Origin of the sequence: Chryseobacterium sp. WG23 (assembly GCF_024586575.1) — a bacterium.
Classification (GTDB): Bacteria; Bacteroidota; Bacteroidia; order Flavobacteriales; family Weeksellaceae; genus Chryseobacterium.
This window is the reverse complement of sequence record NZ_JALCZE010000006.1, coordinates 173,014-350,369: the sequence shown is the minus strand read 5'-3', so window position 1 is coordinate 350,369 and position 177,356 is coordinate 173,014. Positions and strand designations below refer to the sequence as shown.

Here is a 177,356-nt window from a genome sequence, read left to right as displayed (position 1 = left end):
TTAATAATTAATATCCTATGAACGGTACTACATAGTAATAAAAAACGGACTAAAGCCCGTTTATATTGATCTATTTTTGAGTTTACAAATTAAAACTTTACATGACGTGTGTCATTCCGTAGGAATCTAAATCCCGCTTATTCTTTCAGGCTGGATTCCTACGGAAGGACAAAGACTCTGATTAAATCCTTACGATTTACCAGAAATTAAAAAGTCTTCGTCATATCACTTGGAATGATCAGATTAAAATCTGTCGGGACATACTCTTTTCCGGGAACTTTAAGCTCCGGATTTTCAGATTCAAATACTGAAATCACCGCCATTTTTAGATTCGGGTTCTTCTGCTTGATATACCAATAAATACCGCCAAACTCTTTGCTGTGATAGTTTCCGTTATAATGGATAAAGGTTTTTCCGGCCTGAAAGTTTTTCAGAATAGATTCCGCCATTGTAGCATCTTTTGTAGCCTGTGCTGAAATAAAATTCATCACTTTGGTTCCTTCGGCATGATCGCCCATCATCGCTTTCATCTCCTGATATCCCGGAGTATCCAGTGTTACTTTGATCGGTAGCTGAGCAATATACGTTTTCTCTTTTTCACTGAGTTTATTTAAAGACTCTAGTCCTTCTTTTGCGGTCTGGGAAGCATATCTTCTTGGAATATTCGTCGCCACAAAATTCAGTTTTTTGTTCTTAGCAAAATCAACCAAAGGTTTGTAGTCTGTGGCATAGTTATTCCATAAACGGACTGAATCTTTGAATGTTTTAGCATCTAATTTCCCATTTAAATATTGGTTGAGCTGAGATTGGTTGTCTCTTTCAAACATTTCGGCTCCCAAAATAAGCTGTCCGTTTTTCTTTTCAAACAGAGCTTCGGTAATTTTCAGCTGAAGCCAGTGATTGATAGAACTGTTATGGTTTTCACCAAAGAAGACCACATCATAATCCGCCAGTTCTTTGACTATTTTATCGGTCTTTACCTCCTTTCCTTTTTTATCATAAAACTGATATGCTTTAAAATCCTGTGCACTAAGTGTACAGAACCCTGAAAGCAAAATCGCCATAAGAATATTCTTCATTTTATATATTTAACCACAAATTACACAAATATTTTGGCACAAAGAATCGTAAAAAAGTAAATTTGAAAGCCTACTTATTTTGCATTCTCATCGTGCTGTCAAAACTCATAATGAAAAGACCGCTTTGAATCTTACAAAACAAAACGGCCCATTCAAATCATCTAATTATTACTTTTCTAATTCTGCAACAAGGTCTTTCCATTCTTGTAATTCTGGAATCCCCGGTTTTCTTTTTCCAAAGAACTGAACGATAAAATCTCCGTCTGCATTGAATACTTCAATTGCTGTTACCTCACCGTCTTCAGTTGGTTTTTTCACGATCCATGCTTCTGCAATCTTCGTTACATCAAGGTGCAGGTTGAAATCAGGGTCCATTACATTGAACCATTGCTGATGCCAAAGGGTTTTCTTCACATTTCCGGTGTGGATCTGGATAATTCCTCTGTTTCCTACAAATGCCATGATTGGTGTATTTTTTTCAGAAGCATCTTCAAGAACATTCACCACTTTAGAATTGTCAATTTTTTTGGCAAATCCTTCCGGAGCCAATCGTAAAGCTTGTGTTCTGCTTACTCCGAATTTTCTTGTCATCATAAAGAAATCGTGAGTATCTTTTAATTCTGTCCATGCTTTTTTAAATCCTTCCACATCAATTTCAGCATCAGCTTTTTCTACCTGTTTCGGTACTACTGCTTCAAATTCAAAAGCCTGATTCTGATCTTCAGCTTTAAATTTCTCAACAATATCATCAAAAGCTGAGTCATTACTATCTTTAGTCAAATAGATCTTGTGCAGTGCCAATCCGTCTTTACCAAAGAACTGAAGGCTTTTTTTATCTCCTTCCACTACTGCAAAAGCAAATTTCCAGTGGTTCAGGAAAATTCTAAGGTCAATATCTTCACCTACAAAAAGCTGTGCGTGCGGACTGCTGAAATCACCATTCAGATAAGTTCCTTTTCTTTCATGAACACATTCATCATTACGGGTAAGGGCCATTACTTTCCCCAGCTGGCCGGCTTCTGTCAGAATACCTGGAAATTCCGGTTTCAAAACAGTTACTCCCTCACCTACACCGGTTGCTAATAATTCTGCCTCACTTACTCCCAATTGAGCGGCTGCATTTCTTATTCTTACATGTGGATTTTCTGCTTTCAGAGCCTCCCATTTTTCCTTTAAGTCATTAACTATTGTGCTCATTTATTTATTTTTTTATGGTTAAAACTGTATAAATTCTCTGTATTGTTTCTTCTCCTGTTTTGCTTTTTATCTCTTCTTCTCTTTCGGAAGTTTTCATTCTTTTAAAATGACTTTGGGAAATCAATTCTTCCATCTCTGAATTATTGTAGAGCTTAAAATCATAAGCTGTAAATGGTAATTTTTCCATGAAATCTTTTTGCGCGAACGTAAGAACAAAGGTTCCGTCGTCTTTTAAAACTCTGTAGATCTCATTTAAAAATGCTAAAGGATTCTCCCAAAAGTAAACGGTATTGACCGTAAATATTTTATTAAAAGTCTGATCTTTAAAAGGGAGTATGCTGCCTTCATACAAAACAAAATCTGCCTGGTCTTCAAATGCTTCATTGAGCCTTCTGGCCTCGTAGTACATTGTTTCAGAAATATCAATTCCTGTGTATCTTATATTATGAGCTAAGCTTATAATACTCTTCACGTGTGCAGCATTTCCATGTCCGATCTCAAGAATATGTTCATCATCTTCTATCACAAGTGCTTTAATGCTTTCCAGGGTCATCCCTATATTGGAAGCATTCATCATTTCACCGATTTCAATGCCTTTTTCACCTTGGGGATTGGCAAGGTTATGGGCGAGGATTTTTAATTCTTCTTTTTCCATGGTTATCCAAAAATGATCATTGGGTTATTAGTAATGGGATGTTCGCAGATGGTACACGGGAAATTATAGGCATCGCTTATATTTTCAGTGGTAAAAACTTCCTGTGGTGTTCCATACGCAGAAACTCTTCCTGATTTCATCAGTAAAATCTTATCTGCAAATTGTGCAGCAAGGTTCAGGTCATGTAAAACAACAATCGCACTATTGGCTTTTTGTGTAAATTTTTTGATAATATCTAACGCTTTATACTGGTGTTTTACATCCAGATTATTCAAAGGTTCATCCAGAAACATCAGTGTATGAGCAATATCATTCTGTAGCTGAGCCATCACACGGGAAAGGTGTACCCGTTGTTTTTCTCCTCCGGAAAGCGTGTTATATTCCCTGTCTTTAAGGTGAAAAACATCTGTTTCGTACATCATATTATTCATCGCTTCAAGGTCTTCTTTTCCGGGTTGGGAATCAAAGTAGGGATATCTTCCCATCATTACAACATCTTTTACTTCCAGAGGAATATCATTGCTGTTGTGTTGGGAAAATTTGGCCTTATGCTTTGAAAGTTCTTTTACATTCCATTCACTGATGGATTTGTTTTTAAATAAGACTTTTTGTTTTCCGACTCTCACTTCATCTGCCAAAACACTTAGCAGGCTGGACTTTCCGGCTCCATTTGGACCTACAATTGCCAGAAATTCGCCATACTCCAGAGAGACATCTACTCCATCCAGGATATGAAAATCTTTATGCTTATAATTAATCTGATGGGCCTTGATCATTAGAGTGCTTTTTTAAATTTAACTAAAATAGCGATAAAAATAGGTCCTCCCATTAAAGCGGTAAGGATTCCTATCGGCAATTCTGAAGGTGCTACAATACTTCTGCTGAAGGTATCTGCTGTTAAAAGTAAGATACTTCCACATAGGGCTGATAATGGCAGAATAAATGCATAATTGGATTTGAATAAAAGTCTTAAAATATAAGGTACAATAAGACCTACAAAACCAATGGTTCCTGAGAATGCAACACAGGTTCCCACCATCAAAGCTACGATAATAATAATCTGCTTTTTCAGCTTTTCTACATTGATTCCCAAATGTTGCGCATCTTTTTCTCCCAACATCATGGCATTGAAAGCCTTTCCTTTTGGAAGCAGAATAATGTAAGCAATGATTAAAACGACCCCCAAAATAATATTCTTCGTCCACGTAGCTGCTGCCAGACTTCCTAAATTCCAGAATGTCAAATCCCTTAGCTGCTCATCTTTTGAAATATAGATCAGGAATCCGGTAATAGAGAATCCAATTGCCGTAATGGCAACTCCTGTCAACAGCATCATTACCACATTGGTTTTCCCTCCGCTTGTTGAAATCCTGTACACCAACATCATTGATAAAAAAGATCCTATAAAAGCCGAGATTCCTACCAGTGAGAATTGTACGGCTTCAGGAAGATATTCTTTGAAATGCCCTCCTAAAACAATCGCAATTGCTGCCAGTAGTGTAGCTCCCGATGTAAGCCCTATTAAATCTCCCGTCGCCAGAGGATTCTTGAACAGCCCCTGCAGACTTGTTCCTGAAACTGACAGCATACTTCCTATTAAAATAGCCATAATAATTCTGGCTGCCCGTACATCCCAAACCACATATTTATCGCTTAAAGATAAATTGGGATCTCCTTTTATAAACTGCCACAGTACTTTGAATGCAGAATTTCCGCCAAAGTCATAGACTCCCGTATTAAGTGACAGTACTGCTATTATAGCAAGCAGCACTGCACTAATAGTAAGATAAAAGTATAGTTTACTTTGTGTTCTCAATTAAAAGTTTATTTAATCCAACTGCTGCTGCTCCTAGTCTCGGCCCAAAACCTGAAACTAAACCTCCGTCCATTGCAATGATCTTTTTATTTTTCCCTGCAGTGGTTTGGGATACTCCCGGCATCTTAAGTGCTCCTTCGTTTCCTCCTGCTCCCTGTAAACCTGTTGTAAAGAAAAATAATACATCAGGATTGGCTTTTACCACAGCTTCCGGAGTTAACGGTTTGAAATCTTCAAATTCAGTAACTGCATTTTCTCCTCCTGCAAGGCTGATCAGGGAGGCCATTGGCGTATTTTTACCGGCAACCATCAGCATGTTTCCTCTTGCGTAGATGAATAATACTTTAGGTTTTTTAGCGATAGGCTGTACCTGTTTCAGATCTGCGTCAATCTTGTCATTCAGCTTTTGGTATTCTGTGTTTCCAATTGCTTTTGCCACTTCTTCAATCAGCTTTTTGGTACCGTCTACCGAGTACTCCTGCTTGAATACTTCTGCTTTGATTCCTGAAGAATTGATTTTCCCCAATAATTCCGGATTGATATCTTTATCAGAAGCCAGGATTAAAGTGGGGCCTACCGCCATGATAGGTTCAATAGTCATTGATCTTACATGGCCCAGGTTTTTAGCTGTAGCTTTTAAACTTTCAGGATATGTACTGGTAACATCAGTTCCCACGATTTCTTTTTCATGCCCTAAAGCACTTACGATTTCGGTGATTCCACCGCTTAATGTTACAATTTTATTATTACTTTTTGGAGCTTCAGATGCAGCTTCCGTTGCATTTTCTTTTTTAGCTCCTTCTTCTTTTTTGCAAGAATATACTGCTATAAGAACAGAAGCTGCAAGGATGAATTTTTTCATATGTACAGATTTATTTTTTCTCGGTCTATGCAACTGCCATCCTCATCTGCCTTTGTTTACCGGAGAATTTCGTTAATGACAATTTCATGATATATGATTATTTGATTTCTTATAATGCTTTATACTGGAACATCGGATGTCCTCTTTCTCCCTTGTCATCGGTAAGTTGTACAAATCTTAGCTTAAAATAAGCTCCTGATGCATCTTTAATGATATAAAACACATCTCCTTTTACTTTAGATCCGGAAGGTCCTACTTCTCTCCAGTTTCCTCCGATTACTCTCTGTTCGTTATACACCAATTTTGAATCATCCACATCAGCTTTTTTAAATTTATTATAAGCTTCTACAGCGGATCCGGATGTTAATTTCACCTCATAAGCTCCTACTTTAGCAACGTTATTAATGGTTACAAAATCTGAATTCACGTAGCTTCCTGCGCCCTGAACAATATTGGTAAATACAGAGAAACTGATGTCCCATTTATCTTTCTCAGGCTGAATTGCTACTTCCTTACCTGTTTTTGAATTGAAGAAAGTAAAATTATAGGCATTATTTTTCTTGATTATAACCTCTTTTATTGCACTGCCAACAGCGTTGATATCTCCGTATCGTACTTTGTAATCATTAGCCTGTCTTGTTACCTGTATTTTCATCCAGCCTCTTTCATCTCCTCCAGCTATGGTAGATCCTACAGCAATGCTTCCTTTGTAGATATCTTTTCCTAAATTCACAAGATAAACTGCATTTTTAGCAGGATCAGCATCTATTTCGGCTATCGCGGTTTGACTGGAAGGATAGTTCCCTTTCACATCGTCAATATAAATGGTATTTTCTGTATCAAAATTGGCAACCTGTACTACCTCTTTTAGACTACTCACATCAGATTCCTTTACAGATGCAATATCTGCAATATTGGGAATTTTGGCTGCAGCCATCATGATGGATGTATTTAAAACCACTTTAAATTCAGTCCCTGAATAAAATGCAAGATCCCAGTCTGTCCGGCTGTTCACCGTCTGTCTTGGTTGTCCATTCTGATCTACATCACTAAAATCTATCCATACCTGATTCGGCTGTGCAGAGCCTCTTACATCCGGCTTTACAGATACTCCCTCGGAAGGAACTACAGGTACCGGATCTTCGTTATCATTGATGCAGGACTGCGATACCAATGACACTCCCAGCATAAGATAAAATAGTATTTTTTTCATTTTTAGAATTTTAAAAATTGTAGCTTACTCTGGCCAGATAACTTCGGCCATAGAAAAGATTAATATTCGGATCTGCAGCTTCATGTGTATTTCCCGGCAGTGTTGTATCTTTTATTGCAGATACATCAAAAATATTTTTCACTCCCAGGCTTAATTCCAGCTGGTTCTTAAAGAAAGGCTGTGTTACAATGAAATTCATCATATGGAAATCATCTCTCTCTCCAATTCTGTATTCCGGATTCTTCAAGTCAGATGTTAATACAAACTCCTGAGTTTTCCCAGTATATTTATAGAATAAAGAAAGTGTAGTATTGATATTCGGAACCGTATAATTAACTACTGCATTAGCTTCCAGTGTATAAAAGAAATCGTTAGGTGAAACTGCGCCTCCGTCTTTTAACTGCTTAGCAATCCCATAGTATGCTACATTGGCAGCTAAAGCAAGCTGATTTTTCTGTGCTCTGAAATTGGCTTCAAATAAATAGGATTCATATGTATTCAGATTAAGGTACTGATATTTCAAAGGCTGTCTGCTTACTGTTACAGACTCTATTCTATCTTTCACATGAAGATAAGTAGCACTCGCTCCTACCCCTAAGTTCCAACCTGAATCTGTAGCTATTCTTTTTTCTCCGTTTAGGGAAACTGTCATTCCTTGTTCCGGTGTAAGGTTTTCATTCCCTCTGATATCATGATTACTGTCTACCATATAGGTATAAAGCTCATCAAAATTCGGGAATCGGTTGGCGCTTCCTACGACCAATCTGAAATTATCATTTTCAGTCGCTTTCACTCTTGCAGTCAATGAATAATTGTGCTGGGCATCAAACTTATCACTCAGTGCAAGACGATATCCCGGACGTAATGATAACCAATCTGTAGCATTCCATTCGATGGACATAAAATTGGCGTAGTTAAATATTTTTCTTTTTATATTATCCGTTCCCTGAAAGGTTCCTGCAATATTACCGGCATATCCGGAAGTATGATCCAACTCATATCCTAACTGGAAATCAATCTTTTTACTGTCTAAAAAGTTACTGAATACCCCTCTTGAATAGAAAACATCCGCTTTATTATAAGACTGGTAGGCCACTTTCTCGCCAATTACTTTTCTGTTAGGAATATCGTATTTGAAATCCCTGTATTTTCTGTCCTGGGTCTGGTAAGAAAAATCTCCGGTATAGTTTACTGCACCCAATTTGGTCTGTACATTAAGTTGGTGTAAATATCGGGTGGTCTGATAATCTCTGTCGTTAGAAAAGTACGTTCTGTCAGTTACACTGTAAAAATGTTCACCTACCGTTGGATTATAATAGTTTAGTTTTTCATTCACAAAACCAAATTTGTAAAAGATGGAAGTTTTATTTTTACTGTATCGTACCACTCCGTCTACATTCAGGACGTCTTTAGGTTGCCATAGGTAGCCTCTTTTCCCGTCTTGTTCAAAATATTTATAGCCTTCCTGAGTTCCTTTGAAGCCCTGGAAATCATTATGATTGATATTGGCTCCTACATACCAGCTGTCATTGATATTGTATCCTACATTCAATGTCTGGATATGTCTTCCTTCTCCTTTTTTCTTAAAATCATACTCTTTCCCTACGGTCTCTTCCTGTACAGAAGCATTCAGGGTAAGGGGTTTCTGGCTGTTTTTTTTGGTAATAATATTGATTACTCCGGCAACAGCATTACTGCCATAATCAACTCCCATTGAGCCCCTTACTACTTCTATTCTTTCAACATTATTAACATTAAGCTTGGTAAGGTCTATGTTATTTCCCAAGCCTATATCTCCTACAACAGGAATATTGTCTATCAGAACTTTAGTGTACTCTCCTCCAAGTCCCATCAGATTGGCTGTAGAGTTTCCTGATTGACGGTCAGAAATAATAAGTACATTCAAACTTTGGTTAAGAACATCTGCCACATTGGTAGCTGCCATATTCTTAATCTGTTCTGCATTAATAACTTCAACTTTATATATTGATTTATTAATAGACTGCTGTGTATATTGGCCTGTAACAACTACCTCTTCTATTTTTTTCTGTTTAAGAGAATCCTGCTGTTGGGCACTCACCAAAAAAATGGCTGACAGCGACAGTATTGAAAGTACTTTCTTCTTCATAAAGGCAAAAAATTTTCGACAAATATAATGCTTTATTTAGAATAGTTAAAAATAATTATATATTTTTGTGGAATAATTCTAAATAAAAATAATGTTATGAAGTTACAATTACTCTTAGGAACTTTAGTGTTTACAGCAGCTACAGCGAATGCACAGCTAGCCACTATCAACGAAAACTTCGATACCTTTGTTGCGGGTCCGGCAGGTCCTGCTGCGGCATGGCCACAAAAAAACTGGAACAGAGTTCAGAATGATACGACTGGTCCATGGGTATATGCAGCCGGCACAACTAATAAAACGGTTCAGTATTATAGCTTCAGCTCATCCAATACCGCAGGTTACCTTATCTCTCCTCAAATTGTGGCTCCTGATGGCACAAAAACGGTTTCATTTACAGCGGCAATTACTTCGGGATCTGCATCGGGCGCTACCGGAACCATAGAAGTTGGTATGGTAAACAGTACTTCTGATATGACATCATTTACTCCGATAGCCAGTGTAATCAACCTGAACCCAACGAATACACAATATTCTTTACCGGTACCTGCTTCTTCGAATCAGTATATAGCTTTTAAAATTATCGGAAGTGCCATGCACACGGCTATTCAAATGGATGATGTAGTCTATAATAATGCAACTCTTGCGGTGACGGAAAACATGAAATCTAATGAAGAAATCAGATTTGCAGTTAATACCAATAATACAGCATTGGAGTTTGTGGCAAAGAAAGATCCTAAAAACATACAGATCTATTCTGCCTCAGGTCAAAAAGCAGCTGAAGGAAAATTAGACAGACAAAGTTTTGATATCAGTACGCTTCACACTGGGGTATATTACACCATCATTGAAACAGCTGAGGGAAAAACCATCAAATCAAAATTCATAAAAAAATAAGGTTTATTAGACTATTACCTTTATAAAGCCGGTGGGAACTATTCCTTCCGGCTTTTTTTATACCATGACTTCACTTCAATGAGAAATTAAAGGAAAACAAGACATAAATCATGCTTTTATTTAGACTGATTAAAAATAATATATATACTTTTGTGGAATAGTTCTAAATAATGATTTAAAAATAAAGTATGAAAACAAAACTATTATTGGCTTCAGTATTGGCTCTTTCTGTTCAGCAGACTGTTTTAGCACAAACTGATGCATTGGGATACTCTCAGGTGAATATGACGATGGGAAATCAATACCAAAACAGGGTGTTTTTTAATCTGGCAGATGCTAATATGACTTCCCAGCCAGCCAACACGTGGGATATTGCATTTTATAGAAACTCAGCCTTCGCTTTCGGCTCAAGAATTAATGATGCTCTTGACATTGAAGTATATGCCGCATCAACAAATCTGGCTGACTGGGATAATATTAACCTGAATAATGAATCTTCCTGGGGAGATCCTCTTTATAACCCGGATCAGACCAATGATATCAGCCAGGGAGCTTTTGAACAGGGACCCGTGACACCACCAACTCCTAATCAGATATCAACAGGCTGGGGTCTGTACAATGGTATCACTCACCATATCGATGGAAAAGCAATTTTTGTTTTAAAATATCCTACAGGGGCTTATATCAAATTTGCCATTGTAGATGCTTTTAACGGCTATACTTTTAAATATTCAAAATGGGATGGAAGTGCCTGGGGACCTACCGAAACAAGAACGCTGGCTAATGGAACGGATGACGCTTTTTTCAATTATTTTTCATTTAACACCGGTGCTAAAGTTCCCAATATGGAACCCTCCAGAAGCGCCTGGGACTTAATGTTTACCAAATATTATACGTTCTATATGGGGGTACAGATGTATCCTCTTTCCGGACCTATTCAGAGCCCAAACATCAAAGTGGCTATGGTACAGCCGGAAGATCAGGCTACTTCAGCCTATACGATCCCTGCCAGTACAAGCTTTTCTTCCAATATTACAACAATTGGCCACTCATGGAAGGGTATCAGCACCGTGAAAAGTGATGTGGTATATTACATTAAAAAAGGAAGTGACTACTACAGAATGTATTTTGTAACCAATGGGGGTGCAACTACCGGAAATATGTATTTCAAATACAAAAAAATTACAGCGACCCTGGGAATAACGGAAGTAGGTAAAAAAGCTTCTTTCGGGATTTATCCGAACCCTACTTCAGCTGACAAGAAAGTTACGGTTCTCTTTGATGTCAAAGAAAGAGCAGGTAACAAAGGAAGCGTAGAGGTTTACGACCTTACCGGGAAACAGGTTTACTCATCAGAATTGACTAACCAGGCAGGTTTCTATAAACAGGATATTAACTTATCTCACCTTACTTCAGGAAATTACCTTGTAAAAATAACTTACGGTGGTAGTACTGAAACAAAAAAACTTATCGTGAAATAATTTATTTTAATACTTTCTATTTTTTCTAATAAAAGGGCGGTTTCAGAATATTGAAACCGCTTTTTATTTTATTAATAGATCTTAAATCCTTTGTATACTTCTGCTGAGCTTTCCATCATTCTGGAAGTGTCCCTGCGAAAGTCTAGCAGGTGATCCTGCCCTATATGCCTGTTATGATGATCAACACTTTCCCAAAGCTCTATCAGGAAGAAAGTTCCTTTGTTGTCTTTATCTTCAACAAGATCATACTGCAGACAGCCCTCTTCTTTTCTTGTTTCTTTTACAAGTTTCTGAAACAGCTCTACAGCATCCATCAGGTAATTTTCATTAAACTTAAAAAGTGCAATGATATGTAAATTCATTTTTAATTATTTAGTGATGTAAAAGTAAAATATTTTCAAAATCAAATACACTTTTGAACCTTTTATTTTTCAATATCAGGTCATAAATCTTAACTGAATACTGATTTATAAATAGTTATAGAACTCATGACAATCACCAGCAGACCTATAACTATGAACATTTTTTTCACAGGAAGCTTTGCGGTAAGCATTGCTGAAAAGGGAGCTGTAATAATTCCTCCGATTAAAAGTCCTAAAATAATGTTCCAGTGCTGGATTCCGAGGGTAAGGAAAAAAGTAATCGCTGCCGTTATCGTCAGTATAAATTTGGCAACCGTAGAGCTCCCTACGGCAAATCTTGGAGTGAAAGCATTTTTAATTAATGTTCCTGTTACCAGCGGGCCCCATCCTCCTCCTGCAAAGGAGTCTATAAAACCTCCGATCACTCCAAGTCTTGTCAGATTAGTCTTTTTTTTAAGTGCTTTATTCTGTTTTCCTTTAAAGGCGTTTGATAGGATCTGCAACCCAAGATAAAGAGTATAAAAGGCAATAAGCGTTTTAGTAATCTTAGCATAATATTCTCCAAGATAGGTTAAACTTACAGCTCCAATGACTGCTCCAATAACAGCTGGAATGGCTAGTTTTTTCACCAAAGTCTTACTTACATTCCTGAGTTTAATATGACTTATACTCCCTGCGGCTGTAGTAAAACTTTCTGCAGAATGTATACTGGCACTTACAATATGAGGCGGTATCCCCAGAAACATAAGAGTAGTTGTACAGATAACTCCGTACCCCATTCCCATTGAGCCGGCTACAACTTCAGCAAAAACTCCCACCAGAAGCATCCAATAAAAAATGTAATGGTCTTTAGCCAGAATGGTTAAAAGTTCATCAAGATACCCCCATTCATACATTAAAGAAACACCAATACATAATGCTGCAAGGGTTACAAAAAGTATATTAAGTCTGATCTGAATTTTTCTTGAAATCACCATAGTATAAAATCTTTATCACTTCAACAGCATCTACCCTATTTCTAAGGTTTTAAAAATATTAAAATCCAATGGTGCAAGCTGTTCCAGCAGGTCTGCATCTTCTTTTGAAATCATAGGCTATTCATTTGAAGTTATGCAAATATCTAATAAAAATATTATCCTACCAAATAAGTAGACTAACAATTCAAAAAAAAGGACCGGGTTAGTCGACCAGATCCATTAAAGTTTTTTTCTCAAGAATATTCAGTGAAGCATCCCGCACCTCAATCAGTACATCATGGAGGCCGCAATGATCTTCATTGCAGTCCTCGCATTTTTCATAGAAGTTCAGGCTTACACAGGGAAGCATAGCAATAGGGCCATTAACCAGACGTATAATCTTGGCCAATTTTACATTTTCCGGATTTTCTTTCAAAAAGTAGCCTCCTCCTTTGCCTTTTTTACTGTCCAGGATATCTGCTTTTTTTAATTCAAGCAGGATATTTTCTAAAAACTTTAAGGGTATCCTCTTGTGTTCCGCAATTTCGGAAATAAGAATAGGACCTTCATTTCTTTTTTCTACAAGAAATGAAAGCGCTTTAAACGCATATTGAGATTTTTTTGAAAGCATTACAGCAAAAATACAAAAATTGTTTAATATAGATAAATCCCAAATAGAAAGACTATCGCCAGGTCTGTTAATTTGTGGTATGACGCTATTTGTCTTTCTGCCTTAAATCATTAAATTTGTGTTTATGTTCAGTAAACAAGAAGCACAACAATTAAAGAAGGAATTTTGGACTGCTTTCGGGAAGTCTTTTCCCAGAAAATGGATCTTATATGATACTAAGGTAAAAGATCTCTCATTCAAATTTTCTGCAGACAATAAAAAAGCGGAAGTTTCTCTAGATATCGAAATGAAGGATGAAATCTTCAGAAATGCATATTTTGAAAAAATCTGGTCTTTGGAGGATATTCTTAAAGATTTTATAGGCGATTTTCAAAAAGAGGAATATTTTACACTGGAAAACGGTAAGGTAATAAGCCGTATATGGGTTGATTTACAAGGAGTTTCAATTTTTAATAAAAATAAATGGCAGGAAATTTTTGAATTTTTTGTTAATAAAATGGATGGATTTGAAAGATTTTACTTTGAATATGAGGATTTTATAAAGGATATTTGAAATACTTACGAAATAAATACTATTTTAAGCCTACCGTTAAAATAAAAAAAGAAACTTATCTTTGCTTCACACCCGCTTAAACTAATAATGAAACTAATTAACGTGCTAAAAAATGAGAAAAGTGTACAAAAACATTTTTGGAGAAGTTATTTCCAAAAGTAATGCTGTGAAGCAAGATGAATATCATCTCTATTATTACGAGAAAGATTCAGACGTCTTGAAAGAAATTGAGTTTATTAGTGAAGACAGTATCTATAACATCAATTATTTCATAAGTGAAGACGAGAATGAAAACCAGGTATTCGATTACCTGAAGGAAAAATCCGACTTTTTTGATGTTGAGAAAAAGGATGCTGTGGATGGTTTCATTATTTCTACCAACAAGCTCTATTCATTATCAGTAGATGATCAGCCTTTAATTTCAAGAACGGTTTTCAATAATGATGATCCTGAAAATTTCATCTGTTCTCAGGTTATCAATAATGAAACCCAGGAGCCGGAACTTGAAAAGACTGTAAAATGCTGGTATACCACTGATGAAAATGGGGAAAAGTATGCGGCTATTGAATGCAGCTACCAGGAAGACGGAAAACTGGAACTTGCAGTAGATAAAACTTCTGACCCTGAAAATGAACAGAACTGGGAACATTTTGATTATGATACTTTCCAGGATCTGCAGGCGAAATTTGATACGAATATCAGCTATTACAAAACAGCTGATTTACTTCCTCAGGAAGCATTTCAAAAATAGTAGTCTATCCATGATCAATCAAGACCATATGGAAAATAACTACTCAACTATTTTGGCGGAACGGAAACAGCCGAAATAAAACATGATTAATACTGTAAAAAACAAAAGAAGCTTTCGGGCTTCTTTTTTTATGATATTCTATTGACAGCCTGCTAAAAACAAAAAAGAGAAGCTCATCAACTTCTCTTTTTACTTTCTATCCAAATTTCTTCTTCCTCAACCAGAAAAATAATCCTCCGATAAGGCCAATAATAATCAGTGGAAGCAATAAATTCAGCCACTGCCAATTGGTTTTTTCATCAGTAATTCTATGTCTGTCCAGAAGTCTTTCTTCAATATTTCTGTTTCTCAGTTCCATCAGGTTGCTGTCATCCAGCAGGTAATCTAAAGCATTTCTCAGGAACTGTTCATTTCCGAACTGTTCATTAGTCAATAGATCTACCCCCAACGGAAGAGGTTTTCCTTTGATCACTTTATTTCTTCCAACGTCTCCGTCAGCAATAACGATCATTTTATTTTCAGGGCTGGCCGCTTTGAAGCCAGGATAGCCTTTTCTTTCAATTCTTGAAGCATAGGCAGAGTTAAACTTCCCTTCCAGTGCTACAGCAAAAATCTTTGGTGTGCTTGGCTTTTCCATTTGCCCAAGACTGTCTACGCTGGCAATCTCCTTCAGATCCACATAATTAGGAACCTGTTTCAGTAATGTTCTTTCACTGGATTCAAAAAGGACCTTTGTTTTAATATTTTTTCTGCCTCCCAACGTATCTATGGAAGTGGGGAATTCAAATTTTACAGGATTGATATTTTTAGTAATCGGATTGTTATTTTCAGCAATTCCCAGCGGATAATATGGCCAAGGCAGGCTTGTATACTGAGGGTTTCCACTCACCTCTCCTGTTACTAGTCTTAATAGGGCAAACTTCTTCACATCCTTTACCAGGGCCGGATTAATTCTTACCCCATAATTGAAAAAGAAATCTGTCATATTGATATCAACCGGGAAAGGCATTACTTTTTTAGATCTTGTCAACGTATCCATTTCAGCATTTACCGCATCAATCATCCAAAGTGTTTTCCCACCATTCATGATGTATTGGTCAAGGATAACTTTTTCATTATCTGTAAAAGCTTTGCGTGGTTTTGCAATCACCAGGGCGCTCATCTGCTTCAGCAGGGGAATATCTTCCAAGGTAAGCTCTGTCTGGTTTTTGGGAATGATAGGGCCTGCATCATAGTTTTCCATGGCTAACTGAACGAATCCCTGAAATTCATCAGGATTCAGCTCATCATGATTCACCAGGATACCGACTTTCTTTCTCCTGGCTGTGGCAATATTTTTAATATTGGAAACAAGGCTGTATTCCAATCCTTCAATAGATCTTGTAAGCTGCTGATCTGCATCAATACCTGCCTGCTGTACGACCAGAGGGATAGAAACCCCATTTTTATCGTATTTTATCACCGCATAAGGGAAAAGCGTGATCTGTGAAATTTTTCCGTCTTTAACATCGGGAAGAATGGAAGGCTGCATTCCCATTGCCATCAGGGTATCCTGAGACATTTTTGTTTTAATGGGATCGATAAACTTAAAGTCAATCTTTGGATTGATCTTTCTGAATTCTTCCAGCATAAATTTCGTTTCTCCCTGAAGCTGCTTGAAGCTTGCCGGAAAATCACCTTCCAGATACACCTCAACTGTTAACGGCTTCTTCACAGATTCCAGTACTTTAATGGTATTGTCGGAAAGGGTATATCTTTTTTCTTTTGTTAAGTCTAGCCTGATTCCTGAATAGGCAAGGATTACAACCAAAGGAACGATCACGATTAAGAAAATTCCCAATGGAGATTTAGCATTGAACTTCTTCATAATTTTACTTCTTCTTGTTAATAAAATGATTGGACAATACTAATGAAGCACCAATAACCAGTACAAAATAGGCAATATCTTTAGCATCAATAAGACCCCTGGTGAAACCTAAGAAATGCTGATAAAAGCCTATATTTTGAAGGATAAAATCTGCTCCTCCCAATAATTTATAACTCGCCAGCTGCTCGATTCCAAAATACATAATAAAACACATGAAAACCCCTAAGAGGTAGGCCATAATCTGGTTCTGTGAAAGCGAAGAAGCTAAAATACCGACACCTGAAAATGCGGCAATCAGAATAATCAATCCGATATAACTTCCGAAGGTCATGCCAAGGTCAATATTTCCTTCCGGAACTCCTAAGACATACACCGTATAAAGGTAGATCAGTGATGGAATAAGGCATAAAACCCCAACAATCCATACAGAAAGGAATTTCCCGGCTACCAGGTCGGAAACTTTTAAGGGTTGTGAAAAAAGCCAGTTCAGTGTTCCTGTTTGTTGCTCTTCCGCAAAAGTCTTCATGGAAAGTGCCGGAATGATAAACATCAGCAGCCAAGGAACCAATACAAAATAGCTCTGTAAGGATGCCATCCCAATCTCAAAAATATTAGAATCGTTGTCGAAAAAGAACAGAAAAAGAGTGGCTATCAGACTGAATGCAGCAATAATAATCCATGCGCTCCAGTTTCCAAAGTAACTCCAAAGTTCTTTCTTTAAAATTGCAATCATAGTTTTTTTGTAAAATGTAAAAAGTAGTAATGGATTAACGCATGCATCCTACTCCACAATTATTTGTTTTTTTTATTCTTATTAACGAGTTTAACAGTCATCATGATCAGAAATACAAGAACGAAAAATCCTGCAATTAATTGCCACCAATAGTCAATTACCATAGATTTTAAAATAACGGTAAATACAACCAGAAACAGAATAAATGTAGCAATCTCATTCGCCTGTCTCAGTTTAATATTAGGAATTTCCAAAGTATTTCCACTTAGCGCTTTTAGCTGAAGCACCTTCTTCCAGCACCAGAAATGGTAAGCTGCCAGACCGATAAGGAAGGTCAGTTTTAAATGAAACCATGGCATTTTCATCAATGCAGGAGTCAAAAAGATCATCACCAATCCGCATACTGCCATAATAACACCGGCAGGAACGGTAATAATATTCCACAGCCTTCTGGCCATGAAGGTATACTGCTCTCTGAGAATTTTCTTTTTTTCTTCCGGAAATTCATCAGTATCTTTATAGTAAACGAAAATTCTTACGAGATAAAAAATTCCCGCAAAATAGCTTACCATAAAAATAATATGCAGCGCTTTGATTATTGTATAAAGCATTCAGAAAAATTAAAAGCAAAGATAAGCTTATTATATAATTGTTAAAAATAATTTTCTTTTGATCAGGAAAATATAATCAAAATAGATTTATATAAAAAATAGTTCGGCTCGGGGTAGCAAAGCTGCCCGAGCCGAACATTATATTTTCTTTACTCTGATCCAATCCAATATTAAGAGATCACTTCCAGCTCTTTTCCTACTTTTTCGAAAGCAACAATTGCTTTATCAAGGTGCTCTCTCGTATGGGCTGCAGATAGCTGAACTCTGATTCTGGCTTTTCCTTTCGGTACTACCGGATAGAAGAATCCAATCACATAAATCCCCTCATCCATTAGCTTTTCAGCCATTTTTTGAGCAAGTGGAGCGTCATAAAGCATTACCGGAACAATAGCAGCATCGCCATCAGGAATATCAAAGCCTTTTGCTTTCATTTCCGTTCTGAAATAGTCTGCATTTTCCATTACTTTATCACGAAGTGAAGTATCATCAGAAATCATATCCAGTACTTTCAAAGCTGCTCCCACAATTCCTGGCGCTAGTGAGTTCGAGAATAAATAGGGACGAGAACGCTGTCTCAGCATATCAATGATTTCTTTTTTACCGGAAGTAAATCCTCCTAAGGCACCTCCAAGGGCTTTTCCTAATGTAGAGGTAATAATATCTACCCTACCCATTACTTCGTTAGCTTCATGAGTTCCACGGCCTGTTTTTCCGATAAATCCTGTAGCGTGAGAATCGTCAACCATTACCAAAGCATTATACTTATCTGCAAGGTCACAAACTCCTTTTAAGTCTGCCACAATACCGTCCATTGAGAAAACTCCGTCTGTTACGATGATTTTGAAACGGTGATTTTTCTCAGAAGCAGCAATCAGCTGAGCTTCAAGATCTGCCATATCATTGTTTTTGTAACGGTATCTTGCTGCTTTACAAAGACGGACCCCGTCGATAATAGAAGCATGGTTCAGTTCATCAGAAATAATAGCATCATCTTCGGTAAACAATGGTTCAAAAACACCACCATTAGCATCAAAAGCAGCAGCATAAAGGATGGTATCTTCAAGACCTAAGAAATCTGCAATTTTTTTCTCCAATTCTTTGTGAATATCCTGGGTACCACAGATAAAACGTACAGACGACATTCCATAGCCATGAGATTCAATCATATCCTGTGAAGCTTTCATCACTTGCGGATCGTTGGATAGTCCCAAATAATTATTTGCACAGAAGTTTAAAAGCTTTTTTCCATTAGCTTCTATTTCCGCACTCTGCTGAGAAGTGATGATTCTTTCTTTTTTGTAAAGTCCGTCATTCTCAATATTCTGAAGTTCATTCTGTAGATGTTGAAGGTATTTTTCAGAGATCATTTTTAGTAATTTTTTAGATGTGCTAATTTACTAAAAAGGCCGTAAAATAAAACCTTTTATAAATTTTATTCTAAAAATCTGAGGTAAAAAACAGTTTTAACAGTATTAGTCTACTAATTTACTAGGATAATATTTATATTTGTTTAAAATTTAGAGAATATGAGATTGATCCCGGTAGAAAAAACAAAGAAAATAAGTTCAAGAATCTTTATCAATAAGTATATGAAGCCGCGGATTCCCATTATTCTTGATGATTTCGCAGATCCCAAAAGCCCGGCCTTTAAAAAATGGAACTATGATTATTTTAAGGAAATAGCAGGTAACAATAAGGTGAATATCTATGGAAGTGAGCTTGATTCTATAGATCGGGTAGCAAGCAGCCCTATCGGACAGACTACTTTTTCAGAATACCTGAATCTTATAGAATCCGAGCCAACGGACCACCGTCTTTTTCTATTTAATTTAATGACCGTTAAACCCGAGCTTAAAGAAGATATTATGTATAATGATGTCACCGGAGGCAAGATATTAAAATGGCTGCCTTTTATGTTTTTTGGAGGCGAAGGCTCTGTGACCAGAAACCATATTGATATAGATATGTCTCATGTTTTCATTACACAATTCCAGGGAATCAAGAGAATTTGGCTTTTCCCCTGGGAACAGTCTGACTTTATGTATAAGCTGCCATATAATTTCCATAGCCTGGCCAATATTAAAGATCCGGATTACAGAAAATACCCTGCATTACTCTATTTAAATGGTTATGAAGCTGTTTTACATCCCGGAGAGACCCTGTATATCCCATCCGGATGGTGGCATTATATACAATATGATACCGAAGGCTATTCTGTTTCAATAAGAGCACTTCCTTCCAGTCTTCTTGAAAAATGGCGAGGCTTTAAAAACTTAGTTGTGACAAGGAATTTTGATAATATCATGCGTACTCTCTTTAACGAAAAATGGTTTACCTACAAAGTAAAAATCGCGAAGACAAGAGGAGCAAAAGCAGCCAGAAAACAGAGAAGCTTTCAAATCTGAAAGCTTCTCTGTTTTTAGTATCAGTAAATAGTATAATCTTTTCCTCATCTCTATTAATGCTTGATAAATTTAATATTTTTCTCCTGAACGGTAAAGATATAGGCTCCCGGAACCAATTCTGAAATCCCTATTGCTTTACCAGGCTGATAGGTCCCTTTTCTCAGTAATTTTCCATCTATTGCATGAATGGAGAAATCTGTTGTTTTTGTAATTCCTTTCAGATAAAGCTCATTTTTCGCAGGATTAGGATACAAACCAAAGTTTTCTTTGTCTACAGAAGCAACGCCCAGAGTGTTATCCTGCGTTACCGTAGAATTTCTTTCAAGGATCTGGTATTCATAATTAAACTTCACACTTGCTACCGGAAAAGTTACTGTTTCAGATAAATATTGATTATTAGAAGTATTGTTCAGGACAAAATAAGCTACCTGCCCTCCCGTTCCCGTTACTTTTATAGGTAATGGCATCTCAAAAAAGCTTACCGAAGAGTGGCTCTGGGTCTGGTCGATATTAAACACAAGCTCATTTCCCAGCTGTCTCCATTTAATGGCATACGTAGGATATCCTTCCCCAAAGATCCAATCGTTAAAAAATTCCGTAAAATCTTTTCCCGTAGACTGGAGCAGAGAGGCATTAAAGTCTGATGTTCTTACATAATTATAAGCTAAATTGGGTCTGGAATGATACTCTTTAATCGCCTGATAAAAAGCATCATCACCTAAAATCCATTTCAGCATTCTCAAAACATATCCCCCTTTTGCATAGCTAAGCCTTCCGTCAAATATTCTTCCTACACTGGAAAGACTCGCATCAGGAACATTTACGCTTCCCCCAACATTGCCTGTTATGAAATTAACCTGGCCTGATAAGTAATTCAGGAATTCAGGATTCGACATCAACAGTTTTTCGTAGGCTACATGTTCTCCAAAAGTAGCAAAACCTTCATTCAGCCAGATATCATTCCATGCACCGCAGGTGACTTTATCCCCAAACCACTGATGAGCAAGTTCATGAGCAATCAGCGTTTTACTCCATCCACTCATGGACGACATGGTCTGATGCTCCATTCCTCCTCCATTGAGATATTCCATATGCCCATATTTCTCATTACGGAAAGGATAGGTACCGAAATATGTTTCAAAAGTATTCATAATCTGCTTGGTCCATTCAATGCCGGCCATACTGTTAGGGTCTGCATTGGTAGACGGATATATGTAATTCACAAAAGGAAACGGCGGGTTTCCGATAGTATCATTCAGTTTTACATAATTGGTAATACCCAATGCTATCAGATAGGCAGGTGTAGGGTACATGGTTCTCCAGAATGTAAGTTTTCTTCCATTTAAAATAGGAGTTTCAGACATTAGCTTTCCATTGGCAGCGACACTAAATTGTAGGGGTGTATTGATTTTAAAATCAAAACGTTCAATCTTATCATTCAGGCTCTGCTTTGTAGGAAACCAGTCCTGTGCACCATAAGGCTCATTAAGAGTAGACATGGCGGGCATATTGGCTCCCTGAGTTCCAAACATAACCGTACTGTATACAGGATCCGGAGTTCCGGAATAGTGAATGGTAAGTGAATCCAGGGTATTAGCAGGAAGAGCGGAAGGAAAATTGATCTTTATTTCTTTTGTGGGAAGCTGCTGGAAACTAAGATTTGTTCCGTGATATTGTACCTGAGAAACAGTCAAAACATTCGATAGATCAAAATATATGCTTCCCATATTCTGATTCGGCTTAAAATGAGAGGTCACTGAACCTGCAATACTATTAATACCGGGATCCAGGACAACATCCATTCTTTGGTACTGAAGGTCATAATTCAGGGTATTGGGATTGATATTTCCTGCAGCCATCTTATTGGTGTAGGATTTCATTTCCTTCTCAATGAGCCCTTTCATCTCAGTATTTTGATGATGCTTTTGTCCATAAAACGGCTGAGACACTAAGAATCCCAACATCAGGAGGTAAAATTTTCTCATAGGTACAATATTGTAAGATTCAAATATAAAAAAAACCTTTTAATCATTGATTAAAAGGCTTTTATAATATTAAAATATTTTTCTATAGGTCCAGAGCCGGTTCAAGAATTTTTTCCATTCTTTTCTTCACCATATCTACTGATCCTGAATAATTATTCACCATTAAAGAGAAAACCAACGTTTTTCCTGAATTCGTTTTCAGGTAACCGGCTAAAGTTTTTACTTTATTTAAAGTTCCTGTTTTAGCGAATACCTGTCCGTTTCCTCCCCCGATAAACATCCTTTTCAATGTTCCGGACTGTCCGCCTACCGGCAGTGAAGTAAGGTAAGACTTATAGTATTTTTCGTCCATTAAAGACGTTAAAAACTTAACCTGAGAAATGGGAGTTACATTATTACTTCTTGAAAGTCCGCTGCCATCCATATAATTCAGACCGTTCATATCAAAACCGGCATCTCTTAAATGACCAGTTACTACCATTCTTCCTGAATCTGAAGTTTGATCTCCCATTTTCTGAAACCCTACAGTTCTCAACAGGGCCTCAGCTAATGAATTATCACTGTGCTGGTTGGTGTAATAAATAATATCCCCTAAAGTTGGCGATTTATACGCTGAAATCATCTTTCTGCTTTCCGGAACCGCATCTGTCATTTTAGGAGTAACTTTTCCGGTAACAGGAATTCCGCTTTTTGTTAAAGTTGTTCTGAAAGAATTGGCCAGATAAGCCGGTGCATCAGGAAGTTTTGTTGTTAAAACACCCTCTCCCTCATATTTTTCGGCATATACCATCTGGTTTGCATAAGGAGAAACGTAGAAAAACTTCTTCTCGGGAGAGAAATTGGCCTTTTTTACGATCAGCTTTTCGTTAGCAGGATTTATTCCACGGGTTGTACCTACAGGCAAATAATAATTATTGTTCTCTAGCCATACAACATTTTCCGGAAGCATTGAAATATTGCCTTTGAAAAGCGCTGTCTGAATAATAATATCACCATTTACCTTTTTAATCCCTTCACGTGAAAGACCCCCTACGAAATCTGAAATAATATCCCTGTAAGACCAGGCTCCTGCCTTATTGGTTCCTAAAGAAGGGTCACCACTTCCTATGATATAAAGATTGCCATTCAACACTCCATTTTCATCCACAGCTCCTGAGTACTCAAGCTGGGTCATCCAGCGGTAGTTCTCTCCAAGTAAGCTTAAGGCTGTTTCAGTAGTCAGCAGCTTCGTGGTAGAAGCCGGAACTAATGGAGTATTCTCGTTGTACGAAGAGATTACCTTCTTCGTTTTCGGATCATACACTACGAATCCCCAGGATGCATTTTTCAGCACAGGATCCGCCATCATTGTGTTTACATTAATATCTACTAATTCTTTAGCCGACAAAACTGTTTTCTCCACCACCGAGCTAACGGGTGAGGGCAGATTTAAACTGTTTTTCTGATTGTCATAGGCCTGTGAGTAAAGAACAGTAGAAACGGTAGATTGAGCCAGGAAAAAACCAGAAGCCAATACCGCTGCACTTGAAATACATTTTCTGAAATTTACCATCTATCTTTTTTTGTTCTATAGTTTCGACGCTATAAAAAATGATTAATTATATCATTCAATAAAACGGCCAAACACTTAATCAACGTCCAAAAGTAAATATTATTGTCAGAAAACGGGTCATCCTCCCGTTATAAAAGAGGCTAAAGTTTGTTAAAAATTGTTAAAAATCAACAAAAATGCTTTTTTTAATGCTTTGATATGCAGTAATTTCATCAAATTCTTTCAAACTTATCAAAACCATACTCTTGAACTTTTCATAGTTTTTCCCACGGGGAAGTTTCAGTAAAATCTGGAATTGGTATAAATTATTCAGCCTTGCAATTTGGGCTCTTTCCGGTCCTAACACACAATCTTCAGGCAGGTATTTTCTTAAGATAGATCCCAGAAACTGAGAAGCACGGTCTGCTTTATCATCTCTTCTGTGTTTCAGCTCTATCATAATTAGCTTTGTAAAAGGCGGATAATGGAATTTCTGCCGTTCTGTAAGGATATATTTATAGATTTTGGCAGGGTTGTTCATTTTGATCAGCTGAAATACGGAGTGCTCCGGATTATAGGTCTGGATCAGTATCTTTCCTTTTCCGGAAACCCTTCCTGCCCTTCCTGAAACCTGGGTAATCAGCTGGTAAGCTCTTTCTTCAGCTCTGAAGTCCTGAACATATAACAAGGAATCGGCTTTGGGAATGGCCACCAGTTCTATATGATCAAAATCAAGCCCTTTGGAGATCATCTGCGTTCCTACTACAATATCAGTTTCACCTTCTTCAATTTTTTCATAGAGCTTTTCATAGGCAAACTTTTTACGCATAGAATCCACATCCATTCTATCCACTTCATTCTCGGGGAATAATTTGGAAACCTCCTCATGAATCTGCTCTACACCGACTCCCCGTTCATTCATATTTTCAGAATTACATTTTGGGCACGTTTTAGGCTTTGAAGCTTTTTGGCCGCAATAATGACATTTCATTTCATTGGCCGCTTTATGATAGGTCATTACCACATCACAGTTGGAACAATAGTTTACATAACCACAGCTCTCACATTCCACAACATTGGCATAACCCCGGCGGTTGTGAAGGACAATAGCCTGATTTTTTTCATCTACGGTTCTTTTGATCTCGTCAATAAGCCTTGTGGAAAAATTTCCGGAAACCTTTTTGGAGTCCTGGGCTTCTTTAAAATTGATCAGCTCATATTCAGGAAGATTTACATTCCCAAACCTTTCAGTGAGGAAAATGTATTTCATTTTATCTTTTCTGGCGCGGTAATAGCTTTCCACGGAAGGGGTGGCAGAGCCTAATATCACTCCCGCTTCATAGAAACCTCCCAGCACTAACGCGGCATCCTTAGCATTGAAATAAGGGGTAACTTCTCTGGGTCTGTACGCAGAATCATGCTCTTCATCCACTACAATTAACCCTAAATTCTGGTAGGGTAAAAATAAAGCATTCCGGGTACCAATAAGAATCCGGATATCATTTTGCCTGATCCGTCTCCAAACCTCCACTCTTTCAAAATCAGTCAGCTTTTGGTGGTAAAACCCTAATTGCTTGCCGTATTTTTTTTCTAATCTTTGGGTAATCTGCTTGGTCAGGGAAATTTCAGGAAGCAGAAATAATACATTCTGATCTTTCTGGATACACTCCTCTATTTTCTCTAAATAAATATGGGTTTTTCCTGATGAAGTGACCCCATGCAGTAAGACGTTTTTCCCTTCTTCAAAAGCTTCATCTATTTCAGATTTCGCAAGCTTCTGCTGTTCAGAAAGCTCTTCCAATTCCTCTATTTCTCCTTCATAGCTTTCAATTCTATCTTTTTGCATATAATACTCCTCAACCAGCCCCTTGTCTGCCAGGGCTTTGAAATGAGAACTTCCAAAATAGCCATCTTCAAACAGTTCAGCTTTTTTAACAGGAAGGTCAGGGTGTTCGGTCTGTTTCTCCAAAATAAGAAGGAACAGATCTTTCTGCTTAGGAGCTTTATTAAGCTTTAAAAGGATTTCGGTAAGGTTTTGATTGTTTAAAACATCCCCGCTAATTCTTACATAAGCAACTTCCTTAGCTTTATATTTTTCAGCAATTTTCTCATCAATTTCAATATACTGCAGATCAATCAGTGAATTGATGGTTTTGATAATATCTTTTTTGGGAATAAATGCTTCAATATCTGTTAAATTGATAAGCTGGCGTACTTCCAATGCCTGGATAAGATACATCTCATTAACATCCAGATTTTCAAAGTTTACTACAGCGCCAGGCTTTAATTTTAAATACGTTTCACTTTCCAGCTTTAAAGAAGAAGGAAAAGCCAATCTATAGATTTCGCCTAAACTGCATAAGTAATAATCCGAAAGCCAATTCCAGAACGTGACCTGCTCTTCCGGAAGTATGGGTTTATCATCCAGAAGACTTATTACTTCTTTTGCTACAAAATTTTCCGGTGCGCTATCATGAAGTTCAAACACAATTCCCGTATAAATTTTCTTTCCTCCAAAAGGCACCAAAACCCGCATTCCTATTTGGATTTCCGGCATCAGGTCTTCCGGAACTTTGTATGTGAAAGATCCTTTTAAATTCAGAGGTAAAACAATTTGGACGTACTGCAAGGGAAATATTTAAAGTGTAAAATTAAATTTTTCTTCAGAGAACTGCAATCTTTTATTAATGATTCATTTCTTTTTGTTTTATCTTTATTTACTATTCTTTTTCATGGAAAACTATATTTTATTATTTTTAATCGGACTTATAGCAGGAGCCCTTAATGCAGCGGCAGGTGGTGGGTCTTTCATTACTTTTCCTGCTTTTATTTATACAGGAGTTCCTCCCATTCAGGCCAACGCATCAAGTACAGTAGCGTTGTTTCCCGGCAGCCTGGCCAGCGCATGGAAATTCAGAGAATATATTAAGCCGTTTCCTACTATCTCAATAAAGGCAATGGTTATCCTTACTTTATTGGGTGGGTGTGCAGGTGGGATACTGCTTTTATATACTCCATCAGCAGGTTTTAATTTAATTGTTCCATGGCTTCTTTTATTGGGTTCACTTGCTTTTGCCTTTGGAAAACAAATGGGTAATTGGCTTAGAAAAAAAATACATATTGGCTCCGGGCTGGTATTAGGAGCTCAATTTATTTTAGGAATATATGGTGGTTATTTTGGTGGAGCAGTAGGAATTATGATGATGGCAATATGGTCATTATTTGGACTATCCGATATTAAAGTGATTAATGCTAATAAAACACTTTTTACAGGAATAGCAAATGCGGCTGCTGTTATTTTATTTATTTCAGCAGGAAAAATATATTGGCCGGAAACCTGTACCATGATGACAGCAACAATTTTAGGAGGTTATTTTGGAGCACATTTCACAAAAAAAATTGATCCGTTGAAGTTAAGAACCGGAATTGTAATTTTTAATTTTATCATTACCACTGTTTTCTTTATCAGAACCTATATGTAGACACCACGTATCTAAAAAAACAGTTCTGCCATCTCATACCAGAATGCAGAAGTAAAAAAGCCTACAGCAATACTGACTCCGATAATAAGATTCGTGAGTTTTGTATTCAGCCTGAACTGTTCTGCAATAATGCTTGAAGTAACCAGTGTAGGCATTGCAGCCTCAAATATGGTAATTTTGGCTATATCTCCTTTTATTCCTAACAGTAAAGCCAATCCAAAGACCATTGCCGGTGCCAGAATCAATTTATAAAGCATAGACATTGACATCTGGGGAATCAATTTTTTCCAGCCGTTAAACTTTAGCTGCAATCCTACTGAGAACAAAGCTAAAGGACTTACTGTAGCTGCCAGCTTATCAAAGAAAGGTTCCGCTGCTGTAAAATCTATAAACTGTGATAATATTAACGCCGAAATACAGCCTATTAATGGTGGAAATGTCACTAACCGTTTTAAAATAAACAGAGCACTCAGCTTTCCTGACCTGCTTCCTCCTTTCACTGCAGCGATAATACCCAGTGTTGAAAGGGCAAAAAACATAGTCTGATCACAAATTATAGCAATGCTTAAGAGTCCTTCTCCATAAAAGGCGCTAATCAAAGGAAAGCCGATAAACGAAGTATTGCTATACCCGCTTGCCAGTTCTAAGGTACTCCTGGAGCGCCTTGAATATCCTTTGCTTTTACTGTAGAACATCATAAAAAAGAAACAGAAAACAGAAATAAGAAAAGTCGCCACAATTGGGAACAGCATTTCTGTCGTCCATTTTACTTTTGGAAGATATTTAAATGAAACTGCCGGCAGAGCAAGATAAAGAATCCAGGTATTGATTCCCTTATGGGCATCAGGGTGGATAGATTTTGTTGCTTTGAATACCATTCCTGCAATAATGCATACTGCAATCAGAACAAAATTTATCATAACAATAGCGAAATATGGCGCAAATTTACGGCTGATTTTTGAGCTGGAAGGGTAAAACTTATATTTTTTTGAGTATTATTTCTCATTTTTATAACCTTACGGGTTTAGGAAACCTATAAGGTTGATTATTTAGTAAGAATCCTGTTGCTGTGCTTCATTTATTGAATAAGTGATCAGGAAATTGTTTAAAATACACACCTCATCATCGGATGAAAAACAAAAAAAGGACTGGTTATCTGCCAATCCTTTTAACTTAAAACTGAGTAAGTATCTTTTAATCTCTCATCACTTCCCAAAGGCTCAATACTTCAATAGTATCCAAAGGTTTTGAAAGGATAATTCTCTTTGACGTTTTAGGTAACAGATCAAAATAGTTATCACTGAAATGAGTATCTCCGATTAAATAAACATCTTTTGCCAAGACATCAGTAGACAGTTCAATTTCGGTAGATGATATTTTCTTAACGGTAATGGTGGGCTTCAGAAGTTTTATATCTTTTGGTTTATTAAAAAAGAACAGCTTCTCCTGTTGTACTGAACCGTTTGCAAAATAAATCCTTAAAACAGACTTTGACAAATCGAATTTTGAAAAGTTTTCTTTTTTTATTTCCAACTGCTTTTTACTTGAATTAGCCAATAACTGATCTTTGGCATCCACAGACCAAAGAACTTTCCCCTCAAAGTTCATCAGCTCTGCTCCTGACCTGATTTCTAAATCATTAAGTAAATCACTGACAAAATAAATATCAAAAGCTTCCTTTGTTTCAGAAACAGATATTAATGTAGGTTCAAAACTTCTTTTTGCCTGGTAATGAAATGCTTTCCAGTTCCCCAGATAATCAATGGAAGACCATGAAACCACCGGCCAGCAATCGTTAAGCTGCCAGTATAGAGTTCCCATATTGTAAGGTCTTGCCCTGCGGTGGGCATCAATAGCAATCTGCATTCCTCTAGCCTGCAGCAATTGAGAAACATAATTATATTTTACAAAACCAGTCGGAATTTTATAATCGCGCTGCATATATTCATTAATAATCTCCCAACCCCGGCTATGTTTTTCATGGGCCTTAATTGCTGAATTCTGCAAATTCAAATCCGGAACTCCGCTAAACATAGATTTTGTAGTTTCTAACGTGGGCATTCCCTGAAATCCATATTCAGACATAAAACGTCCTACTTTTTCATTGTAAATTTCAAAAGGCTGTTCGCCCCACCAGACACCCCAGTAATGAGAATCTCCTTCTGTAAGGCTTTCCTTATGACCCCACCCGATTGACGGAGAACTTGGCCAATAGATATTTTTATCTGCTGTAAGGTTTTCTTTTAATGTACTTGGAATAAGGTCATGAAAAAGTTTTTTATAATCCTTCCAAACCTGTACTGAATCGTTTTTGGAATATTTAAACTGCTTCTGATATCCCCAGTTGACAATGGCTTCGTCAATTTCATTATTCCCGCACCATAAAGCTATAGACGGATGATTCTGAAGCCTGTTGACCTGATCTTTTACTTCTTCTTTTACATTGTTTAAAAATTCTGCATCTGCCGGATAAAAGCTTCCTGCAAACATAAAGTCCTGCCACACTAAAATTCCGTTTTCGTCACAAGCTTTGTAAAATTCATCATCTTCATAGATTCCACCTCCCCAGATACGAATCATGTTCATATGAGCTTCTTTGGAATCCCTGATCAGTTTTTGGTATTTTTCTTTGGTAATTCTTGGAGAGAAGCTGTCTGCAGGAATCCAGTTTGTCCCTTTTATATACAGTGGATTTCCATTAACTTTAAAATAGAAAGACTTCCCTTTTCCATCCTTTTCCTGTACCAGTTCTACTGTTCTCAGACCGATCTTATGGGTTTCATCAGACAAGAGTTTTGAATCCTTCTGCAATGTAATATCTATATTGTATAAATAAGGTTCTCCCCAGCCATTGGGCTGCCAAAGTCTGGGATTTTGAATAGGGTAAGGAATACTGATCTTATTCTGTCCTTTTTTTAAATGTACAGTATTTGCGTCATGATTAATATTCACCGTATATTCTCCCTCTTTATCGGCAAATATTAAGGTATGAATATTGAGATCCGCATTTTTATCTGACAAACTTTTCTGCTCAATCTTCACATGGACCAATCTGGCTGTATTCCAGAATGCAAGCTTCACATCTTTCCATATTCCGGCAGTGACAAGCCTGGGTCCCCAATCCCATCCAAACTGATATTGTGCTTTTCTGACAAAACTTCTTGGTGATTCCGGCATTGTAAAAGGAACTTTCTGAGCCAAAGTCTTTCCTGTTGCGACTGCTGATTTAAATTTAACCTGCAATATATTCTCACCACTTTTCAAGTTCTGTTTCACCGGAATTTCCCATTTCCTGAACATATTATCCGTTTTTTTCAACAGTTTCCCATTAAGATAAATTTCAGAAAACGTATCCAGTCCATTAAAAACCAAATCTATATTATGGTATTCCAGTTCTTTTGATGAAACTCTAAAGATGGTTTGGTAATCCCAGTCTTCATTCTCAATCCACTGTACTTTTTTTTCATTCTCATCTTTGAAAGGATCCTGAATAATTTTGTTATTCATCAGATCCAGATGAACCGTCCCGGGAACCTTTGCCGAAAGCCAGTTTTTATCTTTTGAGTTTTTAAATTGCCACTGCTCAGCAGACAAATCTCTTGCTGAAGATTGTGCAAAAAGAATATTCTGAATGAAAAAGAGAGCAAAAAAGATAGTTTTATTCATCAATAAGTTTATTTACATTAAGAAATGTGTAGTAATTTTGTCATCATTCCGAGGAACGAAGGAATCTCATGATATAGGTTGGGACTCCTCTCTACGTTCGGAATGGCAAAACGAACTTTATATTACCACAATTACTTAGCCTTCAAAGCAACAACCTCATCGGCATTAGCAAAAGCACCGCCATCAGTAATTGCAGAAGAATGAAAATAACCGGCATTGGTCAACGCCCGTATTTCTTCAATATTTGAGGAACGAAGTCCCCCACCTACAAGTATTTCTATTCTTCCATTGGAAAGTTCTACCAATTTTTTAAGGTTTTCCTTTCCTTCCGACACATTAGGTTTCTGACCTGAAGTGAGAATGGTTGTAAAACCACATTCTATTACTTTTTCTAAAGACTCTTCCAGGTCTTTCGCTCTATCAAAAGCACGGTGAAAAGTACATGGAAGTGGTGCTGCCAATTCTACCAAAGCGCTGTTCTGCTCACTATTCACCTCATCATTTTCGTCCAGAATACCAAAAACAAAACCATCAACTTTTAAAGATTTCAGGTGGATCAGGTCATTTTTCATTTGCTCAAATTCTGCTTCTGAGTAGGTAAAATCACCTCCTCTGGGGCGGATCATCACAAAAATCGGAATGTTTATTTTCTCCCGAAGTTTTTGGGTTATCTGAAAATCAGGAGTGGTTCCACCTTCACTTAAACCATCACATAATTCTATTCTGTCGGCTCCGTTTTCAAAAGCAATTATTGCTGATTCCGGATTGAAACATGCTATTTCTATTTTTGACATTTTTACTTTTATCTACTAGTTAAACTTAGTTTCTTCCTGCAGCACATCCGCAATCAGAAAAGAACCGTTTTCTTTGATTACATTAATCTTGATTGGATATTCAGCTTTGAGTTTTTTATCCGAAAGAATAATAGCAAACAAAAAGTCTTTTTCACTTTCTGCAAGTATTTTACAACTTGAAACTTTGACTTCATCCCAGTCTTGTCCGCTTATTAGAAATCCTGCACCAATTCCTGCCTTCTGAACATCAAATTTCTTTCTCCACTTATCTTGAAACTCTTTTTCGGTAAGACTGCCATCCACATCCATATCAACATTCATGGCGTCTGTTTTATAATCGTAATAATCTTCTGTCGTCATTTTCCGCATCTCCCTATCCTGGTTACTTAGATCAGTTTTAAAATAATCTTCAATGCTTTTTTCCAACCATTTTTGAGCTTCTACGTCTTCATTAACCTTAGATTTTGCATCCTGAACTACCTCTTCTTTTACCTGGGGCTCGGGTTGTATTACATTCTCCTTCTTTTCTTCCTTACATGCTATAATTAAAAACAAGGAAGCGATAATCGTTCTTTTCATATTTTTGTTTAATCTATATTTTGTTTTGGCTAAAGCCAATATAACTGTAACTTATTTGTTGGAATACGCAAAGACGCAAAAGTTTGTTCATTTGTATGTTTATAAGACGCAAGGATTTTATCTCCGATAAAATTGATGAGTGTTTAGTAGAGAAAAATATACTTCTTGCTGAACATATTTGATTTTCTCTTACAACTTAAAAACAGCTTACTATTTTAAAATTTTTGTGTCTTTGCATATTCCAAATTCATTTATTTCAAAGCAAATTCGGGGGTCTCAAGACGGTTTCCTTTCTGGTCATATACCGCAAAGTTAAATCCATCCTGAATACAGTAAGATCCGTATTCTCCTTTCTTATTGAGGGCAATAAATCCCACCTGAATATCTTTTAAATTTTTGTTTCTTTTCTGATTGATCTTTACAATTCTCTCTACAGCTTCTTTACAAGCTTCCTGTGGATTTCTACCCTGTCTCATCAGCTCAACCACAAGGTGTGTTCCCACCGTTCTGATCACTTCTTCGCCATGACCGGTTGCTGTTGCTGCCCCTACTTCATTATCTACAAATAACCCGGCTCCGATAATTGGAGAATCCCCTACTCTTCCATGCATTTTGAAGGCCATTCCGCTGGTAGTACAGGCTCCGGAAAGGTTTCCCTGTGCATCCAGGGCTATCATTCCGATCGTATCATGATTTTCAATATTGGCAATAGGTTTATACTGGCTGGTTTTAAGCCATTCTTTCCATTCTTTTTCTGATTCAGGAGTAAGAAGATTTTCTTTTTTAAAACCTTGTGAAAGGGCAAACTGCAGGGCTCCATCTCCTACCAGCATTACGTGAGGGGTCTTTTCCATTACCGCTCTGGCCACAGAAATAGGATTTTTAACATGTTCCAGGCAGGCTACTGAACCGATATTATAATTTTCGTCCATAATACAGGCATCAAGCGTTACTCTACCATCCCTGTCCGGGCGGCCACCATAGCCTACACTTCTTTCTTTAGGATCCAGCTCTACAAGACGAACTCCTTTTTCAACCGCATCTAAAGCTTTTCCTCCTTTCCCAAGAACAGTCCAGGCTTCTTCGTTGGCTTTTAGACCAAAATTCCAAGTAGAAAGGACAATAGGTTTGTTTACCGCTTTGGTATTTTCCGGTAATTCACTAGCCATTAAGTCTAAAGGATTTACCGCAAGTGCAGCTGTTGCGATCCCCAGTTTTTTGATAAAACTTCTTCGGTTATTGTTCATTGTATTCAAAATTATATAATACAACGCAAATATCTAAAAAAAACTTCAATGACACCCTCGAAATGGTGTAACAAGAGCTTCGTCTATTATTTTTATTATCTTTACCTTTGTAATGGACTTATTCAAACTCATTTGGAAAATACAGTGTAAAATAAAGTTGATTTGGTATCAATGTGGAAGTTTATCTCTGAAATATCCATATACCCATGTTCCTGCAATGGCACTTAAAAGGGTAACGGATACGGCTACAGCCCCTGTTCCTATCTGAGCAAAGAGTGGCCCGGGACACGCCCCCGTAATCGCCCATCCAAAACCGAAAATCACCCCTCCGTAGACCTGGCCTTTATTAAATTTTTTAGGGGACAGTGTAATAGTCTCTCCGTCAATTGTTTTTATATTCATTTTTTTGATCAGCCATACTGAAATGATTCCCACCAGAACAGCACTTCCAATAATTCCGTACATATGGAAAGACTGCAGGCGAAACATTTCCTGTATTCTGAACCAACTGATCACTTCGGCCTTCACAAAAATAATTCCGAATACTATTCCTGCTATAAGATATTTCAGGTTATAATACCATTTATATTCATTGTCATTCATATTGATATTTTTCACATCACCTCTATAATTATTTTTCCCTATTTTTTTTCTCATTTTAATTCTGTTTCTAAAATTAGACTTATAGAGAAAGGATTACCGGCAGAATCAGATTGGCCATTAAAAATCCACCTATCATAAAGCAGATGGTAGCGACTAAAGACGGCCACTGTAAATTGGAAAGCCCCATAATAGCATGTCCACTGGTACATCCTCCTGCATATCTGGTTCCGAATCCTACCAAAAATCCACCTACCACCATCATGACAAAGCCTCTCAGGGTAAATAAGCTTTGAAAATTCATCAGCTGTTCGGGAACAAGGTTGCTATAATCTGTAATTCCATATCCGGCCAATTCTGTTTTCAGATGGGAATTAACGGTTATTTCTGCAGGATTCATTAAAAAATTGGCGGCAATTAAACCTCCGAAGAAAATTCCCAGTACAAAAAACAGATTCCAGGCCTCTTTTCTCCAGTCGTATTTGAAAAAGCTCACATTGGCCGGTATACAGGCAGCACATATATGCCTCAGCGAAGAGCTTATCCCGAAGGATTTATTTCCCATGATCAGTAAAGCGGGAACGGTAAGCCCAATCAACGGACCAGCAATATACCAGGGCCACGGTTCTTTTATAATCTCCAACATCTTTATTTTTTTAATCTAATTTATTTAAACTTTAGTCTGACACACAAAATCACCTTTTACCAGGCTTTAAACCTTCTAAAAAAACTAAAACTGATCTAAAACTACTCTACTCAACTTTATCACAGCTTCTTTTTCAGTTTGTTTGATACAAATTTCATGCTTTCTAATTTTTTAAACAGTTACTTTTGTTACATAAAGATGAATAGAGATACAAATGGTAAAATAAGCCATTACTAGGAAGGAAGCCGAACAATACGTTAGAGTTAAGATTCATGGATATAACCACCCCGTCAAAAATTCTTTGAATTTGCGATACCTCTCTGGTGGAGAGGGATGTGAGTACTTTTTATTAACTTGGATTTTTGCTACAAATTGTCTTTTTTCAGAAGAAGGATTTTGTTTCTGCCCAACTTTACTGTTCCCTCTTCTTCTAGTTGTTTAAGAAGTCTTGATACCACTACCCTGGCTGTTCCCAGTTCGTTGGCAAGCTGTTCATGAGTTGTAATGATCTTTTCAGAACCGGTAATTTCAGATTTCTTACGGAGAAGATTCAGTAATCTTTGATCTACTTTTTTAAAAGCAATCGCATTGATGATATCCAGCAGCTCTTCAAAACGTTTATGATAAAGTCTGAAAATATAATCTAACCACTCCGGATGTTCTTTAATAAACAGAGAGGCCTGATCTACCGGCAGGAAAAGAATCTCTGCATCTTCCTCTACCTCAGCTTTAACAATACTTTTCTCATTGTGCATTCCCCCAAGGAAAGACATGATACAGCTTTCCCCGGATTTGATATAATACAGCATGATTTCCCGGCTATCTTCTTCCGTCCTGATCACTTTGATCATTCCTTTCATTACAATAGGAATAGCGCGAATGGAAGCATTTTCATCTAAAATAATATCTCCTTCACTGTAATTTTTCGTTGTTCCCAACCGGTACAGCTTTTCTACAAGATCCGGTGATGATAAGAATTCTGAAGAAAGCACACTTTCCTGCATTGTTAATTCAATTTTGGCTAATTTACACCAATTTCATCAACAAAAAGCCATGCTTTGGAATCTGCTCCGGGGTTTCCTGCCGGAATAATCCCTGCATTTTCTATGATCATCTTCAGGTATTTTGCATTTTGAGAACCTGCATTCAATTTTATTTTTCCTTTGGCATTTTGAATCTCTTCTTTTCCGATCTCTTTTATGAGCTTAAAATTCTTATTATCATCGGAAACAAAAATTTTAGCCGATTTAGCGAGATGAATCCAGCTTCCTTTATTTTCAAGGGTATTAAAATAAACTTCTGAAAAACCTGTTTTCTGTCCAAAATCTATGGTTGCTACCACATCTTTCCCATCAAAGCCCAGCCATGTTTTACCAAGCTGTTTTACATTGCCTATAATTCCATCTACCAAAGTGGAAGCGCCACCAAATGAATAATTTTCACTCGGCTGATTTTCAAGAGTTATTTTTTTTCCCGTAGTTTTTGAAATAGTAAACTGTTGTGAAGATATTGAACTTTTCAATTGACCATTTTCAAAATAAGCTGATTTGACAGTTATAGACTTAGGAATTGAAATGGGCTCCTGGTAATTTTTTGAATTGATCGTCGGATCTGTTCCATCTAAGGTATATCTTACTCCCTTTGGATCTTGTGAAGTGGATAATTCATAGGTAATGCCGTTATTACCGGGAACTATTTTTCCGGAAATATTGTAAATACTTTTCGCATAATTGACATTCATCTTATCAAGGACTTTAAACTGGCTGATCACTCTGTTTTCAAATTCTTTGTAGTTTTTAGGATCAGATGTTCCCCATCCTACTTCTGAAAGTGCCATTAATCTTGGGAATATCATATACTGTACCTGTTTAAAATCTGTAATATACTCCGTCCAAAGATTAGCCTGAACTCCCAATATATATTTTGCCTGTTCTGCATTCAGTTCTGCAGGAATAGGATTATAAGAATACACTTTTTCCAATGGAGTAAAGCCTCCGAAAGCATTGGGTTCTGATTGCGGATCTCCCTGATAATGGTCAAAATAACAGTATGCTCCCGGTGTCATCACTGCAAAATGTTTTGCTTTTGCTGCTTCAATTCCTCCGTTTACTCCTGTCCAACTCATTACCGCTGCATTAGGAGCTAATCCTCCTTCTAAAATCTCATCCCATCCGATGATCTTCCTGCCTTTGCTGTTGACATATTTTTCAATCCTCTGGATAAAATAGCTCTGTAGGCCATGTTCATCTTTTAAATTATTTTTCTTAATCAATTCCTGGCAGTGGACACATTCTTTCCATCTTGTTTTCGGACACTCATCACCGCCAATATGAATATACTGAGAAGGAAACAGCCGGATCACCTCATCTAAAACATTCTCCAAAAATGTGAATGTTTCATCTTTAGGACAGAAAACATCGTCCATAACGCCCCATTTTGTTGCTGATTCAAAAGGTCCCTTTGTACAGGCCAATTCAGGATAAGCTGACAATGCAGACAATGCATGTCCCGGCATTTCTATTTCCGGAACAACGGTTATATGTCTTTCCTGTGCATATTTTACCACCTCTTTTATTTGTTCCTGGGTATAGAAATAAGGTCCATAGGGTTTTCCGTCAAAGGTATTATCAGCGTAAGCACCAATCATGGATTCTTTACGTTTAGAGCCTATCTGGGTAAGCTTTGGATATTTTTTAATCTCAATTCTCCATCCCTGATCATCGGTTAAATGCCAATGAAAAGTATTCAATTTATACATGGCCAGATAATCAATGTATTGCTTTACTTCATCAACAGTAAAAAAATGTCGTGATACATCTAAATGCATTCCACGCCATGCAAATTTAGGCTGATCTTCAATTCTTAAGGCTGGAATTTTTTTATCTTCTCTATGCTCTTCAAAAAGCTGAATCAATGTCTGAAGCGCCAGAAAATATCCCTGTTTTGTATAGGAACTGATAAAAATTCCTTTTGGAGAAATAGTAAGTGTATATTTTTCTCTAACATCTTCAGTAGTAACAGGAATTTTTGGTTGTGGAACCAGCGCCTGGGTAAGGTGGGCCCCTTCTGTTTTACTGCTGTATTTAAATTTAACCAGTGAACCGAGACGTTTTTTGAAATAGTCTGTTTCCTCTTTTGGAAGCTTGTCATTCAATACCAATGTTTCAGGAATTATAAATTCCCCTTCTGTTATGTTTACAGTTTGGGGATAGGGAATTAAATTAGGCTTTTTCTGGGTATAAAAAACAGTTGAAAAAAGAGCTGAAAGCACAAGAATAAAATTTCTCATTGAAGATGTATTAATGTTTTAGCTAATATAACTTTTTTCTAAAAGCCTTTAGTTGTTTAGTTATTAAAATAGCGCTTAAGCTTTTGAAATTCTTTGCTTCCATTCTTTTACATTATTTTTTAAAACTTACCTAAACATTTAAAATAAAAAATTCGTTTTTTTTCTGGTTTACTTTTTGATAAGTGTAAGCAATTAAGGAATTAAACATTTAAATTTGTAAAAAAAATACGATGAAAAAAAACATTTTTATAGCAGCCGGGTTATTATTTTCAATTGCTACACAGGCTCAGCTTTTAGATATTTTAAAATCTACAGTGAAAGATAAAACAGGTGTTGATCTGAATGCTCCTGTAAAAACAAAAGGTTCTGCAGCCACAACCACACCTGCTACTTCTACGAAGATACCCGCTACTTCAACAGCCAATCTAGGAAATCTCACTTCCTCACAGATTTCATCAGGATTAAAAGAAGCTTTAAGCATGGGAGTGACCGATGGAGTAAAGAAACTGGCTTTAACTGATGGTTTTTTCAAGAATGAAGCTGTAAAAATTTTAATGCCTGAAAAATTAAGAAAAATAGATACTACATTGCGTTCTCTGGGAATGGGAAGTCTTGCTGATGAAGGAGTAAAATTATTAAACAGAGCTGCTGAAGATGCGGTAACGGAAGCTGCCCCTATTTTCGCCACTGCAATTACCTCCATGACAATTACAGATGCTAAAAATATTTTGTTGAGTACTGATAATGCTGCAACCAATTATCTTCAAGGTAAAACTCAGAGCCAGCTATTTACGGCTTTTCAGCCTAAGGTAAAAGCTTCTCTTGGAAAAGTGGGTGCAGACACAGTATGGAAAAGCCTTATTTCAAAATATAATACCTTCACAGGACAGGCTGTAACTACTGACCTTAATGAATATGTGACTACGGAAACCATCAACGGGGTTTTCAAAATGGTGGCTCAGAAGGAAAGTGGAATACGAAACACTCCGGCAATGAGAACTACAAGTATTTTGCAGAAAGTTTTCGGAGCACAGGATGGGAAATAAAAAATTAGCTTGATACAAACCTCAGCATTACAATATAAAAAGACTGTTTCATTATGAGACAGTCTTTTTGTTTGACTTTAATTTCTTCTATCTTGAAATTGAAGATTTGATGTAGTCAATTTAAAAAGTATAAAAACCTTGTCAGTGGCAAGGTGCTTTTATTTAGAATTGCATTTCAGGAATTTCTCCTTCAATGATCAAATCTGCTTCAGTTGATTTTATAATATGTTCTACTGAAACACCAGGAGCCCTTTCTATCAATTTAAATCCTGCCGGTGTTACATCCAAAACGGCTAATTCAGTAACCACTCTTTTTACACAGTTTACTCCTGTCAGTGGAAGTGTACATTTTTTCAGGATTTTGCTTTCTCCAGCTTTGTTGACGTGCATCATGGCTACGATAATATTTTCGGCGGAAGCTACTAAATCCATAGCTCCTCCCATTCCTTTTACCATTTTCCCGGGAATTTTCCAGTTGGCAATATCTCCGTTCTCTGAAACCTCCATCGCTCCAAGAATGGTAAGATCTACCTTCTGGCCACGGATCATTCCGAAGCTGAATGCAGAATCGAAGAATGAACCTCCTTCTAATATAGTGATTGTTTGTTTTCCGGCATTGATGATATCTGCATCTTCCTCACCTTCGAAAGGGAAAGGTCCCATCCCCAAAACTCCATTTTCACTTTGGAATTCTACGGAAATACCATCCGGAACATAGTTGGCAACCAATGTAGGAATTCCTATTCCCAGGTTTACATAATAGCGATCTTTCAGTTCTTTTGAAATTCTTTTGGCAATTTGTTCTTTTGTAAGCATAATAAAAACTTAGACTGCAATTTAATTATTTTCAACTGAATACAAAAGGTGTTTGTTGCGCTTAACAATTAACAGTGTTAGTTAAAATAATATCATTAATTTTGCAATATTATTTACTAGAATGAAAATACTTTTAAGATACCTTAAACCTTACCAATGGTTGATCATTATATCTTTGCTGTTGGCAACCATTAACCAGGTTTTCTCGTTATTTGCTCCGGCAATTACAGGTAATATCCTGGACCAGCTGGTCACTCACCCTAATTTTTTTGATAAGGAAAAGCTCTTATCCAGAAACCTGAATGAATATTTATATGGAACTTCAGTTTACCATGGTGCTTTTTATTTTTTAGGATTACTTATAGGAACAGCAATGGTAAGCAGAATTGCCAAGGCTTTTCAGGATTATGTGGTAAGTGTTATCACCCAGAAATTTGGGGCAAAAATCTTCACAGATGGTTTAAAACATTCAATGGCCCTGCCTTATCAGGAATTTGAGGATCAAAGGAGTGGTGAAACATTATCTATTTTAACGAAAGTAAGAGAAGATTCTGTAAAATTCATCACCAATTTCATCAATATTTTCTTTGGAATCTTAGTCAGTATTATTTTCGTTTCTGTGTATGCAATCCGGTTACACTGGTCGATTATGCCGGTATATATCTGCGGAATATTTCTGATCGCATTTATCACCAATTTATTGAGTAAGAGAATAAAAAGCATTCAGAAAAATATTGTTTCTGAAACTACGGCTTTAGCGGGAAGTACAACGGAAAGCTTAAGAAATATCGAAATTGTAAAGAGCTTAGGACTCACCAATCAGGAAGTGATCCGATTGAACAATAATACTTACAAAATTTTAGGGCTTGAGCTCAGAAAGGTTAAAAGTATCCGTTCTTTAAGCTTTATACAGGGAACGATGGTCAATTTTCTTCAACAGCTGATCACATTGACCTTATTATTTTTAATTTTTAAAAACGTTGTCACTCCCGGGCAATATCTGTCTCTGATGTTTTATGGTTTTTTCATTTTCGGGCCGATGCAGGAAATCGGGAATATCATTATTTCTTACCGTGAAGCTGAAGCTTCTCTCTTCAATTTTGACAATTTAATGAAGAAAGACGTGGAAGAAAAGCCTCTTCACCCTAAACAAATTGGCGCTATTGAAGAATTGGAGTTTAAGCATGTATCTTTCAAGCATCAATCTGCACAATATAAGGCCCTGAATAATATTTCTTTTGATGTTAAAAATGGAGAAACCATTGCTTTTGTGGGGCCAAGCGGTTCCGGGAAAAGTACATTGGTCAAATTACTGGTGGGACTTTACAGGCCTCAGGAAGGAAATATCTTTTATAATACGATCAATGGAAAAGAATTTGATTTTGACGAACTGAGAAATCAGATTGGTTTTGTAACGCAGGACACTCAGCTTTTTGCAGGAACCATTAAAGAAAATCTTCTTTTTGTCAATCCGAAAGCTACAGAATCTGAGCTGGCCGCAGCTTTGCAAAAATCCAGCTGTACCGCATTGCTGGAAAGGGCAGAAAAAGGTATAGAAACCGTAATTGGAGAAGGAGGACTGAAGCTGAGTGGTGGTGAAAAACAAAGGATTGCAATTGCCAGAGCACTTTTAAGAAAACCTCATCTATTGATATTTGATGAAGCCACTTCAGCATTGGACAGTATTACGGAGGAAGAAATAACTTCTACGATAAAAGATATTTCAAAACAAAAGGAACAAATTACTGTTCTCATTGCTCACCGTTTAAGTACGATCATGCATGCAGACAGAATTTATGTTCTTGAACGTGGGCAAATCGTGGAAACAGGATCTCATGAGAATTTAATTTCTGAAAAAGGGTTGTACTATGCCATGTGGCGGCAACAAATCGGAGAAAGGAAAACGCTTATTTCACAAGCATAAAAACAAAGCGCTGAAAATACATTACATTCAGCGCTTTGTTTTTTTTATGGTCAATAGAAATAGAATCAGAAATTATTCTTTAGTTCTCACTGTTCTCTGCTCTATTCTCTTTTCAAATTTTTCTCCCTGGAAAATTCTCTGGATCATGATTCCCGGAATGTGAATCTGATTAGGATCCAGCTCTCCCGGTTCCACCAATTCTTCTACTTCAGCAATGGTGATTTTAGCGGCTCCTGCCATAGGATGGTTAAAGTTTCTGGCAGATCCCTTAAAGATAAGGTTGCCGGCATGATCACCCTTCCATGCTTTTACAATAGAAAAGTCTGCATCATAAGCATGTTCCAGAATATGAGGTTTTCCGCTAAATTCCTTTACCTCCTTCCCTTCTGCTATTTCAGTACCATAGCCTGCCGGCGTATAAAAAGCTGGAATTCCGGCCTGAGCTGCTCTGCATTTTTCTGCTAAAGTGCCCTGCGGCGTAAGCTCCACATCCAATTCACCTGAAAGCATCTGTCTTTCAAATTCAGCATTTTCGCCTACATAAGAAGAGATCATTTTTTTAATCTGTCTTTTATGAAGCAATAATCCTAATCCGAAATCATCTACTCCTGCATTGTTTGAAATACAAGTCAGCTCCTTTACATCACTTTCTACCAAAGCATTGATTGAGTTTTCAGGGATACCACAAAGCCCAAATCCGCCAAGCATCAGTGTCATTCCATCTTTAATTCCGTCGATGGCTTCCTTTGCATTTTTTACTCTTTTATCTATCATGAAATATTAGATTTTTCTGTTGGCTAAATTTAATAAATTTTCCCATATATATGATGATTGGAAATGATACTGAAATCCTGTTTTTTTTCAATAGCATTTTTTAATATTTAAAACCATTATAATCAAATATTTATCAATAAAAACGAACAGACCTGTTCATTTTTTTCATATTTCTCATCAAATTGATTTATATTTGAAGCTGTAAATTCAGAAATATTATATCTTATACTTCGTATGTAATTTATGTAGACACAACTTCAATCTAAAATTATTTCCTGGCAGCTTACTGCCTTTACGATCCTTTTCAACCTTTTAAGGTTATCTATTTTCAATACGCAAGCCCACTAATCAAGACATCAACTATAAACTTAATAAAAAAGCATGAAAAAATTATTTACTTCAGCATTACTTGCCTTAGTACTCAGCATCAACGTATATGCACAGGAAAAAACTTATTTTGATGAAAACTGGGAAAAAACCACCCAGGCTAATATGGAATATTACCGTGAAGCATATCCGAAAGGCAAACTTACACTCATCAAAGATTTTTATAAAAACGGAACGCTGCAAATGGAGGGTCTTGCCTCTGATACCACTCCAGGCAGTGAAATTTTTGAAGGAAAAGTGACCTGGTATACTCCTGAAGGAAAAGTCATGAACTTCGTCACCTATTCTAACGGCAGGCAGGCAGGCCCTTCTCAATCCTATGATGCCAGCGGTAAACTGATAGAAGATGTAGTATATAAAGCTGACGGTACGTTCAGTGGAAAATCCTTTAGCTATAAAGACCCGGAAAGTGAGTACTACTACAACTCTCTCACTCTATATGAAAACTCTACACCAACCCAAACGATTATTTATGACGAAGATATCAAAGGCATCAGATCTGAATCCATTATCAATAAGAATGGGGGCTATGAAAATAAATATTATGGTGAAAAAGGTAAATATATTGGCAGCGCAACCTCTGAGTCCGGCAGCGAAAGTACTCAGGTAGAATATTACTATAATCCAATGAGGGTTTCCAAAATTGAAAAATATAAAGGTGACGGCAGCATAAAAGAAGGCGTTATCTATGGAAAAAATGGAAAAATTCTGCAGGAGCAAAAGAGAAATAAAAAAGACGGTTATAAAACCACATATGATGAATCCGGAAAAAAAATAGCCCATTTAATCTATCAATATGATAAAGAAAATGATACCTATAAACCAATGGATGGTGAAGACTATCAGTTTAGCTATGATTACAGCTCTATTTCAACTGTTGATGTTTATAAAAACGGACTCACCACACTTAATAAGATATTTGACGAAAACGGGAAGCTTTCTACAGAAACATCCCTAAATGACGGTTCTACCCAGGAAATTAAATATTATTCGCCGGATGGAAAATTAAAATCCACGTTAACGTATAAAGATGATTTGCCTTTTAACGGAACTTCCTACGATGGGCTTACCGAAAAGCTGTATAAAGATGCTGTTTTAGTTAGCAGTAAGGTATATTATGAGGAGAAAAAGCTGAAATCTGAAAAGAAATTAAACTCTAAACAGGATGCTTACGATGCAACCGTTTATGATGATAAAGGAGCTATTTTGTACACTTATAGCCAACCATTAAGTGAAGATGGAGACGATGATTACAGCTTTACAGCACAAGTTGTACAGTATGTAAAAGGGAAACCTGCCAATAAAGCTTCTGTAAAAGCCGGCATTCTTCAGAGCGGAAAAATCAAATTCAAATTAGCAAGCGGAGCAAGGGAGCTTGAGCGCAGCGGAAAATGGATCTTATTAAAAATTTACAGCCCGGAAGGAAAACTTCTTCAGGATACTAAGATTCTGGCAGATACCGGGGATAATTATTTTGCTACGGATAATCAAACTTTTATTCTCGAAGAGTATTTACACCCAGATGTTGAATAAAACACCAATTAGTTTATTATATCAAAAAGCAGCTTCATTTTGTTGAGGCTGCTTTTTTTATATAAGGGTGAATGTATACTCTCTTATTCCTCCTCAATGCTAAAAAAACAGGCTGTCGTTTCTGACAGCCTGTTTATCTTTTATGTTGATTTTCCTTTTTACTGAATAATCAGTTTTAAAGTAAATAATTTTCTACCATGTACTTTTACAAAATATACTCCTTTCGGAAGGTTTTCATTCACTAAAGAGAAACGTTGGTTATTGATATTTTTTGATACATACAGCAATTCGCCGGATGCAGATACCAGTTCAATTTTCTCAATCGGATAATCACTTTTAATGAAAGTAGGCTCTCCCGGTTTAGTAGGGTTTGGATATAACACTACATTTTTTTCGGTACTTCTTGTCTCCTCTGTTCCTAAAGTGGGTGAAGTTACCTGAAACTGTACCCTGTTTGAAACCTCGGTATAAGAATCATTGGTAAACATCACCATATAATAATTTCCTGGTGTGGCAGGTACTGCCGTTCCCTGAATCGTTTTTGTTCCCTGTGTAATCCCATCAAAATAAGTATAAGAAACAAAATTATCATCCGGAGTCTGAATATTCTGCGGATAAATTCCTAACCAGTCTTTAATAATCCCCGGAGAATCTGTCCATGATGCGGTGATGCTTTCTCCAAGGGTATAAACCGGCTTGTTGGTCCATAATTCAGTAACAATATCTCCTACTTTAAAGAATACTTTTTCTCCAATTCCGGTATAGTCATCTTCCAATAAATACTGAGCGTAATAATACCCTTTTGGAAGACCCGTAAAGTTGAGGGTTCCTGACGCCGTTGTCACATAGCTCCATTTTAAAGAATTAGTGGTTCCCGGAGTCTGTCCCATTTTGTAGATACCAATCCAGTCTTTCACCAGGTTGGGTCCGTTGCTGAAGTTAATAACTACTGTACCTCCTACAGGATACGCATCAGCTGTGGTTTGCAGCTGAACTTTCGGACCTACATAGAAGCTTTTTCTTCCCGTAATTTCAGTATAGCCACCGTTGGCAAAAAAGCCTGCAAAATATTGTCCTTTAGCAGCTAAGCCATTATTAAAAGTAACTGTTCCTGCAGTCTGTCCGTTGGTATAAATAAATCCTTGAGAAGTTGTAGTGGCTGGAGTTTGTCCTTTTTTATAAAGCCCCACCCAATCCTGCTGATTTCCAGGGCCTCCTGTGAAAGTGGCAACTATCGGTTCGTTTTGGGTATATTCAGTTTTATCTAAAGCAAATGTAGGATTGGAAACCACACTTCCTACGATTTCAAACTGTTTTACATCACTCCAGTCGCTCCATTCAAGGTTTCTGTCTCTGTAACGTGTTTTCACATAATAAGTACCATTCGGGATAGAATTAGTCGCCAGCATTACTTTTGTAATATCTACTCCATCATTAAGGTTTTTGGCTTTATCCGGATTTCCGTTTCCGTCTTTTCCGAACCAGTTTTCAAAATCACGGTAGACTTCTTTTTCAATAACAGAAAAATCTGCTGCTTTACTGATCAGAAACTGGGTAGTATTTAAAAGTTCCCCGGTTGAAGATGAAAATGCACTTCCATTCAATGTTAAAGGTAAGGTAATTGGGCCGGTAAAAGTATTGGTAACAGATGGTTTCGCTGGTTTCGGCTGGTTCTTATACCTGTGGAAAGAATCTACCAGTTCATTATTTTTCTTCGTGTATATTCCTCCGATAGAGTAACATTCTACATCTACTTTCCCGCTTTGTACATCTACTTCTACGATCTGGTATGTCCAGTCTGTTAACGTTTTCTGAACATCATCAAAATCCTGCTCATTAGACATTCCCCAATACTGATCCCAGGCAGTTCCTCCGGAAATGATTTGGTAGTTTGGTGTATTTTTCAGCTGTCCTCTGTGGTACAGGTGATGGTGAGCTCCTACGTGCATTAAGTATTTATCGGAAGTCACTAAAAGAGGTACTGCATTATTTCTTACCCAAGTAGAAATATCTCCTACATATTGCTCTGCCTGATAAGGCCTGTGGCTTAAAGAGATGATCCAGTCTACCGTAGGATCATTGTTGGCTTCATTTAAAATCTGTTGCAGCCAGGTCTGCTGTGCTGCTCCGGTATGTTCAGAGCTCAAACTTACAAACAATACATTACCGGCCTGCTGAGCATAATAATTTTCATTTCCGGAAGTGATATTCTTGTATTTAATCTCATCAATATAAAAATGAGCATAATAAGAATTCATTCCTAAAGTTCCATAGGTTTCATGATTTCCTACGGTTGTCTGAATAGGCAGGTAAGGTGATAATTTGATATTCTTTTTAAAATGAACATTTTCATAATGATCCAATGTTCCTACATCTACCTGATCTCCCACCATAAATGTAAGGGCAATATTATCCGAAGGATCAGCCATTGCACCATACTTTTGCTTTAATTTTTTAAAAGCATTCAAAGTAAGACTATCATATCTTGGTTCTGCCTTGATCTGATTATCTCCCATGATCAGAAAACGGATTTTCCCATCAGCCGTTACAGGCTGTCCCGGCAAGGGAAGCGTTCTGAAATTATAAACCGCAGATTCACTGGTTCCCGTTTTTATCTTATAATAGTATTTTGTATTGGGCTGTAAGTTGGCCACTTTTGCCGTGTGATAATAATAATTGTTATTATATCCTGTATCCGAGAAGATATTGGTTGTCCCGGTTACGGTTACATTCAGGTTTGTTGGAGAGTTTCCATAAATTACGGTTGTTTCGTTATTAGAAGCTGTCTTCCAATTGACGATCATAGAATTCGGGGTAGGGTTTTGTAAATAGGGAAACAAAGCCTGCCCGAATGCCATCTGGACCGCGAAACAAAAAAAGAAGAAATAATGTTTCATAGTGGTAATTTTAAATAGCATATAGAGTTTTAAATTGTAAATCAGTATTTTAAAAATATTTATTCAGATTTTTATTTCGGGCAAAAGTAGACTTCCCATATAAACTCTGGCTGATGGAATCGTAACGAAAATGTTAACTTTTCAACAAAAACTCAGTGAAAAAATTATAGTTTTTAGTATATAATTTGTTTGGATTATTTAAAAACTATTTTGTACATTTGCAACCTGTTATTCAACCTCTGACGAAAAACGTGTAAGTTGCTTAGCTTTAACATTTTATTTATTAATAATGGATTTATTAAAGTACGTACAAGACAAGTACATTACAAAAAAAGAATTCCCTGAATTCAAAGCAGGTGATACCATCACTGTGTATTACGAAATTAAAGAAGGACAAAAGACAAGAACTCAGTTCTTCAAGGGAACAGTTATCCAATTAAGAGGTGCTGGATCTACAAAAACTTTTACTATCAGAAAAATGAGTGGTGATGTAGGTGTAGAGAGAGTATTCCCTATTAACTTACCTGCGCTTCAAAAAATTGAAGTTGATAGAAGAGGTAGAGTTAGAAGAGCTAGAATTTACTACTTCAGAGACCTTAGAGGTAAAAAAGCAAGAATTAAAGACGCTGCTTACAAGAAGAAATAATTCAGACAACAATACATACAAAAAGAGGCTGTTTACACATGTAGACAGTCTCTTTTTTTATCAATGTGTCTAGTCGAATCTACTAGACAAGGAAACGATCATATATTCAACAGCAATACTTGCTGTAAGTTTCACTCATTTTTCATCAGATACTGCAAAGGCGTAGATCCTGTATGTTTTTTGAAAAACTCTATGAATGCACTATCTGATGAGAAATCTAACACATAAGCTACCTCTCCTATAGAATTTCCCTCCACTAAAAGTTCAATCGATCTCTGAAGACGCCATTGCTGTCTCCATTCCTGATAAGACAGCCCGGTTTCTTTTTTAAAAATACGGCTTATTGTCTTCTCAACAGCGCCAATTTCTTTACCAAGGTTGGTCAACATAGGTGGTATAGAAAGACGCAACGTCCAGTTTTCCACTATTTTTTTTAACCTTCTGTCCTGAGGCATGATAAGCGCCAGTTTTTCTTCAGGAGCAGTAATCATTTCATCCCAGAATACACTTAGAATATTTTCCTTATTACGATCAGGAGCAGTCCATTCCCAAAAGCAGATCCTTTCAATAATTTCCTTCAATAAAGCATTGACATGTAAAACTTTAAGGCCAGTTCTCATATGACTTTCAGCATAGCTTTCATCAAAATAGATCGATCTGTACGCTACCATATTCCGAAAATTCACCCTGTGAACTTCATGAGCCGGAATCCATAGCATTCTGAACGGCGGAAGGACAAACTGTCTGTCAGAAGTGGTAACCGTCATACAGCCTGAAGGAGCATACAGCAACTGGGCTTTAGTCTGATGAAAATGAAACCCGGAATCATGCAAAACCATATCAGAAGCAATTCCTATTACTTTTCCGGTGATGATATCTGCATCAAATTCCTGATCTTGTTTCAGTATAGCCATGTCCTATTTTCGATATTTTTTGTTTTTATATCATTATAAATATACATTCAATTTTTCAAAACTTTGCAAAAAAAAAAAAATGAAAAAGAGAAATCCGCTTTGGCTGATGATATTACTGGTAATGCTTCCACAATTTGCAGAAACCATATACAGTCCCGCTTTACCGCTGGTACAGGAACATTTTGGAGTAAAAGAAGGGTCGGCAGCACTCACTATCAGCCTGTATTTCATAGCATTTGCGCTGGGAGTGGCATTTTGGGGTGTTCAGTGCGACAGGATCGGAAGGAAAAAATCATTGGAGTATGGGCTTATTACTTATGGAATAGGAAGTCTGGCCGCTGTCTTCGCCCCCAATTTCACCGTATTGCTTATTGCCAGGATTATTTCAGCGTTCGGAATTTCTGTAGGGTCTATTGTTACCCAAACTATGCTGCGTGACAGCTATGATAAAGAGAACATCAGTAAAGTGTTTTCCTGGATTGGAATAGGTTTATCCATCAGCCCGGTTATCGGTATGATTACAGGCTCTGTATTGGCTTCTACTACAGGACATCAGGGCATTTTCATCACCTTATACCTGCTGGCTGTTTTATTTTATATCCTTTCCAGAAGAAAGGTATTTGAGACCCGTCATCCGGGAAAAGAAATAAACAGGAGAACCCTGGCAGATCTATTAAAACGAATGTTACAAGACCGTGAAATTATCCAATGCTGTTTACTAATCATGAGTTTTAATGTACTTTTATTCTCCTATTATGCACTGGCTCCTTTTATTTTTAAAGAAAATCATTATTCTTCCTATGCTTTTGGATACAGCAGTATTATACTTGCTGCAGGAACCTTTATAGGGGCAAAGTTTAACAGGTTTTTGTTATTTAAGAATATCTCACCCAAAACTTTAGTGAAGATAAGCACATTCGGATCATGCATTGCTTCAGCTTTTGTATGGATGCTGGCAGGTAAAGGAATATACTTTTTACTCCCTTATTTTTTTATTGTCATGACATTCAGCATTGCCATTCCCAATATCCTGAGTACTGCATTGGTACAGTACAAAAATGAAACAGGAAGTGCCGGAGCCCTGCTGGGCCTTATCTACTATAGTATGATAGGAGCAGGACTGATAAGCGTTGGATATATTCAGAACTTAGGACTTTCTTCCCTCATTTTTTCAGGAATCGGAGTCATTGCCCTATTTATATTTAGTGAGAAAAAGAATTAATTTAATGTGGAGCATCATATAAAATATGATTACTAACAATATATACAAATAACAAATACCGGTTATTAACCTTTTTACAGCTTAAAAGCTTAGAGCCTGTTTAAATTTTATTCAGGAATTCTTATATATTTTGTTATCAGATGTATTTTGTTGACAAGACTCAATAGGTCAGTTTGAAATTATTTTTTGATTAAAAAGATGAACGCAAAGCTTATGAATAATTCCGCTTTATTTTAAGTGGGCAAAGTGATGCGGCTTCGTCGCTGATGAAGATGTATGCATACGCTTCGACGAATCAACTTCGTTGATTCTATCCTTTGCTCCCTGAAAATACGGATAATGAAGATAAAGCTTTGTCTTAGGAAAACACATCATCAGTACATTATCTTTTTAATCAAAAAAATCCTTAAAGAATGTGATTTGGATAAAGATTTGAATGTTATACAAAAAATCAAATTTAGAAATTTAAACAGGCTCTTAGTATTTCAAACAGTAAAATATTTGAAATACTAAGCCTTTTCATTTCTATCCTATTGTATAAAGTCATATAAAGCTTCAAAAAATTTAGGATAGACCTCAATATGTGGTAAGTGACCTACATTGTCGAGTTCCACGAGTTTTGAGCCTGAGATCTCCTGCTGGGTTTTCTTTCCCAATTCCTGATATTGCCCCATTTTAGGCTGAAGCTCTTTAGGTGCTCTATCTTTTCCTATTGCTGTTCTATCCCTCGTCCCTATGATCAGTAAGGTTGGGGTTTTTATATTTTTAAATTCATAGCAAACCGGCTGGTTATAAATCATATCGGTAGTCAAGGCAGCATCCCAGGCTACCTGTGGATAGTCCTTATGAAGCGTCCATCCGGCAATCAGATCCAGCCAGGGCTGATATTCGTCTTTCCATTTATTGTCATAATAAAACTTCAGCTGATAATTTTTATAGGTTTCGGCTGTATTTTTAAGTTCTGCCTGGTATGCCTGATCTATAGTCTGATATCCTGTAAATGTTTTATAATCTTCAAGACCTATGGGATTTTCAAGGATCAGTTTCTGAACCTTCTCAGGATAAAGAAGGGTAAACCTTGTAGCCACCATTCCCCCCATTGAATGCCCCAAAACAATAACTTTATCAAGCTTTAATTCATCCAGAATGGCCTTGGTATTTTCTGCCAGCTGTGAAAAAGAGAACTGGTAACTTTGAGGTTTAGACGATTTACCAAATCCTATCTGATCGGGAATAATTACCCTGAAACCTTTAGCAGACAAATCTTTAGCGGTCTGCTCCCAATAGGCCCCATTAAAATTTTTACCATGAAGAAGCATAATTGCTTTTCCGTTGGAATTTTGGGATTTTACATCCATATAAGCCATCTTTAGATCATTATGCTGAGATTTTAAATTCAAAAAATGAACATCGTAGGGGTATTTATATTCTGAAAGTACAGCATCCAAAGGTTTTACCTGGGAAAATACTACTCCCGGGCTAACGGTTAATACCAACATCGTAATTATATTTCTGAAATATTTCATGAAGTTTATTTTAGCTATTAAAATTAAAAAAACCGCTTCAAAAGAAGCGGTTTTCAACTGTTATTTTTATTTAAATATGATTTTAAGATAATTCGGCAACGGAAATTTCCTTTTCTTTTTTGGAAGGCAGGTTCATTAAAACAATGGCAAAAAGAATCAAAACGATACCTACCCATTGTATTAAAAACACCTTTTCACCTAATAAAACAAAAGCCATCGTTACTGAAACCGGAAGTTCCAGAGACGAAACAATACTTCCCAGTCCTAACCCTGCATTCGGGAAACCAATATTGAATAAGACTGGTGGAATAATGGTACCAAACAGCGCTAAAACAAATCCATATGTCCAGAATATTGAATAATTAAAGGAGTGAATATGTTCCGTATTTTCTGTAAAGTTTAAATACAGTGATTGTAAGCTATCAAAATACATGGGACCTATCTGCGCAAAGAATAAAAATGTGAAAACCACAACAGAACCTCCCGCCAGCATAATAATACTCTTTCTGAATACCGGAAGATGGGTAGCCAGTGTATTGGACGTAAACATCGTCAGCGTGTATGAAGCAGCTGCCATCAATCCCCAGAATACTCCATGCCAGTCCAGTTCTATTTCCATATTGATAAGATTGGTAGCCAGTACTGTTCCCAACAATACAATCACTACGGAAACTACTTTTCTTGCATTAGGCAGTTTTTTTGCCAGAATACTCTCTACTACCACACTGAACCAAACCGACTGCATCAGCAGCACAATAGCAATGGAAACATTGATATACTGTACAGCGATATAGTAAAACAAACTGGTTCCTCCCAGGGAAGTTCCTGCAAGTATTAACATTCTTACTTCCTTAGAATTCGGTAATGATAATTTTTGTCTGGAGGTAATCGTCTGAATAAAATTCAGGATCAGCAAACCAAGCAGTCCCAATACAAACTGAGAAGTAGTAACTTCTGAGGTTGTAAAACCGTCATGATACGCCATTTTCACAAAAGTGGCTAACATACCATATATACTAGCTCCAATTCCTACAAATAAAACACCTTTTAGTATATTTTTCTTCTTCATAATTTTTTTTACAGCCTGCAAAGTTACGACATATAAATTAAACTATCCCTGAAGCTTAGTCATAACAGATAAAATAAGATCCCCACAAGCAAGCTTGTGAGGATCTCTGAAATTATTGATGATAAAAATTAATTATTTTTTTACGATTACTTTAGAAGTAGCTTCAAAACCAAGTCCTTTCACTTTTATCAAATATACTCCATTTACTAAACGAGTGGTAGAAATAGCCTTTTTAGCATCCGGTGAAATTTTATCTTCAGAAGAAACCAGTTTACCACTTGTATCATACAATTCTACACTTACTTTTCCAAGAGCGTTGCTTGGGAAGTTAATATAAAACTCATCTTTGGCAGGGTTCGGATAAATAGAAATCTTACTGTCTTTCACAGATTTCACTTCATTTGTAGCCAGCGTACATTCTGCAGGTACTGAGAAATCTTCCAACTGGTCATTGATATTATTTTTAAGTCCTGCTGAAGCATTCACTCCCAGTCCTCTTCTTGCAAAAACATTCCAGATCATACATTTATCCTGACCTTGGGTTGTTGCTGTCTCTGCAGCTAATATAGCATTTCTTCCATCTATAAATGAAGGGTTACAGCCCTGAAGCTTCAATGCATCGGTAACTAACTGTAATACTCTGCTGCTTCCGTTAGTACTGTTTGCCAATACATCAGATGAATAGCCATATTTTTCAACATATTTCCAGTGAAGATCCCACAGCATGGTTGCCCAAACAAATCCAATAGAATGGACATCAAGTGAAACTCCTCCACTTGAGTTATTGTACACCATACCATTAGTGCTTCCGTACGTATAATTATTGATGGTAAGATCCGGAGAATACTTGGCAGGCCTGATACCTCCACCGCTTATTGGCTGACCTCCTACATAGGTTCCCATTCCTCTTGGCACCGATGCATTATCGCCCGCTTTATTGGTAAGCATTAAAGCAAAGAAATCTGACCACCCTTCACCCATCTGCTCCTTACTAACGTTTGCATTTAAACAATTAGATCCTGCTCCTGTTAATCTATTAGATATACCGTGTCCATATTCATGAGTTACGATACCGTTATCAAAGCTTCCATCCGGTGTTACGCTCGTAGCCGGATCATTCTTAAGGGTAACATTTACCGTTACGTTAGCAGCAAGCTGACCTTTGATATAATCTCCTTCAGATTTAGCAACAAGAACCGTAGGAATTGTTACCGTAGGATCTGTTCCCGACATATTACCTATTGATTCGCCATTTACAGCATTGTTATAAATAATAACGGCTGTAGCTCCGGCATCCTGAAGGTTTTTTGTTTTGATAACGAAAGAACACGTCCCTCTTTCTACCAATCCTATTTTTCCTGTAAGTGATCCTGCAGGTAAGGCAGTACATCCTTCCGGAACCGAAGATAGCTGTACATTTCCTGTAACTCCGGTAGCATCCAATGGATTCCCAAATTCTGATACACCAGCTAAAGGTTTACGTATAACAGCACCGGCAGGAGTATTGTAGTAGAACAGCTGATTTACTTTACTCCATAAATACATCTGCATTCTAGGATTATAACCATCTTCCGGAGAAGAAAAATTGGCATTATTTAAACCGCCGCCATCCTGGGCTTCCGCATATACATAATCATCATCTACCCCTCCTTTTCCAAAGTTGTTCTGCTGAAAGTTTTTAGCAGATTCTGTGAATCCAAACTGATAGAAAACATCATGAATTCTATTATTAAGATAAAATAAATTAGTGATCGCCGCATTTCTGTTAGCAACAGGGGTTCCATTGATGCTAAAAGGGAAATCAAAGCTTCTTGCTGCACCGCCATCTACCGGTGTTCCGGGTAAATAATCAGGAGCTGTTAACGCTGTTCCTGCAACATCTTCATAAGCAAAAACGTTATTTCCTCTCGTTACTGTATAGTGATTAACACCATCAGAATGCCATCCTTCCGGAGAAGCAACGGAAATCCAAGGATTGGAAATAACTGATCTCGAACCAAAAGTAGGTGCCTCAATAGGCAAAGGGAAAACATTATAGGAAGCATTGTCCGGAAGTAATAAGAAAGAGCTGTTTTGAGCTGTTTTATTCTCAGGACCTATCAATAAATTTCCAAGATGCTCACTATGATCATGTCCAACCTCTGAAGCATATGCATCAGGACGGAAATTACATGATAATGTTAAATTATTTTTCTCCAGAATATTCCCATTAAAAGCATCCACCAAAATATTCCAGTAATTTGGAGATTTAGGTTCCATCAGGCTGTATTCGTATACAAGACGTAAATTTCCGTTTCCATCATTAGCATATGCCAGCCTCTGATTGGCTGATCCGGTTCCTTTCTTATTATTTTTCTCAAGATATTCCAGGATAGTAAAATGGGCAATATCAGCATTATTTAGCTCCTCTGCAATCTTTTGAAGGGCAGTACTTTTATTAATAACGGCAACACTTGATGTTGCTGAAGTATAATCCTTAATAAAGTTGTCTGTAAAGTACACCACTTTATGGTCCTTAATAAGTGCCGTTCCTACCGAACTGTGCACTGGTAAGCCATTGTAGGTTTGTACAAATTTTACAACATTTCCATTCAGTGACTTTGAGTCATCTACATTATCTACAATAAAATTCGTAAGGTCAGATTTCTTATATTCTCTTATTTTGTTTTGAGAAATATAATCCTTAATCAACCTTTCATTATCTTGTCCAAACATAAAAGCCGGAAATGCTGAAAACACAGCAAACAAAAGAGGTAAAGTTTTATTTTTCATGTCAATTATTAAAGCCGCTAATCTACAAATAATTCACAAAACAAAAGCTTATTTATTATTTTTTCAATTAAAATAAATTGATACAGATATTTTTTTTGTTAAAAACAGCAATTAGATAATTCTCAATAAAGAGAATCTATAGTCTTTTACAAGAGTATGAAACGGCATACAGTTATCATATTCATTATTTTTGCTTCCATATTTATCCTGAACTCTAACAAAAAAACTGCCCTCACAGACAGTTTCGTTATCGTTATTTATTTTTTTATAATTCTACCTACGTTTGTTTCACCTTTATCTGACGTAACTTTTACAACATAAACACCCTGCTGCCTGTTTTTCAAATCTGCATCAAATGTTTTTCCTTCTATCGTTTTTGTAAGCACTACATTACCATTCAAATCCAATATTTCAAGCTTTCCTGATCCCATTTCTCTATCCAAAGCTCCTTTAAATCTGCCATCAGTAGGATTAGGTGTAATAGTAAGAGTACCCATCGCTGTTTCAGAAGCATTTCTCGAACATACAGCATCCAAATCGTAAGGATAGAATGGATAATGATTCCAGCTCATCGTTTCAACAGTCCCTGTAGGAGTACTAGACTGTACTGTCATCACAAATTTATATTTGGCCATTGATCCCTGAGGAATATTAATATCTGAAGGATAAAAATGAAAATTAACATAATTACCTCCATTATAAGTTGGGGTTGTAGAGATCCCATAATCCAGACCGGTACTAATATCCCGGAGAACCAGCTTACTATTCAACAGAACACCTCCTGCAGGTAAAGTGTATTCACCGGTAATATTAAAATCTCCCGGCATACCACAGCTATTAAATTCATAGAAAAATTTTAAAGTTCCTCCCCATGACGGAGGGATACAAATAGCATTAACTATTTCATCAAATTTGGGCATCTCGGTAACAGAGCTAAAAACAAAAGACTGATTTCTAGGATAATAAAGCCGTGGCAGTATTCCGTAATCAGGATCATCTACATTACTTTCAATGCTACCTGTATAAGATCCTCCGGCACTCGCAATAGAAGCTCCTGTTGCAGAAGACTGGCTGTTCGGACTCATATGTATTATTACGAATTTAGCGCCTCTAACTGCTTTAAAATTGGTTACATTTTTAAAAGCTCCCGGTGTATTAAGTGCTGTATCATAATAATTTGCTAAATATGAACCTGTGGATAAATCACCGCTATTTCGGGAACCATCGGTAAGTACTATAACTACAAGCTTGGAACTTCCATTTTTATGCAAAGAAGTCTGAGGACTTACAATTTCCGGGCTATAGACTCCATCCAGTGCTTTTCCCATCAATCCTAGCGCTTCATGAAAATGCTGCCCATAATTAAGTCTTCTTACGAGATAGGGTTCCGGAAATATAGAAGTTACAAAATCACTCTCAATATATATTCTGGGAGTAAGGCCTAAGCTGGGGCCACTATTTAAACCTGCTCCATAATGAACTACGGCATATCTGTTTTTTGAATGGCAAGCCATAAGACGCTCAATCAATTTGGCAGCAGTAAGCCGCATCTCTTTGAAGCGTGCATTAGTAACTGAGGAACCATTGTCCAGGCAAATAATATAGTCTGTCTGTGCCTGTAAAGAATTCCCAAGCATTAGCCATGCAAAAAGGAAAAATAAAAATGTTTTTTTCATAAATCAATACTTTTAAATTAGGATTAATTAAAAATAAACATTAATAAATTGTATTATATGAAATGTTTTAACGTTAACCAATCATTAACGTTAAAATAATTTTAAAATTTCAAAGGATTTTTTTAAGGCCTCCATAATAAAACAAAAAAAGCCGCTCAAATGAGCGGCTTCATATTATCAATGGTTTCAAAGATTATTTACCTTCTTCCATTTTTCTTTTCAATTCTGCTAATGCATCGATATCTCCAAGAGTTGATCTTTCTTCATTGTTTGAAGAAGAAACATTTCTAGAAGAAGAGTCTTTCACATTTTTCTTTTCCTCATCTCTGAAGATTCCTGTGTGAGAAACTACTACTCTCTTGAATTCTTTGTTGAATTCGATTACTTTGAATTGAGCATCTTCACCTTTTTTGATTTTAGATCCATCTTCTTTCTCTAATAATCTTGAAGGGCAGAATGCTTCTACTTCAGCATCTTCGAATTGTACAGAAGCTCCTTTATCATGAACTTCTACAGCTTTACCAGCGTGGATAGTTCCTTCAGCATACTTAGTTTCGAATTTATCCCATGGGTTTTCAGTCAATTGCTTGTGACCTAGAGATAATCTTCTAGCCTGGATGTCTAATTCAAGAACTACAACGTCTAATTTATCACCTACTGCACAGAACTCAGATGGGTGCTTGATTTTCTTAGTCCAAGAAAGATCAGAAATGTAGATTAATCCGTCGATACCTTCTTCTAACTCTACGAATACACCAAAGTTAGTGAAGTTTCTTACAGTTCCTACATGCTGAGATCCTACCGGGTACTTAACCTCGATATTCTCCCATGGATCTTTAGATAATTGCTTGATACCAAGAGAAATTTTTCTTTCTTCTCTATCTAAAGTTAATACTTCAGCTTCTACTTCATCACCTACTTTCACAAAGTCACCAGCAGATCTTAAGTGAGTAGACCAAGACATTTCAGAAACGTGGATTAATCCTTCTACCCCTGGAGCGATCTCTACGAATGCACCATAGTCAGCAAGAACTACTACTTTTCCTTTTACTTTGTCTCCTACTTTCATGTCAGCAGAAAGAGCATCCCAAGGATGAGCTTCTAATTGCTTCATACCTAATTGGATTCTTGTTTTCTCGTCATCGAAATCAAGGATTACCACTTTTACAGTTTGTCCGTCTTCAAGGATTTCAGATGGGTGGTTCACTCTAGACCAAGAAAGATCTGTAATGTGAATTAATCCGTCTACACCTCCTAAGTCGATAAACACACCGTAAGAAGTAATGTTCTTAACAGTACCTTCAAGAACTTGTCCTTTTTCAAGCTGAGCGATGATTTCTTTTTTCTGACCTTCGATATCTGCTTCGATCAATGCTTTGTGAGATACAACTACGTTTTTGAACTCAGGGTTGATTTTCACAACTTTGAACTCCATAGTTTTACCTACGAACTGATCGTAATCTTTAATTGGCTTAACGTCAATTTGAGAACCTGGTAAGAATGCTTCGATTCCGTGAACGTCAACGATCATACCTCCTTTAGTTCTAGACTTAACAAAACCGTTAACGATTTCTCCAGTTTCGTGAAGTTCGTTTACTTTATCCCAAGCTTTAAGCGTTCTGGCTTTTCTGTGAGATAACTGTAACTGACCAGTTTTGTCTTCTCTTTTGTCAACCATTACTTCTACCTCATCACCTACACTTAGGCCTTGGTTGTAACGGAATTCGTTAAGAGAAATAACACCTTCTGATTTGAAGTTGATGTCTACGATAGCTTCCTTATCAGTTAATCTTACTACTCTACCTACTAAAACGTCATTGTCGTTTAGGCTGTTTAGAGATCCGTTGTAGATTTCTTCTAAGTCGCTTTTTTCTTTTCTCGCATCTGCATCAAGACCTGATTCGAAAGAATCCCAATCAAATTGTTCTGGTGCTACGTTTTGGTTTAAAATAACCTCTGCTGAATTTGTCTCTTTTGACATTTTCTAATAAAATTTGTATTCCTTCTTTTTTAATGATTTGAATAAATGTGGATTTAAAAAATACGGAAGTAATTAATTTTTAATATTTTACCTTATCAAACCTCTCCCACAAAAAGTGGATGCAAAGATAAGGAATTTATTTAATATGAACAATGTATTCCCAGACTGTTTTTCATTACATATCAATAGATTTGAAGTTGTAGTGTAATACATTTGCCATCAGAATTGTTTACTATTAAGAACATCATGTTAAGAAAGCTCATTACTAAAAAATATACCATGCAAAAAAAAATTCTTCTTGTTTTAATCGGTATACTATTTTATAGTATCAACATGATAAAGGCCTGTACTATTTTTTCATGCTCCAGAGGAGGGGAAGTATTTGCTGCCGCTAATGAAGACGACACTACTCCATTTACAAGGATATGGTATAACCCAACCACAAGAGACAGATATGGATCCGTATGTTTTGGAGGTCCTGATATGCAGGTAGCTTCTGCAATGAATGAATATGGATTGTTTTTTGATTTTGCTGCAGCCAATTATGACATCAGCAAACTGAAACAGCTCAACATTTACAAAGGATTTCTGATGTGGGAAGTTTTGGGAAAATGTAAAAATGTAAAAGAAGCAATAGCGATCATCAAAAAGTATGATTACAATTCTCCTTCCCAGGTCTTGTTAGCGGACAAAGAAGGCAATTCCATTTTGATCAATCCTAAAGGCATTATTGAAAAAAAAGGTGAGTTTCAGGTTAATGCCAACTGCAATAGCATTAATGGAAAATTATCATGCAGAAGACCGGAAATTGTAAACGAAGAACTTTCTGCCTCAAAGAATATCAGTCTGGATTTTTTTAAGAATATTTTAAACAAAACCCACCAGGAAGGAGACCTTCCAACCCTATACTCTACGATCTGCGATCTAAAAAGAGGAATTATCTATGTTTATCTTTTCCATGATTATAATAATGTATATACAATTGATCTAAAAGCTGAACTGAAAAAAGGATATCGTATTGAAAATCTGGCCGACCATTTTCCTGTTTCTTTTGCTTACGAAAGTTTTTCAAAAAATCACTCATTATATGCAAAGGAATCTATACTTCAGGAGATGAAAATCAAAGGCACAGATTCAACCATTGATTATTATCTTGCAGAAAGCAGCAAACAGCTTCCTCAGAACAAAAACTTAGACTCAGCTTTATTAGAGGTCGCCTTACAGCTTGTAAAATATTCATGGAATGAGCATACTCATGGCGGAATGTGGGATTATTGGTTCAGTTTTCCAAAAGGATATGAAATACAGCAATATCAGGATGCCAGGCTTACATCCGCAGAAAAAATTTTTAATTATTTATCCGAAAAAGAAAATCCGGATCTCAAACTTAAAAATTTCATTTACGAAATGTATGGATATGTCAATCTCATACAAGGAGATCATACAACGGCAAAAGAATACTATAATAAATCTGTTTCCAACCCGGAAGATTCCTACAAGGTAACTTTAATACGGGGAAAAGAAATACTCAGCCGGATTAGATAAAAGGGAGCAAAGAATAAAGACAAGAGACTTTGAGATTGGAGATTAGTGACAGGAGCCGCGCAACTATCAACTATCAACTATCAACTATCAACTATCCACTATTAACTATCAACCATCACCTCTCCCACCACTACAACCTACCGCCTAATTTCTTACCTTTGCACCATGGAATTAGAATCAATTTATCAAAAACTGCAGATTCAGGAAATGAATCAAATGCAGAAATCTACATACACTGCCTCTGAAAACAATACCGATATCGTCCTGCTTTCTCCTACCGGTTCAGGAAAGACTCTTGCTTTTTTATTTCCGGTTCTCAGAAATCTGAAAAAAGATGTGCAGGGTGTGCAGGCTTTACTATTAGTTCCTGCCAGAGAATTGGCATTACAGATTGAACAGGTTTTCAAAGCAATGGGAACAGATTTCAAAGTTTCTGTGTGCTATGGAGGTCATGATAAAAAAATTGAGGTCAATAATTTAATTGAGGCTCCCGCTGTTTTAATCGGAACTCCGGGAAGGGTTGCCTACCATATAAGAAATAATAATTTTGATCCGAAACCCATTCAGACTTTAGTACTGGATGAATTTGATAAAGCATTGGAATTAGGATTTCACGAGGATATGGAGTTTATTTCCGGCTCACTGAAAGGTCTTTCACAAAGAATTCTGACCTCAGCTACAGCAATGGATGAAATTCCAAAGTTTACAGGCTTAAAGAATGAAAAGACCATTGACTTTTTAAAATTAAATGAAGTAAAGCCGGATATCCAATTACGGAAAGTGATGACTATTTCTGAGGAAAAGCTAGATACTTTATTCAATTTAATCTGCAAGATCGGAAATAAAAGAACCTTGATCTTCTGCAATCACCGTGAAGCTGTTGACAGGATTTCTGAGCTTTTAAGAGAAAAAGGTATCGACAGGGAAACTTTCCATGGCGGAATGGAACAGGATGAGAGAGAGCGTGCTTTACTGAAATTCAGAAATGATTCTGCAAGAATTCTTATTACGACTGATCTGGCTTCCCGTGGACTTGATATTCCTGAAGTGGAATCTATTGTTCATTACCAGCTGCCTCCAAAAGAGGATGCCTTTATTCACAGAAACGGACGTACCGCCAGAATGAACGCCAAAGGTTTTGCTTATCTTATCATGACTGAAGATGAGAATTTCCCATTCATCAAAAATAACACACCTGAAGAAAGTGTAGCCGGCTTTACTAAAGTTCCGGAAAAAACACCATTTCAAACCATTTATATCAGTGCCGGAAAGAAAGACAAAGTAAATAAAGTAGATGTAGTTGGTTATCTCATTAAAAAGGGGGAACTCCAAAAAGAAGATATAGGCTTAATTGAAGTAAAAGATACTACATCCTATGTTGCTGTTTCCAGAAATAAAGTGAATGCTGTTTTGAGAAAGCTTCAGAATGAAAAGCTGAAAGGGAAAAAGGTAAAAATGGAGGTTGCTTATTAAGATCAGGTATACATGTTATTACGAACTATATCTTATTAATATTTTAAACCACAAAAGTCACAAAAGCTTTTAACACTTTAGTTATTTTAAAGGCTGGCTTTGCGGGTAAAAGTACACTTAAGTTCCTGAAAATCTTTGATTTTTCTCTTTGTGAACGTTATTTTATCCGTAGCCTTTTACACTCGCTTAAGTGTACTAAAGTTTTTAGAAATAAAATTTTTGTGACTTTTGTGGTAAAAATATACACAGATGTTGAGCAGTAATAAGATATTATTATTTTCTCTACCAAATAAATCCTGGTACGAACTATATCTTGTTAGCGATTAATTTTACAAACCACAAAAGTCACAAAAGCTTTTAACACTTTAGTTATTTTAAGAGACTGGCTTTGTGGGTAAAAGTACACTTAAGTTTCTTGAAAATATTTGATTTTCTTATTATATGAACTTTTACATACAGTAAGCTTTTAAAGTATTTAGAGATAAAACTTTTGTGACTTTTGTGGTAAAATATGATAGGTAAGACTACTTAATTCCTCTCACTCTTGTTGGAAAAATATACACAGATTTTGAAGCTGTAATAAATAAAATATCATTATTTTCTCCGCCAAACGTTACATTGGAGGTCCATTTTTCAGGAATGGAAATATGATAGATTTTCTTACCGTCCCGGTTAAAGATATGTACGCCATCTCCTGTTAAGTAAAGATTTCCGTGTTTGTCCAAAGTCATTCCATCTGATCCCATTTCGCAGAAGAGTTTTTTTTCTGACAGCTTTCCTTCTCCAAGAATATCATAAACATAGGTTTTTCCAGCATCAATATCTGAGAGGTACAACTTTTTCAATTTCTCGCTTCCTATAATTCCATTGGGCTGTGTAAAGGTTTCCAGCTTGACAGTTTTACCTTCTTTATTTCTGTAGTAGAGACTTTTATGCTCTAATTCCTGTTTAAAATCAGTCCAGTAATCTCTTTCATACAAAGGATCTGTAAAATACATTCCCCCTAAAGCATCATTCCATACATCATTGGGTCCGTTCAGTCTTTTTCCTTCAAATCCTTTCAGAATAACCTCTACTTTTTTATCTTTTGATATTTTCCAGATCTCTCCCTGATCATCAGAGCAGGTAATCAGATAACCGTCCTTATCAAAATGAGTTCCGTTTGCCCTTCCTGTCTTATCCAGAAATTCTATGACCTGATTGCTTTTCCAGTCCCAATAGTAGATTTTATCATTAGGTTGATCCGTAAAATAAACATTTCCTTCATGATCTGCTGACGGTCCTTCCGTAAAACTAAACTTGTCTGAAACCTTTTCAGGCTTTACTCCTTCATAAAACATTTTACTATAATTTACTGATTGACAATTTATCAATGCGAAAACCAAACCAATCAGTCCTATTTTACAGATATTCTTCATACTTCATTTTTAAAACTGCAATTTACAACTTGCAAGATAGGATTCAAAGTTATTTTATCATTTTGATCTATTATAACTTTAAAATAAAAATGTCCCAATTGTCCTATTTTTTAAGTAGATCATATTAGTAGTGGAAAAATATAATCCGGAGCTTTGCAGTAGTAGAATCAATAAGTTTTTCACAAAAAAAACAGTCCTAAAACAAAATTGATTTTACGATACAATATTACCATAATACTTTTATAGCATACGATAATGAGTGCAGAGTCCAACAACATCAAGTCTTTGGAAATCGAAAATGAAGATTTTAGAAATTCAGTAGGAACAATGGATGAAACGGGGAAAAGAAAGTGGATCTTCCCGAGAAAACCCAAAGGAAAATATACCAATTACCGGAATTATACCAGCTACGTTTTGCTTGCTTTGTTCTTCGGACTGCCTTTTGTAAAAATCAATAACAACCCTTTTCTTCTTATTAATGTTATTGATGGGAGATTCTTTATTTTCGGACAGTCTTTTTATCTTCAGGATTTTTTCATTCTTGCTTTAGGTGCCGTAACGTCGGTTATCTTTGTGATGCTCTTCACGGTGGTTTTCGGAAGAATATTCTGTGGCTGGCTGTGCCCCCAGACTCTTTTTATGGAAATGATTTTCCGTAAAATTGAATACTGGATTGAAGGCGACCGAAATAAGCAGATGAAACTCGACAGACAAGAATGGGATACAGAAAAAATAAGAAAAAGGCTCACAAAATGGTCGGTATTCCTTTTAATATCCCTTGCTATTTCTCACTTTATGTTCATGTATATCGTAGGGTATGAAGAGGTTTTCCGTATTATGGGTGAAGGCCCGGCCGAAAACTCACTCAAGTTTACCGCCATGCTGTTTTTCACCATGACGTTTTATTTTGTTTTTGCGTGGCTTCGTGAGCAGGTTTGTACATTGGTTTGTCCGTACGGAAGACTTCAGGGCGTTCTGATTGATAAGCAGACGATCAATGTATATTATGATTTTAAAAGAGGAGAAGGCCGATCAAAATGGAGAAATAATGAAGACCGAAAAGCTGCCGGGAAGGGAGACTGTATTGATTGTAACCAATGTGTAGTGGTTTGCCCTACAGGAATTGATATCAGAAATGGCCAGCAGCTTGAATGTGTCAACTGTACTGCATGTATTGATGCCTGTGATGAAGTAATGGACAAAGTAGGACTGCCCAGAGGACTGGTTCGTTATGCTACAGAAGCAGAAATTGAGAATCAGGAAAAATTTACTTTCACTTCAAGAATGAAAGCTACTACCGTTTTTCTGGCTTTACTCATTGGATTCCTTGGATTTTTAATGTACGACAGAGGATCTATGGAAGCCAAGTTCATCAAACCGGCAGGATCTACATTCTTTATTAAAAACGGTAAAATTACCAATACTTTCATTTATACCCTTCTGAATAAGTCTAACGATAAAAAGGTACTGACGATTAAAGTCATAATGCCTGCCCATGCAGAGATCACTTATTTTGGATCTGAAAAAATCATTTTGAAAGGAGATCAAATTCTTAAAGGAAACATCAATATCACCTTTCCTGAGGAAGATATTAAGTTTTCAAAACAGAATATGGTCATTGGAGTTTTTGATGAAAAAGGAAAAATGGTAGATTCATTTGAAACTACGTTTGAAGGACCATTTAAGCTTGTGTTATAGGTGGCTGGTGGCTGATGATGGCTGAATCAGGAAGTTGAGAGTCACCGGCTACTTTATATTATAAAATTACACCTTGTATTCCTTGATAAACTGAGTAGGGGTCATTCCGGAATTTTTCCGGAAGACTCTTACAAAGTAGGAATATTCTTCATATCCCAATCTGAAAGCGACTTCAACAAGGCTTTCATCAAGGTACATCAGCATTCTTTTAGCTTCCAGCACTACTCTTTCTGTGATGACATCTGTAGCTGTTTTCTGAACAACAGTTTGAGCTATTCTATTGAGGTGCTTGGGTGAAATGTTTAATAAAGAGGCGTAATAAGCAATCGATTTTTCATCAGGAAAGTGCTCTTCAATTAAATTTTCGAAATCCTGATAATGTTTAAAATAAGAAAGTCCGGCGGAGGAATCCAACCTGCTAAAATCTTTTGAAAACAACCTTGTAGCATTGATAAAGATCTGAGACATCAATGAAAGCATCAACCCTTCTTTCATAATATTTTTCCCCTGATATTCTTTTTCCAACTCCTGGAATAAGTGTATATTTTGTTTGAGTTCCAGGGTATCCAGCTGAAGTTTTCTTGGAAAAGATACAGATCCGAAAAATGGAAAATTTCTCAGCTTCTGATTTACATAGTGCATTTCATAAAACTCCTGGGAACAAAAGAAAATATATCCTTCAATATCTGCAGAAAGCTCCCAGCTATGAATCTGACCGGGAGACAGAAAGAAGAGACTGCCCTCTGAAACTTCATATTTTTGAAAATCGATTTCATGAAATCCTGTTCCACCTGTAAAAAGAACAGCAGCATAAAAATCATGCCTGTGAGGTTTTTCGATATGACGGTGCCCTACAACCAGATGATTTTTCATAGTATTAAAATAAAAGTCTGACGTATTTCTGCCAGCCTGAAAAAGATCAATATGAAGAACTGAAATCGAATTCATCACCTGCTATTTATAAAAGAAAACGGATTGAATATTGATAAAAGTAGTACAAATAAAGGGAAGTTGCAAATTTCAAATAAAAAAGGACATTTCACTTCAAAAAAAGTTAGAGCATTAAAGTAAATGCTCTAACTAAGGAATATTGTTAAATTATGATTTAATCATTATTCATTGTTGTTATATAGTGTAACATTTGATAAATACCTTTGTAAGGTGGTCCTTTCTCTACGTCAATAATTAAGGATGATTTATTATTAAAAGTCAATAAAAGTCTTGTAAAATTATCTGCTTTAGTAACTCCATTTTTAATTTCCTCAGATAAAGCAGGTTTAACATGTGTAAGATTATTATACTCTAGCTCTAATAGTTGGTTTTTTTTATTGAAAGCAATTTTAACATCTGTAAACAGCATCCAAGATTCATCATCTATAAAATATATTAAAATTGGAGTTTCATTTTCTTTTATTTTATAATTAATATTAGTTAATAAGCTAGTATTATTTTTAATTAGTCTTGTCTTAATTCCTTCTCCTCCCTTTCTATTGAAGAGAGATTCTAATATTGTTTTTTTTACCATAAATCTTATTTTAATGCCTTTTGTAATATAGTACCTGATCCTATTTTTTCGAAAGAATATCCAAAACGTTTTGCTACAGCAGGGTTTAAAAACCCATCATTTATAACTGCTGCTCCATAAATAGAAATTTTACTTGCTCCTTTTTCAGCAGCCTGTTTTTCCATTGTAGTAATTGTTGATCTCAATCCAGAAAGACTTTTTTTAGAAGTTTCCATTAAAAAAATATTTCTAGTATAAGTATTTCCTACCATTCCTTGAGTCCCATAAATACTATATGTTCCAATAGTCTCGGGTAAATCACGAGACGCTTGTTCAAGTGTTTCCTCTGCCATTGGAACAAGAAAACTTTTGACTTCTTTTTCTGCAACCTCTTTCGCCGCCTTTTCTATACCTTCTTCTACAAGTTCTGTCCCAATAGTTTTTATCCCACCTTTAATAATTGAACCAGAACCTAAAGTAACGACATCCAATGCAAGACCTCCAACTCCAAAGCCAAATTGCACCCAATTACCATCTCTAGCTCCTTCGTAGATATCTAGACCACTCCCTAAAATAGGTACAAAACCAGCACCAAATCTTGCTGTTTCACCTAAACTAAATCCACTAGTACTAAGGCTTACAGTTCCTATATTAGGGGATGCTGTTTTACCTTGTAAGGCTACATTTGCAATATTTGTTTCTTTGACACCATTGGAGTAAGTAGTAATTGATTCTATTCCCCCATCATAAGATAGTCCATCCCAATTAGCTGGTGAATTATTTGGATCAGGATTATTTATCTTTGATATCTCTAATCCTTCCAGCTCTCTCGCATCAACAACTCTGTTTTCAGAAAAATTATAATGTGACTGATAAGCGTATACTTCACTTAACGGGTCAACATTAAAGAACCTCCCCATCGCAGCATCATAATTTCTCCATCGGTAAGAACTCCATCTTGTTTCCCTCTGTTTTTCCTGTCCCTGACTAGAATATCTATATGATGGGTTTATTGTACCTACAGTGCTTAAGTCTCCTCCAAATTCCAGTCCGAAAGGATAATAATGGGTAGTTCTGTCTAATTTCAGGTTTCCGGAGGCATCTTTATAATACGCCACTCTGATGTTTCCAACCTGATCTGTATAATTGTAAATATAAATATTCTTTTCAAAATCAAAATACCCTTCGGAAGTGGGTACAAAACTTAATAAATCATTGTCATACTGAAACCCGTCCAGATAATCTGTTTTTTCTATAGTTTCCGTAAGGTTGCCTCTTCCTGATCCATAAATATAGATCTTTCGTAGCTTTATACCACCAGCGCTGTACAAGTATTTTGTATTACTTTTATAAGCAATGGTATCATCCTCAGGAACATAGTCTCTGTTAAACTTAATGTAGTCGGGAAGATTCAGAAAGTTATAATCGATCTGCAACATGCCTTTATCGACATGGCTGGTCATATTTCCATTATTATCGTAAGTAATTGGATTTCCTGAAGAGCTGGGATAACCTCCATTATTCCCCGAGGTATCATTTACTGTAATAAGCTTGTTCCCGGTATAGGTATAGCTGAGGTTATCCATCACTATAGTTCCTACATTTGTTAACAATCTGTTTCTTTTTAGAGTTTGGATATTTCCGTTGACATCATAGGTCAGGGTTTCATTATAATAATTGTTCTGCGGAACGGTCGTATTGGGTTCTGAGTATATTCCATTCTTTAGCCTATCCAATCCGTCATACTGATAATTATATCTTTTCAGTTTTCCATCATCCGAACTTGCCCAGTCGATCTCTGCAATATTTCCATTGTATTTTCCTGTAGAAACATTGGAATAGGTGGGATTTTGGTATTTAAGCTCATAGGCGAAGAGTTTTCCATTCAAATTAGCAGGATCATTAATCTTCGTCATCCAACCACGGATATTGTAAGCATAATCAATACTTTGAAGATTATTTCCTACCTTCTTATTGGAAAGTTGAGACAATTCATTGTAGGTATTTTGAGCCAGAATTTCAACAGGATTACTGTCTACCTGATGTTTATGTACCAATAATCTATTCTGAGCATCATACTCAAAATTTTCTGTAATGATTCTTTCGATATCAGTGTTTAATCTTTTATGCTTTGTAACCGCAGTTTGTGGAACTCCAGCAAAGTCCAGTTTTGATTCTGTCTTGGTGTATCCTCCTAAATGATTAATGGAATGTATTCCAATAGATCTGCCTTTGGTGTCATAATACATATAGTTCTTTGTCCATCCAATATCATTAGCTTCTGTATTTTTTACATAGCTTGCAGTGAGTAGTCCCTTTGTGCTTACCACAGAATTTTGAATATTATCCTGTAAAACATTACTTCCTTGTATTTGTGATGGAGTGGCAGATGATCCAATTGGATAAGTATCATAATAATTGAGACTTAAAAAATTATAGACTTTATCATATTGAGGATAGCCCGAAGTAACAGAATAATAGATATCCATTCCGCTATAGTTCATAGATAAACCAGGACTTCTGGTTTCACTATTGTTACCTTTAGTATCAGCATAATTCTGTTCTTCTAAACGGGTGCTTCCCATAGCCTGACATATCCCAGTCATAATTACTCTTGAAAACTGATCATATTTGGTGTACATCCACTGTCCTTTAGCTCTGAGATTGGCATCTTGTGTACCCACCAGTCTATCCTGTTTATCATACACCATATATTCCCAGTCTTTTCCAGGAAGCTTCTTTTCTACCAAACGGTTTCTGCCATCATAACGATATTCATAAGCTAATCCCTGTTGATCAGCCCATCCCCAATGTACTTTTTTTGATAACAAGGGAGGAATTACCCATGCTAACTGGTCATATTCATTATAAACATAATAGGTGTCTGCATTTTCTGTGACGCTGATTACTTTTCTTACCATCAACGTCTGTCCTTTTCCATTTTTGAATTCAATGGCTTGGTTTCCGTCTTCATCGGTCACTGTATTTTTGTAGAGCTGGCTTGCTCCATACATTCCTCCATACTCAATTGTCGATTTTGTAGCTCCGTTTTCCCAAATCGTGGTAGTAAACATTTTTATCACTTCCCCATCAACATTGGCAGCATAATCAAATTTAACAGGTTTATTACTCCAGTCATTACCTACTTGAATCTGCTGCTGGATTCTATCCAAAGGAGAATTTTCCAATGTTCTTTCTAAATAGATCTTTTCTCCACTATAGATGGAAGGTGCATTTCCCAAAGGTGAGGTATAAATTGCTCCATTCTGCGTACCAGACTGCGGAATTGGTAAATATCTTTTCGTTTGTCTTCCAAATTGATCAAGTTCAATTGGTACTACAATATCTTTCCCTGATGGGGTTACTTTTATGCCAATAATTTGTTTAGTCTTTCCAAATCCATCCAGATATTCAATATTTTCAACTTGTTTAGCATTTGGATTAGTAATTGTCACTGGTTCCAAATATGCCCTAGTTTGTATATAATTTTCTGTTAGTGTTTGACTCCAAACTAACCGATATATAAGTATAAAAGTAAATAAAACTATATTTTTTTTCATTTAGATTAGTTTTGCTTATTTAAAATTCAATTATTACTTAATTTATTTTACTTGTAATTATAATTATACTCAATTTCAATTTCTCCATCTTGATTTAATACAGATTTAAGTCTATTCATTACATCATATCTATATGTTTTTTTTATTCCTGATGAATCGATATTATTTGTTACTCCAATTAAAGGGTTGTAAGTAAATGTTGATATTTGACAATCTTTCAGTGCAGAATTTGTTCTGAAAACCTTTAGAGCATCAATTAAATCAATCTCTGTTGCTTCATCAATGTCTGAATTTGATTTTTTCACGATGTTTAACTGAAGATAAGCATTAGGATCTACAGGAGATAGTCCAAAAGCATTCATCACACTTTGATAAGTTGCACCTTCGATTTTTGCTAAAGGTAAAGTCTGATTATAACCGTAAATTAAAGTATAAACTTTTTCTTTTTCTTTATATTGTAACAAGTTACCTTTATTATCATATAAATCAAAAGTAGCTTCTGTATGATTTTGCAATTGTTTATCAAACTGAGTAAGAGAAGTTGGCAAACTATTATTTACGTTCTCATATTTGGTTTCAAATTTTTCGATTAAATAGCCATTTTTTTTAATTTCAGAAATTAAAGGAATGCTGATAACATTAGCATTAATGAGCTTTATATTATTAACGTCTGTTGCATATAAATACTTTTTTTCTAATTCATCTCCATTTTCATATGTTATTTTATGCATTTGTAATAAGTTCCTTTCATTATAATCAAAAAATTCAGCACTAGTGATCCCCAAATCTTTATTTTCTTTACCTACAACATTAATTTGATAACTAGTAAATGGTTTTGAGCATGTAGAACAAATGAAATTAAAAACAGACCAAACATTTTTTGTACTTTTTAAAACTTCAGTTTCATTAAATATTTCCATTTTTTTTAATAATCCCAAAAAACGTATATCGCTGATTCCAGTGTCAAAAGTATAGCTCACTCCTCCTTTACTTAATATCTTTTCAGAAACGTTTTCAAAAAGTACAGAGGAATTATCTAACGTAAGAATAGGATTATTATAATAATAGTTTTTAATTATATTATTTGATCCATTATTTATTTCTAGCTTGTCTACAACTTGATATTCTATTTCATCTACAAGATTTTGTATTTTTCTATGAACAAAAACATTAGGAAGAAATGTATTTAAAAGTCTAGTATTATCTTGTGCATTCTCATCCATTTCATAAACCAATATTGTATTTAGGCTATTATTAATAAAAGTTAAATAATTATTATAACTATATGATAGTTTTGATGAAGGAACCCAAAACTTATTAAAATCTTTAAAGTAGAATTTTCCATCATTTCCCCTATATGTAATTCGTGTCCCAGTCCCAGTCTTTTGATAAATACCACTGGTTGATGAGCTATAATTGAGAACAAAAGTATCTTCTCCTAAAAAATCTTGTGAAAAATATTCTTTATCACCATAAGAATTATATAATTCGGCAATTTCTGAGTTTGAATCTCTCGAAAAAAGTTTATAGCCATCAGACTCTCCTTGAACATTCACCTTTGCAAAAATTGAATTTCTACTAATATCAAAGAAGCCAGATCCTAAAGATTTCTTTAATATAAAATTATCTGAATTAGGATTATACATAAATAGATTCCCTATATTAGAATCATGAATATAGATATTCTCGCCAATTCTTAAAGAAGAAGTAGAAGGAGGAAGACAACCACTACCACAAGGTGGAGTATATGTTTTAAAAATCCATTGCTTTCCATTATAATGCCCTAAAAGATTATTATATATCTTATCAGTTAATTTAATAGTATTGTTACCACCTTGAGATTCTTTTTTATTTGCCCAATTAAATGATTGATCTGATATTTTATTTTGTTCTACAATATTATAATTTTCATCCCATTTATATATATAATATCCAGTTTCGGTTGCTCTTAACGCAGATGTTCCATTGATAAAGCTCCAATTTGTTTTAAAAGGGTAAGCTGTATCTGATAAATGATTTAATTGGGTAGTAGAACTAGTCCATTCATTAAACATATTCTTATGATAAAAATTTAAAACATCACCATTACCGTTATAATTATATTTATGTTGGATAATTTTATTATCCATAGTTGAATAAAATGTATCTCTTAAATTTTCTTGATTAAAAGTACTTTTGTTCCACTGATAGTTAATTAAATCATATATATTAAATGTTCCGTCATAATAATTTCTGCCTGCAGCTAATAAAACAAAGTCTTTTCCTTTATATAATTGTGGAAAAAAATAACTTATGCTATTAATATTTGCCAGATTTTTTACAACATATTTCTCGTCTTGAAACACATTCCAAGTTTTCCCATCCACATTTTTATTATAAAGAAACAATTTTTGTTTTAAATCAAATGTTGAAGCGTACTGTGTAGTTTCAAAATACATGAAACCAAAAAAATCTTCAGAAGATACTATTTGAAATGAAGGCTTTTCACCAACTTTAGCATTTGCTCCTAAATAAATTTTGTAAGTGGAACTAAATTCAGTATTAACATTTGTTAATGTCCAGTTTTTCCCCGTCCAATTATAAACCTGTAATAAATAATTAATATTACTAGTACCTATTACAGGATGTTGCCAAAAAACCAATAAATAATTGTTTTGTACAATAAAATGTGGTTGATTCCATTTTGTTGGATCAGGAGACAAAATGTTAAGTTCTAGATTTTTAAAAGTTTCTTTTTTATAACTAAATTTTACACTTCCTTTATACTTATTATAGAAATATTCAAGAAGACCATCGCTATTATATTGAAACTTATATTCATTGAAAGAGCTAGTTGAATTAGGAGTGACCTTATTAATTTCTAATAAAAGCCTCTTATTTTCTCCACTTACTTGAGGTAATAAATAATTAAATTGATATTTACACATTTTTATATTACCATTATCGTAAATTTCAATATTATCTAAAAATAGACTACTATAACGATCTAAATATCCATCTGGCTCCGTATATGAAATTGATGTTTCATATATTTCATTAGGGACCTTTGGTAAATAATTAAATATTATTTTGCCATAGTCACTGGCTATTTTAGCAAGCACTATTGATTCAGTTGCATTTAAGCCATTTATTCTGTTAGGGTTTTCTTTTTTTAAATATTCATATAATACTTCTTTATTACTTGTTGTTACTTCCCTACTTATATTCCAAGAAATAGAAATTTGATTCTCTATATCATATTTGGATGGACCTGTCCAATTTCCATAAAATAATGTATACTCTTTTGCATTAGAAGATTCTCCAAGTATAATTTGATTACCATTATCCTTTCTAATAATCCATTTATCAGATTGAGAAGAATAAGTGAAAAGCCAATTAGAAAATTTCTCTGATGTAAACCTATAAACAATTTCATTATTAACTGTTTCTTTATTTACAGGATGTAATTTTATATTTGCTTCATCATAAAAAAAATAAAATACATCATCATCAATTGTTCTTGTATTTCCATGATCTCTTACAAGTTTGCATACTTTACCGTATTGAAAACCTTCTCCTATTTCACCTTGGTTATATGAATATAACTTTTTTTTATAATTTTTTCCTATTTCAGAGCTATAGCTTAACCGTAAAGAAAGATCACTACTTCCCAAATTAAAAGAGAAATCAGCTACACCCTTTTTGAAATCAACGAAATTACTTTCTTTTAAATTAAGTAGATTAGACGATTTCGTAATTTTTTCAGGATCTATTTTTTCTTCATTTTGTAATTGAGAATATATTATTGCAAAAAATAGAATATTAAAAAATAAAAATATCCGTTTCATAATTTAAGTTTATTTTTTTATCAGTTTAGCATTCGCTGTTTTATTCGTATCCGTTTTTATGGTCACCAGATAAGCACCCTGAACAAGAGCCTGTGTATTGATTTTGGTAACATTATTCTTTGTTTTTATATTCTGAAGCTGTCTGCCACTCATATCATACAACATAATATCAGCTTCCTTGAAACCATTGAATCCTATTTCTACATAAGCATAATCAGATACGGGATTCGGATAGATCTTGATGTCATGTTTTTCAATCAATTGATCAACCTGTTTGTCTCCCAGCTTCACAATCTTCCAGTTCTCTTTTCCAAATTCCTCGGCGCTTGTGCCTACTAAAATGATCGAGCCATCCCTGTTGAGCTTCAAATCTGAAAGTCTTTCTTCTTTTTTAGAAGATTCTCCTTTGACGTGTTTTCTCCACTGCTCATTACCGTTCCCATCCAGATATAACATCCAGAACTTTTCATCATCGGCTTCTATTCTTCCCTCAGATTGCGTATAGCCTCCAAGTAAAATTCCTTTAGTAGAGGCATTATCCGCAGAATGGATTACATTCATTCCCATTAAAATATCTCTGTTTTTGAAGTTGTAAGATTTTTGCCAGATCTCTTCGCCTTTTTCGTTCAGGGAGATTAACCATAGGTCTGTACCTTCTTCAATGCCAACAGTTTTATTTCCTGATCGCTCGGATCGGCTTTCTCCTCCGATAATAAAACCGTTTGAAGTTAAAGCCAAAGTTCTGATATGGTCATCTTCTTTACCTCCAAAATTCTTTTCCCATTCAGCCTTTCCTTCGCTGTTAAGTTTGATGATATAGTAGTCTCCTTCGCCATAGTTTTCAGTCTTTTTTGATCCTCCAATAGTACTTCTGGAATAAATTTCTAACAATGCTCCACCATCTTTCGTAGGAATTATTTTTTCAGCTTCATCAAGACCTTTTCCTCCAAATACGGATTCTGACAAAGTTTTGCCATCCTTATCAAGCTTTACAATCAAAACATCTTTTGATCCGTAACCTTTAGCTGAGCTTTGTACATTACCTGCTACAAAGAATCCCTGGTCCGTAGTTTGGATCACTGCTCTGGCTTCTTCATCAGATTCAGATCCTAGAGTTTTTTGCCACAGTTCATCTCCTAGTTCATTAAGACGGATTAACCAAATTTCTGAATATCCTTTAGATTCATCCTTCTTATCCAGCCCTTTCCCTGAATATGAAGTCCCTACTACAGCAAAACCACCATCTTGTGTTGCAACGGTTCCAGCCAAGTAGTCGTGATTGTTTCCGACAAAGAATTTTTCCCATACTTCATTCCCTTGCTGGTCAAGTTTTATTAAATGGAAGTCGTAGCCGTTGTTCTGTTTACTGTCTTGTAACTTACTACTCTGAATCGAGCTTCCTGTGATCAAATACTGGCCGTCAATAGTTGTTGTAACCTGGCTTAGAAAATCCTGGGTACTGGATTTAATATCTCGTTGCCAGACCACTTCCTGTGAATAAAACAGGCTAATAGTACACATTGTAAGTATACTCATGTAGAGTTTTTTCATCTGTTGTTGTTTTTTTAGTTAATTAAAATTTTCGCGAATTTCATATAATTTTTCAACATCTGTTGAATTATTTTTAAGATATTTTTTTCATAATAATGCTCCTGAATAAGTGTCTAACTTTTTGGGGGCAGTGCAAACTTGTCGTATTATAATTGTTCTTAAACTTTTTCATTGTCGTTGCCACTTGTCCTTTGCTGAAGTTTGATTATTAGATTCAGCATTTGTATTACGGATTTTAGAATTCTTTTTCCTGACTTGCTTCTGAATAGCTATCAAATCTCATTATATACCTTTCAAGAATATTTTTGTCAAATAGATAGGCATTGCATTTTGCCTGCGTATCATCTAAGATCATATTCTTCATCAGTTGTAACTGGGTCAGGAGTATTAAAGATTCCTGCCACTATTACAGAATTTCACCGAAGTATTTATCTTTCAGCTAAATATCAATGAATAATAGATGCATATTGTCCTAATCATCTGTCAAACGTTCAATAAATATAGTTGCCTGCCTGGGTAATGCAGCAATATTATCTGCAGCAACCGCTGGTAAACTGCCATTGAACATTATAGATATTCTATATACGTCTCCTGTTGAATTTATTGACAACATTGTACTGCCAGTATCTCTTGTTTCCGGGTTATATTCTAAATCAAGAACAGTATATGGAGAAGTTGTATCATCAAGAGGAACTCCTTTTATAGTTCCTGCATAAAACCTTGTTCTATATTCCCCACTTTGAGCTGTCGGCGACGTGGTATCATCGTTATTCAAAAAACTTGATCTCCTGACCAGCATAGAGCTACCTGTCCAAACACTGCCCGCACCTGCTGCATTAAAAAATTTGAATTCCAGTTTACCACCAATTCTATTTTCACAATTAATGCCAATACAAGATGAATTATTTCTATATCTTATTGATACATTTCCTATATTCACAGCTTCTGTAACATAGCTATAAGTGCCGGGAATTTTAACATTTTTTACTGTAAATTTTATTGTTTTAATTGCAGGTGTTTCAACATCAAAGCTTCCAATAGGAACAAAATCGATGTCCCCTTGACTATTCCCTACAAGAACCCGGTCATACACATTGGCACTGTCCTTTTTATCAGTAAGTGAACGTATTCTAATATTTCCGTTGATATCCAAACTCCGGGTTGGCTTTAGTGTATTAATACCGACTTTACCAATCTGCCCAAAAAAATTTGCATATGCCAGTATACATAATAATAAAAAACTTATTTTCATAACTTCATATTTTGTATTATTATAGAAATTCAAAAAAAATATAATAGATTATTTATTCGAAATTTTTCAATCAGACCTAAATGTAATTAAGAATATTAATTCTCAAAAAAAAGAATATACTACACAGATACTCCATTAACTAAAACGACTGATAATAAACAACATACAATATCACCACAATATATATCACGAGCTCAATAATAATTTTATAATGGATATTTTATCCTTATCTTTTCAGAAATTTTGAATTGGAAATTCTTAAATCAGGTACAAAATCTCTATCATTATCCATCCAACCGTTTATATTTTATAAATAGCTTATTCGCCTTCATAACAATTTGAATAAAGTGACCAATTTTCCCTTCCCAACTTCATCCGTGTGGCTTCATATAAGACAAAAGCACTTCAGCACTTTAAAGATATATTTGGATACAACTTTAAAAAATTTTTATCTTTGAGGTCTAGGAGTTGTAAAATGAAAATAAATTTACCTGACAAACTGTATTATTCTATAGGAGAAGTAGCAAAAGCATTCGATGTAAATACTTCATTAATACGTTATTGGGAACAGGAATTCCCCATTATCAAACCTAAAAAGAATAGAAAAGGTAACCGTTATTTTACTCCTGAAGATATCAAGAACCTCCAGATGATTTATCATTTAGTGAAAGAAAAAGGATATACTCTGGACGGTGCCCGTGTTGCTTTGACCACAAACAGTAAAATTTCAGAGACCATTACACTTATTGACAGACTTGAATTTGTAAAGGCTGAACTTATAAAGCTAAAAGAGTCTTTGGGAGAAAAAGATTCCGAATAATTCTTATCCTCATAAAAGTATCTTCACAGATACTTTTTTATTTAAATAATTCTCATTTTAAGTGCTTTATATGTATTTTAAAAGCTATTAAAATGAATTTATATTGTAAAATCACTCATTTAACAGCCAGCCATTGTCTGATCTTGTTTTTATCAATAGGTTTACCTTATGATGAGAAAAAGCTATTATCGGAAACTGGCATTTATGGTTTTGCTGCTGACCATCCTATTTGCGTATCAGAAATATACCAGCAGAGAAAAAGCTTCTTTTCCTGAAGTGAAATTTATTATGGAGACTTCTGCTCCTGCCGGTTTATCTGATTTTGATCCTAATATATTGGATAAAGCACAATGGCAGCAACTTGGTTTTTCTGAAAAACAGACTTCTACTATCCTTACATATAAAGAGATCATAGGGGGTCAATTTACTTCAAAGCAACAGCTTAAAAAATGTTATGCCATTTCCGCAGATAAATTCACGGAACTTGAACCTTATATTCTGCTTCCGGCAACGCAACCAGATGCAAAATCAAATCATTTTAAAGGTTTTGAAAAGAAATCCCTTATAATTTCCGGAAAATTCAATCCGGATCAGCTTTCTGAAGACCACTGGATACAAATGGGATTCAGCGAAAGACAGGCTGAGGCTATTTTAAAATATAAAAAATACCTGGGAGGCAGTTTTATCAGTAAAGAGAAATTTAAAGAATGCTTTATCATTTCTGCCGAAAACTATAGTAAACTGGAGCCCTATCTCTTGTTACCGGTAAAAACTCCTGGAAATTTTCAAAATATCAGTAAAAATACGGCTCTGAAAACCAAAATATCTTATCATCCTTTTGATCCCAACACGCTGGATGCAGAAGGTTGGATGGCCATTGGATTCTCCGAAAAGCAAGCCCATGTTATTGTTAATTATCGAAACCGCAATCTGGCAGGAAGCTTTAGGACAGCAGAGGATCTGCAAAAATGTTTTGTAATTTCTGCGGAAAAATTTCAGGAATTAAAACCTTATATCCAAATAAAAGAACATGTAAAGCAACAGGAACAGACAGATTTTTCAAAAACGAACCTTAACGCTATTACCTTTAAGCAGCTTTTGGAATTTGGATTGGATGAAAGAAGTGCAGGATCCATCATTGGATTTAGAAAAAAGCTGGGTGGCTTCGTCAATAAACAGCAGATCCTGGATACCTACAATATTGATAAAGAACTGGTTCAAAAACTGATTTCTATATGTCCCCTGGACGCTTCAGCGGTTGCCAAATACAGCTTAGCAGATGCGCCTGAAGACTGGCTGAAAAACCATCCTTACTTTAAGTATTCAGCAGATAAAATTATATTTTACCGGATCACCTATCCTGATGATAAAAAAATATGGAAGTTTCTGAAGTTAAAGCCTGAATATGAAGAAAGAATGAAATTATATGTCAAATAACACCGTATGGATAAAAATTGAACGCTTACACATTGACCATAGTCTAATCACAGTCTACTTAGGTTTTAAAAGGTAGATTTCGATATAAACTACTCCAAAAAACATCTGTTTCCCGGAATAGTTTATAATCTGAATATTGATCAATTTTAATGATGCATATAATTGCTTGGGCCATTGGTTCCTTCAATGGATTCCGGTAATATCCCATATCGGGTACGTAAATTGACGGTACCTAAGTTTTTTCCTGTATTGATATCAATTATACTAATGGTCCCCGAATTTAAGTTAGGAATATTCAGTAAATTATTCTGCACGGCTACCACCTCTTTTCCTGATTTGGTTTTGAAGAAAGCCATATGATGTGCTCCTTTATCTGCATCAAAAGTTTTCAAAAGCTTTATTTGAGGGAGATTACTTAAATCAAAGACAAGTACTTTTCCGGGATCTGCAAAACTTACATAGAGTTTGCCTGTATCGTCAATATACATTTCGAGTGCCCAGCCTAATCCTTGGGTACTTCCTTCGAATATTTTAGTAAAAGCATCATATTTTTTGGTCACAGCATTGTAGGGAGCCATCCAGATATCGCCTCCAAGCATTGTAGTAGCAAGAGCATATTGTGGAAATTTTCCACGTAGTAATAAAACCTCAACAGGAGCAGACATATCTGTTGGTGAGTCTGCTAACTGATAGGTCTCCTTTAATTCATAGGTCTTGAGATCTAGTAAGGTACAAGTATTTCCCATGCCTGTACTGAGATCCGGGTGAATAGTTGAGGTTACCATCATTAATCCTTTTTCCTCATTAACGGAGATGCCATGCGGATACATTATAAATTGATTTGGATTATCCTGAATGGGTGCTTTAATAGTTTTAATAAGCTGATTATTATCCGCGTTAAAAACACCTATACTGCCATCTTTTGGACCTCCTGCCCCACCCATAAAGGTCATAAAATATCTTCCGTCATTGGTAAAAAACAAATTTTCTCCTACCGTATTCTCACCTGTATCAATGGGTGTTGCACTAACTAATTTGGGCTGCCCATTTTGATCATCTTCTGTTTTTATCTGATAGAGATAGCTGCCCCCCAAAGCAGTTGTGAACATTTTTTTTTCGTTATGATTATAATAAATGTGGTGAGGCAATACCCCGATACCCAATTCAAGCTTGCTGCTAATATATCCAAAATTGGGAGCTTCAGGATCTAGTTCTATTACAGCAATTCCGTCCGGTAATCCCTGTAAACTTCTGTAGTCAATATAAAACAAAGAATCATGGGGATGATTTGAATTGTGGTTATCATTGTGACAATTAGTAAGTGTTATCAGAATAATAAACAAAAAGACTACATTAAATTGTAATTTCATGATTTTCAGGTTATAGTTGTTATTATTATAAATATAATACAATTTTATTAAAAAATAAAATATATTACACTGTTAAGTGAAAAATAATTGACACCTGAGATTATGAAGAGAAATATCTTACAACTCACAACCTTATAGGTTTTAAAAACTTATAAGGTTTGGCACAATAAAATATAGGTATACTACAAAACTTGGTAAGTATTGCAGGAAAAAATCAAAAAAAAGAAAGTGGAACCGTTAAGATATGTATAGATCTTAGTCGATTGTTTTATTAGAATCCACCAGTAAAGAGTTTAGCGTATTAAGTTCTTCATCTGTCAGATCTCTCCATTTTCCAATAGGAAGATCCAGTTTAATGTTCATTATACGGATTCTTTTCAGCTTCTTTACCTCATAGCCAAGATATTCACACATTCTTCGGATCTGTCTGTTCAGTCCCTGCGTAAGAACAATCCTGAAGTTCATGTCATCAATTTTCTCTACTTCACACTTTTTGGTAACTGTATCTAAAATAGGAACCCCATTTCTCATTTTCTCCAGAAACCTTGGATTGACAGGTTTATCTACACGAACAATGTATTCCTTTTCGTGGTTGTTTCTCGCTCTTAGGATTTTATTAACGATATCACCATCGTTGGTTAGAAGAATAAGTCCTTCGCTGGGTTTATCCAATCTTCCGACAGGGAAAATCCTTTTAGGATGATTGACATAGTCTACGATGTTATTTTTCTCACGTTTGGTGTCTGTAGTACAAACAATGCCTACGGGCTTATTAAAAGCAATATATACAGGCTTATCTTCCCGTTCTCTGACAGGCTTACCATCTACTTCTACAACATCTTCATCTGAAACCTTTGTTCCCAGTTCAGGAATTTTGCCATTAATTGTTATCCTTCCTTCTTCCAATAGTTTATCTGCTGCCCTTCTTGAGCAGAACCCTACTTCTGATAAATATTTATTAATACGTGTTTTTTCCATTAGTCTATACCGTAGCCGGTATCATTTTTATTGCCATTGAATAGGTATGCCTTATTCATTTTTTACAACCCTTCAAATCTAAAGTCATTGTTCAAAAACTGATCTGTAGCATCTTCAATTTTATAATCCCCGATCTTTGTGCGTCTCAACTGTGTCAGGTAGGCTCCTACTCCAAGTTCCTGCCCTATATCGTGGGCCAGACTTCTGATATAGGTACCTTTTGAACAACCCACCATAAAACTTACCAAAGGAAACTCAATCTTAATATCTTTAATGTAATGAATGGTTGTTTTTCTGGATTTCATTTCAACTTCCTCTCCTGCTCTGGCAAGATTATAAGCTCTTTGACCGTCAATCTTTATGGCAGAATAAACGGGTGGCTTCTGCTCAATTTCTCCCACAAATTTATCAAGTACCTCTTTTACCCGTTCTTCTGATATCGCTGAGATATCCTGCTGAAGAATCTCTGGCTTCTCTGTATCGTAAGATTCTGTCTGTGCCCCAATTTTAATTTCTGTCCAGTATTCTTTTGGGGCATCCTGAATTTCGGGAATATTTTTCGTGAATTTTCCACAGCATACAATAAGAAGTCCTGTTGCTCTGGGATCTAATGTCCCGGCATGGCCAATTTTGAATTTCTTGGGAAGATCAAATTCACGTTTAAGTTTATATTTCATTTTATTGACAGCCTGGAAAGACGTCCAGTCCAAGGGTTTGTCTAATAAAAAGGTATATCCTGATTTCAGTTCTTCAGCGGTCATGAATGGTAGCTACTAAGCAATTAATAATGAATGAATATTTTCTTATTTAAAAAAATAAAAATAAATAAGCAAGGCTACACCTACAAAAATACGGTACCAGCCCCAAGGTTTGAAACCATATTTGTTCAGCACTCCAATGAAAGCCTTAATAGCAATAAGAGCAACAATAAATGCCACCACATTCCCTATAATAAAGATCATGATGTGATCTTGTGAAGCCATAATCATTTCGTATCCTTTTTGTGGGTTTCCAGTTCCTTTCCCCCAGGTTTTCACAAACACAGAGTACACTGTTACCGCCAACATAGTGGGAACGGCAAGAAAGAAGGAAAATTCTGCAGCTGCTTTTCTTGTCAGTCCCTGTGCCATTCCTCCAATAATAGAAGCTGCACTGCGGCTTGTTCCAGGCATCATCGCAAGACATTGCCAGAATCCAATGGTCACTGCATTTCTTATGGTAATTCCTTTTTCGTCATCAATTTTAGGATTCTTAAACCATTTATCTGCAAACAGTAAAATAATACCTCCCAGTACCAATACTGAAGAGATCGCAATCTGGTTTCCAAGGATAGCTTCAATCTTATCATCAAATAAATACCCTAAAACCAAAGCAGGTACTACGGCAAAACCCAGCTTAAAGTAAAACTGAAGATTTTTTAAATCAAAGAATTTTTTCCAGTACGCTACCACCACAGATAGAATAGCTCCAAACTGAATAGATACCTGAAACATCTTCAAAAATTCATCCTCAGGAAGTCCCATCAGGCTTGCGGTAAATCCCATATGGGCGGTAGAAGAAATGGGAAGATATTCCGTAAGACCTTCTACAATGGCAATAATAATTGCGTTAATTAAATCCATATTCTTTCAAAAAATTAAAAGATTAAGAGATCCTGAAGTTTAGAATACATGATTCTAAATTCCCAAATCTCTTAATCTCTAAATATAAATTGTTTCTATTTTCTTTTTAAAATAGCATATACTTCTATTACAAAACCAATGACTACAAACAGAGGTGCTATCCTGATCCTTCTGATGGAAAAAATACCATCGTTCCATGAATTGGGATCAAGTTTACCGTCTACTGTATTAGCATCCGGGCCCATCATCAGTAGAAAACCACCTACTATAAATGCCAGACCTATCAGCATCCATTTGAAATTCTGCTGTCCGAAATAAAAGGTGTTTTCCTGTGGTGTTTCCACTTCCCGGCCGAACTCCGTAGCGGAAAATTTATTTGTTTTTTTGCTCATTGTTAAGAGTAATATAAATCGTCAACGTTTGATCTTAAGAATCTCCAGGTTGCAATAATGGTACTTAGGACAGTAATAAAAATTCCTACTCCGAATACCAATAATACAAGCCATACATACTGTTGATTATCCTGTACAAATGCTGATCCAATCTGGTTGGTAAAGTAATACCAAACACCAAATAAAGCTAAAAGACCAATCAGAGCACCAATAGCGCCTAAGACAATAGCTTCTATAATGAACGGCTTAAGAATAAATCTTCTTTTAGCACCCACCAGCTGCATGGTCTTAATGATAAATCTCTTGGAAAATATTTTCAGACGGATCGAATTGTTGATCAGTACAACAGCTAACACCAGAAACAGAACTGAAAATCCTAAGATCCACTTTAAGATTCTGCTCAGGTTATTGTAAACATCTACCATTAATGTGCTGTCATTTTTAACATCTACAATACCAGGCACAGATTTGATTGCCTTAATGGCTTCATCAATTTTTGCAGGATCTACATATTCAGGTTTTAAAGCAATTTCGACAGATGAAGGGAAAATGTTTTCTTCAAACAATGCGTCACTATCGATACCCATACTTTTCTTGGCCTCTTTTGCAGCCATACTTCTGGAAATATAGGTAGCTTTTTTTACAGGAGCTAAGGTCTGTACCTTTTTTAAAGTTTCTTCCTCCAGTTTTGCAATCTTTACAGAATCTTTAGCGTCATAGTTTTCATCAAAGTAGGCATTCACTACCAATTGTTCTTTGATATAGTCAGAATACTTCTGGGCATTAATCAGAATAAGCCCCATTAAGCCTAACAAAAATAACACTAAGGCAATACTTATCACTACTGTAATATTGCTGGACCGAAGCCTTTTCTTATTAAAATCATCTACAGATTTAGCCATTAATATTAAAATTTTTGGCTAAAATAGAAAAAATCTTCCGAAATTTGGGACGAAAAAGAGAAAATCACTGTTAATAAAATCATAAAAAACTTTGAGTGTAAAAGCAAAAAAACATCTTGGTCAGCACTTTCTGACAGATGAAAACATCGCAAGAAAAATAGTAGAAGGTCTTAGTTTTGAGAACTATACCAACATCATGGAAGTAGGCCCCGGTATGGGAGTTCTCACCAAGTATCTTCTTGAAAAAGATCAGAATATTTATCTCGCAGAAATAGACACGGAATCTATTGAATACCTGAAAAAGAACTATTCCAGTATTACAGAAAATACTTTTGTAGGAGATTTTCTGAAACAGGACTTTAATTTTATCAAGGATGAGCAGATTGCTATCATTGGAAATTTCCCTTATAATATTTCTTCTCAGATATTATTTAAAATCGTGGATTATTATGGGCTCGTTCCTGAGATGGTAGGGATGTTCCAAAAAGAAGTTGCCGAAAGGACGGCAGCTGTACCAAGAACTAAAGATTACGGTATTCTTTCCGTTTTGATTCAGGCCTATTATGACGTCACTTATCTGTTTACAGTTCATGAGAACGTCTTCAACCCGCCACCGAAGGTAAAATCCGGGGTTATCAGACTTACGAGAAATCCGAAGGAAGGCTTAAGTGGTAATGAAGTCTTATTTAAACAGATTGTAAAAGCAGGATTCAACCAGAGGAGAAAAAAACTTTCGAATGCATTAAAAGTTTTGAATATACCTGAAGCTTTAAAAACACATGAATTTTTAGACAAAAGAGCGGAAGAGCTTAGTGTCGCAGATTTTATAAGCTTCACCAAACTTTGGAAAGAAAATCAATAGGTTATATTTCAATGTTTTATAGTAATTAATTTTTAGTTTAATATAAACAACCTGATCTATTTTGATTACAGCAAAAAGCCTTTCAGATGTACTGAAAGGCTTTTTTGGCTATATATTTTTATTTTTTACTCCCTGTTTTTCAGCATAATCCACCCTGATGAATTCATCTGAGCTTTGGATTTAGGGTATTCAAAATTAAACTTATACCAGTAGGTAGCTGTTGGAAGTCTCTTTCCTACAACAGTTCCATTCCATACAGGATTTTCTTTTGAGAACCTGAATACTTCTACGCCATATCTGTCATAAATAGAACCTGTGAAGTTCTTAAATTCCCCAAGAGCTTTAAGATCCAGCACATCATTTATTCCGTCGTCATTCGGAGTAATAATGTTATTGATTTTAAAGGTAAAGAAGTCTAAAGTTCCCACACAATGAGTTCCTACTCTTCTTACCAGGATAGTATATGTGGTATTATCTAAAAGTCCTGTAAAAACATTAGATTCCTGCCATGTAATGCCATCATCTATAGAATATTCCAGTTTGCTTGGCGTATTATTCATTGGAGGATTTTCAGCTATAATCACCATTGTTTTTTTAGCCCCATCATAATTAACTGCTGTAACATAAGGTGTAGCCGCCCCCATCACTTTAACAGAGAATAACTTTTTACAGATTCCGTTATCAATTTCTACGGTATAAATTCCCCATTGGTCTACTTCAATTCTCCGTGTGGTCTCACCGGTACTCCAAAGGTATTTGTAATTAGGACCTGCTCCGGCATCCAGAGTTACTTTGTCACCAACACACATTTCCACATCATGCAAAGGAGTAGTAATTTCAGGAGTAACCTCTATTCTGATGGTTGCAGGATTCAGGGATCTGCATCCTTTTGGTCCTATTGCATATACGGTAAAAACAGTAGTCTGATGCAATGTAACAGTCTGTGTACTTCCGGTACCTGGGAAATTATCCCAGAAATAAGTTGTTCCTCCTTCAGCAGAAAGCGTCACAGATTCTCCCGGGCATATTTTTATCTTGGATGATTTTAATTTTGCGGTAGGTGTTGCCTCTTTTAGCAATTTCAGCTCTATCATTTTACTGCAGAAACCTCCGTTTGAAACCACTACATATAAAATCTGGCCATCTGTACCGTTATAATTCAATATATTCTGGATATTATTCCCGTTTTGGGCAATAGCATCTGCCTGGTCAACATAAAATTTGAATACAGCACCTGGTGTTGGGCTTATTGAAGGCATGATCGTACTTAAATCGAAGGTGGTAATATCCGGGGTGGTACAGAGGAGTAATGTTGCATCCTGTGCCTGTGGGGTAGTTCCACCATGAATCTGAATAGATGCTTTTCCGGGACACGGATTCCCGGGAACGCTTACCTCAATAGTATAACTTCCCGGTTGTGTAGCAGTAATAGTGTTGCTTGTAGCATTAGGAATCGCTACTCCATTCAAATACCACTGATATAGTAAATTAGGATCACTTACAGAAGCTGTAATCACCTGTGGTACATTATCACAGACATTAATATCAGAAGGCAATGTAGCTCCGCTTGGATCCAGCAGCTCTACTCCAATATTAAAAGAACCTCCTTCAAGGAATACCGCAGAATCGTATGAATGATCGGCTCCATAAGGCCCGTAATCGGCAATTACCATTTTAAAGTGATATTCCTGCCCTGGGGTTACGGTAGCGGTAGCGGTAAGGGGAATTGTTCTTCCGTTAAAATTTGTTTCAATATGGGCTGTATTATATCCTGCAAAGTATAGTTCATTTACAGCAGCACAGCCTCCTCCTCCAGGAATTGCAGGGCGGATATTGGTAATACTTACAGGTCCGGCACCATTGGGAAGTACAGCCATATTGGTATAAGGTCCTCCCGAAGTAGGTCTTAGCAATATTGCAAAAGCATCCGCATAATTACATGGAAAAGTAGAAGTATATTCCTGAGATGCCAGGATATAATTAAACTTTATCTGAGAAGTAGTGGGTACGAAATCAAATTCCAAAAGCACAGCATCAGTCAGTGTTCCTGTTGCTCCTGTAGCCTGAGCTAAGTCGGAATCAGTACCTCCTCCGTTGGTATCACTAAGATAATCATCGAAGCTATTCCCTGCTTTACTGGCATATCCTGTAGAAAGGATAATACCATCTTTAAAAGGGAAATTGGTAGTAGCCTTATTAAAGTATCCCCAAGACCTGTTAGCATCTCCTACAGCATGATTAGGCGTAATCTTTACGTTGGTCACATTGGGAGTTACACAGGTATTGGTTCCTGATGAAATCAAAACATCTTTCACCAGCTTTTCTATGGTATAACTGGTTTCAGTATAACTTGGAGCATTTACATCAATAAAAACACCCGCCCTTCTGGATTCTTCGGTCCTTACACTTTTAATAATCTTTCTGGGTCCGTGTACTTGTGAGTATAAAAAATTGGAAACAATTAAAAAGAATAAATAAAACGGTAGATATCTTCTTCGCATAATACTTTGTTTCAACAAATTTAATTTTTTTTTAAATATCCTACATACATATTTATTTTTTTTTATAAAAAAACTACAAATACATCTATAAAAGCTTATCATAAGCTATTTTGGATAATATTTATTATTTGCTAATAAATAACTTCCGCATCTTTATTCCATTAAAAATAGCGGTAAAGAAAGTATTCAGAATTAAAACATAATGATCCGATACATCCTATTAATCTAAATCTCTGTTTTAATTTTTTGTATGAATTTGCATACCTATATAATCACGGTATGACTTCTAAAAACAAACAAAATCTTCCGTTTCCGAAAGATTTTGTTATTCTGTATCATTTATAATATTATTAATTCCTGTTTTTCAATAAGATCCAGCCTGAACGTTGCTCCAGCTTTTTACTGGCCGGATTTTCCCACTGTACCCTATACCAATAGGTACCGGTAGGAAGGTTTAAGCCTTTCATGGAACCTACCCACACTGCATTATCTTTTGTTGCCTTAAATACTTCTGCTCCGTACCGGTCAAAAATAGAAGCAGCAAAATCTTTATAACCACTGATACCTGTAAAATCTATGGTATCATTGAAACCATCCATATTAGGAGTAATAGCATTACTGATAACCAGTGTAAAGTAATCCAGTGATGTACCACATTTTGCACCAACTACACGTACCATCAGGTGATAGTTTGTATTATTTAAAGTATTATAAAATATATTAGAGGGTTGCCATGTTGCCCCACCATCAATAGAATATTCTAAAATACCTCCTGTCGGATTACTCGCTGTAAGGGTAAGAACATGGTTTTCATAGGTTATATTCGTAAACTGAGGGAGATCAGGATTAATCAGCTGAGCTGAAAATACTTTGGAGCACGTTCCATTACTTATTGTAACACTGTAGGTTCCCGGCAGATTAACAGAGATTGTCTGGGTAGTTGCACCAGTACTCCATAGATAAGTATAATTAAGTCCGGCTCCGGCATCTAAAATACCACTATCTCCGGCACATACATAAACATCTTTTAAAGTAGACACTATAGCAGGTACCACTTCAATTTTTATTGTAGCAGGATTTATAGAACTACATCCGTTTCCTCCCAATGCATAAACAGAATACTCAGTAGTACCTACTGGAGGAGTAACTACCTGGATATTTCCATTTCCGGGAAGACCTACCCAATTATAAGTAATTCCTCCCGTAGCTGTTAATGTAACAGATTCGCCTTCACAGATTTTTGACTTTGAAGCTGATATTCCCGCAATAGGGGGTCCCACCTCCACAGTAACTGTAGCCGGTGTTGCAGAAACACATCCGTTAGCCCCTACTGCATAAACCGTGTATACGGTTGTTGTTCCCGGAGAAACTACTTGTGTACTTCCGTTTCCGGGAAGTCCTGTCCAGTTATAAGTAGCACCACCGGTAGCTGTCAATGTTACGGATTCCCCCAAACATATACGGGGTTGCGAAGAAGTAACACCAGCAGTGGGTAATGTGGTATCCTGAGGAACTGTCACATTCGAAGTATAGGTACAGCTTAAATTACCTGGCTGGGACACGTTGGTCACAGTTAGTGTATAAGTACCACCCGCACTTACTACAGGATTAAGCGTATTAGCTCCCGATACAATAGTTCCTCCAGTTGTAGTCCATGTGATGGTAGATCCTACAGGTATTACTGAAGCCGAAGCATTTAAAGTAACCTGAGGAGTTGTACAGGTAACTGTTTGTGGCTGTGCTATGGTAAGAGTAGTTACTGCTGTTCTTAATAATTGCAGGGAAACTACGTAGCTACATCCTCCATTACTTACCAAAACATAGATCGTTTGATTTCCCGGTGGTGAATACGCTGTTGGAGTTGCAATAAAATTAGCATTCCCCGCATTGGCATCAGCCTGATTTACGTAATAAACAAAAGTAACTCCTGTCGCGGTTGTAATCTGAGTTTGTGCTTCTGTAAGATCATAGGTTAATCCGGGTTCATAACATTTATGCAATGTTGCATTTTGCGCTGTAAACGGTTGAGAGACCACTATGGTTATGGTGGCAGGATTCTGAGATACACAGCCATTTGCTCCTACCGCGGTTACCGAATATGTGGTAGTAGTGGTAGGTGATACCGTTTGTGTATTTCCTGTTCCGGGAAGACCTACCCAGTTATAGGTAGTACCTCCGGAGGCCGTCAGCACTACAGAATCTCCGTTACAGATATTTAATTTAGTTGCTGTAAGGCCTGTTGCCGGCGGAGCACTGTCACCCGTCACTGTCACTGTAGCGGTAGCCGTACAGATAGTATTTCCAGGCTGAAAAGTATTAGATATTGTTAAAGTATATGTACCGGCTGCATTGACAACTGGAGTGAGTGTATTTCCTCCCGACACAATGTTACCTCCGGTTGTAGTCCAGTTAAATGTAGCCCCAGCAGGGTAAACAGATGCAGATGCATCCAATGTGGTCTGAGAGTTAACACAGGTTAATACCACTGGAGGAGCAATAGTTCCGGTCATCTGTGGTGCTTTTATCAACTGGAGCTGAGCCACTTTGGAACAGAAACCGTTTTTAACCAAAACATAAACCGTTTGACCTCCTGCGCTTGGGTATGTTGTAGGATTAGGAATTGTATTGGCATTTCCGGCATTCGCATCAGCCTGTGTAGTATAATATTGGAAAGTAGCACCTGGGGTTGTACTTATAGATGTTTGCGCCGATGGTAAATTAAATATAGCATTTCCAGCAGTATAACAAGCAGTTAAGCTGGCATTCTGCACCGTAGGAGATGTTCCGCCTACCACGGTAATACTGGCTTCTCCCGGACATGTATTTCCCTGGATATAAACCTTCACAGAATATACCCCGGGTTGTGTAGCTGTATAGCTGGCTCCCGTAGCTCCTGCAATAGCATTGCCACCTAAAAACCATTGATAAGTCACGTTAGCTCCCTGAACAGATGCTGTAAAGGTCTGTGGAGAATTGTCACACATATTCACAGAGGCAGGAAGCTGTACTCCTGCAGGATCCAGGATCTTTACTCCAATATCAAATGATCCTGCTTCCAGAAAAACGGCAGTATCAAAATTACGGTCCTGGAAATCGGCAAGCACCATTTTAAAATGATAAGTCTGCCCCGGAACAACAGTTGCTTTTGCTGTTAAAGGAATGGTACGCCCGTTAAAATTAGTTTCAATCTGAGCAGTATTCGTTCCACCATAATAAGCTTCGTTTATAGGTCCGCAATTGGGATAAGCAGGGTGGATATTTTTTACACTTACCGGTCCTGCACCAGCTGGCAGTACAGCCAGATTGGTATAGGTAGGATCACCCACTTTTTTTAATAAAAGGGCAAATCCATCGGTAATGGTACAGGGGAAATTTTGCTGGTATTCTTTGGATGCAAATAAATACCTGAATGAAATTTCGGTAGAGGAAGCTACAAAATCAAATTCTATAGAGGTAGCATCAAACAATTGATTATTAGGAATGTTCAATACAGTAGCCAGATCATTATCTCCACCGGAAGGCAGCGCATCACTCAGTGTTGCCTGAAAGTCATTTCCTGCCTTGTTTGCATATCCTGTTGAAAGAATAATCCCTTTATTAAAAGGAAAATTGGTAGTACCTTTATTAAAATATCCCCAGCTTCGTTCCGAATTTCCCGGAGCCAAATTAGGAGATACTGTTACATTATTTACGGTAGAGGTCGTACATCCGCCTCCGGATATCAGAACATCCTTCACCAACTGTGTAATATTATAGCCTGATTCAGGATAGTTTGGTGTATTTACGTTAATAAAAGCTCCCGCCCTCATTGAAGCAGAGCTCCGTTTTACGGCTATTTCTGTTCTATCTCTGTTTTGAGAAGAGACCAAGATTCCTAAAAAAATAAAAAATAACGCAAAAAATAAACTTCCTTTCCTCCTATTTAACATTTTATATTATTTTAAACAAAAATACTATTTTTTTTGATTAAAATTCAGTTTAATGCAATTTACATTATTACTAACGCAAGTTTATTTATTATAGGATATCAACTTTATTTATTTCAAAATAATAAAAGAAAGACTGACAAAACAGTCAGTCTTTCAATGATAATTCAATTACTCTATATTTTTAAGCAATATCCAGCCTGTTTTTACAGTAGGCTGTTTACTGGCGGGATCTTCATAAGTTATCTGATACCAGTAAGTACCCGTAGACAGTCGTTTACCCTGGAAATAACCATCCCAGTAAGGTCTTATTTTTTCAGCTTTATAAACCTCTCTTCCATAGCGGTCAAAAACGAAGCCACTAAATCCATTATAGCTGCTCACTCCTCTGAAGTCAATTACATCATTGATATTATCTCCGTTTGGAGTAATTACATTTTTCATAACAAAAGTAAAATACTCCAGGAATCCTTCACAGCTTGTATATTTAACTCTAACCCTAATGGAAATAAGCTTATTCTTAGGTACATTTCCAAATACATTGGAAGACTGCCAGCTCACTCCGTTATCTATTGAATATTCCAGAGTTCCATTACTCGGATTGCTTGCGGTAAGAATCAAAGTACCATTCTCATTAAAATCTACTTTTGTTATTGCCGGGATTACAGCACGAATTACCTGAGTCTTAAATACTTCGGAACATACTCCATTACTGATTGTCACCGTATATTCACCCGGTGTATCCACTGTAATAGCCTGAGTGGTTTCTCCTGTACTCCATTCATAGGTATATGAAGGTCCGGAACCTGCATCTAAGAGAATCCTGTCTCCCTGACAGATATGCCCTCCTTTTAATGAAGAAACTATAGCAGGCACCACTTCTACGGTCACTGTAGCCGCCTGCAAAGATTTACATCCCTGAGCTCCTATCGCATATACTGTATAAGTGGTGGTCTGAGTAGGACTTACTGTTCTTATAGCTCCTGCCCCGGAATTATCATTCCATTGATAGGTTACACCGCCTTCTGCCGTCAGCAGCAAGGATTCTCCTACACAGATTTTCAATCTTGAAGCTTTAAGCAGGGCAACAGGAGTTTCTTCTTTTCTTAAAGTAAGTGTGGCTATTTTACTACAGAATGCTCCGTTGGAAACATTTACATATAAAACCTGGCCATCAGTTCCGTTATAATTTGTAAGGTTCGTAATGAAGTTATTATTCTGAGCCTGCGCGTCAGCCTGGGTGGTATAAAAACGGAATACAGCTCCCGGTGTAGTACTGATCATAGGCTTGGCATTTTCCAAATTGAATGTACTAAGTGTAGGTGTTGAACAGAGTTTCATTTCTGCATTCTGCACGGTTGGGCTGGTTCCTCCTATAATCGTAATAGTAGCTTCTCCCGGACACTGATTCCCCGGAATCATTACTTTTACAAGATAAACTCCCGGTTGGGTTGCCGTATAGATAGCATTGGTTGCGCCGGGAATTAAAACCCCATCCTTATACCATTGGAAAGTAAGTCCGGGAATAGCTGCCACCTGTGCTTTAAGCTGTTGTGGCGTATTATCACACATATTAATTGTACCGGGCAAAGCAGCTCCTGTTCCGTCTACAATTTTAATTCCAATATCAAAAGACCCTCCTTCTAAAAAAACTGCCGAATCATACCCCGGATCTCTCGCATCTGCCAGCACCATTTTAAAATGATAGGTCTGCCCTGGAATTACATCAGCAACAGCCGTTAAAGGAGTTGTTCTACCGTTATAATTAATCCCAACATGCGGAGTATTCATGGCTCCAAAGTAAGTGGCATTGATGGGACCACAAGAAAAACCATTTCCCGCAGGGACAATATTGGTTACACTTACAGGCCCTGCCCCACCCGGCAATACCGCAAGATTTGTATAGGTAGGATCTCCCACCTTTTTCAATAGGAGAGCAAAGGCATCTGTATAGTCAGTACACGGATAATTGGAAGCATATTCTTCTGAAGCAAATATATAATTAAACTTCACCTGAGTAGAATTGGGAACGAAATCGAATTCAAGAGCTACCGCATCCTGTAAATTATAGGGCGGATTAATAGCTGCTACAAGATCGGGATCACTTCCTGAACCGGGAGATGATCCAAGGTGGCTATTGAAAGTATTTCCTCCTTCTTTTGCATACCCTGTGGTTAATACAATACCATCAGTAAAAGGAAAATTAGCTGTCCCTTTATTGAAATATCCCCAGAATCTGTTTACATTATCCAACCCCTGATTGGGCGATACCGTAACATTGGATACATTCGCTGTAGTACAGTTAGTTCCTCCATTAATCAGGATATTCTTTACCAATAACTCAGGAGTATAATTGGAGGCAGCATAGGGAGGTACATTGATGTCTATAAATGTTCCTGCCCTTAGACTTTCTGCAGAAGGTTTCACTTTTGGAGGTTTTCTCCTAGGTGAAGTCTGAGAAAATACAGCAATAGAAGTCAATAAAAATACTAAAAGAAAAAAATAGTTTTTAGATCTATAATGTAACATTTTAATTTTATTTGCCCAAATGTAATAAAAAAAACAGATATCAAATTCACTCTTTTAAACCTTTATGTTAATTTTAATATCAAAATTTACAACAAATGCTTTTTATTTTTATGTTTTTCATAAATCTACAGCAATAAATTTAATCACGAAAAATAGTTATCCATAAAAAAAACAGATCAATGTTTACTGATCTGTTATTATGCTGTATGACAATATAAAATAGTATAGCCTTATTTCAAGACACCTGCGATGATCAGAAATCAATTCTTTTTCAACTGATCAATTTCACCCTGTAACTGGCTGATAATATCCTTTAAAGCTTTTATTTCATTTTTATTGGAATTCACATTGCTTTTCAATATTACATTTTTTGCTCTTTCACTATGATCTTCATCTTCTTCATCCTCAGCAATCTCCTCAATATCTTCACTGATCTCTTCCAGATCCTCCTGAATATCTTCAATATCTTCATTGATCTCCTCAATATCCTCACTGATCTCTTCGATATCTTCCTGGATATCTTCAATATCTTCCTGGATATCTTCAATTTTCTCGTGATTTTTATTGACAGACATCTGAATAAATATAGCCAGGTAAATTGCCTCTAAAGAAAGTACTGTGGTAAGTATAAGAAGCATCTTATCAAATTCCACAATATTCAGAATAGGAAGCAGAAACGAAGTGATAAAAAGCAGAGTGTGTACTATCAAAGACGGAATAGAGCCTATCCATGATGTAATATTATCTGCTATTTTTTCAAGAACTTCTGTTTTTTCATTATATTTTTTCATCCCTTTTTTTTTACAAGAGTTCCTTAGTTACTCCAAGTCCAAACAAAGCAAAATCATATTTTGCAGGGTCATTTTCATCAAACTTCCTGATGGCTACATCGAGCTCTTCAACTGTTTTCCAGTCGTTCTGGGTTCTTGAAATCAACCCTAGCTTTCTCGAAATATTCCCTGTATGAACATCGAGTGGAATTGACAGATATTTATGATCTATGTTTTCCCAGATTCCAAAATCTACTCCCCGTTTATCTTTGCGTACCATCCATCGTAAGAACATAATGATCCTTTTTGCAGACGAATTCTTACCTGGAGAACTGATATGTTTATGACTTCTGTGCTTTTCTGTCTCCAGAAAACTATTTCTAAATCTTTCAATAGCATGCAGAAAATTGGTTTCCGATTCTTTCACTTCAAACAGATTTTCCAGGCTTTCATTTTCTTTGTAAATCCTGTTGAACTGCCTGATAAAGTAAGCAAAATCCTGACCGTTAAAAGTTCTGTGGATACTTTTACTCTGAATATCTTCCAAATCCTTCTCTGAATAATTCATCACAAAATCATAGGGAGAATTTCCCATAATACCGAGCATTTTCTCAGCTGAACTGATAATTGACTTTCTGTTTCCCCAGGAAATTGTTGCTGCTAAAAATCCTGCAATCTCAATATCCTGCTGTAAAGAAAAACGGTGCGGAATCTGTATGGGGTCATTTTCAATAAAATCTGGAGTATTATACCGGTCAGCCTTTTCGTCCAGGAAACTTTTTAATTCTTCAAACTTCAACATATTCAATTTAAATTTTTACACTTTCCAATGCTTTAGGTAAAAACGTATTGGGGAAAACATTTCTTGCCTCATCTGTAAATACCGTTAGATCACCATATCTGTTGGAAAAATGTCCTAATATAAGTTTTCCGGCCTGAGCTTTCTGAGCAATAGTTGCCGCCTCCAAAGCGGTTGAGTGCCCTGTGTAATCTGCCATTTCCTTCAAATCATGAAGGAAGGTGGATTCATGATATAAAACGGTTACATTTTTAATAATCGGAAGTACACTTTCCAGATAACGGGTATCGCTGCAAAAAGCATAAGATACTGCCGGTGCCGGATCAAGCGTTAAAATCTCATTTTTAAGAACATAACCATCACTTAGCACAAAATCTTTTCCTGCTTTGATATGATGATAATCACAGGTTTCAATTTCACTGTATTTGGCAATTTCTTTCATATTAAGATGCCTGTCCTTTGGTTTTTCCTTAAAAAGGTAACCATTGCAATAAATCCTATGATCTAAGGGAATAGTATATACTTCTACCCTGTTATCCTCATAAATTTTTTCTGAATAGTTTTTATCCAGTTCATGGTATACCACTTCAAAGCCACGGTGTGTTTCTGTAATATCAAAAATAGTATCCAGCATCTTCTTAATCCCCTTCGGCCCATACACATGAAGCGGATTATCTCTTCCTAAAAGACGGAAAGATGCAATAAGTCCCGGAAGCCCGAAACAGTGATCCCCATGTAAATGAGAAATAAAAATATGGTTGATTTTTGAAAATCTTGCTTTTGCTTTTCTCAGCTGCACCTGTGTTCCCTCACCACAATCAATAAGAAAAAGTCTTTCTTCCATGTCCAGCAGCTGAGCAGTGGGTGAAGTATTGATAGTCGGTATTGCTGAATTAAAGCCTAATATCGTTAAATAAGTACTCAAATCAATAATTTATTATAACAAATGTACAACAGAAAATCTAAAACGTAGATTTTACCGTCCAATTTAAATAGGAAAAGCATAAGACTAGCCCAACAAATCCAGAGTTTCTTCCATGTGTGATGGCAAATACCCGGATCGCAAACTCTTGTCTTTATATTAATCTTTCACTTTTAAAAAGTCCATAAAAAGATCTAATGCCTGTCTGCGGTGGCTGATTTTATTTTTATCTTCAGGAGCCATTTCTGCGAAGGTTCTGTCATAACCTTCCGGAACAAAAATCGGGTCATAGCCAAACCCTTTGAATCCTTTATTTTCTGTCAGTAGATTTCCATGAACTCTTCCTTCAAAATACTGAGCCCCATTCTCATCATAGTAACACAAAACAGTAACAAAGTAAGCTTTTCTATTCTCGATACCGGTCATTTCTGCTAAAACTTTTTCAATGTTTTTAGCAAAATCATGATCTCCAGCATAGCGTGCAGAGAATATTCCGGGCCTTCCGTCCAAAGATTCCACAACCAAACCGCTGTCGTCACCCAAGCTTGGAACTCCTGTTTTTTCAAAGCAGTATTTTGCCTTAATCAAAGCATTGGCATGAAAAGAATCTCCGTCTTCTACAATTTCCTCATGAATATTATAGTCCGTAAGGCTTTTCACAATACACTCGCTTCCTAAGATCTGCTGGATTTCTTCTTTCTTATGTTCGTTGTGTGTGGCTACTAATAATTCCATTTCTATATTCATTTTCCAATTTTATTTTCTAGCTGTATCTATTTAAATTTCAGAATAATGGACTTTATATTTTTTCATAAAAAGGTAGTAGAATAATGAAAAAAGGACAAGTCCAACGGCCAGGATAAGCCATTCTGAAACATTAAAAACTTTTGCAAAACTTTCATCTTTACCATAAAGCACCAATAATGAGAGACTCAGGTTATTGAATGCATGCAAGAGTATGGGAAGCAATAAAGTTTTTGTTTTATGATATACCAAACCCAGTATACATCCCAGTATCACTGCACTGATAAACTGCCATGGGTTTCCGTGAACGACTCCAAAAATAATGGAAGCATACACGATAGCTTTCCATGGTTTAACTCCCTTATTGATAAGCCCTTTCTGAATAATTCCTCTGAATATAATTTCTTCAAAAATAGGGGCTAACATTACAGTCATAATAATCATCACTACCGGATCATCCGTCAACTGGTTCATAAGCTGAATAAAATATTCATAAAAGTCTCCAAAAACAGGACCTGTAGTTGGGATTAAAGAGGTAACAAACTCTGCAATAAACATCATCCCGGCCATCATGGGGAAAACCAGAAGATAGGTATAAAAATTAACTGAAGAAAGGTTGAAATTGAGTTTCTTTTTGGTAGTACGCCTTACAATGAAAAAATCAAAAAAGGCAATAGCAGTTAGAAATCCTACAGAATTAGCCACCATCAAAAACCAGTCTTTTAGTTCAAGGTTTTCTTTGAAAGCTACTTTCCAAAAAGTACTGAATAAAGAAACAGCCATTGTTCCTACAAACAGTCCCACTACCAAAGTAAGCCCTCCTAACCATGTGAAAGTAAACTTTGGATATTTGCTATTTTCCATTCTTTTTTCTGTAAAATTTATGGAAACAAAGATAATTTTTTTGAATGCCACAGGCAACTAAAAAAGGAAATTCTTATTTTCGCTCCGATAACCATAATAGTATAAAAAATGAAGACAGAATCTCCATTTCCGAGTATTGAATCTACAATAAACCGATTGATCACTCTTATTCTGAACGTGACTTTTTTTGGCCTGCTTCTTTTCTTCTTTGTTCTTTTCGTTTTGGGTCCCGTGTATGGAATTTATAAAAGAGGATTGGAGACTATGTTCTATCCAACCTTGCTATGCTGGGGGCTTTCGCTTCCAATATTAATTCCTGTTACCTGGCACTACATTGTAAAAAGTAAGAAAATGGCCTGTAAAATTATTGTTGACCAAAGTGGCCTCTTATTTTATAATTCGCAGGACGAAATTGTAGATAAAATACTCTATACCGATCTTCGGACTTCAGAGCAGGACTTTGATATCCGGACAGTAAGTACTACAAATTCAGGAATTATTCCGTGGCTTGAAGTCATTATACAATCAGAAAAAACCGACCAGACAACAAGACGTATCGATATGAATCTTCCGCTTTTTGCTGTAAAGAATAAACAAGCTTTATATGCCCACTTTTTGAGAGGAATCACTGTTTTCCGTTCCGATTTAAAGATAGATCCCATCGTTTTTTCCACTTATTCTATTGATACAAAAACATGGAAGATCAACCAAAAAGGCAGTGCACTGACAACCTGGGTTTTCATTCTGCTGGCTCTTATCTGCGTTGGGTTTATCTGTTTTATGGTATTTGTTTATATGAAGTATAATACCTAAGTTTACTTATATTCTAAGATTAGCACATTAAAAAAAAATAAAACCAATAACATTCTCTTTTATAGGTTTTGTGCAGAAGGTTTTGAAAAATCAGGTTTCTTTAAATAAAAAATTAATTATGTATAAGTCCCTTTTACTATTTTTAGCCAGTTTTTTATCCGCACAACAGACTTGTCAACTTTCTTTTTCAAATACTTCACTTTCCGAAAATGGAGAAATAATCTTTACAATGACAAATAAAGAGGATAAAAGAATAAAAATACCCAAGCAATATCCTGATATATGGGCAAGACCAACAGATATACAGGTTTATAATGATAAAAAAAAAGAATATCAGGATATAAAATACAGTTTTGATGGAGTAAATTGTTTAAATATAAAGAAATGCTTTGGCAAAATGACAGATCTCAAGAAAGGAGAATCTAAACAATATAAAGCTACAATTATTCCCGGAAGAATTTCAAAGGCATTTAAAGAAAAGCAAAAATATAGATTTAAATTAGCATTTGATACTTATTTATTTAGCGGTTGCAATGATTATGTAACGGACTGGCTCTATTTTAAGAATTAATAAAACATACAATCTGCTGATGTAAAGTAACTTTTAGATATAAAATTACCTATCTGACAGAGCGAAACTGATGCTTGATCCGGACAACAAAAGCAAGGAGTAGCCATCCATACGATTAACGCTATTTCCCCACTCTGAAACCCTCTAACTCCGCAACCTGAACCTTACAACTAACATTCTCGTATTTTATTTGAAAACCTCATAAAAAATCACGATTTTTGCAACTTCAAAATACGATATGTCAGACTTACTCAAAGAAATACAAAAAAGAAAGACTTTTGGGATTATTTCCCACCCGGATGCCGGAAAAACTACCCTTACGGAGAAATTACTTCTTTTTGGGGGAGCTATCCAGGAAGCGGGTGCGGTAAAATCCAATAAAATAAAAAAAGGAGCTACCTCCGACTTTATGGAAATTGAAAGACAGAGAGGGATCTCTGTAGCCACTTCCGTATTGGCTTTTGAATATAAAGATCATAAAATCAATATCCTGGATACCCCAGGTCACAAAGATTTTGCTGAAGATACCTATAGAACCTTAACTGCTGTAGATTCTGTAATCGTTGTAATTGACGTTGCAAAAGGGGTTGAGGAACAGACAGAAAAACTGGTGAAAGTTTGCAGAATGAGAAACATTCCTATGCTTGTTTTCATCAATAAACTTGACCGTGAAGGTAAGGACGCTTTTGATCTGTTGGATGAAGTAGAGCAAAAACTCGGATTAAGAGTGGTTCCGCTTTCCCTTCCAATTGGTATGGGAAGTGACTTCCAGGGTATTTATAATATCTGGGAAAACAATATTCAGTTATTCCTGGAAGAGAAAAAACAAAAAGTAGGAGAATCCATCACTTTCGATAATATCAATGATCCTTCTATTGATGAGGCCATAGGTCCAAAAGCGGCCCAAACATTAAGAGATGAACTAGAGCTTATTCAATCCGTATATCCTGAATTTAATCGTGAAGAGTATATGAACGGTGATCTTCAGCCGGTATTCTTCGGTTCGGCATTAAATAACTTTGGGGTACGTGAACTATTGAATGCATTTATCGAAATTGCTCCTATGCCGCAACCTAAAGAAAGTGACCTTCGTATAGTAAAACCTGAAGAAAGCAATTTTACAGGTTTTGTGTTCAAGATCCACGCTAATATGGATCCTAAACACAGAGACAGACTGGCATTCGTAAAAATTGTTTCGGGAACCTTTAAAAGAAATGAAAATTATTTGCTGGTAAGAGAAGGTAAAAAGATGAAGTTCTCATCTCCCAATGCTTTCTTTGCTGATAAAAAAGAAGTAGTGGAGGAAAGCTTTCCCGGTGATATTGTAGGTCTTCATGATACAGGAAACTTCAGAATTGGTGATACCCTGACCGGTGGTGAAAAACTTAGCTTCAAAGGAGTTCCTAGTTTCTCTCCGGAACATTTCCGTTATATCAATAATAATGATCCGCTTAAGGCCAAGCAGTTGGCAAAAGGTATCGATCAGCTGATGGACGAAGGAGTTGCACAGCTATTCACGCTGGAAATGAACAATAGAAAAATTATCGGAACAGTGGGAGCCCTTCAGTATGAAGTTATCCAATACCGTCTGGAACACGAATATGGTGCTAAATGTACCTATGAACCTCTATCTATGCACAAAGCATGTTGGGTAGAAGCTGATGAAAAATCAGAAGAGTTTAAAGAATTTGCAAGATTAAAGCAAAGATTCCTTGCCAGAGATAAATACAACCAGCTTGTATTTTTAGCAGACTCTTCATTTACGATTCATATGACGCAGGAAAAATTCCCGAATGTAAAACTGCACTTCATCAGTGAGTTTAAAGATCATTAATAAGCAGAATCGCTAAAAACATAGATCCGCAGAGTTTTTCTCTGCGGATTTTTTATTCTGTAAAGAAGAATACTTTTCCTTTAAGATTATGAGGAACTAAAAAGGTCTTGCTTTAAGCCAAGATTATTTCCTTTATTTATTTTCATAAAAATCTACATAATCTCTTCAGTCTTCGGATCAATAAAGATATACTCAGCTATAAAGTCTGACAGATTCAAATATATCCTGGTAAAATCCCATCAAAAGCAGTATGGGATCTGCAAAACGGCTTTGTAAATCTCTTGTAAAACAAATACAAAACACTGGAAATATAGCAGTTATCGTTTTACCAGCATAATACATTCTATTTACAAGGGTTTCAGGCACTCTCCTCCTAATTTTACTTCATCAAAAATTAATGTTATGAAAAAGTTCATCTTACTGGTAGCTATATCAAGCACCTTTATTATGTGTAAAAAAGGAGAAGCTGCACAATCTCAACTTGAAAAAACAATACAGACGGCAGACAGTGCTTCTAGTGTTGCTACAGAAGCTATAGACAATGCCAGCCATACCATCAGCAAAACTCTTGATTCTGCCAATATCAAAATAAAAGATTTTGAAAATACCAAAAACGAGATCCAGCAAAAAATAGAACATACATCAAAGGTTGTAGATTCTTTATCTGATAAAATTGCCTCTACAAAACTGGAATCTAAGGTGGAGAAAAAGGATTCTGCTACAAAGAAGTCTGAAAAAATAGTAGTTAATGTTCCAGCTCCCAAGGTGATCAAAGAAACCAAAGTGATTTATAAAGACAAGCCTAAAAATAACAGTTATGAACTGAACATGCCTAAAAACAGAATGGTAAAATCCGGTCAGATCTCCATTAAAGCAGATAATGCCGAAACGGTAAAAGAAATCATTAAGGAAGAGGCCCTTAAAAACAACGGGTATATCAAAAGTGAAGATCTTTCTTATATAGAATCTGCAGACCGCAGACGTGAAGATCAAAAAGTATATACTATGGACATTAAAGTTCCTATTCAGAACTTTGACGGTTTAATGGATGCTTTAAACAATAGTATTGGTGATATTGAGAGTAAAAACATTCAGGTTTCAGGAAATGACTATACGGATAATGCTATTTGCAGTATCTCAGTAAGCCTTACAGACAAAACAGAAACTGAAAAAGAGCCTAAAAACTTCGGAGAGAAATCTTTGGCAGCCATTTCATCCGGTTGGGGTGCTATTGCTTCTATTTTCTTGTTTATCCTTCCCTTATGGCCTTTATTCGTGATTGGCGGTATTGGATATTACTTTTACAAAAAAAGGAATAAAAACCTTCCTGGTAACGATTCTCACTAGAATTAAAAATCCATCCCCGTGATGGATTTTTTTTGCCGGAAATTTGAATTTAAATAATCAGCGTTGCGTTGATTTCTATTCTTCTTTACTTATTAGGTTTTGGCTAAAGCCAAATTGGATGGTTCTTTCAAAAAAACAGGCTAAAACCCGTTTCTATTGATGTAGAAGGTGTTTAATGTTCACATTATACATTATACATTATACATTATACATTATACATTATACATTATACATTATACATTATACATTATACATTATACATTATACATTATACATTATACATTATACATTAAAAGGCCTCCACATGGGAAGCCTTTCTGTTATTTCATATTCACTACTTTATCTACGACAAACTTTGTGTTTCCTCTCCAGGGAAGTGCCCCGTTGTATTCTTTGTAATGGAGATCAAAGGTTTTACCGCTATTGGTTTCCAGTTGTTTGAAAACTTCAGGGTCATCCACAGAAAATTCAAACTCATAGCTTGTAATACCTCCTGCTTTACCTTTTCCAAATCCTTCCTGAATCAGTTTACCTTCATAAGTTTTGAAGATATAGCCTTTTTTCATGGCATAATTCAGGTATCCGGATTTCACGCCTTCTCCAAAGACGAAGAAGTACTTATACCATACAAATACTCCTAACAATAGCAGTACGACACCGAGAGTGATCCACAAAGATTTTTTCATAGAATGTGTGTTTTAAAAATAGTTATTTTGCGATACTTCTTGAGATCACGATTTTCTGAATTTCAGAAGTTCCTTCGTAGATCTGAGTGATTTTTGCATCTCTCATTAATCTTTCTACGTGATATTCTTTTACATATCCGTATCCACCGTGGACCTGTACTGCTTCAATAGTAGTATCCATCGCTACCTGAGAAGCATATAGTTTCGCCATAGCCCCGCTTTCGGAAATGTCTTTTCCTTCATCTTTTTCACATGCTGCCTTGAAGCATAACATTCTGGCTGCAGTAATCTGAGTAGCCATATCAGCTAATTTAAAAGCAATTGCCTGATGGTTGATGATTTCGGTTTTGAAAGCTTTTCTGGTTTTAGCATATTTTAAAGCTAATTCATACGCTCCCGAAGCAATACCTAATGCCTGAGAAGCAATTCCGATTCTTCCTCCGTTCAATACCGCCATTGCAAAGTTGAACCCGAATCCGTCTTCACCAATTCTGTTTTCTTTCGGTATTTTTACATTATTAAAGATCAAAGAGTGGGTATCACTTCCTCTGATTCCTAATTTGTCTTCTTTCAGTCCGATTTCAAAACCTTCCCATCCTCTTTCTACGATAAAAGCATTGATTCCTTTATGTTTTTTCTCCGGGTCAGTTTGAGCAATTACGATATAATAAGAAGCTGTTCCACCGTTTGTGATCCAGTTTTTAATACCATTTAAAAGATAGTAATCTCCTTTATCTTCCGCTGTTGTTTTCTGAGAAGTTGCATCAGAACCTGCTTCAGGCTCAGATAATGCAAATGCTCCTATTACCTTTCCGCTAGCAAGAGGAGTAAGGTATTTTACTTTTTGTTCTTCAGAAGCAAACTTTTCAAGACCGGCACAAACCAATGAATTGTTTACAGACATTACAACAGCAGCTGAAGCATCTATTTTTGCAATTTCTTCCATTGCCAAAACGTAAGAAACACTGTCCATACCTGCCCCTCCGTACTGTGGATCAACCATCATTCCTAGAAGACCCATCTCACCCATTTTCTTAACCTGTTCTGCAGGGAATTTCTGGTCACGGTCTCTTTCAATAACTCCAGGTAATAATTCATTTTGTGCAAAATCTCTTGCCGCCTGCTGAATCATCAACTGTTCTTCTGATAAATTAAAGTTCATAAAAAAATAATTAGATAGCCGTAAATTTACACTTTTTAAGCAAATCTGGAAATATAAATTAGAAGTTAGAAGAGAGTGATTAGAAGTTAGTTAAAAAAAGTAGACTTCAAAGTGACTTATCGTTATAAAATAATCAATATATTATGGTAAACATTCAATTATCTCATTCAAACTTCAAAAATTAAAAAAAATGCTTATATTTAGATTTCTTTATAAATTACTTAAAAAATCATGACGATAAAGAGATTATTCGATATTCCTCACTACGCTTTGGAAAAATATCCTAAAGCGGATATGTTTGTTACCAAATACCATGGTGAATGGAAAAAAACTTCTACCCAAGAGTTTATTAATGAAGGAAATAAGATATCCAGAGGATTACTGAAACTGGGAATAAAACCAGGAGATAAGATTGCATTGATTACTACCAATTCCCGCACGGAATGGGCTATCATGGATTTCGGAATGTCTCAGATCGGTGTTGTTTCGGTACCGGTTTATCCCAGTATCTCCCCGGAAGATTATGAATTCATCTTCAATAATGCAGAAATACAGTATTGTTTTGTTTCTGACAAAGAGCTGTTGAATAAAGTAATGAAAGTAAAACACAATATTCCCAGCCTACAGGGGATCTTTACTTTCGACAATATAAGCGGTGCTGCCAACTGGAAAGAAATTCTGGATCTCGGTAAGGATGAATCTACACAAATTGAAGTAGAAGATCTGTCCAATGCCATCAATACTGAAGACCTGGCAACGATTATTTACACTTCCGGAACTACCGGCAGACCTAAAGGGGTGATGCTGACCCACAATAACATCGTTTCTAATGTATTGGGATCTATTCCAAGGATTCCCAAGAAAAGAAGCCTTGACTACAAGGAAACAAGAGCATTAAGCTTCCTGCCTATCTGTCATATTTTTGAAAGAATGCTGTTTTATCTTTACCAATACAAAGGATTTTCACTCTATTTTGCTGAAAGCATCGAAAAAATGGGAGAAAACGTAAAAGAAGTGAAACCTCATTATATGACTGTTGTTCCGAGACTGGTAGAAAAGGTGTATGATAAGATTTATAATACCGGTTCTTCTGCAGGTGGGTTGAAATCAAAAATATTCTTCTGGGCTTTAAATTTGATTAGTAAGAAGAAAGAAATTTCAAAACCATCCGGAATACAGGAAATCATTGCAGATAAACTGGTTTTCTCTAAATGGAGAGAAGGCTTGGGAGGTGAAATTGTCACTTTAGTTTCCGGATCAGCAGCTTTATCTACAAGACTGAACCTTATGTTCCAGAATGCAGGAATTCCTATTTTGGAAGGATATGGCTTAACGGAAACATCTCCGGTAATTTCGGTGAACAGCTTTGAAAAAATGAAAGTGGGAACCGTAGGGGTACCTTTAGATAATTTAAAGGTAAAAATCCAGGAAGATGGCGAGATTACAGTAAAAGGACCTTCTATATTCAAAGCGTATTTCAAAAATGAAGAAATGACCAAAGAAGCTTTTACTGAAGACGGATTTTTCAAAACAGGAGATATCGGGCATATTGACAGTGATGGATTTTTACAGATTACAGACCGTAAAAAAGAAATGTTCAAAACTTCAGGCGGGAAATATATAGCACCTCAAACTATTGAAAATTTAGCAAAGGCATCTAAATTCATCGAACAGATCATGGTTGTGGGTGATGGTGAAAAAATGCCGTGTGCGTTGGTACAGCCTGATTTTGAATTTGCAAAAAGCTGGGCCATGCGAAATAATTTAAATATTGGCACTACCCCTGAAGAGATTGCTAAAAGCACTGAATTAAAAGAAAGAATAGAAAAAGAAATTGAGGGTATTAATGAACACCTTGGAAACTGGGAGAAAATCAAAAAGATTGAATTGACTCCTGAAGTATGGAGTATTGAAAGCGGACTGCTTACTCCAACTTTAAAGCTAAAAAGAAAGGCTGTAAAAGAGAAATTTATGTCCCTCTACAATAAGATGTATGATCATCATGAATAAAACACTAACCGCTTCTTTTGGAGCGGTTTTTTTATGCTTTAAAAAAAGATTATGATGTTTTTAATGTTTAGGCTAAAGCCATTGGAATAGGGGTCTTAAGGTAAACGGACTAAAGTCCGTTTCTATTGAATATTTTAGTATTTCAAACCATGCAACGTCCTGTTTTGTCATTTCGAAGGAATCTAAACCAGCATTTTCATAAACAGCGAAGAGGTTCTCTCTAAAAGCATTTGTGTTATTTGTGAAAATATTTGTGCCATCAGTGTTTAGCAACCACAATATATTTTTAAAAATAAAACAGACCAGGACCATTTCTATTGGACACTCCCCTTCTAACCTATCCGATTATCAGATATTTCAAACCACCCAACGTCCTGTTTTGTCATTCCGCAGGAATCTAAACCAGCATTTTCATAACAGCGAAGAAGTTCTGTTTAAAAAGCATTTGTGTTATTTGTGAAAACATTTGTGCCATCAGTGTTTAGCAATCACAATATATTTTTAAAAATAAAACAAACCAGGACCATTTCTATTGGACACTCCCCCTTCTAACCTATCCGATTATCAGATATTTCAAACCACCCAACGTCCTGTTTTGTCATTTCGAAGGAATCTAAACCAGCATTTTCATAAACAGCGAAGAAGTTCTGTCTAAAAGCATTTGTGTTATTTGTGAAAATATTTGTGCCATTAGTGTTTACAACCATCTCCCAAAAGCAACATCTATTTCAAAAAGACTATAAAAAAAGCTGTCTCATTTCTGAAACAGCTTTTGTATTATTTAAAATCGATAATTAGAATTTAATTACAGACTTCATTTTTTCATTTTCTTCCATTACCAACTCATCGTCTACAAGGATTTTTCCAGAGTGTTCGTCAATAATGATTTTCTTTCTCTGAGCAATTTCCATTTGCTTTTGAGGAGGAATAGTGAAGAAAGATCCTTTTGGAGCTCCTCTTTCTAATCCTACTACTGCAAGACCGTTGATAGAGTTTGTTCTGATTCTGTTGTAAGAAGCCAATAATCTTTCATCAATTTTACCTGCGAATTCTTTAGATTGCTCTAAAAGATATTCTTCTTCTTTTTGAGTTTCAGACACAAGATCATTTAATTCTTCTTTCTTGAATTTCAAGTGATTCTTTAAATCATCAATCTTTGCGTTCAATTCGCTTAAAGTTTCGTTTTTGTGAGCAATTTTAACCCCGAATTCTTTAATTCTCTTATCAGCAAGCTGAATTTCCAGATCCTGGAATTCAATTTCTTTTCCTAATGCTTCAAACTCTTTGTTGTTTCTTACATTATCCTGCTGAGATTTATATTTCTCAATTAAAGCTTTTGCATGGTTAATAACTTCATGCTTGGTTTTAATCTGATCATCCTGTTCTTTGATGTCTGCATGAAATTTTTCAGCTCTTTTCTCAAGACCTTCAATCTCGATTTCAAGATCTTCAACTTCAATTGGCAATTCTCCTCTAGTATTTCGGATTTCATCCAATCTTGAATCAATGATCTGTAAATCGTATAAAGCTCTTAATTTTTCTTCAACTGAAATATCGTTGGTTTTTGCCATATGTTAAATGAAATAATTTACTGGGTTTGTTTTTTCAATAGATTTTGAAATTGCAAATGTACTAAATTTTTGTGATAAAATTTCAAATAATTGTTGACTTACAAATTGTTCTGATTCATAATGGCCTATATCACAGATCAGCATTTTAGACTCAGCTAAAAAATAATCGTGATATTTAAGATCCCCTGTGAGATAAACATCACATTTTTTGGACATTGCAGCTCTTATTCCACTGGCTCCGGATCCTCCGAGAACGCCTACTTTTTTTATTTTTTTATGATTAAAGGCAGAATGTTTTATCACCTCAAGACTGAATTTTTCTTTTACAAACTGCAGAAAATCTTTCTCATCCATTTCTTCCGCAAGCTCTCCATACATTCCAAGTCCTGCATGATGGTTTTTATTATCCAGACTGTACACCTGATGGGCCACTTCTTCATATGGATGTGCAGCTTTCATTGCACCAATGATCTGCCCCTGTTTATAGGATTCAAAAATTACGGAAATCATATCCTCATCAGCATTCTCACGGATATTCTGCTCTCCGGAAAATGGATTGGAACCTTCTACCGGCTTAAATGTCCCGTTCCCGTTGACTGTAAAACTGCATTCATCATAAAAGCCTATATTTCCGGCTCCTGCTGAAAACATAGCCTCTTTTACCTTTTCAGAATAGTCTTTAGGTACAAAAACCGTCAGTTGTTTCAGGTTATTTTCTTTAGGCTGAAGAATTTTCATGTTCTTTAATCCCAGCTGACTGCATATTCCGTAGTTCACTCCAAAGAAATCATTATCAAATGCTGTATGAATAGCATAAATGGCAATTTTATTTTCAATAGCCTTTAAAACAGCTTTTTCAACATAATTTTTACCGGTTAAGGATTTTAGCCCTGAAAATATGATAGGATGAAAACAGACAATCAGATTACAGTTTTTCAGGATCGCCTCTTCCACTACATTTTCCAATGCATCATGACACACCAGAATTCCACTCACATCCCGATCCGGAACACCACACAGCAATCCCACATTATCAAAATCTTCTGCCTGTCTGATACTTATTTCCTCTTCAATCTTTGAAATTACAGCTCTTAGCTTCATTAGTCTATTTTTACAGTTACAGCGAAGATATTAATTTTACAAGGATTCCGAAACAATTTCTGCCTCAATAAGAACCTACTGATCCATAATAATGCCAGATGGTAATATTTGGAATTTCCTTTTAACAATCCTATCTTTACTTCATACTTCATAAAAATGATTATCTTCATTGTGAAAATAACCCGATTTTAAATGGAAAGAGAACACAATCTTGTTCCCGAAGACTCCCTCTGGAAAAGATACCTTTACAGGATAATTTACCGGTCCGACACTAAGCTCGGAAAACTTTTCGATATCATATTACTATCTTTAATTCTTGCCAGTACTGCTATCATTATGATGGAAAGTGTACCTCAGCTTGACAAAAGATTTCATTATACGTTTTTGATCCTGGAATGGATTATCTCTATTTTCTTTTCCATTGAATATTCCATGCGGATTGCCGTGGTAAAAAATAAGAAACACTATATTTTCAGTTTCTTTGGGATTATTGATTTTTTTGCACTGGTTCCATTTTACTTAAGCTTCTTCTTTCCCGTAACGAAATATTTCCTGATTTTCAGAATGTTGAGAATGCTCAGAGTTTTCAGGGTTTTCAACCTTATGGACTTTATGAATGATGGTTCCGTGATTGTCAGAGCCTTAAAAAACAGCTCCCGGAAGATTTACATTTTCCTTTTATTCTTAATTATTTTTTCGGTAATTGTTGGTTCTCTTATGTTTATGGTAGAAGGAGGAAGACCGGGGTTTGAAACCATTCCACAATCTATTTATTGGGCGGTGGTTACTGTAACTACGGTAGGATATGGAGATGTGTCTCCTATTACACCTTTAGGGAAGTTTTTTGCAGTGGTTCTGATGTTGGCCGGTTATTCTATTATTGCAGTTCCTACCGGAATTGTAACAGCAGAAATGCGCAATAAAAGACAGAACCTGGAAAAGGTATGTGAGCGGTGTGGCAACGAAGATATTGATGATGATGCCAGATACTGCAAACAATGTGGCAAGAAATTAGCTTGATATTTTATATTCATTTAATTTATCAACCAAATACCACAAAATCATGGAACCACAAAAGAAAAACAAGCCCAATAGCTTAGTCATTATCCTTTTTGCATTAGTTGTACTAATGATTATCATCTACTTTATTCTTGTCATGTTCTTTCCCACAGTTTTTGATATGATGAATACAGGAGATATACAACCAGTACCCAATAAATAATGAGTCATAAATACTCTATATCACCATAAAAAAGGAAGAGCGAAATATTTCACTCTTCCTTTTTTTATGATAAGAAATCAAAGCTGTTCTTTTTACTTTTTAATCGCTTTAATAGTCTGCTTAGATCCATCTTTCATGTGTAGCGTTATTAAATACATTCCTGATTTCAGATCTCCTAAATAAAGAACTGAAGCCGGCTGATCAATACTCTTCACCAATCTTCCGGATACATCCGAAACAGAAATTGATTTTATCTGATCAACTTTTGAGAGATTCAGTACTTCTGTAAATGGATTCGGATAGGCCTGAACTGTATTTTTAGCTTTAGAAGTTTCTGAAGTTGCAAGGTTTTCTTTATTAATAGAAATCGTAAATGTTCCTTCTAAATCGTCAGACCATGTACTGTAACTTCCTACATTCACATAATAGGCCGTTCCGGCAACAGTTGGGATAGAAATTGTTTCTGTTTCTCCAGCTCCGTTTCCATCTATAGTATCCACACAAGTTAAGCTGCCACATGCACCACTGAATACACCGATTTGAGAATCAAAATAACTATCTGCAGGTGTTGTTACGGTGATATCAAAAGTACTGCCATCCCCTGTGAAAGTAAACCATGTTCCATCATTCATCCCATTCGTACACTCTTCAAGGTATGCTCCATTATTACTGGCTCCTGCAGCATCAGACTGTGTATAGCTATATGGGAATGCAGCGGCAGTTAAAGCACCTGAGCACTCATCATTAGCTGGTGGCGGAGGTATGGTTCCGACACATAAATTAAAGCTCTGAGCTTCCCCTGCTCCTCCATAGCTGTATACCCTTACATAATAAGTATCCCCCGCCGTAAGACCGGTAAGAATTTCCATTCCTCCATATCCGCACAGCGTACTGACAAGACTTGCACAATCTCCGCTAAAAACCTGATAATAGGCATCCTCATTAAAAATACTTCCAATAGAAGCTACATTGCTGAGCGTAATTGCATGACTGGTAGCTGTTGCTGTAAATTTAAACCACACATCATCATCTGCCTCACCATAGCACGGATCAGTAAGTAATGCTGAGTCACTTGCTCCCAAAGTGTATCCGGATGTTACAGTGCCACAGTTCATATCTGGATTTACTGTAAGCGCGATGGCATTTGCGCATTCATCATTAGCAGAAGCAGGAGGAGCTGTTCTGAATTTAATAATAGAACATCCTGCAGATTCGCCTCCTGCACCTACTGCTGTTACTTTAAGATAATAATCTGTATCAATAGCTAATGGGGATGAAGGTGTAAAATTGTTGACGGTTACAGACTGCTGATTAACAATATCAGTTCCTCCAGGTGTAGTCCCTATAGAAATCTTATAGCCTGTAGCTCCCTGAGGGGCATTCCAGGTAATATCTGGCGACACCGGTATAAAGGTTGAATTATTTCCCGGATACCCAACCATAGGACAGGCAGGAACAGGATTGATAGTAAGACCCATAAGGCTCACTACAGACCTGTAATCCAACATTTCTCCTGTTGGCGGGCTTGCAGGGTCAGGATTTGTTGAATCACTGCTGTAAGAAAGGGTACGGTCTGTTACAGAACCGTACTTAAATACAGAGAATATGTTATCATCATCGTAGTCTGGTGCATTTTCTTCTGCTGCAATGACTAAATTCTGTGTGTTATTGTATGGAAATGGGGTAGCAAAAGTTATTTCTATTACTCCATTGGCATTAGTAACGGTTCCCGCATACACTTGAGTCAGCTGGGTTACAGGAATCCAGTCATCTTCAGATGTAAAATTTGTTTTTGCTGTATGGCCCAGATAAACAATCCAGTCTGATGAGTTATCTATAGACGCTGAAGCATCCAGGTAGAATTTAAGGCCGGTGATGTTTCCTGCCGCATTCGCGTTAATCTCCTGCTTGGTAAAGATCTGCTGAATATATGAATATTCATAATAAGGATCTACCGGGGCGTTCCCGGTCTCAGTGCTCCCTTCTCCAAGGTTGATTTGAGCATTTAGTATCATGCTTATTGTAAGCAGCCATAAAAGTAATACTTTCTTCATATTTTTTTAATTTAGTGTTAACTTGATTACCAAATTAATAATAATTTCAACACAATGTTAAAAAATTTAAAAAATTATTAAAAAAAATCAGCAGCTATAAAGCTGCTGATTAATTAATAAGTGAAAAATAAAGAATTTTATTTTTTTATGACTTTAAAAGTCTGTTTGGATCCATCTTTCATATATAATACAGCCAAATACATTCCATGGTTTAAATCTCCCAATTGAAGGACAGAAGAAGGAGACTCTATAGTTTTCACTACCCTTCCTGCCAAATCAATGACTGAAACAGATTTCACCTGAGAAACATCTGAAATATTAATATTATCAGTAAACGGATTAGGGTACACTTTAAGCCCCTCTTTAACCTTTGTTTCAGAAGTAGCCAGCTGTGCAGCTGAAATTTTAAAGTTATCTATGAAGAAATCATAGTCTTCAAGATCATCTACCGTACCCGAAGAACCGTAAAATGCAAAGATTGTATTAGGATTGGTATATCCGGTAAGGTCTAAAGAATAAGTATTTAATGCATTGGAAGGCCCGTTGGCTGCTGTCCATGTATTCAATACGGTCCATGTAGTTCCGCCGTCTGTTGAAACCACAAATTGCACGGTATCATCACTTCCCATAGGAGATGAAACAGTATCAGCATAGTCTGTCACAGCATAGTCAAATTCTACTTTATATCCTCCGGCAGAAAGGTCAAATGCTGCAGTTTTAAGCCAACCAACTCTGTTGTCGTTGTAAATATTCATTTTAGCAGCACCCGTAGTTCCGGAATTAAGGAATCCATCTGCAATCCATAATGCGGAAGCTCCTGTAGGACCTGTAGCAGGCGTTCCTCCGGAAGCCTGTGACCAACACGTTCCCGGAAATGTAGAAAAATCATTGGTATAAGCAGGAACAACCGCCAGGCAAGCCGTGGTAAATATTGCCGTACCTACCCATGCTCCTTTATCTGTGCCATTACAGTTAGATCTTACCCAAACATTATAGGTTGTATTAGGGGTAAGGCCTGATAAAGTTCTGCCAGTAGCCGTAATATTAGTTATTGTTGCTGCAGTTGCTGCAGTAGGGGCTACATTGGAGGTAGAATAATAAATTTCATATCCACTGCCCGGAGCAGTTGCCGGAGCTGTCCATGAAATATCAGCACTTTGAGCAAGAACAGCAGATGCTACTAATGCTGTGGGTTCTGAACATGCAGGAATCGGTTCGTAGTTTACATCATCAATAAGAACACTGTTTGCAGGGCTTCCTGTATGTCTGAAAGCAAGTGTGGTAGTTCCTGCCGGAGCGGTAATATTATTTATTATAAAATTATCCAGAACAGATATACTGGTAGTTGTAAAAATACCGAGACTTACAAAAGAAGATGCTGTTGTTGGGTCTGTTAAATATCCCACTTCAACCTTTCCTCCTACAGTAGAATTTGATCTCGCTTTGAATCTCAATCTGTAAAGACCTGTATCTAATGTACTTACCGGTCTCATTTTCACTACCGCGATATTGCTGGTGGTAGAAGAATAGATATACAGGACATTGGGAGCACTTGCCATTGAACTGGTCTGAATATTGGCACTTCCAGCTGTTCCTACCTTGCCCCAGCATGCAGGCCAGCTTCCTGCTGTTACTCCATCAAAATTTTCAGAGAAAGATGTAACAGTACCACAAACAGTCGAAAAGTTTCTTTCTGTACAGTTCGTTGAACTTTGTGTAGCTGTATAGGCACCTACTGAATAATAATAGGTTGTTGAATTATTAAGAACGGTAGGTAAGGTATAGGTAGTTACATTTCCTACATCTACATTATTCATCACATCAGTTCCTCCGGGAGTGGTTCCTATTCTTAATTTGTATCCGTTAACTCCGGTTACAGCAGACCAAGTAAAGGTGGGTGATAACGAAACATCAGCAGCAGAAGATGCCGGTGCAGACACTGTAGGACAAATTGATAAGGTAGTAAAATTCCTTTCTGTACAACCCGTAGAAGTTTGGGTGGCATTATAAGAATTGATTGTATAATAATATTTTGTATTATAAGCCAGCTCATTAGGCAGCGTATACGTAGTAACATTTCCTACATCAAAAGCATTTAACACATCAGTTCCACCTGCAGTTGTTCCTATAGATAATTTATAGCCGGTAGCGTCAGCATTGGCTGCCCATGTAAATGTAGGTTTCAAAGCCACTGCGGTGGCAGATGAAGAAGGTGCAGATACACTAGGACAGAATGTCTTGGTTGAAAACGTAGACCCATATACCCAGATACTCTGATCAGCTCCGCAATTGGACCTTACCCAGAGATAATAGGTACTGGACGGTGTAAGTCCTGTAAGGGTTTGAGTTGTACCGGTAGCTCCTGTAAAGGTTGGTACAGATGCAGCAGTAGGAGCTGTTCCTGAGGTACTGTAATATATATCATAAGTAGGAGCTGCAGTAGTAACCGTCCAGTTGACAGGAACAGTGGTAGCTGTTGTGGTTCCGGTAGTAACCGTTGCCGGCATCAGGCAGTTCATAGCGCCCACTTTAACATTGTCTATGAATATATCATCACTTCCAAAATCTCCTGTCGCAAGAAATCTTATCACTGCAGTAGAGCTATTGGAGCCTAGTACAACGTTTTTACTAGACCAGGTAGCAGAAGTTCCGAAAGCAGTTCCTACCGTTGTAAAGGTAGCTCCACCATCGGTTGAAAGCTGTATTTTTAAATTATCTGTACCGGAAGCATTCACATAATCAAAAGAAAGCACCCTCTCCCCTGTTCCGGAAGATAAATCAATATACAGATCCATATATCCATAAAGACCTGCAGAAACGTGGTAAGAATGGAATCTTGCCGCAGGAGCTGTTGCCGGAGAAGAAATAGGCGTGGCAGTAGTTTCTGAGACATCGTTCCATCCTGAGACGCTTGTAAAGCCGGCATTAGCCACTGTCAACTCGGTAGATCTCCATGAATTATCTCCTCTGGAAGGCCATGACCTCCAGTTTGAAGCATTGGGAAGATCACCCACAGAATTTCCATTACCCCAGGCCGAAAAAGTTTCAGTATAAGGCATAGAAGCATATGATGGAGTACCCACCCATGTTCCCGGAGTGTATTTAAAGCTAAGACCGGAAGCCGGAACCGTATTTCCGTTAGTAGTTCCTAAGGTACAGGATGTAGTGGTAGATCCTGCCCCAGCAGCAGTATTCGTCCAGTCGGTTCCTACCCTGTTATTTAAATCAGAGCTCTCTCCTCCTTTTAACCCTACCTGTCCACTTAACGTAGAAGTTCCGGAAGTACAATCACCATACAAAATCTCTACGGTATTGTCTGTTGTATCCAATACGATCTGAAAATTTAACTTTTGGGCAGCAGAGCCACTGTTACTTTGAAGATCTGTATACTGAACGACAAACTTGGAACCGATTGTTTCGTAAGCAATCTCTGAAGTAGTGGTATTAGCAGCTCTTAAATTAGCTGTAAATCCGGCTACAGCACCTTCAAAAGCGGTATTGGTAGTCAGAACACTGGTATTACCGGCTGAAGGAGCAATACCAAAGGTAATATACCCATTGTTGCTGATGTAAATACTGGTGTACGTTTTACCATTGTACTTAAATGGAGCGGGCAGGCTAATAGCTGCAGAAGCAGCATCTGTATTCAAAACAGTTCCTGACTGCCAGACCGTTTTACCTGCAGATAACGGAGTGTAGGTACCCAGACTCTGAACAAATCCATATCCATTATTGGTATTAGGATTTGCAGTTTGTGGAGGACCTACCTGTGCAGATACGCTATAAAAAAAAGCAGCCATGCACGTGAGTAGAAATTTTTTCATATATAGTAAATAAAAATTAGAGGGTAAATTTAAATAAATATTAAATTAAAAATCATAAATTAATTTAAATCAATAATTAAAAATTAATAAATACCCATTATTTATAACAAAAATTAAACAATTATTTAGTTTTAACATTTTTTCATCAATTGATGAAAAATTATAAAATATTGATTATCAAATCTTTAAAAAGAACACTAACAAAGCAACAGAATAAACAGATTGCTATTTAACATAAAATAATTTTTGAAAAAAAATCACCAAATTCAATAAAACTCAATAAAAAAAGTGGCTAAAAAGCCACTTTTACAAATATTTATTTGCTATTTTCTTTTAATTAAGATAAAATTCATACTTATTAAGCAGCTGAATTTCTTTTATAAGATCTCCATTGAGGTCTACAGAATGTTTCATAGACTGAACTTCTATGTGAGAGTCATCATCAATATTTTTAATAAAGAATTTCAACTTCTGATTTCCCTTATTCCTTTCGAGAACCGTTCTGAAGAAATCGAGATCTTCAGGTCTTACATCCATTACATCCATAACCAGAGATATGCTTTTCGCAAATCTTTCAAATGCTTCCTGAAGCTCAATCACATCATTTACATTCACGAAAACCCGACCATCTTTTACCTGGGCAAATTTGATCTTAAAAATTACAAACCTCTGAACCTCGAGCTTTTCTTTCAGCCTCATATAATCTCTGTCTCCAAGCCTGAAAGAATATGATCCGGAATAATCCTCAAGGGTCACAAAAGCGACTTTTTCCCCACTCCTGAAGCCATCCTGAACTCTATATTCCGTAATTAAACCTGCTACGGTGTATTCTTTTCCGCCACCTCCGTTTTCTCTCTCTTTCTGCAGTGTTTTCCAGTCCTTCTTTTTTTCTTCAAACAGTTCCTCCTGTTTATTTGCGAAAGCCTGCTCTTTATAAGCATCTACCTCATCAAGATTTAAAAATGAAAAAGTCCCTTTTGGTTCTGCTTTTTTGGTCACTTCTTCTATCACTTCCTCTTCACCTGCAACGACGTCATCAGATACAATCTCTGTAAGATCAACCGTTTCATCCAGTGAATCCTGTTCTAAAACAGGCGCTTCATCAGTCCCCGTTTTATCTTCTCCCTCTTTTTCCAGCACCGATTTCTTAGAAAGCTGTCCCTGGATAAACTGGAACTGGTACTTGAATTCATCCAGTGGATGTGCAGAAAGGTAGAATCCAATGATTTCTTTCTCCTTATTTAAGGTATGCATATTGGGCCATTCCGGACAAGGAAGTAATTTTGGCTGTTCAATCTGAACCTCTTCTGCAAAATCAGCAAACAGGGAATGTTCCATCTCATTTTTACTCTCCTGAAAGCTTTGCCCGTATCTGATTAATCTTTCCAGATTCGTTCTTCCCGCCATATCGATATCAAAATACTGACCTCTGTGGAAAGAATCCAGCTCATCAAAAGCGCCAGCCAGCACTAAACTTTCTGCCACTCTTTTATTCATCTGGGAAGGTAATATCCTTTCAAAGAAATCATAAATATTTTTAAATCTGCCGTTTTCCCTTTCCCTGGTAATTCCTTCACTCGGACCTTCACCAATACCTTTAATGGCTCCAAGTCCAAAACGGATCTGTCCTTTTTCGTTTACTGAGAATTTATATTGTGATTCATTAACATCCGGACCTAAAACATCCACACCCATACTTTTACAATCCTCCATAAACATAGTGATTGAATCCGTATTGTTAATGTTATTACTCATTACACTCGCCATGTATTCGGCTGGATAATTTGCTTTCAAAAAGGCTGTCTGATACGCAATAAATGCATAACAGGTAGAGTGAGATTTGTTGAAGGCATATTCAGCAAAGGCCTTCCAGTCATTCCATATCTTTTCCAACCTCTCCTCATTCAGATTATTCTTTCTACCTCCTTCTATGAATTTGGGATACATTTTGTTAAGAACATCAATCTGCTTTTTACCCATTGCCTTTCTCAGCGTATCGGCTTCACCTTTGGTAAAGTTGGCTAATTTTTGAGACAGAAGCATTACCTGCTCCTGATAAACCGTAATTCCGTAAGTTTCTTTCAGATACTCTTCCGTTTCCGGTAAATCATAAACGATCTCCTCAATTCCATGCTTCCTGTTAATAAAGTTTGGAATATATTTAATAGGACCCGGACGGTACAAAGCATTCATGGCAATAAGATCGGCAAAAACCGTTGGCTTAAGCTCCCTCATATATTTTTGCATCCCAGGACTTTCATACTGGAAAATCCCGACCGTTCTTCCTTCTTTAAACAGCTGATAGGTTTTGGTATCATCCAGGGGAATCTCATCAGGATCAATATCAATCCCATGTCTTTCCTTTACCAGCTTTAAAGCATCTTTAATGATGGTCAGCGTTCTAAGCCCCAGGAAGTCCATTTTCAAAAGACCTGCACTTTCTGCCACCGAATTATCAAACTGTGACACCAAAATATCAGCATCTTTCGCCGCAATAGTTACAGGAACCAGATTACTTACATCCTCCGGTGTAATAATTACCCCACAGGCGTGAATACCGGTATTCCTGATACATCCTTCCATTTTCTTGGCACTTGCCAATACTCCATGCCGGGCATCATCAGGACTGTTAAGAACATACCTCATCTCATCAACAAGCATCTGTTCTTCCGGTTTTAATTTTTCATATTTTGCCAATGCTTTTGCAATATTCATCCCCGGTGTGGAAGGAATAAGCTTAGCAATATTATTGGTATCAGGAATCGGAACATCCAAAACCCTTCCGGCATCTTTAATGGCAGATTTTCCACCAAGAACGGAATACGTAATAATCTGAGCCACCTGATTTTGTCCATATTTTTCAATTACCCATTTGATAATCCTGTCCCGGCCTTCATCATCAAAGTCGATATCAATATCGGGCATGGAAACCCTTTCAGGATTCAGGAATCTCTCAAAAAGGAGATCATACTTTACAGGGTCTACATTGGTAATTCCAATACAGTAAGCAACGGCTGACCCAGCTGCTGATCCCCTTCCGGGACCTACCCAGACTCCCATTCTACGGGCTTCATTACAGAAATCCTGAACAATAAGGAAGTATCCCGGATAACCGGTATTGGCAATTACCTCCAGCTCAAAATCAAGCCGTTCTTTTATTTCGTCTGTGATCCCTGTATCCACATACCTACTTTTAGCTCCTTCATAGGTAAGATAGGTAAGGTAAGCCATCTCTCCTCTTTTCCCTCCATCTACATCATCTTCTGCATGGATAAATTCTTCAGGAATATCAAATTTCGGAAGAAGGACATCCCTTTTTAGGGTGTAAGGTTTAAATTTTGCAAAGAATTCCTCATAGGCTTCAAAGGCATCAGGATAGGCAAGAAAAGCTTCTTTTATTTCATCAGAATTTTTGATGTAATACTCTCCTGTAGCCAATCCTCTTCTTTTACCAAATCCTTTACCCACAGGGGTTGTAAGCTTTTCACCATCTTTAATACAGCTTACGATATCCTGAATATTGGAATCATCTTTATTGGTATAAAAAGTTTGGTTTTGGGCTAAAATCTTAACATTATATTTATCTGCCAGGTATAATAGAACTTCATTAAGATGCTCTTCCTCAGGAAGCTGATGATTTTGAAGCTGAACATAAAAATCATCTTCGAAAGTATCTTTCCACCATTTAAAGAGCTCTTCCCCTTTTTGTTCCCCTGTGTTTAGAATAGCATCAGGTATATCTCCAAGAATTCCCGACGTCAATGCAATAATACCTTCTTTATACTGAGCAATCAGCTCACGGCTTATCCTGGGAACCCCAAAATAGAATCCTTTCAGGAATCCAATACTGGAAAGCTTGGCCAGGTTTTTATATCCGTTAAAGTCTTTTGCCAGAAGAACAACCTGGGTTCTTCTGTCGGGATCATCTTTAGTAAACTGCTTCTGTTCATAGCGTTCTGAAATATAAAATTCGCATCCAACCACAGGAATCAGTGGTTCCGAAACAGGTTCTTCCTCATTAAATTCCTCGCCCTTCTCTTCTGCTTCCTGTTTTTTTGCCAGATATTCTTTATGTTTTTTGGCTCTGTCTGCGTTAGTGCTTTCCACCGCAGAAACAAACTTAAAGGCACCCATCATATTTCCCAAATCGACCATTCCAACGGCAGGGAAATTTTCATCAGAAGCTTTTTTAATCAGGTCATTGATACTTGAAGTGGCAGTCAATGTAGAAAACACACTGTGGTTATCAAAATTGAAATATTTACCAAGATCAATTTCGTCTATACTTCCAAAATCCTGCTGCTTTTTCTTATTGTTAAAGTCAGCAACCTGTCTTCGTATAACAATTCCAAAAGGTTGGATAGGATCAGGATAAAGGCTTTTGAAATAGGCCAGCTGATCTTCTGATATCTTCAATATCTCAGCCGGAACCACACCAATTCTCATCATTTCGAAGAAAACCTGGGCCGTGGCATTTACGTCAGCCGCAGCATTATGCGCCTCATCAAATTTATTTCCGTAAAGTTTTTCGTATAATTCTTCAAGTTTCGGAGATTTATATCTGCCTCCACGGCCTCCGCCAAGCTTACAGAAGTCTGTTCCCAGGATCATGGTATCTGCCCTCGGTTTTGCCTGTAAATTATCTTCTATATTTTTTCTATAAAACTCTGCTCCTACGATATTGTAGTCAAATTCAACATTATGTCCGGAAACTACTCTTACTCTTTCAAGAACTTTTGAAAACTCTTCGAGAATTTCCTGGAGGTCACGGCCTTCTTCATTGGCAATTTTTGTAGTAATCCCGTGAATCCTTGCAGCATTAAAGGGTATATCATAGCCTTCAGGTTTTATAATATAATCCTGATTTTCAATTAATTTCCCATCATCATCATGAACCTGCCAAGCAATCTGAACCATTCTTGGCCAGTTATCTGAGTCTGAAAGCGGAGCATTAAAATTCTTTGGTAAACCGGTTGTTTCTGTGTCAAAAATTAAGTACATATAATTTTCTAACTTTTTTAAAAAAGAGAATGTAAAGTTACTTCATTTTTTTCTAATTCTGTTTTAAGACCATAATATAAATAACCGTTTCTATTTTACAAATATTGAAATAATAACAAATTAAACAAAACCAAACAGCAATTATATCAAATTAAAATAAATTAAGTCAATAAAATATATTTATTCACAAAAAAAACATTTTAAATATTTTAAATGGACAGACTAAGGTTTTAAATACTGACACCAGCCAGTATTTTTAGTTTAATGAACAAAATGTAGAGCTCATCTTCTTAGATATGTTATCAGATCCCCCTTCTCACAGATGTCGTTCTACAATTATTTTTTTAAAGTAAAATAATTCAAAAGCACAAATATCCAAGCTTAGCAACCTTTTTTTAATGAAAAAATAAAACAAAAATAAAATATTAATTAATTAAATAAATAAAACAAAATAATAAATAAAATTAAAATAAAATTAAAAAATCATCATAATAACCAACAAACAATCAAATTAAGCAACTTATTGATAAATTAGCAAAACACAAAGTTTAAAAAAATATCAATGTCATGAAAAAAATCTTTATTTCGATCAGCATTTTAGCTATTTCTTTAGCAAATGCACAAAACAACAATGAAATTCTGAAACAAGAATTTGAAAAACAGAGGATAGAAAATGCGAAGAAATTTGATTCTTATGTAGCCAAGCGCTATGGCAACAACAGAAGTACAGAGACTTTAGAAGAAATTGAAAAACAGAAAATCAGCCTCGCTGGTTTTCTACCAAGTAACAGGCCTTATTTTTACAAAGGGCAGGATATGGATCAAATCCTTAATTCTAATTCTGATTTTTTACAGGGAGGAAATATTACGGGTTTGACTGGTTCTTTTAATGGAGAAAATATCAAATTTACCATTTTTGACGGCTGTTCAATCCCAGGTAGACCAGCAAGGGTATTTGCTGGTCATACATTTTTCAACAACGCCCAAAACAGAATAAGCAACAAAGAAGCTGATAGTTTAATTTATGGAGATCATGCAACAGCTGTTGCCAGCTTTATTGGAGCCAGAAACTTCCCGTATACATTTTCTCCAAGTGGAAGGCAAGTTAATTTTAAAGGCATTGCTCCAAATTCTACGATAGATGCCTATGCTTTTCTACAAACAACATTACCTGGTGATTCAACACCCAGTACCATTTTTCAAAAAATAATTAAGGCACAACCTAAAATTTCTAATCACTCATATGGAAGTAACCAAGGTTGGGGTCAAGCACTAGTCAGCAACCTGCCAGCATGGATATGGAATGGTAATTTCAATAGTCCAAGCACATCATTTGATGCTCAAGGAACCTATTATACAAATGATCGAGATTATGACAAGATTGTATATAACAACCCTTCTTACATCATTGTAAAATCTGCCGGAAATTCATATGGCGATGGCCCCAATGCCACAACCAGTACCAATAAAAAATATTATAAAAATAGTGCAGGAAATTTGGTTGAATTTGTCGCAACTGACACACTACCTCCCAATAATTGTGCACAAGGATATGACTGCATTGGGATTGGTTCTTTAGCGAAAAATATTATTGTCGTTGCAGCTTCAGACAGAATTACAGCCAATGGAGGAAGATATACCACTGCCACAGATGTTATACACTCAAGCTATAGCAGTGCAGGGCCAAGAGATGACGGGGGCATAAAACCAGATATTACAGCCGTAGGAACAGATGTTGCAAGTGCAGATACACAAAATAACAATACAGGAAGCCAGAGCGCAGCAACAGGTAGTGGCACTTCTTATTCTGCCCCTATAGTAACAGGTATTATTGGATTATGGACACAAATTACCAAACAGCTTTTTAACAACGCAGAGCTAAATGCAGCTTCAGCAAAAACCTTAATGGTACATTCAGCAATGGAAGCAGGTAATGTTGGCCCAGACCCACATTTTGGCTGGGGATTTATTGATGCCAAGAAAGGCGCTGAACTTCTTCTAGCAAAGTCCAACAATAGCATAGTTTTCGCCGATGAAGTATTAAACAGCGGAGTAACAAATACTAAAACAGTGACCGCTTCCGGTAGTGAACCTTTAAAAGTTACCATTTCCTGGATTGATCCTGAGTATACGATTATGCCTACAACAGATCCAGAAGTTCACAATAATAGAACGTCTAAGCTTGTTAATGATTTAGATTTAAGGATCATTGACACCGCCACAAATACATCTTATTTTCCATGGAAACTTGATGTCAACAGCCCGATGACACCTGCTGCAAAAGGAGATAATACGGTAGACAATGTAGAACAGGTAGTTATAGATACTCCTGCAGCCGGAAGAAGCTATAGAATTGAAATCACGAATAAAAATACTTTGAGAAATAATGCAGGCGCTGATGCTCCTCAAAATTACTCTATTATCGTGACAGGCTATTCTTCCTTTTTAGGGACAAAAGAGGCTAGTCCTTTAAGCAGTCTTGCTATTGCTCCTTCTATCACAAAAGATGTCACCAACATATTGAAAGCTCCTAAAAAATCCACTTTCACTGTGTATGACTTATCTGGTAAAAAATTACAGAATGGCACCATCAACAGTGATAAAGAAACCGTTGATTTATCAGCTTATACAAAAGGAATTTATATTGTTGAAGTAAAAACGGATAAAGAGATTATTTCTAAAAAAGTAATTAGAGAATAGTCACTAAAATCATAATTTTTTTACAAAATACTAACACTTGTTAGTATTTTGTTTTTTTATGTATATTTGCTTCCTATGGAAAATACACTTCACGAAAAAGTTTCTCAGGATATATTACTCAAAGCGTATAATCATATGATGCTGGCTAAAGCAATGGCCGATATTTATGAAGAAAACAGAAATGTCTGTAAATATGTACACAGCACCTCAAGAGGTCATGAAGCCATTCAGCTAGCAACTGCTTATCAGTTAAAAAAAGAAGACTGGATTTCCCCTTATTATAGAGATGAAAGTATTCTTTTAGGAATTGGTTTTGAGCCATACCAGCTTATGCTTCAATTATTAGCTAAAGCTGAGGATCCTTTTTCAGGAGGTAGATCTTATTATTCTCATCCGTCAAGCAGGGATGAAGATAAACCAAAGATCATCCATCAAAGCTCTGCTACCGGTATGCAGACTATTCCTACAACCGGTGTTGCTCAGGGAATAAAATACATCCAGGACTTTAATCTTCAGCATTTTGAAAATAATCCTGTGGTAGTTTGCAGCCTTGGAGACAATTCGGTAACGGAAGGTGAAGTAAGTGAAGCGTTACAATTTGCCGCTTTACATCAGCTCCCAATCATATTTCTGGTTCAGGATAATGAATGGGGAATTTCTGTAACCAAAGAAGAAGCAAGAACCTGTGATGCGTATGACTTTGTAGCAGGATTTACAGGATTAAGCAGAATGAGAGTGGACGGAACTGATTTCATAGAGAGTTTCGAAGCCATGAAAAAAGCTGTAAATTTCGTAAGAACGGAAAGAAAGCCTTTAGTTGTCTGTGCAAAAACAGTACTTATTGGCCACCATACTTCCGGCGTAAGGAGAGAGTTTTACAGAAACGAAGAAGATTTAACAAAACATAGGGCTAAAGATCCGGGGGAAATCCTTAGAAAACAATTACTGGAAGCAGGAATAGACGAGGATCATTTAAAACAAATCACAAAAAAGGCACGTCTTGAAGCGGAAGATGCTTTTGAAAGAGCTAAAAATGCGGAAGATCCAAAACCGGAAACCGTAATGCAGCACATCTTCGCGCCTACTCCTGTTACTGAAGAAGCAGGAACCCGTGAACCAGCCAACGGAGAAAAAATCGTAATGGTAGATGCTGCCATCCATGCTATACAGGAACTTATGTGGAAACATCCTGAAGCGCTGCTTTACGGACAGGATGTAGGAGAAAGAATTGGTGGGGTTTTCCGTGAAACAGTGACCTTAGGAAAAAAATTCGGCAGTAAAAGAGTTTTCAACACTGCTATTCAGGAAGCTTATATCATTGGATCCACAGCAGGAATGAGTGCTGTAGGATTAAAACCTATCGTAGAAGTTCAGTTTGCTGATTACATATATCCGGGAATCAATCAACTGATCACCGAAATTTCAAAATCAAGCTATCTAAGTGGCGGAAAGTTCCCTGTCAGCAATATTATCCGTGTTCCAATTGGAGCCTATGGTGGCGGCGGACCTTACCACAGCGGCAGCGTTGAAAGCATCCTGGCCAATATTAAAGGAATTAAAATAGCTTACCCAAGTAATGCTGCAGATTTCAAAGGGCTGTTAAAAGCAGCCTATTACGATCCCAATCCGGTAATAATGCTGGAACATAAAGGATTATACTGGAGCAAGGTTCCGGGAACTGAAGATGCCAAAACAATAGAGCCTGCTGAAGATTATATTCTTCCGTTTGGAAAAGGAAAAGTAATCATTGAAGCTGACCAGAATGAAACCGAAAAAGGCAGAACTTTATTGATTGTTACTTATGGGATGGGTATTTACTGGGCTAAAGAAGCGGTTAAAAATTTCAACGGCAGAGTGGAAGTGATTGATTTAAGAACTTTAATCCCATTAGATGAAGAACTTGTTTTTGAAAGGGTAAAAGCTCACGGAAAATGTATTGTTCTGACAGAAGAACAGCTTAACAATTCCTTCGCAGAAGCTTTTGCCCACCGTATTTCGAAAAACTGTTTCAAATATTTGGATGCTTCGGTAGAAACAATGGGATCTTTAGATGTTCCGGCTGTCCCCATCAATCTGATACTGGAAAAAGAAATGCTACCTAATGCGGAGAAGCTTTCCAAAAAGATCGAGGAAATGCTTCAATATTAAGCTTATATAAATAACAGCCTCTAATTTTTTTTTAGAGGTTTTTTTATGCTTTTTTTTCATTACTTTTATTAAAGATTATCCATCTAAATCCCGGACCATTGTAACCAGAGAAAACTAAAAATCATTACTGACAGACCATTTATGATAAAAGTACATTACAGTTTGGTATTCATTTTGTCGGCACACCAAAAACACATTCTTCTTTATGATCACTACAAAATACGTCAATTATAAACAGGTTCTTAATCTATCGGGAACGCACCTCATCTTAATTTCTATCTGGTGTACACTGATTGCCGTTCTGTTTTATTTCTTCAACTGGCAGTGGATGACTATTCCCTGGGTTCCTGTTGCACTGATTGGTACGGCAGAAGCTTTTTTAGTAGGATTTAAAAACAACCAGGCCTACGACAGACTTTGGGAAGCCCGAAAAATATGGGGCGGAATTGTGAATTCCAGCCGGTCATTTGCTTCCATGGTACAGGCCTTTGATACCAAGAATGAAGAAATAGGTGTGTTTGATCTGGAAGACCGGAAAAAAAGAATTATTTACCGTCATATTGCGTGGTTATATACCTTCCGTGAGCAGCTTCTCATCCCTGCAGAATGGGAACACATTAATACTGAAAACAAGTTAGGGAGAATCAACCTAAGAAGAAACAGACTGATTAAGGCAGGATTTCCGGATTATGGAAGAGCTCCTATTTTCCTGCATAAATATCTTTCCGAAGAAGAATACGAACTTAAAAGTGAATATAAAAACTTTGCTACGTATCTGATCTCTCAACAGGCAAAGGATATAAACGAGCTGAAAAACATAAATGCCATCACCGATTTCAACCAGGTACAACTTCAAAATTCACTGAATGAGTTCTATGGTTTCCAGGGACAGGCAGAAAGAATCAAGAAATTCCCATCCCCAAGACAGTTTGCCAGTACCGCATTTGTATTTAACATTCTGTTTATCATGCTGCTGCCTCTTGGATTAGTGAATGAATTTGCCAAACTGGGAGACTGGGGCATCTGGACCTCCATTCCTTTCTGTATCACCATTGGCTGGATCTATATTATTATGGAACTGGTAGGAGATTATTCTGAAAATCCTTTTGCAGGGCTTATGTTTGATGTTCCTATGCTTTCCATCTGCAGAACGATAGAAATAGACCTGCTTCAAATGACCGGTGAAACTGATCTGCCTGATCCGATTGCTTCTAAAAACGGAGTCCTGGTGTAATTACAAATGAATTGATAACCAAACAGATATACAGGCAGTTAATACAATATACTGCCTTTTACAAAATAATCGCTGTTGTATTTTTTACTTCAGAGATCATAAATGAGCTGTGCGTACTGGCGATGTGCTGAAGGGTCGTAAGTTTCGTCAGCATAAAGCTACGGTAATCTTCTATATCTCTGACCCCTATCTTGAGGATATAGTCATAATCTCCACTTACATGAAAACATTCAGTAACTTCTTCAAGATTCATCACTTCTCTCTCAAACTGCAATACGAATTCTTTTTTGTGCTGTGTTAATTTTACATGACACAAAACAATGAAATTCCGGTGGATCTTATTCCTGTCCAACAAGGCTACATATTTAGAAATAACACCTGCATTTTCCAGCTTTTTCACTCGTTCATAGACAGCTGTTACAGATAACCCAAGCTTACCGGACAGCTCTTTGGTTGTTTGTTTGCAGTCTTCCTGTAAAAACAGGAGCAGTTTTTTGTCAGTTTCGTCAAGTTCCATAGATAAATTTTTGGTCAAAATTTAATATCTCCGAAGATACTAAATATATTATCTAAATAAACAAACATTAGCAGTTTTATATTCTATAAATTCAAATTTATGTTGTAATAATTATGAAAATGATGCAATTTGGTTCCATAAATAAAAACAACGCTTATGGAAAATTTCAATGCAGCCAACGAAATACAGGATCTTCAGTATTTTGGTGAATTCGGGGGAGTAAATCCTTCCATTTCAGACAGCTCTACTTATACTTTCCTTTCTGCAAAAACAATGTTTGATACTTTTGAAGGAAATGCAGAAGGATGTTATCTGTACTCAAGACACTCCTCTCCAATGAATCTTTATCTGGCTCAGGCACTTGCCAAATTGGAAAATACAGAATCAGCCAATGTAACAGCTTCCGGAATGGGCGCTATTACTTCTGTTCTGATGCAGGTATGCAAAGGCGGAGATCACATTATTTCCAGCAGAACAATTTATGGCGGAACCTATGCGTTTCTAAAAAACTTTCTGCCTCCTTACCATATTGAAACCTCTTTTGTAGATATCGGAAATTTTGAATCTATAGAAAACGCCATACGGCCTAATACTAAAGTAATATACTGTGAAAGTGTAAGCAACCCGCTTCTTGAAGTGGCAGACCTTAGAAAACTTTCAGAGATCTGTAAAAGACATCATTTAAAACTGATTGTCGACAATACTTTTTCACCTCTTTCCATTTCGCCAACGTCACTGGGAGCGGATATCGTTATCCATAGTTTAACGAAATTCATTAATGGAAGCAGTGATACTGTAGGTGGTGTTTATTGTGGAACCCAGGAATTCATTAACGATACTAAAAATGTAAACTCGGGAGCCTGTATGCTTCTTGGTCCTACTATGGACAGTTTCAGATCTGCCAGTATCTTAAAAAATCTGAGAACCCTGCACATCAGAATGAAACAGCACAGCTACAATGCAATGTACCTTGCCGAAAGATTTGAAAAAGACGGATTGAAAATCTCCTATCCGGGTCTGGAATCTCACAAAAATCATGAATTAATGAAAAGTATGATTCATGAAGAATATGGATATGGAGGGCTATTGACGCTGGATGCCGGAACTACGGAAAAAGCTAATGAGCTGATGGAAATGATGCAGACAGAAAATTTGGGTTATCTGGCCGTAAGCTTAGGGTTTTATAAAACCTTATTCTCATGCTCCGGAAAATCTACCTCTTCTGAAATTCCGGAAGAAGAACGTGCTTCCATAGGGATTTCTGATGGCCTGATCAGATTCTCCATCGGTTTAGACCACGATATAAAAAGAACGTATCAAAAAATGAAAGAATGCATGCTTAAAGTAGGCGTTCTTACCCATGAAAACATTCATATACTCTAAATTTATTGTTATAATAGAAGCTGTCAAAATCGACAGCTTTTATTTTTTATGGTAATGATGAGGAAAAGCATCCTCCGGTTTTATTTTAAAAACATTCAGTAAAACCCAGGACTTCAGGAAGCCGTAGCCGTAAGAAAACATCTGGATATAAGTGGAAATAACTGCCATACCGGCAATACTTATATTTTTAGTAAGAAGTAAGGCATGGAAAAGTACCAAAAAGGTATACAGTCCATAAAAAGCAAGGATAATGCCTCTTCCCAGCACAAAGTATTCTAAAAAACCCATTATATATCCCAGCATAAATAAGGTAGGAAAAGCAAAAGAAATCTTTACGTAATCAGGATGTCTTTGGTTGAGAATAGGCCTTGCACAACCAAACTGGTAGACCTGCTTGGAGAATTTCCCAAAATCTACCCTTCTTTTGTGATATACTGCAATATCATCAAAAAAGGCTGTGGTAAAACCATTTTCCCAAAGTGTCATTGATAAATCAGGATCTTCTCCTATCCTCATTTCTGAAAATCCACCTACTTTTTCAAAAACCGCCTTTTTCACACCCATATTAAAACTTCTGGGCTGAAATTTTGAAACTGCTTTTTTATTGCCTCTGATTCCTCCCGTTGTAAAAACAGAAGTCATAGAATATGAAATAGCCTTCTGCATCAGATTAAAACCTTTATGCGCTTTATCTGCCCCACCAAATGCATCACACGGAATGGTAACAATATCTTTTTTAATATGCCCGATATAATCTTTCTCAACAATGACGTCACTGTCCACAAAAACCAACCATTCATTAGCCGCTCTTGCTGATCCATAATTCCTAGTCAGCCCCGGTCCGGAATTATCTTTCCTGAAATATTTAATATCCAGGACTTCGTCAAAATGATGTATCGTAGGTTTCAGATCTATTACAGAGCCATCATCCACAATAATAATTTCAAACTCTTTATCCGTCTGTTGGGTAAGGGAGGTCAGCAACTCAAAAAGTTCATCTTTTCGGTTGTAAATAGCAACAATAATGGAAATACTAGGTTTCAAATTGAAAATTTGTCAAAAATAACCATTCATAAAGGAATTCACAAACAGTTTAACAGGTATTCTCCGAAATTAACACCATGATACTTTTAGACGGCATTTTAATCATAAGCTCCCGAGGCAGTAATTCCCTTTGTAAATAAATTGATATTTTAAATAGATGGAACATATGACACTCATGGAAATATAAAAGATTCCTGCAAAAAAAAGAACAAATTTCAGTTTGAAATTTGTTCTTAAAATAGAAACTATAATTTTACTAATTTCCATTTTTGGGCATTGCCGGTATTGGCTGCCCAAATCTGGATTTTTGTTCCATTGGCTGCAGAACCGCTATTGACATCAAGATTAGAACCTGGCGCATGAGCGGGAGACAGACTATAATAATCATTTCCCAGCGATGTTAATTTCCATTTCTGGGCATTTGTTCCATTGTCTGTATATATTTGTACCTGAGTTCCATTGGCTGTACCTGAATTGGATACATCTAAAGATTTAGTGGGAGCATTAAGAGGCTGTAGCTTATAGTATCCTCCACCCACATCAGTAATTTTCCATTTTTGGGCGGTATTACCATTAGAAGCCCAAAGCTGAACTTTTGTTCCGTCTGTTGTCCCTGCATTCAAAACATCCAATACACTAGTACCATTAGTGGCAGAAACCAATTGATAGGTAGCTCCGGATATAATTCCTGTTGTGGGCGTTGTTCCGTCTCCATACACTGTATTTTGCCCGTACAGCACATTGGTGGCACCAGAAAAATAGGACGCTATATTGGTAGCTCCCAAATCATAATACAGAAAAACACCATATCCGTCAGTTTTAGTTCTCTGTGCAAAGTTTATCGCTGTAGAACTGCTTGTAAAAGAAGAAGTCCCCGAATTTACATTTACTGCTGCAGCACCTTTATGAGCATTATCCAGACCTGGTATGTTGGGAGCTGAATACGTACTGTAATATGGATTCCAGGCATAATCCACTTTCGATCCTACAGTTACCCCATTATAAGAAAGATTGCTTGCGGAAGGGCCAATATTATAAAAAGAAATAATTTTGGTTGGAAGTAAGTCCCTAAGGGCAGTCACAAGATAAACAAATGAAGACTGATTAGGCTGAGCTGTTCCGTTAGCGCCATAATTCGCATATTCGTCGTCAAAATCGATACCATCCAAACCATACGTATTTACAGCATCAGCTAACTCCTGGGCAAAAGCCTGAGCAGCAGCCTGAGTTGGAAAATTAGCAAATCCGGCTCCCTGGTGATTCCCAAGGATTGACAGCATCACTTTAATCCCTTTGTCCTGTAAAGGTTTTATGTAAGTATTTTTATTAGTAAGTACATTGGTAACCTGGTCATTAAAATGTAAATATGCCTTCTGAGTGGAGGTATTATAATTGATGTTGGCTGCAAAAATAATAGCCACATCAAAAAGCTGCCTTCCATCTGCCAGTTTATATTTACCCACTTCCCGGATATCATTGTTATTCACCTCAACATACATAACAGAAAGAGGATTTTTTCCAAAAGCAGCCACTTTGGAATTCAAATTCCCACTGGCTGATAAGGATTGTTCATTTGGAGTGGTAGAATCATCTAAACTGTCAGAATTACATGAAACAACACTGAGCATGCTAATTAATAAAATAAATAATGATAGTAAGCTAATTTTTTTCATAATAAAATTGTTTATTTCAAATGTAGAATAACACTCAATAAACAATTAATGATAAATTATCAAAATCATACACTATTTTATCAAAAGAAATAAATAAGACAAACAATAGTAAATAAAAATACGAAACACATAGCAAATTCTTGATTTTTCAAAAAAACAAGGTATTCTAAAAAAACAAACCGGATTTAAAGTATAAGCAGATAACTAAAGCTGTTGAAAGAAGAAACAGCAGCAGAAAAAATCATAGAAAATAAGCTTCTGGAATAAAACAATCCAAAAATATAGAGTGAAAAGCCAATACTTATCTACTCTAGCCTATATTTGGATCTTCACTTTTTGGGCTTTTGATGGCTCTCCTCATTGGAAGTCGACGAACCTCCCAACAACTCCAGCGCATCAAAAACAACACCTATTATATCAAAAATATTCCAGGACATAGATTAACTTAAAGGTTAAACAAAATTTTGAATATTAGAAAGCAAAAACCCTTCCACAACAGGAAGGGTTTATAAATCTTTATTGATTTTCGAGTTTGTGTACTTTTTTTGTTCCTTCATACATTTCATACTGCAAAAATCTGGTTTCCAGTTTTCCGTTGAAAAGTTTAATCTTTCTGGAAGGACGTAATCCTATTTTTTTAACAGCTTCCAAATCGGATGAAATTAACCATGCTAATGTATTCGGATAGTTTGTTTTAAAGGTATCCCCTATTTTTTTGTAGAAATCATCGTCATTGATAGAGATTCTCTCATCATATGGAGGATTAAATACCATCAGTAATGGGAAGAGGTCTTTCTTGGAATCAAAAAAATTCTGTTTTTTGATCTCAATCACATCTTCCATTTCTGCAGCATCCACATTTATTTTGGCGGCATTCAGCATTCTGGAATCAATGTCATATCCTACAATTTTTCCGTCAAACTGTCTCACTCGGTTAATTCTGAACTCTTTAATTTTTGCAAACAGATCAGCATCATAATTTTTCCAGTTTTGGAAAGCAAATCCTCTTCTGAAAGTCTGTGCCGGAAGGTCCAATGCAATCATAGCAGCCTCAATCAATAATGTTCCTGAACCACACATAGGATCAAGGAAGTTTCCTCTTCCATCCCAGCCGGCAAGCTGAAGCATTCCGCTGGCAAGTACTTCATTAATAGGTGCTTCTCCCTGCTCTCTTCTATACCCTCTCTTAAACAAAGGATCTCCGGAAGAATCCAGTGAAATCATCACCAATTCCCTGTCGATATGAAGATGGAATTTAATATCCGGATTTCTTGTTTCCACATTAGGACGTCTCTTGAATTTATCCTGAAAATAGTCCACAATAGCATCCTTCATTTTTAACGTCACAAACTGGGAATGCTTAAATGTTTCAGAATTTACGGTTGAATCAATAGCAAAAGACTGGTCGACACTCAAAAAGTCTTCCCACGGAAATTTAAAAAGTCTGTCATAAAACTGGTGCTGGTTAAAAGCTTTAAACTCATGAATCGGCACTAAGATTTTTAATGCTGTTCTTGCTGAGTAATTAACTTTATAAAGAAAACCAAGATCTCCTTCACAATTTACCGCTCTGTTTTTAATTTCGACATTTCTTCCGCCTAATTTCTTGATTTCTTCCGCCAGAATCTGCTCCAGTCCGAAGAATGTTTTTATCTGAATTTTTATATTTTCTGTGTCCATAAGTAAAAATTAAAAGTATAAAGGTTTAATAATTAAAAGATTAGCTATCCAACGTATTGATCAATTGAATTTTTCAATCTTTTAATGTTGTAAAATACTTTGCTTTTAACCGCACAAATTTAGTTATTTTTGCATTATGGAATGGTTTGAATCTTGGTTTGATACCCCTTATTATCATTTGCTTTATAGCAACAGAGACTATACTGAAGCTGAAAACTTCATCACAAAGCTTACTGCGGACCTTCAGCTGCCGCCTAATTCAAAAATTATAGATCTTGCTTGCGGCAAGGGAAGACACTCCGTTTTCCTAAACAAACTGGGATATGATGTTTTAGGACTCGACCTGTCCAGACAGAGTATTGAATCTGATAAGCCATTTGAAAACCAGACACTGGTTTTTGATGTTCACGACATGAGAAATCCTATTGATGCAGATCCTATGGACGCTGTTTTCAATTTATTTACAAGTTTCGGATATTTTGATAATGAAAATGACGACAAAAAAGTTTTTCAGTCTGTATATAATGCTTTAAAACCGGGAGGTTATTTTGTGCTGGATTATCTTAATGAAGAATATGTAAGAAAAAATATAGTTCCTGAAACGTTAATTACACGTGGGGACATTGATTTTAAGATTCTGAAAAAAATTGAAGGAAGACATGTAATTAAAGATATCTGTTTTGAAGCAGACGGCAAACCTTTTCATTTCTTTGAAAAAGTAAAGCTCCACACCTTAGAAGCCATTAATGCCTATGCTTCTGAATGCGGTTTTGAAAGAATAAAAATCTGGGGAGATTATCAGCTGAATGAATTTAACAGAGAGAGTTCCCCACGTTGTATCAATTTATTTAAGAAAAAATAATGACCACAGTACTTTTACTGATTTTAAGTGTAATTGCAGGCGTATTTCTGGGAAAACACTTTGGTAAAAAAGAAAAACTGGCTAAAAATCTTTTGATCTTAAGTGCCGGTTTTTTGATTACAATATGCCTGAATGAAGTCTTTCCACAGGTTTATACTTCCACAGAAAGCAATAACCTGGGAATATTTGTGATTGCAGGAGTTCTTCTGCAGATGGTTCTGGAAGCATTAACCAAAGGTTTTGAGCACGGACACTTTCACCACCACAGCGAACACAATATCCTTCCTGTTGCTTTAATGGTAGGATTATTTATTCATGCTTTTATAGAGGGAATTCCTCTCGCCAATGAAGAACATGAATTGTCCCCTTATCTTCTGGGGATTGTATTTCACAATCTACCGATATCTTTTATTCTGGGAGCATTTTTGTTCAACAGGCATGAAGAGTCTAAAAGTAAATCATCTTATCCTTCTTTACTGATTGTAGCGCTTTTTGCACTGGCTTCACCAATGGGAATGCTGTTAGGGAATTATTTCAACCCAAATCTGCAACCTTATTTTCTGGCTATCGTAGGAGGGATTTTCCTTCATATTTCCTCAGTGATCATTTTCGAGAGCAATAAAAACCACAATATAGACTGGGTAAAAATAGGACTGGTAGTCCTGGGTGTTTCACTGGCGCTGTTCATGCATCTTTTCCACCAGCATCCCCATTAAATATACATTAAAAATAAAAAAGCTCCGAATATTTTCGGAGCTTTTATGTATATGATCAGAAACTTAGAATTTCCATCCCAAAGTAAGGAAGAAATTATTTCTGGTATTTTTCACACTGGAAACAGCATAAGCATCGCTGCTTACAATATTCGTTGGTGAGTAATATGCAGAATCTACCTGATCTGAAAGCACTCCTCTCAAGAAAGGATTATTGTACTTTGATGTTATATTCTGGTAAGAAGCATCAATATAGAATGATTTGAAATCATATCCTATACCAAATGAAAGAAGATTTCTGTCACTCAACATAAGATTGCTGTATGACTGATTGTCCTGCGCAATACCGGCATCATTATAGCTGCTGATCGCAATAGCATCCATAGGGCTGGAAACATAAGAATAACCTCCTCTCAGTCTAAATTGCTGTACTCTATATTCAGCACCTAATCTAAGCTCTGATAAGTTCTTGTAGTTATCCTTAAAGAAATCATTCAGCTCTCTTTCCGCTGATCCGTATACTTTATAATCAGGTTTTGTAAGTCCTAATGTATAGTCTACGTTCAATGAGAAATTCTTATTAGCTACAAACGCAGCACTTACTGTTGCCTTAAGCGGTGTGGTAAGTTTTCTGTTCTCATACCCCATTCCATCTCCTGTATTGGCATCATTATAATAATTATAATCTCTGTCAATAGTCCAGAAAGTAGGTGTTTCAAGGGCTGCTCCTACTCTGAAATTAGGACTTAGCTTTCCTATCACCCCTAATGAAGCTGAAAATCCTGAGGATCTTTCAAAATAAGGAGTGTTTTGCTTACTGAAATATTCTAGAGACTTATTTTGAATCGATTGAAAAGCTGCTGTATCATACTGATCTATTGATGTACTCAAAAAGTTAAGACCTGCTCCAATATAGAAATTATGATTATAATTTGCTCCTACACCAAAGCTCATTTTTGATAAATTACCATATCGGTTGTAAGCATGTCCTGCAAATGATGAACTTTTATCAGTATCAAAGTCATAAATCATTTTATTATTCCCAGCCGATTCTACGTAATTATCAAGAGACTGATTAGAATAATTGATCCCTATATTGATAAACTTCCATCCTGTTTCAGTCATCAACGGAAATGCAATAACACCTCCCACGTTTCCGAGGTCCGTCTTTGTTTTGTTATAATCTAAGGTAGAACCTGCCCAAGTGCTGCTGTTTTTATTACCGGCCACAGATAACGTTCCTGAAATTTCTCCGGAAATAGCGACTCCCAACCCTGCCGGGTTGGTAAGCAACGAGTTCGCGTCTCCTCCTAATGCTCCATTGGCACCTGCCATCGCATTAAACTTAGCCGATCCCACCATAGGAGAGCTGGAATAAACATCTACAGTATTCCTTATCACGGAAACATCCTGTGCCTGCGCAAAGAAAGCTGCAGAAACACTCATTAATACTAAAGATTTTTTTAACATTATTTATTAATAGTTTATTTTTAATTTGAAAATTATCTGAAGCCTCCGCTGCCTCCGGATCTCATGCCGCCTCCGCCGCCAGATCCACCTCTGAAGCCTCCGCCTCCGGAATTGAAGCCTCCACTTGATCTGAAGCCTCCGGAGTCATTAGATCTGAAACCTCCGCTGTTATTATATCTAGGCTGATTGTATTCAGGTCTTGGTTGTGGCGAAGAATTACGGAATCCTCCGGAATTTCCTTGTCGGAATCCCCCATTCGTATTAGAACCTCGGAAGCCTCCGGTATTTCCTTGTCGGAAGCCTCCATTGGTATTAGAGCCTCTGAAACCTCCGGTATTTCCCTGTCTGAAACCACCGTTTGTATTGGAATCTCTGAATCCATTGCTACTTCCGTTTCTGAATCCTCCTGTACTTGGTCTGTACACATTATTTGTTATACCCGGATTACCAACAAATCCTCTGCCATCAGCACCACTTCTTCTGTATGGTCTGTTGTAGTAACCACCACCCCAGTAGCCTCCTCCATAGCCCCAATATGGGTTACCATAGTATCCGCCCCAGAATGGATCATAATATCCGCCCCAGTAAGGACTTCCCCAGCCTATAGAGCCTCCCCAGCCCCAGCCGAAAGATCCGCCCCAACCCCAGGACATTCCCATATTCCAGCCCCAGCCACGGTTCCAGCCCCAATATGGGCTATAGCCACCGTACCAGCCCCAAGGAGATCCATATCCCCACGAGTTGTCATAATAGTTGGTTTGAGAACCTGCATACATTCCCCAATCGGAATCTGTAGCATTGGTATTCCATTCTGGATTCGTACCGCTCCATTCGTTATATTTATTCTGTTGGTCTCTTGAATTCTCCTGTGCATTTTGGATCACATTAGAATCCTGATAGTAGTCATAATATTCGCCTACTCTGTTTCCGCTACCATTAATGATCACTCCTTCCGGCAGCGTATCCTTGTTGGGGTCATAATAAACCCCGTCTGTCTCGCTATACCCTCCCATCTGAGCACCACAAGACATAAGCAATAATCCGCCTGAAACAGCTAAAATCCCTTTAGATTTAAGCAGGCCAAGCAAATTTTTATGTATATTTCTTTTCATGATAACGTAAAAATTTTTAAATTAAATTATATTTGCAATCTGTACCAAAAATGTACCAAAAGACCGGTAAATAAATCTATCAAAAATAGATTTTTATTTTTAGATAACAATAATGTACAAAAGTTAAAAAAATTTTAAAAAATAATGGCAAAATTAACCTCAAGAAGCGAAGATTACAGCAAATGGTATAATGAGTTGGTTGTAAAAGCTGATTTAGCTGAAAATTCAGGAGTGCGTGGATGTATGGTGATCAAACCATATGGCTATGCAATCTGGGAAAAAATGCGTGATGAAATGGATAAAAGATTCAAAGAAACAGGTCACGTTAATGCATATTTCCCGCTTTTTGTGCCCAAGAGCTTGTTTGAGGCAGAGGAAAAGAATGCGGAAGGCTTTGCAAAAGAATGCGCCGTAGTTACCCATTACAGATTAAAAACAGATCCAAATAATCCACACAAACTGATTGTAGATCCTGATGCTAAGCTTGAAGAAGAGCTTATTGTACGTCCTACTTCTGAAGCGATTATCTGGAATACCTATAAAAACTGGATTCAATCTTATAGAGATTTACCAATACTGATCAACCAATGGGCTAATGTTGTACGTTGGGAAATGAGAACCCGTTTATTCCTTAGAACTGCAGAATTTTTATGGCAGGAAGGGCATACTGCTCATGCCACAAAAGATGAAGCTGTAGAAGAAGCCGAAAAAATGAACGATGTGTATGCAGATTTTGCAGAGAAATTCATGGCTATGCCAGTTATCAAAGGCTTAAAAACACCATCTGAAAGATTTGCAGGGGCCGATGAAACCTACTGTATTGAAGCGTTAATGCAGGATGGAAAAGCTCTTCAGGCAGGAACTTCTCACTTTCTGGGTCAGAATTTTGCAAAAGCATTTGATGTAAAATTCACCAACAAAGAAGGAAAAATAGAACATGCATGGGCTACTTCATGGGGAACTTCAACCCGTTTAATGGGAGCTTTGATTATGACTCACTCTGACGATTTCGGATTGGTATTGCCTCCAACTTTAGCCCCTATCCAAGTGGTTATTGTACCTATTTTCAAAGGAGAGGAACAGCTGAACCAGATTAGTGAGGTTGCTTTAGATATTCAGGCTAAACTAAAAGCCAAAGGTATTTCTGTGAAATTTGACAATGACACTCAGAATAAACCGGGATGGAAATTTGCAGAATATGAATTGAAAGGAGTTCCTGTAAGAATAGCAATAGGACCGAAAGATCTTGAAAACAAGTCTGTAGAAATCGCAAGAAGAGACAACCTTACCAAACAGTCACATTCTCTTGAAGGTTTAGATTCTTATATCGAAGAATTATTGAAAACCATTCAGGAAGATCTCTATACGAAAGCTTTAAACTTCAGAAGAGATAATATCAGTACAGTAGATACTTATGAAGAGTTTAAAAAAGTTTTAGAAGAAAAAGGAGGTTTCATTTATGCACATTGGGATGGTACTGCTGAAGAAGAAGAGCAGATCAAGGACGAAACTAAGGCTACTATCAGATGTATTCCTTTGGATAATGATGTGGAAGAAGGTATTTCAATGATCTCAGGAAAACCTTCTAAGAGACGTGTATTATTCGCAAAAGCTTATTAAAAATTTTAATAATTTCAAAAAAAATCATCAGTTTCTAAAGAAATATTCAAAAAAAAGTGACTTTTGGACGGATTTTTGTTTAAATTTATCACAACATTAATCCAAAAAAATTTATTATTATGTCTTTAAACGTCATTGATTTAATTAAAGGACAATTAGGTCCCGCTTTGGTTTCGCAGGCTGCATCGCAGTTTGGAGAAAGTGAATCCGGTATTTCTAAAGCAATTGGTGGTTTATTGCCAGCCGTAGTAGGCGGATTAGCCAATAATGCAGACAATCCTGGTGTATTGGATGCAATAACGAAAGCCTCTTCAAGCGGCATATTAGGGAATTTATTGGGTGGATCATCCAATAATTCTATTATTACCAGCTTATTATCTTCTCTTTTTGGGGATAAGGTGGGTGGACTCGTAAATTCCATTGCCAGTTTTTCAGGAGTCAGCAATAACACTGCAGGTTCTTTATTAAATCTGGTAACAGGAGCTACTGTAGGTACTGTAGGAAAGTATGCAGCAGATAATAACCTTGGAGCTTCAGGGATTTCCAGTTTATTGAATGATCAGAAAGGCATTGTCTCTTCTTTACTGCCAGCAGGCCTTTCTTTAGCTTCTTTTGGTTTAGGAGCCGAAAATTGGTTTGGCCAGGCTAAGGAAACGGTTTCCTCAGTAACTTCTACTGCGAAGGACAACATCGCTGAAGGTGTTGCTACAGCCAGAGAAAATGTCACTGAAGGAGCAAGAGAGGTAAGAGAACAATTTAACAATAACAACAATAACAATGAAGGCGGTGGTTCAATCTGGAAATGGTTGCTGCCGCTTTTATTGCTGATTGCTGCCGGATATTTCTTATGGAGGCAGTGCGAGAAAAAACAGACGACTACAACGACTACCGCTACATCTGACTCAACAGCAGCCGGTACTACTGTAGATACAGCAGCTACAACAGGAACAGCGACGCCTGCTCCAGCTACTGTGAAAACAGATGAAAACATTGACCTGAACGGAGTAATGTTAAAAGGTTACAAAGGAGGTCTTGAGGATCAAATGATTTCATTCCTGAAGTCTGGCGGTTATAAAAACGCAGCTGATGATGCTGCATTGAAAGATAAGTGGTATGACTTTGACCATGTTAATTTTAAAATGGGAAGTTCTACAAGCTTAGAAGCAGGTTCACAAGGACAATTGGATAACCTGGTTGCTATTTTAAAAGCTTTCCCGGATGCTAAAGTTAAAATCGGGGGTTATACTGATAAAACAGGAAACGAAGCTTCTAATGTAAAATTATCTCAGGCAAGAGCTGACTATATCAAAGCTGCTTTGGCAAAAGCAGGCGTTGGAGCGCAGGTACTTGGAGCTGAGGGTTACGGAAGTAAATTCGCTACAGTAGACGCTAAAGCTTCTGATGCTGAAAGAGCTGCTGACAGAAAAATGTCTGTAAGATTTGCAAAATAATCTCTTTAGATTCAATACAAAAAAATCCCGGAAATAATTTCCGGGATTTTTTTGCCCTTATGATTTCCTCATTTATATTTATTTAATTAAATTTGTTAGTCATTTCTAACATTTATGAATTTCAACTTAAAGAACGCCTGGCGTAAAGATAAAACCCTACACTCATTACCAGAGGTTTATTCCTCTATTAAGGTCCCAAAAAATGCAACATTCTGGAGAAAATATCTGGCATTTGCAGGCCCGGGTCTTATGATTGCTGTAGGATATATGGATCCAGGAAACTGGGCTACGGATATCGCCGGAGGGGCACAATTTGGATATACCCTACTCTCTGTTATTCTTATTTCCAACATTTTCGCCATGGTTTTACAACATTTATCTGTAAAACTGGGAGTTGTAGCAGAAAGGGATCTTGCACAGGCCTGTAGAGATCATTTCAATCCTACCACCAATTTTATACTCTGGATTTTTTGTGAAATAGCCATTGCTGCCTGTGATCTCGCCGAGGTTATAGGTTCTGCTATTGCCTTAAATCTGCTGTTTCATATTCCTTTAACCTGGGGAATCGTTATTACTACTGTTGATGTTTTGATTATTCTTTTGCTCCAGGCAAAAGGATTCCGCTGGATTGAGAGTATTGTAGGCGGACTTATATTTATCATCTTATCCTGTTTTGTATACGAAATAGTAATATCCAAACCGGCTTTTAATGAGATCCTTGGAGGCTTGGTACCACAGAAAGAAATTATCCAGAACCCTGCAATGCTTTATATCGCTATCGGAATTTTGGGAGCTACCGTTATGCCTCACAATTTATATCTCCACAGCAGCATTGTGCAGACCAGGGATTATACCCGGGATAGAGAAGGTAAAAAAGAAGCGATAAAATTTGCCACTTTAGACAGCACAGTGTCACTTATGCTTGCTTTTTTCATCAATGCTGCGATCCTTATTCTTGCAGCGGCAACATTCCACACTACAGGGAACGAACATATTGCTGATATTCATGATGCTTATAAAATGCTGACTCCTATTTTAGGAGCTTCTATGGCAAGTATCGCCTTTGCTATTGCCTTGCTTGCTTCAGGACAGAATTCAACCCTTACCGGAACGCTGGCAGGCCAGATCGTAATGGAAGGTTTTTTAAATATCAGACTAAAACCCTGGCTGCGAAGATTGATTACAAGACTTATTGCCGTTATTCCGGCTTTAATTGTTGCTATTCTTTACGGAGAGCAGGGAACAACAGATTTATTGGTTTTAAGTCAGGTTATCCTCTCTATGCAGTTAAGTTTTGCAGTAGTACCTTTAGTGATGTTTACCAATGATAAAGCCAAAATGGGAGAATTTGTCAATAAACCTTTCTTAAAAGTTTGTGTCTGGATTATTTCTATCATTATCATTATTTTAAATCTTTATTTACTGTATCAAACTTTCTCTGAAAATTAATCCAACCCTATATTATAATTTAATTTAAATTTAATATAGCAAAAGAAAATCATAATTAATTGATTATTATTTAAAGAAACGCCAATTTTATCATAAATATTTAAATAAAAAACATTTTTGGAATATAAATTGACAATGAAACTCTGTCACTGAGAAATTAAATTTATCAGACATTGTTAATTATAAATAATTTAAATTTCCAAAAATGAAAAACACATTCAGAATGATGACTGCTGCTTTTGCAGCATCAATTTTATTAACATCTTGTTACTCCTATACAAGTGTTGTAGGAAAAGGAGCATTAGGTACCCAAAAGGTTACAAAATGGAATCATTATTACATTGAAGGTTTAGTTCCAGGTTCTTCTTCTGATTCCAGAGCAATGGCCGGTACCGCAGAAGACTATACCGTTAAAACCAGACAAACTTTTATCAATGGATTGATTGCTACTGTAACATTTGGTATATATACTCCAACTGTAACTACCGTGACAAAATAAAAGTTAATTGGCAGTGATAAAATTATCGCTGCCAAACTTATAAAATGAAAGAGTATTTTTTATATTAGCTGTCATTCTTTTATACTTATCCTACACCACCATACATATTCTGGTTATATAATCTGAAGGCATCAGTAATTTTAATAAGGATTTGTACTTGGAAGAACACTCTTATTCATATTTATTATTATTATTATTATTATTATTATTATTATTATAATCCAACTATTTGTTGCAATGATCATAGTCATTGGTTAATAACTTCCAAATCATAAGATAACCCACCGTTCTTTAGTATAATTTCTATATTTTAACCTATATAATAAGCAGGCTGAAGTTCAAATATCCTTATTTGAAAAAACAGACTGCCTTAATGTCCTGATTTTTTGATTTGGCAGAATCTTTGTCAAACAATCTGTAAATAAATATTGAATTATGGAAAACCAGGATATTAACGAAGAAAGCATCAATAATCAAGGAGAAAACAATATTCAGAACGAAGCCGTATCTGAGGACAATGTGACAGCTACTCCTTCTGCTGAGGAACTTTTGGCAGAAGAGAAAGACCGTTACATCAGATTGTATGCAGAGTTTGAAAACTATAAAAAAAGAACATCTAAGGAGAAGATGGAATTCTTCCAATATGCCAATCAGGATATGATGGTCTCCATGCTTGGAGTATTAGATGATTTTGAAAGAGCATTAAAAGAAATTGCTAAAAACGGAAATCAATCTGATTTACAGGGAGTAGAACTTATTTATCAGAAATTCAAAAACAGACTTGTTGAAAAAGGATTAAAAGCAATCGAGGTAAAAGCCGGCGACAGCTTCAATGTAGACTTCCATGAAGCTATTACTCAAATCCCTGCTCCATCAGAAGATTTAAAAGGTAAAATTGTAGATGTTATTGAAACAGGATATACTTTAAGTGATAAAGTAATCCGTTTTGCAAAAGTAGTAACAGGAAACTAATAGTATAAACGATAAATGATGAGTGGTAATTGATAGGTAGCTATACTTTTATTACTTAAATATCTTTTATCATTTATCAATCATCAATTATAGATAGAGAAAGTCATGTCAAAAAGAGATTACTACGAGGTTCTGGAGATCAGCAAATCTGCATCAGCCGACGAAATAAAGAAAGCATACCGAAAAATGGCCATCAAATTTCACCCGGATAAAAATCCAGGAGATAAAGAGGCTGAAGAAAAATTCAAAGAAGCTGCTGAAGCCTATGAGGTATTAAGCGATGATCAGAAGCGTGCCCGATATGACCAGTTTGGTCATTCCGGAGTAGGCGGAAATGGTGGTTTCGGAGGCGGAGGCTTCGGAGGCGGAATGAATATGGAGGATATTTTCAGTCAGTTTGGAGATATTTTCGGAGGTTTTGGAGGTGGCGGCGGCGGACGCCAGCAGGTGAAGGGTTCTAATTTAAGAATCAGGATCAAGCTGAACCTTGAAGAAATGGTGAACGGTACCCAAAAGACCATTAAAGTTAAAAAAATGAAAGTAGCAGAAGGCGCTACTTCAAAAACATGTCCTACCTGTAACGGTTCCGGTGTTCAGGTTAAAATAATGAACACGATGTTCGGTCAGATGCAGACACAGGCTACCTGTAGTACCTGCCAGGGAATCGGGAAAGTTGCAGATAAAATTCCTGCAGGAGCTAATGCACAGGGGCTTATAAAAGATGAAGAAGAGATCACTATTAATATTCCGGCCGGTGCCAGAGATGGTATCCAGCTTAATGTAAGAGGAAAAGGAAATGATGCTCCATTTGGAGGAATTCCGGGAGACTTACTGGTTATTGTAGAGGAAGAAGTGGATGCAACAATCAAAAGAGAAGGTGACAATCTTCACCAGGAATTGTATGTATCATTTGCAGAAGCTGCACTGGGAACTAAAAGAGAGATTCCTACTGTAGGAGGTAAGGTAAAGATTACCGTAGATCCGGGAACACAGTCCGGAAAGATATTAAGGCTGGCAGGAAAAGGTCTTCCAAGCATCGACAGCTATGGAAAAGGTGATATGTTTATTCACATCAATGTATGGACCCCACAGAAGCTTACAAAGGAACAGAAAGATTTCTTTGAGAAGCAGATGTCCAGCGGAGAAATGGTTGCAGAACCATCCGGTAAGGAAAAAACTTTCTTTGATAAAGTAAAAGATTTATTCAATTAATATAAAAAAGGGTTCTTACGGGAATCCTTTTGTATTTAAAAGTTTTACCTCTAATGGCTATACATAAAAAATCCTGTACAACGTTGTACAGGATTTTTGTGCATCAATTATTTAAAATTTAATTTACTTTTTCACTGCTAAAGAATATATTGCTTTTCCGATAGTAAAAACCGCTACAGCAGCCAAGCCTCCTACAATTCCGAAAGTAAATTCTTTAAGCATAGCAGGCCATGTTGGTAACAGTTCATGCAAATAATGGATATTGTGAGCAAAAATACCTCCTGAAACCAGAATCAAAGCGATTGTTCCTACCACTCCTAAAACTTTAATAATAACAGGCAGCGCCTTTACCAATAAGTGTCCTAGCTTGGAGAAGAATCCTTTATCATGGCTTTTTTTGATCAGCTTAAACCCTGCATCATCCATTCTTACAATTAAGGCAACAATTCCATACACTCCTACAGTAGCTATAAACGACACAAAAGTTACCGTTAAGATCTGGGTAATCAACGGATGGTTTTCCTGTATAACGGTACCTAATGCAATAATGACAATCTCAATAGAAAGAATAAAGTCTGTTCGGATGGCTGAATTTATTTTTGCTTTTTCAGATACTTCAGAATTGTCTTCCTCTTTACTTTCTTCCACTACTTCATGCCCTTTTTTAGAACGGTGAAACAGGAATTCAATAATTTTTTCTACGCCTTCAAAAGCCAGATACAGTCCTCCGAGAATAAGGATCATCTCAATAGCCGGCTTATACAGCCAGTTGAGCAAAAAGGCAATGGGAAGAATAATCAGTTTATTAATAAATGAACCTTTGGTAATAGCCCATAAAACCGGAAGCTCTCTTGAAGAAAGAAAGCCTGTAGCTTTTTCAGCATTTACAGCCAGGTCATCTCCCAGAATACCTGCCGTTTTCTGTGTAGCTATTTTACTGGTCACTGCTACATCATCCATCAATGCTGCAATATCATCTAAAATTGCAAAAAAGCCTGAAGCCATATTTTAATATTTTTTTAATATTTGTTAAGTCTAGCAAAAATAATTATTTAATTCCGTTTCCTTATTCATAATATGACAATAATTTTAAGAACGAGCAAAATCATAAAGCAGTGCTCCTTTTTCAACATTTTATATCTTTGCTTAAATTGTTATAAAAATGAATGACCTAGCCAACTGGGAAACCCAATTACAGCTCATCTGGCTGAAATTTGGAAAAATAAGCAATGAAGAATTCATTCAGCAAATTCAAGATCATACAGTATTATTTTCAGGTTCACAGGCTATCCCCCATTTTGAAATGGCCTGTGCTTTTGACTCTACCGGACATGAAGAGGAAGCCGAACCACTGTACCGATCTGCATTGAGTCTCGGATTATCAGGTTTACGAAGAAGAAGAGCAAGAATTCAGCTGGCAAGTACATTAAGAAATAATGGAAAAATAGAAGAAAGCATCTATATTTTGAGAGAAGAAAAAGCAAATTATTCTGATGAACTGAATGATGCTGTCGATTCTTTTTTAGCCCTTTCTCTTTATTCTGCAGGTGAAAACAAAGAAGCATTATCTTTAGCCTTAAAAGCATTATCCAAACACCTGCCCAGATACAATAGTTCTCTACACCGATATGCTGAAAACTTAGAATTCCCTCAACCATGAGCAAAATAAATATTGATCTTGAGTATAGCCTTACTTCATATTTTACAGATATTGATGCTGATGATTTAAAAACAATCATCTCTTTTTTCAAATCGGAGCTTATTAAAAAGAATGATTTTTTCCTGAAGCAAGGGAAGAAAAGCACAAAATTAAGTTTTATCCGCTCCGGGTTTTTAAGGATCTTTTGTGAAACTGAAAAAAAAGAGATTACACAATGGATTTCCACTCCGGGATATTTTGTAACGGATCTATCCAGTTTTATGGCTGATATTCCGGCAAGATGGACTATTCAGGCTCTTACAGATACAGAATTATACACCATCAATAAGACTGATTACGAAAAGCTACAGGGCCGGGTTCCTCAATGGCACATTTTAGAAAAAGCCTTCATCATTCATTGTTTCACCACCATTGAAACAAGAGTTTACAGTCATTTATCAATGACCGCTGAAGAAAGATATTTATGTTTTTTTAATGAAAATCCTCAATTATTCAATCAAATTCCTTTGCAGTATATTGCATCAATGCTTGGGATGACCTCTGAGACTTTCAGCAGGATAAGAAATAAAATTGCTACAGGAAATCTTTGATTTTTGTCAAGTGGATTTTTAGTATTCTCACCGAACTTTGCCTGCATAAAATCATTTTATCATGTCAAAGAAAATAGAAACAGAAATTACCATTCATGCCAGTCCTGAAAAAGTATGGAAAATATTAACCAATTTTCAGGATTATCCATACTGGAATCCATTTATTACCAATATCCAGGGATCTGTAGAAGAAGGTAATCAAATACGGGTTACCATTGAACCAAAGGGAGAAAAGGGGATGGTTTTCAAGCCTGTCATTTTATCTAAAAAAGAAAATAAAGAATTAAAATGGGTAGGAAAACTATTGTTCAAGGGAATATTTGATGGAGAACATCATTTTGAGCTGGTTGACAATAAAAACGGGACCACTCAATTTATCCAGTCAGAGCAGTTTTCAGGTATCCTTGTCCCGTTTTTTAATTTTACTAATACAGCCACCAGCTTCAATATCATGAATCAAAAGTTAAAGGAATTAGCTGAAAAAAGCTAAGTGGGATTATTCGGAATGGTCTGTAAATCGTCATATTTTTCTTACATTTGATGTATGAAAAAGCTAGTCCTCAGATATCATTTCTTTGTTTTAGGATGTATAAGCTTTATATTCAATTCATGTAATACCAGATTCAGGGTCTGGGTAGGTCCGGGAGGCCAGCAGAAAATCTATAATCTACAGTACGGAGAGCATAAAAGGCAGAAGATGGATATTTTTCTTCCCAAAGATTATGCCCGGGATGCACCTGTAGTTCTTATTGTTCATGGTGGCGCCTGGACTTTAGGAAAAAAAGAACATATGATACAGGTTCAAAAGATGCTTTTCAAAAATGGAATTCCAAGTATCAATATGAATTACCGGCTGGTTTCTAAACGAAAAAAAATCACCTATAAACAGCAACTCGAAGATATCGGATCGGCTATTGAAAGATTTAATTCTTTAACAGAAAAAGCTGAGCTGCTTCCCAATAATTATGTTTTGCTTGGAGAAAGTGCCGGCGGGCATCTCGCTTTGCTATATGGATATCAACATTCCGATCAGATCAGGAAAATCATTTCCTTAAGCGGCCCTACAGATTTTTACAGCCCGGAATATCTTAATTCGTTTTATTCCAAATACACTTCTCCTACCTTTCAGAAAGTGGTGGGAACTAAGTTCGACAGAAAGAATGTTTCTGAAGCATTTAAGGAAGCCAGCCCGATAGCTAATATCACCAGTGTTCCTACCCTGCTTTTTCAGGGGAATAATGATTTCCTGGTCAATCATCATCAGGGACTTGCCATGGATTCTGCTCTTACCAGCATGAATATCCCCCACAAGTTGGTCTTTATGAAGAAAACAGGTCATGTACCCCGGTTTTTCAGTAAAAGAAAAAGAGACAGTATTATTTATCCGAATATCCTGGAATGGATAAAAAAATAACCTGCTAAAAAAGCAGGTTATGTATTGTATAACGTTTTGTTTACTATTCGAAATCCCTGTTGTCATATTTGGAAGAAAGATCTTCTTTTTTTCCAAAAGCAAACTTTACAATCACAGGAAGTGTGGTTACAAGGACAATAATAATGATAATGTATTCCAGTTTTTCTTTCAGATTGATTCCAAACTGTTCCATGAATAATTTATCAAGATAATGTCCTGCAAAAATCAAAATGAATGACCATAAGACAGCACCAATGATGTTATCTCTTAAGAATTCTTTTTTGTCCATTTTCACAATCCCTGCAACAATAGGCGTAAAGGTTCTCACAACAGGTAAAAACCTGGCCATAATAATGGCTAACGCTCCATGTTTTTCAAAGAAATCATGAGCCTGATACAGATATTTCTTCTTAAAAAGCATTGTATCCGGTCTTTTATACAAGGCGGGACCTGCTTTTCTTCCAAAATAATATCCTACTTCATTTCCTATAATTGCAGCTAATGCAACTCCGGTAGCTAAAATAGTAGTATCCAGGAAATCACTCCCTGTGGAGCCGAATGTCTCTTTGATAATTTCAACGGCATAAATCCCCGAAACGAACAACAGAGAGTCTCCAGGAAGAAAAAATCCTACAAAAAGACCTGTTTCAGCAAAAACAATAAACAAAATAAGCCAAAACCCTCCCATTTTTATGTAAAACTCCGGGTTTAATAAATCCTTCCAGCTATTAAAATCTTCCATATATCTCGATGAACAACAAAAATAGGTCTAAAATACCTGAAACAAAAATAAATTATAAGATTTTAACTAAAAATAAAACATGATATTTATAGCTCCATATCATCATCGGAAACCGCCGTTCCATCTGCCATTAAGAAAGCTTTTAAGAAAGGGGTGATATTTCCGTTCATTACGGCATCCACATCTGATGTTTCATATGCTGAGCGTACATCTTTTACCAATTTGTAAGGGTGCATCACATAGTTTCTGATCTGGCTTCCCCACTCGATCTTCATCTTATTGGCTTCAATCTCATTTCTTGCTCTCATACGTTCTTCCAATTCCATTTCATATAATCTTGAGCGAAGGAGCTGCATTGCTTTTTCTTTATTCTGAAGCTGTGAACGGGATTCTGAGTTTTCAATAATAATTCCGGTTGGTGCGTGACGTAAACGTACTGCGGTTTCCACTTTGTTTACGTTCTGACCTCCTGCTCCTGAAGACCTCATGGTTTCAAAGCTGATATCAGCAGGGTTAATATTGATTTCAATAGTATCATCTACCAAAGGATACACATATACGGAAACAAAACTTGTATGGCGTTTGGCATTGCTGTCAAAAGGTGAAATTCTTACCAAACGGTGTACTCCATTTTCTCCTTTCAAGTATCCAAAGGCATATTCTCCCTCAATTTCCAGGGTAACGGTTTTTACACCGGCTACATCTCCTTCCTGAAAATTAAGCTCCCGGATCTTATATCCTTGTTTATCTGCCCACATGGTGTACATTCTCATCAGCATTGATGCCCAGTCGCAGCTTTCTGTACCTCCGGCTCCGGCAGTAATCTGAAGAACAGCAGAAAGCTCGTCCCCTTCATTGGAAAGCATGTTCTTAAATTCAAGATCTTCGATTTTTTCTACCAACTGTGGAAATGTTTCATCCAGTTCTTTTTCAGAATCCGGATCTTCTTTAGCAAAATCTGCTAAAACCTGAAGATCTTCAAATTGTGTCTGGATTTCATCATAACCTTCCACCCATTTTTTCTTGGAACGAAGCTGTTTCAAAAAGGCTTCTGCTGTTTTAGGGTTATCCCAAAACTCAGGAGCAGCCGTTTTTTCATCATCGTTGGCTATTTCTATTTTCTTTTTTTCTATCTGAAGGTATCTGTGTAAGTCTTCAATTCTGGATTGAACTTCTTTTATCTGGTCGTTATTAATCACGATTTATTCTTTTTGCAAAAATACGGATTTCTTTTAGAGTTGAGAATTCAAAGTTGAAAGTGTTGTAAGATGCGGGATTCGGGATACGAGGTACGGGATATAAGATTTAAGGGTAGCTATTCTCCCTCTTTACCTTTTATTTTGATTCTTGATTCTTGATTCTTTAAAACCTATTATAGAATATGAGCGATGTGTAACGTATGGTCTTTAATTTATTATTTTTTGATCCTGGCAATTGCCAAGTGATATTTATTCCTTAATTATTTTTGCTTCAAAATTTCTTTTCAGGTATTCTTTCGATTTTTTGCTTTCACTTTTGAAACCACACATCGTTAAAATATAGGCAAATAAAAGCATAAAGATAGGAATGAAAAAATTCATAGATATTTTTTCTTCTGTTACAAATGCAGCTATAAAAAATAATAGTACAAAGCCACACCAAAATAGTAAGAAAATAGATACAAACCAATGTAATGTCATTTTGACCTCAATTTGTGTTTCATAATTATTTTTTTGAATTACCCCACTTATTTGAGGAAGGAAAGAATTTCTTCCCTTTATAATTCTACTTATTTCAAAACTATGATCAGTAGAGAATCCTTCAAAGTCTTTGGTAGGTTTATTATTAAAACGAAATTTTTTGGCTTCAACAAACCCGGAAATCTTTGCTAGTATTTCTTCTTCGGATAAATTTGTCCTATAAATTATATGTTCAAAAGGTAAATATTTCATCTATACAGGTTTCTTATTTAAATCATCTCCGCCACTATTTCCCCAATCTTTGGAGCAAGTGCCACGCCCATTCCGGAAAGCCTTACTGCACAGAACTGTTTTTCTGAAAGCTGTTTTATGATAGGTGTTTTTTCTGATCCCATGGCCATGATTCCTGACCACCGGAGGGCTATTTTATATTCATGATCCGGTAAGATCACTTCTTTTAAAAAGTTTTCTAAGTGATTCTGCAAGAATTCGGTGGTTTCAAAAGCTGTAGTTTGTTCTGTTTTAAAATCCTGATTCCGGCCTCCTCCCAGTAAAACCCTGTTTCCTAAATTCCTGAAATAATAGAATCCTTCATCGTAATGAAATGTACCTTTTAATTTCAGATTTTCTATAGGCTCCGTGAGAAGAATCTGTCCACGGGCGGGAATAATCTCTTCTTTTTCCAGGAATTTTGAGCTGAAAGCATTGGTGCAGTATATCAGCTGATCTGCTTTTACAGAAAGACCTTTTGAAAGATGAACCATCACCTCATGAGGGTTTTCGTCAATATTCTCCACTTCGGTACCGAATAAAAACCCGACTTTAAGTTCATGGCATTTTTCTAAAAGCCTCTGCAGCAGCTTCCCGGAATGTAAACTTCCTTCACAGCTATTTTCAATCAGAAACTTTGATTTTCCCAAACCGAAGTCTTCTATTTTATACTGTTTCAGATGGTACGTTTTTTCAAGTCCGGTAACAGATCTCAGTTTTTCATTAACGATATCAATATACTGTAAGGGTTCTTCGTTATTCAAAATTTCATATCCTCCGCTAAGTTCAAAGTCTATTTCGTCATTTTTAAAATATTCCCTGATTTTCTGAAGCCCGTTAAACCTCATAGCAACCAAATCCAGGGTCTTTTCCCACCCCATATTCTGAGCATCGGCAATCACCTCTGTCAGGCTTCCAAAACAGGCAAATCCTGCATTTCTCGTTGAAGCACCAAGCGGCACTGCATTGCGCTCGATAATTAATACCGATTTTTCAGGATATTTCTCTTTAATGGAAACAGCAGTCCAAAGCCCGGAAAAACCGGCTCCTATAATGATAATATCTCTTTTTCTGTAAAAGGTTTCTAATTCCCAGATGCTGATCATTTGTACAATGTATAATGTATAATGTATAATGTAAAAAGTAGGATGTATAGATTTGAGATAGGAGACGTTGAGAGTGGAGATAAGGGATAAGAAATAAGAGCCAAGAACCAAGAGCCAAGATATCAGACATCAGATTTCAGATCACATACTATTAAACCTTGTATCCTGTATCACGCACCCTTACACTCGCATCCTGCATCTCGAACCCGAACCCCGAATTTTCTATTTGGTCTTCTTCTCCTCTTCATTATGAGAGAAACCTATGGCCCGTCTTGGTTCTTCCACTACTTTATAGGACTCCAGCTCAGCTTTAAGTGCCTTGATTCTAAACTGAAATTCATCAAAATTATTGATAATGACATCAGCTAAAAATCGGGCTACCTGATCAAGATATTCTTCGGTAAGTTTCCCCGCAGCGTCTCTTAGAGCAGCATTCAAAAGTCCCTGATCAATTTTAAGCTTTTCATTCTTTGTTTTCTGGTAAAGATTTTTAATTCTTTTTTTCAGACTTTGGGTAAAATCAATCAGCATGGTATTGCTGAAAGCTTTCATTTTTGATGAAATCTCGTGCCAGAACGGAACTTTATCCGCCTTATTGTAGATAAGAATTTTGTATAGGAGAGAATCCTCCTCCAGCTCTCTGGTCATTGCATATAAGATAATTTCTGACCGCTCTGAAGCATTGGGAGGGAATATGGGAATCATCACATCAAATCTTCCCGGAGCAAGAATCTCCTCATCTATTTCTGAAACAGAATTGGCAGATCCTACCATCAAAACCCCTTCTTTTTCAAATTTCCCGATATAATGAAGAATAAGCTCCTGGACTTCAAGATTACAGGAAGCAATATCTGTTTCTGCTTTTCTCTGCATCATAATTTCGTCAAAATCATCGAGAAAAAGCAGTATTTTATTTTCTTTCAGCATAGACGTTAAAAAGTCACTGAAATTAATTTCGTTCCCATCAATCAGGGATGTTCCTAAATAGTGCTTTTTGACTTCTTTAAAGCTGTATCCTATGATTTCAGCAATCTTATTGGCCCAGAAAATCTTACCACTTCCGGGAGGTCCATATAAAATAATCCCTGCCGGCTTATTGATTCCCCAGTCTTTGATCTGCTGAGGATTCAGAAAAGGCTCTAAAACTGCCGAAGTGTAAAAAAACAAATCTCTATAGCCTATAAAATCTCTTTTTTTCAGACTCGTCTTATGCCCGAAATAATCATAGACAAACTGGTAATTTCCGCCTAGTTTATTATCAATACCATAACTTGAAATAGAGGATTTGAAAAAGCCATTGTCAAAAATATTAGGATTATTGTCCTTGATTGCTTTTTCAACCTTTTCTTTAGGCTGATTAATTACCTCAGCAATCTGCTCCAGGGTTTTATTTTTATCAAGATCTTTTTCATAAAGCTTTAAAAAATCCAGGTTTTCACGGGCGAATTTTTCAAAATCTTCTTTCACTTCAAAATTCGTGCTGATACAGTCTACCAACTCAAGGTCAAAATCCTGTATAAATTGTTTGATCGCTTCTGCAGAGACTTTCAATTCTTCTGCCAGTTCAATTAACTTCATATTTCCCTATTAGTTCTATCAAATTTAATATTTTAATCTTAAAAATATAATGAAAATTGATATTCTTTTTGGGTTTTATCAATTAATTACCCATCTATATTTATATAAAAAACAATGGTTATCACCATCAACAAGTATACATCGTAATTAGTTTTTTTATTAATTTTATCAAAAACCACGCAGATGAGAAAAATATATTATTTTCCGGGATTGTTCAGTGCCATCTTGATCCCTGTTTTATTTTGGTACTATGGAAGCCAGAGAATTCATCCACCCTATTCAGGTATGGATTTCGCACTTCCTGCAAAAGTTACCCATCAAACCAGTTTAGACAATACTTTTGAGCCCTATAGAAACTGGAACTACAAAAAAATCATAGTTCAACCAGGCACCGCTCTTCAAAACCGGGAATTTTATGTTTCCGAACTTAAAAAGTTACAGGCAAAGAATGAAAAGGAAAAAGGAATTGAATTTGTTATAGAAAATAAAAACACTTATCAGGATTTTATAGCGTTAATCGATGCTATGATTCTCTCTAAACAGGAAGCTTATGGTGTAGACATGGAAAAAACAGGACATTTTTTTGCGTTACACTTTTATAAAGATCCTAATAGAATTGAAAGATGCTATGATAATGTTGGTGGTGAGTATCATCATGGGAATAAACCATCCTACACTGGTTTTGAAAAGATAAAATATATACTTGAGCTTCCTAAACAGGCTTATTACATTATCTTTGCATTTTTACTGTTTATAAATATTTCCATGCTCAGCATTAAGGAAAGTCTTCAAATCAACAAAAAAAGTTAGTATGAAAAGGATTTATTATTTTCCGGGGTTAATAAGTGCTCTGACCATTCCTGTCTTGTTCTGGCATTACGGAAACAGAAAAATAGAAGAAATAGCAGTATCAGTAATAGATATTGGAATTCCCGCAAAAATAAATAATGACAAGAGTTATAGCAGTACACTTGAACCACTGAGAAACTTAAATTATAAAAAAATAAAAGTGCCCTCCGGTAAAGCAAAGGAAAACTCTGATCTGTATGTTTCAGAAGTGAAAGCACTGCAACAAAGGAATGAGCAAAACACAGGCATCGAATTTATCTTGGGGAATGAAAATACATATGGAGATTTTGTTTCTCTATTAAATGATATGGCTATTTCAAGACATGAAGAGTACGTTTTGGATCTTGAAAAAACAGGTCATTTTCTAGTTCCTGTCACCTATCAAAGGTCATCTCCCGAACCTTGTTATCTCTGCCATGATACAGAAGTTGAAATAATAGACTCAGGTTCAATAGTAACAGGCATTATCCCCGAACCCAATATTATTGATAGAGCTCAGGAATTCTTCTCCCACCTGACGAAAGAAGCTTACTATCTTATTCTGGGATTCCTGATATTGTTCAGTATTTCAATACTCAGCATCAAAGAAAGGTTTCAGACGCATTATTAACAAAAAAAGACTGCCTTAAAGACAGTCTCTTCCTTTCATATTTCACATTACTTTTTATCTAATAACGGAATATATTCCCCATATCCTTTTTTCTGCATATCTGCTTTTGGAATAAACTTCAGGGATGCACTGTTGATACAGTAGCGCAATCCTCCTTTATCTTCAGGACCATCGTTAAAAACGTGCCCTAAATGAGCATCTCCTGTTTTACTTCTTACCTCTACTCTGGTCATCCCTTGCGACTTGTCCAGCTTTTCGTCTATTAATTTTTTTGTAATAGGTTTAGAGAAACTAGGCCATCCACATCCTGACTCAAATTTATCCGTTGAAATAAATAAAGGTTCTCCGGTAGTGATGTCTACATAAATTCCTTCACGGGTTTCATTCCAGTATTCATTTTGGAAAGGTCTTTCCGTACCATTTTCCTGGGTTACATTGTATTGTTCTGCAGTAAGTTTGTCTTTCAGAACTTTTTTATCCTGTTTCTCATACTTTACTTTCGGTGCAGCTTTTGGAAGAGGATTTGCTTTTTTGGCCATTTCAAAAAGTCCCGGTTCAATATGACAGTAGCCTCCCGGATTTTTATCCAGATAATCCTGGTGATAGTCTTCTGCCCTATAGAAATTTTTCAAAGCAACAGTTTCTACCACTACCGGTTTAGTGTAGTTTTTAGCCAATTTCTCCACTTCTCCTTTTACGACAGCTTCATCATTTTTATCTTTAAAATAAATTCCTGTACGGTACTGGTTTCCTCTGTCGTTCCCCTGCTGATCCTTACTGGTAGGATCAATGGTTTTAAAATAAAGGTCAATCAACAGTTTCAGGTCAACCTGTTCAGGATCATATTTCACTTTTACTGTTTCTGCGAAACCTGTGGTATGGCTTACCACTTCTTCATAGGTGGGATTTTGTGTATTTCCATTGGCATATCCAACTTCTGTTCCCACTACTCCGCGAATCTGCTGAAAGAAATGCTCTGTTCCCCAAAAACATCCACCTGCAAAATAAATTTCTCTGACATTTTTATTATCCATAGTTTCCTGATTTTCTTTTTTTACTTCTTCTTTTCCGGATTTCGTATTTTTAAACAGCCCGGAACCTGCAGCAAAGACTGCGATACCCAGAATAATACCGAGTACAATTAATATATTTTTCATTTTTTTCTTTTTATTCATTTTTATTATTTTTGAACGATCATCAGTCCAAATCCTAAAAGCATAAGATCTTTTAAAATAAAGAAGTCTGTCACCGGAATGCCATCCACTATTTTCCACATTCCCGGGCTTGTAAACAGATAGCTTAGCGTTACCAGAAATGTCATTATCATTCCTATTCCCGCATACTTTTTCAGTACTGCAAATTTCACACTAAATATCAGTAATAAAGCAATGATAATTTCTATCGTTCCGATAAGATTTGACACTGCCTGAACACTCATCATCTTATATACGAAAAAAGTTAGAAAATGGTTTTCCACCAAAGGTTTTATAGAAACAGCTTCAGTAGGGGTAAATTTGAAAATACCAATCCAGAGCAAAATAAGAGCCGCTCCAAAAAGCGATACATAATATCCTAATGAGGATCTGTTTGTGTTTTCATTAGATTGTGTTGTTCCGACCATGTTTTAAATTTTTTAAATTATACTTTTTTATTTTCAAAAGTATAGTCGGAGGTATTTCGAAATCCTGACAAGATTTTCTTAAAAATCTAATTTTTCCATCATTTTATTTTTAAAATCTTGTATATCAGAATCTTTAATTTCAACTTCCTTTTCAGAAAGGGTCTTTTTAAATAGGGTATCCAATAATGCTAATTTTTTATTGTACATCTTACACCATTTGCAAATCATAAGATGCATACTGAGTTTCCTATTTTCTTTAGAAGAAATAGCCCGGGCATTGCGTTTTTCCATGAGCAGTGTGGCTTCACTGCACGGCAGAAATAATAGATGTAGAATTTTCTTTACCATTTTAATTGTTATAATCTTGAAAACCAGTTAAATTCCAGACATTCCCTAAGCTGCATACGGCTGCGTTGCAAGATCTTCCAAAGGTTAGTCGTTGAAACATTGAATTCCTGACTCACTTCGGGTGCTTTTTTTTCTTCAATATAATACATTTTCAACAGGATTTTCCATCTGGAAGGCAGTTCTTCGATACATTCTTCCAATGTTTTATTAAAATCATAATCATCCAAAAGTTCAGATTCTTTGCCGGCGGCATTCCAGTCATTCAATACATCATTATTTTTCCATGAGCCTGCTTCATCAAAAAAATGATCGAGCCTGATATTGGGTTCGGATCTATATTTCTTACGGTAAAAATCAGCAATTTTCCTGTTTAAAATAGCTGTCAGCCAGGTCAGCGGCTGGCTTTTTCCTTCAAAAGAATCGTATGATGAAAATGCTGCGATGAATACATCCTGAACGATATCCTCAGCTTCTTCTTTATCCGAAAGCAGATAGAAAGCCTTCTTTAAAAGCGGTTCTGAATAGTGTTCTATCCAGTTTTTCAGCACTTCGTTTTTCATCATTTTTTTATGTTTTTTTATCTTATTCAGATCATAACGAAGGTAATAAGTTAAATGGAAAATTGCAAAGTTATGGTGAATAATGATTATTTATTTTATGCACAGTTGACTTTTTTATGGCATCTCTCCATTACTGTTCGCAGCTAAAAATATAAACCATACTCCATTATTATGCCGGACATTTGATAAACCTATCTGAAAATATTCAATAGTAGATATTAAATCACCTAAAAACATTAAATTTGCATCTTATCAAAATTTGATACGTTAAAAAGCAAAAGCAATACTATGACATCACAAGAGATACGTCAAAAATTTTTAGATTATTTTAAAAGTAAAGACCACCTGATCGTTCCTTCAGCTCCTATTGTGCTGAAAGACGACCCTACCCTTATGTTTTCCAACTCAGGAATGACGCAGTTCAAAGATTTTTTCTTAGGCTACAAAACGCCTACCGCCCCAAGAATTGCCGATACACAAAAGTGTCTGAGAGTTTCAGGGAAGCATAATGACCTGGATGATGTAGGTAGAGATACTTATCACCATACCATGTTTGAAATGTTAGGAAACTGGTCTTTCGGGGATTACTTTAAAAAAGAGGCTATTGCTTTTGCCTGGGAACTATTGGTTGATGTATATGGAATTCCAAAAGAAAATTTATATGTCACTATTTTTGAAGGAGATGCTTCTGAAAACCTTGACAGAGATCAGGATGCTTATGATTTTTGGAAATCTCATATTTCAGAGGACAGGATCATTAACGGAAATAAAAAAGATAACTTCTGGGAAATGGGTGAAAGCGGACCATGCGGACCGTGTTCAGAGATCCATATCGATTTAAGAACTCCGGAAGAGAAAGCCGCTGTTCCCGGGATTACACTGGTTAACCAGGATCATCCACAGGTAGTGGAAGTATGGAATCTGGTTTTCATGGAATTCAACAGAAAAGCAGACAAATCTTTGGAAAAACTTCCTGCTCAGCATGTGGATACAGGGATGGGCTTTGAGCGTCTTTGTATGGCTCTTCAAGGAAAGTCTTCCAATTATGATACCGACGTTTTCACACCGCTAATTTCTAAAGTTGAAGAACTTTCCGGTAAAAAATACACCGGTATTTTAACGGACGAAAAAGATATTGCTATCCGTGTTGTGGTAGACCACATCAGAGCGGTTTCTTTTGCTATTGCTGACGGACAATTGCCTTCCAATGGAGGTGCCGGATACGTTATCAGAAGAATTTTAAGAAGAGGTATTTCTTATGCTTACAGATTCCTGGGAATGAAAGAACCTTTCCTTTTTGAATTGGTAACTGTTCTTCAGGATCAAATGGGCAAATTCTTCCCTGAATTGGAGAAGCAGGGTAAACTGGTTTCAGAAGTTATTAAAAGTGAGGAAGAATCATTCTTAAAAACCATTGAAAACGGACTGATCAGAGTTGAAAAATTAATTCAGCAGACGATTGCTGATGATTTAAAAATATTACCAAGCGAGGAAGTTTTTGAACTCTATGATACCTATGGTTTTCCGGATGACTTAACAAGAATTATTGCTGAGGAAAAAGGATTAACGATTGATGAAGCAGGGTTTAAATCTGAGATGGAAAAGCAGAAACAGCGTTCCAAATCTGACTCTGCTCAAAAAGTATATGATTGGGTGGTTTTAGAGGAAAAGCCGGAAACGTTCGTAGGGTATGACCAAACGGAATCCGAAACCTATATTACCCGATACAGAAAGGTAGAAAATAAAGACGGAGAATTTTATCAGGTAGTACTGAGCAGCTCTCCCTTCTACCCTGAAGGTGGTGGACAAGTGGGAGATAAAGGAATCCTGGAAAACGCTTCTGAAAGCTTTGAGGTATTGGAAACGAAGAAAGAAAACGGATTGATCATTTCACTGATCAACGGTCTTCCAAAAGATGGTGGAGCAGTTTTTTACGCTAAAGTAAATGCTTCAGACAGAAAAAATTCCCAGGCTAACCACTCTGTAACTCACCTTTTACATGAGGCATTAAGAGATGTTTTAGGAACTCACGTAGAGCAGAAAGGTTCTTATGTAGGTCCTGATTATCTTCGTTTCGATTTCTCTCATTTCAATAAAATGACGGAAGAAGAATTAGCTTTAATTGAAGAAAAAGTAAATCATAAGATCAAAGAAAGTATTGCTTTACAGGAATTCAGAAATATTCCTATTAAGGAGGCTTTAGAGAAAGGGGCAATGGCTTTGTTTGGTGAAAAATATGGTGACAGTGTAAGAATGATCCAATTTGGAAGTTCAAAAGAACTTTGCGGAGGAACTCACGTAAAAAACACCAGTGAAATTGGTCACTTCAAAATCACTTCTGAAGGTTCTGCAGCAGCAGGAATCAGAAGAATTGAAGCAATTTCAGGTGATAAATCTGAAGAATATTTCAAAAATCTGGAACAGCAGATCAGTGAGCTTTCTCAATTACTGAAGTCTAAAGATGTAGTAAGGTCTATCGAAAAACTTATCGAAGAAAATGCATCATTAAAATCTGAAGTAGATGCTCTAAAAAAAGAGAAGGCAAAAGGAGAAATCGGCGACTGGAAAAATGCTTATGAGCAGAAAGGCAACAAACAGCTTTTGGTAATGAAAACCTCTTTGGATGCAGGTTCTGTTAAAGACATCGTATTCCAGCTGAAAAGAGAAATCCCAGCTTCTGTGACCATCATTCTTTCTGACGCAGATGGAAAACCTATGATCACTGTAGGGGTATCTGATGATCTTGCAGCAGATTACCAGGCCGGAGCTATTGTAAAAGATCTTGCCAAAGAGATCCAGGGTGGTGGTGGTGGAAACCCTGGTTTCGCAACTGCCGGAGGTAAAAACCTGGATGGTTTAGAAAATGCTTACCAAAAGGCATTACATATCTAAAATAGAGTATTATTATCATATTACCATTGGCTGTTTCACTTGAAACAGCCAATTTTTTATTTATAACAGTTCTAATTATTGATCTTATCTTAACAAATCATTGCTTAATCTTAAACTATTTGTTTTGTCTTATTAAAACCCTGTTAACACCGGAGTATTAGTTTTGTATTATCGAAATTCAAAAAAGTAATTATGAAAATTAATAAAACTATTGGCGCGCTATTGTTTGCTGCTCTTGTATTCCAGGGCTGTAACGATGACAATAACGGGGATAGCAATACCCCTGTCAATGACAACATCAAACTTGAAAATTTTTCTAAAGAATCTGCGTTCGTTTTTGGAATGCCTGGTTTTGAAAATTTAAATATCACCACACTTATTTCAAGTTCTGATATTCTTTCAGGTTCTCCAGATTTTGTTTTTGGAGGTCAGCCGGACGGAATGGGCATTATGAAAGATCCTAATTCAGACGGTTATCTGATGATCACCAACCATGAGATCAAACAATCCGTATCAAGGGTATATTTAGATAAAACTTTCAGACCTGTAAAAGGGGAATATATTCTCAATGGAACAGGAGGAATGACAAGGTTGTGTTCTGCTACATTAGCCACTCCCGAAACTCATGGTTTCAGTGCTTTTCTTACTGCCGGAGAATCTGGTGAAGAAAGTATGGTTCATGCTTTAAATCCATTGGCATCAACTTCCCAGGCAACAGATAAAACAAGAGTAAAACCTGCCTTAGGAAAGGCTTCTATGGAAAATGCAGTTCCTCTTCCTAAAGATGTATCCAACGGAAAATCTTATATCATCATTGGTGAAGATCAGTCTTATTCTTCTTCTCATCAGTCTGCAGGGCAACTGATCATGTATGTAGCCAATACACAGGGAGATCTTGATAACGGAAAGTTATATTCTTTAAAAAGAACAAACAACAGCTATACTGAGACTGACATGGTAAAAGGCAGCAGCTATGATGTGGAGTTCGTTGAGATTCCTAATGCTAAAAACCTTACAGGAGCTCAGATCAATCAAAAAAATATTGATAATAATGCGATCCGTTTTTCAAGAGTTGAAGATGTAGATTACAGAAAAGGAGCCGGAAAAGGAAGAGAAGTTTATTTTACAGCCACCGGAGAATCTTCTGACGGAGTGAATCCAAAACCGGGATTAACGATGTGGGGAAGGGTTTATAAGCTTGTTCTAAATGCTAATAATATGCTGACAGGAAAGTTGGAAGTTGTAGCAGAAGGAGATTCCAATCCTGGACATAATCTTATCAATCCAGATAACCTGTGTGTTACTGAGAACTATGTGTATATTCAGGAAGACGGAGATTCTTATTATAAGGCTGCAGGCCATGATTCTTACATATGGCAGCTTAATATCGCTACGAAACAGTATAAACCATGGCTGAATATGAAACACAACAGAAATGATTCGGCATGGCAGACGGCTTATAACCAATCCGGAGATCTTCAGAAGTTCGGTTCATGGGAATTTGGAGCAATGACTGATATTTCAGATATCATAGGGGTTCCCAACACCTTTACGGTAAACATTCATTCTCATACCTGGCAGTTAGATAAATTTAAAAATCCTGATGGTTCCGGAGTCAATACCAATAAAGAAGGCGGGCAGGTTGTCATTATCAGAAACGTAGAAAAATAATTGTAATCACCTCATAAAAATCAAAAGTATCAATGGAAAACTTCTGTTGATACTTTTTCATACCTATGAAGAAACTTTCAAAATATCCGATATTCCTGTTTTTATATTCTGCAGCTGCACTTTTCGTTCTTTCTTATTGTAAAAGTGATAAGCAATTGCCTGCTTCAGAAGATCTGGGGTCTGTAAAAAATCAGATTATCAAGAACAATGATGCCTTTGAAAAACAGATCAATGAACTGATCGTCCTTATTTCTAACCATTCTGATGAAAAAAAACTTCAGGAGAAGTTTGAGGAACTTAGAAAAACCTACAAAAAAATGGAATGGGCAGTGGAATATTTCCTTCCCCACTCTGCCAGATTCATTAATGGTCCGGCTTTGCCTGAAATAGAAATGGACGAGCATACGGAAATAGAACCGGAAGGCTTACAGGTATTGGAAGAAATGTTGTTTCCTTATGATCAGGGAAACAAAGATGAAGTGATCAGATTTTTAAAAAAATTAATTAATAAAAGCAATACTATTGAAACCAATTTCCAGGTCATTACCGTCAGTAGAGATCAGGTTTTTGATGCTCTAAGACAGGAAGTTTTCAGAATTTCAAGCTTGGGTATTTCAGGTTTTGACACTCCTATTTCCGGAACATTTCTGAAAGAGATCCCTTATTCTCTTCAGGGTGTTAAGCAGACATTGCAGCAGATTTCCACTGATCAGTCAAAGAATAAAGCATTGAAAAGCATTGTTACTGAAATTGATACAGCTATTGAGATTCTGAAAAAAAATACAGACAGAAATACATTTGATTATGTCAATTTTATTCCGGATCATTTCAATAAGATCACCTCTTTACTGCTTGAATTTAAAAATCAGGAAAAGATTCCTGATGTTGAGGTAACCACTGCTCTCCAAAAAAATGCAGCTACTTTTTTCTCTAAAAATGCATTCAACCCCAATGCTTTTACTCCAGGAAAGGAATTCGCATTTTCTGATGAGAAAGCAAGTCTTGGTCAACAACTTTTTAATGATAAAATACTGTCTAACAATAACAACAGAAGCTGTACGACATGCCATATTCCTGAAAAAGCTTTTACTGACGGACTTGCCAAGTCTATGTCGCTGGAAAATTCAGAGCTTGCAAGAAATGCTCCCTCTCTTAATTATGCAGGATTTCAGCATGGGCAATTTTGGGATATGAGAAAAGACGATCTGGAGGGGCAAAGCTCCGATGTTATTTCAAATAAAGAAGAAATGCATGGCGACCTTAATGTGATCCTTGCCAAGATCAACCAGGACAAAAAATACCAGGCAGCCTTTAAAAAGATTTATCGTTCTCAAAAAACAGAAGCATGGCAGCTTCAGAATGTATTGGCAAGTTACATTCGTTCATTGGCAAAATTTAATGCTGATTTTGATGAATATATGCGTGGAAATAAATCTGCCATGACGGCTCAGCAAAAAAAAGGGTTTAATCTTTTTGTGGGGAAAGCACAATGTGCCATATGTCACTTCATTCCTTTGTTCAACGGAACCGTACCTCCTACTTTCAAAAAAACAGAACAGGAAGTATTGGGAGTAGCCGTGAATGGAGATAACACCACTTTTGACAATGATTTGGGAAGAGGGAAATTTCATGAAACAGTGGCAGCATTACAACATTCTTTTAAAACACCTAGCCTTAGAAACATCAACAAGACCGCTCCCTATATGCATAACGGAGGCTATAAAACACTGAAAGAAGTCATGAACTTTTATAATAAAGGCGGTGGAAAAGGTGTTGGATTTAAAGTAGATAACCAGACCCTTTCTGATGCTTCTTTACAACTTACAGATCAGGAGATTGATGATATTATTGAATTTATGAAAGCCCTGGATGATCAAAAGCAATAAAAAGCTGTGAAATTGCCCTTCAAGTATAAAATTTTCCACCTTTCCGGTGAAGGGAAATTATGACTCATCAGACAGGAGCCCTGGCTGGAAATTGTACCACCAATAAAGAATTCTATAATAACCTCAATTCTTCATCATGCACCGAATCCCGTACTTTGTACCCAAAATCTGATAAGTCTGCTTTTTTAGCGTTCACAAACTTTGATTTTACCATTATGAAATTAGATGAAATCAATGTTATAGTCCGTTAAAAACTTTTCTAAAACAATAAATATTAGTACTTTTGAAATAGTTATTTTACATGAAAAGGGGTCTACTATTACTATTTTTTTTAATCTGCTTTTTGGGATATTCACAATTAAAAATTAAAATTGTTGATGACACCAGTCAAAAGCCTGTTTCCAGCGTTAAAATCTCCTGTGGCGACAACATCCTTGGCTATACCAATGCCCAAGGGATTCTTGAGTTCACATCAACGTGTAAGTCCATAGATATTGAAGCCGAATCTTATCAAAAAGAAACGGCAACGGTAGAAAGCAGCATGGAAGTCTCCCTGGTAAAAAAAACATCAAAAACCACCTCTATTGATGCTGTTGTCATTGAAGATAAAAGCGACCTAAGGGCATTAGAAATCCTGAAAAAAGTCAATAAGCTTTTCTATGAAAATTCTCCGAAAAGCCTAGGCTCTTATTCTTACAAATCTTATGAGAAAATATCCCTGGATATTGATGAAGACAGTATTTCTCAATTTCAGGAATATTTTAATGATTTAAGTCTTTTCAAGAAAAAGAGAGAGAAAGATTCATTAAACAACAGCTTTGCAAGAAAGATCTTTTCAAAGAGTAAGCTGTTTCTTTGGGAAAGGGCTCAGGAGTTTTTATATTCAAAAAAGTATGGTGAGAAGATCAATATCCTCGATAACAGGATTTCCGGACTGAAGCAGCCTATCTATGAGATGATCGCACTTCAACAGAGTAACAGAGATGTGGTTCCTGAGCAGATCAAACAGGAAAACAGAGGCTTATACAGATACTATTTATCTGATACCATAGAATTGGATGGAAGAAAAAATTTCGTCATCCGTTTCCGGGAGGTAAATTACAAAAATCCTGACAGGAAAAGGAAATACAATGGTACTATTTATGTAGATACCGAAACCTACGGCGTTAAAAAAATTGAAAACTTCAGTAAAAACAAGAACGACGGAATTATCACCAGCACCTGGATATTTTATAACAACAAATGGTTTCTTGCCCACGAAAAAACAAAGCTTAAAATGGGTAAAATGGCTATGGATGATAAAGACCGTCTTAATAAAAAAGATAAAAAAAGCTTTGCGACCTATGCCTTCCTCACTTCCAAATACTTTGACTTTGAGTCTCCCATAGACGAAAATCCTAAAGATTTTAAAGGATATACCTTCTCCGTAAAGAATATTGACGGGCATTCACTGAACCAGTACAGGACCGATCCGCTTACTGAAAGAGAGCAGAATACCTATAAAACAATAGACAGCTTAGGAAAAAAATATAAAATAGACGGTAAAGCCCAGATTTTATCCGGTTTACTTAATGGGCAAATCAGAATCCGTTCTGTAGATCTTGCCGTGGATGAAATTGTGAATTACAACTCTTTTGAGGGATTCAGACTGGGATTAAAGGCCAAAATAAATGAAAACTTCAATCCATACTTTTCCCCGGATTATTATTTTGCTTATGGGGTAAAAGACAGAAGGTGGAAATATGGAATGGGATTAGACATGAAAACCACTCTGGATAAAAATTCATTCTTCAGGTTTGAATTCTATGATGATGTAACGGCTTCAGGAGAATTCTACCGCAGGCTATGGAACTTCAAGATGAGGATGATGAATTTCGGAAACAACCTTAATAATGATAAATATTTTCATTTTAAAGGAGTTTCTTTATCTTATCTGAATGATGTCACCAATGGTCTTACCCTTGCCTTTGCGGTAAGAAGAAATATTGAAGAGGCTCAATTTGACTATCAGTTCAGAAACGGCGGTTCGTCATTCAAGAATTTAAATACTTTGTTTACTTTAAAATATTCTCCCAACTCAACCAATATCATGACTCCTCAGGGAAAATCCCTGATTGATCAGAAATATCCCGAGCTTTATTTTAATTATGAACAAAGCTACAGAATGGCCGGTGGAGATTTTAATTACTCCCGTTTTGATGCCCTTTTTGTTCATAATTTTAAAACTCCCATTGGAACTACCGGTTTCAGACTGTATGGAGGAATGGTTTTCGGAGAAGCTCCTATATGGAAGAATTTCACTATGAACGGACTTGCTTCTCCCGGGAAGGATTTCAATTTCAACCTTACCTCATACCTTGGGTTTGCGACACTGGAAGGTGGAAAATATTACAATGATAAGTTTGTGGCGTATTACTTTACCCATAAGCTTCCATTTTATTTTAAAAGCTTTGGGCATAATGTTTCCAGCTTCGATTTTGTATTAAGGGGAACTATTGGAAATATGAAATATCCGGAGTATCATCAGTTCCGGTTCAAGCCACTGAATCACCTGTATCAGGAAGTAGGTCTGGAATGGAATAATTTCCTGTCAAGTTATTTCAACCTAGGATTATTCTACAGGGTAGGTTATTATACCACCCCGAATTTCAAACAGAATTTCGCCATACAGTTTAAGCTGAAGTTCTTAGAATTCTAAGCCTTCAGATCCCTACCACCCACATTATATATTATACATTATACATTAATAATAGCATGCAGAAAATCGAAATACAAGCAGAACAGTTTTTTGAATTATTAAAATTAAAAGACACTTCCATGTGGGCCATTTTCTCCCAGATGATGGATGGAAATGAAAAGGAAATTATATTTTTAGATCATGATCATAAAATCCTTTTCAACTATATTTTACCTTCCACTCCTGAAAAGCTGGAAGAAGACAGGATAGAATTTTCAAAACAGTTTTCAGAAAAACTGGGCCAATCTAATTAAAAATTCAGATGAATAAATACTCTATTTTTTCCCTGCTGGGTTTATTTTTATTCAGTATCGGGAATGCTCAGAATTATAAGAAGCCATTGGTTTCTGCCCTTAAAGAAACTGATCTTAAAAAGGATATGTATGAGCTTGCTGCAGACCAGTTCTGGGGACGTGAAGCAGGAACTTTAGATGAATTAAAAGTCTCCATGTGGCTTGCTGACAAAGCTAAGGAAGCAGGAATGAAGCCTGCCGGGGATAACGGAACATTTTTCCAGTTCTTTGATATGTACAGGCATCAGGTTATTCCGCAAAGCAGTTTGAAAATTGGAGATAAAAACCTTAGATTATGGAAAGACTTTTTGGTGGCAGAACCTGTAAATGCATCGGTGGATGCTGAAATTGTGTATGCCGGAAATACAGAGCCTGAAAATCTCTCTACCCTGAATATCAAAGGAAAAGTGCTTGCAGTATATGCTTCGGACAAAAACATAGACAAAGAAATGACCCTTTTTGTAAGAAGATATCCTGGGTTTGTACGCACTAAATATTACAATAAAGCTTATGAGCTGGGCGCCAAGGCTATTATTTTCATCACAGATGATATGTCTGAGCAAAGCTGGCCGGAAGTACTTCCTCAAATGACCAGAGGCAGCTACGGAGTGGAAGGCTTAAGAGAAAAAATAAGCCAGAACATTCCTGTGCTATGGATCAAGAGAGAAAATGCAGGCTGGGTAAAAAACAATCCTAACCTCTCATTGAAGCTGATTACGGAAACCTACAAATATCCGTCAGTTAATATCATTGGAAAAATAGACGGGACAGATCCTGTACTTAAAGAGGAATATGTTTTATTGAGCGGACATCAGGATCATGACGGAATCCGGCATCCTGTAAAAAATGATACGATTTATAACGGTGCTGACGACAATGCCAGTACCTGTGTAGCTATGCTGGCCATGGCAAGAGCTTACAAAAAGCAGCCTGGAAAAAGAAGTATTTTATTTGTTTTCCACGGTGCAGAAGAGAGAGGATTATTGGGTTCCAGATGGCATGCCACACATCCTGTAATTCCTAAGGAGAAAATTGTAGCCGTACTGAATGGTGATATGATTGGAAGAAATTCTAATGATGAAGCAGCTTTATTAGGAGGAAATGCACCACACAAAAACTCTGAAGAGCTTGTGAAAATGGCAGAGGAAGCCAATAATGAAAGTACAAAATTCCGCTACCTGAAAGATTGGGACTCCCCGAATCATGCAGAATTTTTCTACTTCAGAAGTGATCATCTTCCTTATGCTAAAATTGGAATTCCTGCGATATTTTTTACCAGTGTACTGCACGACCAGTATCACACTCCGCAGGATGAATCTGAAAACATCAACTATAAAAAGCTTTATAAAATGACTGAATGGATGTACAGAACTTCCTGGAAAGTAGCTAATGAAGCTGAAAGGCCCAAACTAATTTCAAACTTTTCCCTTGAAAGATAAATAACAAAAAGAATTTGTCTCAAAACTAGATGATGTGGGTTGAGGATTCTTCTATATCAAAACCATTTTTCAGACAGGAAAAAAAGAAAAGAGGCCGTTTCACTAGTGGTGAGACGTCCTCTTTTTTTCATCATTGAGTTTTTAGACAGGAATAAAAATAAATAGGAAATTCTTTATTTTATATTCCAGAATGCCTGATTGTATTTTAATAATTAAATAAGAAGATTCATTAAAGACGGATCATTGTTCAGATAATTGACAAAGAAATCGTACTTCTTCATATTATGGAGCAATGGCGTAAAATCTTTTTGCTCTTTCAAAGCAATTCCTACTACAGCTATTCCCTTTTCTTTTGAGTTTTTTTGGGTATATTCAAAAAAGGTAATATCATCATCTGGCCCCAAAACATCGATTACAAAAGTTTTCAATGCGCCCGGACGCTGTGGAAATCTGACCAGAAAATAATGTTTTAAGCCAGCATACAACAAAGCTTTTTCTTTGATCTCTTCCATACGGGTGATATCATTATTGCTTCCGCTGATGATGCAGACTACATTTTTCCCTTTTATGTCGTCTTTATATTTTTCCAGTGCTGCTACTGATAAAGCTCCGGCAGGTTCTACTACAATAGCATCTTTATTATACAGTGATAATATGGTTTCGCACACCTGCCCCTCATCCACTGTAGCCATATCATATAACACATTCTTACAAAGTTCAAAAGTAAGATCACCTACCTGCTGTACTGCAGCACCGTCTACAAAACGGCTTATCTTTTCAAGAAGTACAGGCTTTCCTTTTTCCAGTGCCTTTTTCATACTTGCCGCTGCAGAAGGTTCTACACCAATAATTTTTGTTTGTGGAGAAAGCTCCTGAAATACGGAACAGATCCCTGCAGCCAATCCTCCTCCACCTATCGGAACAAAAAGATAATCTATCGGTTTTGTTGACTGCTTCAGAATCTCAAGTCCCACTGTAGCCTGGCCTTCAATAATCGCCGGATCATCAAAAGGATGAATAAATATTCCGTCATTCTCATTACAGAACCTCATCGCAGCATCTTTTGCTTCGTCGAAAGTATCCCCATACAACATCACATCTACATAACTTCCTCCAAACATTTTTACCTGCTCCAGCTTTTGTCCCGGCGTGGGCAACGGCATAAATATCGTTCCCCTTACTTTCATCGTATGACATGCAAAAGCAACTCCCTGAGCATGATTTCCGGCACTCGCACAAACAAGTCCTCTTCCAAGATCTTCCCGGGACATCGTTGCCATTTTATTGTAGGCTCCCCTGATTTTATAAGATCTTACCCTTTGAAGGTCTTCTCTCTTAAAGCTGATATTGGCGTCATAAATGGCTGACAGATTATTATTGTTTACCAAGGGTGTTTTTACAACCACATTTTTCAGTCTTTCCTCCGCTTTATAGACATTCTCCAAAACGGAGGACCCTATTTCCTCTTTCATCATTTTTTCAGTTGTTTAATTGTTTTCAGGTCTCAGGCTTCGGACCGTCTTTCCTGCTTTCCACATTTCACTTTCCCTTAGTTCAGTCAGCTCTACTTCTAATTTTTCTCTGTAGTCCGGCTTACTGTTGCTGTCGATAGACCGCTGTGCCTCATCTCCTTTAGCTACGCTGTCATACAGTTCTTCAAATAAAGGAGAGGTAGCATCTCTAAAGCGTTTCCACCAGTCTAATGCTCCTCTTTGGGCTGTAGTACTGCAGTTGGCATACATCCAGTCCATTCCGTTTTCTGCAACCAAAGGCATTAATGACTGGGTTAATTCTTCTACAGTTTCGTTAAATGCTTCGGAAGGGCTGTGTCCGTTTTTTCTTAAAACATCATATTGTGCCGCAAATATTCCCTGTACAGCTCCCATTAATGTTCCGCGTTCTCCGGCAAGATCACTGTATACTTCTTTTTTAAAATCGGTTTCAAATAAGTAGCCGCTTCCAATTGCTATTCCAAGGGCAGACACTCTTTCTCTTGCTTTTCCTGTAGCATCCTGATACACCGCAAAACTGCTGTTCAGTCCTCTGTTTTGAAGAAACATTCTTCTCAATGAAGTTCCTGAACCTTTAGGAGCTACTAAGAAAACATCAACATCTTCCGGAGGAACTATTCCTGTACGTTCATTAAAAGTAATTCCGAAACCATGAGAGAAGTACAGTGCTTTTCCTGGGGTAAGATGCTCCTTTACTTTAGGCCAGTATTCTATTTGGGCAGCATCACTCAAAAGGTAACAGATAATACTTCCTTTTTGTAATGCCTCTTCTATTTCAAATAATGTTTCTCCGGGAACAAAACCGTCTGCTACTGCTTTATCCCATGATTTGGAATTTTTTCTTTGCCCTACAATGACATTGATTCCGTTATCTTTCTGATTAAGAGCCTGCCCCGGACCTTGTACTCCGTATCCGATAACCGCTACCACTTCATCTTTTAATACTTCCTGGGCTCTTTCCAACGGAAACTCATTTCTTGTTACTACGTTTTCCTCTACTCCCCCAAAATTCAATTTTGCCATTTTTTTGATATTTATTTGTTATTGATTATGTTGATTTATTGTATGTTTAGCTTGCATATTCTACGACCGACAGATGTGGATTTCTATGATAATGAACTTCCAAAACGTCTACCTGTTTTTCTACCTGCCGGGTAATCTTCTGAACCGATTCTTCTGTTTCTTTGATTACAATGACAAACTTTTTTACCTTATCTATTTCTGAAGGTCCTACATTGAAGGTTACCATAGAAATCCTTCTTCTGGAAAAAATGGCATTGATCCTGCTGATCAGCCCTAAATAATCCTCTGTATACGCGGTAATGGTATATTCTTTATGTTCTGTTTTCATCTCTTTTTATTAAAAATTATTATTCAATACAATCTCTGAAACGCTTTTTCCCTGTGGAATCATTGGAAATACGTTATGTTTCTTTCCTGTCATGACTTCAAGGAGAAAAGCTCCGTCATAGTCTAGCATTTCACGAAGTGCCTCTTTCAGTTCTTCTCTCCGGGACGTCCTTCTTCCGGCAATACCATATCCTTTTGCTACCTGTACAAAATCAGGACTCTGGATATCTACCGATGAATATCTTTCCTGGTGAAATAATTCCTGCCACTGCCTTACCATACCCAGGTAACAGTTATTCAGAATCAGAATTTTGACGTCAGGACGAAACTGCATAATCGTTCCCAGCTCCTGAATATTCATCTGGGCACCTCCATCCCCCATTATAGCAATAACAGGGCGGTTAGTTCCTGCATACGAAGCTCCTACTGCCGCCGGAAGGCAGAACCCCATTGTTCCTAATCCGCCACTTGTGACATTGGTCCGTGAATGCTTGAAATGCGAATACCGGCAGGCGGCCATCTGATGCTGTCCCACATCGGTTACGATTACAGCTTCACCCGCTGTCATTTCGTTGAGACAATGAATAACTTCTCCCATTGTCAGTTCACCTTCTTCAGGATATAATTCATCATTGATCAGGTTATTTTTTTCAGTTTCAAAACAGTCTTTAAATCTCTGATGCCACGCCGGGTGCGCTCTGCTTTTAATTCGCTCTGTGAGAAGAGGCAGGGTTTCTTTACAGTTTCCGAGGATGGGAACCTCAGCTTTTACATTTTTATTGATCTCTGCTTTATCAATATCCAAATGAATCACCTTAGCCTGCTTTACGTACTGATCCAGTCTTCCGGTAACCCGGTCATCAAAGCGCATTCCCACGGCAATCAGCACATCACATTCATTAGAAAGTATATTAGGTCCATAATTTCCATGCATGCCTACCATACCTACCGCCTGAGGATGGTCTGTAGAAATAGCACCCATTCCTAAAACAGTCCAGGCAACGGGAATTCCTGATTTCTCGGCAAACTCTAAAAACTCTTTCTCTGCTTTTCCCAGTAAAATCCCCTGTCCGGCAATGATAAACGGCTTTTTAGCCTCATTAATCAGAGCTGCTGCTTTTTCAATATTTTCAAGGCAGGGATCAGGATCAGGTTTATAGCTTCTTAATGAATAACATGGAGAATATCCTTTATATATGACGTTCTGTAATTGTGCATTTTTAGTTACATCAATCAGAACCGGTCCCGGACGGCCTGATTTTGCAATGTAGAATGCTTTTGCCAGTACTTCGGGAAGTTCATGAGCATCCGTTACCTGATAATTCCATTTGGTAACGGGACTTGTTATATTCATGACATCAATTTCCTGAAAAGCATCTGTTCCCAGAAGGTGCTCAAATACCTGTCCCGTAATACATACGACAGGAGTATTATCCAGTAAGGCATCCGCTAAACCTGTAACAAGATTAGTAGCTCCGGGTCCGCTGGTAGCCAATACTACACCTACTTCTCCTGAAACTCTTGCCAGCCCCTGCGCTGCATGCACTGCTGCCTGCTCATGACGGACCAGGATATGCTCTAGTTTTCCCTGATAATCATAAAGCGCATCATAAATAGGAATAATGGCCCCTCCAGGATATCCGAAAACCGTTTTTATACCTTCCTGAATAAATGCTTCAAGTATAATCCGGCTTCCGCTAAGTTCGGTTTCTATTGATAAATTTAAATTCTCCATGATGTTGTGATTATGATATTTCGTCCGTCACACAGCCTTCGGCAGCTGATGATACAGTTAATGCATATTTATAAAGCAGTCCTTTACTTACTTTAAGGGCTGGTTTTTGCCACCCTTCTTTTCTTTTTTCAATCTCCTGGTCTGAAACTTTGAGCTGTATGGTATTACTTACAGCATCTATTTCAATAAGATCATTATCTTCTACAAAAGCAATCAACCCTCCTTCATGAGCTTCCGGAGTAATATGTCCCACTACAAAACCATGAGTTCCCCCACTGAATCTTCCGTCCGTAATTAAAGCAACACTGCCTCCTAGCCCTGCCCCGATCAAAGCACTGGTAGGTTTCAGCATCTCCGGCATTCCCGGAGCTCCTTTGGGACCTTCATGGCGAATAACAATAACATCACCTTTCTGTACGGTACCATCCTGAATTCCTCTGATCAGATTTTTCTCGCCGTCAAACACCCGGGCTTTTCCTACAAAGCGCTCTCCTTCTTTTCCCGTGATCTTTGCTACACTTCCCTTTTCTGCAAGGTTACCGTACAGTATTCTCAGATGTCCCGTAGCTTTTATAGGTTCAGACAAAGGTTTAATGATCTTCTGCGCAGTAAAATCCAGTGTTGGAACATCTTCCAGGTTTTCAGCTAATGTTTTTCCCGTAACCGTTAAACAGTCACCATGCAATAAGCCCTGTTCAAGTAGATATTTCATGACAGCCGGTATTCCCCCGTGATCATGAAGATCCTGCATCAGGTACTTCCCGCTTGGCTTAAGATCTGCCAGCACGGGTGTACAGTCGCTCATTTTTTGAAAATCATCCTGAGTTACGGATACCCCTACACTTTTTGCCATAGCGATAAAATGCAGAACGGCATTGGTACTTCCCCCAAGAATTACAATAAGGCGGAGTGCATTTTCAAAAGCTTTACGGGTCATGATATCCGAAGGCTTAATGTCTTTTTCCAATAATATTTTCAGGTATTTTCCGGCTTCATGACATTCCTTTTGCTTTTCGGTACTTAAAGCAGGATTGGAAGAAGAGTACGGAAGGCTCATCCCCAGTGCTTCTATGGCAGAGGCCATTGTATTGGCAGTATACATTCCGCCGCATGCTCCTGCTCCGGGGCAAGAGTTTTTGATCACTCCATTAAAATCCTCTTCAGAAATTTCTCCGGCAATCTTTTTACCTAAAGCTTCAAAAGCTGAGACAATATTAAGCTGTTCCCCTTTGTAACATCCGGGAGCAATCGTTCCTCCATATACCATGATTGACGGCCTGTTGAGCCTTCCCATTGCGATAATAGTTCCGGGCATATTCTTATCACATCCCGGCAATGCAATAAGACCATCGTAATACTGGGCTCCACAAATCGCTTCAATACTGTCTGCAATCACATCTCTGCTTACCAGGGAATAGCGCATTCCATCTGTACCGTTGCTCATTCCGTCACTTACTCCAATGGTGTTGAATATCAATCCTGCCAGTCCATGCTCCCATGTTCCTTCCTTTACTACTTTAGCAAGATCGTTGAGGTGCATATTGCAGGTATTTCCATCGTATCCCATACTCGCAATTCCGATCTGGGCTTTCTGCATATCATTTTCTGTAAAGCCTATTCCGTAAAGCATTGCTTTTGCTGCGGGCTGTTCGCTGTTTTGTGTGAATGTTTTTGAATATTTATTTAACATATTATCCTGCATTTGCTATTTTTCTTATTTCTTTACAATTCTATTTTCTGGCATCCTGTTCCTTTCCTCCATCAGAATTCATAGATTATGTTTTTACTTAATTTTGGTCCAAAACTACAGTTTGTAATATCGTTTTCATTTTCAACTGTTCGGAAAACTACAATATTCAACTGTTCGGAAAAAGATATATCTTCCTGATAACCAAGTATTTAAATTATTAAAATTTACAATGACAGAACTCTTACTCTTTTCAAATATGCCTGCTGTACCTTTTCACTCGCCGTATCTATCCAGTTTTTGGTGAAAGGGACATCATCCAATGAATCCAAAGCAGCAATTTCTGCAGCTGTACCGCAGAAAAAACCGGCATCAGCACCACGCATTTCTTCAGGTTTAAAAAATGTTTCCCGTACAGGAATATCGAGTTCATTACAGATCTCCATTACGGTTTGTCTTGTAATCCCCGGAAGAATACTTCCTTTGGCCGGAGTAAATAATATTCCGTCTTTTTCATAGAAAACATTGGCTCCCGAGCTTTCGGCAACATTGCCGTTTTCATCCAATACCAGGGCTTCATCATAGCCTTTATCTTTAGCATCCTGACAAGCCAGGATAGAGTTTACATAATGACCTCCAACTTTAGCTTCTACCTTGAAAGCTTTGGGATTCGGGCGTTGAAATTCTGAAGTCATGATTTTCATTTTATCTGCCAGATAACCATTATTCCACTCCCAGGCTAATAGAGACAGATAAGATTTTTTACCTTTTGAAAGAGACATATTGGGAGAGCAGGTAACCAACGGACGAATGTAAGCGTCTGAAAATCCGTTCCGTTCTAAAAGTTCGTAGGTGAGATCGATAAGCTGTTCTACGGAATAATCAAACGGAATATGCATGAGCTCAGCTGATCTTTTTAATCTTTCGTAGTGCTCTTTTGCTTTAAAAATCCTGGTCCCTTGGTCTGTATTGTAGGATTTAATTCCTTCAAAAACAGAATATCCGTAGTGAAGTGATTGTCCGTAAAGATCCATTCCTGCGTCTTTCGCTTTCATGAATTTTCCGTCAAAATAGATGACGGTGTCGTCGTTATAATACATGCTATAGAGGTTTAAAAATTAACAAATGGGAATAAAAAAAGCCCTCTCACGCTGTGAGAGGGCTCATATATGTACAGTCATACATTTCCTTCTCACAGACGCAAGGGAATAATAATGACGATAATAATTACTGCTAATAACTGATACATACTTTGTACAATAAAAAGTTAAAATAAAAAAAGCCGTTTCAAATGAAACGGCTTGTATATAATATAAATTAAAATCTATTTTAAAATGCCGTTTCCTTACTGTTGTTAATGACAACAGCAATAATAGAAATGACAATAATATTTTTCTGATTCGTAAAATTCATGTTGCAAATGTATAAACTTTTTAATTCCTCACAAGTTTTTTTAACACTTTTTATTTTTTTTGTAAAAATTGCATGAGGGTTTCCTTTGCCTCAGCCACATCATGAACCCTTAGAATCTTGGCCCCCTGTTCCAGTACTTTCATGTGAAGCTTCTGTGTTTCTTCATTGATATCCAATGGGGATTTACCAAGCGGTTTATAGATAAATGATTTCCTGGAAATCCCTATCAATAAAGGAAATTTTTGAAACCCAAGATATTCAACCTCATTAATCATTTTCATCTGATCTTCCACTGTTTTTCCAAAACCAAAACCAGGG

General features: G+C 36.6%; 136 protein-coding genes (1 of these 136 running past the window's edge). 49 read left to right on the top strand and 87 right to left on the bottom strand.

Translation table 11 applies throughout. The features are described from left to right. Window positions 1-206: 206 nt before the first annotated feature. The 8 genes from MP477_RS11780 to MP477_RS11745 form a co-directional block, all read right to left on the bottom strand. A complete protein-coding gene (locus MP477_RS11780; RefSeq protein WP_257190581.1) occupies window positions 207-1,079 on the bottom strand; it encodes a ChaN family lipoprotein in 873 nt (290 codons plus the stop codon). A gap of 168 nt (window positions 1,080-1,247) precedes the next feature. Next, window positions 1,248-2,276, bottom strand: coding sequence for a hemin-degrading factor (locus MP477_RS11775; RefSeq protein ID WP_257190580.1), 1,029 nt, complete (start codon window positions 2,274-2,276; stop codon window positions 1,248-1,250). 4 nt (window positions 2,277-2,280) lie between these two features. Beyond that, window positions 2,281-2,931 carry a class I SAM-dependent methyltransferase gene (locus tag MP477_RS11770; RefSeq protein ID WP_257190579.1) on the bottom strand — a complete coding sequence of 217 codons (651 nt, stop codon included), beginning with the start codon at window positions 2,929-2,931 and terminating at the stop codon, window positions 2,281-2,283. Between the two features lie 2 nt (window positions 2,932-2,933). Continuing rightward, complete coding sequence (locus tag MP477_RS11765; protein ID WP_257190578.1) at window positions 2,934-3,707, bottom strand: heme ABC transporter ATP-binding protein; 774 nt, start codon at window positions 3,705-3,707, stop codon at window positions 2,934-2,936. Further along, window positions 3,707-4,747: an iron ABC transporter permease gene (locus MP477_RS11760; RefSeq protein WP_230034424.1), complete on the bottom strand. Its 1,041-nt coding sequence runs from the start codon at window positions 4,745-4,747 to the stop codon at window positions 3,707-3,709. The genes MP477_RS11765 and MP477_RS11760 overlap by 1 nt, the downstream gene beginning before the upstream one ends. Further along, window positions 4,731-5,609, bottom strand: a complete 879-nt coding sequence (locus MP477_RS11755; protein WP_257190577.1) for a hemin ABC transporter substrate-binding protein — start codon at window positions 5,607-5,609, stop codon at window positions 4,731-4,733. Before MP477_RS11755 ends, MP477_RS11760 begins: the two co-directional genes overlap by 17 nt. Before the next feature lie 109 nt (window positions 5,610-5,718). After that, on the bottom strand, window positions 5,719-6,822 hold the full coding sequence (locus MP477_RS11750; protein WP_257190576.1) for an HmuY family protein: 1,104 nt from the start codon (window positions 6,820-6,822) through the stop codon (window positions 5,719-5,721). Between the two features lie 10 nt (window positions 6,823-6,832). Continuing rightward, window positions 6,833-8,950, bottom strand: coding sequence for a TonB-dependent siderophore receptor (locus MP477_RS11745; RefSeq protein ID WP_257190575.1), 2,118 nt, complete (start codon window positions 8,948-8,950; stop codon window positions 6,833-6,835). A gap of 96 nt (window positions 8,951-9,046) precedes the next feature. Between MP477_RS11745 and MP477_RS11740 the strand changes: the two genes are divergently transcribed. Next, a complete protein-coding gene (locus tag MP477_RS11740) occupies window positions 9,047-9,844 on the top strand; it encodes a T9SS type A sorting domain-containing protein (protein WP_257190574.1) in 798 nt (265 codons plus the stop codon). 188 nt (window positions 9,845-10,032) lie between these two features. After that, window positions 10,033-11,325 carry a T9SS type A sorting domain-containing protein gene (locus tag MP477_RS11735; RefSeq protein WP_257190573.1) on the top strand — a complete coding sequence of 431 codons (1,293 nt, stop codon included), beginning with the start codon at window positions 10,033-10,035 and terminating at the stop codon, window positions 11,323-11,325. Between the two features lie 71 nt (window positions 11,326-11,396). Here the strand turns inward: MP477_RS11735 and MP477_RS11730 are convergent, their stop codons facing one another. The 3 genes from MP477_RS11730 to MP477_RS11720 all read right to left on the bottom strand — a co-directional run bounded on the left by MP477_RS11730 (window position 11,397) and on the right by MP477_RS11720 (window position 13,274). Continuing rightward, window positions 11,397-11,687 carry a putative quinol monooxygenase gene (locus MP477_RS11730; RefSeq protein ID WP_047485551.1) on the bottom strand — a complete coding sequence of 97 codons (291 nt, stop codon included), beginning with the start codon at window positions 11,685-11,687 and terminating at the stop codon, window positions 11,397-11,399. An 89-nt stretch (window positions 11,688-11,776) separates the two neighbouring features. Beyond that, window positions 11,777-12,664: a sulfite exporter TauE/SafE family protein gene (locus MP477_RS11725; RefSeq protein WP_230034412.1), complete on the bottom strand. Its 888-nt coding sequence runs from the start codon at window positions 12,662-12,664 to the stop codon at window positions 11,777-11,779. A 202-nt stretch (window positions 12,665-12,866) separates the two neighbouring features. Next, a complete protein-coding gene (locus tag MP477_RS11720; protein ID WP_047485555.1) occupies window positions 12,867-13,274 on the bottom strand; it encodes an Rrf2 family transcriptional regulator in 408 nt (135 codons plus the stop codon). Window positions 13,275-13,398: 124 nt separating this feature from the next. Between MP477_RS11720 and MP477_RS11715 the strand changes: the two genes are divergently transcribed. Together MP477_RS11715 and MP477_RS11710 are read left to right on the top strand one after the other, a co-directional pair. After that, the gene (locus tag MP477_RS11715) at window positions 13,399-13,827 is read left to right on the top strand and encodes a DUF4268 domain-containing protein (RefSeq protein WP_257190572.1); all 429 of its coding nucleotides are present in this window, start codon (window positions 13,399-13,401) and stop codon (window positions 13,825-13,827) included. A gap of 112 nt (window positions 13,828-13,939) precedes the next feature. Next, on the top strand, window positions 13,940-14,578 hold the full coding sequence (locus MP477_RS11710; RefSeq protein ID WP_257190571.1) for a hypothetical protein: 639 nt from the start codon (window positions 13,940-13,942) through the stop codon (window positions 14,576-14,578). Between the two features lie 196 nt (window positions 14,579-14,774). Here the strand turns inward: MP477_RS11710 and gldG are convergent, their stop codons facing one another. From gldG to kbl, 4 genes are all read right to left on the bottom strand, one after another. After that, window positions 14,775-16,445, bottom strand: coding sequence for a gliding motility-associated ABC transporter substrate-binding protein GldG (gene gldG / locus MP477_RS11705; RefSeq protein ID WP_257190570.1), 1,671 nt, complete (start codon window positions 16,443-16,445; stop codon window positions 14,775-14,777). Between the two features lie 4 nt (window positions 16,446-16,449). Next, window positions 16,450-17,178, bottom strand: a complete 729-nt coding sequence (locus MP477_RS11700; RefSeq protein ID WP_257190569.1) for an ABC transporter permease — start codon at window positions 17,176-17,178, stop codon at window positions 16,450-16,452. A gap of 59 nt (window positions 17,179-17,237) precedes the next feature. Beyond that, window positions 17,238-17,789, bottom strand: coding sequence for a CopD family protein (locus MP477_RS11695; protein WP_257190568.1), 552 nt, complete (start codon window positions 17,787-17,789; stop codon window positions 17,238-17,240). Between the two features lie 170 nt (window positions 17,790-17,959). Then, the gene (gene kbl, locus MP477_RS11690; RefSeq protein WP_257190567.1) at window positions 17,960-19,156 is read right to left on the bottom strand and encodes a glycine C-acetyltransferase; all 1,197 of its coding nucleotides are present in this window, start codon (window positions 19,154-19,156) and stop codon (window positions 17,960-17,962) included. Window positions 19,157-19,315: 159 nt separating this feature from the next. On the opposite strand from kbl, the gene MP477_RS11685 reads away from it, so the two are divergent. Further along, a complete protein-coding gene (locus MP477_RS11685) occupies window positions 19,316-20,194 on the top strand; it encodes a cupin-like domain-containing protein (protein ID WP_257190566.1) in 879 nt (292 codons plus the stop codon). Window positions 20,195-20,247: 53 nt separating this feature from the next. Here the strand turns inward: MP477_RS11685 and MP477_RS11680 are convergent, their stop codons facing one another. The 3 genes from MP477_RS11680 to priA form a co-directional block, all read right to left on the bottom strand. Further along, entirely contained in the window at window positions 20,248-22,179 is a 1,932-nt protein-coding gene (locus tag MP477_RS11680) for a M1 family aminopeptidase (protein ID WP_257190565.1), read from the bottom strand. Between the two features lie 82 nt (window positions 22,180-22,261). Continuing rightward, window positions 22,262-23,731 (bottom strand): D-alanyl-D-alanine carboxypeptidase/D-alanyl-D-alanine-endopeptidase, encoded by a 1,470-nt coding sequence (gene dacB / locus MP477_RS11675; RefSeq protein WP_257190564.1) that lies wholly within the window; start codon window positions 23,729-23,731, stop codon window positions 22,262-22,264. Between the two features lie 160 nt (window positions 23,732-23,891). Continuing rightward, window positions 23,892-26,339, bottom strand: a complete 2,448-nt coding sequence (priA, locus tag MP477_RS11670; protein ID WP_257190563.1) for a primosomal protein N' — start codon at window positions 26,337-26,339, stop codon at window positions 23,892-23,894. 103 nt (window positions 26,340-26,442) lie between these two features. Here priA and MP477_RS11665 point away from each other — a divergent pair, with 103 nt between their 5' ends. After that, entirely contained in the window at window positions 26,443-27,192 is a 750-nt protein-coding gene (locus MP477_RS11665; RefSeq protein ID WP_257190562.1) for a sulfite exporter TauE/SafE family protein, read from the top strand. 11 nt (window positions 27,193-27,203) lie between these two features. Here the strand turns inward: MP477_RS11665 and MP477_RS11660 are convergent, their stop codons facing one another. The 9 genes from MP477_RS11660 to MP477_RS11620 all read right to left on the bottom strand — a co-directional run bounded on the left by MP477_RS11660 (window position 27,204) and on the right by MP477_RS11620 (window position 38,013). Continuing rightward, on the bottom strand, window positions 27,204-28,112 hold the full coding sequence (locus MP477_RS11660) for an AEC family transporter (protein WP_230034388.1): 909 nt from the start codon (window positions 28,110-28,112) through the stop codon (window positions 27,204-27,206). A 274-nt stretch (window positions 28,113-28,386) separates the two neighbouring features. Beyond that, window positions 28,387-30,858, bottom strand: a complete 2,472-nt coding sequence (locus MP477_RS11655) for a glycoside hydrolase family 2 protein (RefSeq protein WP_257190561.1) — start codon at window positions 30,856-30,858, stop codon at window positions 28,387-28,389. Between the two features lie 131 nt (window positions 30,859-30,989). Then, on the bottom strand, window positions 30,990-31,652 hold the full coding sequence (locus MP477_RS11650) for a copper homeostasis protein CutC (protein WP_257190560.1): 663 nt from the start codon (window positions 31,650-31,652) through the stop codon (window positions 30,990-30,992). 15 nt (window positions 31,653-31,667) lie between these two features. Then, entirely contained in the window at window positions 31,668-32,231 is a 564-nt protein-coding gene (locus MP477_RS11645; RefSeq protein WP_230034382.1) for a hypothetical protein, read from the bottom strand. A 251-nt stretch (window positions 32,232-32,482) separates the two neighbouring features. Continuing rightward, window positions 32,483-33,478 (bottom strand): isoaspartyl peptidase/L-asparaginase family protein, encoded by a 996-nt coding sequence (locus tag MP477_RS11640; RefSeq protein ID WP_257190559.1) that lies wholly within the window; start codon window positions 33,476-33,478, stop codon window positions 32,483-32,485. A 168-nt stretch (window positions 33,479-33,646) separates the two neighbouring features. Further along, on the bottom strand, window positions 33,647-34,081 hold the full coding sequence (locus MP477_RS11635) for a YeeE/YedE family protein (RefSeq protein ID WP_257190587.1): 435 nt from the start codon (window positions 34,079-34,081) through the stop codon (window positions 33,647-33,649). A 79-nt stretch (window positions 34,082-34,160) separates the two neighbouring features. Next, window positions 34,161-34,724 (bottom strand): YeeE/YedE family protein, encoded by a 564-nt coding sequence (locus MP477_RS11630; RefSeq protein ID WP_257190558.1) that lies wholly within the window; start codon window positions 34,722-34,724, stop codon window positions 34,161-34,163. A 365-nt stretch (window positions 34,725-35,089) separates the two neighbouring features. Further along, window positions 35,090-35,728: a Crp/Fnr family transcriptional regulator gene (locus MP477_RS11625; RefSeq protein ID WP_257190557.1), complete on the bottom strand. Its 639-nt coding sequence runs from the start codon at window positions 35,726-35,728 to the stop codon at window positions 35,090-35,092. A 17-nt stretch (window positions 35,729-35,745) separates the two neighbouring features. Continuing rightward, complete coding sequence (locus MP477_RS11620; RefSeq protein WP_257190556.1) at window positions 35,746-38,013, bottom strand: glycoside hydrolase family 20 protein; 2,268 nt, start codon at window positions 38,011-38,013, stop codon at window positions 35,746-35,748. 230 nt (window positions 38,014-38,243) lie between these two features. Between MP477_RS11620 and MP477_RS11615 the strand changes: the two genes are divergently transcribed. After that, window positions 38,244-39,059 carry a DUF4197 domain-containing protein gene (locus tag MP477_RS11615; RefSeq protein ID WP_257190555.1) on the top strand — a complete coding sequence of 272 codons (816 nt, stop codon included), beginning with the start codon at window positions 38,244-38,246 and terminating at the stop codon, window positions 39,057-39,059. A gap of 162 nt (window positions 39,060-39,221) precedes the next feature. On the opposite strand, the gene MP477_RS11610 is transcribed toward MP477_RS11615, so the two are convergent. After that, the gene (locus tag MP477_RS11610) at window positions 39,222-39,875 is read right to left on the bottom strand and encodes a CoA transferase subunit B (protein ID WP_257190554.1); all 654 of its coding nucleotides are present in this window, start codon (window positions 39,873-39,875) and stop codon (window positions 39,222-39,224) included. A gap of 121 nt (window positions 39,876-39,996) precedes the next feature. On the opposite strand from MP477_RS11610, the gene MP477_RS11605 reads away from it, so the two are divergent. Then, on the top strand, window positions 39,997-41,799 hold the full coding sequence (locus MP477_RS11605) for an ABC transporter ATP-binding protein (protein WP_230034360.1): 1,803 nt from the start codon (window positions 39,997-39,999) through the stop codon (window positions 41,797-41,799). A 72-nt stretch (window positions 41,800-41,871) separates the two neighbouring features. On the opposite strand, the gene MP477_RS11600 is transcribed toward MP477_RS11605, so the two are convergent. Continuing rightward, window positions 41,872-42,573, bottom strand: coding sequence for a CoA transferase subunit A (locus MP477_RS11600; protein ID WP_257190553.1), 702 nt, complete (start codon window positions 42,571-42,573; stop codon window positions 41,872-41,874). Between the two features lie 381 nt (window positions 42,574-42,954). Between MP477_RS11600 and MP477_RS11595 the strand changes: the two genes are divergently transcribed. Further along, window positions 42,955-44,493 (top strand): membrane-binding protein, encoded by a 1,539-nt coding sequence (locus tag MP477_RS11595; protein ID WP_257190552.1) that lies wholly within the window; start codon window positions 42,955-42,957, stop codon window positions 44,491-44,493. Window positions 44,494-44,651: 158 nt separating this feature from the next. On the opposite strand, the gene MP477_RS11590 is transcribed toward MP477_RS11595, so the two are convergent. Continuing rightward, entirely contained in the window at window positions 44,652-47,390 is a 2,739-nt protein-coding gene (locus MP477_RS11590) for a fibronectin type III domain-containing protein (protein ID WP_257190551.1), read from the bottom strand. Window positions 47,391-47,679: 289 nt separating this feature from the next. Here MP477_RS11590 and rplS point away from each other — a divergent pair, with 289 nt between their 5' ends. Then, a complete protein-coding gene (gene rplS / locus MP477_RS11585; RefSeq protein WP_047485623.1) occupies window positions 47,680-48,036 on the top strand; it encodes a 50S ribosomal protein L19 in 357 nt (118 codons plus the stop codon). Window positions 48,037-48,167: 131 nt separating this feature from the next. Here the strand turns inward: rplS and MP477_RS11580 are convergent, their stop codons facing one another. Beyond that, on the bottom strand, window positions 48,168-48,950 hold the full coding sequence (locus tag MP477_RS11580) for a helix-turn-helix domain-containing protein (protein ID WP_257190550.1): 783 nt from the start codon (window positions 48,948-48,950) through the stop codon (window positions 48,168-48,170). Between the two features lie 79 nt (window positions 48,951-49,029). Here MP477_RS11580 and MP477_RS11575 point away from each other — a divergent pair, with 79 nt between their 5' ends. Next, a complete protein-coding gene (locus MP477_RS11575; RefSeq protein ID WP_257190549.1) occupies window positions 49,030-50,172 on the top strand; it encodes a multidrug effflux MFS transporter in 1,143 nt (380 codons plus the stop codon). 530 nt (window positions 50,173-50,702) lie between these two features. Here MP477_RS11575 and MP477_RS11570 read toward each other — a convergent pair. The 5 genes from MP477_RS11570 to rpsA all read right to left on the bottom strand — a co-directional run bounded on the left by MP477_RS11570 (window position 50,703) and on the right by rpsA (window position 59,196). Next, window positions 50,703-51,698 carry an alpha/beta fold hydrolase gene (locus MP477_RS11570; protein ID WP_257190548.1) on the bottom strand — a complete coding sequence of 332 codons (996 nt, stop codon included), beginning with the start codon at window positions 51,696-51,698 and terminating at the stop codon, window positions 50,703-50,705. Between the two features lie 82 nt (window positions 51,699-51,780). After that, window positions 51,781-52,767, bottom strand: coding sequence for a DMT family transporter (locus tag MP477_RS11565; RefSeq protein ID WP_257190547.1), 987 nt, complete (start codon window positions 52,765-52,767; stop codon window positions 51,781-51,783). 132 nt (window positions 52,768-52,899) lie between these two features. Beyond that, a complete protein-coding gene (locus tag MP477_RS11560) occupies window positions 52,900-55,539 on the bottom strand; it encodes a T9SS-dependent M36 family metallopeptidase (RefSeq protein ID WP_257190546.1) in 2,640 nt (879 codons plus the stop codon). Window positions 55,540-55,796: 257 nt separating this feature from the next. Continuing rightward, window positions 55,797-57,215, bottom strand: coding sequence for a T9SS type A sorting domain-containing protein (locus MP477_RS11555; RefSeq protein ID WP_257190545.1), 1,419 nt, complete (start codon window positions 57,213-57,215; stop codon window positions 55,797-55,799). A 193-nt stretch (window positions 57,216-57,408) separates the two neighbouring features. Continuing rightward, on the bottom strand, window positions 57,409-59,196 hold the full coding sequence (rpsA, locus tag MP477_RS11550) for a 30S ribosomal protein S1 (protein ID WP_230034341.1): 1,788 nt from the start codon (window positions 59,194-59,196) through the stop codon (window positions 57,409-57,411). A 279-nt stretch (window positions 59,197-59,475) separates the two neighbouring features. On the opposite strand from rpsA, the gene MP477_RS11545 reads away from it, so the two are divergent. Continuing rightward, on the top strand, window positions 59,476-60,741 hold the full coding sequence (locus MP477_RS11545) for a carcinine hydrolase/isopenicillin-N N-acyltransferase family protein (RefSeq protein ID WP_257190544.1): 1,266 nt from the start codon (window positions 59,476-59,478) through the stop codon (window positions 60,739-60,741). A 165-nt stretch (window positions 60,742-60,906) separates the two neighbouring features. Further along, the gene (locus MP477_RS11540; RefSeq protein WP_257190543.1) at window positions 60,907-62,214 is read left to right on the top strand and encodes a DEAD/DEAH box helicase; all 1,308 of its coding nucleotides are present in this window, start codon (window positions 60,907-60,909) and stop codon (window positions 62,212-62,214) included. A 524-nt stretch (window positions 62,215-62,738) separates the two neighbouring features. Here MP477_RS11540 and MP477_RS11535 read toward each other — a convergent pair. Next, the gene (locus MP477_RS11535) at window positions 62,739-63,632 is read right to left on the bottom strand and encodes an SMP-30/gluconolactonase/LRE family protein (RefSeq protein ID WP_230034335.1); all 894 of its coding nucleotides are present in this window, start codon (window positions 63,630-63,632) and stop codon (window positions 62,739-62,741) included. A gap of 255 nt (window positions 63,633-63,887) precedes the next feature. Here MP477_RS11535 and ccoG point away from each other — a divergent pair, with 255 nt between their 5' ends. Next, complete coding sequence (gene ccoG, locus MP477_RS11530) at window positions 63,888-65,330, top strand: cytochrome c oxidase accessory protein CcoG (RefSeq protein WP_230034333.1); 1,443 nt, start codon at window positions 63,888-63,890, stop codon at window positions 65,328-65,330. 66 nt (window positions 65,331-65,396) lie between these two features. Here ccoG and MP477_RS11525 read toward each other — a convergent pair whose 3' ends face one another. The 6 genes from MP477_RS11525 to MP477_RS11500 all read right to left on the bottom strand — a co-directional run bounded on the left by MP477_RS11525 (window position 65,397) and on the right by MP477_RS11500 (window position 77,024). Then, window positions 65,397-66,278, bottom strand: coding sequence for a helix-turn-helix transcriptional regulator (locus tag MP477_RS11525; protein ID WP_257190541.1), 882 nt, complete (start codon window positions 66,276-66,278; stop codon window positions 65,397-65,399). Window positions 66,279-66,435: 157 nt separating this feature from the next. Further along, on the bottom strand, window positions 66,436-66,855 hold the full coding sequence (locus MP477_RS11520; protein ID WP_257190540.1) for a hypothetical protein: 420 nt from the start codon (window positions 66,853-66,855) through the stop codon (window positions 66,436-66,438). A gap of 5 nt (window positions 66,856-66,860) precedes the next feature. Continuing rightward, window positions 66,861-70,289 (bottom strand): DUF6443 domain-containing protein, encoded by a 3,429-nt coding sequence (locus MP477_RS11515; RefSeq protein WP_257190586.1) that lies wholly within the window; start codon window positions 70,287-70,289, stop codon window positions 66,861-66,863. A 152-nt stretch (window positions 70,290-70,441) separates the two neighbouring features. Then, the gene (locus MP477_RS11510) at window positions 70,442-74,221 is read right to left on the bottom strand and encodes a hypothetical protein (RefSeq protein ID WP_257190539.1); all 3,780 of its coding nucleotides are present in this window, start codon (window positions 74,219-74,221) and stop codon (window positions 70,442-70,444) included. 9 nt (window positions 74,222-74,230) lie between these two features. Then, a complete protein-coding gene (locus MP477_RS11505; protein ID WP_257190538.1) occupies window positions 74,231-75,772 on the bottom strand; it encodes a T9SS type A sorting domain-containing protein in 1,542 nt (513 codons plus the stop codon). A gap of 472 nt (window positions 75,773-76,244) precedes the next feature. Further along, window positions 76,245-77,024, bottom strand: a complete 780-nt coding sequence (locus MP477_RS11500; protein ID WP_257190537.1) for a hypothetical protein — start codon at window positions 77,022-77,024, stop codon at window positions 76,245-76,247. A gap of 475 nt (window positions 77,025-77,499) precedes the next feature. On the opposite strand from MP477_RS11500, the gene MP477_RS11495 reads away from it, so the two are divergent. Both MP477_RS11495 and MP477_RS11490 read left to right on the top strand, forming a co-directional pair. Then, the gene (locus MP477_RS11495) at window positions 77,500-77,844 is read left to right on the top strand and encodes a MerR family transcriptional regulator (protein WP_002980674.1); all 345 of its coding nucleotides are present in this window, start codon (window positions 77,500-77,502) and stop codon (window positions 77,842-77,844) included. A 168-nt stretch (window positions 77,845-78,012) separates the two neighbouring features. Then, complete coding sequence (locus tag MP477_RS11490) at window positions 78,013-79,281, top strand: helix-hairpin-helix domain-containing protein (RefSeq protein ID WP_257190536.1); 1,269 nt, start codon at window positions 78,013-78,015, stop codon at window positions 79,279-79,281. A gap of 146 nt (window positions 79,282-79,427) precedes the next feature. Here MP477_RS11490 and MP477_RS11485 read toward each other — a convergent pair whose 3' ends face one another. From MP477_RS11485 to MP477_RS11460, 6 genes are all read right to left on the bottom strand, one after another. After that, entirely contained in the window at window positions 79,428-80,651 is a 1,224-nt protein-coding gene (locus tag MP477_RS11485; RefSeq protein ID WP_257190535.1) for a YncE family protein, read from the bottom strand. Between the two features lie 255 nt (window positions 80,652-80,906). Further along, on the bottom strand, window positions 80,907-81,629 hold the full coding sequence (rluF, locus tag MP477_RS11480) for a 23S rRNA pseudouridine(2604) synthase RluF (protein WP_257190534.1): 723 nt from the start codon (window positions 81,627-81,629) through the stop codon (window positions 80,907-80,909). 62 nt (window positions 81,630-81,691) lie between these two features. Continuing rightward, window positions 81,692-82,390: a tRNA pseudouridine(55) synthase TruB gene (truB, locus tag MP477_RS11475; protein ID WP_257190533.1), complete on the bottom strand. Its 699-nt coding sequence runs from the start codon at window positions 82,388-82,390 to the stop codon at window positions 81,692-81,694. A gap of 42 nt (window positions 82,391-82,432) precedes the next feature. Continuing rightward, on the bottom strand, window positions 82,433-83,251 hold the full coding sequence (locus tag MP477_RS11470) for an undecaprenyl-diphosphate phosphatase (RefSeq protein ID WP_257190532.1): 819 nt from the start codon (window positions 83,249-83,251) through the stop codon (window positions 82,433-82,435). Between the two features lie 95 nt (window positions 83,252-83,346). Then, window positions 83,347-83,643: a DUF3098 domain-containing protein gene (locus MP477_RS11465; RefSeq protein WP_257190531.1), complete on the bottom strand. Its 297-nt coding sequence runs from the start codon at window positions 83,641-83,643 to the stop codon at window positions 83,347-83,349. A 2-nt stretch (window positions 83,644-83,645) separates the two neighbouring features. Further along, window positions 83,646-84,545, bottom strand: coding sequence for an ABC transporter permease (locus MP477_RS11460; protein WP_230034312.1), 900 nt, complete (start codon window positions 84,543-84,545; stop codon window positions 83,646-83,648). 91 nt (window positions 84,546-84,636) lie between these two features. Between MP477_RS11460 and rsmA the strand changes: the two genes are divergently transcribed. Beyond that, the gene (gene rsmA / locus MP477_RS11455) at window positions 84,637-85,407 is read left to right on the top strand and encodes a 16S rRNA (adenine(1518)-N(6)/adenine(1519)-N(6))-dimethyltransferase RsmA (RefSeq protein ID WP_257190530.1); all 771 of its coding nucleotides are present in this window, start codon (window positions 84,637-84,639) and stop codon (window positions 85,405-85,407) included. A gap of 125 nt (window positions 85,408-85,532) precedes the next feature. Here rsmA and MP477_RS11450 read toward each other — a convergent pair whose 3' ends face one another. From MP477_RS11450 to MP477_RS11415, 8 genes are all read right to left on the bottom strand, one after another. Further along, a complete protein-coding gene (locus MP477_RS11450; protein ID WP_230034308.1) occupies window positions 85,533-87,908 on the bottom strand; it encodes a choice-of-anchor L domain-containing protein in 2,376 nt (791 codons plus the stop codon). A gap of 350 nt (window positions 87,909-88,258) precedes the next feature. Further along, a complete protein-coding gene (locus tag MP477_RS11445; RefSeq protein ID WP_257190529.1) occupies window positions 88,259-91,837 on the bottom strand; it encodes a choice-of-anchor L domain-containing protein in 3,579 nt (1,192 codons plus the stop codon). A gap of 168 nt (window positions 91,838-92,005) precedes the next feature. Beyond that, window positions 92,006-94,363 (bottom strand): gliding motility-associated C-terminal domain-containing protein, encoded by a 2,358-nt coding sequence (locus MP477_RS11440; RefSeq protein WP_257190528.1) that lies wholly within the window; start codon window positions 94,361-94,363, stop codon window positions 92,006-92,008. Between the two features lie 260 nt (window positions 94,364-94,623). Next, on the bottom strand, window positions 94,624-95,154 hold the full coding sequence (locus tag MP477_RS11435) for a DUF1003 domain-containing protein (protein WP_257190527.1): 531 nt from the start codon (window positions 95,152-95,154) through the stop codon (window positions 94,624-94,626). Window positions 95,155-95,164: 10 nt separating this feature from the next. Next, window positions 95,165-95,935 carry a TIGR02757 family protein gene (locus MP477_RS11430; protein WP_373567421.1) on the bottom strand — a complete coding sequence of 257 codons (771 nt, stop codon included), beginning with the start codon at window positions 95,933-95,935 and terminating at the stop codon, window positions 95,165-95,167. A gap of 7 nt (window positions 95,936-95,942) precedes the next feature. Further along, window positions 95,943-96,857, bottom strand: a complete 915-nt coding sequence (locus MP477_RS11425) for a ribonuclease Z (RefSeq protein ID WP_230034300.1) — start codon at window positions 96,855-96,857, stop codon at window positions 95,943-95,945. Between the two features lie 156 nt (window positions 96,858-97,013). Then, on the bottom strand, window positions 97,014-97,601 hold the full coding sequence (rdgB, locus tag MP477_RS11420; RefSeq protein ID WP_306552753.1) for an RdgB/HAM1 family non-canonical purine NTP pyrophosphatase: 588 nt from the start codon (window positions 97,599-97,601) through the stop codon (window positions 97,014-97,016). Window positions 97,602-97,631: 30 nt separating this feature from the next. After that, a complete protein-coding gene (locus MP477_RS11415; protein ID WP_257190526.1) occupies window positions 97,632-98,462 on the bottom strand; it encodes a CPBP family intramembrane glutamic endopeptidase in 831 nt (276 codons plus the stop codon). Window positions 98,463-98,570: 108 nt separating this feature from the next. On the opposite strand from MP477_RS11415, the gene MP477_RS11410 reads away from it, so the two are divergent. The 4 genes from MP477_RS11410 to MP477_RS11395 all read left to right on the top strand — a co-directional run bounded on the left by MP477_RS11410 (window position 98,571) and on the right by MP477_RS11395 (window position 103,027). Further along, window positions 98,571-99,275: a hypothetical protein gene (locus MP477_RS11410; RefSeq protein ID WP_257190525.1), complete on the top strand. Its 705-nt coding sequence runs from the start codon at window positions 98,571-98,573 to the stop codon at window positions 99,273-99,275. A gap of 229 nt (window positions 99,276-99,504) precedes the next feature. After that, the gene (locus tag MP477_RS11405; RefSeq protein WP_257190524.1) at window positions 99,505-99,846 is read left to right on the top strand and encodes a hypothetical protein; all 342 of its coding nucleotides are present in this window, start codon (window positions 99,505-99,507) and stop codon (window positions 99,844-99,846) included. Between the two features lie 238 nt (window positions 99,847-100,084). Further along, the gene (locus MP477_RS11400) at window positions 100,085-101,680 is read left to right on the top strand and encodes a peptide chain release factor 3 (RefSeq protein ID WP_230034292.1); all 1,596 of its coding nucleotides are present in this window, start codon (window positions 100,085-100,087) and stop codon (window positions 101,678-101,680) included. A 402-nt stretch (window positions 101,681-102,082) separates the two neighbouring features. Next, entirely contained in the window at window positions 102,083-103,027 is a 945-nt protein-coding gene (locus MP477_RS11395) for a DUF4349 domain-containing protein (protein WP_257190523.1), read from the top strand. 320 nt (window positions 103,028-103,347) lie between these two features. On the opposite strand, the gene MP477_RS11390 is transcribed toward MP477_RS11395, so the two are convergent. Beyond that, window positions 103,348-103,713 (bottom strand): hypothetical protein, encoded by a 366-nt coding sequence (locus MP477_RS11390; RefSeq protein ID WP_257190522.1) that lies wholly within the window; start codon window positions 103,711-103,713, stop codon window positions 103,348-103,350. Window positions 103,714-103,735: 22 nt separating this feature from the next. Beyond that, the gene (locus MP477_RS11385; RefSeq protein ID WP_230034288.1) at window positions 103,736-104,875 is read right to left on the bottom strand and encodes an acyl-CoA dehydrogenase; all 1,140 of its coding nucleotides are present in this window, start codon (window positions 104,873-104,875) and stop codon (window positions 103,736-103,738) included. A gap of 231 nt (window positions 104,876-105,106) precedes the next feature. On the opposite strand from MP477_RS11385, the gene MP477_RS11380 reads away from it, so the two are divergent. Further along, complete coding sequence (locus MP477_RS11380; RefSeq protein WP_257190521.1) at window positions 105,107-106,885, top strand: long-chain fatty acid--CoA ligase; 1,779 nt, start codon at window positions 105,107-105,109, stop codon at window positions 106,883-106,885. Window positions 106,886-107,679: 794 nt separating this feature from the next. Here MP477_RS11380 and MP477_RS11375 read toward each other — a convergent pair. Together MP477_RS11375 and MP477_RS11370 are read right to left on the bottom strand one after the other, a co-directional pair. Further along, a complete protein-coding gene (locus MP477_RS11375) occupies window positions 107,680-108,456 on the bottom strand; it encodes a zinc ribbon domain-containing protein (protein WP_230034284.1) in 777 nt (258 codons plus the stop codon). A 3-nt stretch (window positions 108,457-108,459) separates the two neighbouring features. Next, the gene (locus tag MP477_RS11370) at window positions 108,460-109,557 is read right to left on the bottom strand and encodes a Nif3-like dinuclear metal center hexameric protein (protein ID WP_257190520.1); all 1,098 of its coding nucleotides are present in this window, start codon (window positions 109,555-109,557) and stop codon (window positions 108,460-108,462) included. A gap of 192 nt (window positions 109,558-109,749) precedes the next feature. Here MP477_RS11370 and MP477_RS11365 point away from each other — a divergent pair, with 192 nt between their 5' ends. Both MP477_RS11365 and MP477_RS11360 read left to right on the top strand, forming a co-directional pair. Beyond that, entirely contained in the window at window positions 109,750-110,577 is an 828-nt protein-coding gene (locus tag MP477_RS11365) for an ion transporter (RefSeq protein WP_230034273.1), read from the top strand. Between the two features lie 43 nt (window positions 110,578-110,620). Further along, window positions 110,621-110,779, top strand: a complete 159-nt coding sequence (locus MP477_RS11360) for a hypothetical protein (RefSeq protein WP_230034271.1) — start codon at window positions 110,621-110,623, stop codon at window positions 110,777-110,779. Window positions 110,780-110,871: 92 nt separating this feature from the next. Here the strand turns inward: MP477_RS11360 and MP477_RS11355 are convergent, their stop codons facing one another. The 3 genes from MP477_RS11355 to dnaE all read right to left on the bottom strand — a co-directional run bounded on the left by MP477_RS11355 (window position 110,872) and on the right by dnaE (window position 121,658). Beyond that, entirely contained in the window at window positions 110,872-112,833 is a 1,962-nt protein-coding gene (locus MP477_RS11355) for a T9SS type A sorting domain-containing protein (protein WP_257190519.1), read from the bottom strand. Between the two features lie 137 nt (window positions 112,834-112,970). Beyond that, on the bottom strand, window positions 112,971-116,657 hold the full coding sequence (locus tag MP477_RS11350) for a fibronectin type III domain-containing protein (RefSeq protein WP_257190518.1): 3,687 nt from the start codon (window positions 116,655-116,657) through the stop codon (window positions 112,971-112,973). Between the two features lie 333 nt (window positions 116,658-116,990). Beyond that, window positions 116,991-121,658, bottom strand: a complete 4,668-nt coding sequence (gene dnaE, locus MP477_RS11345; protein ID WP_257190517.1) for a DNA polymerase III subunit alpha — start codon at window positions 121,656-121,658, stop codon at window positions 116,991-116,993. A 567-nt stretch (window positions 121,659-122,225) separates the two neighbouring features. Between dnaE and MP477_RS11340 the strand changes: the two genes are divergently transcribed. From MP477_RS11340 to MP477_RS11330, 3 genes are all read left to right on the top strand, one after another. Then, the gene (locus tag MP477_RS11340) at window positions 122,226-124,358 is read left to right on the top strand and encodes a S8 family peptidase (RefSeq protein WP_257190516.1); all 2,133 of its coding nucleotides are present in this window, start codon (window positions 122,226-122,228) and stop codon (window positions 124,356-124,358) included. A 75-nt stretch (window positions 124,359-124,433) separates the two neighbouring features. Next, window positions 124,434-126,506, top strand: a complete 2,073-nt coding sequence (locus MP477_RS11335) for a thiamine pyrophosphate-dependent enzyme (RefSeq protein WP_257190515.1) — start codon at window positions 124,434-124,436, stop codon at window positions 126,504-126,506. A gap of 205 nt (window positions 126,507-126,711) precedes the next feature. Continuing rightward, the gene (locus tag MP477_RS11330; RefSeq protein ID WP_230034261.1) at window positions 126,712-127,740 is read left to right on the top strand and encodes a bestrophin family protein; all 1,029 of its coding nucleotides are present in this window, start codon (window positions 126,712-126,714) and stop codon (window positions 127,738-127,740) included. 58 nt (window positions 127,741-127,798) lie between these two features. Here the strand turns inward: MP477_RS11330 and MP477_RS11325 are convergent, their stop codons facing one another. Further along, the gene (locus MP477_RS11325) at window positions 127,799-128,257 is read right to left on the bottom strand and encodes an Lrp/AsnC family transcriptional regulator (RefSeq protein ID WP_257190514.1); all 459 of its coding nucleotides are present in this window, start codon (window positions 128,255-128,257) and stop codon (window positions 127,799-127,801) included. Window positions 128,258-128,413: 156 nt separating this feature from the next. Between MP477_RS11325 and MP477_RS11320 the strand changes: the two genes are divergently transcribed. Next, the gene (locus MP477_RS11320) at window positions 128,414-129,640 is read left to right on the top strand and encodes an aminotransferase class I/II-fold pyridoxal phosphate-dependent enzyme (RefSeq protein ID WP_257190513.1); all 1,227 of its coding nucleotides are present in this window, start codon (window positions 128,414-128,416) and stop codon (window positions 129,638-129,640) included. Window positions 129,641-129,679: 39 nt separating this feature from the next. Here the strand turns inward: MP477_RS11320 and MP477_RS11315 are convergent, their stop codons facing one another. From MP477_RS11315 to MP477_RS11305, 3 genes are all read right to left on the bottom strand, one after another. Then, window positions 129,680-130,684, bottom strand: coding sequence for a glycosyltransferase family 2 protein (locus MP477_RS11315; protein WP_257190512.1), 1,005 nt, complete (start codon window positions 130,682-130,684; stop codon window positions 129,680-129,682). Window positions 130,685-130,929: 245 nt separating this feature from the next. Next, complete coding sequence (locus tag MP477_RS11310; protein ID WP_257190511.1) at window positions 130,930-132,357, bottom strand: endo-beta-N-acetylglucosaminidase H; 1,428 nt, start codon at window positions 132,355-132,357, stop codon at window positions 130,930-130,932. A gap of 516 nt (window positions 132,358-132,873) precedes the next feature. Beyond that, on the bottom strand, window positions 132,874-134,037 hold the full coding sequence (locus MP477_RS11305) for a class I SAM-dependent RNA methyltransferase (RefSeq protein WP_257190510.1): 1,164 nt from the start codon (window positions 134,035-134,037) through the stop codon (window positions 132,874-132,876). Between the two features lie 136 nt (window positions 134,038-134,173). Between MP477_RS11305 and MP477_RS11300 the strand changes: the two genes are divergently transcribed. Together MP477_RS11300 and MP477_RS11295 are read left to right on the top strand one after the other, a co-directional pair. Continuing rightward, on the top strand, window positions 134,174-134,899 hold the full coding sequence (locus tag MP477_RS11300; RefSeq protein ID WP_230034249.1) for a class I SAM-dependent methyltransferase: 726 nt from the start codon (window positions 134,174-134,176) through the stop codon (window positions 134,897-134,899). After that, window positions 134,899-135,615, top strand: coding sequence for a ZIP family metal transporter (locus MP477_RS11295; RefSeq protein ID WP_230034247.1), 717 nt, complete (start codon window positions 134,899-134,901; stop codon window positions 135,613-135,615). The genes MP477_RS11300 and MP477_RS11295 overlap by 1 nt, the downstream gene beginning before the upstream one ends. A gap of 63 nt (window positions 135,616-135,678) precedes the next feature. Here MP477_RS11295 and MP477_RS11290 read toward each other — a convergent pair whose 3' ends face one another. Next, complete coding sequence (locus MP477_RS11290; protein WP_257190509.1) at window positions 135,679-137,058, bottom strand: OmpP1/FadL family transporter; 1,380 nt, start codon at window positions 137,056-137,058, stop codon at window positions 135,679-135,681. 56 nt (window positions 137,059-137,114) lie between these two features. After that, the gene (locus MP477_RS11285; RefSeq protein ID WP_257190508.1) at window positions 137,115-138,194 is read right to left on the bottom strand and encodes a prolyl-tRNA synthetase; all 1,080 of its coding nucleotides are present in this window, start codon (window positions 138,192-138,194) and stop codon (window positions 137,115-137,117) included. A gap of 144 nt (window positions 138,195-138,338) precedes the next feature. On the opposite strand from MP477_RS11285, the gene proS reads away from it, so the two are divergent. The 6 genes from proS to dnaJ all read left to right on the top strand — a co-directional run bounded on the left by proS (window position 138,339) and on the right by dnaJ (window position 145,397). Next, window positions 138,339-139,814, top strand: a complete 1,476-nt coding sequence (proS, locus tag MP477_RS11280; RefSeq protein ID WP_257190507.1) for a proline--tRNA ligase — start codon at window positions 138,339-138,341, stop codon at window positions 139,812-139,814. Between the two features lie 119 nt (window positions 139,815-139,933). Then, on the top strand, window positions 139,934-141,265 hold the full coding sequence (locus tag MP477_RS11275) for an OmpA family protein (RefSeq protein WP_257190506.1): 1,332 nt from the start codon (window positions 139,934-139,936) through the stop codon (window positions 141,263-141,265). Window positions 141,266-141,379: 114 nt separating this feature from the next. Next, a complete protein-coding gene (locus MP477_RS11270) occupies window positions 141,380-142,714 on the top strand; it encodes an Nramp family divalent metal transporter (RefSeq protein WP_230041346.1) in 1,335 nt (444 codons plus the stop codon). Window positions 142,715-142,919: 205 nt separating this feature from the next. Further along, window positions 142,920-143,213, top strand: coding sequence for a Bor family protein (locus MP477_RS11265; protein ID WP_230041347.1), 294 nt, complete (start codon window positions 142,920-142,922; stop codon window positions 143,211-143,213). 435 nt (window positions 143,214-143,648) lie between these two features. After that, window positions 143,649-144,185 (top strand): nucleotide exchange factor GrpE, encoded by a 537-nt coding sequence (locus tag MP477_RS11260; RefSeq protein ID WP_306552752.1) that lies wholly within the window; start codon window positions 143,649-143,651, stop codon window positions 144,183-144,185. A gap of 105 nt (window positions 144,186-144,290) precedes the next feature. Further along, window positions 144,291-145,397: a molecular chaperone DnaJ gene (gene dnaJ / locus MP477_RS11255; protein WP_230041306.1), complete on the top strand. Its 1,107-nt coding sequence runs from the start codon at window positions 144,291-144,293 to the stop codon at window positions 145,395-145,397. A 123-nt stretch (window positions 145,398-145,520) separates the two neighbouring features. Here dnaJ and MP477_RS11250 read toward each other — a convergent pair whose 3' ends face one another. Beyond that, on the bottom strand, window positions 145,521-146,402 hold the full coding sequence (locus MP477_RS11250) for a DUF808 domain-containing protein (protein WP_257190505.1): 882 nt from the start codon (window positions 146,400-146,402) through the stop codon (window positions 145,521-145,523). Window positions 146,403-146,559: 157 nt separating this feature from the next. Between MP477_RS11250 and MP477_RS11245 the strand changes: the two genes are divergently transcribed. The 4 genes from MP477_RS11245 to MP477_RS11230 all read left to right on the top strand — a co-directional run bounded on the left by MP477_RS11245 (window position 146,560) and on the right by MP477_RS11230 (window position 149,061). After that, window positions 146,560-147,057 (top strand): tetratricopeptide repeat protein, encoded by a 498-nt coding sequence (locus MP477_RS11245; protein ID WP_257190504.1) that lies wholly within the window; start codon window positions 146,560-146,562, stop codon window positions 147,055-147,057. Next, a complete protein-coding gene (locus tag MP477_RS11240) occupies window positions 147,054-147,647 on the top strand; it encodes a Crp/Fnr family transcriptional regulator (protein WP_257190503.1) in 594 nt (197 codons plus the stop codon). Before MP477_RS11245 ends, MP477_RS11240 begins: the two co-directional genes overlap by 4 nt. A 61-nt stretch (window positions 147,648-147,708) precedes the next feature. Further along, window positions 147,709-148,137, top strand: a complete 429-nt coding sequence (locus MP477_RS11235; protein ID WP_257190502.1) for an SRPBCC domain-containing protein — start codon at window positions 147,709-147,711, stop codon at window positions 148,135-148,137. 54 nt (window positions 148,138-148,191) lie between these two features. Next, complete coding sequence (locus MP477_RS11230) at window positions 148,192-149,061, top strand: alpha/beta hydrolase (protein WP_257190501.1); 870 nt, start codon at window positions 148,192-148,194, stop codon at window positions 149,059-149,061. A gap of 43 nt (window positions 149,062-149,104) precedes the next feature. Here MP477_RS11230 and MP477_RS11225 read toward each other — a convergent pair whose 3' ends face one another. The 5 genes from MP477_RS11225 to MP477_RS11205 all read right to left on the bottom strand — a co-directional run bounded on the left by MP477_RS11225 (window position 149,105) and on the right by MP477_RS11205 (window position 154,436). Beyond that, window positions 149,105-149,803 (bottom strand): DedA family protein, encoded by a 699-nt coding sequence (locus MP477_RS11225; RefSeq protein ID WP_230041300.1) that lies wholly within the window; start codon window positions 149,801-149,803, stop codon window positions 149,105-149,107. 86 nt (window positions 149,804-149,889) lie between these two features. Then, a complete protein-coding gene (gene prfB / locus MP477_RS11220) occupies window positions 149,890-151,002 on the bottom strand; it encodes a peptide chain release factor 2 (protein WP_084086130.1) in 1,113 nt (370 codons plus the stop codon). Between the two features lie 249 nt (window positions 151,003-151,251). Continuing rightward, the gene (locus MP477_RS11215; RefSeq protein ID WP_257190500.1) at window positions 151,252-151,734 is read right to left on the bottom strand and encodes a hypothetical protein; all 483 of its coding nucleotides are present in this window, start codon (window positions 151,732-151,734) and stop codon (window positions 151,252-151,254) included. Window positions 151,735-151,751: 17 nt separating this feature from the next. Then, window positions 151,752-152,858, bottom strand: coding sequence for an FAD-binding oxidoreductase (locus tag MP477_RS11210; RefSeq protein ID WP_257190499.1), 1,107 nt, complete (start codon window positions 152,856-152,858; stop codon window positions 151,752-151,754). A gap of 222 nt (window positions 152,859-153,080) precedes the next feature. Continuing rightward, entirely contained in the window at window positions 153,081-154,436 is a 1,356-nt protein-coding gene (locus MP477_RS11205; RefSeq protein ID WP_257190498.1) for an ATP-binding protein, read from the bottom strand. 183 nt (window positions 154,437-154,619) lie between these two features. Here MP477_RS11205 and MP477_RS11200 point away from each other — a divergent pair, with 183 nt between their 5' ends. Continuing rightward, window positions 154,620-155,246, top strand: a complete 627-nt coding sequence (locus MP477_RS11200; RefSeq protein WP_257190497.1) for a hypothetical protein — start codon at window positions 154,620-154,622, stop codon at window positions 155,244-155,246. A 1-nt stretch (window position 155,247) separates the two neighbouring features. After that, the gene (locus MP477_RS11195; RefSeq protein WP_257190496.1) at window positions 155,248-155,895 is read left to right on the top strand and encodes a hypothetical protein; all 648 of its coding nucleotides are present in this window, start codon (window positions 155,248-155,250) and stop codon (window positions 155,893-155,895) included. Between the two features lie 47 nt (window positions 155,896-155,942). Here the strand turns inward: MP477_RS11195 and msrB are convergent, their stop codons facing one another. The 4 genes from msrB to MP477_RS11175 all read right to left on the bottom strand — a co-directional run bounded on the left by msrB (window position 155,943) and on the right by MP477_RS11175 (window position 158,427). After that, window positions 155,943-157,052, bottom strand: coding sequence for a peptide-methionine (R)-S-oxide reductase MsrB (gene msrB / locus MP477_RS11190; RefSeq protein ID WP_373567419.1), 1,110 nt, complete (start codon window positions 157,050-157,052; stop codon window positions 155,943-155,945). Between the two features lie 23 nt (window positions 157,053-157,075). Next, entirely contained in the window at window positions 157,076-157,516 is a 441-nt protein-coding gene (locus MP477_RS11185) for a YkgB family protein (RefSeq protein ID WP_257190495.1), read from the bottom strand. A gap of 78 nt (window positions 157,517-157,594) precedes the next feature. Beyond that, on the bottom strand, window positions 157,595-157,864 hold the full coding sequence (locus MP477_RS11180; protein ID WP_257190492.1) for a hypothetical protein: 270 nt from the start codon (window positions 157,862-157,864) through the stop codon (window positions 157,595-157,597). Between the two features lie 8 nt (window positions 157,865-157,872). Continuing rightward, entirely contained in the window at window positions 157,873-158,427 is a 555-nt protein-coding gene (locus tag MP477_RS11175; protein WP_257190491.1) for an RNA polymerase sigma factor, read from the bottom strand. Between the two features lie 285 nt (window positions 158,428-158,712). Between MP477_RS11175 and alaS the strand changes: the two genes are divergently transcribed. From alaS to MP477_RS11140, 7 genes are all read left to right on the top strand, one after another. After that, on the top strand, window positions 158,713-161,316 hold the full coding sequence (alaS, locus tag MP477_RS11170) for an alanine--tRNA ligase (protein ID WP_257190486.1): 2,604 nt from the start codon (window positions 158,713-158,715) through the stop codon (window positions 161,314-161,316). A gap of 192 nt (window positions 161,317-161,508) precedes the next feature. Further along, a complete protein-coding gene (locus MP477_RS11165) occupies window positions 161,509-162,987 on the top strand; it encodes a hypothetical protein (protein ID WP_257190485.1) in 1,479 nt (492 codons plus the stop codon). 65 nt (window positions 162,988-163,052) lie between these two features. Beyond that, window positions 163,053-164,873, top strand: coding sequence for a cytochrome-c peroxidase (locus MP477_RS11160; protein ID WP_257190483.1), 1,821 nt, complete (start codon window positions 163,053-163,055; stop codon window positions 164,871-164,873). A gap of 59 nt (window positions 164,874-164,932) precedes the next feature. Beyond that, window positions 164,933-165,124 (top strand): hypothetical protein, encoded by a 192-nt coding sequence (locus MP477_RS11155; protein ID WP_257190481.1) that lies wholly within the window; start codon window positions 164,933-164,935, stop codon window positions 165,122-165,124. Between the two features lie 92 nt (window positions 165,125-165,216). After that, the gene (locus tag MP477_RS11150) at window positions 165,217-167,571 is read left to right on the top strand and encodes a hypothetical protein (RefSeq protein WP_257190478.1); all 2,355 of its coding nucleotides are present in this window, start codon (window positions 165,217-165,219) and stop codon (window positions 167,569-167,571) included. Window positions 167,572-167,627: 56 nt separating this feature from the next. Next, complete coding sequence (locus MP477_RS11145; protein WP_230037990.1) at window positions 167,628-167,864, top strand: hypothetical protein; 237 nt, start codon at window positions 167,628-167,630, stop codon at window positions 167,862-167,864. A gap of 8 nt (window positions 167,865-167,872) precedes the next feature. Beyond that, complete coding sequence (locus MP477_RS11140) at window positions 167,873-169,342, top strand: M20/M25/M40 family metallo-hydrolase (protein ID WP_257190476.1); 1,470 nt, start codon at window positions 167,873-167,875, stop codon at window positions 169,340-169,342. Window positions 169,343-169,554: 212 nt separating this feature from the next. Here MP477_RS11140 and ilvA read toward each other — a convergent pair whose 3' ends face one another. From ilvA to folP, 7 genes are all read right to left on the bottom strand, one after another. Next, window positions 169,555-170,817 carry a threonine ammonia-lyase gene (gene ilvA, locus MP477_RS11135; RefSeq protein WP_257190473.1) on the bottom strand — a complete coding sequence of 421 codons (1,263 nt, stop codon included), beginning with the start codon at window positions 170,815-170,817 and terminating at the stop codon, window positions 169,555-169,557. Between the two features lie 12 nt (window positions 170,818-170,829). Beyond that, window positions 170,830-171,876 carry a ketol-acid reductoisomerase gene (gene ilvC / locus MP477_RS11130; protein ID WP_257190472.1) on the bottom strand — a complete coding sequence of 349 codons (1,047 nt, stop codon included), beginning with the start codon at window positions 171,874-171,876 and terminating at the stop codon, window positions 170,830-170,832. A gap of 46 nt (window positions 171,877-171,922) precedes the next feature. Continuing rightward, entirely contained in the window at window positions 171,923-172,204 is a 282-nt protein-coding gene (locus MP477_RS11125) for an ACT domain-containing protein (protein ID WP_230037647.1), read from the bottom strand. 9 nt (window positions 172,205-172,213) lie between these two features. After that, window positions 172,214-173,938 carry a biosynthetic-type acetolactate synthase large subunit gene (ilvB, locus tag MP477_RS11120; RefSeq protein WP_257190471.1) on the bottom strand — a complete coding sequence of 575 codons (1,725 nt, stop codon included), beginning with the start codon at window positions 173,936-173,938 and terminating at the stop codon, window positions 172,214-172,216. Between the two features lie 10 nt (window positions 173,939-173,948). Continuing rightward, entirely contained in the window at window positions 173,949-175,628 is a 1,680-nt protein-coding gene (ilvD, locus tag MP477_RS11115; protein ID WP_257190470.1) for a dihydroxy-acid dehydratase, read from the bottom strand. Window positions 175,629-175,852: 224 nt separating this feature from the next. Further along, the gene (gene ilvE / locus MP477_RS11110; protein ID WP_257190469.1) at window positions 175,853-176,725 is read right to left on the bottom strand and encodes a branched-chain-amino-acid transaminase; all 873 of its coding nucleotides are present in this window, start codon (window positions 176,723-176,725) and stop codon (window positions 175,853-175,855) included. Between the two features lie 363 nt (window positions 176,726-177,088). Then, window positions 177,089-177,356 carry the final stretch of a dihydropteroate synthase gene (folP, locus tag MP477_RS11105; protein ID WP_373567418.1) on the bottom strand. The gene runs 599 nt beyond the window's last position, so 268 of the gene's 867 nt are visible here — the last part of the coding sequence; its start codon lies off the right edge, out of view — the gene reads right to left on this strand; it ends in the stop codon at window positions 177,089-177,091.

Bases quoted from the DNA above. Each gene is read 5' to 3' on its own strand.
- MP477_RS11780 (WP_257190581.1), bottom strand. From the start codon at position 1,079: ATGAAGAATATTCTTATGGCGATTTTGCTTTCAGGGTTCTGTACACTT.
- MP477_RS11775 (WP_257190580.1), bottom strand. From the start codon at position 2,276: ATGAGCACAATAGTTAATGACTTAAAGGAAAAATGGGAGGCTCTGAAA.
- MP477_RS11770 (WP_257190579.1), bottom strand. From the start codon at position 2,931: ATGGAAAAAGAAGAATTAAAAATCCTCGCCCATAACCTTGCCAATCCC.
- MP477_RS11765 (WP_257190578.1), bottom strand. From the start codon at position 3,707: ATGATCAAGGCCCATCAGATTAATTATAAGCATAAAGATTTTCATATC.
- MP477_RS11755 (WP_257190577.1), bottom strand. From the start codon at position 5,609: ATGAAAAAATTCATCCTTGCAGCTTCTGTTCTTATAGCAGTATATTCT.
- MP477_RS11750 (WP_257190576.1), bottom strand. From the start codon at position 6,822: ATGAAAAAAATACTATTTTATCTTATGCTGGGAGTGTCATTGGTATCG.
- MP477_RS11745 (WP_257190575.1), bottom strand. From the start codon at position 8,950: ATGAAGAAGAAAGTACTTTCAATACTGTCGCTGTCAGCCATTTTTTTG.
- MP477_RS11740 (WP_257190574.1), top strand. From the start codon at position 9,047: ATGAAGTTACAATTACTCTTAGGAACTTTAGTGTTTACAGCAGCTACA.
- MP477_RS11735 (WP_257190573.1), top strand. From the start codon at position 10,033: ATGAAAACAAAACTATTATTGGCTTCAGTATTGGCTCTTTCTGTTCAG.
- MP477_RS11730 (WP_047485551.1), bottom strand. From the start codon at position 11,687: ATGAATTTACATATCATTGCACTTTTTAAGTTTAATGAAAATTACCTG.
- MP477_RS11725 (WP_230034412.1), bottom strand. From the start codon at position 12,664: ATGGTGATTTCAAGAAAAATTCAGATCAGACTTAATATACTTTTTGTA.
- MP477_RS11720 (WP_047485555.1), bottom strand. From the start codon at position 13,274: ATGCTTTCAAAAAAATCTCAATATGCGTTTAAAGCGCTTTCATTTCTT.
- MP477_RS11715 (WP_257190572.1), top strand. From the start codon at position 13,399: ATGTTCAGTAAACAAGAAGCACAACAATTAAAGAAGGAATTTTGGACT.
- MP477_RS11710 (WP_257190571.1), top strand. From the start codon at position 13,940: ATGAGAAAAGTGTACAAAAACATTTTTGGAGAAGTTATTTCCAAAAGT.
- gldG (WP_257190570.1), bottom strand. From the start codon at position 16,445: ATGAAGAAGTTCAATGCTAAATCTCCATTGGGAATTTTCTTAATCGTG.
- MP477_RS11700 (WP_257190569.1), bottom strand. From the start codon at position 17,178: ATGATTGCAATTTTAAAGAAAGAACTTTGGAGTTACTTTGGAAACTGG.
- MP477_RS11695 (WP_257190568.1), bottom strand. From the start codon at position 17,789: ATGCTTTATACAATAATCAAAGCGCTGCATATTATTTTTATGGTAAGC.
- kbl (WP_257190567.1), bottom strand. From the start codon at position 19,156: ATGATCTCTGAAAAATACCTTCAACATCTACAGAATGAACTTCAGAAT.
- MP477_RS11685 (WP_257190566.1), top strand. From the start codon at position 19,316: ATGAGATTGATCCCGGTAGAAAAAACAAAGAAAATAAGTTCAAGAATC.
- MP477_RS11680 (WP_257190565.1), bottom strand. From the start codon at position 22,179: ATGAGAAAATTTTACCTCCTGATGTTGGGATTCTTAGTGTCTCAGCCG.
- dacB (WP_257190564.1), bottom strand. From the start codon at position 23,731: ATGGTAAATTTCAGAAAATGTATTTCAAGTGCAGCGGTATTGGCTTCT.
- MP477_RS11665 (WP_257190562.1), top strand. From the start codon at position 26,443: ATGGAAAACTATATTTTATTATTTTTAATCGGACTTATAGCAGGAGCC.
- MP477_RS11660 (WP_230034388.1), bottom strand. From the start codon at position 28,112: ATGATAAATTTTGTTCTGATTGCAGTATGCATTATTGCAGGAATGGTA.
- MP477_RS11655 (WP_257190561.1), bottom strand. From the start codon at position 30,858: ATGAATAAAACTATCTTTTTTGCTCTCTTTTTCATTCAGAATATTCTT.
- MP477_RS11650 (WP_257190560.1), bottom strand. From the start codon at position 31,652: ATGTCAAAAATAGAAATAGCATGTTTCAATCCGGAATCAGCAATAATT.
- MP477_RS11645 (WP_230034382.1), bottom strand. From the start codon at position 32,231: ATGAAAAGAACGATTATCGCTTCCTTGTTTTTAATTATAGCATGTAAG.
- MP477_RS11640 (WP_257190559.1), bottom strand. From the start codon at position 33,478: ATGAACAATAACCGAAGAAGTTTTATCAAAAAACTGGGGATCGCAACA.
- MP477_RS11635 (WP_257190587.1), bottom strand. From the start codon at position 34,081: ATGAATGACAATGAATATAAATGGTATTATAACCTGAAATATCTTATA.
- MP477_RS11630 (WP_257190558.1), bottom strand. From the start codon at position 34,724: ATGTTGGAGATTATAAAAGAACCGTGGCCCTGGTATATTGCTGGTCCG.
- MP477_RS11625 (WP_257190557.1), bottom strand. From the start codon at position 35,728: ATGCAGGAAAGTGTGCTTTCTTCAGAATTCTTATCATCACCGGATCTT.
- MP477_RS11620 (WP_257190556.1), bottom strand. From the start codon at position 38,013: ATGAGAAATTTTATTCTTGTGCTTTCAGCTCTTTTTTCAACTGTTTTT.
- MP477_RS11615 (WP_257190555.1), top strand. From the start codon at position 38,244: ATGAAAAAAAACATTTTTATAGCAGCCGGGTTATTATTTTCAATTGCT.
- MP477_RS11610 (WP_257190554.1), bottom strand. From the start codon at position 39,875: ATGCTTACAAAAGAACAAATTGCCAAAAGAATTTCAAAAGAACTGAAA.
- MP477_RS11605 (WP_230034360.1), top strand. From the start codon at position 39,997: ATGAAAATACTTTTAAGATACCTTAAACCTTACCAATGGTTGATCATT.
- MP477_RS11600 (WP_257190553.1), bottom strand. From the start codon at position 42,573: ATGATAGATAAAAGAGTAAAAAATGCAAAGGAAGCCATCGACGGAATT.
- MP477_RS11595 (WP_257190552.1), top strand. From the start codon at position 42,955: ATGAAAAAATTATTTACTTCAGCATTACTTGCCTTAGTACTCAGCATC.
- MP477_RS11590 (WP_257190551.1), bottom strand. From the start codon at position 47,390: ATGAAACATTATTTCTTCTTTTTTTGTTTCGCGGTCCAGATGGCATTC.
- rplS (WP_047485623.1), top strand. From the start codon at position 47,680: ATGGATTTATTAAAGTACGTACAAGACAAGTACATTACAAAAAAAGAA.
- MP477_RS11580 (WP_257190550.1), bottom strand. From the start codon at position 48,950: ATGGCTATACTGAAACAAGATCAGGAATTTGATGCAGATATCATCACC.
- MP477_RS11575 (WP_257190549.1), top strand. From the start codon at position 49,030: ATGAAAAAGAGAAATCCGCTTTGGCTGATGATATTACTGGTAATGCTT.
- MP477_RS11570 (WP_257190548.1), bottom strand. From the start codon at position 51,698: ATGAAATATTTCAGAAATATAATTACGATGTTGGTATTAACCGTTAGC.
- MP477_RS11565 (WP_257190547.1), bottom strand. From the start codon at position 52,767: ATGAAGAAGAAAAATATACTAAAAGGTGTTTTATTTGTAGGAATTGGA.
- MP477_RS11560 (WP_257190546.1), bottom strand. From the start codon at position 55,539: ATGAAAAATAAAACTTTACCTCTTTTGTTTGCTGTGTTTTCAGCATTT.
- MP477_RS11555 (WP_257190545.1), bottom strand. From the start codon at position 57,215: ATGAAAAAAACATTTTTATTTTTCCTTTTTGCATGGCTAATGCTTGGG.
- rpsA (WP_230034341.1), bottom strand. From the start codon at position 59,196: ATGTCAAAAGAGACAAATTCAGCAGAGGTTATTTTAAACCAAAACGTA.
- MP477_RS11545 (WP_257190544.1), top strand. From the start codon at position 59,476: ATGCAAAAAAAAATTCTTCTTGTTTTAATCGGTATACTATTTTATAGT.
- MP477_RS11540 (WP_257190543.1), top strand. From the start codon at position 60,907: ATGGAATTAGAATCAATTTATCAAAAACTGCAGATTCAGGAAATGAAT.
- MP477_RS11535 (WP_230034335.1), bottom strand. From the start codon at position 63,632: ATGAAGAATATCTGTAAAATAGGACTGATTGGTTTGGTTTTCGCATTG.
- ccoG (WP_230034333.1), top strand. From the start codon at position 63,888: ATGAGTGCAGAGTCCAACAACATCAAGTCTTTGGAAATCGAAAATGAA.
- MP477_RS11525 (WP_257190541.1), bottom strand. From the start codon at position 66,278: ATGAATTCGATTTCAGTTCTTCATATTGATCTTTTTCAGGCTGGCAGA.
- MP477_RS11520 (WP_257190540.1), bottom strand. From the start codon at position 66,855: ATGGTAAAAAAAACAATATTAGAATCTCTCTTCAATAGAAAGGGAGGA.
- MP477_RS11510 (WP_257190539.1), bottom strand. From the start codon at position 74,221: ATGAAACGGATATTTTTATTTTTTAATATTCTATTTTTTGCAATAATA.
- MP477_RS11505 (WP_257190538.1), bottom strand. From the start codon at position 75,772: ATGAAAAAACTCTACATGAGTATACTTACAATGTGTACTATTAGCCTG.
- MP477_RS11500 (WP_257190537.1), bottom strand. From the start codon at position 77,024: ATGAAAATAAGTTTTTTATTATTATGTATACTGGCATATGCAAATTTT.
- MP477_RS11495 (WP_002980674.1), top strand. From the start codon at position 77,500: ATGAAAATAAATTTACCTGACAAACTGTATTATTCTATAGGAGAAGTA.
- MP477_RS11490 (WP_257190536.1), top strand. From the start codon at position 78,013: ATGATGAGAAAAAGCTATTATCGGAAACTGGCATTTATGGTTTTGCTG.
- MP477_RS11485 (WP_257190535.1), bottom strand. From the start codon at position 80,651: ATGAAATTACAATTTAATGTAGTCTTTTTGTTTATTATTCTGATAACA.
- rluF (WP_257190534.1), bottom strand. From the start codon at position 81,629: ATGGAAAAAACACGTATTAATAAATATTTATCAGAAGTAGGGTTCTGC.
- truB (WP_257190533.1), bottom strand. From the start codon at position 82,390: ATGACCGCTGAAGAACTGAAATCAGGATATACCTTTTTATTAGACAAA.
- MP477_RS11470 (WP_257190532.1), bottom strand. From the start codon at position 83,251: ATGGATTTAATTAACGCAATTATTATTGCCATTGTAGAAGGTCTTACG.
- MP477_RS11465 (WP_257190531.1), bottom strand. From the start codon at position 83,643: ATGAGCAAAAAAACAAATAAATTTTCCGCTACGGAGTTCGGCCGGGAA.
- MP477_RS11460 (WP_230034312.1), bottom strand. From the start codon at position 84,545: ATGGCTAAATCTGTAGATGATTTTAATAAGAAAAGGCTTCGGTCCAGC.
- MP477_RS11450 (WP_230034308.1), bottom strand. From the start codon at position 87,908: ATGCGAAGAAGATATCTACCGTTTTATTTATTCTTTTTAATTGTTTCC.
- MP477_RS11445 (WP_257190529.1), bottom strand. From the start codon at position 91,837: ATGTTAAATAGGAGGAAAGGAAGTTTATTTTTTGCGTTATTTTTTATT.
- MP477_RS11440 (WP_257190528.1), bottom strand. From the start codon at position 94,363: ATGTTACATTATAGATCTAAAAACTATTTTTTTCTTTTAGTATTTTTA.
- MP477_RS11435 (WP_257190527.1), bottom strand. From the start codon at position 95,154: ATGAAAAAATATAATGAAAAAACAGAAGTTCTTGAAAAAATAGCAGAT.
- MP477_RS11430 (WP_373567421.1), bottom strand. From the start codon at position 95,935: ATGTTGAAGTTTGAAGAATTAAAAAGTTTCCTGGACGAAAAGGCTGAC.
- rdgB (WP_306552753.1), bottom strand. From the start codon at position 97,601: ATGAATATAGAAATGGAATTATTAGTAGCCACACACAACGAACATAAG.
- MP477_RS11415 (WP_257190526.1), bottom strand. From the start codon at position 98,462: ATGGAAAATAGCAAATATCCAAAGTTTACTTTCACATGGTTAGGAGGG.
- MP477_RS11410 (WP_257190525.1), top strand. From the start codon at position 98,571: ATGAAGACAGAATCTCCATTTCCGAGTATTGAATCTACAATAAACCGA.
- MP477_RS11405 (WP_257190524.1), top strand. From the start codon at position 99,505: ATGACAAATAAAGAGGATAAAAGAATAAAAATACCCAAGCAATATCCT.
- MP477_RS11400 (WP_230034292.1), top strand. From the start codon at position 100,085: ATGTCAGACTTACTCAAAGAAATACAAAAAAGAAAGACTTTTGGGATT.
- MP477_RS11395 (WP_257190523.1), top strand. From the start codon at position 102,083: ATGAAAAAGTTCATCTTACTGGTAGCTATATCAAGCACCTTTATTATG.
- MP477_RS11390 (WP_257190522.1), bottom strand. From the start codon at position 103,713: ATGAAAAAATCTTTGTGGATCACTCTCGGTGTCGTACTGCTATTGTTA.
- MP477_RS11385 (WP_230034288.1), bottom strand. From the start codon at position 104,875: ATGAACTTTAATTTATCAGAAGAACAGTTGATGATTCAGCAGGCGGCA.
- MP477_RS11380 (WP_257190521.1), top strand. From the start codon at position 105,107: ATGACGATAAAGAGATTATTCGATATTCCTCACTACGCTTTGGAAAAA.
- MP477_RS11375 (WP_230034284.1), bottom strand. From the start codon at position 108,456: ATGGCAAAAACCAACGATATTTCAGTTGAAGAAAAATTAAGAGCTTTA.
- MP477_RS11370 (WP_257190520.1), bottom strand. From the start codon at position 109,557: ATGAAGCTAAGAGCTGTAATTTCAAAGATTGAAGAGGAAATAAGTATC.
- MP477_RS11365 (WP_230034273.1), top strand. From the start codon at position 109,750: ATGGAAAGAGAACACAATCTTGTTCCCGAAGACTCCCTCTGGAAAAGA.
- MP477_RS11360 (WP_230034271.1), top strand. From the start codon at position 110,621: ATGGAACCACAAAAGAAAAACAAGCCCAATAGCTTAGTCATTATCCTT.
- MP477_RS11355 (WP_257190519.1), bottom strand. From the start codon at position 112,833: ATGAAGAAAGTATTACTTTTATGGCTGCTTACAATAAGCATGATACTA.
- MP477_RS11350 (WP_257190518.1), bottom strand. From the start codon at position 116,657: ATGAAAAAATTTCTACTCACGTGCATGGCTGCTTTTTTTTATAGCGTA.
- dnaE (WP_257190517.1), bottom strand. From the start codon at position 121,658: ATGTACTTAATTTTTGACACAGAAACAACCGGTTTACCAAAGAATTTT.
- MP477_RS11340 (WP_257190516.1), top strand. From the start codon at position 122,226: ATGAAAAAAATCTTTATTTCGATCAGCATTTTAGCTATTTCTTTAGCA.
- MP477_RS11335 (WP_257190515.1), top strand. From the start codon at position 124,434: ATGGAAAATACACTTCACGAAAAAGTTTCTCAGGATATATTACTCAAA.
- MP477_RS11330 (WP_230034261.1), top strand. From the start codon at position 126,712: ATGATCACTACAAAATACGTCAATTATAAACAGGTTCTTAATCTATCG.
- MP477_RS11325 (WP_257190514.1), bottom strand. From the start codon at position 128,257: ATGGAACTTGACGAAACTGACAAAAAACTGCTCCTGTTTTTACAGGAA.
- MP477_RS11320 (WP_257190513.1), top strand. From the start codon at position 128,414: ATGGAAAATTTCAATGCAGCCAACGAAATACAGGATCTTCAGTATTTT.
- MP477_RS11310 (WP_257190511.1), bottom strand. From the start codon at position 132,357: ATGAAAAAAATTAGCTTACTATCATTATTTATTTTATTAATTAGCATG.
- MP477_RS11305 (WP_257190510.1), bottom strand. From the start codon at position 134,037: ATGGACACAGAAAATATAAAAATTCAGATAAAAACATTCTTCGGACTG.
- MP477_RS11300 (WP_230034249.1), top strand. From the start codon at position 134,174: ATGGAATGGTTTGAATCTTGGTTTGATACCCCTTATTATCATTTGCTT.
- MP477_RS11295 (WP_230034247.1), top strand. From the start codon at position 134,899: ATGACCACAGTACTTTTACTGATTTTAAGTGTAATTGCAGGCGTATTT.
- MP477_RS11290 (WP_257190509.1), bottom strand. From the start codon at position 137,058: ATGAGTGTTTCTGCAGCTTTCTTTGCGCAGGCACAGGATGTTTCCGTG.
- MP477_RS11285 (WP_257190508.1), bottom strand. From the start codon at position 138,194: ATGAAAAGAAATATACATAAAAATTTGCTTGGCCTGCTTAAATCTAAA.
- proS (WP_257190507.1), top strand. From the start codon at position 138,339: ATGGCAAAATTAACCTCAAGAAGCGAAGATTACAGCAAATGGTATAAT.
- MP477_RS11275 (WP_257190506.1), top strand. From the start codon at position 139,934: ATGTCTTTAAACGTCATTGATTTAATTAAAGGACAATTAGGTCCCGCT.
- MP477_RS11270 (WP_230041346.1), top strand. From the start codon at position 141,380: ATGAATTTCAACTTAAAGAACGCCTGGCGTAAAGATAAAACCCTACAC.
- MP477_RS11265 (WP_230041347.1), top strand. From the start codon at position 142,920: ATGAAAAACACATTCAGAATGATGACTGCTGCTTTTGCAGCATCAATT.
- MP477_RS11260 (WP_306552752.1), top strand. From the start codon at position 143,649: ATGGAAAACCAGGATATTAACGAAGAAAGCATCAATAATCAAGGAGAA.
- dnaJ (WP_230041306.1), top strand. From the start codon at position 144,291: ATGTCAAAAAGAGATTACTACGAGGTTCTGGAGATCAGCAAATCTGCA.
- MP477_RS11250 (WP_257190505.1), bottom strand. From the start codon at position 146,402: ATGGCTTCAGGCTTTTTTGCAATTTTAGATGATATTGCAGCATTGATG.
- MP477_RS11245 (WP_257190504.1), top strand. From the start codon at position 146,560: ATGAATGACCTAGCCAACTGGGAAACCCAATTACAGCTCATCTGGCTG.
- MP477_RS11240 (WP_257190503.1), top strand. From the start codon at position 147,054: ATGAGCAAAATAAATATTGATCTTGAGTATAGCCTTACTTCATATTTT.
- MP477_RS11235 (WP_257190502.1), top strand. From the start codon at position 147,709: ATGTCAAAGAAAATAGAAACAGAAATTACCATTCATGCCAGTCCTGAA.
- MP477_RS11230 (WP_257190501.1), top strand. From the start codon at position 148,192: ATGAAAAAGCTAGTCCTCAGATATCATTTCTTTGTTTTAGGATGTATA.
- MP477_RS11225 (WP_230041300.1), bottom strand. From the start codon at position 149,803: ATGGAAGATTTTAATAGCTGGAAGGATTTATTAAACCCGGAGTTTTAC.
- MP477_RS11215 (WP_257190500.1), bottom strand. From the start codon at position 151,734: ATGAAATATTTACCTTTTGAACATATAATTTATAGGACAAATTTATCC.
- MP477_RS11210 (WP_257190499.1), bottom strand. From the start codon at position 152,858: ATGATCAGCATCTGGGAATTAGAAACCTTTTACAGAAAAAGAGATATT.
- MP477_RS11205 (WP_257190498.1), bottom strand. From the start codon at position 154,436: ATGAAGTTAATTGAACTGGCAGAAGAATTGAAAGTCTCTGCAGAAGCG.
- MP477_RS11200 (WP_257190497.1), top strand. From the start codon at position 154,620: ATGAGAAAAATATATTATTTTCCGGGATTGTTCAGTGCCATCTTGATC.
- MP477_RS11195 (WP_257190496.1), top strand. From the start codon at position 155,248: ATGAAAAGGATTTATTATTTTCCGGGGTTAATAAGTGCTCTGACCATT.
- msrB (WP_373567419.1), bottom strand. From the start codon at position 157,052: ATGAAAAATATATTAATTGTACTCGGTATTATTCTGGGTATCGCAGTC.
- MP477_RS11185 (WP_257190495.1), bottom strand. From the start codon at position 157,516: ATGGTCGGAACAACACAATCTAATGAAAACACAAACAGATCCTCATTA.
- MP477_RS11180 (WP_257190492.1), bottom strand. From the start codon at position 157,864: ATGGTAAAGAAAATTCTACATCTATTATTTCTGCCGTGCAGTGAAGCC.
- MP477_RS11175 (WP_257190491.1), bottom strand. From the start codon at position 158,427: ATGATGAAAAACGAAGTGCTGAAAAACTGGATAGAACACTATTCAGAA.
- alaS (WP_257190486.1), top strand. From the start codon at position 158,713: ATGACATCACAAGAGATACGTCAAAAATTTTTAGATTATTTTAAAAGT.
- MP477_RS11165 (WP_257190485.1), top strand. From the start codon at position 161,509: ATGAAAATTAATAAAACTATTGGCGCGCTATTGTTTGCTGCTCTTGTA.
- MP477_RS11160 (WP_257190483.1), top strand. From the start codon at position 163,053: ATGAAGAAACTTTCAAAATATCCGATATTCCTGTTTTTATATTCTGCA.
- MP477_RS11155 (WP_257190481.1), top strand. From the start codon at position 164,933: ATGACTCATCAGACAGGAGCCCTGGCTGGAAATTGTACCACCAATAAA.
- MP477_RS11145 (WP_230037990.1), top strand. From the start codon at position 167,628: ATGCAGAAAATCGAAATACAAGCAGAACAGTTTTTTGAATTATTAAAA.
- MP477_RS11140 (WP_257190476.1), top strand. From the start codon at position 167,873: ATGAATAAATACTCTATTTTTTCCCTGCTGGGTTTATTTTTATTCAGT.
- ilvA (WP_257190473.1), bottom strand. From the start codon at position 170,817: ATGATGAAAGAGGAAATAGGGTCCTCCGTTTTGGAGAATGTCTATAAA.
- ilvC (WP_257190472.1), bottom strand. From the start codon at position 171,876: ATGGCAAAATTGAATTTTGGGGGAGTAGAGGAAAACGTAGTAACAAGA.
- MP477_RS11125 (WP_230037647.1), bottom strand. From the start codon at position 172,204: ATGAAAACAGAACATAAAGAATATACCATTACCGCGTATACAGAGGAT.
- ilvB (WP_257190471.1), bottom strand. From the start codon at position 173,938: ATGGAGAATTTAAATTTATCAATAGAAACCGAACTTAGCGGAAGCCGG.
- ilvD (WP_257190470.1), bottom strand. From the start codon at position 175,628: ATGTTAAATAAATATTCAAAAACATTCACACAAAACAGCGAACAGCCC.
- ilvE (WP_257190469.1), bottom strand. From the start codon at position 176,725: ATGTATTATAACGACGACACCGTCATCTATTTTGACGGAAAATTCATG.